Below are 230,686 nucleotides of genomic sequence, written 5' to 3' on the forward strand. Positions count from 1 at the left end.
TCACGATCTTCGGGTTGGGTCAACTTCCAAGTATCATAATTTCGATAGAGCCAAGGAATGCATTGAAAGCCACCCATGTTTTCATCGGTTTGATCTGCCAAGGCCAACACACCTTGCACATTTTGCGGCTTGGTTTCCGGATCATAATCCCAATGGATAAAGCCTTTTTTATCTACCCCCGGTGGCAGCGGAAAATTCAAATTGGCCCTGTCAATGGTAACCCATAGTTTCTCGGTACCCCACACATCGACGAAAGCATCATAGACCCGTTGCATTTGACGATTATTCCAAAGATGTTGGTTATTATAGACTTCGACCATACCCGTACCCGTTAGTTCTTTCATTTTCATTTCGGCCCTTGCGGGCGCATACCAAGTCTCGGGGTCGTTGGGGTCTTTTTCATCAAATTCCCATAAGAAATCGGCAGTAGCTTTTGCTTGGTTTTTAGGAAGGGCATTCTTGATTACAATGTACCCATTGTGTATCCAGAAATTCCAATCTTCCTCGCTCAATACACGTAATGGTTTTCCATTGGAACGATTGTTTAAGTTGATCTTACTACTGGTAGCGGTCGAGGGGTTTCCAGGAATTTCTTCGTGGGCCTTATTGGCCATTTCAATTTTACTTTTCGTCTGTTGCATAGCTTCGTACTTTAAATTCGATGATGTAAAACTACTTCCGTTCCAAGGCTTTTTCAACCTCAATATTGATACAAATTTGAACTATATTGATATTTTAGAACCATAAATTACCAATTTAGGCTAATTTTGTCTTTTAATACTGTTTGTGAAAATACAATTAGAAAGCATATCACCGGCATCAAAAAGTCCGTTTCGGTTGTTACACGACCCGAAATTGAACCACTTGTTCTATTGGCATTTTCATCCGGAATTTGAATTGGTATACATTGAAGGGGCCAGTGCCACACGTCATGTTGGAGATCATATTTCCCAATTTTCGGATAGCGACCTTGTATTGATCGGTTCGAATATTCCGCATTTAAATTTCGACCATGGGGTGACCACTTCCTATCGCAAAGAGGTCTTGCACATCAAGCCATTTTTTAGAGAGGATTTCGTATCACAATTTCCTGAATTACAAAGTCTGGAGCGCTTACTTGAACTTTCGAAATACGGGTTGGCCTTTTCCGGTAAGACCAAGGTCGAAGTCGGTGTACTTCTAAAAAGGCTATATCGCCTCCAACCCTTTGAATTTTTTATGCAATCGCTTGACATCTTAAAGAAGCTCGCCCAAAGCGGGGAGTTCGAATTGCTTCACAGCAAACCCTATATCAATCGATATCGCAAAAAAGAACAAGACCGTATTCGGCAAATCTATGCTCTTGTAGATGAGCGCTATCAGGGTAAGATTACAGTGGAGGAAGTGGCTTCACTCTCAAATTTGACCAAACCTGCCTTTTGTAGGTATTTCAAAAAAGCTACGGGTACCACCTTTATCGGGTTTTTAAATCAATATCGTATCAGCCAAGCCAAACGGCTTTTACTTTTGGGGAAAAACATAGGAGAGACTTGCTTTTCCTGTGGCTTCGAAAGTCTCTCGTATTTCAACCGGACTTTTAAAAAAGTGACCGGTGAGAATCCTTCCGAATTTAAAAAAAGACACTTGGGCCACAACCCGTAGTTGAAGTTGGTATGCAAAAAGTGAATGGAAATCGCTATGGGCGAATTCGTTGGCGTCCATCAGGATATCGCAATCTTGAAAAGAAAAAACCCCTTGACATTTCTGTTCAAGGGGCTTTCTAACTAAATAACCAACCAAAAAATCTTTATTTCAGTTACGCTCAACGCGCGTAAGCTGGTTTTATACTGTTATTTTTTTCTCTTTCGTTCTACCTTCATGGTAGGATTCGAAATCTTCGTTCTTTTCCTCGCGGTTGAATTTTTACCGGATTTTAAGTACTGCTGATATCCTCTTCCTCTAAATTCATATACCGTCTCACTAGATGGATGATACAGCTCGATTGTACTATCATTAATAACGTACAGTTCAAAGTAATCATTGCCCATAGAATCGTAAGCAAGTGTTAAAGTTTTGAGCGTTTCATCGTTTTCTACGTCATATACCTGATAATCTCCCTCAAAATCCCACTGTAAATTGGAGATAGGCGTTCCATTGGCGTCAATCGACGATCTAAAGAAGGTCGGGTTGAATTGTAGAAAATTCTCATTATCGAACTCATTCAGCGCACCTGTCTCACTTGTAAATATCTTTTCCCAAGCGTCGTACTCTTGAAGAAAGTAATTGATGTTATCATAAAATACAAAGTCATAGTCGAAATTACCGGTTTGATACCCGTTCAAGAAATAGGATGTTCCTGAACGTTGATCACGTAACTCAATCGTATTTCCATTGACAGCAAAAACATCCAATAACCACAGACCATCGATATCATGATCGATTTCTACAGTGCCCCGTAACGTACCATAACTTCCGACATCTATTCCGAACCCGTTACCGGTCTTGCCCAGGCCTACTATATTATTGTTCGCATATATAATACCGTCAATAAATGAAATGGTAAACGCTCTTTGTAGAAAAGGTACTTCTCCATTTCCGGTGGTCGCATTAATATCAACATACCACAGATCAAACGACTGTAAGACCTGATCGGTGTTGAATGCGGATTCTTCAATGAAATCATCTTGTACTATGGTTTCTACATAGCATGAAGTCATTAGAAATACCAGTCCTAAAAGTGTGAAGAGTAGTTTTGTCCGTTTCATAATGCTCGATTTACGATTCGTATATCAAATATCAATTCTTATGCCGTTTTTTTAACTATCTGATAAACAGTGCTTAAGGTTAGGGTTTTTTTAATTGCTAGTTTTGTAGCCTGATTTAAATGTTATATAGAACGGATGGTATTTGGAGTTTTAGGTGGAGGAAGCTGGGCAACCGCGATTGTAAAAATGCTTGCTGAAAATCAAGAGGAAGTGCGTTGGTATATGCGAAATTCAGAAGCGGTTTCATATATAAAAAAGGAAAAACACAATCCGAAATATCTGAGTTCTGTAGAATTTCATACCGAACAGTTGCAGTTGACCGACGATATGAACGCGGTGGTACAACATTCGGATGTCCTTATTTTTGCGATTCCTTCCGCTTTTTTACATCGCGAGCTGCAAAAGCTAACGGTCTCGTTGGAAAACAAGATTATCTTTTCGGCCATTAAGGGAATCGTACCTGAAACGGGACTTATTGTTGGAGAACATTTTCACGAACAATATCACATCCCTTTTGAGAATATCGGGGTTATCACAGGACCTTGTCATGCTGAAGAGGTTGCTTTGGAGCGCCTCTCCTATTTGACCATTGCCTGCGCCGACCAAGATAAAGCGAAATTGGTTGCTGATAACCTCAGCAGTCATTATATCAAAACCAAAATCTCGGATGATATCATCGGGACGGAATATGCTGCCATGCTGAAGAACATCTATGCCCTTGCTGCCGGCATCTATCATGGTTTGGGCTACGGTGATAACTTTCAAAGTGTCTTGATGAGCAATGCGATTCGCGAAATGAAGCGTTATATCAAACGTGTACATAAGATGAAGCGTAATATCAATAATTCTGCTTACCTCGGTGATTTATTGGTCACCGGATACTCTACCTTCAGTCGAAATCGCATGTTCGGTAACATGATCGGGAAGGGATATACCGTAAAGAGTGCGCAGATGGAAATGAAAATGGTGGCCGAAGGCTATTATGCCGCCAAAACGGCCTATGAGCAAAAGACGAAATTCGACAAAAAAGTACAGACCCCTATTATTGATGCCGTGTATTCTGTCTTATATGAACGAGGAAATGTGAAGCAAGTCTTTAAGGACTTGACAAATAAGTTGGATTAACTATTTCAGTAATACGTTCCGAGCAAGTAGTATTCAAAGAGAACCCAATTTTCCGAAATAGATTATACCCGCTCCATTGAAAAGTTGGAATGTTCTTTCAACTCCCTGTTCAATTCTTCGCGCCATTCCAATACTTGAGCTTCATCGGCTCCGTACTCGGCCTTAAATTCGCCCAAAATGGGTTCCATCAAGGAGCGAAGGCCATCGATATCAAAATACAAGCGCCCCGTTCTGCGAATAAAGAAATCCATTGGGTTTTGTACCATTTCATAATCGATTCCGAACTTGAGCTCCGCCTTTGCCAAACGCAGATAATTATCGGTATCCGTTAATGTGGCGTAAGTATCCAGAATCAGTTCGGTCTGCTTTCCGTAGTTCGTGACCAAAAACCAGGCATCATGTTCTGTAAAACCTTCGGTTTTGATGCGTTCATAGACCGCAGTGATATACTTTTTAACGTGCTTGAATTTTTTAAAATCTACATTTCCGGCCAACGGAATTTCATCGGTATGACATTCTTTTAGCTTCTTCTCATGCTCTTCTTCCATTTTTTTGGCAATACGATCGACCACGCGCTCCGCCATTTTACGATAGCCTGTAAGTTTACCCCCGGCGATACTGATCAAACCGGTATCGGAGGTAAAGATCTCATCCTTTCGTGACAGTTCCGAGGCCGATTTTCCTTCTTCGTGTATCAAAGGCCGTAATCCGGCCCACGAGGAGATGATATCCTCCATTTCCAAATTGATCTTCGGAAACATATTATTGACTGCGGAGAGCAAATAAATAGCATCGGCCAGATCAGTGCGTACGTGATCTTTGTCCAAATTGAAATTAGTATCGGTCGTACCCACGTAAGTCACTTTTCCTCTCGGAATAGCGAACATCATTCGCCCATCGGGAATGTCAAAATACACCGACTGCTTTACGGGTAGTTTTTCTTTGGGAAATACCAAATGTACCCCTTTCGTCAGGTGTAGGCGTTTTCCCTTCTTTGAATTGTTCACTGTTCGAAGCTCATCTACCCAAGGGCCTGCGGCGCTAATGACGTATTTGGTCTTGATGGTAAAATCTTTTCCTGAAAGCATATCCTTTACCTTTACTCCGGAGATTTTTTCATCGGTGTATTCAAAATCCTCTACCGAAGCGTAATTTAATGCCTCAGCACCAAAGCGTAAACTCGTCTTGATATTCTCAATAGTCAATCGGGCATCGTCCGTACGGTATTCCGCATAATACCCGGCCCCTTTCAATATTTTCTTGGGCAGCAAAGGCTCTAACTTCAAAGCTTCTTTCTTTTCGAGCATCTTGCGCTTATCGTCACCGGTAACCTGGGCCAAGATGTCATATACTTTCAGCCCGATAGAGGTCAACCATTTACCGTAGGAGCCGTTTTCGATCAATGGCAATAACATTTTTTCCGGAAGGACCAGATGCGGTGCCAGTTTATGAACAATGGCCCGCTCGGAGCCTACCTCTTTTACAAGCCAGAAATCGAACTGTTTCAAATACCGCAACCCCCCATGGATAAGCTTGGTAGACTTGCTACTGGTACCCGAGGCAAAATCATTTTTCTCGACCAGGGCCACTTTCAACCCTCGGGAAGCCGCATCCAAGGCGATTCCACCACCGGTTATTCCACCGCCGATAACGACCAGGTCATAGTCTTCCTTAGCTAACTTGGCGATTGTTTTCTTTCTGTCTTGATTTGAGAACATTCTTTTTTCCACAGCTATTTTATATTTTTAAAGTCCCCTGCTCAACGAAGCGTATAGGGGACTTTTACTTTTTAAACTCGTTGGTTCAACGTTTCTTATACTTCTTCCCAGCCCTTGGTCCGCGCTACGGCTTTTTGCCACTTTTCATACAATCGTTTTCGTTTGACACGATCGAATGTCGGCTTGAAAATGCGGTTCATGGGCCGGTTTTGATCGACATCTTCCTGTTTCCAAAGCCCGACCTGTATTCCGGCTAAAAATGCGGCCCCCATGGCGGTAGACTCAATGACCTCGGGTCGGTGTACTTCTGTATCCAAGATATCGGCTTGAAACTGCATCAAATGATTGTTTGCACAGGCCCCTCCATCAACTCGAAGATTTTCAAGCTGAATGCCCGAATCGTCTTCCATGGCCTTTAGGATATCCTTGGTCTGATAGGCTAACGACTCTAAGGTTGCCTTGGCTAGATGGGCCTTGCCCGTATCTCGGGTCAATCCGAAAACCGCACCGCGAGCGTACATATCCCAATACGGTGCTCCCAAACCTGCAAAGGCCGGAACGACATAGACCGGATTTTCACCCTCCACCGAGTCGGCCAAGGCTTCCGTTTCGCGCGCGTCTTGTATCAGCTCTAATCCATCACGCAACCATTGCACGGCAGCACCCGCAATAAATATACTTCCCTCTAGCGCATATACTACTTTTCCATCGAGTCCGTAACCGATCGTGGTGAGCAATCCATTTTTCGAGAACTGGGGGGTCGTACCCGTATTCATTAACATAAAACATCCTGTACCGTAGGTGTTTTTAGCGGTACCCTCAGCAAAACAGGCCTGACCAAAAAGAGCGGCCTGTTGATCACCGGCGATACCGGCAATTGGAATTTGAACCCCGTCCAACTCATAATCGCCAAAATGATGGGCCGAAGGTTTGACTTCGGGCAACATACTCTTGGGAATTCCCAAAAATTGGAGCAACTTGTCATCCCATTTCAGGTTGACGATATCATAAATCAACGTTCTTGAGGCGTTTGTATAATCGGTTACATGATTTGCTTTATTGGTCATGTTCCAAACCAACCAACTATCCACGGTACCCATTAAAAGATCGCCATTTTCGGCTTTTTCACGGGCACCTTCCACATTATCCAAAATCCATTTGACCTTGGTTCCTGAAAAATACGAATCGATAACCAGTCCGGTAGTCTTACGAACATGTTCGGTAAGACCGCTTTGAGTCATATGCTCACAGATATCGGCCGTTCGTTTATCTTGCCAAACAATAGCATTATAGACAGGTTTGCCCGTATTCTTATCCCAAACGATCGCGGTTTCTCGTTGATTGGTGATTCCAATTGCCTTAATATCCGAAGCTTTCACTTGCTGCTCTTCGATCAATTGCGAAAGAACGCTCATTTGTGAATCTAGAATTTCCATCGCATCATGCTCTACCCACCCTGATTTCGGAAAAATCTGTTTGAATTCTTTCTGAACCATTCCTTGTATGTGTCCCTCTTGGTCAACAAGTAATGCCCTTGAGCTAGTAGTACCCTGATCTAACGAAATGATATATGACATGAAGCTATTTTTTAGGCTACCAATATACATATAAAGTAGCATATAGTAGCATATAGTAGCATAGTGATGGATATTAAATATAAGGGTTTCTCACGGAGGAACAAAGAAGTTGAGATTACTCTATCGTTATCGTAACATAAACTTCATTGCCCTGTTGATCAACAGCGGTTATTTTGTGTTTTCCGGCACTCGGAAGTACTCCGATTTCATGAAAATTTTTGGTCTGTTGCAGGTAGGTGTCGTTTAGGTACCAGTAGACTTCAGTTTCTGGTTTATTGTGGGCCAACTTCAGTACCATCTCATTTTTATCACCCGTAAAATTCTTGGTGAGGGTAATGCGGCTTCCATTTTTAGGATATATAAATTCCATAGGTGCTGCGTTCGTAGGTAGGCAATCCTTTCGAAAAGGAGGTAACGATACATACAAGGGGTGGGTTCTTTTATAGTAGAATTCCATTAAAGGCGGTAATGAAAACCATGATTGCGCTTTTGCATCCGACAACTCGGCACAGGAAGAGTTTACCCGTAGCTGCTTTTGAGAATCGAGATAAACCATTTGATGGTAACTGCATGATGGTACGTAGTTTTCCTTATCGGGGATACCGATCTTTTTGATCGGACAAATCGTACTGGCCAAAAATCCGCTTTCCGCACATACCTCGATTTCAGTGAATTCGTCAAAAGGTTTCTGGAACCATTCGCCAGTCGGAAGTATGTCAAAAACATCGAAGAGTATTGGTGCTGCACTCGAAACTCCTGAAACATTCGGGCGACCTTCGCCATCTGCATTGCCCACCCATATTCCGACTATATGGTCAGTTGTTATTCCGATGGCCCAGGCGTCTTTATTGCCGAAACTCGTACCGGTTTTCCAAGCGATTTGTTTGCTGCTATCGAAGAACTGCCAAGATTCATCGCCTTGAGGTCGATTTACCTCTTTCATCGCTTCAAAAGTGAGGTAGATACTGGCCGCATCAAAAACCGTCTTTTCTCTTGATTTTTCCCCGAAATCGACTACTTGGTCTGTTTTCAGTACGGGTTCGGCCAACTCTTGATCGAAATATTCACTTGATGTGGCGTTAAAATGGTTCAAAGTGGAGGCCAAATTGGCATAAGTTTTACACAGGTCCCATAGGTTGCTTTCCGCCCCTCCCAAAATTAAGGTCAGCCCATAGTGATCTGCTGATTTGTTCAACCCGCCCAATTCAAAAACGTTCAATTGATCCCTGAATTTTTGCAGGCCGTAAGATTGTAGTAAACGTACCGCCGGAATATTCAATGATCTGGCCAAAGCATTTTTCGCTTCCACCGCACCACTATAATCTTCATTGAAGTTCTCCGGTGTATATCCCGCGATTTGGGTCGGTACATCGGCCACCAACATTTCAGGCAATAGTTCGCCTGCATCCAACATGGCCGTATACAGTATTGGTTTTATGGTGCTCCCCGTACTACGGTTCGCCTGTATCATATCCACATCTTTTTGATGCATGGCCGAGGTCTGGGTATTGCCGACATAACTCAACACCTCACGTGTTCTCACATCAAGAATCAAAACCGCGGCATTATGCACTTGATTTTGTTCCAGTACCCTATGGTGTTTTTGCACAATGGTGTTCACATTGCGCTGCAAAGTTGCATCAATGGTACTTTTGGTTCGTTTCCCCTTTTCGGATTTCGCTACGTGTTGTACCAAATGCGATGCTATTTTTGGCAAGGGGTATGGTGTGGAAGGCAAGGCTTCCAAAAGGGCCAATTCATAGGTGGTGCGGTCTATGTGGTTTTCTTCGTATAATTTATTCAGTAATCTATTTCTTTTCTCCAGTAGTGCTTTTTGGTTTTTTCCGGGATAGATCAAACTAGGAGCATTGGGCAAAACGGCAAGGGTAGCCGACTCTGCCCAAGAGAGTTGATGGGGTTGCAAGCCAAAATAACGCCATGCGGCCACATCGAGGCCGACGACGTTTCCTCCAAAAGGGGCATGGCTGGTATACATCTTGAGTATTTCGGCTTTTGAATATCGCCACTCCAATCGGGTCGCCAAAATCAACTCGATTAGTTTCTCGGTGTACGAGCGTCCTTTATTTCTTGACAATCGAATCACCTGTTGCGTAAGGGTGCTTCCGCCTCGAACGTTCTTTCCTGCCGAAATATTCGCTCGTAACGCCTTCACCATTGAAATCGGGTTGAACCCTGGATGTTGGTAGAAATAGGCATCTTCGAAAGCAAGTAAGCAGGTTTCGAACTTTTTTGGAACGCTATCGATAACAGGGAAACGCCATTGTCCGTCATCGGCTATCCTCGCGCCTAATAAGACCCCTTCACGACTTTCTATCACGGTAGCGGTCGGAGTTGTGAAGAGCTGCTTTGGCAAACAAAAATAGTAGGCGATCAAAAGAATTGTCGAAAGGAACAGCTTTTTTGGATGTTTGCGCAAAAACACTTTTAGCTTGAATAACAAGCGATTTACGGCAACAGTTCGGTTCGTATTCTTTGGGTTTATCGATTTCACTGGCATCAGTGTTTATGGAACATCCAGAGGGCTCTTTTCTTCTATATAAACTTCAATACGGTAGTTCTATTGCAGCATCTAAATCAAACCTTCTGACCAAATAACTATGGCCCTCAGGTTACTGCTCATTTTTTCCATTCCGACTTCGCCGCCCTAAGGTCATCGATAAAAAGCGGGTTAGGGAACATCGCAGATAACATGCGATGGGCGAGTAGACGAGCCGCTTCTTCATCACTCGGATAGTGAATACCCATAATCTCGCGAGATTCGCCGATTTCATAAGCAAGTTCCAAAAACCGCTCTCGTTTATCCGGTAGCAACTCACTCCACGCAAAGGCCTGAATGTATGCCCATAAGGTATGACCGCTTGCAAAGGAAGGCGATCCCATAATCTGTAGAGGTTTCAACCGTGGTTCCAACACGTAAGGCCTCGCCCGCAACAAATGGTATTTCACGGTGAACTCCATAATCCGCATATCTTTGGTAATGCCCTTGAGCAGTTTGGCTGTTGCGGGGTAATTGGCGGCATTGCACTCATCACCCAATAGTGTTCGTCCCTCGAAAAACAAATCTTGCACATTCTCTTCATAATTTGGATGGTCTTCCATGACATCTATATGCGGCCAATAGCCTATTGGCGCTAGAACTTGAGCTGCTCGCTCTTCTTGTTTCTCAGTACGTTTGTATTGCCACTCCAGTAAAAAATCCAATTCGGCACGAGTCTGCTCCGAACTGTTCGCCGGGAATGCAACGGATTGTTTTAACCGACTTATTTGGTCGGCGCTCAGATAAGCCGGACTAAGTTGGGTATATAACAACGCCATCGAATTATAACTTTCAGGGAAGAACCGCAAGCTATCCAATACTGCCTTTTCGGAATTGGGCTCGGCACTCAATTTTCCCAGCTCTAGGTAATGGTTTGTTGCAGGCTCTAGTGGGTGCACTGCTTGGGAAAGACCGACAACATGGGTCAAAAGCGCTAGATATCCTACTATTTTGTACATAGTATATTTAGGTTTCAATTATTGACATACGGCTCGAAACAGATTATCGCGACTCACCGGGCTCTCGACCTCCCATTTTAACGGATGTATTCCTTGTCCAAAAAGTAGCCCACAATGGCTTCCTTCATCAAAACGGATTGTTCCCCGGCTTTCAAAGGAGGTAATTCTTCCTTAATCACATAGTGCGGCCATCCATCTTCGTCATAGTACTCAAACTCATAGTAGCCATAGGGTTCCAGAAGTCGACAAATGGCGATATGCATCAAATCGACCTTATGGTCTTTCTTGAATTTTCTGTGGTATTGACCTAATTCTTGAACGCCCACTAAATATATAATGGCATCCAATTCCAAGGGGTCACCATCTGCAAATTGAGCTGACAGGCGCACGACCAACTCTTGCCATCGTTCTTTTAATTGCTCGTCTCTAGACATTTATGTTATTGATTTTCCATTGCCACATGGGCTAAACGTGATATCAAAGGTACAAATCAAAGCGCTATATTTGTTGAAACAATTTCCCAATGAGTTTTATTGATATCGTTTTAGGGCTGCTACTCTTATATGGGCTGTATAAGGGGCTTAGAAACGGAATATTCGTCGAAATCGCATCGATCATTGCCCTGATCGCAGGTATTTTTGGAGCTATCCATTTTTCATACGTTGCAGGGGATTACCTCTATGAAAACATGCAATGGGATGAACGTTACATCAACATTGCCGCATTCGTGATTACTTTTATCGTAATCGTGGTCGCTGTGCACCTAGCCGGGAAACTACTAACGAAAATTGCCGATTTCGCCATGCTCGGACTTCTCAATAAAATTGCCGGGGCGATTTTCGGAGTTGTGAAGGTTGCCGTAATCCTAGGTGCGATATTGATTTTTTTCGAACGGGTCAATTCTTCCGTTGGACTTGTAAAGGGGGCGGCTTTTGAGAACTCCGTACTTTATGAGCCCGTAAAGGAAATCGGTGCTTTCGTCTTTAATGCGGTCTTAAAGGGTGGTGAAGGGGAAGAACCAGAGCAATGAAACCACATGTGTAAATACCTCTTTTTTCGATGTCCTGATTTCAAGGATGCCAAATGGAACAGCATGGCATAAACCTAAAATACATGTCCTATATTTCCACAAATTGTAAGATATTGGACTATACCAAGCTGTCGGTCATCTACTTTCGCAACTTTATTTGTGTGCTCCGACGTCTTGAAAGTAAAGAATATCCAAAGTCATGATGAACAGCCGCTTTGAACACCACGATGCAAGTATTTACGACCAAAAAGTGCTTTACTGATTTCCATCTCAAGCTAGTTTACCTAGTTATATGAGTAACGTATTGACATTCTTGACCATGAATTTCAACATTTTTAATACCCTTATTCTATCTGGAGTTTTACAAGGGTTCATTTTTTTTATTGCCGTAATTTCCAATAAAAAATTTCAGGGTAAGGCAAACGCTTTTCTAGCTTTTACTGTTCTCTTTCTTAGTATTAGCAATTTGAACTATTACGCCTGGGACGTTGGTCTTATGACTACTTTTCCTGCCATGGTAATTCTTCATGTACCATGGGCATTGACGCTGGCTCCTTGCTTCTATCTTTATGTTAGGCATTCGGTCGAACCTGCCATACCCTTGACTGAACGATCAAGGCGTTACTTTCTTTTATTCTTACCCTTTATCATTATATCGTTATTTATTTGGGGGGTCCGACTTTACACCCATTTGCTAGACCGGCCGACGCTCATAAAAAACATCTACTATTTTTATCTTGAGCTCGTTAACTTAACGGCCATCATTCTCTCCGCTGTAATTTCGTTTCGATTGTTAAACAAATATCGGGCAGCCAAAAAGATAATGCCCGAACGTTTTATCATTAGACTTGGTTGGTTACGAAAAATGTTGTTACTCTCCTGTGTTATCATCGTCTGTTGGGTGGTGCTTATCGTTTTTGATATGGCGACCGACATTGATACTATAAGTCTATTCTATCCATTGTGGTTATCGCTTACCTTATGGATCTACTGGGTGGGGTATACCGGCATATACCAGGCCAAGTTGGCCAAAGAAAGGGCTGAAATAAGAAGAGAACTGAAGACAAAACAACTTTCTTCTAACAAAAAAATAGTACAAAAAAACGGAACAAAAGAATTAGAGCATTACCATCAAATCATTCATTTATTAGAAAATGAGCAGATGTATGCCAATCCATCCCTAGGGTTGCAAGATATTGGTGACAAGCTCAACATTTCACCAAATTATGTATCCAAGATCGTCAATACACAGGCTAATATGAGCTTTACCGATCTGGTTAACCAATACCGCCATGAAATGGTCAAAGAACTGTTACAAGGTTCAAAGTTCAAAAACTATAAGATTATGGCCATTGCGTTGGAAGCAGGGTTCAACTCTAAATCGAATTTCTACAAATATTTCAAATCGGTCGAAGGCATGACTCCCACCGATTACATCAAAAAGCTTCGAGAAACGTCCTAAATCCTTGAAATTGTAAGATGCTGGACAACGCCGGCATACCAAAAAATACTTTCACGATAACGCCCCCGTTTTTGAGGAACATTAATAACCTCATGTGCATCATTAAACTGCACATCTAATTAACCTTTTAAAACATTTTTATCATGAAAAACAATTTTTTACAAATTCTAGGTGCTGCTTGTCTAGTCTTATTTATGGGAAGTTCAATAACGAGTTGTAGTGTCGAGGACGGCATTGACGGAGTAAATGGAATTGATGGAATCGACGGCCAGAATGGTGTCGATGGCCAAAACGGGGCCGATGGTCAAGATGGGGCCGACGGTCAAGATGGAGCAGATGCCATTGGCCTTGAAAAGTTTGCGGAGTACGGCTCTATAGCCCTGAGGGTTCAGGGAATTCGCCCCGATAGCGTAGCCTTTGACTATGAAACGGATCTGGAATTCATTTCACCAGAGCTTTACGATAACAACTTTCGAGATGATGATCCCGATCATGAATTCTACTTTTTACGATTGTTAGACGCACCCAACATTGATGAAATAAACGGTGCTGCCATCTCTTTGGACGTCTTGGACGCCGGCTTGGCATCGCAAAGTTTCAGTTTTGAAATAGAGTTTTCGGAATTTTCAATTTTTGCGGACGACCTCACCTATATTACGCTTTACGACGAGTATTATGGATCGCTCAATACGAATGACAAAGTTGCCAATAACAATTACGGTATAGCCACTACCTTCACCATTACCGACTATAGCTTTGACGACACCACGAACAATTTGAGGTTTTCATTTTCGATGGTAATTGCCGGAAACGATAACGAAACGGGGAACGACCTCACAATTGACGGCGATGTGGACGTCATCGTGTTTGAAAACGTCAATTCAAGGGCGTAAAGACTATTTATTTCACCACTTATTTTACTGGCAATTCGTCAAGTAAACCATATAGGGCCCTCTAAAATTTTAGGGGGCTCTTTTTATGTGGTGTTCAGTAACTTCAAGAAAGGAAAAGTACGTACTAAAACGCAACTCCCTTTCTCTTTAAATGCGTCAATACTACAAAAATAGTTTACACTTATCTCTATCCTATTACACCTTTTGAATTAAACCTAAATTGTTCTTCCTAGAGAATACTGTTGATTTCATCGAAATTAAATTTAAAGTGTCGCCTGAACTGGCCATCTTTGCAAGATTCCATTCACCAAGGTTTGAAAACTGTAAAGGACACTTCATATTATCAGAATGCACTACACGTGTTGAACTATGCATTCGGCGACTTTTATCTCTACGATGATTTTATCATTTCGGAAATCAAGGCCGGAGAGGTCGTTTCTTGGGATACCGTCGGGAAACTTTTAGTAAATGACATCAGAGAGATTTACGGCACTCGATCAAAAGAGCTTGTCTACATCAGTAATCGCGTCCATAAATATGCAGTGATGCCATCGGACTGGATTAAATTCAGAAAGAACGATTGCAACATAAAAGCTTATGCTATAGTGAGTTACAATAAAAGAGCTTACTTAAATGCCCTATTGGAAAAACTCTTTTTCAGCGCTCGATTACAATTCTTTACCTCTTTGGACAGTGCCATCTCATGGGCTAACGAAATTCAACACAAGGAAAACGTGGCCTGATTACTTTAACAAGAATCCGTTTGCCATTGGATCTTTAGGATCTATGCAAAAGGTGTGTACACCCGTGATATGTGCTGTACCTTCTACTTGGGGTATGACTGCATCATAAGGCCCATACTTTTGCTCGGTCACGAGTGATCCCCTGAAAACAGATCCCGTTATACTTTCTATACGCATGGTTTCTCCAAAATCGATTTCCTTTCTTGCCCTATGAATGGCCATTCTTCCTGAAACTCCCGATCCTGTGGGACAGCGATCTACTTCTCCCTCTGCAAAAATGCACACATTTTTACTACTGATTTCGGTTTTATCCGATTCTCCGATAAAAATAGTACCATAAAGAAAACTTAAATCCTCTTCAAAGGGATGGACAACTTCTGAACTATTCGCTATCACCGCATGTTTGATGGCCATTCCTTTTTGAATCAATTCACGATACGAATCAGTGCTTAGGTCAAAGTCAAAAGCGTTCTTTTGCATGTCGACATAGGCATAAAATGCACCTCCATAGGCCAAATCATAACTAATCTCCACACCGTCGACTTCCACTTTTCTGTCCAAGGCCACTACAAAACTGGGGACACAGTGAAAACGAACCCCGCTCACCTTACCTTGCTTCACATGGGCATAGGCGGTAATACGACCACAGGGCGCATCAATTTTCAAGGTATTATCTCCCTCAAACACTTCGATCCAACGCATCTCAACAGCTAGGGTGGCAACGGCAATAATCGCATGCCCGCACATGGTACTATAGCCTTCATTGTGCAGGAAAAGAATCCCGAAATCACCATCTTCATCGTTCGGAGGAACCAAAATACACCCATACATGTCGGCATGACCACGGGGCTCGAATAGCAAAGCGGTTCTGAGGTGATCATAGTGCTCTTTACAATACCGTCGGTAGTCCAATACGGAAGTCCCTTTTAACGCTGGAAAACCAGAAACAATGACCCGTAAGGGTTCGCCACCAGTATGCATATCGATGGTCTTAACCTGTATCCAATCTTTAGGTGGATTGAAATCGGTCTCCGTTTTTACTTTTTGATATGTTTTACGCATTCTTGAATTGTTTATGGTAATAGGTGGCGGCAACCAGATCTTCCAGGGCAAACCCAACCGATTTAAAAAACGTGATTTCCTCGTCCTTAATTCTTCCCGCTGTTTTTCCCGAACATAGTGAAAACAAATCTCCCTTGATTGCTTCTTTATCCAATAGACCTGTACTCAGGGGCTCGAACATATCCCCACTTTCATGTAATCCGCCGTAGGTATCCACGAAAATCGAACTGCGCTTGATGGTCTCATCGTCAGCTTCTCGCATATCTTTACGATATGCTCCAACCAAATCGATATGTTGGCCTGGCTTGAGGTGCTTCCCTAAAACCAGCGGTGTTTTTGACAAGGTGGCACTAGACACAATATCGACCGTTCCTATAACTTCTTCTATCGAGGAAGTCACCCTACATTCGAAATTTTCATCTTTCAATTCCTTACAGACCGCCAGTGCCTTTTCCGAATTTCTTCCCCACACATACACATTTGTAATAGGACGAACACTCGCATGCGCCTTGATCAACTGAGTAGAAAGTGCTCCGGTGCCTATCATCAGCAAAGAGGAAGCTGTTTTTCGCGACAAATAGTGCGAAGCCAAAGCCGAAGTAGCCGCAGTCCGCTTCGTGGTTAAACTTTTGGCTTCCAAGATCGCCTTAATTTTTCCCGTGACGGCATCCATCAGAAAGTAACTTCCCTGAACAGCAGGTAGGCCATATCTCGAGTTTTCAGGACTGATCGTTACCATTTTAACGCCGGCATTTTTTCCTGGATGCCATGCGGGCATTAACAACAAGGTCGTTTCCTCAATTGCTTCCGGGTTAGGAAAATCATGATGATGACGTTGTGGAACGATGACGTTCTCAACGGAAAATCCTGCCTCTATTGCCTTGACGAGCTCAGGAAAATTGGTATGTGTCTCAATAAAATCAGCTGAAATCTGAACGATGCCCTCCATGTGCTAAAAATATGGAAAATATCGAAGGGCAAATCACTTCCGTCCACATCGCGATTTAAAAGTTCCCTAAACATAGTATGGGTTAGTTTACTATATTTAACCATGTCCTTTATCGAAAACCCGATTTATGTGCTTGCTGTTTTGTGCTTGATGGTACTGCTCTCGATGCAGGCGGCCAAAACTAGATTAGGCGGTAAACTAAGCGCCGCTCTTATGGTCATTATTTTCACGGCCGTTCTAGCGAATCTCAAATTGATTCCCTCTGCGTCGAATTCCATTCCCTTGTATGGCGGTATTTTTAAATACCTCGCTTCCATCGGTATTTTTTATCTCTTGTTGGAAATCAATTTACCGTCCCTCAAAAAAGCAGGCGCCCCAATGATCATCTTGTTTTTGATTGGCTCATTGGCCACCATTCTCGGTATTCTGGGGTCATGGTACCTAGTGTCACCGGGAACGGTTCTAGGGGATAAGGGAGCCATTGTCGCAGGCATGTTGACCGGAACCTACACGGGGGGCAGCGTTAACTTCAATGCCATTGCCTTGGAATACGATTTTCATAAGGAAGGTGCCCTTTATGCGGGTACCATCGCTGTAGATAATGTCATCACTACGATTTGGATTATCGTGACCTTGGCCATTCCTGCTATCATGCGACCACTCTGGGCAGATAAAAAAATAGCTGTCAAGGCCCAAAAAGAGGATCATGAGCAAGTGGATGCTTTGACCTTGGAATCTATGCTATGGTTATTTTTTCTAGGCGCAGCGGCCTTTTATGTTTCGGAATTGATCAAGCTGGCCTTACCACAAATCCCCTTTATCTTGATCCTGTCTACTATCGGAATCCTTTTGGCGCAAATTCCGTTCATTTCCAAGCTAGGCGGAAGTAGAAGTTTAGGTATTTATACGCTCTACCTCTTTTTGGCGGTCATCGGGGCTTATTGTGAAATTGAGGCTGTTCTGGAACTTCAACATACCGGACTGACTCTTTTGCTATTTACTGCACTAGCCGTATTATTTCATGGTATCATCACTATCGGAATAGGGGGTCTGACCTTTCGTGATTGGGATATGGTCGCTATAACGAGCCAAGCCAATGTAGGGGGGAGCACAAGTGCCATCGCCATTGCGGAATCACTAAATCGAAATGAGTTGGTACTACCTGCCATTCTAGTGGGTACTTTAGGAAATGCCGTAGGTACATATTTCGGATTTTTGGTGGTGGGGATTTTGTAGCCATGGTATACTTTCAATCTAGACATCGTTTCACACTTTGAAGAGGCCAACTAATGTACTTCATGTACTCTAGTCGACTGATGAACCCACATCAGTGCCTTTTGTCCATAAAAGTATTTTCTTTTTGGTGTTTGTAGTTGAATTGGAAGTCTCCTATTGCACCACCTCGACCCATTGCCCTTTTGTTCGCACCACATAATCGTTATCATACATAGCCTCGGCCTGGATACCTGGCAGGTAATATCGCCCTAAATACGACGCATTCAATAAAACCCGAAAGGTCTTGGTTTCATTCGGTTTCATATCAAAATAAAAGTTGGCCCTATCATCTCGTAAATCGGTATAGGTCACTTGATTTTCGGCAAAACTTCCAAAATTGGTAAAACGAGTATTTACGATTTCCCAACCGCTAGGGAAGATTTCCGTTAAGGCAAAGTCTTTCAAACGATTTGACGTAGTATTCGTCAAGGTAACCTCAGCAACAAAATCAGTACCTTGGGAAATCGTCGTCGGATCCAATCGCGATCCATTTCTACCTTTGAAGACTAGCTGCACGGAAAGGTTTTTTTGAAGTGTTTTTTCTTGACCTACCGGTAGTATCCCGTTATTGACAATATTCACATAGACCAGATTACCCTCTTCATTTTTTATGGTGATGCCGTTACTTCCTTTTTTAATATCCAGTGAGCGGCTTGCTAAGGTTTTTTCGGTGGTGACATTTTGTGATCTTCCGTTGAAGGTCACTACCGTTCGAATTCCTTTACCGCCGATCAGTTCAGCGAATTTCGCCATCGCCAATAAACTGTATGCCGTACTTTGTGTACTCATATAACGTTTATCGGAAAGGGTTTGTGCAATTTTTTTCGCCACATCCTGTGCTTTGGCCTTGTCCTTAAGTAAAACATAGGTTTCTAGAGCCATAGCCCTATTTCTATCTGAAGAACCATAGGTATAATAATCATATGTATCATTTTCAACCTCCAATCGCGCTCCGGCCACTATTTTTTTCGCCACGTCGGCCTGCCCGATCAGCGCATAACTGGCCGCCAAACGGAATTTGGCCTCGTTCGTAATACCAGCACTCTCTCGCAAGCGGTTCATACTGGCTACATCGGCATTTCCCGAAAGGGCCAGGGTATATAAACGATAGGCCTGGGCCAAATCGGAATTTTGTCCTGAACGCCACTGTTTGGCGACATTCTGTTGGTAGGAAATCCAACTTGATTTAAACCCGATAGGTAGTACATACCCTCTTTTTTCAGCTTCCAACAAGAAATGTCCAGCATAGGTGGTCCCCCAATCATTGACATAGTTTTGACCGGGCCAATACGAAAACCCTCCACCGGGTTTTTGATAACTGCCCAAACGCTTGATTCCGCTTTCAATATTTTTTTGAATACGTTTTTGTTTCTCCGAGGGGATATCGAAAATATCCGCTAAAAACAACTGTGGGAAGGCACCCGAAGTCGTCTGCTCTACACAACCATGCGGATAGCGAATCAGGTATTGCATTCGGCCGTTGAAATTCATCGGTGGCAGGGTGGAGAATTCGATTTGAGCAGTGTTAGTTCCCGCCACTCCAAAAGTTTGTAGGCTTACGGTTTGACTAGAATTCGGCTCCAGCACCAACTCAGTGGTTTCCGAGGTCACCGGATTCGGGTTTACCACATCGATCGGAATTTCAAAAGATGCGCTTTCGCCTCCACCAGACGCCTCTACCACTACTTTTCCGATCCCCGAGAAATCAGATACATTCAACTTGAAATAGGCCATCTTTTCATCCGGCTGCGTGAATGTCAGTTTTTGAATTTGTTCACCAACAACGGTGAACGCCTTGTCCTTTTTGATTTTCAAGCTGACGTTTTTGACTTTCTTTTCCATGGCAAAAACAGTAACGGGTAAGGTCACTTGTTCTCCCGGCGTAATTTTTCTGGGTAAGGAAGCTAAAATCATCAAGGGTTTACGAACAGGAGTAGTTTTCTCCGCTTGTCCATACGCCTCCTCTGTATGATTGCCCGCGATGACCATGGTGCGAACCGACCCCACATATTTTGGAATCTTCACCTCATGCGAGTTGGTCTGCCCTTTTTTTAGATTAAATGGCCCTAAATGCAGTACCATCGGCTCAAAACGGTTTGCCTTTTTATTCTTCGCCCCAGCCAGTTCACCATCACCGCCGATAGCAAAAACTTGATTTATCTTTCCACCGAAAGCACCGATTACATCATCATATACATCCCACGTTTTGACACCCAATGCCTCTTTCGCGTAAAATGTATGCCAGGGATCTGGGGTTCTAAAACGTGTCAAATCTAAAAGGCCTTCGTCAACAATGGCGATGCTATAGGTCATTGCCTTCTTATTTTGCTCGGATACCGCTACGGTAATGCTCTCTTCAGGACGCAAGACGTCGGGCATTGCAATGACCGGCTCCAATTTGGTATTCTTATTTTCGACTGATATGCCAGTGATACCATACATCCGAATAGGTAAATCATTCTTCGTATTTGCATGCGGTTGTAACGAAGCAATATTGATGAATACATTCGGTGTATAAAGATCGGTAATGGGCAGTTCAAATTTTGTTTCCCCTTCAACGGTTTCCACCCATCTCAATTCCAATACTTCACTTCCATTTTCAACGGTCACCAAGGCCCTTCCTCCAAAAGAACTTGGAAAGCTCACAGTGGCCGTTTCGCCCACATTATAGGTTTCCTTGTCCGTTGAGAACACCAACATCGTTGCAGCCGACGGGTCTCCTTTTCTAGACTTGCCCGCCCAACCCGGCCAGTCAATATAAATGGCCTTGCCGGTGGCATGTCCGCCGATAGGGTCTTCTACATGTACCAAATATCTACCCCAATCAGGATACTTCAATTCAAAATCAAAGGTTGCTTTTCCGTTCGCTCCGGTATTGATCGTTTTCTCAAATACCATTTCACGGTATTGGCTATTGCTATATGAGGATAGGTTATCTTCAGAAGTATCCCACCACCATCGCCACTGTACTTTATAGATAGATACCTTCAGGTTTCTTGCGACCTTGGCCTTACCGTTTTCATCAACAGAAATCAGTTCGAATTTGTGCTTGACATCCGTCAAGAGCATGCCCCTTTGCTTGTCTCCTTTCGGGGAATTCAAACCGATATAGGTATTATAGGGTGAATAGGGTTTGGTGAAAACATCAGTACTGAAATCACCACCGTTTTCATACACTTTCGTGATAAACGCCGCTTTTAACATTCCTGGCGCTTTACTTGTCATTTGTGGGTTTATGGTGAAGTCGGCTTTTCCTTGTGCATCGATCTTACTATCGAAAACCACTTGGTCTTCCGATGAGAAACTACGGGTAGGATCATCAAATACATACCCTGGAAACTTTTCGAAAGTGGTGGTTGCCGGATTAAACTTCGCCGTAATATCCGCTTTGAGATTTTTGGCGATCGCGCCGTGTAACCATTTTACCTCCATTGCACCCTTTAGGGGCTTCGACCCTTGAAGCAACTCATCATCGAATGCCGTTTTAATTTTCAAACGATTTGGTTTGATCGTTTCGACCTTCAACGTTTTGGTAAAAGAAGCACCGCCTACGGAAACTTTGGCCAGCCAGTTTCCGGTTGGGGCATTTTCATCGGTCTTCATCTTGAAATGGTAGAAATTGTGAAGTCCATTTGTAGCAATCTCGCGATGCACCACTTTATTGTATGGATCTAATAGTTCTAACTTCACCGGGTGATCTTCGGGAAGGGTATTCGCATTATCGTTCAACATAAACGACAGGAATATCGCATCGCCTGGGCGCCAGACTCCGCGCTCTGTAAAAATGAAGCCTTTGATTCCCTTTTGTAAACGTGTACCCGAAACATTGAACTTACTGACTGACAAGGCATTGCCATCGTTCAACTTCACATAGTTCTTTTGACCATTGTTTTCCGCAATGGCAAAAAAGGCCAATTCTTCCGAATCAAAAATCGAAGTACCGTCGGCATCCGTAATGATATGGCCTACGGTCTGTTGTTGATAATTGTAAAAAGTAACCTTGGCTCCAGCAATCGGGTTGGTATTCAATAGGTCGTTCACGGCAACAAAATAGCTCTTGTTCGCCCCTCTTTTAATGGTGACACCGATATCGGTCGCCAAGACGTTCATTCCTATTTTTTTGTCGTAGTAAAACGATTTATCGCACGGATTTTCTCGCTCGTTCCAGTTGTAGCCATAATAGTCATATTCATTGTAGTAGCCCTCGACGCCGTCCCAGAAGCTATCTTCCTGCTCCTCATCAAAATCGTCTTCTTCCGTTTCCTCGTGGTCAAAATTGGTCGTGTCACATTTATAGGAACTGTACTTGGGCCTATAGTTCAACTCAACACGGTACATCGCACCGACTTCCGGGGAAATCAGTTTGCTCAAATCAAGCGCGTGCGCGGACCATTTTCCATTGGTAATCGCCAAGCTATTCTGAAGAGCGATCGTTTTTCTCGCAATGGGTCGGGCCACACTGCGCAAATTGGATTGGCCGTTGATACTATTATTCTGTAAAAACTGCAGGATGTTATTTTGGTATATCTTGAATACAGAAACATCGATCGCCTTCAAGTTGACTGCTTCAAAATTGATTTTCAGGTTATTCGAAGAGGGCAAGATCGTTCCGTTTGAAAGTAGCCTCACTTGAGGCTTGAGCTGTTCAAAAGCAAGACGTTGGTCATACTTCACCTTCAATTTGTACCCATCCTCACTTTCAATACCTTGCAACACCTCAAGCATCGCAGTACCCTTTAGTTCTTGTGATGGATACAGTTTCAACGTATTCCCTTCTACTGTATACTTCGGGTTTGCACTTCCTTCAAGAACCACCAAGCCCTTAAAATTTTGACCTTTTTTTAAAGGGTCCGAGAAACTGACACTAACGGTTTGTCCGTCACCGATTTCGACACTCGCATCAAGAACAGTGAAGTTGCTTTTACCGGGAACATTCAAAATATTCTTTCCTTCACTTTCGATGTTGAACTTTTTTCCGTTCCAAGAGATTTCCAGATTTGAATCTTCTTCATGACGTTGAATACTATCTATTCTAAATTGAAACTGGGTTCCTTTGGAGACTACTTCATCAAACTTTACGGCAACGGCCTTCCCTTGGTGATGTACCGAAACCAACTCTTGGGCCATTTCCAGAGACATGATATCCGAAGTACGAAGTTGTCCATCTACGTATTGTCTGTCTTTCGAATACGATTGAAGGGCATTCGTATATATATTGAACTGTTGTTGTAGCGTCCGAACCCCGAACGTCATCGTCCTCAAAGCCTTTGGAAGGTCATCGACGATGTCCGATAGAGCGAATTGAAACGTATACTCTGTATCTTGTTCAAATCCTTTTTCGGGTATAAAGGCTACCGTTCTGGTATCTAAGGCGACTACCTTTCCTTTCGTTCTTGGGGAAACCCTGAGTAAATCAGAATCCAATTCATCACCTTTATTCCATACGGCAACAGGCATATTCATGACCACTCGGACATCACTTTGCGCCGAGATGATCCCGTGGGATACTTCGGTAACATACGCTTGGTATTGGTTTAGGTTTTCAAACGCTTCAGCTACAGTAGATTTATCCTCTCTCGTATTACATGCAGTAAGTAATATCAGTAAAAGAACAATACGTAGGATAGGTTTTATTGGCATCGAGTTGTTTTTTTTAAAAGTACGATAGGGCCTAATAAAAAACATCCCAAAATACCGTGAATATGAAGCCCCGAATATCCCCGTATGCTGTTAAAACGGAAACCGTTACTTATTTATTACTTTATGTCATCGGAATTCCGGTATCGTTAAAATGCATGCTTTGACATACAAAAGGTAGTTTTTATTGCACCATTCATCGAAAAAATAACGGTATTCGAAGATGAGCCCCTTATTTTACGTATTATTACCAACGCTAGCTTCCCCAACTAGCTTTTAGAACACAAGAGTACCCCATAACTCTACCCACCTACTTCTTTACAAGGCCTACTTACAATTTAGAACGTTGTATGAAAATGAGAACGCAGTATGTGGCCCTCGTTTTATTTGTATTTACTTTGGGCTCTTGCTCAAAAGAGTCTTTAGAAACTACAAATATCGTCGAGGCGGAAAATGCCAGGGAAGTTGAACAAAAACTTTTGGCTATTGTGAATGATCACAGGACTTCACTGGGTCAGTCTACTTTGGAATTTAATGATGTCGCTTATTCCTATGCGAATGAGCACAACGACTATATGATTGCGTTAGGCGATATCAATCATCACAATTTTAGCTCAAGAGCATCAAAAATATCATCGCAAATTGGAGCTGAGCTCGTTGCGGAAAATGTGGCCAAGGATTATAATAGTGCCCTTGAAGCATTTGAAGGTTGGTTGAACAGTTCTAGCCATAAGAAAACGATGGAAGGTGATTTCACCCATACCGCAGTAAGTGTCAAAGTGAGCGCCTCAGGCGACTTTTACTTTACGCAGATTTTCTTTAGATAGCTTCTGTTTTTCTTTCTTAGTTACTTTCTTTCAGGTTCTCCGAGCTGAATGCTTTTCTTTTTATAAATTTGGTTAACCCGTTTACTTTTGTTCGGTAGATGAATCCCGTAGGGAAACGCCATAAGGTAAACTGCTAAATGAACCCTATGGCCATTGCTCCTCCTTTCAACCTCGGCAAATGGATTGAAGAGAACCGTGAAACCCTAAAACCTCCCGTAGGCAACAAGAACCTGTATAAAGACGCGGGCGATTATATTGTAATGATCGTTGCCGGACCTAATGCCAGAAAAGACTATCACTACAACGAAACAGAGGAACTTTTTTATCAGTTAGAGGGTCACATCGAAGTTCATATTCAAGAAGAAGGGCAAAAAAAAACCATGAAACTAGGTCCAGGAGATATGTACCTGCATCCCGCGAAGGTTCCACATTCCCCGGTTCGGCACGAAGGAAGTATCGGTTTGGTGGTTGAGCGCAAACGCGCGGATATGAATGTCGACGACGGACTACTATGGTTCTGCGATAACTGCAACCACAGACTGTACGAAGCTTATTTCACCTTGCATGATATTGAAAAGGACTTTTTAGGTCATTTTAAGCATTTTTATGGTTCGGAAGAATTGAGAACCTGTAACAATTGTGGAACCGTAATGCCGGTTGATGAACGATTTATCGCCGATGAAAATTAAAACCTATGCAGATATTCATTAACATATTAATCGGCCTAGTTGCATTTCTTCACCTGTATTTTCTCTATTTCGAGATGTTCGCTTGGACCACCAAAGGACCGAAAATTTTCAGAAGTTTTCCAAAAGACTTATTCGAACCCACAAAGGCAATGGCCGCAAACCAAGGCTTGTATAATGGCTTTCTAGCGGCCGGATTGATTTGGACCTACTTCATTGAAACAATAGAATGGAAGACCAACGTCGCTCTTTTCTTTTTAGGATGTGTGGCCATCGCGGGTATCTTCGGAGCCTTGACGGCCTCGAAAAAAATATTCTTTGTACAAGCTATGCCAGCACTGGTGGCAATGATTTTAATTTTTCTTACACTATGAAGTGTATTTTGATATTTTCCCTAATTCTGACCACCTTCTCCATATCCGCTCAAATGACTCCAGAACAAGTTGTACAAAAACAATTGCAAACGTATAACAATAGAGATATTGAAGGTTTCATGTCGGTTATTGATGATAATGTAAAAATGGTCGATTTCACCTCGGGGAAAGTTACCTTAGAAGGTTCGGACGCCTGCAGAAAAGTATACACTTCCTTATTTGAAGCCTCGCCTGAGCTGCATTCGAAGATATTGACCCGAACCGTATTCGATAATAAGGTGATCGACCATGAATATATCACTGGAAGAAAAGGTAGTGAGATCCCCATTGAATTGGTCTTGATCTACGAGGTAGACCAAGAAAAAATCACCAAGATGACGGTTCTTAGAAAGCAGTAGCGAATCAGTACATTATTCGTAACTTTGCAAAAAATTTAACAATACATATCCAAAAAGTTATAAAATGTCAAAAGTTGCACTAGAATTTGGTATTGATGAGGCCCTGAAAGCCTTAGGGATTATAGAAATCAACGATGGAACATCGACCGGTTCAAGCTGTTTTTCTTCAGGGGAAATTATCGAATCGTATTCTCCTGTCGATGGCGCATTGATCGCGAAAGTCAAAACCACGACCCAGGCCGATTATGAAAAGGTGATGGACGCTGCTACCGATGCATTTAAAACCTGGCGCCTTAAACCCGCACCGCAGCGTGGTGAAATTGTACGTCAGTTTGGTGAAAAACTACGTGAATTAAAGGAACCACTTGGAAAATTGGTTTCTTACGAAATGGGCAAAAGTTACCAAGAAGGTCTTGGTGAGGTTCAGGAAATGATCGATATCTGTGATTTTGCAGTAGGCCTTTCAAGACAATTGCACGGTTTAACGATGCACTCTGAAAGACCCGGTCACCGTATGTATGAACAGTATCATCCATTAGGAGTGGTCGGTATTATTTCGGCATTTAACTTTCCCGTTGCCGTTTGGGCATGGAATACCGCCTTGGCCTGGATCTGTGGTGATGTATGTGTCTGGAAGCCGTCCGAAAAAACTCCACTTTGTGGAATTGCATGTCAAAATATCGCTGCGGAGGTTTTCAAGGCAAATGGTCTTCCCGAAGGTATTTCATGTTTGATCAATGGAGATTACAAAGTAGGGGAAATGATGACCCAAGATGTGCATGTTCCATTGGTTTCAGCTACAGGGTCCATTCGGATGGGAAAGATAGTGGCACAAGCTGTCGCCGCAAGATTGGGAAAATCGCTCTTGGAACTCGGAGGCAACAACGCGATTATAGTTACACCGGATGCCGACATTAAAATGACGGTCATCGGAGCGGTTTTCGGAGCCGTCGGTACTGCCGGTCAGCGCTGTACTTCAACGCGCAGATTGATCATTCATGAATCCATTTATGATAAAGTAAAGAATGCTGTTGTGGATGCCTATGGGCAACTTCGCATCGGAAATCCTTTGGACGAAAACAATCACGTCGGTCCATTGATCGATACGGATGCCGTGGCACAGTATAAGAGTGCACTTCAAAAAGTGATTGCCGAAGGTGGAAAGATCGTCGTTGAAGGCGGTGTATTAGAGGGAGATGGTTATGAAAGTGGCTGCTATGTAAAGCCTGCTATCGCTGAGGCCCAGAACGATTTTGAAATCGTACAGCATGAGACGTTCGCGCCAGTGCTTTATCTTCTCAAGTATTCTGGAACTATTGAAAACGCCATCGCCACGCAAAACGGAGTCGTTCAAGGACTTTCTTCTGCAATCATGACGAATAATCTTCGCGAAGCAGAACATTTTTTGAGCCACAGGGGAAGTGATTGTGGTATTGCCAATGTAAATATCGGTACTTCGGGAGCTGAAATCGGAGGTGCCTTCGGTGGAGAAAAAGAGACCGGTGGTGGTCGTGAGTCCGGTTCGGATGCATGGAAAATCTATATGAGAAGACAAACCAACACCATCAATTATACTACTGAACTGCCCCTTGCACAGGGAATCAAATTTGACTTATAGAAAGGCAAAAAAAATCCGCTGCTACTCAAAATCCATTGTTCCCCCGATCGATGGTTTTGAAATAGCAGCGGAATTAACCAAACTAACTCAAACACTAAGTTATCTTAAATATTATTTAGCTTCTTCTAGCTGTATCGTTTCTTTTAGTGGCTTCAAATTCAGGTATCTTCCAGCTCCCATGAAGCAACTCTTGTACCCCAAGAACTACCACCATACTTATAAAAGTCAATACTTTTAGCACTTCCGTTTTCATATTCAATATCGTTTCTTAAATCGTACGTTTCGAAAGTATCCCATTCTCACCTTATCCCAGTTCACTTCTGTATAATTGGATGATTTTTCTGTGTAACTGGTATATTTTACTCCCTCCTTCGATTTCTTTCCCAGGGACAATCCGGAAAAGGCAATGAAATCAAACCAATATGAGCAAAAACAAAACCCTATCGCAATGCCGGAACTTTGTCGGGAGCCATAGGGTCTCTGTATATTTTAAAGGCAATTTAATACATTCCGGAAAAGAAGAAACCAATTCTATATAATTGGTAGTCAATGCTGTATAAATGGCAACTATTTGTTGTTTTTCATCCTTTTATCCCCTAGGGCAATCCTGGGATTTGATCCTATTAATTTAACATTTCGTTATTTTTTTAATACATTGTAGGATAAACACTAAATGAAATTTAACAATGACAAAGACAACTACGAACCTGTTGTTGATGCTCATTACCATTCTCGCGGGAGTTTATTTTTACGTGATGTACTGCAGTTCATGTGGTGCTTCGGGTCAAGAAGAACCGATGCAGGAAACGGTAACGGCACCAGTGACACCGAAAGCTACGTCCTATCCTTTCGCATTAAGCGACGGGGCATATGCGTACAACACAAACGACAATTATAATTTTAATGTGTCGTCTTCATCTTTTCTGACACCCTTATCACAAAATGTTATTGATGGTATTGCTAGCTTAAGAACGTTTTTCGCTGAAAATACGGGAAAAGTCATCAACATCACTGGGTATTACACTAGTGATGAGAACAACAACACAGCATATCCTGATTTGGGATTTGCCCGCGCCATTGCGGTAAAGAACCATATGGCCGAAATTGGTATTCCGAGCAATCAGATCAACACCACGAGCAAATTGATGGATGAGATGATCCCTCAAGAGGCTGTGTATCTGGGGCCCGTAAGCTTCAGTATCGGTGAAAAAGCCGAGGATGAAGAAGCTGCATTAAAAGTGTTATACGAAAAAGTAAAGGCCAACCCTTTGGTGCTCTATTTTGACACGGCGGAAACTACCATTGACCTTACTATGGAGCAACGCCAAGAAATCGCGGATATTTCGCGCTATTTAGACAAGGTCGCCGATGCAAAAGTGATCATTGTCGGACATACCGATGATACGGGTGATGCGGAAAACAATATGGTTCTTGGGCAAAACAGGGCCGATTTCGCGAAAGACTACCTGATGAGAAATGGTATATCGGCAGCAAAGATCAGTTCTACCTCAAAAGGTCAAACAGAACCCATAGCAAGCAACGCCATGGAAGAGGGCAAAGCAAAGAACAGAAGAACTGTTGTCACATTAAACTAATCAATTAAACATAAAAATAAAGAACATGGATTTCGAAAATATGAACGTTTGGTGCTGGTTGATTCCCTTATTAACTGGCGTGATTTGTGGGATTTTGGGCTATTTGATAGGTCAGAGCTCAAGAGAGACCATTGATAATACCGCAGAACTCGACACCTTGAAAAATAAGAACGCCAAGTTACAAGCCGATCTTGATGCCTGTAATGGTAAACTTAATGTTGCCTCAACGGCCGCAGCTGCTGCCGTTACGGCTATAGCCCCTGAAGTAGAACAGGACCCGCCTTTTGATGCTGCTGCGGCCAAAGCTGCCATGGGTAAGACCATCAAAAAAGATGACTTAAAAGTAGTAGAGGGTATCGGACCCAAAATATCAAGCATGTTCCACGAGGGCGGAATCAAAACCTGGAAAGCCCTATCGGAGACTGCCGTAGCCAGGTGTCAAGAAATATTAGATGGTGGTGGCGAACGCTACAAAGTTCACGATCCCGCATCATGGCCCATGCAGGCTAAAATGTGCTATGAGGGCAAATGGTCCGAATTGGCAAAATGGCAAGATGAACATGATCATGGGAAACTGTGATTCACTGATGCCTACGCGCAATCAATAACCAAAAAATCCGATGTAGTGATACATCGGATTTTTTTAGTTATCTAAGATAGTAGTACAGCATTTATACCATTCCGTTCGCTTCAACCCATTTAAACCGGTATTGATCTTCAGGAAATTTCATACGCTCGGCAATTCGCTCGAGTCGTTCTGGAAGTCGAATGAGGTAATCACGTGCCTTTTCAGCTTCTTCTGACAGGCTTCTCACGGTCTCAAGTTCCCAATACACATTTAATTTTCGCAAGATATCCACGTAATCCTGTGCTGTATAGACCCCTAAGCGTTGCGCACAATTGGAGAAATTTTCAAAGGCTTCCCCAATGAATCCTCCTGATTCCCTCAAGAAATGGGCGGGCATCACTATTTTCTTTTTCATCATATCGGCGAATGCCAACATCATTCCCGACGGATCTTCCCCTAAAATGGTCTTTACAAATTCACGATAGGCCAGATGATGGCGCATTTCATCTCCAGCGATAATGGTACACATCTTTCCAAGGAGGGCATTCCCTTTTTTCTTGGCCATTTGACCTACCCTTTTGTGAGAAATGTTCGTGGCCAGTTCTTGAAAAGAAGTATAAACGAAGTTCTTGTAGGGATCTCTGTCCGTTCCGATATCAAAGCCATCGGTAAGTAAGTGCTGTGTGGTGATTTCCACTTCCCTCATATTGACCCTTCCAGAGAGATACAAGTATTTATTCAGCACATCACCATGGCGGTTTTCCTCGGCGGTCCAAGCACGCACCCATTTTGACCAACCGCTGCCCTTGCCATCATGTTGGTTAATTCCTTCTACATCCATTAGCCATGACTCATAGGTTGGCAGGGCTTCCTCGGTAATAGTGTCGGCAACCATGGTCACCCAAAAATCATAACCCAATTCTTTTGACTCCCCACGCAGGGTTTCAACATCATCCAAAAAACGGTCGTTTTCGGAATCAGGCAAAAAATCAGATGGTTGCCAAATATCTTCTACGGGAATCAGAAATTTCTCCATGAATCCTTCTACTTGAGGTTCGATCGCTTGCATCACCTCCAAACGTATGTTCTTTTCGGCCATTTTCTGTTTTTTACAAAGATCGTGAATAAAATGATCAATTACCCTTTAAAATCGAAGTCTCTCAATTTCGTCCCCTTTCTAAAGGATACAATTGGTATACGGGGTCGCTTTGCCAGATCTCTTTCGTATCGACATCCATCAGTGACAGCGCGCCTTTAAAGGCCGCACCCGTATCCATGTTCCAAACATTTGCAGCATTTTTTGGCAACACCGAAGCGCTTTTTGAAATGGGGGTATGCCCAATATAGATTTCATTATAATGCGTTAATCGCTTTGGGTATCTGTTATTGTCCTTTGCCAGTTTTTTATCCATGGACAGCGCGAGTTCCCACAAGGTTCTATCCCAATAAAACATCTTTGGGAAGTATTCATGGTCTACTCCATTGAGATTGGTAAAGCCCGCATGAAGAAACAACCGGTTCTGATCATCCAAGTGATAATTTGTCAGGCTTTGATAAAATGCAATATGCTTGTCAATAACATCATTGCCGACCGTATCATAGGAGGCTAGGGTAGCTGCGCCTCCATGCTTTATCCAAGTAGGATTGTCGGTTCCTTCTTTTAACCAGTTCAGACAGAGTTCGTCATGATTGCCACGAATAAATACGCATTCGTGATTGGCACTCAATTGAATCAAGAACTCAATGGTCTCGACGGCCTGACTCCATCCATCGACGTAGTCCCCTAAAAAAATCAAAGTGTCATCGGACCGGACATCAGCTCGTTCCAATACCTGTTGGAGCCCTTTTAGTCCTGAATGGATATCACCGATAACAAGTGTTCTTCCTTTCCCACTCATTTCGCAAAAATCGAAATTAGGGCGATGACCGTGATAATAAATAGCACCAAAAAGAAAATTTTCCAAAACGAATAGGGCCTTGTTCCACTTAATGCACCGGTTTGGCCATTGATGTAAAAGTGATATTCATTGCCGTTGAATCGATATGAGCTAATGTACACCGGAAGGAGCACATGCTTGAACGTTTCATCGGCCAATTTAATATCGGCCTGGTGTATTCGTTGTGTATCGCCCCCGATATCCCTTCGAATCCAGTTATGAGCGATTTGTTTGGCTTCTTGAAAGGATTGGTGATGTCCTTCCTTTAAGGAAACGGTATACTTTTCGGTTACAAACCCTGAAAGATACTTTGAATTGAACGCAACCAGTTCTTTCATATTCCAAAAAGCGATGTTTGATGGTATATCACGTCGTTTTTTCTGGGATGCGTTGATCAGAATATCATCAACAAAACCTTTTACCGACCCAGAGGCATGAGACCACCGGGTCTTTCGAACTTGTTGGGTCTGCACTCCGTTTTTAGTGCGTATGCGTCTAGTTTCATAATAATAATCCCCACGTTGCCCTTGATAAGACGAAAATAAATTCGCATCAAACGTCCAGTAGGGCACATAAAGTCCGTGCAATCCTTCCGGATCTAAAGCGGCCCTTTTCAACTTATTGGGAGCAAACCAAATACCGCTCACCCATTTTTCAAAAATCCCCCTAGCCTTTTTGACGTCCAATTTGAATGGAATCAGGGCTCCGGGAAGAATCCACCCTTCCCTTTCAACGTCTTCTCGAATCAGCGGTTCTCCGCAATAGACACAACCGAGAGACTTGTAATTTTCCTCAACATGTTGGTTGGCGCCACAGTTCTTGCAGTGCAACAGGTCTATTGTTTCGGTATAAGCATTCTCGCCAACGATTTTTAGGTAATGTTCGAGTTCTAGCTCCTCAAAACTGCTCTTGGTTTGTTCGATAAATTCCTCATATCCGCAATACTCACATTTTAATTGATGCGAACCGGGCTTGAACTTTAGTTCGGCACCACAATTCGCACATGCTTTTTTGTACTCTGAATTTGTTGGAGTTCGTTCTTCTTGCATCTTCACTGAAAAAGTGATTAGGGCGTTTGCCACCTATAAGGACCGCTTCCATAGTTTTATGGGCACCAGGGAACAGCCTCTCTTTGTATCATCAAGCGGTAGGTAATGGGGGTGGAACACTACCTCCTAAGAACGACTTCAATTCTTCCACTTCTTTCAAAGTCAGCCAGTTTTGCATACCCTGTTTCCATACCAAAGAATCCCTATTTATCGTTCTTGCAGCGAAAAGTTCTTTCAGCCGGTCAAAGCTTACTGGACCCATTTGTTGGCCATCAACGGCATAATGATACATCACCTGTACGGGCATCGGTGGTGGGGCAACGGCACCGGCTTGCGGCGCTTGGGTTCCAAAAATCTGTTGTGGCGCTTGCGGATTCATCATATTGCCCATTTGCTGAGCGAGTACAAAACCCATTCCCATGCCCATTCCGGCGCCGGCAGTTCCGCCTTCGTTCTTTGCGGCCGCTTCCATGGCCTTGGCGGCCTTGAATTGCGCGAGCTTGGTCATATCTAATTTATCCAACCTGCTGTATTCGAAAATCTCTTTCTTTAGCTCCTCGGGCATCGAAACGTTTTCGATATAAAATTTCTCTAGCTCGATACCGACCCTTCCAAATTCGGGTTGCATCACCTCTTGACATGTTTCCGATAGTTCTGAAGTATTCGCGGCATACAATTCGACAGGCAAGTTGGCCTCACCAACCGTATCGGTGAAACGGGTCACGATTAGACTCTTAAGATGTTCATTAATTTCGAAATTAGTGAAGTTACCATCTGTTCCGACTACATCGACCACGAATTTCCCGGGGTCGTTGATTCGAAAGCTATAGGTGCCAAAAGCACGTATTTCAACCAGACCAAATCGCTCATCGCTCAACATAAACGGATTTTTCGTTCCCCATTTTTCATCTGTAAACAAGCGTGTATTCACAAAATAGACCTCAGCTTTAAACGGACTATCAAAGCCATACTTCCACCCCTTTAAAGTGGTTAAAATGGGTAGGTTCTGTGTATTGAGCGTATACGTGCCCGGCTGAAAGACATCGGCAAGTTGTCCTTCATTTACGAATACCGCTGCTTGCCCCTCTCGTACAATGAGTTTTGCATTGTTCTTGATTTCATTTTGATACCGCTCAAAACGGTGTACTATAGTATCATCGTTCGTGTCTAACCACTCGACAATGTCTATAAACTCATTACTCAGTTTCTTTTTTATTTCATCAAATAAAGCCATTTCGATAGTGTTTTTATAGTGTTGATCAAAAGATACGTATTTCTAAATATTCAACCAGATAGTGAACTCAAAATTTTAATTTAAAAAATCTCACACCATTCATCGATTTTGTGAGAAAACATATACATCATTAACATTTAATTAATATATTGAAGGCGCTAATTAATTTAAAGAACACTCTATGAAAACAGTTTTACTCAAAAAGTTTTTCAATTGCCTTTTAATATTCGGGTTTTTAGGTACCGCTGGGGTACAGGCCCAACAGAAAGGCGTGAAGACCTCACACGAAGATTCCCCCAAGAAGGGGCACGCACTTTACAAGCAAAGTAAACTTTACGACAACCAATCAGGCCCTACCGCCAAGAAAAAGCGAATCGCCGATAATGCCTTGAAGAGGTTAGAGTATGAAATGTCCATAATTCAAAATCCCTATACTAGGGAAGTTCCCGAAAGTATCCGCGAACTGGAAACGAAGTTTTCGGCCAACATCAAGGAACGTGCTATTACATCAGAAGCTTCAAAAAGTGCTTCTAAAAGTAGTTCGAAAAGTACGTTTAACAATTGGGAAAATAGAGGGCCAGGAAACATTGGCGGTCGCACGAGGGCCTTGGCCATCGACAGTAAAGATGAAAACACCATTTTTGCAGGTGGGGTTTCCGGAGGATTATGGAGATCGACCGATCTTGGCCAAAATTGGGCGAAAATTACAAAAAGTAGAAATACGCCAAGCATCACTTCGATAGTACAAGATCCTAGGAAGAGACATAGCAACACTTGGTATTATGCATCAGGTGAGCGCTTCGGGAACTCTGCCAGTGCCGGCGGTGCATTTTATACCGGAGACGGTATCTTCAAATCAACGGACAATGGACAAACTTGGAGGCCGATGCGCAATTCGAATGATAATAGTTTAGATGCGATTACTTCTCTAGATATCATCAATAGCCTTGGGGTACACCCGAAGACGGGCGACCTGTTCGCAGCAACGTTTAATGGGCTCTTTAGGTTCAAGTGGGGTATCGGTAATAAGGTGAAGGAAGTTTTACCAAGCGCGTTCGATAGTCAAACTGAAGTAATGATTACCCCTAGGGGAAAAATTTATGCCACAGTAGATATTTTTGGCGATGAAAATGCAGGTTTTTATGTATCAAATGATAGTGGTGAAACATTCACCGACATTACTCCTGAAGGCCTAATACCGAGTTATGGAAGAACGGTGATGACCTATGACCCATCAAATGAGAATATCGTTTATTTCTTTTCGTACAATGAAGCGGACTTCTCAGAAGCCTTTCTTTGGAGATACAAGCCTAACGCACTACCTGAAAGAAGATGGGTAGACTTAAGTGCAAACCTCCCAGATAACATTGGTGGGCCTGTTGGAAATTTGAATCTGCAAGGAGGATACAACATGATCATCAAAGTACACCCTGAAAATCCTGATATGATTTTCCTTGGTGGCACAAATCTTTATCGTTCTACTACCGGGTTTACAACACCAACTGGAGCTGAAGGTTGGATCGGTGGTTATGACACAGCCAATGACATAAGTATCTATCCTAATCAACACCCAGATCAACACAACTTGGTGTTTTTGCCATCAGATGCAAATCGGGTAATCTCTTCACATGACGGGGGCGTTTCCCTTACAGATGATATCACAAATGCAGATCGGGTCGAATGGACATCCCTAAACAATCTATATCTCACTACTCAGCCATACGCAGTGTCATATGATCCGGAAGGAAATAGTGATGATGTAATGGCCGGATTCCAAGATAACAGCACATGGTATACCAATTCTGAAAGTATTGATCAGCCATGGGTAGACCAATTTGGAGGTGACGGTTCTTTCAATGCGATCGCCGATGGAGGTAGAACACGGTATGTCTCCGCTCAAGGGGGTGTCGTTTACCGCTTAAATATCAACGAAGCAGGTGAAGAAGTGTCATTTACCAGAGTGCAGCCTGCAGGTGCTACGGGTTTTCGTTTTATTGCTCCCTTTATGTTGGATCCGGTAAACGATAATATCATGTATATGCCTGCCGGAAATACAATGTGGAGAAATAACGATTTAGATGGCATTCCCTTGTTTTCGAATGCCCCGACTCCTGTGAATTGGTCAAAATTGACCCAGACCGCTACCTCCGACGACTCGGATATCACTGCCATGGATGTTTCTAAATATCCAGTGGCGAACCGATTGTATTATGGAACCTCCTCTGGTATGATTTTCAGAATGGATGATGCTAATATCGACGATCAGGAACCTGTTGATATTTCAACGGGCAAAGGACTACCTCCTGGTAACGTAAATAACATCTATGTAGATCCGAAAAATCCGGATCGGGTTTTTGTTGTCTTCTCCAATTACCGTATTCCCAGTGTTTTTGTAACATGGAACGCTGGAGAGCAATGGCACAATATCAGTGGTAACCTCGAAGAAAATGTAGATGGTTCAGGAAATGGGCCGTCGGTCAGATGGTTTGCTATGAACGGGAACAATGATGGTTATTTTGTAGGTACAAGTACTGGTCTGTACTTTGCTGACCGATTGCAAAATAATAAGACCCAATGGCTTAGAGAGCCACGCATTGGCAATGGTGTGGTAACACAAATACGTACGAGGTCAGACGGGTTCGCTGTTGCAGGAGTTCATGGAAATGGAGTCTACAGTGCCAATTTCTTGGTGCGGCCAAGGCCCGAACCAAGCCTCAGCGTCGCTTACCTATTACCTGACATCAGCGTGCCTATTAATTCAGAGCCGTTTGAGGTCGATGTCACTGATTTATTCGTAAGCAAAAAGACAAATGCCAACATCGATATTGAATTCACGAACAGCAATCCTGAATTGGTGACAGCGATGTTGGATGGCGATAAAATAAAAATCTCCATTGCTCCTGATATGGACGGAAGTGCTGCCATTGGGCTTGTCGCTACTTCTGGTAAAGAGCAGGTTTCCGAAGGCTTCACGATTAAGGTCTTTGAGCCGCCTATTTATGATCAATTTGGTCCGGCTACAAGTTCAGCACCTTCGCAGCAATTCCCTGATTTTGGCGGTATTTTAGCCCAATCGGCAGATGATTTTGTGGTTCCAGAAGGAAGTTCATGGAAAGTGAATAGCGTTGTAGCGTACGGCGTTGCCAATAATGGTCCGGAATTTACGGACGTTACGGTTGAAATCTATACCGACGTAGACGGATTACCTGGAGCATTGGTGTACAACAGTGGTTCTATCGAACCTACCTCTGAACCTGAGAATACCGTTTTAGAGCTCGAATTGCCTGAAATGGTGGAACTTGAAAGTGGTTCCTACTGGCTTTCAGTATATACCAACCTAGCTTTCGGAGCAGAAGAACAACAATGGTTTTGGTCGACTCAAGATAATGTTATCGGTAGTGAATCGGCATTTAAGGATAGTGGTGTTTTCTTGGAAATCGACTGGATTCAAAAATCATTGGTATTCGGTGGGGCTCCAAACGATATGGTCTTTCAAATATTCGGATCTGTCGAAACCATCGCTGGTGAAGGGGAAGCCTCGAAGTCGGCAATTGTTTTAGATCAAGCCATTGAAACCGAGGCCCTGGCAGAGATAGAAGCAAGCGGCATCACTACGGTTTGGCCAAATCCCTCTTCCTCTGAATTCTTCTTTTCCCTAAGGGATAACGTAGATACGGAAGTAGATGCCAAGGTATACAATATCTTAGGTCAATTGGTTTATGAAAAAGAGAAAATAGATGCCTCACAAACTTTCTCATGGAATGCTAACGGTAGCCCGGCTGGTTTGTATATTGTGAAGATTACTGGAGCCAATACCAGCAAAAGCTTCAATATTGTAAAAAAGTAAATTTTTAATCATCTAATAAAAAAGGCACGGAATTAATCCGTGCCTTTTGCTATATAAACCTATCGGAACCAACTATTTTTTTATCTTGTTGTAAATTACTCTGCATGAAATCTTTAATAACTCTATTATTATTCGCGTTTGGCTTGGCATGCCATTCAGTAAAGGAGACGCCTAATGAAAATAATTCAAAAGAAACAAATGAACAACCCGTGAACACTACCACTACGACCGGGCAATTTGGAATACCTGGCAGAATATCGTTCAAGGCCAAAGTCAAGGAAATCTACGTTGAAAAGAAGAATATATGTGGAGTAGAAAAATCGAACGTTGCTCAGGTCGAGGTACTGAAAATTATGGAACGAGGCTCTGGTATCACAAACTTGCCTACAGAAAAAGAAGTCATCTTGGTAAGCTTTTTATTGCCCCCCAAAAATCTGGGTTCTGAAATGATTATACAGGCAAAAGCAAAAGAATCGCTTTGTCCCACAGCATCCAAAACCTACTTTACAATAAATTCTTATAAAATTTTAGAGTAAGCCCGATTTTGTGAGTATCTTGTTCTGGTTGAATTTTGATTATGACGAGGCAAGTATACTGTGTTGGTGAACTTTTAATCGACTTTGTTGCGGAGAAGCAGGGAAGCGATTTATCCGTAGCAAACCTGTTTAATAAAAAAGCTGGGGGAGCTCCGGCAAATGTGGCCTGTGCCATTGCTAAACTAGGGGGTAGCAGTAGGTTTATCGGCTGTGTTGGCAACGACCCCTTTGGCACTTTTTTGTTAAATGTCCTAAAGGAAAACAAAGTTGATATTTCCTTAGCACAACGTTCAAAGACCTTTACTACCATAGCTTTTGTTTCCTTGGCTGAAGATGGCGAACGCGATTTTGTATTTAGCCGAGGCGCCGATAAGAAGCTCGTTTATGATTCCGATGTCAAGAGTGGTTTTGAAGGAAATATTCTTCACCTTGGTGCGGCAACGGCAATGCTAGGAGGGGATCTTGAAAAGGCCTATGGTCGTTATTTCTTCGATGCGTTGACCAAAAATATGTTCATCAGCTTTGATCCCAACTTCAGGGGCGACCTATGGAAAGATGAAGAGCAAGCCTTCATTAAAAAATGTATGACCTTTGTCGAAAAGGCAGACCTTTGTAAGTTTAGCTTAGAGGAAGCCCAATTGCTCTCTGGTAAAAAGGATTTGAATGAAGCCTGCGATGTTCTTCATGAAATCGGTGCAAAAATCATTACCATTACTTTGGGGAGTGAAGGCACGCTGGTCAGCACTTCTTCAAACGTAAAACACACTATCCCAAGTATTAAAGTCAATCCCGTGGATACCACAGGTGCTGGGGACGCATTTATCGGTTGTTTGCTTCAGCAGATCTCTACATTGAACGATCCACATGAGATTATTTCGAATACCGAGTTGTTATTGAAAATGGTACAAAGAGCGAATAAGGCCGGTGCCATCACAACAACGAATTATGGCGCAATACCTTCTTTACCGACCCGCGACTTGATATTTGACTCCTCTGAGCCCAAGTCTGATTCTGATTAGTTATACCTGACCTTTCGTAGAATGCGCAACGACTCCTTTAAGGTCTTATACACGTTTTCATCTTGTTTTTTGAGTAACCCTCTGGCCATTTCCATCTGCTCCTTCGCCTCTTCAAATCCATTTAGGTAACAAATCAAATAGGTGTCCGGGAGATGCCTCAAGTCCTCTTTTTCATTTGACTTGAGTGCTATTTCCTTTTCTAGTTTCTTTAAAAGCGCATTATTCGCATTGAAAATATGATGAAGGTTCTTTTTATCGTATTTCGGCGGTTCAAAAATCAGGTCACTACTAATAGTATACGTGCCATTATCGGCAAACGTGATCACCACCTTTTCCAAAGGATAGTATTTCTGTTTCGCCCCTAGTCCGAGCTGCACGTACTCAACGGTGGTAAATGAATGCTCGTCATAGGCAATCGTGATGTCATCCAATGCGGAATAAAACAATTTCACTTGCTCATTGATCAATTCGATATCCACACGTGAAAAGTAGGTTTCCCCTTTTACCTTCTGTTGATTGCCTGCCCAACAGACGACGAATTGTTCTTTAAACACCTTATAATTACTCTGCAGGTCTCGATGCCTATTGTTGATGAAATCGATTACACCGTCTAGCGTCAATTCGATATTGTTTCGAGCATGCTGCTCTATAGTGGCTACTGTTTGCGAATTTATATCGTTCAATTCGATATCATAGGCCTTGGGCATGCTAATGCTTCCTTCTCTAAAGAATACCATGCCCCCATAGTATTTCCATATGTTTTTTCGTAGGGTACAGACTTTTCCATTTGATTTGATGGTGACCAGCCCGACCACCTTTCCTTCCTTGAGGTGAGGGAAGGGAATATTCTCGTAAGATATCAGTGGAGGGTTGTCCAAATAGGCATTCACCAGATTCTGAATCTTGCTGTCATCGAAGAAATCCACGCCAACAATTCTATTGTCCTCATCTTCAACACCTACCACAATGAACGAGTTATTTTTTGGATTGCTGTTTGCTAGGGCGCATACATGCTTTAAGAACTTCGCCTTTCCTTCCCTCTGTCCAATCGCTATAAACCTTTTCTTGTCGTAAAAACTGTTCTCATCGTTATGCGCAAGAAGGTTTTTGACTAAAAGGCGTTTATTGATCATAGGTCTTTTTTCACAATAGTGGAAGACGCCTGAGCAGTACACATCACCACCAAATCGGCTATGTTAACATGACTTGGTCTCGTGACTACAAAATGAACGATATCCGCCACGTCCTTAGCAATAAGGGGTTGAAAGCCCTTGTAGACATTATTCGCTCTATCGACATCTCCCTTAAATCTGACATCGCTGAATTCGGTCTCCACTAAACCCGGGTTGATCGCGCCAACGCGAATGCCGTGGGCGTTCAAGTCGATGCGCATGCCCTGATTAATGGCATCGACAGCATGTTTACTGGCACAATAAACATTTCCCTTTGGATAGACTTCTTTGCCCGCTGTCGAACCTATATTGATAATATGACCCTCTTTCTTTTTGACCATCTTCGGAATTATCGCTTTGGAAACATACAACAGGCCTTTCACATTGATGTCCAACATGGCATCCCAGTCATCCATACTTCCTTCATCAATGAAATCAAGACCATGGGCATTTCCGGCGTTATTGACCAGAATATCTATGTCAGCAAAATCCGGTGGTAATGATTTGATACTATCATGTACTTTTTCACGGTGTCGGACATCAAAATTCAGCGTGTGAACTTTCGTTTGTTCACTTAATGCGGTCTTAAGTTCATTCAAACGTTCTTGTCTTCTTCCACAAATGACCAACTGAATCCCATGCTTCGCAAAACACTCGGCAATGGCCTTGCCAATTCCGCTAGTAGCTCCTGTAATCAATGCTGTTTTACTCATATCGATTTTTTAGTTTAAGGTACTTCACAGCCTTGGCTTGCCTCCAATAATAAAAACCAATCTTGAAGTTCCAAGTCTATTTCCATTGCCATCAGGGCATCTTTTAATCTACTCTTGGTGGCCGTACCCACCACTGGGCGCACCTGGGCAGGATGTTTTAGTATCCACGCCAGTAACAATTGGTCAGCACTCACATTGTATTTTTCGAGTAATGGGCGCATCGCCTTTTCAATACGCTTCTCCTTCGTGGTACCTTCTTTAAAATAGGACCCTAATGGACTCCAAGACATCGCCATTCTATTCTTAGCCCTACAATCATCCAGGATGCCATTGTACATGACCTCATTGGAGGTCAATGAAAACTCGACTTGGTTGGCGCTAACCGCAACCGAAGTCTCAAGCAAAGCGATTTGGGAAGGCAAAAAATTGGATACCCCAAAACTCTTGATCTTACCATCTTTGGTCAAGCTGTCAATCGCCTCTGAAATCTCATCGGGTTCCATAAGTGGACTAGGTCTATGCAGCAACAAAAGGTCGAGATATTCGGTCTGTAGGTTTTTTAAAGACTGCTCTACCGACCAAATGATATAGGCCTTCGTATAATCGTAATGCTTAACGACGTTGGGCCGTTTTTCAGAATCAAATTGAATTCCACACTTACTGATAAACTGTACTTTCTCTCGCGGCACTCCACTTCTCAAGAAACCTGCGCCGAAATCGGCTTCCGTGGTGTATCCACCATAAATGTCGGCATGATCGAAAGTGGTCAACCCTATATCGCTACAATAGGCTATCAGGTCGGAGATTTCGTCGCTCCCGAATCCTTTCCCCCATTGGCCCCAAGTCATGGCCCCGGCAATTATTCTTGAATATTCCGTTTGTTTCATCATAGGTCATCGAAATTATAAAATAATACGCGAAAACGCCTGCGTAAATTACAATCCTTTCCATATTTCGGTCACTCACTTTTTGTGACTATATTTCACGATAGAAAAATGGGCTTGTCAAAATTTATAAATCCCACGAAATACAATTCCCCTATGGAACGCGTTTTTTTGGTTTGCCCGAAATTGCAATCCCTTAAAGACTTCATAAAAATAGGGGGTTATCCCATTTTTTAACCAATCGTTAACAGCGGAACAATGAATAAATTTTCAATTTGCAGGCCTGATTAAATTACAACCATCCAACACCAAAATTTTTAATAAATCTATGGAAGAAAATACTACTGTTGATATTAGTGCGGTAAACGAGAAAATTGCTCAAGAAAGTGCTTTTATCGACTTGTTGCTTTTAGAAATGAATAAGGTTATCGTTGGCCAAAAACATATGGTTGAACGATTGCTCATCGGGCTCTTGGGTCAAGGTCATATTCTTCTTGAAGGTGTTCCCGGTCTGGCAAAGACCCTCGCCATCAACACGCTCTCAAAAGCGGTCAAAGGGGAGTTCAGTCGTATTCAATTTACGCCTGACCTGTTGCCTGCCGATGTAGTGGGTACCATGATCTACAACATGAAAGTCAATGATTTTTCGATAAAGAAGGGACCGATTTTCGCCAATTTCGTGTTAGCGGATGAAATTAACCGTGCGCCTGCCAAGGTACAATCGGCATTGCTTGAGGCAATGCAAGAAAAGCAGGTGACCATAGGAGATGAAACTTTTATTTTGGATAAACCTTTCTTGGTCATGGCCACGCAAAATCCTGTTGAACAGGAAGGAACCTATCCGTTGCCCGAGGCCCAAGTCGATCGTTTTATGTTGAAAACGGTAATCGACTATCCAAAAATGAACGAGGAGCAGATGATTATGCGTCAAAATCTTTTGGGTGCTTTCGAAACGGTTAAACCTGTAGTTACCCTAAAACAGATTTTGAGCGCTCAAAAAGCGGTTCGTGAGGTCTACATGGATGAAAAAATTGAAAAGTATATTTTAGATATTGTTTTCGCCACGCGATATCCCGAAAAATATAACCTAGAAAATCTTAAACCCTTAATCAGTTTCGGAGCTTCCCCTCGTGGTAGTATCAACCTTGGCAATGCGGCAAAATGTTATGCTTTTATCAAACGTCGAGGGTATGTGGTACCTGAGGATGTCAGGGCAGTTGTGCACGATGTACTGCGTCACAGAATAGGCATTACCTATGAAGCCGAGGCTGAAAATATTACTTCAGAGGAAATTATCAACCAGATCGTAAACGAAATAGAAGTGCCCTAACGGTAGAAGCCGTTTGCAGTATTCTTCGAAAAACCACAACTGCTTACCGGTGCTGAATACTGTTTGCTGAACAAATGGATACGAAAGAACTCCTTAAAAAAGTCCGCAAGATCGAGATTAAGACCCGGCGTCTTTCCGATCATATCTTTGGTGGTGAATACCATTCTACCTTCAAAGGTCGCGGTATGACCTTCAGTGAAGTACGTCAATACCAGTTCGGAGATGATGTTCGAAGTATCGATTGGAATGTAACCGCAAGATATAACGAACCTTTTGTCAAGGTTTTCGAGGAAGAAAGGGAGCTGACCATGATGCTCATGGTCGACGTAAGTGGTTCGGAACTTTTCGGGACCACCAATCAGTTCAAAAAGGAAATCATCACTGAAATCTCGGCCACCTTGGCATTCTCTGCACTACAAAACAATGATAAGGCCGGATTGATCCTCTTTTCCGATCAGGTCGAACTTTTTATTCCTCCTAAAAAAGGAAAAAGTCATGTACTACGTATCATACGCGAATTATTGGAGTTTAAGCCCAAAAGCAACAAAACCGATATTGCCGAAGCGTTGAAGTTCATGACGAGTGTAATGAAAAAGAAAGCTATTGTTTTTGTGCTTTCCGATTTCATCTCCGACCATTACGAAAGAACACTAAAAATTACAGGCAATAAACACGATGTAACCGGAATTCGAGTCTATGATCACCGGGAAGAAGAAATTCCGAATTTAGGTATGGTTCAAGTGAAAGATGCCGAAACCGGTGCGATCAAGCTTATCAATACCCAATCAAAAAGCGTTCGCGCGGCCTATGGAGCCTACCATCGTGAGCGGGTGGATTATTTCAAGGATTCCTTCACCAAATCAGGCTGCGGTGTGTTGGATTGTAGGGTAGATGAGAGCTACGTAAAGAAATTGTTGGGCTACTTTAAGCGAAGAGGGTAATGAGAACGAGGTGTTATCTATTCAAATCTATGGAACGGACTTCTTTTTTAAGAGGTGTTGCCCTGGTATTGGCGCTACTCGGTTTTAACTTTTCCAGTTTTGCGCAGACTACTCCCAAAGTGACCTCCGAAGTCGATACCACATCAATTAAAATCGGAGAGCAGGTCAAGTTCAAGGTAATAGTGGAAGCGGACTCAACGGACCAAGTTATCTTTCCTGAAGGACAGACCTTTTCGCCACTCGAAACCGTTGAGGCCTTTGCTACCGATACCACCCGAAAAAATGATCGTCTTACACTGGCCAAAATCTATGCGCTGACACAGTTCGATTCAGGTTCCTATAAACTGCCGATGCAACGTATTGAAATCAACGGTCAAGGGTTTTTCACCGATTCGTTACGAATCGATGTAGCTACCGTACCCGTTGATACCCTCGCTCAAAAAATGTTCGATATAAAGCCCTTGATCGAAGTAGACAAGAGTTATCTCAACTGGTGGAAATGGTTTTTGGGCATTCTTGGAGCATTGTTGGTGATCGGCGGAGTACTCTACTGGTTCGTCTTCCGCAAAAAACCATTGTCCGAAGAAGAAAAAGTCGCGTTACTTCCCCCATATGATCGCGCATTGCTCGAGCTTAAAAAATTGGAGCACTCCAAATATCTAATTCAAGACGAGTATAAGCAATACTATTCAGAACTTACGGAAATCGTGCGGTCCTATCTGGAAGAAGATGTCAACGTATCCGCATTGGAAAGTACCACCGATCAACTGATCGATAAGTTGGAATTAATGACCGATGCTGGGGAATTGGAACTCGACAAAGAGACCATTGTTCAGTTCAAAAGAATCTTGCAAACCGCTGATTTGGTAAAATTCGCAAAATCGAAACCGGATACCTCCGTGGCGGAGCAAGATCGAAAATCCATAGAACAAATTGTAATCAAGACCCATGATGCGTTGCCTGAGCCTACTGAGGAAGAGCTCATGCAACAGGCCGAATATCAAGAGGAACTCGAACGGAAAAAACAAAAGAAAAAAGTAATCATCGCCGTCGCGAGTATTGTAGCCGCTTTTGTACTATCCACGGTCGCAGCTATTGGCTATTACGGTTGGGAATATTCAAAAGATACGCTTTTGGGGCATCCTACCAAAGAGTTGTTGGAGGGGGAATGGGTATCAAGTGCCTACGGGTATCCGCCAATTATCTTAGAAACTCCCAAGGTGTTGAAACGCCAAAAAGTCAAACTACCCCCAGAAACGAAAGAAGCCATTAAAGAGATTCAGGCTTTTGGGTACCGCAGTTCTTTAGGTTTGTTCACCATAGCCGCCACTTCTATAAGCATGACGCAGCTTGAGGAACCCAAATTTGAAGTCACGGTCGAGCAGATGATGAAGAACTTTGAAACGATGGGTGCTAAAAACGTCATTACCAAAGAAGAGGAATTTGTTACCATCTCTGGGGTTAAAGGAGCTAAAGTCTACGGAAGTGGCAAATTTCCAGTGCCAGAATCAAAAGAACTCTTACGCGGTAAATATGCCATGATTTTATTTGGAGGAAAGGGTTTTCAACAGAATATCATCGTCACTTGGTTAGATGGAGATCCCTATGCGGAGGAAATCGTTGACAAAATGCTCACCACTCTAGAAGTCAAAACGGAAATCTAAATGCTGAAAGATATTGAATTCGCCAATCCTGATTTTTTTTGGTTGCTTTTACTGCTTCCATTGGCTATTCTATGGTACTTTTTCAAGCGCAACGAACAAAGTGCATCACTCACAATTTCAAGTAGTCAAGGTTTTACGAAACAAGGTATTCTGCCTAAATTAAGACCGTTGCTCTTCGCCCTTAGATTATTGGCTTTGGCCGCAATAATAGTTGCTATGGCTCGACCGCAGACCAAAGATGTTTCCACGAGAACCAAAACTACCAAAGGTATCGATATCGTGATGGCCATCGATGTTAGTTCAAGTATGTTGGCCCGAGATCTAAAACCCAATCGGCTTTCCGCTTTAAAAGAAGTTGCTGCCGATTTTATCAGAAAACGCCCCAGCGATAGAATAGGTCTTGTGGCCTATGCCGGGGAAGGCTATACCAAAACACCGATCACAAGTGACAAATCGATTGTGCTGAGTGCACTTCGGGAAATAACATACGGCCAATTAAATGATGGTACGGCAATAGGAATGGGACTGGCAACTTCGGTCAACCGATTGAAAGAGAGCAAGGCCATTAGTAAAATTATAATTCTTTTAACTGACGGAGTCAATAATTCTGGCTTTATTGAACCACAAACGGCGGCTGACCTAGCGATCGAATACGGCATTAAGACCTATACGATCGGTCTGGGCACCAATGGAAATGCCTTATCACCTATAGCGTATAATGCCGATGGCTCTTTTCGATATGGTATGCGCCAAGTGGAAATCGATGAGGCCCTTTTAGAAGACATTGCCAAAGTAACCGGCGGAAAATATTTTAGGGCCACTGATAATGAAAAACTGGAGGCCATTTATGATGAGATCAATAAACTCGAAAAAACTGAAATCGAAGAATTCAGGTATACGAGATATGAGGAGAAATTCAGGCCATGGGTACTCTTGGCCGGATTACTATTGTTGTTGGAATGGATTCTAAGAAACACGCTTTTCAGAAGTTTTATTTAGCACATGATTCAATTAGACGAAAAAATATATTTCTATCTGCTCTTCATCATTCCGGTGGTGGTCGTCTTCTTTGTGTTGCTTCAGGTTTGGAAAAAAAGAACACAAAAAAAGTTTGCTGACTATCCCCTATTGAGGCGACTCACGCCGAATCGTTCCAATTTCAAATCTACCTTGAAACTCATTCTTTTTCTAATGGGATTATCGTTTCTGACGTTAGGCCTGGTCAATCCGAAAATAGGCACAAAACTTGAAACAGTAAAAAGAGAGGGAGTCGACATCGTCTTTGCTGTAGATGTTTCCAAAAGTATGTTGGCAGAGGACATTGCGCCGAACCGTCTGGAGAAAGCAAAACGACTGGTTTCTGAAATCATCAATCAATTGGCCAGTGACCGAATAGGTATTATCGCCTATGCGGGTCAAGCCTTTCCACAATTGCCCATTACCACGGATTACGGAGCCGCAAAAATGTTCTTGCAAAGTATGAATACCGATATGCTTACCTCGCAAGGCACCGCTATTGACCAAGCAATCGAACTTGCAACTACTTATTACGACGATGAAGATCAGACCAATCGGGTACTGTTCATCATCTCGGACGGGGAAGATCATTCGGAAGGCACAACCTTAGGTGCTGTTGAAGATGCCACCGAGCTGGGTATTCAGATCTATACTATAAGCGTGGGCACACCTAAAGGGGGACCCATTCCGATAAAACGAAACGGGGTGGTCGAAAGCTTAAAAAAAGATGCCAAGGGAGAAGTGGTCATTACGAAGCTCAATGAAGATGTCTTAATCGATATCGCCGATGACGGCAATGGCGAATACATCAATGGATCGAATACCGATGAAGCCGTCGAGTATATCAAGGAACAGCTGAACCAAATGGATAAAAAGGAATTCGAGGCCAAACAATTTGCCGAATACAAAGACCAATACCAATGGTTTTTGGGCGCGGGCCTGTTGTTTCTATTTTTAGATATATTCGTGTTGGACCGAAAAACCCAATGGTTGAAGAAATTGAATTTGTTTAACGAGAAAAAAGTCGACTAGATGAGGATATCGGTAGTTCTTATTTTATTGGTGTGTACCTTTTCCTATGCTCAGGATGATAGCGAAAAGATACAGGCCCTGAATGAGTCAAAAAACCTTACTTGGGAAGGTAATAAAGACATTTCCGAAGATAATTTCATTGAGGCCGAGGTAGACTATAGAAAGGCCATTTCGAAGAGCGACGAAAATGTCGCCGCTCCGTTTAACCTAGGTAATGCCTACTATAGGAACGAAACCTTCAGTGAGGCTTTTGGCCGGTTCAAGGAAGCTGGAGAAACCGCTACCGCGAAGCCTGATAAGCACAAGGCATATCACAACATGGGCAACGTGTTCATGAAACGAAAGGAATATGAAAAAGCGGTGGAGGCCTATAAAGAAGCCCTACGTAATAATCCTACCGATGAAGAAACACGCTATAACCTGGCATTGGCCAAAGAGCTATTGAAAAAACAGCAAGACGAGCAGAAGAACGACCAAAACGAAGACAACAAAGAGAATAAGGACAACGAGGATAAAAAAGACGAAAACGAGGACAAAAAAGAGGGTGACCAGGGAGATCAGGACAAAGAAGACCAAAAAGACGAAGGAGATCAGGGAGACCAAGAAAAAGAAGAGAACAAAGAAGGCGAAGGAGACCAAAAAGAAGAACAAGAAAAGCAGCCAGATAAAGGAGATCAGGAAAAAGAGCAACAACAACCAAGACCCAACCAATTGTCAAAGCAGCAAATTCAAAACCTGCTTGAGGCCATGCAGAACGAAGAGAAAAAAGTACAGCAGAAAATAGATGCCCAGAAGGTGAAGGGAGTTAAGGTAAAAAACGAAAAAGACTGGTAGTGCAATGCTGAAAAAGTTATATATCATACTTGCGTTCATTTTCGCAGCGCTCCCGCTTGCAGCTCAAAATGACCAAGCGGTCAGCTTTGAATTAAAGCTTAGTAGGCAAAAACTAGGGATTAATGAGCGATTGCGGGTAGAGTTTGCCATGAATCAGGATGGCGACAATTTTTCTCCACCTAAATTCGAGGGTTTCCGGGTTTTGATGGGTCCGCTCCAGTCGATCAGTTCTTCGTGGGTCAACGGGGTTCGCAGTTATTCTAAAACCTACTCCTATACCCTGGCTCCGAAGGCTAGAGGGAAGTTTACTATTGGTCAGGCCTCGATTGTTATCGGAGGCAAAACCTATAAGTCACTGGCAAAACAAGTTGAAGTCACCGCTGCCGTAGACAAGCCTAGTGATCAAATGACAGTTGACGATGTGGCCGACGAAAGTTTGCATTTGGTCGCTGAGGTCTCCAAAACCCGTCCGTACCTTAACGAAGCGGTTAGTGTTGTGTACAAATTATACGTGAGTCCGTCCATAAGCGTTTCCAATTACATCCCCTTGGACAATCCGAAATACAACAATTTCTGGAGTCAAGATATTCCTGTCTCCATTAGAAATGCGAAGAACGGCACCTATAAGGGCAAAGCATATCGCTACGTGATTTTAAAACGGGTAGTATTGTACCCTCAGAAGACCGGTAAATTGGACATCGAGCCCCTTTCTTTAGAAGTGACGGTCGACGTGCCCACCAACAAACGTGATTTCTTCGGGGGGCGAATCTATTCACAGACCAATAAGACCGTTTCGGCCGGAAAACGCATCATCGACGTAAAGCCGTTGCCCTTAGAAGGAAGACCTGCAGATTTCAGCGGCGCCGTGGGCGATTTTGACTTCTCGGTCACCACAAGTAAAAACCGTTTGAATGCCTCCGAATCATTACAGGCCAAAGTAGAAGTGAGTGGTAAGGGAAATCTAAAACTCTTTCAACTGCCCGAGCCCAATCTGCCGAGTTCATTGGAAGTATATGAGCCCGAGTTCAACGAAAAGGTACGTACCACGCTGGCTGGATCACAGGGCAAAGTGAGCAACAGTTACACAGTCGTTCCTGAATTCAAAGGTAAATACCCCATACCGCCCATATCGTTCAGTTATTTCAATCCGAAAACTGAAGAATACATTACCCGTTCCTCTGACGAAATTGTAATCAATGTACTTGAGGGCCCGACCAACGGCTCTTTGGGAACCGTGCCCTCTGCTGCGAACCGACAGACCGTTGTGGCCACTGGAGATCAGTTCAACTTTATTAAGATAAAGCCTAACCTTACCACCATTGGAACCCACTATTTTGTGGGCACATCACGATTTTGGCTCTGGTTACTTTTGCCTTTAGCCTTCATTCCGATAGCTATTCTTCTTCGCAAAAAGCGAGAGGCCATTGCAGGGGATGTTGCAGGAAACAAGATTAAAAAGGCGAACAGGCTCGCCAGAAAGTATCTATCGGCTTCAAAGAAGGCCCTAGGTGATAAAGATTCGTTTTATGTGGCCCTTGAAAAAGGACTCCATAACTATCTGAAGGCGAAACTTAAAATCGAGACTTCTGAATTCAGTAAGGACAAGATCGATACCCTACTCTCTCAAAGAGAAGTGGACAGCGCGACAAAAGACGGATTTATCGGTCTGCTAAAAAACTGTGAAATGGCCCGATACAGTCCTTTTTCAGATGTGCAAATGCAACAGGATTACGATAAGGCCAGTGAGGTCATCTCCTATTTAGACAAACAATTATAGGTATGTTACGTGCAACACTTGCTATTCTAATGCTACTATGCTCCTTTTTTATTCAAGGGCAGAACGAAACTATTTTCAATACGGGAACTGAAGCCTATAATGAAGGAGACTACAACAAGGCCATAGAGAGCTACCTCAAGATATTGGAAAATGGGGAACATTCGGCCGAGCTATACTACAATCTAGGCAATGCCTATTACAAGCTCAATCAAATAGCTCCAAGCATCTATTACTATGAAAAAGCGTTGTTATTGAAGCCCAACGATCCCGAAATACGAAACAATCTGGGGTATGCCCAGAATATGACCTTAGATGCCATTGAAATGATGCCTGAAACGGGGCTTTCCAAAATATACACGAACATTGTGGGTATGTTATCTTTCGATCAGTGGGGGTACGCCGCGGTCGCCTTTATGATGCTTTTTGTACTGCTCTATATTGCCTTCTATTATCTAAATTATGCCACTCAAAAACGGATCGCCTTTATTTTAGGGATGTTTGCCCTTTTGCTCGCCATAAGCGCTACTGCACTTGCATATATGTCCTATAGCGATTTTCAAGCAGACCGACCGGCCATTGTATTTACCGACGAAGTTATCATAAAATCAGAACCTAACGATAGAAGTCAGGAAGTTTTTCGATTACATGAAGGGACGAAACTCAATGTTCTGGAAGAGTTTAACGATTGGAAAAAAATACGAATCGCCGATGGTCAAATCGGTTGGTTGACTTCAGAAAACATTAAACTGTTAAAGGACTTTTAAAATTTTGTTAACAGAAAATGATAGTAATACTTTTATCTTTATATTTTCTTCCCTTTTTTTATGAAAACACCAATGCTCATCATACTGTCCTTTTTGTTGGTTACGGCCATTCTGGCTCCAACGCTATTGATTTTGGTCGAGAATGGTGAAAACACTTCCGTTGCGATAGATTTCAACGAAGAAGAAAAAAAAGAGGAAAAAAAAGAAGTAGGTGAAAACGACTTCTTCTTGGGTTCGAATACGAACGCACCGATTGTCGTGCACGTTGAAATCGCTTCGATGGCAAATTTTTACTTGGAAAGCGACTATTCAACGGCCTTGGCCATTTTTCTTCCACCCCCTAAACAGCTCGCTTAAGGTATCTGTTATTTTATTTTCGATTAACTAATCAGTCTTCATGAGTACAATGAGGACCCAACTACTTTTTTATGTTTAAATATTTAAAGAACGACCTACCCGCTAGTATCGTTGTATTTTTCGTAGCATTGCCCTTGTGTTTGGGCATTGCCCTGGCAAGTGGAGCCCCACTATTCTCTGGCCTTATTGCCGGTATTATCGGCGGTATTGTCGTAGGTGTGGCCAGCGGATCCCATATCGGTGTCAGTGGACCTGCTGCCGGTTTAGCTGCCATTGTTTTGACCGCGATCGGAGCATTAGGTGGTTTTGAAAACTTCCTCCTTGCTGTAGTTTTAGGAGGGGCCATACAATTGGGGTTTGGAATTTTAAAGGCAGGTATCATTGGCTATTACTTTCCCTCTTCCGTAATCAAGGGAATGTTGACGGGAATAGGTATCATCATCATCTTGAAACAAATTCCGCATTTCTTTGGATATGATCCCGACCCAGAAGGTGACTTTGCCTTTTTTCAAGTGGATGGGGAAAATACATTTACGGAAATACTACAAACTTTTAATAACATAAGCCCGGGAGCAACTATAATCGCCCTAATCGGTCTCGGCATACTATTGCTCTGGAGTAATATCCTATCTAAAAAAGGAAAGATTTTTCAACTTGTGCAAGGGCCGCTGGTCGCTGTAGTGGTTGGCATCATTTTTTTCAATCTCACCAAAGGCAACGAGATATGGGGTATTTCAGCCGATCATTTAGTAAGCGTGCCGGTACCTGAGGATGCATCTTCCTTTTTGGCACAATTCAGTTTTCCGAATTTCGGTGCCATTACGAATCCTCAAATATGGATTACGGCTTTCACCATTGCCCTCGTTGCAAGTCTGGAGACATTGCTCTGTGTAGAAGCGACGGATAAGCTGGATCCCGAAAAACGGGTTACCCCCACCAACCGTGAACTACTAGCGCAGGGTACTGGTAATATCATCTCAGGTATGATCGGCGGTCTACCTATAACACAGGTAATCGTTAGGAGTTCGGCTAACATTCAATCAGGGGGTAAGACGAAAATGGCAGCGATTATTCATGGTTTCTTCTTATTGACCTCGGTAATTCTCATTCCTAGGCTATTGAACATGATTCCGCTTTCGGTGTTGGCGGCGGTTCTTTTTATCGTTGGTTTTAAACTAGCCAAGCCGGCACTGTTCAAAACCATGTATAATTTGGGTTGGAAACAGTTTATTCCGTTTATCGTTACGGTGCTCGGCATCGTATTTACCGATTTATTGATCGGTATCGGACTCGGACTCGCTGTTGGAATCATCGTCATCCTGATTAAAAGCTACCAGAACTCCCATTTTCTACATATGGAAGGAGAAGATGTAGACGATGGTAAGATTAAAATGACCCTAGCAGAAGAGGTGACATTCTTTAACAAAGGTGCTATCTTAAAGGAATTGGATAAACTTCCCGAAAATTCATTTTTGGAGCTTGATGTCAGCAAAACGAGATACCTTGATAATGATATCATCGAAATCTTGGAAGATTTTTCCGAAAAGGCGAGAAATAGAAATATCAATATCAAGCTAGTTTCCGAGCGTGGCGTGGTTGAAAATCCTCCTAGCTATATCGAGTTCTTCAAGCTGCGTAAAAAAGCCTAGTATATCATTTGAATCAATAAAAAATAATCTTAAGAAATGAAAGCACATACAAAAGAAACACAGGCATCGATAACGCCAGATATGGCCATTCAACTTCTAAAGGAAGGCAATAACAGGTTTGTCGCCAACAAGAAAGCAGACCGTAATCTACTGAATCAGGTCGATGATACCGCCTCAGGGCAATACCCCTTTGCCACAATCTTAAGCTGTATCGATTCCCGAGTTTCGGCCGAGTTGGTATTCGATCAAGGAGTCGGTGATATTTTCAGTGCCCGGGTGGCAGGAAATATCGTCAATGAAGATCTTTTAGGTAGCATCGAGTTTGCCTGTAAACTAGCAGGTACAAAAGTAGTGGTCATCCTTGGTCATACCGCTTGCGGAGCAGTAAAGGGAGCCTGTGATGATGCCAAAATGGGTAATTTGACCACTTTACTGCATAAAATCAAACCTGCGGTTAGGGCCATAAAAGAGCCATCAGAACCGGATAAAAGAAACTCCAAAAACATTGCTTTCGTGAACGAAGTGTCCATGAAAAATGTAGAATTGACCATAGAGGACACCAGAAGCTTGAGTCCGGTACTCCAGGAAATGGAGGAAAACGGGGAAATCAAGATCGTAGGCGCCATGTATGATATCTCAAACGGGAAGGTCACCTTCTTAGACTAAAAAGTAAGATGACAAGAAAAGGCCAATGCTGTGCATTGGCCTTTTCTTGTCATAAGGACAGGTATGAGCAAAAAAATGCGCGGCGCATATTCCTTATAGGGCATAGCTGTTTTTTGGTTTATCTTTTATGAGGGCAAAGAGGCCTCTATATCATAAAATAATTAAATTTGCGGCTTGAGCTGACCGTTATGATCGACAAGATACAAGAGCATATTGCCGAAGTAGAACAATTCACCGCTGATTCACAAGAGGCCGTTGAAGCCTTCCGGATTAAATATCTAGGCAAAAAAGGATTGCTGCGAGAATTTTTCGCCGAATTCAAGAATGTACCCAACGATCAAAAGAAAGAATTTGGTCAAACGGTCAATGCATTACAAAAAAAGGCAACCGATAAGGTAAACGAGCTAAAGAACCTTCTAGAGAATACGGTAGAGGAGGAAGGCATCTACGGTGATTTGACCAGGCCCGGCGAGCCTATGGCTTTGGGCGCTAGGCATCCGATTTCCATTGTGAAAAACCAGATTATCGAGATTTTCTCCAGAATCGGTTTCAATGTATCGGAAGGACCTGAAATCGAGGATGATTGGCATAACTTCACCGCATTGAACCTCCCAGAGTACCATCCTGCCCGTGATATGCAGGATACCTTTTTCGTACAGACCGATCCCGATATCTTATTGCGTACCCATACCTCTTCCGTACAAGTGAGGTATATGGAAAATAATAAACCACCGATTCGAACGATATCTCCAGGGCGTGTGTATCGCAATGAGGCAATTTCAGCTCGTTCGCATTGCTTCTTTCATCAAGTAGAAGGGCTATATATTGACAAAGATGTTTCGTTTGCTGATTTAAAACAGACCTTACAGTTCTTTACGACCGAGCTTTTCGGCAAGTCGAAAATACGATTGCGCCCTTCATATTTTCCGTTTACCGAACCTAGTGCCGAGGTTGATGTGTATTGGGGCTTAGAGACTGAAACCGATTATCGCATGACCAAGGGTACTGGCTGGTTAGAGATTATGGGCTGCGGTATGGTCGATCCGAATGTCTTGGAAAACTGTGGTATCGATTCAACCGAATACTCCGGTTTTGCGTTTGGGATGGGCATTGATCGTATTGCCCTACTATTGCATCAGATTTCGGACATCCGTTTGTTGAGTGAGAACGATATTCGTTTTTTGGAACAGTTTAGAAGTGCGCTGTAATGACCGACTATACATAGGGTCACCTATAACAAACACCCAAGTCTCTATATATTCTTCAATGCCTCGGAGGAAACTTTCTTTTTAAGCGCCACTGAACTATATTTACGAAACTGTCGAGTCAATACGTACCCAAAGCCTTTATGGTACTAACCTTCAAATAACCAAGACCTATGTTCAAAGATATGTTTGATTTCAGTAATCTTAAGGGGGACCTTACTGGTGGCCTAGTCGCAGGAGTTGTCGCCTTACCATTAGCCCTTGCCTTTGGGGTACAATCGGGTCTAGGGGCTATTGCGGGCCTTTATGGGGCCATAGTAGTGGGTGTCCTTGCTGCACTTTTTGGAGGAACTTTGACCCAGGCCAGTGGCCCAACGGGACCGATGACCGTTGTTTCCGCAGCGCTTGTGGCCAGTGCCATTGATATCGCCGGGAGTTTGGAAAGCGCCATGAGCATTATCATTCTGGCTTTTCTTCTTGGCGGTGTACTCCAAATCTTGTTCGGACTGATCAACATTGCCGGGTATATCAAGTATTTTCCGTATCCAGTAGTTTCAGGGTTTATGAGTGGGGTCGGATTGATTATCGTCATTTTACAGCTTTTTCCGTTCGCGGGACTTGATTCGGCCAAATCGACCGTCGCCGTGATGAAAAATCTGCCCAGCCTATTTACCGATTTCAACTGGCAAGCCTTGGCTTTAGGTGGGCTAACCGTTCTTATTTACTACGTATTCCCAAAAATCACCAAAGCTGTGCCTAGTCCGCTGGTAGCCTTAATCGTTGCCTCAGTGGCCGCGTATTTTTTGAAATGGGATGTGCCGGTAATCGGTGAGATTCCATCAGGTCTTCCGAGCCTTCAACTTGACGGTCTCCTGACCGTTGATAGTTCGGCCTATTCCTTAATCGCGGAGTATGCCTTGGTATTGGCCGTCTTGGGCTCTATAGATTCCTTACTAACCTCGGTTATCGCCGATAATATGACGAAGACAAAACACAATAGCAATCGGGAACTTATCGGTCAGGGCATCGGCAACGCCGTAGCTGCCATGTTCGGGGGTATCCCCGGTGCCGGTGCCACAAAAGGAACGGTTGTCAATATCAACTCTGGTGGAAGAACACGATTGTCCGGTATGTTTCACGGCTTATTCCTCTTGGCGGTACTCCTAGGTCTAGGGTCTTTGGCAGCCCATATTCCGCTAGCAGTGCTCGCGGGAATCTTGATTCCGATTGGCTTCAAGATCGTCGATACCAAAGGTCTAAAACATCTGACCAGTGTACCTCGCGCCGACGCAATCGTCTTAGTGGTCGTCTTGTTGTTCACCACTTTCGGTAGTTTGATACAGGCGGTAGGTATCGGTCTGATATTGGCTTCGTTATTATTCATGAAAAAGGCAAGCGACCTTGGGGAAGAAGGTATCCAAATAGGTTCATTGGCCGGCTTCGACGGCGAAAAACCATGGAAAGATGAAGAAGCCTTTTACGAAAAATACAAAGACAAGGTGTTGATCAAACACCTCTATGGCCCGTTGTTTTTTGGTTTTACAGCCCATTTCAAAGACCAACTACAAGAAATATCACCGGAAGTCGATGCCCTTATCATCCGGTTTGAAGAGGTGCCGTATATTGACCAATCAGGACTCTATGCCCTGGAAGACGCCATGCTAGAGCTTCAAAAAAAGGGCGTCAAGGTGCTATTCACCGGTCTGCAGACCCAACCCCTTGACCTGATGACCTCCATAGATATTATTCCCGATGTCATTCCTGAGGAACAACTCTTCGATACCATCGAGGCCAGTTTCAACTGGTTACGGTCTCATTTCAAGAGTTTTGAATAAAAGACCGAACATGACTATCCCGTTCTGAAGAATGATTTTACACTTCCAATGGACGCAACTAGGTATGCCTATTTCAGTTCATGAAATCGATACTATTTTCGTAAAATAGGTCTTCCTACACTGTCCAAGAATATCAAATTCCCAATTTCAACACTTCAAAAATATGGGATTTCGATTTTAACCCCTTGATTTTTATGGGATTGCGATAGCAATTTCCGGCCTCCGCCTTTAACTTAGTAAGCACAGCTAATTCAAATGAAAGGACACCTATGGAAACAAAGACAATCAACAGACGAAATTGGATAAAAACCGGAATCTTGACCGCAGGAGGCGTACTCGCCTCGCCCTATCTCGGGTTCTCTAAAAATTCAGACCTCCCCCTACAATTAGACCAGAATGGCGATGCTATTTACAGCCCCTTTTTCAAGGAATACCTTCCCGATAATTTTCGGGACTATCCTGTTTTGGCAGCAAAACTCAATGCCAATGAGAATCCGTATGGCCCTTCACCTATGGCCTTGGAAGCCTTAAAGCAATCAGCTGCTGGGGGTAACCGCTATGCGTGGAAAGAACTCTTTGACCTCATGGACAAAATCGCGGATTTTGAAGGGGTCGCACAAAAAAACATCATGATGGGCCCGGGCTCTTCCGACTTGTTAGAGAAGACCGCCATGGTCCTCTTTATGAATGGCGGAAATGTAGTATCAGCCGATCCGGCATATATGTCATTGATACGCGTGGCCGAAGCGGCAGGTGGCACATGGAAACCGGTTCCATTAAAGGACGATTGGTCGCACGATCTCGATGCTATGGAAAAGGCCATAGATGCCGATACCAAACTAGTCTATATCTGCAACCCCAACAACCCTACCGGAACCATTACGGAACATCAAAAGCTTTTGGACTTCTGTTCTCGGGTTTCCGAAAAAGTACCGATATTCATAGATGAAGCCTACCTCGGTTTCCTCGACGACGGCATGAAAAAAAGTATGGTCTCATTGATTGCCGAAGGCAAAGATGTCATCATTGCCAGAACCTTCTCTAAAATACACGGAATGGCTGGTCTACGAGTAGGGTATGCTGTCGCCCAACAAGACCGGCTAGAAAAACTTCAAAAAATCACCCGTGCCGGAATGGGCATTTCCTATCCTTCGGTTTTTGCTGCCTCAGGGGCTATGGACGATGTGGCCTTTATAACAGAATCGCGTGAGCGAAATGCGGCTTGCAGAAACTACGTGTATGAAAACCTGACCAAAATGAATATCGAATATGTACCCTCTTTTACCAGTTTCATGATATTTCCTATTGAAATGGAAGGCAAAGCGTTTCTTCAAAAAATGACCGAACAAAAAGTAGGAGTTCGCGCATTCAATTTTATGGGCAAAAACTGGTGCCGCGTGAGTATGGGTACTATGGATGAAATGAAACTATTTACACAGGCATTGAATAACGTATTGGTCTAAATGGATTTCACCTTACAAAAAACCATAACGTTTCTTATTTTCATTGGAATCGGTATGCTGATGAAATTGAAATTCAAGTCAAAAGAGGAAATCAATGGCATCAAGAAGATTATACTGAACCTGGCCTTACCCGCCACAATAGGTATTGCGCTACTGGGTGTCAAAATAGATACCGGGCTATTAGTGCTGCCGTTGGTGGCCCTTGGACTTAACCTGCTGCTATACTTGGCCTTTCCGTACCTTACTTCCTTTACCGGGCTCGAAAAGGATACGCCCCAGTACAGAACGGCCCGTTTGCTCATTCCCTCTTTGGCACCCGGACTCTCTTGTTTTCCATTTATATTGGAATTCTTAGGGGACGCTTATCTTGCAAAAGCAGCCATGGCCGATTTGGGAAACAAAGTATTCGTGCTGATCATTCTGTATCTCATTGCCATGAGTTGGCATTACAAATTACAGGCCAAGGATGTACGAAAGACCAGTTCGAAGGTGAAGTCGTTGCTCAAATCAATGGTTTCAGAACCCGTCAATATCTTTATCGGAGTGGCCCTGGTTCTTGTTACACTTGGCATTTCTATGGATTCGTTACCGTTCGTCATCAGTGACAGCCTGCAGCGTTTGAGTGTCATGATGACCCCATTGGTTTTGTTATTCATCGGTCTAGCCGTAAACATCAAGAAAAAACAGTTTGCCCAGCTCATTTCGATACTGTTTCTTCGGGCTGCGTTCGTGACCTTTGTTTGTAGTATCGTCATCGCCCTCGGAGGCATATCCGTTACCAATGATATTTTGATTTTCCTAGCCTTCGGACTAAGTGCTTGCAGTTTTTGGCCCTTTGCCCATATTTCAGTGGTTGAGGTTCAAGAAGATGGGGTATCCAAAAAAAAACGCACCTTCGATTCCAATTTCGCAGTCAGTTTGCTTGCGTTATCGTTTCCATTGTCGACCATGCTGATTTTGGGCATACTCTCGAGTGGAAGTCTTTTTTCTAGCGCTGGATCCGTCTTAACACTGTCAGGGGTATTATTCACCCTTGGACTTGTTCCATTTCTTATGAAAAAAATAGCGGAGTCACGGAAAAGATCGGAAAAGGCAAAACTGGAACGCATACGCTATAGAACAGCGTTGACCGACAATTCATAGGCATATCACTTGGGCGGCACACCTAGCGCAACGGAAACCCCTTGGCCGCCCACCAAGGATGTACCTCTATCCGTAATCTTCCGGATTTGACCATGGGATCCAAGTTGGCCAGACTATCTGCTATTTTCAAGGTTGGGGTATTGTAGATTGTGATACCTCGAATGTCTCCGTCATCTCCAAAAGGTCCGGAAATATCGGCATACCCTTCTTCATACATGCGCCCGAGATGAGCCATATGCAAGGCTTGCAGACTATCTGCCTCTGCCTTGTTCTGTGAACGATTCGGGCCACGTTTTAAAAAAGCGATATAATATTGCTGCATCAACACCGTATCCTTGGTTTCTTCATCGACATAATCGAATATCTCAAAACCTTTGCTCGTCAATTCTTCCTTTAACTGTAGTGCTGTTTTCTTTGGTTCTTCGGTCGCAACTATCGAGGTTTCAGTGACCTCATGTTGCGCTGAAGGGGTCTCTTTACAAGCCATTGCCATCAAAAAAATACAAATGCCGAACTGTTTTAGATGTACCATGTTTTAAAAGGGTTTTTACTCAATTTCGAATTATAATACTTCACATCTCCGGTAACCTCATCGCCCAACCAATCGGGATGTTCAAAATGCTCAACCTCTTCGGTCAATTCGATTTCGCCGATGACCAATCCATCATTCTCGCCATGAAACTCGTCGATTTCAAAGATATGTTGTCCTTTTGGCACTCGATATCTGGTCTTATCGATGATTCCCTTTTCACATAGTTCGAGAAGTGCCTTTGCATCCGCTACTAGTAGTTCTTTCTCCCACTCAAAACGGGACGTACCCGAAGCATTTGATTTTCCCTTGATGGTCAAGTATCCGAAATCACCGGTAATCCGAATACGTACCGTGCGCTCTTCATGGGTGTTCAAAAAACCCTGAACGATGCGCTCTTTTGACACCGCCTCTTGCTTATAGGCATCCGATTTGATCAAAAACTTACGCTCTATCTCTATCACACTGTCTTTTTTGGTCGATTAGTTCTATAAATTTACAATATGGAAACGGATTTACCTTTACGAAAGATAATCCATGTGGATATGGATGCTTTTTACGCTTCCGTGGAGGAATTGGACGACCCGGAATTAAAAGGAAAGCCCGTTGCAGTTGGGGGCAGCGAAAAAAGGGGTGTCGTATCCGCCGCCAACTACGAAGCAAGAAAGTATGGAGTACGCAGTGCTATGAGCGGTTACTTGGCCAAAAAGAACTGTCCACAAATCATTTTCGTAAAGCCCCGGTTCTCACGCTACAAGGAAATATCAAAACAGATCCGCAGCATCTTTTTCGAGTATACCGATTTGGTCGAACCGCTTTCCTTAGATGAAGCCTATCTCGATGTGACGGTCAATAAAAAAGGTAATCCTTCGGCAACACTCATTGCCAAAGAAATCCGTCAGCGCATTTTAGAGGAAGTCGGTTTGGCCGCTTCCGCAGGAATCTCTATCAACAAGTTCATTGCCAAGGTCGCCAGTGACATCAATAAGCCTAATGGTCAAAAAACGGTCAACCCGGAAGAAGTATTGCAGTTCTTGGAAAATCTTGAAATTCGAAAGTTTTACGGAGTGGGCAAGGTTACCGCTCAAAAAATGTACAAGCTCGGTATTTTTACCGGAAAAGATCTCAAAACCAAGTCACTGGATTTTTTAAAGGAACACTTTGGGAAAAGTGGCGGACATTATTATCAGGTGGTGCGTGGTATTCATACGAGCGAAGTCAAACCGCATCGGACTCCCAAGTCCGTTGGGGCCGAACGTACCTTTAGTGAAAATCTCAGCAGTGAGGTGTTCATGTTAGAACGATTGGAGCATATTGCCACAGAATTGGAACGTCGCCTAAACACCTCAAAGATCGCTGGCAAGACCGTTACCTTAAAGATAAAGTACAGCGATTTTACTCTGAACACCCGTAGCAAGACCCTTCCCTATTATATTTCGGACAAGGGGTTGATCTTGGAAACCGCAAAAGAATTGCTCTATCAGGAAGAACTTCAGAATTCTGTGCGACTCCTAGGCATTTCCTTGGCCAATCTGAATACCGAGAAAAAGAAAGTGACCCCTCAAGAAGAAACCGTCTCCGTTCAACTGAAATTCGACTTTTGACGAACCTATCTTGGTCCATCTTGATAAAAGGGTGCATTTCATCGAATAAATTAACATTTGGCAATAAAGCGGTCATCTTACTGTTTTAGTAAAACAATTTTATCAACCCAAACATTTTTTACCATGAAGACCTTATTTAACAAAACAAGATTGATCGCTTTATTCGCCGTTTCTTTATTCGCTGTTTCCTGTAGTGTAAAAGGAGAGCTTGAAGATTTAGCGGAAGAGTTAGAAAACGAAACGCAAAATGCCAAGACCGAGCAGGTAGAGGCAAACTAATGTGTTTCCAATAAACATTAAAAAGCCCCGCACTGCGGGGCTTTTTTTATTGATACTTGTCTAAATGTTATTCCACGGTCAGTATATTATCCGTTGCCGTCGGATTCATAGGGCAGAAATAAACATATTCTCCCTTTGCCAATTTCGTCGGTTTTGAGGTCTGGGTTTTTCCAGTACCGACCACTTCGGTTACATAGGCCGTTTGTATATGGTTTTCGGGTTTACTGATATCCTTTCCCTTTTCAACTAAGACAAACCCGACATCGTGACCTACCGCATTGTTGCTAATTTCGAAGATATAGGTACCTTCTTTCACCGTCAGGTTTTTCTGGGTAAACTCTCCAGGAGTCTGCTCTAAAGCGATCTTCTGCACGGTTTCCTTCATCATTTTGTCTTCCTTCATCATTTTGTCTTGGGCATTCATTGAAAATACCGCTCCGAATACCAATGCTACTACTACAATTACTTTTTTCATGATCTTGTTTTTAAATTTAATTTTATGATTATATGTTGATTTAATTATACTCCTACTGCTTCTAAAGGCTGTGCCTCTGGAAAATCTACTGGCACTTTAGTTGTTTTGTGCAAATAGTTTGAAATGGTTTTATCACCTACCAAAACAATCGTATCGATAAGGTTTTCTTTTGTCCAGCCCTGGGCAAAAAAGTTTTCAAGAACTGTTTCATCGGCAGCACCCCTATTTTCGGTTAGGTTGTTGGCCAAACGGGCCAGTGCATCCAATTTGATATCGAAAGACGCCCTTCCTGCCCTCAACTCATAGATCTCACTTTCCGAAAAACCGTTCATTTTACCGATGGCCGTGTGGGCCGATAGACAATAAATACAGTCGTTTACCTCACTGACGGCAAGATTTACAGCTTCTTTCTGTTTTGCAGTCAATGATGTTTTGGCGTTGCTTAGGTTTAGATAATTTGCTAAAGCGTTTTCCGAATGCGCATAGGTGGCATACAGGTTAGGAACAAAGCCGATAGCTTTTTCAAGGGTATCGAAAATCGCTTTATTATTTTCACTTACTTCTTCTCTTTGTGGTACATTGAATGTGCTCATGTTTCTCTTGTTTTTAGTATCATTCTACTGAATGATGATTACGACTTACTTTAAAATTGATATAAACGGTTTCTCTGAATCACAATAAAAATCGTGATGGTGTTTTTGTTCGCAATGTGCCTTAACATTGATAGGCATCGGACGCGACGTGTTTCCTTTGCGGAATATTTCAATTAGATTGAATAATGATTTGTTATGTGACTTCATCCTTCTTTATTTTTAATTACAAGGCAAAGATGCGTCAACAAAGAGGGTGACTGTTATGAAGGATTGCCCGAAGGCTTGTAGAAATTTCCCGTCAGGAGGAAATAAGGGCGTTTTCTCGATATTTAGTGGGGGAGATCTGGGTCATTTTTTTGAAAAATCGACTAAAATGAGCCGGGTCGTTGAACCCAAGTTCATAAGCGATTTCTTGATTCTGTTTATCGGTAAAGGTCATCAAACGTTTTGCCTCAAGTGCAAGACGTTCCAAAATAATCTGTTGCGGTGATTTCTGGTTATAAATCGCAAAAAGATTGGATAAGGTCTTCGGGCTCTTAAAAAGCATTTCGGCATAGTCGCCCACTTTGCGTTTGGTCTTGTAATGCGTATCTACCAAAACATTGAACTTGCGTACTACATCGATCTGTTCATTATCTAGCTTCTGCACGATGTGCTGCTCTTTGGCAAGTCGTGTACAGATAATAATAAGCCGTTTGAGCAGCATTTGAAGCATGTCTCCTTGAATTTTATCGGGTGTGGAAAACTCATCCTCAAAAACCTCATATAGGGTATTGAACTTGCGTTCTTGTGCCTTGGGGATACTAATAATGGGAAGGTCTTGTGTACCGAAGAACAAAATACCATTACAGGAGACTTCACTGTCATGGTCCGAAATACAGTAGAATTCCCGATTAAAAAGAAAGGCAGTCAATGGTGCCTCTGTACGTTCGTAGGAAACATGATGTAGGTAAGTGGTCGTCAATAACTGATTGGCCAACAATTGAATCGGCATGCCATCTACCAGTACAGTTACTGGTTCGGAATTTCGATTCCAAAGAATGTTAATGGTTCCTGAAGCCATTGTAAATTGCTTCACGTACTTTTTGATATCGTCGGTCAATCCGAATAAGGAACCGATCTGATGGTCATGAAACTCAAATTTCATAGTTTTCTGCCCTTAAAATCTATAATTCTAAGATTTAGTCCGTTTCTTTTGTTCATCCTTACGCCCATAAAATCTTGTTAAAAAACTTAATTCTTAAACAAGAGTGTTAATCATTTCCTGAGATTTTATTGCCTGAAGCGCTTTTTATAGCTTTGATTATCAGAGCGGTGCTATTTCAGTGTTGAAATACGTCTCCAATCCAAGTTAACGATATATGAGCGAAATAAAAGCATACGATAAAGCAGCGAACAAATTTCATGATAGCTTAGACATTAACAGTCTACCCATTACCTCATGGGATATGTACGCTCCACATTTTGTTGCAGTCTGTAAAAATTACAAGGACATTGAATCATTGAGCCTTTTAGCGGAAACCAATGAATGGTCTTATCAAAGCCATTTTGCCAACGAATTATTGCACAAACAACAGGTTATAGTGGTCACAGATCCGCAACTCAAGATCGTTCATGCCACTAAGAACATTATTGACATGAACGGCTATGAACCTCATGAAATTATTGGCAAGAGACCTACGATATTCCAAGGTGCCGATACGTGCAAAGAAACGACTGGGGCCATTCGTAAAGCCGTACAGTCGAAAACTCCATTTGAGACCATAGTTCTGAACTACCGCAAAGATGGGTCAACTTATAAATGCTGGATTAAAGGCGAACCAGTATTCAACACCTCTGGAGAGGTGGTCAATTTTATAGCCTATGAAAAAGAAGTAGCTTAAGTGTATTTTGTTCAGATGTAAGAAGCCGTAATCGCTAAATGATTACGGCTTCTTTACGTTAGTTTCAATATGCTTTGTGACCCTAGAAACTACAGGTCTCAATTTCCGTCACCCTGAGGGTGTTCACCATACCCTTATCCTTTATGGGCATTGCCGCTAAGCTAATCAACATATCGCCAACATCTAAAAACCCTTTTTTACAGGCTATGGCATTTACATCTTCTATTGTCTCATCGGTTGAAACGTATTTGTCATAATAGAAGGCCTTCACGCCCCAAAGCAAGTTCAGTTGCGTTAAAATCCTCCGGTTTGAGGTAAATACCAAAATATGGGCGCTGGGTCGCCATGCCGAAATCTGAAAGGCCGTATACCCACTGTTGGTCAAGGTAGAAATGGCCTTTGCCTTAATCTCATTCGCCATGATAGCTGCATGATAGCATACTGCTTTGGTAATGTATCGTTTGGTGCGAATATGAGGGGGCTCTTGCGGTACCTGAATTAATTCTGAGCCTTCGACGCTCTTAAGGATACTTGACATTTTATCGATTACCTGTACTGGATAATTACCTACCGAGGTCTCACCGGAAAGCATCACGGCGTCGGCACCATCCATCACTGAGTTGGCAACATCATTTACCTCCGCCCTTGTGGGCGTCAAACTCGTTATCATGGTTTCCATCATTTGGGTAGCGATAATAACGGGAATCCGTGCTTTTTTCGCACGTAAGACCAATTGCTTTTGGATAAGGGGAACTTCCTGTGCCGGAACTTCAACCCCTAAATCTCCACGAGCGACCATTAGACCGTCACAATACGCTACGATTTTATCGATGTTCTCCACCGCTTCGGGCTTCTCGATTTTCGCTATAATCGGAATCTTGTGCTCTGAATGCTCGTTGATAATTTTCTGGAGATCGATAAGATCTTGGCTAAACCTAACGAACGAAAGGGCAATCCAATCGACATCTTTTGAAATGGCAAAAATGGCATCCTTCACATCCTTCTCGGTCAATGCCGGTAGCGATATATTGGTATTGGGAAGGTTTACCCCTTTTTTAGATTTCAACGGGCCGCCTTGAACGACTTTCGCCTTTACTTGATCTTTACCGTTTGTAGAAACGACTTGAAACATCAATTTTCCATCATCCAATAAAATACGCTCGCCAGGCTTGACATCCTTGGGGAAATTCGTGTAGTTCATATACACTTTCTCCGCAGTGCCTTCGAAGGGCTGACCGGTCACAAAGGTTATCTCATCACCAGGTGCTACGACCACTTCACCGGCCATTACACCCACCCTGAGTTTAGGGCCTTGCAAATCGGCTAAAATAGCCGTGTAGATCTGCATTTCTTCGTTCAGTTCGCGAATTATTTTGATTCGTTCGGTAACATCTTCATAATCCGCATGTGAAAAGTTGATTCTAAAGACATCGACACCCGCCTCAATCATCTTCCGTAATACCTCTTTCTTACTCGTAGCTGGGCCTAATGTGGCCACGATTTTCGTCTTCTTATTACTTGGCATTATTAAAATATTAGATTGGTTCTTGATTTTATGTTTTCAATTTCTATGGCATATACGGTAACTACCTTGGGAATGTTTGCCAATAGTTTCACGAAATTCCCTTCCAAATCATCATCATGTTCGATTTTCAACAGATAATCCGCCTCTTTGTATTCAGGCACCACATGAAATCTGGTGTAGGAAGGTTCGTTTTCAAATAAATTTCCTTTAAAACTTTGTTCTTCCTTGGTCCCATTATTCGTGAACAATGTTAAAAACCTATCGTTCTTATGGTCTTTCCATTCAAATAAGGGAAAGGTAACTTCTTCATAGAGTTCCAAATCTTTGGAAGTTCTTCTGAAATTGGATTTTAAACATAGATTCAAAGCATAAACCATGGCATAATCTTCGAGACTACTGTGAATCGCCAACAAAGTGAAGGTGTCTTCATAGAAATCCGTCAAAATTTTGTGTACTGCTGCCATGTGGGCACAAAATTTCAAAGATAGGGTTAAAAACGAAATTAGCCTAGGCTGTATGGGCCTAAAGTAGGTTTCTCTAAAACGATAACGTTATCGTCTCCTTTTGTTAAAGATCAAGCTTTGTTCATTCGATCTTGAAGCGCAAAAAAGGCCCGTTTTGATGCTCTCTCCTCGGCTTTTTTCTTAGAGGTGGCCCTTGCTTTTGCCACAACGTTATTCTCAATGGAAAGCTTGACCGCAAAATGCTTGATACTGTCATTACCAGTATCTTCATATACGTTGTAGTTGAAGGTTTTTTTCTTCTTTTGGCACCACTCGATGACTAGGCTTTTGTAGCTTATGACCTTTCCCTCAAGTTGTTCGATATCAACATAGGGCTCAATGACCCGTTCGTTGATGAACTTTTCGCAGTATTTATATCCTCTATCCAAGTAGATCGCTCCGACCAAGGCTTCAAAAACGTTACCATGAATATTATCCCCAAAATGGGACTTCGGAATTCTGCTTTCGACAAATTTGATTAAATTAAGGTCTTTGCCCAATTCATTGAGATGATCCCTACTTACGATTTTCGAACGCATTTTGGTCAGATAGCCCTCGTCACCGTCAGGCACTTCGTTGTAAAGGTGTCGAGATATGATGGTGCCTAGCATAGAGTCTCCTAAAAACTCAAGGCGTTCATAGTTCATGGGGTTGCCTTCTTTATCTTTTTTATTTGCAGATCGATGCAAAAAGGCTTTTTTGAATATCTTGATATCTTTAGGCTTAAAACCCAGTATCTTGGTTATTCCCAAAAAAAAATTCCCATCTTCTTTAGAATGGGAATTGAATAAATTAGATGGGAAATTCATTTTTTGGTTTAACTGATTTTCTTGAAAACAACACAGGCGTTATGGCCTCCAAAACCAAAAGTGTTACTCAATGCCACATTGACTTCCCGCTTCTGGGCCTTATTCAAGGTCAGATTCAATTTGGGATCTATATTTTCATCGACCGTTGTGTGATTGATGGTAGGAGGAACCACCCCGTATTCCATAGCCAATATGGATGCAATGGCCTCTATAGCTCCGGCGGCACCCAACAAATGGCCGGTCATTGATTTCGTCGAATTGATATTGATGTTCGGTGCATGATCTCCGAAGACCTCTGATATCGCCTTCAATTCTGCTACGTCTCCCAAGGGGGTAGACGTTCCATGTGTGTTGATCGTGTCTACATCTTCAGGCTTTAATCCAGCATCTCTAAGGCAGTTCTCCATCACACGTACCACTCCGATCCCTTCTGGGTGGGGGGCTGTCATATGGTACGCATCACTTGAAAGGCCGCCACCAACAACTTCACAATAAATCTTGGCACCTCTTGCCTTGGCATGCTCATATTCTTCCAAAATCAACGCTCCGGCTCCCTCGCCGAGCACGAATCCGTCACGGGTCGCATCAAAAGGTCGCGATGCCGTTTCAGGGCTGTCGTTTCTAGTCGAAAGTGCGTGCATGGCACCAAAACCGCCCATACCCGCTATGGTAACCGCAGCCTCACTACCTCCTGTAACGACCACATCACAGTGTCCTAATCGAATATAGTTCAAAGCATCGATCATCGCATTGGCGGAAGAGGCACAAGCTGATACGGTCGTGTAGTTTGGACCCATAAAGCCATGCTTTATAGAGATATGTCCGGGAGCGATGTCGGCAATCATTTTTGGAATAAAGAACGGGTTGAAACGAGGTGTGCCATCGCCTTCGGCAAAGTTCATTACCTCATTTTGAAACGTCTCAAGACCTCCGATACCTGCACCCCAAATTACCCCAACGCGAAATTTGTCTATAGCTTCCAAGTCGAGTTTGGAGTCTTGTATCGCTTCATCAGAAGAGACTAAGGCATATTGTGCGAATTTGTCCAGTTTACGCGCCTCTTTTCGGTCGAAAAAGTCCGCTGGGTCGTAATTCTTAAGTTCACAGGCAAATTTAACCTTGAATTTTTCGGTATCGTAATAGGTAACAGGAGCGGAACCGCTCTTACCGTTCACCAAACCATTCCAGTATTCTTCAATGGTATTTCCTATAGGGGTTAAAGCACCTAACCCGGTAACCACAACTCGCTTTAACTGCATCGAACTTTATTTTTTTGCTTTTTAAGCTAAGTGTAAATTAAAAAAATTATCCATGCGATAAAGATACCACATGGATAATTTGCAAATCTTATCAAGAAATCATAAAGATTACTTCGCTTCTTCTATATAACTGATAGCTTGGCCAACTGTTGCGATGTTCTCAGCCTGATCGTCTGGAATCTGGATATCGAATTCTTTCTCGAACTCCATAATTAACTCAACAGTGTCAAGTGAGTCTGCCCCTAAGTCATTCGTAAAGCTAGCTTCTGATACCACTTCGTTTTCATCAACGCCTAATTTATCAACAATGATAGCTTTTACTCTTGATGCAATGTCTGACATAATAATTTGGTTTTAAAAATTTAAATTGTTGGCAAAAATAAAAAACTTTGGACTAAATACACGTTTTCACGTTAAAATGTGACGTAATTTATGAAATTTAAATACAGTAGTAGTATTTTAGTCGCAATAATTCTCTTGCCGTAACGCCTTTCTTTTTCAATGAAAAAAATTGTCCTATTTGCCTCCGGTTCCGGTTCCAATGTTGAAAACATCGTACAGTTTTTTCAAGGCAAGTCAAACGTTACTATTGCCGCTGTGCTAACTAACAAAAGGGATGCCAAAGTTTTGGATAGATGCAACAACTTGAAAATCAATTGTTTGTATTTCAATAGAACGGCTTTCTACGAAACTGATTGCGTCCTTGGCATACTCGAATCGCTTCGCCCCGACCTTATCGTATTAGCCGGGTTCTTGTGGAGAATTCCTCTTGATATGGTACAAAGGTATCCGGATAAAATCATCAATATACACCCAGCACTCTTACCTGATTATGGTGGGAAGGGCATGTACGGCATGCGCGTACACGAGGCGGTCAAAGAAAACGGGGAAACCGAAACCGGCATAACCATTCATTTTGTCAATGAGAATTATGACGAAGGCGCCATCATTTACCAAGCAAAAACCGAAGTGGTATCGACCGACACAGCGGAAGACATTGCCCATAAAGTGCATCAACTAGAATACGAGCATTTTCCGAAGATCATCGAAAAACTGTTATCTGCAAGGGCCGTACATTGAATTCTAATACGATAACGACTGTCAATAGTATTTGAACTAATTAAACCTGCTCATGGCAAAAAAGACGAAGTTTTATGTAGTCTGGAAAGGTAAGCGCCCCGGAATCTACGAGTCTTGGGACGATTGTAAATCCCAAATAACGGGTCAAAAAGGAGCACAGTACAAATCGTTTTCTACATTTGAAGAGGCGAAGAAAGCCTATAATAGCAATTACGAGTTCTACAAAGGTAAAAAGAAGGGTGCAACAGAACTATCACCTGAATTGTTATTAAAAATTGGAGAACCCAATTTCCACTCCATTGCCGTAGATGCTGCCTCAAGCGGTAACCCCGGCATTATGGAATATCAGGGTGTCGATACCAAAACCAAAAAGAAATTATTCAAACAGGGGCCTTTTCCCGAAGGAACCAATAACATCGGTGAATTTTTGGCAATCGTTCACGGTCTCGCCTTTTTGAAACAAAAACAAAGTGACCGTATTATTTATACGGATTCTCGAACTGCCATGAGCTGGGTGCGTAAAAAAAACTGCAACACCAAGTTAGTGGAAACCAAAAAAAACAAAGCCCTATTTGATTTGATTCGTCGCGCTATCGACTGGCTGAACAAGAACTCGTACAATACCCCAATAGTAAAATGGGAGACCAAAGCCTGGGGTGAAATACCCGCGGATTTTGGAAGAAAGTAGTCGAAAAGAAAATCCCGCCCATTTTTTATTATTTGATATAAACACCCCTGTCAAATACCTTTACAAAACCGTATATTTGCAGCTTAATTTTTACAACCAATATGGGCAAGCTTCTTATAGTAGGTACCGTCGCCTTTGATGCTATTGAAACTCCTTTCGGAAAGACCGATAAGATTTTAGGCGGTGCGGCCACCTTTATCGGACTGGCCGCTTCACAGTTCAATGTAAATTCTGGCATTGTCTCGGTCGTTGGAGATGATTTTCCTCAAGAATACCTAGACCTGTTCCATAGCAAGAATATTGATTTGACCGGCCTTCAAATCGTTAAGGGAGGCAAGACCTTCTTCTGGAGCGGTAAATATCACAATGACCTGAATAAAAGGGATACATTGGCTACCGAACTTAATGTTCTAGCGGATTTCAAACCCATCGTACCCGATAGTTTCAACGATGCTGAAGTAGTCATGCTTGGAAATCTACATCCAGACATACAGATGAGCGTAATCAATCAAATGGAAAAGCGTCCCGAGCTCATTATACTCGATACGATGAACTTCTGGATGGATCATACCCTGCCCGAACTTATGGAGGTGGTCAAGCATATTGATGTCATCACCATCAATGATGAAGAGGCTCGGCAATTGACCGGCGAATATTCCTTGGTCAAAGCAGCGGCGAAAATTCAAACCATGGGCCCCAAGTATGTTGTCATAAAAAAAGGAGAACACGGCGCCCTGTTATTTCACGATGATAACATTTTCTTTGCCCCCGCCTTGCCCTTAGAAGAAGTATTCGACCCGACTGGTGCCGGCGATACTTTCGCAGGAGGATTTGCGGGATATTTGGCCGCAACCAAATCGGTCACTTATGAAAATATGAAGAATGCGGTGGTTCACGGCTCTAATCTCGCCTCGTTCTCTGTGGAAAAATTTGGAACGCAGCGAATGAAATCGTTGGAAAGGGCCGAAGTAAATAAAAGGTTACATCAGTTCAAAACATTGACACAATTTGATATTGAACTATCATAACATAAATATTCGCCCCGTTGATTCGGGGTTTTTTTATCGGTATCCCCAAGATTGTCGTCCTTGTTTAAACAGGAAGGCAGTTGATGGGAAACCAAAACATATGAAATAGCTAAATTTAGATTACAACCTACAATGAGCGACGCGATCAAACACGAATGTGGCATATCGATTATTCGATTGTTAAAACCTTTGGAGTATTACAAGGAAAAATATGGTACTGCCTTTTACGGAGTGAACAAAATGTACCTTATGATGGAAAAGCAGCACAATCGCGGTCAAGACGGTGCCGGGTTTGCGAGCATCAAATTGGATATGAACGCCGGGGAACGTTTCATGAGCCGTGTGCGCTCAAGCGCACAGCAACCGATACAGGATATATTTGCCCAAATCAATGAGCGCATCAACACTTCACTACAAGAAAACCCGGAATATATTGATGATGTATCCCTTCAGAAAAAACATATTCCATATATCGGGGAGTTATTATTAGGTCATGTACGTTATGGCACATTCGGTAAAAATAGTATTGAGAGCGTACACCCCTTTCTAAGACAGAACAATTGGATGCACCGCAACCTTATTGTGGCCGGAAACTTCAATATGACCAATGTTCATGAACTCTTTGATAATCTGGTGCAGTTAGGGCAGCATCCAAAGGAAATGGCCGATACAGTGACCGTAATGGAAAAAATCGGACATTTCTTAGACGATGAGGTGGCTAAATTATACAAGCAGATCAAAAAGCAAGGCTATAACAAATTGGAAGCCTCACCCCTGATTGCCGAACGATTGAAAGTGCATAAAATCTTAAGAAGGGCCGCCAAAAACTTTGATGGTGGTTATGCAATGGCCGGCCTATTGGGGCATGGAGATGCCTTTGTACTTCGTGATCCAGGGGGTATTCGACCAGCATATTACTATAAAGATGACGAAATTGTGGTGGTTGCTTCTGAAAGACCTGCCATTCAGACCGTTTTCAACGTGCCTTTTAACAAGGTTGAGGAATTAGACCCTGGTCATGCCATCATTATCAAGAAAGATGGAAATACGGCCATTAAAGAGATACTGGAACCGAAAGAGCGGAAGGCCTGTTCTTTTGAACGGATCTATTTTTCTCGAGGTAGTGACAAGGAAATCTACAAGGAGCGAAAAGAATTGGGGAAATTGTTGTTCCCGAAAATCTTATCGGCTATTGACAATGACATTCAAAACACGGTGTTCTCTTACATACCCAACACTGCGGAAACCTCGTTTTTTGGAATGGTAATCGAAGCCCAAAATTACCTGAACAAGAAGAAGGAAGAGCAAATTCTTTCTATAGGTTCAAAGATTACCAGTGAAGAATTGCATGACATTCTTAAGGTTAGGCCAAGAATCGAAAAGGTTGCCATCAAGGATGCCAAATTAAGAACCTTCATTACACAAGACAGTAGTCGAGATGATTTGGTGGCCCACGTATATGATATCTCGTACGGCTCTGTTCAAAAAGGGGATAACCTGGTTATTATAGATGATAGTATCGTAAGGGGCACCACCTTAAAAAAGAGTATTCTTGGAATTTTAGATCGTTTGTCGCCCAAGAAAATTATCGTTGTGTCCTCGGCTCCGCAAATACGGTACCCGGATTGCTATGGTATCGACATGGCAAAGCTAGAAGATTTTATTGCCTTTAGAGCTGCCTTACAACTGCACAAGGATAACGGTACAATGGACGTCGTAGAAGGCATTTATAAAAAATGCATTGCTCAAGTCAATGCCAAAGATTCGGAAATCATTAATTATGTTAAGGACTTTTACGCTCCTTTTACCGCAGGTCAAATCTCGGTGAAAATAGGTGAACTACTAAGTCCAAAGGATATCAGAGCCCAGGTAGAGATCCTATACCAAAATATCCAAAACCTCCATCAAGCCTGTCCTAAAAATTTAGGGGACTGGTACTTCACGGGAGATTATCCAACAGCAGGAGGAAATCGAGTTGTAAATAGAGCATTTATCAACTTCTTTGAAGGTAAAAATCAACGTGCGTATTAACCATTTTATCGATGAAATACACCAAAATATGCATTTCATCGATCATTACTGCTTTTCAGCGGGTTTTTAGCCGATAGGCAGTGAAGCACACCTATTTTAGACTCGCCATAGCATAAGTAGGTTAAGTTCATGGTAAGATTTGGGGCAAAAAAGGTGGAGGCTACTCCACCTTTTTTATTTTAAGCTTATTTTCTTCAGCACCCTACGCCATTCCCTAAAGAGCATCACACATTCGTTTTTTGTCGGCACGCGTATTATTCAAAGTAAGACCACACCCACTTTTCGTCATGAATGATCCATCATGCACTTTAACCAATTAATAGGAAGTTCAACAAGGATTTTTTCCTAACGGATGCAACGGTCATACATTTGGAGAACCATAGCATAAGTAGGTTAAGTTCATGGTAAGATTTGGGGAAAAAGGCGGAGCTCTGCTCCGTCTTTTTATTTGCGCAAAACTTTGGTAGCGTTTCATACGAATTCCTACCGTTTACGTTCAAAAAAAGCATTTCAACTAGGGATATGGACGTTCATCTAAAACCTTTTTGCACGACAGCATCTTGCCTTATTTTTGGAGGACCATAGCATAAGTAGGTTAAGTTCATGGTAAGATTTGGGGAAAAAAGGTGGAGCTCTGCTCCGCCTTTTTTATTATGAAAACCCTAGTATTTAACAAGGTTAACCTCACTCTTCGGGGCGTAAGGACATGATTTTTGCGAAATGATGCTCTTAAAAAATCCTAAAATTCCTTTTTTATTTGAGGCAATACCAGTAATTTAGTGTTGCCATAGCATAAGTAGGTTAAGTTTATGGTAAGATTTGGGACGAAAAGGGTGGAGGCTTCTCCGCCCTTTTCTATTTTGCGGCGACACCCAATAAAAAGGCCCCGTTACCTAGGTAACGGGGCCTTTTTATTTAAGCGATCGAACGCCAGATTCTTAATTACTTACCGGCTTCGTAAAGCGCAGAAACCTTATCCCAATTGATGACATTGAAAAAAGCCTGTACATAATCTGGTCTTCTGTTTTGATAGTTTAGGTAGTACGCATGTTCCCAAACATCAAGCCCCAAAATGGGAGTGCCCCCACAGCCATTATCCGGCATCAGTGGGTTATCTTGATTGGGAGTGGAACAAACCTCTACTTGACCTCCTTTATGAACACAAAGCCAAGCCCATCCTGAGCCAAATCTGGTACCTGCGGCGGCGCTGAATTTTTCCTTGAAACCATCGAAGGATCCAAACGCATCATTAATGGCATCGGCCAGTGCACCTGAAGGGGCACCTCCCCCGTCTGGAGACATCACTTCCCAAAAAAGGGAGTGGTTAAAGAACCCACCACCATTGTTACGCACGGCACCATTAGACATATCTAAATTGGTCAGAATATCTTCAATGGTCTTGCCTTCTAAATCAGTACCGGCAATCGCGGCATTTAATTTGGAAGTATACCCATTATGGTGTTTCGTATGGTGGATTTCCATGGTCCTGGCATCAATATGTGGTTCCAATGCGTCATACGCATAGGACAATTGTGGTAATTCAAAAGGCATAGTTCTTGTTTTTTAGATTAATTACTATAGTTGCCCAAATTTACGTTTTTTAACACTTACATTCCACTAAATATTTGTTAAGAACCATTTGAAAATGTCTATTTTGCAACTAAAAATCATTGGATACTTCCTTTAAGATATATAATGCCTCCGCGGGGTCGGGCAAGACCTATACCCTAACAAAAGAGTATCTGAAAATCATACTTTCAGGGAGCAGGGCCTACCGCAAAATTCTGGCCATCACCTTTACGAATAAGGCGGTCAATGAAATGAAGGAGCGTATCTTGGGCAGTCTTTTCGCTTTCAGTCGAAAAGAGATCTCTTCGATGTATCACGATGTTTCAAAAGAACTTGGTTTGACCTCTGAACAGCTTCAAAAAAGAGCTGCAGTCACCTTGAAGGAGATTCTACATAACTATGCCTTTTTCGATATTGTAACTATCGATAAGTTCACACACCGCCTCATCAGGACCTTCGCAAAAGACTTGAAGCTACCACAAAATTTTGAAGTAGTCTTAGATACCGACCTTTTGCTAGATGAAGCAGTGTCAAAACTCATAAACAGAGCGGGGCGAGACCAAAAGTTAACCACAGTGCTCCTCGCCTTTGCCCTGGAAAAGATTGACGATGACAAAAGTTGGGATATTGGTATCGATCTGAATAAAATCGGCAAGTTGCTCTTCAACGAGACCAACACGCCACATCTCAAAAAATTAGAACCCAAGGCTATTGAGGCCTTTTTGCGACTTCAAGAAAACATTCAAGAGCAAATTAAAGTCCGTGAGAGCGAGATTAAATCCATTGCAACAGGGGCTATCGATTTGATTCATGATTCAGGACTACAATCAGCGGACTTTCCTAGGGCCACGCTACCCAATCATTTCAAAAAAATTTCGACGGGGACCTTCGACGCTATTAAACTTTACGCGAATAAAATAGAAGAGACGTTAAGAGGGGGAAAACTACTGAAAGCCAATATCGAAATCCCAACAATGGAATTGGCCCCTCAGCTATTAGAGCGGTATCTACAGATCAAGCAAAAAATATATGACAGGGCACTTCTTAAAAATGTGTACCGTAACGTCGTACCCCTCACGGTACTCAATGCAATTCAAGGGGAAATCAAAAAAATAGAACAAGATCGGGACCAACTCTCCATTTCCGAATTCAATACCATTATAGCCAACGAAATAAAGAATCAGCCCGCTCCCTTTATTTATGAGCGTCTAGGGGAAAAATACCGTCATTATTTCATAGATGAATTTCAAGACACCTCTGAAATGCAATGGAAGAACCTCATTCCCTTAATCGATAATGCATTGGCAATGGAGAACGGTTCGTTATTTTTGGTGGGAGATGCCAAGCAAGCGATTTACAGATGGCGTGGTGGTAGGGCTGAGCAATTTTTGAGCTTGGTCAACCTTCAAACCAATCCCTTTGTTGTCGATCCCGAAATCGAGGTTCTCCCGCAAAACTACCGCAGCCATACAGAGATCGTCAAATTCAATAACGATTTTTTCACCGCTACTAGCCCATTGCTGAACAGTGAACTTTACCGAACGCTATTCGAAGAAGGCAATCGACAGTTGACCAATGCAAAAAAAGGAGGATTGGTTCAATTGACCTTTGTCGAGCCGAACGACTATGAAACCATTGAAATCGGTTATGGCGAGGAAGTATTGAAAACCATCGAAAGCATAAGGCAGAAAAAATATACATACAAAGATATTTGTATTCTAGTCAGAGGTAATAAGGAAGGAGCATTTTTGGCGGACTATTTGACCCAACATCACATTCCGATAATCTCTTCTGAGAGCTTATTACTGAAAAACAATCCGAAAATTCGGTTTTTGATCGACCTTCTTAAACTTCAGAATCAGCCTGAAGATACAGAGGTAGCCTATGAAATGCTATCCTTTCTTTCACGCGAAATGGACCATCGCCATGCATTTATCGCACAGCATCTCAACAGTGCTGGCGAACTATTGAAAACGACTTTTGAATATGATTGGGAGAAATTGAAGACCCTATCGGTCTATGATACACTTGAATACGCCATCAAACAATTCGATCTTGCCTCAAATTCTGATGGATATCTCAATCACTTTATGGATGTAGTCATCGAGGTAGAGCAAAAAGAAGGTATCGGAACCCCTGTTTTCCTGAGCTATTGGGAAAAGAAGAAAGACCGTTTGAGCATCGCCGCCCCTGAAGCCGTTAATGCAGTTCAAATCATGACTGTTCACAAAGCCAAAGGACTTGAATTCGAAATCGTGATCTTTCCTTTTGCCAATTCGAATATCTACCAAGAAATCGAACCCAAGTTGTGGCTTCCGGTAGAAGCCACTGCCTTTCATGGCTTTGAAGAGGTCTTGATTTCCAAAAAACAGGAAGTGATCCACTATTCGTCAAATGCGGAAGCCTCATATACGGCCGAACAACAGAAGTTAGAGCTTGATGCGTTCAACATATTATATGTAGCACTGACAAGAGCAGTGAAAGCCCTGTTCGTGGTTACCAAAAAAGATCTGACCAAGACCGGGGGGCATAAACCCAACTACTATTCAGGTTTGTTCATACATTTTTTAATGGAAAAAAAAGTATGGGTCGAAAACTTGAATCAGTATGCTTTTGGTGAATTACATACCAATGAAAATGATATCCGGACGAATATGTCGCTAGAGATCCCCTATCAATACTCCTATAAGGACAGGCCCAGCTTTAAAATACTTGCAAAGACCGGTTTGCTTTGGGACACCACTAGGGAAGATGCTCTTATCAAAGGAACCCTTGTTCATGCCCTATTAGGACTTGTGGAAACAAAAAAAGATGTGGAAACAGCGCTAGATACGATGAAAAACTCCGGTGAATTAGCTATGGATGAGGTCGAAGTTTTAAAAAAGAAGATACTTGCTATTCTAGAACACCCTAAATTAGCATCTTATTATAAGGAAGGGATTGAAATCAAAAACGAGAGAGACATCATAACAGCGAATGGTAAGATCTTACGGCCCGACCGTATCGTAATTCAAGACTTAAAAGCTACGATCATCGATTATAAAACAGGAATGCAAAGCAATAGCCATAAAGAGCAGTTATATGCTTATGCCGATGCACTTGAAGCCATGGGATATTCCATTGACAATAAAATCATTGTATACAGTAACGAAACAGTAAATCCAGTATTCCTTTAGATTATATCACTATGTACGGAAAAATAAAAGACCACTTACAAGCAGAGCTCCAACAGATAGAAGAAGACGGACTCTACAAAAAAGAGCGCATCATTACCTCGGCCCAAGATGCCGTTATAAAAATTAGCACCGGGCAAGAAGTTATCAATTTCTGCGCCAACAACTATTTGGGGCTTTCTTCACATCCGGAGGTAATTCAAGCGGCAAAAAATGCCATGGATACCCATGGATTTGGAATGTCGTCGGTTCGGTTCATTTGTGGAACGCAAGACATCCATAAGGAATTGGAAAAGAAGGTCGCAGACTTCTACGGTACGGAAGACACCATTTTATATGCCGCAGCCTTTGATGCCAACGGGGGGGTATTTGAACCCCTATTGACTGCAGCCGATGCCATCATTTCAGATTCACTGAATCACGCCTCTATTATAGATGGCGTTCGCTTATGTAAGGCCAAAAGGTATCGGTATGCGAACAACGATATGGCGGATCTTGAAAAGCAACTTGAGCAAGCCAATGCTGACGGTGCTCGATTTAAGATCATCGTAACCGATGGTGTTTTCTCTATGGATGGCTTAGTTGCTCCCTTAGATAAGATATGCGATCTCGCCGACACCTATGATGCCCTTGTTATGGTAGATGAGTGCCATGCTGCAGGTTTTATAGGAAAAACGGGACGAGGAACCCTAGAGGAAAAATCAGTTATGGACCGTGTTGACATTATAACGGGTACCTTGGGCAAAGCCCTGGGTGGTGCCATGGGTGGATACACTACAGGAAAAAAGGAAATTATCGCACTATTACGCCAACGCTCAAGACCTTACTTGTTTTCTAACTCATTGGCCCCAGCCATTGTAGGGGCATCGATCAAAGTGTTCGACATGCTGGAAAACGATACCACCCTTCGTGACCAGCTTGAAGCGAACACCACCTACTTTAAAAACGGAATGAAAAAAGCGGGATTCGATATTGTCGACGGCGATTCCGCCATTGTACCCGTTATGCTCTACGATGCCAAGCTATCGCAACAGATGGCCAATATGCTTCTTGAAAAAGGAATCTACGTTATCGGCTTCTTTTACCCAGTAGTTCCAAAAGGAAAAGCCCGTATACGAGTACAACTTTCAGCGGCCCACCAAACGGAACATTTAGACAAAGCCATAGACGCTTTTATTGAAGTTGGGCGCCAATTAAATGTCGTTTAAATGCGTGATTTCCTCCATGAAATACGTTAAAAAAAAAATAAATTGATTTTGTTAATAACGTTTAACAGCTTACATTTGCGGTTAAATAACACTTAAACTTAAAAATTTAAACATGAAACATCTTAGCAAATTAATGGTTGTTGCCCTATTAGTGGTAGGTTTCAACAACATACAAGCGCAAGACGAGAATAACCCTTGGCAGATTCAGTTTGGGGTTAATGCCATTGATGTATATCCTACTGGGGATGTTAGTTCTTTTGGTAACGAGTTCTTCAACGCTAATGATCACTGGAATATTCTTCCTTCAATTTCCTACATCGGGGTTTCCAAGTCTGTTGGTGACGGATTCGCTGTGGGCGTTCGTGGTTCTTTGAATAGAATCACCAAATTGGGTGATGTTGCAGTTGATGATCTTTCACACTACGCTTTGGATGGTACAATCAAATACAATCTTATTAAGGAAGCCACATTTCAACCTTTCATCGAAGTAGGTGGTGGTTATACATGGGTTGATGAAATCGGGGCCGGAACCGTTAATGGTGGTGTTGGTCTTAACCTTTGGTTTACCGAGAACATCGGTCTTACACTTCAAACGAACTACAAACATGCATTCGAAGATTACGGTGTAGTACATTGGCAACATCTTGCCGGTATCTCTGTAAAATTCGGAGGAACCGATACTGACGGCGACGGCATCTATGACAAAGATGATGCTTGTCCTGAAGTAGCTGGTCTAGAGGCTTTTAATGGTTGTCCTGATGCTGATGGAGATGGTATCGAAGATAGCAAAGATGCTTGTCCTAACGCAGCTGGTTCTAAAGAAATGAATGGTTGTCCTGATGCTGACGGTGACGGTGTTGCCGATAAAGATGATGCTTGTCCTAACGAAGCTGGTTTAGCTGCTTTGGCAGGTTGTCCAGATGCTGACGGTGACGGTGTTGCCGATAAAGATGATGAGTGTCCTAACGAAGCAGGTCCTGCTGAAAACAAAGGATGCCCATGGCCAGATAAAGACGGTGATAGCGTTTTGGATAAAGATGATCAATGTCCAGATGTTGCCGGTACAGTTGCCAACAATGGTTGCCCAGAAGTTACCGAAGAAGTTCAAAAGAAATTGAACGACTATGCGAGAACTATCTTGTTCGATACTGGTAAAGCTTCTTTGAGCCCTGCGACTACTTCTGTATTCGTTGACATCATCCAGATCTTGAATGAGTATCCTAACTCTAAATTTACTGTAGAAGGTCACACTGATAGTGTAGGTAGCGAAAAGCTGAACCAATCATTATCTGAAAAGAGAGCAAATTCAGTTAGAGATTTCTTGATCGCTGAAGGAATTGCAGCTGATAGATTGACTGCCATTGGTTACGGTGAATCTAAGCCTATCGCTTCCAACAACACTAGAAGTGGTAGAAAAGAAAACAGAAGAACTGAAATTAACTTAGTGAAATAAGTTGGTCATACTTCTTTAAATTATAAAGAAAAGCCTCGCAAATGCGAGGCTTTTTTTATTTTTACTCCCATGCAAAGTTTTTTGGAAGACGTCGTCGCGGCTAGTGTAGAAGAACCCCATTCTTTAGAAAATACCGTATTTGTACTTCCGAGTAAGCGAGCGGGCAATTTTTTAAAAAAAGCACTCGCCAACCATTTAAAAAATACTTTTTTTTCTCCTGAAATATGGAGTATTGAAGGTTTTGTGGAAAAGGTGTCAGGACTCACCTATGCCTCAAATACCCAGCTGCTATTCGAGCTTTATGACGTATATCAAAAAAGAACGAAAGGTGAAATCGATAACTTCTTTGCCTTTTCAAAATGGGGACAGACATTACTCCAAGATATCAATGAAATTGATAGATACCTCATTGATGCCAAAGCACTTTTTTCCAACCTTTCGGCAATCCAGGAAGTCAACCATTGGTCTTTGGAAGGATCTCGAACAAAAATGGTTCAAGACTACCTCAAATTTTGGAACGGTCTTGAATCGCTGTATGTGCATTTCAATGACGCCCTTTTACAAAAAGGATTGGGTCATCAGGGTTTGGTTTATCGGAAGGCCAGCGCTCATCTCAATAAGTATCTTGAATCCCACACGCATAAAAAACATGTCTTTGTCGGTTTCAATGCCCTAAACACGGCAGAAAGTAAGTTGATCCAGACCATCTTGGCCAAAACTGACGCTTCCATTTACTGGGATATTGACTCTTATTTTCTGAATGATCCTATTCATGATGCAGGACTCTTTATAAGAGCCCATCAAAAATCATGGCCTTATTTACAAAATCATCCATTAAAAGGGGTAAGCCATCATTACGCATCAAAAAAGAACATTCAGGTTATCGGTGTTCCAAAAAATAGTTCACAGGTAAAGTATGTTGGAAAGCTCTTAAAAGAACGGTATGATGAAAATCGGGAAACCCTGAAGAATACGGCGCTTGTTTTGGCCGATGAGTCCCTTTTGAACCCCATTCTAAATTCAATTCCGAAAGAGATCGATGCCGTAAACATTACCATGGGCTATCCCTTGAATAAAACGCCCTTAGCCGACCTTTTTATACAATTCATAGACTTATATATCAATCGTGACGAACAAGGGTGGTTTTATCCTAAAATACTTCAACTACTTTCACATCCCTATATTAAAACACTCCTTTTCGAAAAAGACTCAGACTATGCTACTCGTATTAGTACTGATATTAAGGACAGGAACCAAACATACATCAATACGATACAATTAGAAAAATATACTTCTGGGTGTGCCCAACTCACATTACTTTTCTCGGAAAAAACCCCTTCTTCGGCACAGCTTATCACTCGCTGTATCGAAATTATTTGGCAACTAAAACCGAAATTCGAAGCCCTTGAGGACACCTTGGCCCTAGAATACCTCCATCGGTTTTATACCTTGCTCAATCAGGTTCAAAACCTCATCGAGAAAAACAATTTTATTAATGATCTAAAGTCGTTACAGGGCCTTTTTAAAGAGCTTCTATCTTCTGAAACGGTAGATTTTCAAGGCGACCCTTTAGAAGGCCTACAGGTCATGGGTATGCTTGAAAGTCGAAATCTTGACTTTGAAACAGTTATTCTCACCTCGGTCAATGAGGGAATCCTTCCCTCCGGAAAGTCGAATAATTCCTTTATCCCATTTGACTTAAAAACAAGTTTTGGATTGCCGACCTATAAGGAAAAAGATGCGGTGTATACCTATCACTTTTATCGGTTGTTACAGCGTGCCAAAACCATCTATATCATATATAACACCGAACCTGATGTATTAGAAGGTGGTGAAAAAAGTAGGCTTATCGCACAATTGCTAACAGACCCTTCTAAAACGGAAGCTATTACAGCCCACGTAGCCATGCCCCGTATCGCGCCAAATAAAAAAAGAGTGGATCATATCACTAAGGATAGTGGCTTGATGCGGCTTATTGAACAGCACGCCCTCAAAGGGTTCTCTCCCACATCACTGAGCAACTATATTCGGAATCCGATTGATTTTTACAAAAGAAACCTCTTGGGAATTAATGATACGCTTGTGGTAGAGGAAACCATTGCGGCAAATACCTTTGGCACTATTGTTCATGATACCTTAGAAGACCTCTACACCCCCTTCGTAGGTGCGATCTTAAGCCAAGACATGTTACAACTGGCAAAGGCGAAAGTGCAGGATACCGTAAAAAAGCACTTTGCCAAAAGTTATAGGGATGGTGATGTCACCAGGGGAAAGAACCTCATCGCTTTTCAAGTAGTGCAGCGCTATATCTCTAATTTCATTGACCAAGAAATGGAGCTCGTTAAACATCATGAGGTCAAACTAATAGGAATCGAACAAAAATTGGCCATCCCTTTGGCGATATCAGGAATCGATTTCCCAATACGACTTCAAGGAAAATTAGACCGAATCGACCAAATAGATGGGCGTCTAAGAATCATTGATTATAAGACAGGTAAAGTAGAGTCAAAACACGTCGAAATCGTAGATTGGAATAGTCTCATCGAAGATTACGACCATAGCAAGGCCTTTCAATTGCTGTGTTACGCGCTCATGTATACCGAAACCCAGCCTATCAACGAATTGGAATCGGGTATAATTTCCTTTAAAAATCTCAATGCCGGCGTGTTGCGCTTTGCCACCAAACCCAATAAAGGCAGTAGGGCAAAAGAGCATACCATCACAACCGAAACACTTTCTCGTTTCAAAGAACAATTGATCCAACTGATACGGGAAATCTGCACACGAGATATCCCGTTGACCGAAAAAGAGATCTAACCTATTTTTTATCGGGACGGCTGGGGCGCACCTCTATTTTACTGGGCAACGTTCTGGGGTGCATTTTTAGTAAATCCAAGACCAATTCACCGATATCTTCGGGTTGAATTTTCCACGCATCCTTTTCCGAAGGTTCATTGTTGTTAAAGTGGGTCGCTACCGAACCTGGCATGATGGTAGAGACCTTGATATCATATTTTCTCAAATCGAGCATGGCTGCTTGTGTAAACCCTACTACCCCAAATTTGGTCGCATTGTAGCCAGCACCTTGGGCAAAGAAATTGGTCCCTGCCAAACTTGCCAAGGTCATATAATATCCCTTAGATTTCTTAAGGGCCGATACCGAAGCTTTCAGGGTATGGAAAACACCATTCAAATTGGTATCTATCATTTGATGCCATTGCGTATTGGACATTTCGTCTATCGGGGCAAAATTTCCTACTCCTGCATTGGCTAATACCACATCTAATTGTCCCCATTGGTCAAGAATCCGTTCTACGGCCTTTTTCTCATCCTCGGGGTCTGTAACATCCGAAGCCAAGGCTAGCACATTGGTTTCATCTCCTAAATATTCGGCGGCTTTTTGCACTGTTTTTAAGCTACGCCCGCTAATGGCTACTTTCATTCCTTCCGCAATTAGCTTTTGTGCTACCCCAAAACCTATTCCTTTGGAGCCCCCAGTGATATAGGCTACCTTGTTTTTTAAAGTTGTCATGTTGCTGTATGTCTTTTTTTGGTAAAGATAAAAATGACAATGGGTTATGTGCGGGTATAGCACTCTTTTTATCAGTCTCTATAGGAGCAAAAGCCCGTGACTTACTTAAACATGCCTCAATACCTCGTTACGATTTCTTCTTGAAGATCCTAGGCGCCCTTCCCGAACATAATCAATATTGCTTCCACCGCTTCTTCTTCAGACTCGTTCCACCATTTATGGGTAGTGCCCGGTGGTATGAATAGTGCATTCCCCTCTGAGAGTGAAACCCGCTTGCCATTCATTTCCCCTTCGGTATCTCCTTTTATAGATACTACGAGCATCGGAAATGGCATGGCCTGTTCTCTGGGATCATGCCGTACTTTACCTTTGGGTGGAATGCTAAGCCAACCTGACCTGAATCCTTTTTGATAGTAAAACAAGACCATATTGACCCCATGGGCCTGTCTGGTTAAATCCGCTCCAAAGGGTATGACCTCAGGAAATCCCTTTGTCCAAAAATGAAATGAAAATGAATTTATTTCCCCGTTGATTTCTTCTGTAGGGTTAAAGTCTTCCATTTCAAGTACTTCCATGGGGGCGTAATCTCCTGAAAATGCTTTGCCTTGCGCCGTCATTGCATTTAAGGTGCCTTCTTCCATGGCCTTTAAGGTTCCGTATTCAATACGGTAAATGAACGTCGGAATATCCGGCACTCCTGCCCTCAATTCTACTTGCCAGGTCTCCTTCTCCTTTTTTCCAAGTACATTGACAACCCAACTACCGTAATCTGGAATTTCAATACCGAATTGTATTGGATTAGATGCGCGAGCGTCATTTCTAAAATCCGTGACGTACGAATTAATGATTTCTTCCGGCTTCTTGTCGTCATACATTTTTTTGATAGCAGTATTATTAAAACTAGCGGCGAACAGGCTTGTCGATAACAGAAGCACCAAAAGCGTAATACCTTTTTTCTTTGTTTGTCTCATCATATTTGTATTAAGATTATCGGAGACAAATGAATAAAATAGCAGTGATTGAAATCAAGCCTTTTATAAGCTTTGTGGGTAATACGTCATTTTAGGGGCGAATTTGCAGATGCTTCGCAATCTGGTTGGCATACTTTTTTGAGACGGGTACCAGATCATCATATTTTTTCAGTTGAATTGTTGTCTGACGACTATTCTTCCGCTTTATTCTAAAGTGGTTTACATTTACAATGTAACTTCTATGACAGCGCTTTAAAGAATTTAAGGGACTCACGATCTGTCGCTCCACATTTTTTAAACTACACCTTAGAATCATTGTGTTTCTTTTACCATCAGATTCGAGATGAACGTCAACATAATTGTCATCGCTGGCAATGTAAAGAAGCTCTTTAGAGTTCAGGGAAATTTCCTTTTGACCAGGAACCTGAATGGTATATGTCTCGTTATACGTTAAAGAAGTCAGATTCTTTCTATTGATGAATTTTGAAATACCGAACACGAAAAAGGAAACAATGAGGGCAATACTCATAATTCTTCCGATAACAAATAAATACTCCTTTAATGTAAAATCAACGAACCCTCCTAAATAACTTTTGTACAAAAACATGGTGGCTCCCACCAATAAGGTCAGCCAGGCATACCAAAGAAGTGCTTTCAGTAAGGTCCATTTGACAAAAACCCGGGGCACCAGAATCGGTGTCACGAATTCAACGAAATAAATGGACAAGAAAAAGACCAAGCCAAGACTCCCGAGCAAAACATAATAATTTTGGATATTCTGATTGTTTTCAATGTTGTAAGGGGTGAAAATCAATATGAACAATGTACACCCAACAGCCATCAAGAGTACTCTTAGTATATTCTTTAAAGTATGTTTCGGCCTTGGAAAAGGAGATGATAAAATTTTCATCCTTTCGGTATTATTTTCTCTTGGTTATACTACAGACTATCAATACTTCCTATTTGTTACAATCCAAAGAAGTGCATATCAAATAAAAGCCCTCATCTAATCCATGCGTTTGCTTGATTCAAGTGCTAAAAGCAATCGTATGCCCAATAGGTTTAGGACATGAAATTTAATTATTCTCTGGTTGAATGCAAAGCGCTTTTTACAGGGGTCAAGTAATATGACAACACGGTACATTGTATTGTCAGTAATGCAATTCTTGGGGAATCAACCCAAAACAAAGAGATCTTAGAAGTGTTATTGTCCAATAGATAAGGTTAAGTACAACAACTCAGCGGTGTCAGACACGAACCGCTCTATGGTATTAATGTTTGAAATACAGATTGAATTCGGTCCACTCCCCCACCACACTATCCACTTCGATTCTGCCACCCATAGCCTCAATTTGATTCTTCGTAATGAAGAGTCCTATTCCTTTGGCCTCTTTATGGTTGTGAAAGGTTTTATACATGCCAAAAAGCTTTTCTCCATGTCTTTTCAAATCGATACCTAGACCATTATCCCTAAATTTCAAGATGACATTCTCTCTGGTCGTTAATGTGGATACATGTATTTCACATCGACGTTCGGGATGGGCGTACTTGAGACTGTTTGTAAAGAGATTGAGCAGAATACTGTCAAGATAGGCGGGAACCGCCAATATTTTAAGGTTTTCATCTACCCGGATATGATGGACCGCTTTTTGATCTTCAATAAGCTTTCCGATGTTTTTTAGAGCGCCCTGTAAAGCCGGGTAAATCGCGATTTTTTCGATTTTTTCCCTGATATCCGATCTGATTTGAACAACATCGTTCAAATGTACCACGGTCTCATTAAGGCTTTCCGCTGCATTTCCGAGCATTTTGAAGATTTCATCTCTCTCCATATCTTCAGGGTTCGGGTCATCCTCTGATTTGATTAAATAATCTGTCAGCATTGCAATATTGGTGGCATGTGAACGAAGATTGTGGGATACGATATGTGCAAAATTCGTAAGGCCTTCATTCTGCTCACGGGTAGCGTTCAATAACTTTTTCAGTTGCACCTCAGCATTCCTTATCGGGCTAATATCCCAATTGATTCCTATCATTTTTAAGGGCGAGCCTTGGGCATCTCTTTGAACGACGGCTTCTGCCTTGATCGTATGCACTTTACCATTTGGCCATAGGACACGAAACTCCGTATTGAAGTCCTTTTCCCCTTTAATCGCCAGCGCTACTTCCTTTTGAGATCGCTCTTTATCTGACGGGTGAATGGTGCTCTCCCAAGCTTCATAAACCCCTGCGAAATCTTCTTTCCTTACCCCGTAGAGTTTGTACATGTTATCGTCCCAAATGAGGGTATTATCAGGAATATTGTATTCCCAAATGCCTATTCCAGCTGCGTTTGTAGCAATAGACAAGCGCTGCGACACCTCCTTGAACCGGATATCCGCTTTTTTCTGTTCATTGATGTCTTGGAAAGTTCCTACAAGACGCACGCATTTCCCATCTACCATTTCAGCCTCGCCCTTTGCCCGAACCCAGAGTTCTTTGCCGCTACTGGTAACAATGACCAATTCCGTATCCCATGAGGTTCCATTTTGAATCGCATCGCTAACTAAGAGTGAGATTTTATCTCGGTGTTCTCCGGCCTTATAAAAGTTGATTCCTTCCTCTAGGCTTGGAACGTAATCTTCCGGCATTTCATGTATTTCCTTCGTTATATCGGTCCAGTACACCTTGTTCGATATTAAATCTACCTCCCAACCGCCAATTCTTGCTACGGACTTGGCTTTCATCAGCAGTTCTTCTTTACGTTTCCTTGCGGTCACATTTTCAAGAAACATGATGAGTCCGATAATCTCGTTATCGGCATTTCGCCAGGGATTTATTTTCCAGCTTAACCAAGTGATGTTCCCATTGGGAAGAATAAATTTTGCCCCAGAATTTCTATCTTGATTTCCGAGAAGGCACTCTTGAATGATTTCTTGGAGGGCTTTTGGTATCAGTTGCTCTAGATGGGCAATTGATTTTCCAATAAGTGTTTCTTCTTTGATGTCATGAACCTTGAGCCATTCTTCAGAATAGTTCAAGATTTTCATCTGCTTATCGAGGATGACCATAGGGGCCGGTGAGTCCTTTAGCAGTAGGTCAACTAAGTGTGTTTCCAAAGGGCGTAGTTTGATTGGATTTGGGCCTTATCTATTTGGTCGCTTCCATAACGTAAAATATTGAGGTAATCGTATAATCAACCTTCTTTATTTTAAATAGTTATGTGCCACATTGGAAATAACAAGGCTATTATCAAATTGATTTTAAAACGGGATCTGTCGCTGTTCAAAAAACCAAGGAATTACAGTTCTTAGAGCAAAGCACAAATTTCAGAAACGAAAAAACCTCAACCAATCGATTATCGATTTAGTTGAGGCTTTGAATGTGGAGAATACCGGAGTCGAACCGGTGACCTCTTGCCTGCCAGGCAAGCGCTCTAGCCAGCTGAGCTAATCCCCCTTGCGAAGCGCAAAGAAAATACTTTTACCGTAAGTATCAAAATGTAAAGGCTTCTTATTCGTGCCACGATTAATCCTTTTTCACACGCAGCATAAGCACCGGAATTTTCACAAAGAACTCCGACTTCAAAATCGTGTTCTTTTCCCATAGCTTTTTGAAAAACCCTCTTTTCCTTCTAAAAACGCATAGTAAATCGGGTTGATGTGACTGGAAATGCTCCAAAACACCTTGGTAGGTAGTTGCATTTTCAGAAATTGTCAATTGCTCGCTTATATCCATTAGGGAAGGATTTACCTTTAAATCATCTTTGTCGTATCCAGGCGTTTTCACTAAAAGTAGACTCACCTTTGTTCCATGTTTTTTCTGGATAGACAGTAATGGTTCTAACATACGTTTTTTCTTCAAAACACCTGATTTAAATGCTGTCAAAGCCGATTTGAAAGGTGAAAAAACAGTTCCTTTTGGAACAATAAGTGCCGGAATGTCTGTCTGCTTTATGATTTTCCCCGTCGTGTTTCCTAAATAGAGCTCCTCTTTGATATCATTGCTCCTTGGGGCGATGATAATCAAATCAATACCTAATTCTTTATCTATTTCCTTCAGACCATCGGTAATATCGCCATTATAAGTCGCTATTTTAATCGAAATGTCCTTTGAATCGACCTTTTCAATGACTTCCTTCAAACGCTCTTTGCTACTCTCGGCGACCTTTTGTGATATATTTGCCAAACTGCCGGTCTTTGCCGACACCGTAAAGACATCCATAACGAAAACCTGCGCTGAAAAAGCAGTAGCAAAATCTACGGCATACTGAAGCGTTTCTCCTGAATTGGAACCAGTGCCGATAGGTACAAGAATGTTTTTCATGGGAAAGGGTATTGATTAATAATCTAAATTTACAATTAAATTGATCTTCACGAATGATTCGACGTGCAAAGATACCGGAAATCCCCGATATTCTAAACATTACCAGGGCTTGTGCGGCATTTATGATCGACAAGGGCATTTATCAATGGAACGAAGAATACCCCTCAGCAAGGGCCTTTGAAAAGGATATTGAAAGAAACGAGCTTTTTGTTCTCGAAAAATCATCAAAAATTATTGGTACAGTGGTCATCTCCACATTAATGGATGAGGAATACAGGCCCGTACGATGGCTTACCCCAAACGGAAAGAGCATTTACATCCATCGGCTTTCCATCGATCCCAAATTTCAAGGAAATGGGTATGCTCGTCAATTAATGGATTTCGCCGAAAACCTCGCGCGCGAAAAAGGATGTCTTTCCGTTCGTCTCGATACGTTTAGCCAGAACAAGGGCAATCAACGGTTCTATGAGCGTCGTGGATATCAGAAGTTAGAAGACATCGGCTACCCGAAACAAAGTGACCAACCTTTTCATTGTTATGAACTCGTCCTTTAATCTATGGAAATACAAAAAGTCTCCCTTACTTTTCGTTCCATCCACAAACTTGCCCTTCCGGCGACCATAGCAGGTATCGCAGAACCCCTTTTATCGATAACCGATACCGCGATTGTAGGTAATATTTCGGTGGACGGTCTTGAATCTTTGGCGGCTGCCGGTATCGTCGGTTCGTTTCTCTCGATGCTCATCTGGATTTTAGGTCAGACACGTAGTGCTATTTCTGCTATCCTCTCACAATATCTAGGGGCGGAAAAACTCGGTGCGGTAAAAACCCTTCCGGCACAGGCTATTTTTTTGAACATCACGCTAAGTGTATTCATCTTGCTATCGACCATATTCGTCATCGAAGAGATTTTTACCCTGATGAACGCCTCGGGGAAAATTCTACACTATTGTATTTCCTATTATTCCATTCGCGTTTGGGGGTTTCCGTTGACGCTTTTCATTTTTGCGGTCATGGGCATCTTCCGGGGGCTTCAAAATACGTATTGGCCTATGATGATCGCCTTGGTCGGGGCACTCCTGAACATCGTACTAGATTTTATTCTAGTGTACGGAATCGAGGGGCTTATCGCTCCTATGTACCTTGACGGTGCCGCATGGGCAAGCCTGATCGCACAGATGGTCATGGCCCTAATGGCAGGGGTACTTTTGGTTACAAAAACCGATATCAATCTCAAGTTGAGCCTCGACTGGCACCCTGAATTAAGCCGCTTGATCGTGATGAGCCTAAATCTTTTTGTACGCGCCATCGCTCTGAATACGGCCCTGATCCTGGCCGTTAGAGAGGCCGCCGCCCTCGGTGATAAATATATCGGGGCACATACCATTGCAGTGAATATTTGGCTATTCTCCGCTTTCTTTATCGACGGATATGGCGCTGCTGGGAATATTATGGGAGGTCGTCTTTTGGGTGCGAAAAATTACACCGGTCTCTGGTCACTGGCTAAAAAAATCATCAAATACGGGCTTCTGATTAGCCTCGTTCTGGTGCTTCTCGGATTTGTATTCTACTATCCTATCGGACGTTTGTTCTCAAACGAGCCCTTGGTTCTAGAGACATTCTACGCCATATTTTTCATCGTCATCTTGGGGCTGCCCATGAATACGCTAGCGTTTGTTTTCGATGGGCTGTTCAAGGGGCTGGGAGAAATGAAGTACTTGAGAAATACCTTGCTGGTCGCCACTTTTTTAGGCTTCGTACCCACCTTGTTCTTAGGGAAGTATCTCGGTTGGGGGTTTTACGGTATCTGGATCGCTTTTACCATCTGGATGATCATTCGAGGAGGCGCACTCGTTTTTAAGTTCAGAAGAAAGTTTCGACCCTTACTACAAAACCACTAATTTTAACCCAAATCTTAGACCATGGGCACAGATAGACAAAACGGAAGCCTTTATACGGCCATTCAGGGTAAGGTAGCGACAGTCGAATTCGGACATCCTGCGAGCAATTCTTTTGTAGCGGAATTATTGGACAGGCTCACCGTCGAGCTCAACGAACTATCTGAGAACAAGAATATCACGGTAATCATATTAAAATCGGAGGGCAATCGTGCTTTTTGCGCCGGGGCATCTTTTGATGAACTGATGGCAGTTTCCAACCTTGAGGAAGGCAAGGTGTTCTTCAGTGGTTTCGCCAATGTCATCAATGCCATGCGCACCTGCAAAAAAGTCATTATAGGTCGTGTTCAGGGAAAAACTGTTGGCGGAGGTGTAGGTTTGGCTTCTGCTTGTGACTACGTTTTTGCTTCGGTCGAAGCATCCATACGTCTTTCCGAATTAACGATCGGCATTGCGCCTTTAGTGATTGCCCCAGCTGTGGAGCGAAAAATTGGTACGGGCGCAATTTCAGAATTATCACTAGCGCCCTCGGAATGGAAAAATGCGTATTGGGCAAAGGAAAAAGGACTGTATTCGAAGGTGTTCGATAAGATTGAGGAATTGGACAAAGACTTGGAATTTTTTGTTGAGAAATTGGCTTCTTATAACCCCGAAGCGTTGGAGGAATGGAAAAAAGTCCTGTGGGAAGGAACATCGCATTGGGATACCTTACTCACGGACCGAGCCGCTATAACTGGGAAATTAGTGCTGTCGGAATTCACTAAAAATGCGCTTTCTAAATTCAAAAAATAATAAGCAATCCTATTTCTCGTTCTATTCTTCTAACTCACCTTTTTATGGACTTCTTAAACTTCATCAACGGAGACCTTGTTTTTCCTATCCTAGCGCTTTTTGTCGTAGTTATTTATTTTGTAAATCGAATTCGCGCACGACGTCGATTCAAACGTTAAATTTAAATCTTTGACGCAACTCTTGGGGCAATCCACATCTTTTTTACGGATGAAAAAAGTACTCTTTCTCGGTCTTCTTATTTTGGTGCTCACGGATTGTAATCACAATGATGCTAATAATCCCATTGCAGCTGATTGCACTGTCGTCGCTTGCACGAACGAGTTTGTAACCTTAACCGTATTAGTAAAGGATAAAGATGGTGTCTTGATTCCGCTCGATCGTTTTGAGGTAGTCGATTCGAAAACCGCGGAAGACATTACACCGGAACTCTCTTCGGAGGAATTTCAAACAGCCCGGCAAATTGGACGGTACCCAATCTACAGCGATGCATTTCTTATGGGAAATCAAAATACCCAAAAGAACCTTGTTTTTAGAGGTTTTATTAATGAGGAAAGGCTTGTGAATGCCGAAATCGTAGTAGCCATCGATTGTTGCCATGTAAGTATAGCTTCAGGGGATACTACTATCGTTATCAACTAGATCAGCTCTAAAATTTCCTACCTTTAGCTTTCAATACAATGCTTGGCTATTTATGGAAATCTTCAAAACAAAAAAAATCATCCTCTTTCTGGTTTTACTATCGATACTAGGGTGCAAGGAAAATAAACCGGCATCGGAAGACGATGAATTATCCCAACAATGGTACAAGGGAAACCTGCACACCCATTCCTACTGGAGTGACGGGGATGAATTTCCTGAAGTGATAGTAGACTGGTACAAATCTGAAGGGTATCAATTTATCGCCTTATCAGATCACAACACTGTGGCTAAAGAAGAAAAATGGATAACGATTTCAGAAGATTCCATCTATCAAAAGGCTTTTCAAAGGTATCTTGAAAAGTACGGCACTGATTGGGTCATCCATAAAATAGATTCCGGACGGCCCATGGTCAGGCTCAAAACGTATGACGAATACAAAAACCGTTCGGAAGAGGTAGACAAGTTCTTGGTCATACCCTCGGAAGAAATTACCGATGAATTCGAGGGCAAGCCTTTGCATATGAACGCCACCAATATTCAAACCAAAATTGAGCCTCAAGGCGGTTCTAGCGTATCACAGGCATTACAAAATAATATTGACCAAGTACTGAAACAGAGGCAAGAAACAGGAATACCCATAATGCCGCATGTAAACCATCCGAATTTTGGGTACGCAATTCACCTTAATGATATGATTTCCTTGAATGGAGAACGTTTCTTCGAAGTATACAATGGGCACCCCATGGTGCATAATATGGGCGATTCGACTCGTGTTTCGACCGAAGAGATGTGGGACCTGATCAATATTTCCTATTTGGAAAACAAAAAACCGATCATGTACGGCTTGGCGACCGATGATTCGCATCACTATCACAAGTCAGGTAATGAATGGAGCAATGCCGGACGAGGTTGGGTGATGGTACAGGCTGATTCGCTTTCCGCCTCCTCCTTGATAACAGCTTTAGAAGCAGGAAACTTTTATTCAAGTACTGGAATTACATTGAAGAGCATAACACGCGAAAATAATCGCCTATTTATTGAAATAGACCAAGAAAAAGGAGTCGAATATACCCTTACTTTTATAGGGCTAAGAAATGGAAAATCAGAAACGGAAGAATTGATTTCGGTCAAGGGAAACCAAGCCGATTTTGAAATGACCGAAGATATCGTTTTTGCACGTTGTAGAATCACCTCCTCCAAATTACAATCCAATCCAATCGAAAGAATCCTTTATGAAATGGCTTGGACTCAACCTGTAATAAGAGATGCGCAGTAAATAGTTACCTTTGTACGGCAAATAACACGAATGGGTAACATCAGAATTACAAAGCAATTCAATTTCGAAACCGGCCACGCATTATACGGCTATGATGGCAAGTGCCGAAACGTACATGGCCATAGCTATAAATTGTCCGTTACTGTGATAGGCCAACCCATTACGGACACCTCCCATGTTAAATTGGGTATGGTCATCGATTTTGGCGATCTCAAAAAAATCGTAAAGGAAGAAATCGTAGATCAATTCGATCATGCAACCGTTTTCAATAAGAACACTCCTCATGTTGAATTGGCCAAAGAATTGATGGACAGAGGTCATAACGTCATCCTGGCCGACTATCAACCGACCAGCGAAAATATGGTCATTGATTTCGCTGCGAAGATAAAAGCACGTTTACCACAGAACATCAAATTACATTCCCTAAAATTACAGGAAACCGACACCTCTTTTGCAGAATGGTTTGCATCCGAGAATTAATTGCGATTTCCCTTTTTACTATCTTTACACGAAATGACAACCATCAATATTCCACCCGGCAAAAAAGTCTATTTTGCCAGTGATAATCATCTAGGAGCGCCGACCATGGAAGAGAGCCGACCCCGTGAAAGAAGATTTGTGGCATGGCTGGACCAAGTCAAAAAAGATGCTGGCGCCATTTTCCTGTTGGGAGACCTTTTTGATTTTTGGATGGAGTACAAAACCGTTGTTCCCAAAGGTTTCACCAGAACACTGGGCAAGTTGGCCGAACTATCGGACGATGGCATTCCTATTTATTATTTTGTAGGCAACCACGATCTCTGGATGAACGGCTACTTTGAAGAGGAGCTTAATATCCCGGTCTTTCACAACCCACAGCAATATGACATCAATGGTGTTTCATTCTTTATCGGCCATGGTGACGGGCTAGGCCCTAAGGACAAGGGCTATAAGCGAATGAAAAAGGTATTCACCCATCCCCTTTCAAAATGGTTGTACCGTTGGTTACACCCGGATTGGGGTGTGCGATTGGCTCAATACCTCTCCGTCAAGAATAAAATTATTTCAGGTGATGAGGACATTAAATTTCTTGGGGAAGACAACGAATGGTTAGTACAATACGCCAAAAGAAAACTGGAAAACCAACATTATGATCATTTTGTTTTCGGGCATCGACATCTTCCTCTAGAGATCGACCTAGATGGAACATCAAAATACACCAATCTCGGCGACTGGATCTCGTACTACACTTATGCCGTTTTCGATGGCGAAAACCTATCCTTGGAAAAATACACTACGACCTAGCGGACTCATGCGCCTCTACCTCATCGCGTAAATCAAGCTTTCTAAAACTCGGCGAAATAAATGCTGTAAAGCCCACTGTAAGCAGCGTCATTGTTCCTCCGAAAACCACGGCGGCCACGGTTCCCATCAGCTTAGCGGTCACCCCACTTTCAAAGGCCCCCAGTTCATTGGAAGAACCGACGAACATTGAATTGACGGAAGCAACACGTCCGCGCATCTCGTCAGGTGTCTTTAGCTGTAATATCGTTTGGCGAATGACCATGGAAATACCATCCAAAGCTCCACTCATGAATAGGGCGAATACGGATAGCCAAAAGGAAGTAGACAACCCAAAAACAATAATACTCAACCCAAATCCAAATACAGCCCACAACAGTTTTCGACCTGCAGCCCGATGTACCGGAAAGCGTGTAGAGCCAATCATCGTAATGGCCGCTCCGACCGCTGGAGCAGCCCTTAAAACCCCAAACCCTTCAGCGCCCACCTGTAAAATATCTTGTGCGAATATGGGTAGAAGTGCTATTGCACCTCCAAAAAGCACCGCAATCATATCTAAGGTCAATGCACCAAAAACAGCCTTGCTATTAAAAACGAATCGTAATCCTTCCTTTAGACTATCGCCGATAGGTTCGCCGATTTTCGGATTCATTATGGGCTTGCGGGATATCTTCAGAATACAGATTAGTGCGGCCAGTGAAAATGCAAAAATGACGCACATCGACCAATGTACGCCCACCCAACTAATGGAAAAACCAGCTAGTGTAGGTCCTAAGACGGATGCCATTTGCCAAGTAGTACTGCTCCAAGTGGCCGCATTCGGATAGGCTCTTTTCGGAACGATCAAAGCGATCAAAGAAAAAATGGTCGGCCCTAAAAAGGCCCGTACAATTCCTCCTAAGAATACTAAAAAATAGATGCCATATAGAATGGTAGTGTTGTCCATTTTCAAGGCCAAGAAAGGTTCACTTAAAGCAAAAAGTCCAAAACTAATCGTCGAAAAACCAAAGAGACATTTCAACAGCAAATTCCGTTTTTCCTTCTGATCGACGATGTGACCTGCAAATAACGCCATGGAAACTGCAGGAATAACTTCCATTAGACCGATAACACCAAGAGATAAGGGGTCTTTGGTCATGGAGTATACCTGCCACTCGATAACGATAAATTGCATTGACCAAGCGAATACCATTGCAAATCGTGCTACAAGAAAAATATTGAATTCCCGAAATCGTAGGGCTAGGTAAGGATCCATCAGCGCAGGTCCCTTAGTTTAAACTGAAGGCTAATATTTCCTTGCCATTCGTTTTCATCCAAAGAAAAAACGGCATCGAAGGGTTTTCTGCTGGTAACCAAGGGAAGTTTATCGCCCAGGTTAAAGCCAATACCCCCAATAGGACCATAACCGTGTTGAGTAACCGCAAATTTCAAATGGGCCCCTTCTTGACCCACTCCTTTTGCGTACCCTGTATCTGTCAAACCTTCTGCCATAAAAACCGGCCTCATATTACCGGGGCCAAAAGGAGCGAACTGTTTTAGAATACGCATGAGTTTGGGGTTGATGTCCTTTATTTCAATGGTCGTATCAACTGTGATCTCAGGGGTCAGTAAGGCAGGGTCTATAGTTTGTGAAACTACTTTTTCGAACTGTGCCTTAAACGTTTCATATTGGTTTTCAAGTAAGGTGAGTCCCGCCGCATATTTATGCCCGCCGAATTGCTCAATACAGTCCGCACAACCTTCAAGAGCGTTGTAGACATCAAAGCCTTTTACCGATCGGGCGGAGGCAGCCAACTTTTCACCGCTTTTGGTAAAGACCAGGGTGGGCCTATAGTAGGTATCCGTTAATCGGGAAGCTACGATTCCGATAACCCCTTTGTGCCAAGATGCCTTGTAGACCACTGAGGTGAACCGTTCTTCCTCTTTATTATCCTGAATCTGGGCCAAGGCCTCCTTCGTAATTTCTTGGTCCAGAGTGCGACGGTCGTTATTGTACTTCTCAATAGCATGGGCAAACTTTCGGGCCTGTTGCATATCCGTTTCCGTGAGTAGGTTTACGGCGTGTTGCCCGTGCTCCATACGGCCCGCAGCATTGATTCTGGGGGCAATGATAAAGACCACATCGGTAATGGTCAGTTCGGTCTTTTTGACTTCGTTGATGATAGCCTTGAACCCGATTCTGGGGTCTGTATTGATTACCTGCAGTCCGAAATAGGCCAACACCCTATTTTCGCCTGTCATCGGAACAATATCGGCCCCGATTGCGGTCGCCACTAAATCTAAATAGGGTATCAGGTCATCGATAGTTCGCCCTTTTCGAGAAGCTAAGGCTTGTATGAGCTTGAAACCGACTCCACATCCACATAGCTCATCATACGGATAGGTACAGTCTTCCCTTTTGGGATCTAAAACGGCAATGGCGTCCGGCAGTTGGGCCCCAGGACGGTGGTGATCGCAAATGATGAAATCAATCTTTTTCGCTTTGGCATACGACACCTTATCGATAGCCTTAACACCACAATCCAAAGCGATAATCAATGAAAAATTATTGTCGTCGGCAAAATCGATGCCTTGATAGGACACTCCATATCCCTCTGTATAACGATCAGGAATGTAGGTTGCCACATTGGGGTAATCCTTCAATAGATACGAGGAAACCAGGGCAACCGAAGTAGTTCCGTCCACATCATAATCACCATACACCAAGATGTTTTCATTGGAAGCGATTGCACTTTCAATTCGCGCCACAGCGACCTCCATATCTTTCATCGAGAACGGGTCGTGCAAATCGGTCAATTGGGGCCGAAAGAATTTCTTTGCCTTTTCATAGGTATCGATACCTCGTTGCAACAGCAATTGCGCAACAAGACCATTGACATTCAACGCATCTGATAGCGCATCAATATCCTGTGGTGTAGGTTTTGCTTTTATGGTCCAGCGCATTCTGTAAGTTCAAGTTCAAATGTCAAGTTCAAGTTCAAGGGTCAAACTCAAACACAAAGTTGGACACCTATTCAGTTTTATTCTTTATAATCGTTGCTGTAATCCTTATCAATTGTTCGACTTCATCCAAAAGTTGGGTCCTTTTAGGGTTTTTACCGTATTGAATCTTTGAAAGGATTTTAAGATTAATTCGTGATTCTTTCAATTCTTTCAGCGAAATAGTGGCTTTATTCCTGAAGTCCTTATTGGTCTGGGCACCTTGCATTTCCCCAAAGTTAAGCGCAGAACTTCCTGCGGAGCGCAATGGTTGATGTCCATAATATTGACCAATAAAATCATTGGGCATCGCCTTGCAGAACAATGCAATGTCCGCTGCAAAATTCACCAATCTCTCTTCTAAGTCATACGGTTTATGCTGCATGCCATTGAATTTGTAATTGACCTTTGAATTTGTGTTTAATTTTATTGGTGATGAAAAACAGTCTTTATTTCCAATTCAGCGAACCGTCGGAACATCTCCATGACCCCGCAGTATTTCTCAATGGAAAGATCCACCGCCCTTTGCAGTTTTCCTTCAGAAAGATTTGATCCGTGAAAATGATATTCTATTGTCACCTTGTCATAATACCTTGGATGTTCATCAGTAAGATTGGCAATGGTTTCGATGGTAAATTCATCTACTTCTAATTTCATTTTCTTCATAAGGGATGCCACATCGAGACCGGAGCAGCCCGCAAGTGAAGAAAGCATCAATGCTTTAGGACGCATTCCGCTACCATCACCACCATCTTCCTTGGCAATGTCGATAGTAAGGTTGTATCCTGAAGGGTTATTACTTTCAAAGGCCATATTGCCGAGCCATTTCGTTGTGATATGATTTGTAGTCGCCATAATTTTTTGTTTCTTGTGTTGGTACAAAAATACGATAATCAATACTGTCATTTGAGATGGAATAAATAATTTCGAAGTCTTTTTCCTACATTTAAAAATGTCAGTTAATTTCAAACCATACGATATGCCCTTAGTAAATCCGCTTGACCCCAGCCACAGCCCTGAAACTGCAGAGTTGGCTAAATTCTTTAATGAGACCCTTGGGTTTTGCCCCAATTCCGTATTGACGATGCAGCATCGCCCGGCCATCTCAAAAGCCTTTATCAACTTGAATAAAGCTGTTATGGCCAATGAAGGCCGTGTAACTTCGGCCTTAAAACGCATGATCGCCTGGGTCAGTAGTAATGCTACGGGATGTCGCTACTGCCAAGCGCATGCGATTCGCGCGGCGGAACGCTATGGCGCCGAGCAAGAACAATTGGACAACATCTGGGAGTACCGCACCCACCCCGCCTTCTCAGAAGCGGAACGGGCCGCATTGGATTTCTCTCTGCAAGCCTCCCAAGTACCCAATGCGGTGGATACAAACATCAAAGCACGACTTTATGAGCATTGGAACGAAGGCGAAATCGTTGAAATGTTGGGCGTGATTTCATTGTTCGGCTATTTAAATCGATGGAACGACTCTATGGGCACCTCCATAGAAGAGGGGGCTGTAGAAAGTGGTGACCAATATCTAGGAAAACATGGATGGGAAAAAGGAAAGCACGACGGTAGTAGATACTAGAAAACACTTTTTCATACTTGACCCTGCCCGACAGCAGGGTTTTTACTTAATACGCCTGATTTCTTGATTCAAATCAAACTTTGTTTCCCTAAGATCATAGAACTTTGTTGTAATCAAAAAAACGAACGGTTATGGCAAAACTGGTCATTACTCCAGAAAATCAAATTCAACGGTTGAATTCCATTCTCAACACCGTAGAAAACCTTGCGTCGCTGCCAACAAATCAATTGGTATATCGGCCCAGACCGAAGTCATGGTCGGTAATTGAAATCATCGAGCACTTGAGTGTTGCCTATGATATTTATGTAGACAAAATCGATTCTGCTTTGGAAAAGCTTCCGGAAAAAGCGGGTGACAACACCTCATTTACACCGAATTGGTGGCAGCGTTTTATCATTAACGGCGTAAAACCCAAAGGAGGTCAACGCAAATTAAAAATCAAAACGCTAAAGAAGTTCGAGCCCTTACTACAGTTGGAAACTCTTGATGAAGCGACTATTGTCCCTGTTTTCGAGCGCTTTAAGAAGTTGCAACTACACCTAAAAAATGCCATTTTGGTCACTCGTTTCAAGGAAGTCAAAGCGATCAAGATCAATTCAGGAATTGGCCCTATTGTGAAGTTCTACTTGCCTGAAAGCTTCGAATTCTTGATAGCTCATATGGAACGGCACATGCTTCAAATCGAAGAGGTCTTACAGCAAATGGATTCCTAAGACATTAGAAGGAAATCGGTATTTTTATGGCCATGACCGATTCGGAATTTGAACAACTCAAAACATTCTTTTCCCTACTGGAAATAGAAGGGGAATCTAAACGTCTTTTCCGGGATTTGTGGGAGGTAAAGTCCTTTCGACAATACGATCTCTTAACCGAGGCCGGCACCACTGAAAATTACTTCTACTTTGTTTTGGAAGGGGTACAGGCCGTTTATGTACTGAATGAAAAAGGAGAAAAAGTTGTCCTCGGCTTTTCCTATACGGGAAGTCCTTCAGGCGTCTTCGATTCCTTTAGTACAAGAAAGCCATCGACCCTTTTTTTGGAGGCGCTAAAACCCACGCGGGTATTGGGCATTACATATACTGACTATCAAAACGTGTTTCAGCAGTTTTCCGGAGCCCACGAATGGGGGCATGTTTTTTTCAAGAACGTCCTCCTGGGGCGGCTTTCAAGGGAAATCGAACTATTGACATTGGACACTCGCGAACGGTATCTCGCTTTTATGCTGCGTTGCCCAGAAGAGTTGAAGGTCATTCCCCAAAAATACCTGGCTTCGTACCTCAATATGAAGCCGGAAACCTTTAGTCGTTTAAGAGCCGCTATCAACCTCTAAACTTTCAGCGACCCTTTTTTCTAAAGCAGGTAGTACCTCTTCTCCAAACCAGGGGTTTTTTGATAGCCAAAACCGGTTACGGGGCGAGGGGTGGGGCAAAGGAAAATACCGGGGCATATAGTTTTGATAGGCCTTTACCGTTTCGGTCAGGTTCTTTTCCATTTCTTCTTTTAAGTAGTACTTCTGAGCATACGTGCCAATAAGGATAATGAGTTCCAAACTAGGCATCTGATTCCATAGTTGTTCATGCCACAGGGGGGCGCATTCGGTGCGCGGAGGCAAATCTCCTCCTTTGCCTTTGCCGGGGTAGCAAAAACCCATAGGTACCAGGGCAAACTTTCTTTCATCATAGAATTCTTTATCAGTCACTCCCAACCATTTTCGCAATTGTTTCCCACTAGGGTCATCCCAAGCCACCCCTGTTTCATGTACCTTGGTTCCCGGGGCTTGACCGATAATAATGATCTTGGCTTCGGAATGGGCCGTTACGATAGGTCGCGGCCCTAATGGTAAATAGGCTTTACAGACTTCACAGCTTCTGATTTCAGATAGTAATTCTTCCATATTCACGGGGTTCTTAATTGTATGATAAGATAGCTTAAGAATTATAAAGTCAAAGCACATCGATTATAAAATCAATGTGCTTTAAAACAGTTTACGATAGCAAAACCTATACGCTAACCACTTCCGGTTTGTGCAAGCTCACCACAATTAAAACCGCGATACCGTTACTCCAATAGTAGTAGGCATCCATCCCCTCGAATGAGAAAATAAATGGCGCCAAAATAAATACTACGGCAACCAAAAAATCAACCATCAAATGAACCCGATATGGAACAACTTTAAGTATCCCAAGATGATGGTCAGTTAATATAGTTAAAACAAGTGCAGCGATCCCGGTGGCCATAGAAAGCTGTAATGCTAAGGGATTGGATTCTCCCAAACCTAGCAAGAAAGGAAGCACTATGAGGGCTAGAGCAACCGGGTAATCTAATAATGCGTGTATTCTTTTAGTTATGAATTTCATGATTTTAATATTGAATAATTTTTTTTGTATTAAGCGGCATTGAAATATTCCTCTTGAATGACTTTCCCTTCATCATTCCAGACGCGGCGAATGATTTCATGCCAGTAAATTTTACTGCCGTCTTTCATATCAAAGTCAAATGTGAATTCAGAGGCCGAAACATTTCCGTCAACAAGAGAGTGATGATGGGTAATACCATTAACGGCGGCAATCGAACCGGCAAAACCCTCCATTTTTACAATCATTTCATGTTTCCCATTTGTTGCTCCATTTCCATAATCAGAAGTAGTCGCGTTATCCGCAAAAAATTCTTTTACAGCGTCAACAATAGCTCCTTGAGCTACTATTGCATCCATTTGTGTTACTTGTGCTTTAATATCCATCTTATGATTTTTAGTGAATTTTATACTGCAAAGATGAAATGGAAGTGCCTTTTTAAGGCTACAAAAAAGACGCTAAAAGTTGTACTTTTCCGATTTGAATTCTGATGGGGTTTTTCCCGTATGATGTTTGAAGAAGTTCGAAAAGTGATTGGATTCCTCAAAACCCATTTGATATGCAATCTCTTGAATAGGCCTATCTTCAGCTAGACTAATTTTAGAAGAACTTATCAGCTCACTACGAATTAACTGGCCCAAAGAGGTATTTAGCTTATTCCGGGTTTTTTTAGATAGTGTTTTTACGGCGAGGTTCATCTTGTTAGCGTAGAACTCCAATGAACGTTGCTCAGTATGATGCGACTTTATTAAATCCAGAATATCTTGAACAAAAGTATCACGCTCTTTAAATTCAAAATTCTTACGGAACTCAGAGGGCGTACTACCTGTGGCATTCTTAAAGACTTTATTGAAGTATGCGGCATCTTTAAACCCTATTTCATAGGATATCTCTTGTATATTCTTATCAGTAAATGCAACTTTCCGTTTACTTTCGACCAATCTTTTTTTAGCAAGTAGTTTATTGATCGATACCCCTATTTTTTTATGGACCAACGTTTGAGCGTCCATTCCATTTTCGTTTATCAACTTGACCACATCCGAATTGGTCAGGTTATTGGGAAACTGCTCATCTATTACCTCTTTTACATCGAAAATTATTCGATACTCGGTTTTGCTGGCTTGAAAGGGGTTTTGCCAATACCATTGTTGGGAGGATATATCGATAATCTTTCCAGTATCTTGAGAAAAAATAGATTTATCTAGAAAACTTTTACAATCAGAACATTCAGCAAAATCAATATAACCCAGAGATATCAAATGTTTAAAAAGAACTCGAACATCCTTATTCCGAAACATGGTTTCGTCTGGAAACTCTATTTTACGCACTACAAAATCTTCGGATAGGAACTTGATATATTGCCCTTTTTCAAGGTAAATAGCCTTGTCTTGCCAGTCAAAATAATTTTCAAAATCGACTTGTATACTTCCTGACCCTTTAAGGATATGTATCAAAGTATATTTTTCGATAAAATAAACTCTATCTATTTCAGGAAAAAGTTTTGTGACCACGACAGGGTAGTTTTTAAGGGTTTAGTCGTGAAACCTAAAGTGTATTAACAGTACGCTACTAGGAAAAATTAGCCGGCAAAATAGTTTCGTAAGAGGTATATCGTCAACATTCCCCAAAAGGTTCCCGTCGCCATGCTCAAAATTGCCAGTACAATAGCATGTGGCATCCATTTCTTTTCATAGGCAGCTGTAACTGCAGGGGCAGTCGCGATACCCCCCACATTTGCCATACTGGCTATTGGCACCCACGCCATATTCACGTTGAGCAGTTTAGCAATAAGTACCATGAAAATGAAATGCCCTATAAGCCAAATTACAAGAAAGCCCAGAAAAGGAATATCAAACCCCAATGCATTTAACTGGAGTTTTAACCCTAAAATCGCCATGACGACAATGATTAAAATACTTCCCGCTTTCAGGGCGAATTTGAAATTCCATTTGGCTATAAAGTTACTTAGGGCCAACCCTACAAATGAAAGTAGCACCACCTTAATCACGAAACTTTCGATTAAAAAATTACTGAGAACTACGATTGAAAGTAAGATCAGTCCGCTCACCCACGGATTGATTTTACTTCCCTTTTCTACTCGAATATCCTCTGGAATAGCTACGTCACTTATTTTGATCCAAGTATTTAATCTACTACTTTTTTTGATGGTCTGGAACATTAATATCGTCCACACGTTTACCAAAATATTATCCATGACCAGCACCGTTAGGAATATGTTTTCAGGGCATTCCACTAATTCCTTAAGCACTAATTGGCTTGTGCTGCCCCCTATCCAACTGCCCACTATCGGTGGTATTCCCTTCCAATAGCCCTCGCTCATCATGGTTGTTGAAATGAATTCGGAATCGAAAAAAAGCAATAGTACTATCACTGGAAAAATGGCAATAAACAAAGAACCCGAGGCAAATACCACAATCGGCTTAAACCCAATAGCCTTTAATTGTCCTATAGATAAGCTACTCATGACAGCGACAATCGCCAATGGAATGAAGTAGTCTTTACTGAAATCGTGGATGATGGCCTGGGAATAATCAACATCCAATACATAGGAAATAATCGCAGGAATAAGATACGCTAACAGTATAGCAGGTACCCAATCAAAAAGTGACTTTACATGTTTGTTTTCCCAACGGTCCAAAAAATACACCGCGATGACGGTAAAGGTAGAAATAAGCCATGGTGTTAGCATAAGCCTAATTTAGAGGTTTTTGAAATAGCTTCGACTATTTTTTCCCTCCCACAACAATTACGATTTCCCCTTTGGGTGGCTTATCGGTGTAATATTGCAAGACCTCTTCCGCCGTCCCCCGAACGGTTTCCTCATATAGTTTTGTCAACTCCCTGGAAACGGATACGGCTCGATCAGCGCCAAAATATGTTACAAAGTTCCCTAGGGTTTTGAGCAATTTATGTGGGGATTCATAGAAAACCATGGTGCGGGTTTCTTCTGCTAAGAATTGTAATCGGGTCTTACGTCCTTTCTTTACGGGCAAGAATCCTTCAAAAACAAATTTATCATTCGGTAATCCACTATTGACCAATGCCGGAACAAAGGCAGTGGCTCCAGGTAGACATTCAACTTCAACTCCATTCTCCAAACAGGTACGGGTCAAAAGAAATCCCGGATCGGAAATCGCAGGCGTACCGGCATCGGAAATCAGGGCCATTGTTTCACCCGCCTTCATTCGTTTTACCAAAGCATCAACGGTCTTGTGTTCGTTATGCATATGGTGGCTCTGCATGGGGGTTGTAATTTCAAAATGGTGCAAGAGCTTACCACTAGTTCTTGTGTCTTCGGCCAAAATTATAGCTACTTCCTTTAATACACGGATGGCACGCAAGGTCATATCTTCAAGATTGCCTATCGGCGTCGGAATCAAATACAATTTTCCTGTCATCTGAAATTAGGGTCTGACTGTTTTTCCAAGAAAATACGAAACGATCAAAGCGATGAACGCAATTATGGAGAATAGCTCTCCCCCATCCTGGGCTACCTTATGAGCCGTAAAGGCGAGCATTACATCAAAAAAGAAACCGGCATAGGCCCATTCTTTCAACCACTTCGAAAAATTTCCCCAAATGGCTACCAAACCCAATATCTTGGCGATGGCCAACGGATATACTAGGTATCTTGGGTAGTCAACACTTTCAAAATAATCGGCAATGGCATCCGGATTTCGAAGATACATCTGAACCGAATAGACCATAATCGCGGTCAAAACCCCGGTCGCAAGGTAGTAGGCTATTTTTTGAACTTTCATCTACTTCTATTTTCATTTTAGCGTGGACAAGGTACGTAAAGCTGATAAATTCAAACAAAAAACCCCTCATTGCTTTATGAGGGGTTTTTTGTTTCGTTTATGCGGGTTTCTAGGCGAACCTACGTTCGATAAGGCCCATAAAACGTTCTTCGTATTCCTCTTTACCGACCCAATTGTTGTAATCAGGTTTCACCATATTGGTGATGAAAGCGATGGAACGTTCTTCGGTATCAATAGTACCCAGCTGTGACAGTACGCGATTATAATCTTCGGTACTCCCATTAAACAAGTGTTTTACGAATGCCAAGCGATTATTGAGATCTACCTTGATCTCTTTGCCGTTTAGGGTATCGTTCAATGATTTGGAGACCAGTTGTGGTTTCTCGACCCCATTTTCTTTGGGAGGCATGAAAACTTCCTTATCGTTCTTCATCAACTCGGGTTTTCCTAAAAAATCGGCCAATACCTCATCTACAGGGGTCTCGTTCGGCATTTCGGAAACCATATCCTTAATCGTATCCATACCTGGTATCATGATATCCTCTTGATGCGGGTTTGTTTCCGGAACGGCTGCATTGTCGTTCAAAACAGCGTTTGCCATGGCTTCGAATTTGGCAGCAATAACATTCTTGGAAACGTCGATTTCAATATCTTTCAACTTCTCATCTATGAACTTCAGAACGGCCAATTTCTCATACATGGTTTTTGCCGCCTCGTACAGATCGGTGATTTCGGTCATGTTTTTAGAAGTAATGATGTCAGTAGACAACTTGACCAACTCCTCTTTCAATTTTTTTTTCATCTGTGAAACTAATCGGTCTTATGTGATTTGATGCAAAAGGCGTGCCTTTTTTGGGAATTCTTGAAGTTCCCCATAACAAGAACGAAAAAACACCTTATTTTAGTCTAAAATTACAAAATGTTTCTCGAAAATACCGTTAATCACAAAGAACAGTTCGGCTGGATAGAAGTTATCTGTGGTTCGATGTTTTCTGGGAAAACCGAGGAACTGATCCGTAGACTGAAACGTGCCCAATTCGCCAAACAGAAGGTAGAGATCTTCAAGCCTATGGTCGATACCCGATATCATGAAGATAGGGTCGTTTCCCATGATGCCAATGAAATTCGTTCTACTCCTGTTCCTGCTGCAGCCAACATTCGGATTTTAGGCGATACTTGTGATGTGGTGGGCATTGACGAGGCCCAGTTTTTCGATGATGAGATCGTCACCGTATGCAATGACTTGGCCAACAAGGGGGTGCGCGTTGTCGTGGCCGGCTTGGATATGGATTTCAAAGGAAACCCATTTGGCCCCATGCCTGCATTAATGGCGACCGCGGAATACGTCACAAAGGTTCACGCCATCTGCACGCGTACCGGAAATTTAGCCAACTACAGTTTTCGAAAATCGAACAATGACAGTATTGTGATGTTGGGGGAAACCGAGGAATATGAACCTTTAAGCCGGGCTGCATACTACAAGGCCATGCTACGGGAAAAAGTGAAAGAAATGAACGTAGAAGTGCAAGAAGTGCATCCTGACCAAACAAATACGGATGTCTAAGGCCTTGGAAACCGTTCTCGAAATCGATTTGAGGGCTTTAGCGCATAACTATCGCTTTTTACGTTCTAAGCTGAATCCGGGCACCAAGTTCCTAGCTGTCGTTAAAGCTTTTGCCTATGGCAGTGATATGGTGACTGTTGCTCAACAACTGGAGCGCTTAAAGGTCGATTATTTTGCCGTGGCCTATGTTCAGGAAGGTGTTCTTTTGCGCAAGGCCGGTATCAAAACCCCTATTTTGGTGTTGCATCCCCAACCGCTGAATTTTGAGAAACTCATTGCGCATTGTTTGGAACCAAGTCTCTATTCTCCCAGAATTTTAAGCAAGTTCATGGAGGTAGCGGCAAAAACCGGACAAAAAAACTACCCGGTTCATATTAAATTCAACACAGGTTTGAACCGGCTCGGGTTTTGGGAGAACGATATCGATTATATTCAAAAGGTACTCGAAACAAAAAACGAACTTCGTATTGTTTCGATATTTTCACATCTAGCGGCATCCGAAGATCATAATGAAAAGGAGTTTACATGCAAACAGATCGAAACCTTTCAAAAAATAGCCAAGGAATTTGACAAAAAAATAAGTCATTCCCCGTTCAAACACCTTTTAAATACTTCTGGACTACTCAACTATCCACAAGCGCAGTTTGATATGGTGAGATGTGGCATAGGCCTGTACGGTTTTGGAAACGATGTAAAAATAGATCGTAAATTAAGACCTATCGCGACCTTGAAAACCGTTATTTCGCAAATTCATAAAATCGAACCAGGCGAAACCGTAGGCTATAATAGGGCATTTACTTCTGAGGGGTATCGCGTTACCGCCACTTTGCCCTTGGGCCATGCCGATGGCATCGGAAGACACTTCGGAAATGGTAAGGCCTATGTTATGGTAAATAGACAAAAAGCCCCGATAATAGGAAATGTCTGTATGGATATGGTCATGATAGATATCACGAAAGTGGATTGCAAAGAGGGAGATGAGGTCATCATTTTCGGGGCAAGCCCAAATGCAGAACAGTTTGCCCAAACCGCGAATACGATATCCTATGAATTACTTACTGCCATTTCGCAACGGGTAAGGCGTTTGATTTTAGAAGACTAGATTCGTTTTTAACATTTCCTTGGGAATCTTTTTTTTTAGTACATTGCAGCCACTACGGAATTTCGTTCCTATTTATTAACCAATTAAACACTATTATCATGTTAAAAGAATTCAAGGAGTTTATTATGACGGGCAACGTCATTGATTTTGCTGTTGCTGTAATTATGGCCGGGGCGCTTGGCGCCGTCATCAAGGGGTTTGTCGACAACATCGCCATGCCTTTTGTTGGGTATTTTGCCGGAGGTATGAATTTTGAAGATTTACATATCGCCATGGACGGTAAAGATTATGCTACCCTTGCGGCCGCAAAGGAAGCAGGAGGGGCCGTAATCGCTTGGGGTGCCTGGGTGAACACTATTATCAATCTCATTATCGTAGGTTTTATCATGTTCCTTATTGTCAAAGCCTACAATAAAACCAAAAAGCCAGCCGAGCCAGAAGCTCCAGCAGGTCCAACCGCCGAGGAGTTACTTGCCGAAATTCGTGATGCCCTGAAAAAGTAATACGATTCTCTTGCGGGGTTAACGATACCCCAGTACATCTTTCAAACCGTCAAGAGGCCCCCCGGCTCACTTGACGGTTTTTATATGCCCTAATCCAAATTGTTTTAAATCAAACAATTTGTTATATTTTTATATGATTCTATTTGAGCACATTGCCCAGTCGAGAACATTGATCTACCTTTGCACTTCTAAATTTGTTTAAACATGAGAGTAGCAGTCGTAGGCGCCACCGGAATGGTTGGTGAAGTGATGTTAAAAGTACTGGCCGAACGCAATTTTCCAGTGACGGAATTACTTCTTGTGGCCTCTGAGCGTTCCGTGGGCAAAACCTTAGCTTATAAAGGAAAGGACTATACCATCATCGGATTGTCAGATGCCGTTGCCGCCCAACCGGATATTGCCATTTTCTCAGCAGGTGGGGATACTTCATTGGAATGGGCTCCAAAATTTGCGGAAGTTGGTACCACTGTTATCGACAATTCATCCGCATGGCGTATGGATCCTACAAAAAAGCTTGTGGTCCCAGAAATCAACGCGAATGAACTGACCACCACTGATAAAATCATTGCAAACCCCAATTGCTCTACCATTCAACTGGTCATGGCCTTGGCACCCTTACATAAAAAGTATCAAATGAAGCGTGTTCTCGTGTCTACATACCAATCGGTATCAGGAACTGGAGTCAAAGCAGTCAGACAATTGGAAAACGAGATTGCCGGAATTCAAGGGGAAATGGCCTACCCTTACCCCATCAGTAGAAATGCCTTGCCTCATTGTGATGTGTTTCTTGAAAATGGATATACCAAAGAAGAAATGAAGTTGGCCCGCGAACCCCAAAAAATATTGGATGACCGCACCTTTTCAGTTAGTGCAACAGCAGTACGTATACCAACTGCGGGCGGACATTCAGAATCGGTAAATGTGGAATTCCTGAACGATTTCGAACTCAACGAGGTGAGACGCCTATTGAACGACACCCCGGGAGTAACCGTACAAGATAATCCGGATACGAATACCTATCCGATGCCTATCTACGCCCACGACAAAGATGAGGTGTTTGTGGGTCGCATAAGAAGGGACGAAACACAACGTAACACCTTGAATATGTGGATTGTATCCGACAACCTTAGAAAGGGCGCAGCGACCAACGCAGTGCAGATAGCTGAATATTTGATTAAAAACCAATTGGTATAGGGTATGTAACCAGTCTGAATGTTAAAACCTTCAAAACGCTTCTGTTTTGGAGGTTTTTTAGTCTTATTTTTAAGCTGCTAAGATTCTGAACATGAAACATATTATAGCATCTCTTTTACTAGTAATCACGCTTTTTGCGTGTAAAACCGAAACTAAAAAAGCATCTCTTACTGTGAACTATCCCGAAACCTCAAAAGCCGACTCGATCGACACTTATTTTGGAACCGAAGTAAAAGACCCCTACCGTTGGCTCGAAGATAATCGCAGTTCGGAGACAGAAGTTTGGGTAAAAGAGCAAAATCAGACCACTTTTGGCTATCTGGAGGCTATTCCTTTTCGAAACGACCTGAAAGATCGTCTAGAAAAATTATGGAATTATGAAAAGCTTGGAGCGCCGTTCAAAGAAGGTGCCTATACTTATTTCTCAAAAAATGATGGACTACAGAACCAATATGTAGTATATCGACAAAAGGAAGGTCTTGAAGCCGAGGTCTTTCTTGATCCCAATACATTTTCAGAAGATGGTACTACCTCATTGGCAGGCCTAAGCTTTACGAAAGATGGTTCGCTTGCGGCATACCTCATTTCCGAAGCGGGAAGTGATTGGCGAAAAGCCATTGTAGTCGATACCGAAACTAAAGAAGTTGTTGAAGACACGCTTGTCGATATCAAATTCAGCGGTTTATCATGGCGTGGAAACAAGGGGTTCTATTACTCGAGCTACGACAAACCCGAGGGCAGTGAATTATCGAGCAAAACAGACCAGCACAAAGTATACTTTCACCAACTGGGGACTCCACAGGAACAAGACCAATTGATCTATGGCGGAAGACCGGACGAAAAACATCGCTACGTTGGGGCTAGTGTCTCAGAAGACGAGAAATATCTAATCCTTTCTGCAGCTACCTCAACCTCGGGAAACAAACTCTTTATTCAAGATTTAGAAGACCCGAACGGACTGCTTATTACCATTGTAGGGGACACGGAATCGGATAACTCCATTATCGACAATGTAGGCTCCAAGCTCTACATCATGACGGACCGAAACGCCCCCAACACCAAAATCATCACCGTTGACGCCAAAAATCCGACCCCTGAAAATTGGGTTGATTTCATTCCCGAAACCGAGAATGTGCTCACTCCCAACACCGGTGGGGGATACTTCTTTGCAGAATACATGGTGGATGCCATTTCTAAAATCTTGCAATACGACTATGACGGAAAATTAATCAGGGAAGTAGAACTTCCCGGCTTAGGAAGTGCTTCCGGATTCGGTGGCAAAAAGGAGGATGCCGAGTTTTATTTTTCCTTTACCAACTATATCATTCCTGGTTCCTCCTATAAATACAACGTAGAAAAAGGCACCTATTCACTCCATTGGAAACCGGAAATCGATTTCAATTCATCCGATTATGAAAGCAAGCAGGTGTTTTACACCTCTAAAGACGGTGCTGAAATTCCCATGATGATCACCCATAAAAAGGGCATTGAACTCAATGGGAAGAATCCGACCATTCTCTATGGGTACGGAGGGTTCAATGTGAGTCTTACCCCTTCATTTAGTATCGTCAACACGATTTGGATGGAACAGGGTGGAGTTTACGCAGTTCCCAACATTCGAGGCGGTGGGGAGTACGGTAAAAAATGGCACAATGCCGGCACGAAATTACAAAAGCAGAATGTTTTTGATGACTTCATCGCGGCAGCTGAATACTTAATCGAAAAAAACTATACCTCATCAGATTACCTCGCTGTTAGAGGAGGTAGTAACGGCGGCCTCTTGGTAGGCGCCACGATGACGCAACGCCCTGAACTGATGAAAGTAGCACTACCAGCGGTAGGTGTTTTGGATATGTTACGCTATCATACGTTTACGGCAGGAGCAGGTTGGGCCTATGACTATGGTACCGCCGAAGACAACAAGGAGATGTTCGAATACCTTAGAGGCTATTCCCCGGTTCACAATGTAAAAGCCGGAACCGCCTATCCCGCTACATTGATTACGACCGGAGATCATGACGACAGGGTAGTACCTGCCCATAGTTTTAAATTTGCGGCGGAACTACAAGAAAAACAAACCGGAAAGAATCCGACCCTGATTCGAATAGAGACCAATGCAGGTCACGGCGCAGGCAAACCTACCGCCAAAATCATTGAGGAGTATGCTGATATTTTTGGTTTTACGCTCTACAATATGGGCTTTGAAGAACTCCCGAACAAATCGGTGTTAAAAGAATTTAAGGAGTGACCTCAATAATTTATTCCAATGTCCGTTTCTTATCTAAGGTGTGGACCTTAATCTTTATTCCCTAGAAATCAGTACTGGGATGCCCCACTAAAGATTACCAAAATCCAATGATAAAAAGGAAGTACGCTTAACCTTATCCCCATTCAAGAATGCTACAAGTAGATCATGTTTCCTTTGCTTATGATGAGCTTCCGGTATTGGAAGACATCAATCTAAAAGTACGCCGTGGAGAACACGTCTCCCTCATCGGGGAGAGCGGTTGTGGTAAAAGCACCTTGCTTAAGATAATTTATGGACTTCTTCACATAAAGGTTGGGGAGGTCTATTGGGAAGAAACTCAAGTTCTTGGCCCATTACACAATTTAGTGCCGGGAGAACCGTATATGAAATACCTCTCGCAGGACTTCGATTTGATGCCCTACACTACCGTTTTCGAAAACGTTAGTCAGTACCTATCGGTCTTTGAACCTGAAGAACTACAAGATCGCACACAAGAGCTCTTGGAAATGATCGAGATGACCGAGTTTGCCGATACCAAAGTTAGAACCTTGAGTGGGGGCCAACAACAACGTGTGGCCTTAGCAAGAGTATTGGCTCAACAGCCTCAAGTGTTATTATTGGACGAGCCCTTTAGTCACATTGACAACTTTCAAAAAAACGGACTCCGAAGAAATTTGTTCTCTTATTTGAAAAAAGAGAATATTACCGTGCTTACAGCTACCCATGATCACAATGACATGTTACCGTTCGCCGATCGCGTGATTGTTTTACGTGACAAAAAAATCATCGCCAAAGACACCCCTAAAAATCTATACCAGCACCCTAAAGACTTATATATTGCCTCACTTTTCGGAGAGGCGAACAAAATACCCATTAACATCATAAAGACATATGCCGATACCAAAAGACGTATCATCGTATATGCGCATGAATTCAAGGTTTCTGGAAAATCAGGACTCGAGGCAGTGGTGAATCAGTCCTATTTTATGGGTGGTCATTATTTAATCGAAGGCACTTATGAAGGCCAGAACATCTACTTTCATCATCACGGACCCCTTGAAAAAGGCAAAGAGGTCTTTTTGAATGTTTCCATCGAAACCATTAACCAGCGCTTGGCGGTTACCTAATGTGACATGAATCAATCCCTGCTTCTTCAAGAATTACAGTTCAAGGCCGTTCGCAGCAGCGGGGCTGGCGGACAACATGTGAACAAGGTATCCACAAAAATAGAATTATCATTTAGTGTCGCGAATTCTAATGCCTTGTCCGATCTAGAGAAAGAACGCCTGTTTTTAAAGCTGGGGAATCGATTGACGAAAGCCGGCACCTTACTCATACAGTGTGATGAAAGTCGAAGTCAGCATAAAAACAAAGAACTGGCCATCAAACGCTTTTTGACCGTTTTGAAAGCTGCTTTGAAAGTTTCAAAAAAGAGAAAAAAGACCAAGCCTTCCAGAGCAGCTATCGAAAAACGACTGAAAGCCAAGAAAAAAGCTTCTCAAACAAAAGCCAATAGGGCCAAGCCATCCTTGGATTGATCAGGCTATATTCTTCAATTGTTACATGAGAATATCATTGACCGGTTGAATGGCCTCCGGTAATTCGGTTTCTCCCAACATCTCTCGTAAATCGATTTCAATGGTTCTACAAAGGGATAGCATCGGAATATCGTTTCCTAGCCCCTCAAAGGGATTTTCAGAATAATCACCCACCAACTCCATCATAAGATATACCCAACCCACCAGAATGGTAAAGGGAATGGATAACCACACCCCGAACTCACCTAATTTGGCGAACTCTGACACCATCCCGAAGGGCAAAAGAAAAATAAAGATGCCGATAAACACAAAGCTCATACTACCATACTGTCGCGGTAATGGAAATTTCTTTATACGCTCACATTGCCCTTGAAAAGTATAAAAGTCACTGAGAATTTTTTGAAGTTCCATATGCCGGAAATCGTCAATTACATCTTGTGCTCTGAGTTCTTTCAAATCTTGGGACTGTTGATCTATGATTTGGGTGGCCGTATTTTTGTAGTTGATCAAACGTTGTAGTTCGTCTTCGGGTAAAAAAGCCTTCAATTCATCTTCCGTTATCCCGTCATTGAACAACCCAACACCCCAATGCTTCATGCGTCTTTTCGCTTCCCTTGCCACAAGCCTACCCTGATTCACATGCTCCCATTGGGTTGGGATGAGCAACTGACTCCGCAAAGCGTACAACCAGCCGATATGTCGGTAGATCATTTTTTTTTGAAGCGATCTTAACGTGGCATCCTCGACCTTTTCCGTCCGAAACTGATTGCTGACATACCCGCGAATGGCGGCTCCCCATGAACGACTTGAATTGACAATGGCTCCCCAAATCTTTCGGGCCTCCCATAATCTGTCATAGGCACTGTTGTTCTTGAAACCGACATAGAAGGCTACAGCCGTTCCGATAACCGATAAGGGCAACCACGGAATGACCATCCAATCTTTCAAACCGGTAAACTGATAGAGCACGGCGGTACCAATGGCCCAAGTGGCGAGCCAAACCAAATGACCACCGCTGAAACGCAGTATCGATTTTAGACCAAAATTCTTTTTTACATACATATGAATCGGTTTTTAGCTCGTATAGCACCCTGAATTAGGTGTTTTTGAGATAACGTTATCATGACTCCCACCATTTTTTGTTGATGTGGGAATCATAGTTCACTACAGCTCCCATTAAGGGGTATATCTGCCGCACCTTTTGCTCTTCCGATGCCTTGACAAAACGTTCTATAGGGTCTGTCCAACGATGTTGCGCCAAAGCGAATCCGGCCCAATGAACAGGCATGATACGCTTTGCTCCGGCATCTTGGGCGGCTTGCACCGACTCTTCAGGAAACATGTGTATCTGATGCCAATTCTCATTGTATTGCCCACACTCCATAAACGCAAAATCAAAAGGCCCTAATTTTAGCCCTACTTCCTTAAAATGGTCACCATAACCACTATCACCACTAAAGTAGATCCTTTCAGCCGCTGTTTTCAATACCCAACCGCCCCATAGCGACTTTGCACGATCGGTCAAACCCCTACCCGAAAAATGTCGCGTTGGTGTAAAAGTGATTGAAATACCCGCATAACTGGTCGTATTCCACCAATCGAATTCCCTTATTTTTTCTTTGACTATCCCCCACTTTTGCAAATGCCTAGAACAACCTAAAGCAACATAATATTCCTTCACCTTAGGAAGCAATAGCGCTATACTCTCCAAGTCTAAATGATCATAGTGGTCATGGGTCAGCAGTACCAAATCTATTTCGGGAAAGTCGTTGATAAGTGTCAAGGTGTTCTCCGAAAACCTCTTAATCGGCACTGGTGAAATAGGTCCGGCATTGGGTCCGAACATTGGATCGATCAAGATCGTCTTATTGGCCATTCGGAGCAACACTACGGAATGGCCATACCAAACAAACTTCATCCGATCGGAAGGTTTCAAGAATGCCTCTTTGTCAAAAGGGAGTATCGGTAGCGGCTCTTGGGGTTCGCGTCCTTTTTTTTCGAAAAACTGCTTGTACAGCAATTTGGGCAACTGTAATGGGCTTATGCTCATCCCTGTTTCCTCCAAATTCACGAATTTTTTCCCGTCCCACTGTTCGGATCGACTATACTCCTGTTCCAGCGTTTTTGAGACTTTCCCACCAAACTGCTTTGTCATACGCTTCTTGCTTCTTTTATCATTTAGGCTAATTTTAAAGGCATTTCACGAAGCCGCTGCCCGGTAAGTCTAAAAACGGCATTGGCCACCGCAGCGCCAATTGGTCCTAACGGCGGTTCTCCGACGGCACCTGGTTTATCATCATTTTGCAACAAGACCACATCGATTTCCTTTGGTGCATGCTTCATCAAGGCCATTTGATAAGGCCCATAAATGGTTGGGGTCAACTGGCCATCTTCCACATCCATCTTTTCGAATAGGGCCGCACTCATTCCCATAATAATCGCTCCCTCACATTGGGCACGTACTTGATCCGGATTGACTGCGATTCCGGGGTCCATTGCACAGGTCACCTTATGTACCTTGATTTCCTTGTTCGATATGGATACTTCAACGACTTGGGCGCAAGGGGTATTGGCGTCGGTAGAGGCGGCGAAGCCCATAGCCCTTCCATCAATGACCTCATCGGTATAGCCTGATTTTTCAACCACCGCCTTAATCACCTCCTTTAGCCGAAAACCTCTGGTATCGTCTTGAATCTGAGCCAACCGAAACTCGGCAGGGTTCTTCTCCGCGGCTATGGCCAGTTCATCGACAAAACTCTCAATGGCGAAAGTGTTCGCCAACAGCCCTAGACTACGCCACCAGCTTGTGGCAAAGGGAAGGGTCACACGCCATGAAATGGTTCTGAAATTGGGTATGGCCCCATACTGGATCATCCCGCCCCTCCAAGCACCTAAATCGGCCCCAAGAATTGGGGCGGCAATAGCAGGCAACATAGGAGATCCAAAAGCAACATCACCACTAGAAACGTTATGTTCGATTGCCGCTATCATTCCACTTTCGGTCAACTTCGCTTTTAACACATGATGGGTCGGGGGCCGAAACGTATCGTTTTGAAACTCTTCTTTTCTTGTAAAGAAACATTTTACGGGTTTGCCGACTATTTTAGACATCACTGCCGCTTGTATCGCATTGGGCGTATGTAATCTACGGCCAAAACCGCCCCCTAGAAAAGTAGGGACGATGTTGACCTTGTCTTTCTCGAAATCTAATCGCTCCGCGATTTCATCTCGGGTGATTTTGACGACCTGAGTCGACATATATATCGTAGCCTTATTCGATTCTACATGGGCCAAGGCCCCATTTGGTTCTATTTGGGCATGTGCCCCTATGGGGCTTTTATATTCTTGAACAATGATTCTTTCTTCTTCATTTAATAGGCTTTCAGCATCACCTTCCTCTTGAATCACAAAAGGTTCTCCTTGACCTACAGCGATCATGGCCTCTATATCGGCTGTCTGCCAATCACGCTCCACCTTCCAGTTTACTTCAATGGCATCTTTGGCATTCTCGGCTTCGATCAAGCTATTGGCCACCACCCCTACAAAATCAGGTTCTTTGATTATTTTGATGACTCCGGGCATTGCTTCTGCCTTTGAAATGTCGGCATCGATGTACTTCGCCCCAATCGCCGAAGAACGTACAACGGCACCATATAGCATATCTGGCAAGGTAGCGTCCATTCCAAAAATGGGCGCCCCGAATACCTTGTCCTTCAAATCTACACGCGGAATGGGTTTACCTATGTACCGATACGATTTCATATCCTTTAAATCAGGAATGTCCGGCACCTCCCATTCAGATACGTTCTGCGCTACCTCTGCATATGTCATGGTTTTTCCATCACCGGAAACGACCCCATTTTCTATCGTCAGTTGTTCAGATGGAAGTTCCATTTTATCTGCAGCCTTGTTCTTTAGCATCTCACGCATGGTAGCGGCCAATTCACGTAACGGAACCCATAAAGAAGATACGGAAGTACTGCCGCCCGTAGCAAAGCTGTCCATATTACCGGAAGCCGTGGTCGCATGCACCACTTTTATTTGTTCTATGGATACTTCAAGTTCATCGGCGGCCATTTGGGCTAGACTTGTAAAGGTTCCTTGACCCATTTCGACTTTCGGACTGTACAAAACGATTCTATTGTCCTCAGTCACCTCGAACCAGATAATCGGCGAACTTGTATCCCCCAAATAAGGGGTTTCCCCTGAATCAACGGCCCCGGCGATAACCCTCCGAATCGGATTTCTGAATAGATAGGTTCCCACAGCAAGAACACCTACCGTACCTAAGGTACCGCGAACCAAGAACTTTCTCCGGGATATTCTTTTCTTGCTCATGGGCTATGATGTTTGGGTTTCAGTGGATGCATTCATTACAGCCTGTAATTCCGCCGCCTTGTGTATCGCCTTTCGCATACGATAATAGGTGGCGCAGCGGCATACGTTAATGATATTCTGGTCTATCTCTTCATCGGTCGGATTGGGAACCTTGTTCAGTAGGGCCGCAGTGGCCATCATGAAGCCGGGCTGACAGTACCCGCATTGGGGTACGACCTCTTCGATCCATGCCTGCTGCACAGGATGCGGATTTTGTTCATTTCCCAATCCTTCAATAGTGGTTACCTCTTTTCCCTCAACAAATTTTATCGCATACGAACAAGAACGAACCGCTTCTCCACCTACATGCAAAGTACAAGCTCCACAGGCCGCTTTGCCGCAACCGAATTTGGTACCTTTAAGGTCAAGTATATCTCGAACCACCCATAGCAAAGGCGTGTTTTCATCTGCTATTTCTATTGATTGCGCAGTTCCGTTTATGGTAAATGATATCTTCATGGTGTGCTATTTAGCTATTAATCCTCAGGTACTATGGCACCGTTTTCAATCCATTCCTTTACAGCCGCCCGGTATTCTTCCAAAGGAACCGGTGGGGGTTCTCTGGGAATCCCTTGGGCATCTACCCCCGGTTTCCATGCCCAGAGCACCAGCTCATGCTCAGTCAGGTGATGTTCCAGTTCGGTTAGGCTTCGGTCGCCATTGTGCTGTCTATTGAGCATTGATCGGGCAATTTCGTTCCTGGTGAGTCCTTCCCATTTCATTTTATCAGGGGCAAGTGACCATTCAGGGGCTCCTGGAACACCTGAATACCTATTGTTTTCGGTTTGATGACAGGTGGTGCAATTTGTGGCTTGGTAACCAAGGTTGTTTTCGCCACGAGCCATCCCGAAGTAATGCGGATGACGGTCATCCCCTTGTTTTGGAATATTGTCACTAGGATGACAATTGACGCAGCGGGGACTCATCAATACGTCCATCATTTTGTGGTACGCCTCATCTTCAACGGGATTATCCAATAGTACAGAAAGGTTTTCTCCCTTTGTTGACGGATAGCTCATTGCGACTACAACTCCCGTCAAAAGAAAGCCAAAGAACATATATCCAAATGCTGATTTTCCCATACTACCTGTTTTTAGATGCGTTATTCCGTATCTCGTACTTTGTCAATAAGAAATCTTGTAGGGCCAACTGACTGTCTAGTCCTTCCCTTAAGATACCCGCTGAAATACTTTCTATGATATGACTCAATACCTCTGCCTCCTTTTTGGGCTCATTATAATTCAATTGGTCAAAAACCCAGGTCAATTTTTCGATTATAGGCTTCATTCTTTCCGTGGAACTGTATTCTATTTCCCATTTCAGCTTAAACAGTAATTTCCAGAATTGATATTCGGAAGTCTCTATTTCAAAAGGCAACACGATATACTTTTCCAACACTTTTTTGGGTTGGGTCTCTACCATAATAGGAAGGAACAGCTCGTTCATTTTTTCGAATGCCTGTTCCAAAATTGCCTCCAAAAGACCTTGTTTACTGAGAAAGTGTCGAAATATAAGTCCCTCAGAAACTTGAGCCGCTTTCGCAATCTTATTGGTCGAGATGGCTTTATACCCTTCGTTAGCAAAGAGTTTTAAGGCGGCAAATAGAATCTGTTCTTTCTTATCGGTCATAAAAATTGTGAGTACTCACTCACTAAAAGTATAAAACATTTGATCAATCACCAAATCTTGGCTTTTACATTACCTGTTCAATCACTAAAGTAGTATCATTAAAAATAGCAGTATCCCCAACGGATTTTCCGAACAACGCCTTAGCGATAGGGGTTGCCATTGAAATACAAAAAATGGTCTCCTCATTTTCGGTATAGGCTCCGGCAGAGATGCCGAGGTAGTAATTCGCCTTTGACGTCTTGACCCAACTTCCCAAACCAATACGGGTGGCTCCTGCATGTACTGGGACTTTGACCAGAATTTGGTTCATTTTTTCGGCCTCCTTCAACTGTTGGCCTAATTTTTCCCGTTCAAGTTGTAGCATAGCCCTACCGGTTTCGTGTTTGTCTCCAGCGCTGCTTTTGGTCTCAGAGGCCAACGCTTCTTGAACTTGGTCGATATCCCTATGGATACGTGTCAAACGCGTTTTTACGAATACTTCGCAGAAAGCATACAGCCTTTCTTTCGTGTTCATTGGCAAATATACGGATTGCTTCTAACTGGGGAGATGGTATAAATCCGCGAGACGATACATTAAAAAAGCTACCATTTCGTCGTCGCTGCTTTTCTTTTTGTACATATTATAGACGGTCTCTCGGTACTCTTTCTTGAAGTAGTCCAAATCACCGGTGCGGTCGTCGCTGAATACTTTCCATGATTTGAGTCCTGAAAGCATGCGTCTATGGGCTAAGAATCTCTGGTACACTAGGGTGAATTCTTCCTGTATCACCAAATCATCCATTTTATCCTCATTTTTTGCATAGAGTCTTTTGTACTCTTCCCCAAGTCGAATATCGGCCCTTTCAGCCTCGACAATCAGCTTAAAATAGGCCCTTGATACCAGGGAGTTGAATTTTTTGTTGAATTTAGGATGCTCGGGGCCTTTGTTTTCAACTACGGTAGTTTTGATGGTTATCGAGGTTTTTGAAAACGGTTTATCCATGGCATAGCCCGTAAAGCTGCTTAAAAGCCCTACTGCCAAAACTACCGTTACCCTCACCGATTTCTTTATTCCGCTTTTCACTTGCCTTCTTCATGGTTTTGCGACTTTCGATGAGGCGCGTTTGGCATCACATCGACGTCGACCATGGCAATAGGTAGAAATAGCAGGCACAAAATGCCAACTAAAGCATGTTCATATTTAGGGGAATAAGGTTCGGGGCCGAGCCTTTTTACGGGGTCACTAATATAAAAATTACCGCTGGTAGAATCAAAGAAGTTCGACGAAATTCTTGTTTTTAGGCCAAGTCAGCCAGCTCTTTCCCTACTGAACTTCCTATGGCAATACCCATTCCACCCAATCGTATACCACAGTATACCCGATCAGATAGTCGTTTCAAAATAGGTTTCTTTTGTTTTCCAACCCCCATGATTCCGCTCCACCGTTGATCCACTTCAACAACGGCATGGGGTACTATCACTTCCCTAAGTAGGGTTTCCAGTTGATCTTGTATACGCTTGGTTTGACCGAAATCCATCGTTTCTTCTCCTTTGAAGTCCAAATTTCTACCCCCACCAAAAAGAATGCGGTCATCGATGTTCCGAAAATAGTAATACCCTTCATCGAAATGAAATGTACCGCTAATGTGTAGCTTTTTGATCGGTTGTGTAATCAGCACTTGTGCCCGTGCTGGGACCACCGTCTTTCCCAATAGCTTTTCTGAAAAGCCGTTGGTTGCAATGAACAAGCGGCCGGTCTTAAACTCCATTGTTTCGAGATGCACACTTACCTCTTGTCCAAGGTCTTCGAAAGACTTGACTTCAGTAGCATTTAGGATGCCGATATTCTTTTGTTGCACCAGTCGCAGCAATTGGGTCATCATTTTACCGGTATCTATTTGACCTTCGTGTATATGGGTGATGTAACTTTCCTTTATTCCTTTAAAACGAAATTTATTTTCGCGGATTTCAAAAGAACCAGTACCAAAAACGGGCGCCAACAGGCCATTTACTCGGCTCAATTCACTCAAACAACGTGAATATAAGCGCTCATCTTTTTCAAGAAACAATTCATGTCCTCCATGGTTTTGAAAGTCGATGGCCGTATCACCCAAATTCTTTCGCAACAGGGCAATACCGTCAAAGCGCTTTTGAACCAATTGCACGGTTTCTTCCTCACTATGGGATTCCAAATCCGCCAGTATTTCAGATAAGCTTCCAAAGCATGCAAATCCGGCATTTTTGGTACTTGCGCCTTGGGGTAAAATCCCTTTTTCCAAAACGAGAATTTTGGCCTTAGGATACTTTTCGCGCAAAACCAAGGCACAATTCAGGCCTACGATACCGCTACCTACTATCGTAAAATCAACATTCGAAAACCATGATTTATATTCCCAATAACTCAAGTTCATAGTACTAAAATACGAACTTATCACACTTAAATAGGTGAAGCCCGGGTAAGGGTCGACACAAGGTGTAGAAGAATAGCCAAACCTACTTAAAAAGACCGCCTAGTAGGTTTTATGCCCATTGCTCAAAGGGCATACTTTGTACGCTTTAGGTTTGCGGTGGCATTTTATCGATAAAGCACCTAAAACGCTAGCATCAAAAGGGTATAAAAACGAATAACCGACCCTAGGGTCGGTTATTATTCGGTGTTTTCAAAGTACTTTATTCGCTAATTACTCCGATTCGGGTGCCATTTCGAAGTCTTCCATGAACTTTGTGGTATAGTTTCCAGCAAGGTAATCAGGATGCTCCATCAATTGCCTGTGAAAAGGAATCGTGGTCTTTACGCCTTCAATAACGAACTCGTCAAGAGCGCGCTTCATTTTGTTAATGGCCTCTTCACGCGTCTGTGCCGTAGTAATCAACTTGGCGATCATGGAATCGTAATTCGGTGGAATACTATATCCGCTGTACACATGTGTATCCATTCGAACCCCATGCCCCCCGGGCGTGTGCAAGGTTGTTATTCTACCGGGCGACGGTCTGAAATTGTTATAGGGATCTTCCGCATTGATCCTACATTCAATGGAATGCAATTTGGGCAGGTAGTTCTTCCCTGAAATAGGTACGCCACCGGCCACCAAAATCTGTTCCCGGATCAAATCGTAATCCACTACCTGCTCGGTTATGGGGTGTTCGACTTGAATTCGGGTATTCATTTCCATGAAATAGAAGTTTCGGTGCTTGTCGACCAAAAACTCTACCGTTCCCGCACCCTCATATTTTATAAACTCCGCAGCTTTAATAGCCGCATCGCCCATTTCCTTGCGTAATTTATCGGTCATGAACGGAGACGGGGTTTCTTCCGTCAACTTTTGGTGTCTTCGCTGTACGGAGCAATCCCTTTCGGAAAGATGGCAGGCTTTTCCGTATTGGTCACCTACTACTTGAATCTCGATATGCCGTGGCTCTTCGATCAACTTCTCCATATACATTCCACCATTACCAAAGGCAGCGGATGCTTCTTGTACGGCACTATCATAGAGGTCTTCCATTTCGGCCTCCGACCAAACAGCACGCATCCCTTTTCCACCGCCGCCGGCCGTAGCCTTGATCATTACCGGATAGCCCATCTTTTTGGCCTGCTTCTTCGCATCGGCGACATCTTTCAGAATACCGTCAGAGCCAGGGACACAAGGTACCCCTGCTTTTTTCATTGTGGCTTTTGCCGTCGCCTTGTCGCCCATCTTATCGATTTGCTCTCCAGAGGCGCCAATAAACTTAATCTGATGTTCCGAACAGATTTTCGAGAACTTGGAGTTCTCGGACAAAAATCCGTATCCCGGGTGAATGGCATCAGCATTGGTAATCTCTGCTGCTGCGATGATATTCGGAATTTTGAGGTACGACTCACTACTAGGGGCCGGACCTATACAAACCGCTTCATCGGCAAAACGCACGTGAAGACTCTCTTCATCGGCTTTGGAATAGACCGCTACGGTCTTAATGCCCATCTCTTTACAGGTTCGTATGACGCGTAACGCTATCTCTCCCCTATTTGCAATCAATATTTTTTTAAACATAATGGTACCAAATTTCAAATTTCAAGCACCGAATTGCCCATAATATTTAGGAATTCGTTTTTTGGAATTTGGGATTCAACTTATGATGGATCTACCAAAAACAAGGGTTGGTCAAACTCGACCGGCGAGGAATCATCGACCAATATCTTGACGATTTTACCTGCAACTTCCGATTCAATATCATTGAAGAGTTTCATCGCTTCAATGACGCAAAGCACATCGCCCTTGCTGATTTCAGTACCTACCTCTACGAAGGATGGTTTGTCTGGTCCTGGTTTTCTGTAAAACGTACCGATAATCGGTGACTTAATGGTAATGTATTTCAAATCATCCGCACTTTCATTGGAAGCGGCTTCCTTGGGAGGTGCCGGAGCTTCTACCTGCGGTGGCGGCGCCATTTGTGCCGGTGCCTGCGCCACAGGTATTTGTTGCACGTAAGCCGTTTCGTTTCCTCCGGAAATGGAGCCGGTACGGATCGTTATCTTGATATCCTCCATTTCAAGCTTTACTTCGCTAGCGCCCGATTTGGCCACAAATTTGATCAGGCTTTGAATTTCTTTAATATCCATAAGATGTTGTTTTTTGCTCAATTAGTTAGTTATATGCCCATTTCAAATAAATAGACCCCCAGGTAAAACCTCCTCCGAAAGCGGCAAATACGAGATTATCCCCTTTTTTCAATTTGTCTTCGTAATCGTATAGTAGCAATGGCAAGGTTGCTGATGTGGTATTGCCGTATCTTTCGATATTCATTAGCACCTTTGACGCATCGAGACCCATTCGCTTTGCGGTGGCATCGATAATACGCTTATTCGCCTGATGTGGTATGAGCCAGGAGACCTCAGTGTTTTTCAGATTGTTTCGAACCATTATTTTTTCGGCAACGTCCGCCATATTCGATACTGCAAACTTAAAAACGGACTTGCCGTCTTGAAAAATATAGTGTTGCTTCGCATCTACGGTCTCATGAGTGGCTGGCAAGAGCGACCCGCCAGCTTCCATGCCCAAGAATTTTCTTCCAGAGCCATCAGCCCTGAGGTATTCATCTTGAAGCCCTAGACCTTCGTCATTCGGCTCAAATAGAACAGCACCGGCACCATCGCCGAAAATAATACAGGTGGTACGGTCTTTATAATTGATGATGGAAGACATTTTATCCGCTCCGATCAACAGTACCTTTTTGTAACGCCCCGATTCAATATAACTTGAAGCCGTTGACATGCCAAAAAGAAAACTTGAACAGGCTGCAAGCAAATCATACGCAAAGGCATTGGTCGCACCTATTTCAGAGGCTACAAAGGCCGCTGTGGACGCCACCATACTATCCGGGGTGGCGGTCGCCACCATAATCAAATCGATTTCCTCCGCTTTTATACCCCTTTTGTCCAACAGGTCATTTGCCGCTTGTATCGCGAGAAAAGAAGAACCTTCACCTTCCTCCGGCTTGAGAATCCTTCTTTCTTTAATACCCGTGCGAGTGGTTATCCACTCGTCATTGGTATCGACCATTTCCTCTAACATTTGGTTGGTCATTACAAATTGAGGGACATAGCCCCCCACAGCTGTGATAGCTGCACTTAGTTTGCTCATTCTAAAGTGATTTTGTCAAAAAATCTTCGAAAAATGGTTCAAAATTGCGGAAAATTACTGATTTTCTATGACTTTTGATTGAAAAATGGGAATTTTTAAAGTGCAACAGTAACCATATAAATCATGTATATGAAAGCTGTTTGAACAAAAAAACTCCTGCTTGAAGTAACAGGAGTATTCATATGTTTTTGATTTGCAGTATTATGCTTCGGCTTCCTCTGTCTTATCGACAAGTACCTGACCCTTATAATACAATTTTCCTTCATGCCAATGTGCTCTGTGATACAAGTGCATTTCACCAGTTGTAGCATCTGTAGCCAAGGTAGGAGCGACCGCTTTGTAGTGCGTTCTTCGCTTATCTCTTCTGGTTTTGGAAATTTTTCTTTTAGGATGTGCCATTTTACAACTTATTTATCCGTTATTAAATCTTTCAAAGCGTCCCATCTGGGATCTGTATTATCTTTATTTTCTTTTGGTTGCAGTTCTTTTAACTTTTGCAGGGCCTCCGACTTCAAGGTTCCATCCAAAACACCGGGATGTACTCTCTTTCTAGGAACGGCCAGCACCAACATTTCATAGACATACTGGCTGATATCAACCTGATGCTCTCCATGTGGAATAATCAAGATTTCATCGTCTTCATCATTGAAGGTGTCACCAAATTTCACTATCAACTCCAACTTGCCTGAGACAGCTTGGTCAAAAGGCTCTCCACTGCGGTCACAATCGACATTTACTATCCCTTCTGCGGCGAACTCCAACTCTAACATGGTGCTTAGTTTTGTCATCAAAACCGTAAGCTTAATGTTCGCAGCGTTGAACTCCGTATAGTCAAAAGATTCAAAGAACTCATTTTCAATGACGTAATGAAACTCGTGCCTCCCTTGCTTTAATCCTGAGAAAGGAATCTCAAACTCCCTTTTTTTCATCGTAACACACCGATTTTTTACGTCAGCCCTACTTGTCCTTCTACAAAAGATGGCTTCAAGGCGGGTGCAAAGATACTATTATTTTAATACTTCGCAATAGAAGATTTAGGAAATAAAATTCGTCGTTTAGGCATTCAAACCCCCTATATTCTTAAGGGAGAACCTATCGTCTTGCCCGTTGTTTTTGCAATACGTTTTCAGTTAGGCCCTGATACTCCTTTCTGTTCTTGAAGATATGCAACGCGGTGAACACTGCTTCCTTAAACGAACTGTGATCTGCTTGGCCCTTACCCGCTATTTCATAGGCCGTACCGTGATCTGGGGAAGTTCGCACACGACTTAGCCCCGCGGTAAAGTTGACCCCGGTGCCAAAGGACAATGTCTTAAAAGGAATCAGACCTTGGTCATGATATGCGGCCAAAATTGCATCAAATTTTTTGAAACCATCCGATCCGAAGAAACTATCCGCGGAATACGGACCGAATACCAAATGACCAGCATCGGACATTTCTTTGATTACCGGCTTCAAGATATCCTCGTCTTCTTCACCAATGGTACCGTTATCACCGCTATGCGGATTTATCCCCAACAGGGCTACTTTCGGACTACGGACACCGAAATCCATTCGTAGTGATTTCTCTATGGTTCTGACTTTTGTTCGTATCAAAATGGGATTAATGGCCGTCGGAGCGTCCTTTACAGCAACATGGTCGGTCAGCAGGCCTATTTTAAGGTCATCGGTGACCATGAACATGAGGCTTTCCCCTTCGAGTTCTTGTGCCAAAAAATCAGTGTGGCCCGGAAAGTTAAAGTCTTCCGATTGAATCGTATTCTTATTGATGGGCGCAGTAACCAAGACATCGATACTCTCGTTCTTCAGGGCTTCAGTGGCCGCTCTTAACGATTTTATGGCAAATTCTCCGGCTGTTTTGGTAGCCTCCCCGAACCTAAGTTCCGGTATCTCTTTCCACACATTGACCACGTTGATTTTTCCATCGATCGCTTCCGCGGCGTCTTGAACTCCGTTGTACTTGATTTCAATGTTCAGGGCTGATTTTTGGGCGGCTATAGTCTTACTGGAAGCAAAGAAAATAGGCGTGCAAAAATCGAGCATACGTGAATCTACAAAGGTTTTCAGGGCGACTTCACAGCCTATTCCGTTTAAATCCCCGACGGATATCCCCAACTTTATTTTTTCAGTTTCCTCCATGATATTCTATACCTTTGTGACTAGAATAAGACACAAAACTAGGCAATAAAAACGGAACATGTTTACAGGTATTATCGAAACTTTGGGTGAGGTCGCCGATTTGAAAAAAGAAGGCGGCAATCTTCATATGACTATTGCTACCCCATTGGCCCAAGAGCTTAAAATAGACCAAAGTGTCGCCCATAACGGAGTTTGTTTGACCGTTGTTTCTTTAGATGAAACCACCTATACGGTGACCGCCATTGAAGAGACACTTGAAAAAACGGCACTAAATACCTTACAAGTAGGCGATCAAGTCAATCTCGAAAGGGCAATGATTTTAGGAAGTCGCCTTGACGGACATATTGTTCAAGGGCATGTGGATCAAACCGGGGTTTGCACTGCTGTGGATGAAAAGGATGGAAGTTGGTTTTATAGTTTCGAATACGATCCGGCCACCAAGAACCCGACTATTGAAAAAGGTTCAATTACCATCGACGGTACGAGTTTGACAGTTGTCGATTCCGCAAGGAACAGCTTTAGCGTAGCTATTATTCCCTATACCTATGAGCATACCCGATTTAACACCTATACCGTGGGCACTGTGGTTAACTTGGAGTTTGATGTCATTGGTAAATATGTAGCTAAATTGATGGGGAGCTAGGTTCGGTTTTACAAACTATCGGCTTTCCATTTGTTATAGAAGTGTACGATATCAATAGGATGCTTGACCTTTTTGTTTTGAATACGTTCGGCCAATTCAGGGCAATCCGAAAAATAGCTACTCAACTTTTTTCGTTTCAAACCAAATAATCCTTGATTCACCCGAATGAATCTATCCTCATTGTTCTTTTTGAAATAGGCAATGGTATCGACATACGACGAATCGTCTTCTTCATATTCCAAAAGATAGTAGCTGAGATACCCCTTCTCGACGACCCTTAGGTACTGGTATTCGCCATTTGCGGAAATACGATAGTCATCATCGAAAAACCTTCCGGTACCGATGAGCTGAAACGTCTCAAAAGTATTGCCCCCTCTGGTATAGGACTGTACTTCCTTCGGACTATATTTTCTTTTGCCCCGTTTTCCTTTGAACCGTATCTTACGGAACAGCCCACTAAACGATCCGGTCTTCCGATCCTTTACCAAACCGTATAGCGTATCGTTTGAGGTGGTGACGATATATCCCTCTTGAAAGTCATTTTGGGCGCTACTTTCAGAAGGCCATACCCCTATCATAAGGATTGCTAGCAAAAGCCTTGCCGATTTCAAGATGTGATTCATACCTATACTTTGAAGAATAGTCTTCTTTGGTACAAAATATATGCCAAAAGACAATAAAAAGTCACTACGGTAAGACCGTAGAGCAGCGAAGAGAGCTGCATAGACATGAAATCATGCACATAAACGGTATTGAAAAGCCAGCCATGTAGCGACGTATCGCCCACTTTGATCATGCCCATAATCTTACTGATAAAACTGGATAAGAAATAAACCACAATGGCATTGGCCCCGGCATATCTAAAGATACTTCCGAATTGAATGCCCTTCACATCGGTCAAATAATAGATCAACGCTAAAACGAGATTGGCCCAACCCGCGGTAACCAGCACGAAACTACTTGTCCAGAGGGCTTTATTGATCGGAAAGAAAATATCCCACACATGCCCTATGATGAGCATGGCGCCTCCGACTCCTATTAAAATCCTTGTTTTTTTCTCTTGTTTGGAGGTCAAAATGAGCCCTGTAAAAATACCTAGTAGCGAACTTACAATCGACGGAATAGTGCTTAACAATCCTTCGGGATCATAATCAGCTTTGTAGTTATGTGTTCCGAAGACCTTGACATCCAACCAGTTTGCCAAATTATTCGGTGCTCGATCCAGAGTTGATTCCACCCCTTCCACGGGAATGATCGTCATAAGCACCCAATACCCGATAAGGAAGAAAATCGCGATTCCGACCAAGGTTTTCCAATTGAAATTGAGAAAAAGAATCGATGCGAAAAAGAAGACCACTCCAATTCGTTGCAAAACTCCGGGAAAACGGATATCGGCAAAGTCCTTGAAAAAAGGAAAGCTCAGCGTAAACGCGCCAAGAAAAAGGCCTAACCCAATCAGTTTTAGTGTTCTGATCGTAATTTTTTTATAAGTGTTCGAATCGGCGACTTTGTTCTTATAAGCGAACACGATAGAGGTTCCTACAATAAACAAGAAGAAGGGAAACACCAAATCCGTTGGGGTATATCCATGCCATTTTGCATGAAGAAATGGGGCATAGACCGCAGACCAGGTACCTGGCGTATTCACCAAAATCATCAGAACGATGGTCGCTCCCCTAAAAATATCAACGGATAGTATTCTGTCTTTCATCTTACAAAATGTTTTCCTTCATTCGACCCCAGGCCTTGATCAATAAGAATCCTGAAAGTACCGCCACAGCTGACAAAACCAATGCTGCCGTAGTCCTACCGTAAATCCAATACCCGGTCGCGAACATTAAAGAATATATGAGTGCAACCCCTAAGAGCATCGCAACTATTCCTGAGGGAACGCTCCATTTTTCGTTTGTATTTATGATGTCAACACTATCGGCTTTAGCTTCGTCGACCACTTTTGACCAACCGGGCCCGCCAGGCTGTATTTTGAGGTAAAAGCTTCTTAATACTTCTTTTGATTCCGGCTGGGTCACAAATGTTACGGTAACCCAGATAATGGTGGTAACGATCATGATAAAGGGCAGTTCTGCCCAGTCAGGGAAAAGACCGGTATCTACACCGAAAAGGATTTCTTTTAAGGAAGTTGTGGCAATCAAAATGGACAAGATTCCCGAAGCGAACATGGCCGAAATCTCAGTCCATGCATTAATACGCCACCAAAACCAGCGTAAAATAAAAATCAACCCCGTTCCGGCTCCAAACGACAATAAGAGGTCAAAAACATCCATGGCATTTTGCATCGCCAGCGCCAAAAGTGCACTTAGCACCATTAAAACTACCGTTGACAACCTTCCTACGGTTACCATTTGTTTTTCTGAGGCATTTGGGTTAATCTGCTCTTTATAAAAATCAAATACCAAATACGATGACCCCCAATTCAATTGAGTGGATATCGTACTCATATAGGCGGCGATCAATGACGCCAGCACTACGCCCAAAAGACCACTAGGCAGTTTAGTCAACATCGCGGAATAGGCCAAATCATGACCCAACTTATCGGCGGGCACATTTGGAAAGGCTTCCGCTATACTAGCAATATCAGGATACACCACCAAAGAAGCCAAAGCGACCAAAATCCATGGCCACGGACGCAACGCATAATGCATGATGTTGAAGAAGAAGGTCGCTCCTATGGCATGGTTTTCGTCTTTGGCCGCGAGCATCCGCTGGGCTATGTATCCACCACCTCCGGGTTCTCCTCCAGGATACCAAGAGCTCCACCATTGCACGGCCAAGGGAATGACCAACACGGTAATGACCAGTTTTGTATCGCTCAAATCGGGGAGGATATCCATTTTAGACTGAACCAAATTATTGGAAATTATATTCTGAAGCCCTCCCACTTCGGGGATGTTCACTAGGTAATAAGCCGCTCCAATGGCACCTGCCATAGCCACAAAAAATAGTAGAAAGTCCGTATATACAACACCCTTAAATCCGCCTAAGGCACTAAAAACAACCGTAATCAATCCAGCACCTACCACGGTTTCCCAAGGTTCAAGACCCAGCATAATCCCTCCTATTTTAATGGCCGCCAAAGTAACGGCCGACATCGTAACCACATTGAAAAAAACACCGAGATAAACTGCTCTAAATTTTCTCAAAAAACTCGCTGGTTTTCCCCCATAGCGCAGTTCATAGAACTCCAAATCCGTTTTTACGTTAGATTTCCTCCATAGTTTTGCATATACAAAAACAGTGAGCATTCCGGTCAAAAGAAAACACCACCAACCCCAGTTTCCGGAAACCCCAGAGGTTCGTACGAAGTCCGTTACCAAATTCGGGGTGTCAGTTGAAAATGTCGTCGCGACCATTGAAATACCTAACAACCACCACGGCATGGTTCTTCCCGACAGAAAAAACTCGGAAGAACTAGATCCCGATTTTTTGGAAACATAAATGCCTATTCCTAAAACAAGTGAGAAGAAAACCACGATAAAACCGTAGTCGAGCGTACTTAATTCCATAGTTTGGTGGTTTCGTTAGCGTCTAAAGATAAAATAAATTAGAATACTTTTGCAGCTTGACCGCTAAACCTTACATGTGATTTTTTTCGATGCCGCTACTATTTCAATTACCGCCTGGGCCCTAGCCTTTACGGCTGCTGTGGTCATTGGCTTCTCAAAGGCGGGGATAAAGGGGATTGCTATTGTCAACGTCACCCTTATGGCCTTGGCTTTTGAAGCGAAAGAGTCGACCGGAATCGTAGTACCGCTTTTGGTTTTTGGAGATATTTTCGCGGTAATCTACTACAACCGACACACCAAATGGTCGTACATTTTTCGTTTCCTACCTTGGATATTGGTTGGTATCCTCATTGGCGTTCTTATTGGGAACGATTTAGACGAAGCCACGTTCAAAATCGGAATGGCCATAATTATTCTGGTCAGTGTTGTCATGATGTATTGGTGGGATAGACGGAAGTCGAAAGCTGTCCCGACCCATTGGCTTTTCGCAGGAATCGTCGGCACCATCGCAGGTATTACGACCATGATCGGTAATCTTGGCGGGGCATTTAGCAATATCTATTTTCTGGCGATGCGGGTGCCCAAGAATGAATTTATCGGCACGGCTGCGTGGTTGTTTCTCATCGTCAATATCTTAAAACTTCCGCTGCATATTTTTGTTTGGGAAACGATAACACTCGACACGTTCCTGTTCGATCTCAAGCTTATTCCAGGAATCATATTGGGTATTTTTGTAGGTATCAGAGTAGTGAAACTAATCAAAGAGGATTTCTACCGAAAGATGATCTTGGTGCTGACCGCCTTAGGTGCGCTACTGATTTTATTTCGGTAAAATTGATTGATTTGGGCAATAATTGTATCTTGCCTTCTATCGATAAGACCCCAATTGTGTTAAATCGATATCCGACCCGACCCCAATTCATACGAAACACTTTATAGAAACGTTCGCTACTTATGAGACTGTTCGTATTGCTTTTCTGTATTTTTTTCGCTGTAAGTTCATGTAGTACTCTTGGTCTTACAGGGAAGAAAAAAACATCCATCACCAAAAACACGAAATCACCTGGAAAGGGAACGTCTTTTTCCGATTTCGTCCCGAAGGATGCAATCTCACAACAGGGCTTGCTCAATGTACATCAAGTCGGAAGGAAATTCTACTTTGAAATTGCGGATAGTCTCCTGAATCGCGAAATTCTAGTGGTTACCCGTTTCATAAAGACCCCCTCCGGTGCCCGAAATTACGGCGGCGAAAAAATAGCGGAGAATACCATCGTTTTTGAAAAGAGTCCGACGAACCAAATCTTCCTAAGAATTGCGACTTTAGTCAGCGCCGCCGACGAAAACGACGCGATTTCGAGGGCGGTCAATAATTCTAATATCACCCCCATTCTCGAGGCCTTTGAAATTCAGGTAAGTGATCAAAAGCGCGCTTCGCACCTCATCGAAGTCACCGATTTTCTCAATAGTGAAAACCCATTACTAGCACTAAGCAGCCAAAAAAAGGAGGCCTATCGTTTATTGGGTCTGGAGAAAGATAAGTCATATATCAACGAGATCAATTCGTTCCCATTAAACACCGAAATAAAAACGGTGAAGACCTATAAAGCGAAATCTAGTAAGGAGAAACGAAAAAAGCAATTGCCTGCGGCCGTTTTGGCGGGGGTGGTCACCTTGGAAATCAACAACTCTTTTATTCTTCTTCCTCAAGAACCGATGCAAAAACGCCATTTCGATGCCCGCGTGGGGTACTTTGCAAGTTCGTATCTGGAATATGGTGATGACCAACAAAAAGTGGACAGAAACACCTATATCCACCGCTGGCGCTTAGAACCAAAGCCTGAGGATATCACAAAATGGGAACGCGGTGAACTGGTAGCGCCTAAAAAGCCCATTGTATACTATATTGACCCCGCCACTCCCAAAAAATGGAGGCCCTACTTGATACAGGGCATCAATGATTGGCAGGTTGCTTTTGAGCAGGCCGGTTTCAAAAATGCCATCATCGGCATGGAATGGCCCGAAGACGATCCGGCCATGAGTCTCGAAGACTCCCGTTTTTCCGTGCTGCGCTACTTCGCCTCTCCTTTTAAAAATGCCTATGGACCAAATATCGTCGATCCACGAAGTGGTGAAATATTGGAGAGTCATATCGGTTGGTACCACAATCTATTGAATTTATTGCACAGCTGGTATATGGTGCAGGCGGGCGCGGTCGATTTTCGAGCACAACAGATGGAATTCGATACCGAACTCATGGGGCAACTCGTGCGTTTTGTAAGTTCACATGAAGTAGGTCATACCCTTGGCCTTCGTCATAACATGGGATCAAGCTCTGCTACGCCTGTCGAAAAACTAAGGGATGCCGAATGGCTTTCCAAAAATGGACATACCTCCTCTATCATGGATTATGCCCGCTTCAATTATGTGGCGCAACCTGAAGATAACATTCCCTTGGAGCACTTGATGCCTCGTATCGGCGACTATGACAAATGGGCTATTCAATGGGGTTATTCCCGATTTCCGGACTCATTGGAGCCTAAGGAAGAAAAAGAGCTGTTAAGCCAGATGGTCGTGGATAGTGTGGGAAATAATCCTAGGCTATGGTTCGGTGGTGAAGGACGTGATTTTGATCCGCGCTCCCAAACCGAGGATTTAGGGGACAATGCGATGGAAGCCAGTATGTACGGCATTCTCAATCTGCAACGTATCGCTCCTTGCATCAAAGAATGGGTCAAAGAAAATGATAGTGATGATTTCGCCAATCTGGATCAAATCTATAAGGATCTTGTGAATCAATACAGTGACTATATATTTCATGTATCCAAAAACATCGGAGGCATCTATGTAAGCCCAAAAACTATGGGGGAAACAGGGGAAGTCTACCGCCCAGTGCCCAAACAACTCCAAAAACAGGCATTGGCCTTTCTCAATACCTATATTTTTCATGAGCCCAAATGGTTGATGCGTAATGATATTCTCAATGCCATTCGTTCACCGCAATCAAAGGAAAGTGTCACCAAGACCATGGAAAGTGTGATGATCAACTTGCTCGGGGGAAGCCGGATCAGCCGAATGACCTTTATTTCAGAGCGCTATGAAGATGAGAATCCATACCGCCCAGAAGAATATATCGATGATCTCAACCAACTGGTCTGGGGCGATATGAATGTCTTTTATCAAACCAATGCGTATCGTCGTAAACTTCAAAAATCATATGTTTCTAATATGATCGCGTTGTACAAGCCAGATGTTACCGAAGGTATTGTTGAAGGACTTTTGGCCGAATTATCGAAGGGGTATACCTCGAACACGGATGTGCGATCGCTAGCTTTGGATAATCTGTTGACCTTGCAGGGGAAAATAAAAAGAACGTTGCCTGTAATGACAGACAGACTTACTATCGCCCATTTGAACTATCTCAAACGAGAGATTGAAGCTGTGGTCGGGGAAACGGATGACGTTGACCCCTTGTTCATTCCATTTCGAAAGGATATCTCCATTAAGGAAGAAGGCAAAGAATAGCTATTGCGCGTATTTTTCCATGGTGAACAATTCTGGTGAGCCGCCGCGATTTCCACAACCCGAGGCAATATATAACGCTCCCTCATATTCAACAAGACCGGTGCCATGTCGCCCTTCCAATAAAGGATCAAGGCTTTCCCATTCATTGGTCGTCAGATTCAAGGCTTCGACCTCGGCATGAGCTTTCTGTTGTGCTGTAGACTCCCCGCCGATTACCAATACCTTATCCTGAAACAAGGTAGCCGCATTACCAGCTCTTACGGTGGGAAGGTTATTGGGGAGGGTTTCCCACGTATTGCTCGAAATATCATAGCTATCGACTTCTGCGATGGTACCTCCAAAAGGCTGATCAGGAAATATACCGGTATTTCGTCCTGCAGGAGCAACGATTTTTCCATTGACCAAAACGGCCTGAAAATGGTCACGGGCCCGGGGGGCGTCTGCCAGCACCTCCCACGTACCGGTAGCCGGGTCGTACAAGTCCATCCACTTTTTATGGTCTCCTATATGTCCATTTTTGATGCCGCAAGCGATGTACACCTTTCCGTTGTACAAGACATTCCCCGTAGAACCTCTTCTCCGCGCTTCGGGAATCTCATCGCCTTGACTCCATGAATCAGTAGCCGTATCATAGATATACACATGTGTTACGGGCGTTTCATTGGGCCATCCGCCGGTTAAGGCTCCGATGATATAGATTTTGCCTTCTATGACCACGGGCTGAAAATGATGTAGTTCCAATGGCGGTTCCGGTCCTGTGGTCCAACTTTCATCTTGGGTATCGAAAATACTCACGGCACGAATATCCCTTCCGCCCAATAAGTAGAATTTCTGACCTACCCGAACAAAAGCGGCCTCATGGCGCTGAATGGGTTGACTATCATCTGCGGCTACTACAGCTTGCCAGGTGAAAGGTGTGGTATCATTATCCGTTTCCGAATCCGTGTCAGTATCGGTGTCGGTTTCCGTATCAGTTTCAGTTTCCGGTAATGGGGTATCCCCTTTGGCATCTTCTTTACAATTGATGAAGACTAGTAGGCAAAACAAATAAAATACGTTCTTTATCATGGCTTTCGGGTATTCATAGTTCAACCGAAATATATAAATAAGAAACCCTACGACCAAACTTCCCGAGAGACGATCTGCTAAAAGATTGAAGCATTTAAACTATTGTGCTATCCCTTAGTATGACAAGAGCCGGTGTTCAATACACCGGCTCTACAACTAACTTAAACCAAACTAACTCAAATAATCTTATCTCAAAATTCGTGGATTTTCGCCTAAGGTAGATTAACTAAACTTGAAGTTTTGTTTAACTATATGCACTAGTTTCCGGAAACCTCAAGGGCATTATTTTTTATCGAACCCTTCTCACTTTTTAAGCCTAATGCTTTGGCAATTGTCGGGGCTATTTGCGAACTATAAATCTGACTTTGCGTTGAAACTTCCCCAAGGGTAGCGACATCTTTACCGAAGAGAATGAGCCAAACACCCCCTGCTCCGGACACCTTATTACCATGGCTTTTCCAACTTTCCAAGGGATCGGTACCGCGTCCGTGGTCTGTAGTGATCAAGAACAGCGTATTGTCTTTGTAAAACGGATCGGCTTGGGTAAAGTTCCACAGTGCTTGGATCATGTTATCCGTAGTATTCGCTGATTTCAAATAAGCTTCATAGTCCCCATCGTGAGCGAAATCATCCGTTTCGCCATAGGCGATATATATAAATTCAGGATGCTCCTTTTTCATATGTTCCAGGGCATAAGAATGTGTAAAAACGTCTAAACGAACCGTACTCCATGGACTGGGTGCCATGGGCTGCAACTCGTTCAAAAACCTTTCCCGTTCGCTGAGGTGCTGCCCGGTTGCCAGTTCGAACCCCGCATTTACAGGAACGCCCGATCGTTCTTCATTTACGATAAACGGAAAGACGTCCCAACTGCCGAAGGCAGCTACCTTGCCTTTATACCTCGAATCACTGTTCGCAACTTCCAAAATTGTGACATTCGGATTTGGAATTTTGTCATTACTGTTGATTCTGGTATCATCGGCCTTGCCTGATAGGATTTCATTGTACCCAGGGTATGAGAACCACATCGTATTTGTCAGATCCACCTTGCTCCCTACATTTCGATTGCCATGAAGTTGTCCTATTTTAGAAGCTTTTTGCCAAATAAAGGGCAGTAAGGCTTCCCGTCGCTCTTTTAGGCTTTCCCTCCAGAATCGTTGTTTTAAGTCCGTGGTGTCATGAACATATTCCGAATTGGATACCAAAAGCGGATCGGCACCTGAAAAGAGCTCTTGCCAACGCAAGCCATCAAGGGTGATTAGAACAACCTTAGTGTTTTGTTCTTGCGCATTTCCTACCAAGAACCCGATACCCATACATAACAGTAATACTTGAATTTTTATGTTTTTCATATCATGCGGCGTTATACATTCTTTTTTTCCGTTCTGTTTTATAACCTGCTCTAAATGTAATCAAAGTAGGATAAACTTCTAATTTTCCCACCACCCTTTGGTATTGATATCATCTGCTCCAAAGGCGGAAACTGCCGCCTTGTAGTTGTCTCCGTTCAATGTTTGTTCAGAATCGGGATACAGGAAACGCACGGGTACGGCATCATTGTTCACATTATCGGGTCCTGGAACGATAACGGAGGGTAAGCCCGTTCTACGGAAATCATACCATGATTCCAATCCGACGAGGAAGGAAGCCAACCACTTTTGGGTCATGATGGTTTCCAATTGATCGTCATAGGCAACACCAGGTTGTGCGGTATAGGCGGCAATATCCTGATCAACGTCCCAATACTCAAATGAGAGCCGAATACCTTCGGTATAGAGGGTTTCGGCATCTGCGGAAATAAGTCCACGCTGGGCGGCCTCGGCAAATAGGAAATGTACCTCAGCGGTCTGAATGATCGCTGCCTGTACCGAGTTAGATGAATCATAGAAAAACGCCTGGTTGATTCTGGATACATTATTTGCCCCACCGTTAAAGGTCGATGCATTATCCTCACTGAGTCCATTAGTGAGGCCCACAAAAAGCGACGGATCATCTTCAGGGTTATCAGTAGGCTGAAACCAGCGTTGCAGTCGATTGTCATCAAAAGACTTTAATACCGCCTCACTGGTTTCGCTCATGCGATGCTCGTCAAAACCACCGATACGGCCTGTACTTATGGGCCAAGAGTCTATTTGGGTAGTCGCAGGGTATAGCATCACCGCATTATCGTCATTGGTCGCAATAAAGATACCCGAATCCAATATGGCTTGTACCTCTGCTCCGACATCATTTCTATTTGAGGTACGCATTAAGTAGCGCAGGCGTAACGAATTGGCAAACTTCAGCCATTTAGTTGTATCGCCTCCATAAAGTATATCTCCCCCCAGAATCGATTGGTTTAGTGCCAATTGGGTTTCGGCCCTACGTAGGTCATCCAATATTCCTGCATAAATCGCCTGTTGGGAATCGTAAGCCGGAGTAAAGTTTCCGTCGGTAGCCGTAATGGCCTCCGAGTACGGTACATCTCCCCAGTTATCGGTCAAATTGGCAAAGACATAGGCACGCAAGACCAGGGCCATGCCCTCGTAGGAGGTGTTTTTGGTCTCTTCGGCCAAGGCGCTCTCCAAAATCAGCTCTATTTCTGGAAGAATCCCATAATAAGTGTTCCATAAACCTGATTCAGAACCCCAATTATACCGATCAAAACCCGTAAAATTGATTTTAGCGGTCAACTGGGCCACAATATTCCCTCGGTCCCATCCACCTGCATCGGCGGTCGTGGTCGCCAGTGTAGAAATTACCGTTGAAAGCAACAGGTCTGCACTGACCTCTTCAGGTTGATTGGGATTCCTGTTTGTTTCTTCAAAATCTTTTGTGCACCCCGCTAGGGTGATCAAAGCAAGGAGAAGGATTTTAGTTTTCATATATTTTTTCATCTTTTCTATCGGTTTTAGAAGGTTACATTGAGGTTGAACCCATAACTTCTTGAGCTAGGGAGTGCCATATCTTCGACCCCTGGTACGATGGTACCGCCATTGAACGATATGGTTTCAGGGTCGAAATGTGGGTTCTCAGTCCATAAGGCCAAATTTCTTCCGACTAGGGAAAGGTTTATGGACTGTATAAAGGTGTTCTTTAAGAGCTTTTTAGGCAGATTGTATCCAATTTTCACTTCACGAAGTTTCAAGAAGGAGGCATCGAACATACCGATTTCCTCGTTGCCCCGATTATAACGCCACCAGTAGTAATCCCGACCGCTTAAGCGAACGTCATTGGGGCGATAGCTTCCGTCCGTATTTTGAATGACCCCTTCAGAAATAATACCTTCCTCACGGCCAACGGCGGTAAAATCCATCAGACCTGAAGTACCTCCGATCAATACGGTTCTAGACATAATAACTCCCCCTTGGCGCCAATCGAATAAAACACCCAAGTTGAAACCCTTATAGGTAAAGGTGTTCTGTAAGCCCAATGTAAAATCAGGATTATAGTTTCCTAGCAATTTCAAGTTGGGGTCGCGCAGCGAGAACCCATCTTCATTGTGAACTACCTGCCCAAAGAATGCACTGTTCGGGTCGTCAACAGTGACCAGTCCGGTACCATAAACATCACCCATACGGCCGCCTACCTTTGCCTGGACACTTAAATAGTTGTTCGACATCTCATAGGTATCCAAACCTTCCGTCAACGATTTTACCTTGCCCCTTGCTCTTGTGAAGTTGGCCGTGGCATCCCATCTAAAATCCGTCGTTTGAACAGGTGTAGCGTTCAATACAACCTCTACACCTGTATTTTGGATTTCCCCGGCATTGATAATCCTTGAACTAAAACCCGATGTGTTCGTTACGGGTAAGGTTAGGATCTGGTTTTTGGTCGTCGAATCATACCAAGAAACGTCAAGTCCCAAACGATTATTGAACAACCGAAGGTCGGCCCCGATTTCAATGGAATTGGCCTGTTCTGGAAGTAGTTCTTCATTTCTAAGGACTTCGGAGGCACTGACCCTTTGAAAGTTTCCGAAGGGTTCATTGAATGAAAAAGTGTTCCGTAAGGCATAGGGATCGGTATCATTACCTACTTTGGCCCAGCCACCACGAAGCTTGAAAAACGAAACTTGTTTGGGTAAGGTAAACATATCGGAAAGTATGGCACTAACGCCCACCGAAGGATAGAAGTACGAATTGTTGTCCGCAGGTAAGGTGCTTGACCAATCATTCCTTCCGGTAACATCCAAGAACAAATAATTTTTATAGGAAACATTGGCAAATGCGTACAGCGAATTGATTTTTCGCATATCATTGAACTGTGTCTTGGATAAGGGTTCGGCGGAATTCGCAAAGTTGTAGATTCCCGGAATGGAGAGGGAGTTGGCACTGATACGCTTGAACCGATTTTCCTCTTCGCGAATGTTTCCTCCAATGGAGGCTCCAATGGTGAAGTCTTCGGTCGCTTCTTTAGTATAGGACAACAGAAAATCCGTGTTTTGTTCCTTAAAGAAAATATCGTCTTCCCTATATTGCCCCCTTGCGAAACGCTGTGTACTGTATGCCCGACGGCCTGTACGCAATTCCCCGAAATAATCGATCCCGGTACGCAACATCAAAGACAGGTCTTTGGCAATGTCGATATCAACACGGGCATTTCCGAAAATACGGTCCTTATTGAAGCCATTCGTATTCTCGTTCATTGTAAAATAAGGGTTGTCGTGCCAGTTATAGTTGTAATTGAACTGCTGTCTACCCTCGAGACCTGGCTGCCAGTAATCCCTTAAGGAGTTCATATTGATCTGACGCCCGAACCACACCCAGAGATACATAATGTTTTCGGTGCCATAAGAATTGTTGGGGCGATTGGTACTCCCGCTATTGACATAATTTATAGAGGACGAAACCTTTAACCACGGTCTCAGCTTATAGGAGCCACTGAGGGCATAGGTCTTTCGTTCATAATCCGTATTCGGCAAAATACCCTCACTATCAAGATTGGTCAAAGACATCCTGAAATTACCGAACTCGTTACCGCCTGTCAACGAAAGGTTGGTAGTGCTGGTCATTCCGGTTTCAAAGAAATTTTCGATATTGTTAGGGTTAGCGACCCATGGCGTAGCCGTTATCTCATCTGCAAACGTACCATCGGCATTTCTGGGCCGCAGTGCGAAGTCTCCCGCTCTAAAACCGCTGCTGGTCGGACTGTCATGTTGAAATACCAAACGGCCATCCAATGGTGGACCCCAGCTTTCGTCAATGTTATCGTTGGTTCCTGCCCCAAAGCCATCGCCAAAAGAAAACTCGCCCCCAGCCCCTTGACCGTATTGGTTTTGATATTTTGGGATACGCAATGCATTTTCAAAGGTGAGGTTTTGGGTAAAGCTTATGCCCAATCCTTTGGAACCTTTACCGGACTTCGTGGTAATCAACACCACGCCATTTAGTCCGCGCGACCCATACAAGGCCGTGGCATTCGGCCCCTTTAGTATAGAAATCGACTCGACATCATCGGGGTTTATATCTTGAGCGCCATTCCCATAATCCGTTTCCAAGTTGCCCTCTGCTCTATTGCTTATGGTTCTATTACTTATTGGGATCCCATCTACGACAAATAAGGGAGAGTTGTTTCCGGGGATAAGGGAGCCCTCACCCCGAATGGTAATCAAGGAAGTCGACCCTACCCCAGAGCCGCCACCGGTAATCTGTACGCCAGCAGCCCTACCCGCAAGTGAATTTGTCACGTTGGTTTCACGAGCGGTCACCAGGTTTTCATTTTTCACTTCCTGAACTGCATAACCCAGTCGCTTTTTTTCTTTTTTAATCCCCAGGGCCGTTACCACCACTTCATCAAGATTCTGCGCATCGGGTTGTAAAGCAATATCGGCCATGGTTTTTCCGGAAGTATCAAATTCTTGGGTGATATACCCTATATATGATACTTCTAAAATCTCGTTTCCCGTGGCAAGTTCAATTATAAAATTGCCATCAAAATCGGACGCTACTCCATTGGAGCTACCTTTCACAACAACGGAAGCACCCGCTAACGGGTCGTTGTTTTCGTCGAGCACCCTACCGGAAAAATCGGTTTGGGCATGGGTCGTGGCCAGCATAAAAAATGCAAATACCAAACAGTATAGTGTTTCTTTCATTTTCTTTCGTATTTGTAAACTTTGGTTTATTATTACGAAACAAATATCATAGACCACTGTTAGTAAAACATACTATTCATATTAACAAAAAGATATCCCTAGATTAAAAATATTATGAAATCGTTATCTGAAAATAGTTTACAAATACTCAATTCAAGCAAAAGTTAATTTTGGGTAAAATTATTGGATTCTCGAGGGAAAAGACGGGTTTCGAGGGAATCGGATAAGGTTCTGATTTCAATTAAATGCTATGTTTGTAATCTACAACGTATTCTATGGAAGATTATCTTATCGGTATTGGTAAGCGCATCAAGGAAATAAGAAAAGGCGGCGGAGCTACTATTAGTGAAATTGCTCAAAAGGCCGAAGTTACAGGTGGGCTGATATCGCGTATTGAAAATGGCAGAACCATTCCTTCTTTGCCCGTTCTCTTAAAAATCATTACTTCCCTAGATGTGGAGGTAACGGAGTTCTTCGGCGGAATGCCCCAGGTAAACGGAGCTAATTTCATTGTTTCTAGAAAGGAAGAGAATGCTGTTATTGAGAAGGAGGACGAGGCCATTGGTTTTGAATACACTTATATTTTTGGTAAACAGTTATCGTCACTGGGTTTCGAAACCGTACTATTAGAAATCAAACCCAATTCAAAGCGCGACAAAGTACGCACGGATGCTTTTGAGTTCAAATATATACTGTCTGGAGAGTGCTCCTATATCATCAATGAAGAGGAGGTCTGCCTAAGGGAAGGCGATTCGATATTTTTTGACGGGCGTCTTCCACATGTACCCGTGAATAGGGGCCCCGTCTCTTCGAAAATGCTAGTGATCTACTTTTTTATTTGAACCGTTCGAAAAGGTTTTTGATCGCAACTTAGGGTTTAAGGTACGGAGTGAGTTCAAAAAGTGAATCGACGACATAGGTCGGTTTTGCAGATTCCAATTGTTGCCATGTATGGGCCCCGGTAGTTACCCCAACGGTTATGCCACAATGGGCATTTTTACCCTCTTCGATATCGATGATTGAATCTCCGGCCTTCAGAACGTTTTCGGCGTCAAAAACGTTCAAAGCTTCCATGGCCTCGAAAATCATATCGGGATGGGGTCTTCCTAATATGACATCATCGGCGGTAACCAAAGTGTCATATTGTTGCCCTTTGACCCAGTTCATTTTTTGTAATAGCCGTGTTGCAATGGGTTTCGAATACCCGGTATTTAGGGCAATTTTGATCTTTTTTGACCGCAAATGTTCCAAAAGCGGCACTACACCTTCGAAAGAGGTGACTTTCAAGGTGTCATACGCTATATCAAGCATTCTTTTGAAGTCTTCGAAAATCGGTTCTGAATCTAATTTGCTGTCGGCATCCACCTGGGCCAATATGTCCTTTATGGCTTGGTGCTTCTCCTTACCAGCGCCGTACTCAAGTACAAAATCCAGAGAAAGGCCGAAGCCAGTTTTGTTGATGGCTTTTTGAAGGGTTTTATAGACTACATTGTCTTCATTGACGACGGTACCCGCCATATCAAAAACCACTAGTTCGATTTTATGCATGTTGTAAATTAAAGATTTTAGCAATGTTTTCTTCCGCAAAGCCAGCACTTCCGGTCATGCCTTTGCCTCCGATACCGGTTACGACATGAATATCGTCATCAATAGTATTCCGATAGATATCGGAAGTTTTGCACTGCGAGTAAAACCCCGGCCATCGACGTTGAATGTCGTAGGTCGGTAGGTCAATAATCTTTTTAGCCTCTTGAATAATGAAATCATCGATATCCATATTCAAGTCCGTCCCCAAATCATCCATTCGATGGGCGTCTGCGTACTGGTGCGAGTCGCCAATGATAACGGAACCGTCGGTCGCTTGTTTGAATAAAATATGTACTCCCCATTTTTTGATGAGGGAGTCTTGGTCTTCCCGAGCCTTGATTTCGTGATAAGATGGACATTCGGCGAAGGATTCATAGCGACGAATGGAGAGTCCAGTTAAAATGGAGCTAGGAAGGGTGAAATTCCCCTGTGGTTTTGTCTGCATCATTTGCAATTTGGACACTTCTAAATCGCTCTCCTCGAACAATCGCGGATAGAGCGTTTTGAATTCGCTTCCATTACAAATGATAACCTTTGAGGCAAGAAGGGTCTTGCCGCCTGAAAGATAGACTTCAACACCCTCCGATAGCTTATTGCATTCGAGTACCGTGTTTTGGAGGAATAAATCCAAACCTACGGCTTTTAGATACGTGTGTACTTTATTGACCATCAAACGAGGTTCGACCATAATTTCCTCTGGGAAAAAGAGCCCTGCCTTCACATAGTCTGATCGCAGACCGACATAGCGCTCCAAACACTCCTCTTTCGTCAATAAAACCGATGTATATTGGTTATTTTGATTGATTCGATGAAGCTCTTCCAGTAGTTGTACTTCTTCCTCGTTCGCGGCAAAGTATACTGATCCTTCCTGACGTACGGAAATATCAAAGGCTTCCTGTATTTCCTTATAGATCCTTAAGCTTCGGCGTCCATAGGCTTGCCATTTGGAATTCATGCCTGAAGGGACTACTTGCCCAAAATTGCGGACGGTTGCACTCTGAGGAGTACGATCTTTTTCTATTAAGGCGACTTTAAGTGCGTGTTTCAGTGCGTGATAGGCATGAAAGGTTCCCAGAACCCCTCCGCCTACAATAATCAAGTCATATCCGTTTTTCATCTACTCCATTTTAGTTATACCATTAACTGGGTTCGATCATCTCTACCGACCATTCTATTCATGCTCCCCCGATCTTAAACAATGCGCATTTGCTGTTCCGAGGGAAGTTGCACTTTCTTATACTTTGACCTAAAATATACTAACGAAAGTATGCCAACAACCAAACCTATCAAGGCAACGAGGTAGGTACTATTGATAAAGAACCGTACCCACGAAAGTTCGCCTTGACCAAAATTTTTATAGAGCAGAACACCTATGCTTCCAAGGTATCCGAAAGCATCGGCGACATAAATGAGGAAACCCACATTACCTTGTATTCTAAATACCGCGATCATTCGATCAAAAAATAGCCCGTTAAAAGGCACATAACAGCTATAAAGTCCAAAACCTGTGACCATCATCCATACCAGCGGGGAAACGAGCTCCATTTGATACAAGAAGGTATTGGTACCGATAATCAACACTCCAAAAAGCAAGAGGTAGTGATAATATAGAAAGGCCTTTTTGTTGTTTTTTATGAAACTCATTGCTCCCAATGCCAATAATACCACGATGGCTATCGGAATTTCCGCAAGCGTGTAAACGGATACATCTCCTTCATACCCTATAGCATCCCAAATTTCACGAGAAAAATTGTCTCTGAAATCTCGCAAAGCGGTCAAGCAAGTATAGAAGAAAACAAGTATGGCCAAGGGAAACATAAAGGTACGTATCAACTGTTTTCGGTCTGACCGGGTCATCGGGTCTCTTTTTGAGCGTAAGGTCATGTCTTCGGCAGTAGGTTGGGGCATGCGCTCTAACAAGAAAGCAAAACAGGCAAAAGGAATCAAAAAAAGTGCTCCGGTTACCGCAGGCATCCATATTTCAGCAATCTGAAGTTGATTGAGCACAACAAGCCCTATCGACTTAACGGCACCGCTTGAAACAATAAAGCTAGAACAAAGGGCGACACCAAGAATCTCGGTAAACTTTCGCCCTTCTAAATATGAAAACACGATGCCCCATATCATTCCCAGTGAAAGGCCGTTTAGAAACATAAAAATGATATTATACGGGGCGGATAGCACACCAAAGGCTATCAAACAACCTTCAGCCAAAAGAATCATGCCAAGCAGGTACGGTAATCTGCGATTGGGGCTTAGTTCCGAAATCAATTGAATACCGATGAACTTAGATAGCATATACCCCAACACCTGCGAAATGATCAACAATATCTTATAATCTATACCAATAAAAGCTATGTTCTCAAAGGTGGCTACGGTAAATGGCTTACGAAAGGCATACATACAAAAATAGGTGCCGAACGATGCGAATGCACTGTACCCAAGAAACCGAATATCGTTTACCGCTATTTTCAAAAACAAATCTAAGAGTTTACAAATGGTAAAAATTTGTAAACAATATTCTATATTTTTTTAGTATTAGTAACTATTTAAACGTTATCTGATCGTTATAAAAAAGTAACTCGGCTTGTATATTTTATAATCATCGCTTAACGAAATGGTAAACACCAGTTTACAAGGACTCCCATTTTAAATGACAAACTTTGTGTCACCTGATTTTCGTTACATGAAAATTAACTTCAGTTTATCCTTGACCTTTTTGGTCAACTTCTTGATTACTCGATTGAGTACTTATTATTCGCCCTTTAAATTCAAGAAAATCAAAATCCAACTACCGAGCTGATGAAGAAAAGACCCGTTGATATTGTTGTCATATCCGATGTACACCTAGGAACATACGGATGTCATGCCAAAGAACTACTAAAGTATCTGAAGTCGATAAAGCCAGAACAGGTAGTCCTCAATGGGGACATTATCGATATCTGGCAATTCAGCAAAAGATATTGGCCAAAGTCACATATGAAAGTAATCAAGTTGATTATGGAATGGATTACGAAAGGCGTAAAAGTGTATTACATTACGGGTAATCATGACGAAATGCTTCGAAAATTCGTTGGTTTTCGTCTAGGATCTTTTAGCATTGAAAATAAAATAGTGCTCGACCTTCATGGAAAAAAGGCTTGGATGTTCCATGGTGATGTATTTGACGTGACCATGCAACACTCGAAATGGATCGCGAAACTCGGCGCCATGGGTTATGACTTTCTAATCCTCTTGAACAGTGGCGTGAATTATCTCAGTAAACAAATGGGCAGGGGCAGGGTTTCCATGTCAAAGAGAATCAAGAACGGGGTAAAATCCGCCATCAAATTCATCGGTGACTTTGAAAAGACAGCTGCCGATATTGCGATAGAAAAGGAATTCGATTTTGTGGTCTGCGGACATATTCATCAACCTCAAATTCGGCAAATAAAAACGCCCAAGGGCACTGTAATGTATCTGAACTCTGGGGACTGGATCGAAAACCTGACTGCATTGGAATACTACAAAGGAGAATGGGAACTATATCAGTTCAACGAAGATGCACGGATGAAGGCCAACGATATAGAGGTATCAGAGGCGGATGAAGCGTTGGAGAAAAACATACTTTTTGAACGTTTGTTGGAGGAGTTCAATTCAATATCGAGCCCTGAACGCCTATAGCAGACCGTAAATCATTTCGAATGAAAGTACTCTATGCAATTCAAGGTACCGGAAACGGGCATTTAAGCAGAGCTCGTGATATTATACCCCTTTTACAAAAGCAAAGGCTTGCGCTTGATATTCTTGTAAGTGGTACTCAGGCCGATATCAAGATTCCCCATCCTGTAAAATACCAAATGAATGGTTGGAGCTTTATCTTCGGCAAAAAAGGAGGCGTAGATGTCTGGAGAACCTACTTGAAAACCAATTCGAGTAGGTTACAAAGAGAGGTTAAAAGCGTTCCGGTAGGCGATTACGACCTGATTATCAATGATTTTGAGCCCGTTTCGGCATGGGCCTGCAAACTGAGACACAAACCCTGTGTAAGTCTGAGCCATCAGGCCGCCGTATTATCGAAAAAAGCACCAAAGCCTAAAAAAAACGACCCCTTAGGAAGGTTGATTCTCAAAAAGTACGCTCCGACTACCAAACAATTCGGGTTGCACTTTAAAGAATACGAACCGTATATCCACACCCCTATCATTCGCCAGGAAATTAGAAATACGACAAGGACCAAAGGCCAGCATTACACGGTTTACCTCCCTTCATATAGCGATGAGAAACTCTTAAACGTCTTATCGGAGATAAAGACCGTCCAATGGGAAGTATTCTCCAAACATGCCCGAACCAATTTCTTCCAAAACAATATTACCGTTAGAAGAATCAACAATGAGGCTTTTGTACAGAGTATGGCTACAAGTCGCGGTATATTATGCGGGGCGGGATTCGAAACCCCTGCCGAAGCGCTTCATATGGGAAAAAAATTGATGGTCATACCGATGAAGAGCCAGTATGAGCAACAATGTAATGCCGCTGCATTGAAAGATATGGGTGTACCCATAATTAAATCGCTGAAAATGAAACATTTGAATAAAATAAAAAGTTGGATTGAGACTGATAGCATCAAAGAGGTATACTATCCCGACATTACGGAAAGCATAATTGATCAATTGCTACAAGAAACAGTCATCGGTACTTCTCATTAGTTCACCACATTTCATGTCCGCACGCGCCCCCTCGAAACAATTCAACCTTACTTCTACCGATTTTGGAACGGGTTTTTCCTGGGGCATATCCACAGCGGCGTATCAAAACGAAGGAGCTCATAATATTGATGGTAAAGGACCTTCGATATGGGATACGTTCACCCAAAAAAAGGGAACCATCTATAAGGCACAAAATGGGCAGACCGCCTGCGATTTCTTTCACCGTTACAAGGCGGATATTTTGCTGTTAAAGGAGATGAACATTCCAAATTTTAGATTTTCATTGGCCTGGTCTCGTTTACTTCCAAAAGGTTATGGGCATATTAGCCCCCAAGGCGTGGATTTTTATAACCGCGTCATTGATTTTTGCTTGGAATGTGGTATTCGCCCGTGGATCACCCTCTATCATTGGGACCTGCCTCAAGCCCTTGAGGATCACGGCGGTTGGATGAACCGGGATATTTTGGGTTGGTTCGAAGACTATGTAAAGCTCTGTGCCTCATTATTTGGGGACCGTGTCACACATTGGATGGTGTTGAACGAACCCATGGTATTTACAGGCGCAGGTTATTTTTTGGGCGTTCACGCTCCTGGCAAAAAAGGATTGAAGAGTTTCCTGCCGGCCGTACATCACGCTACCTTATGTCAAGCGATCGGAGGCAAGGTAGTACGCGGCCTAGTTCCCAATGCTGAAGTGGGAACTACTTTTTCATGTTCCCAAATAAATGCTTTTTCTGAAAAGTCAAAAGATATTCGAGCGGCCCAAAAAGCGGACGTGCTACTGAATCGCCTATTTATAGAACCGGCTTTGGGGTTAGGCTATCCTTCGGAAGACCTTCCTATATTAAAACGCCTTGACTCCTTTAAAAAGGAGGGTGATGACCAGAAGCTGCTTTTTGATTTTGATTTTATCGGCATTCAAAATTATACTAGGGAAGTTGTCAAACACAGTTATACCGTACCCTATCTACATGCTAAAATTGTTCCAGCAACCGATAGACCCGTAAAAACCACGCTGATGGATTGGGAGGTGCACCCCCCGAGTATCTATAACATGATCGCAAAATTCAACGCCTATTCCAATATCCCGAAAATCATTGTCACGGAAAATGGTGCCGCCTTTTCCGATAACATAAGAAATGGGGCGGTGCATGATCCCGAAAGACTAGGATATCTTCAACAATACCTCTATCAAGTTCATAAAGCCCAACAAGACGGTTATAAGGTATCCGGGTACTTTGCCTGGACATTTACAGACAACTTTGAATGGGCCGAAGGGTATTTCCCGAGATTCGGGTTGGTGTATACCGATTTTCCATCCCAAAGGAGAATTATAAAGAGTTCCGGAAAGTGGTATCGCGATTTTTTGGGGAACGTTCCTTGAAACGATTCACTTCGTAAGATGTGCAATTGGTCTTTTTGACGAAAAAACAAAAGCTTAACGTAAATTCATTGTCAAAACAGTCGACATTCCCTATTTTGTTTTACTAATTTTTTTCAATGCGAATCAACTGGATACCGATAAGAACTTCACCATATGCGAATATCGCTGCTCTAATTCAAGAAGAGTACGAGTTCAGGGCTAAGATGACCAAGATTTTACTTGAATATCTAGATGATTCCAATGAATACGATTTAGAATGTATCAGCTTTGATTTCGACACAAGAACCAAATCCTTTAAGGTTTCTTCCAAAACCCCAGAACCGATATACTCAGAGCTTCTTAAAATCGATGCTGGTGACTAATACAGTGCTTTCCGATAACCGATGCGAAATCACATAAAATTGAAGTTTACTTAACCTCAACTACGCGACGAAGTGTCATATTTGCACCTTTACTTGAGTTAAGTTGAGATAAATTAGTCCTAAAGACCGGTATCTATTTGATATCGGTTTTTTCATATGGAATCTTAATGCTTGTCGATATATGGTCTTTTGTAGTACCTCTCACCTGAACTGTCTCCGAGCAATCACTAGACATATAAAGGGATTAAAATTTTGAAAATCGACACGGGCGTCAAAACAAATTGACTGCCCGACAGGCAGGAACAAATCTCGAATATCGAATCAAAAATGAGTACTTTAGGGCTAATAGCCAATATCCGTAACCATGCACCAACTACCCTTTCCTCGATGTTCTATTTTGGTAGGTCTTGCCATCATCATTTGTCTCAGCTCATGCCAGGATTCCAATGGTAATTTTTCCAAAAACGATGTGGAACATGCGCAACAACTCATCGGAGTTTCATTTTCAAAACAAGCCCTCGATACCATCTATCCGTACCTTGAACGCAATAGAACGGGGTATGATTCATTACGAAACCATCCGATTCCTATTGAGGTGATGCCCGCCATTCGATTTGATCCTATTCCCCATGGTTTTAAGATACGACCTCAGGCATTGCCTCCCATCTGGACCGTAGCCGATAGTATTGCACTCCCTAGAAATCGAGACGATCTGGCCTTTTACAGCATTCCTGAATTGGCTTCCTTGATCAAGCATCGTCAACTGTCCGCTGTGGAGCTGACCGAATTCTTTCTACAACGGATCAAAAAGCACGATTCGATCTTGCAGGCTACCATCACCATAACCGAGGAAATGGCCTTGAAGCAGGCGAGAAAAATGGATGAAGAACTTGAAAATGGAACTTACCGTGGTATTTTACATGGCATCCCTTATGGCGTCAAAGACCTCTTGGCCGTGGAGGGCTATAAAACAACTTGGGGAGCGGCCCCCTATAAAGACCAGGAGCTAGCAATTACGGCCACCGTGGTAGAAAAATTGCAAGCTGCCGGAGGTGTCCTCATCGCCAAATTGGTTTCAGGGGCCCTAGCCCGGGGGGACGTATGGTTCGGTGGAAAAACCAAAAACCCTTGGGACATTACTGAGGGGGCCAGCGGTTCATCCGCTGGATCTGGAGCGGCGACCTCGGCGGGCCTGGTACCTTTTGCTATTGGAACCGAAACCCTAGGCTCCATTACTTCTCCGAGCACCAAAACCGGTATCACAGGGCTACGACCTACCTACGGGCAAGTAAGTCGGCATGGGGTGATGCCCCTGAGTTGGTCTATGGACAAGGTAGGGCCAATGGCAAGAAGTGCAGAAGACTGCGCCATTGTCTACAGCATTATCAAGGGGTATGATACAAAAGATCTGACAACCACTGATTATCCTTTTGGCCTTGATCTGGAAAAGGACTTTCGTTCGCTTAGGGTGGGATACCTCAAAGAGGATATCGAAAGTGATACTACAAAACACTGCGACAATCTTCAGCTAGCCATTGCAAAGTTCAAATCAATGGGTGTTGCCTTGAAGGAAGTAGCACTCCCCGAAGATTTACCTTTCAATAGTTTTGATATCATTCTGCGGTCGGAAGCCGGGGCTTTTTTCGATGAACTCGTACGCTCCGGAAGTGTCGATGAGATGGTGGAACAAGATCAAAAATCACGCGCCAATTCATTGCGACAATCACGCTTCATACCCGCGGTAGAATATATTCAGGCAAACCGACAACGCCAACGTATGATGCAAAAAATGAACGCGCTTTTACAAGATTTTGACGTCATCATCTCCCCGACCTTTGGCAACCGTCAATTGGTCATCACTAATTTAACGGGGCATCCGGTCATTTCGATTCCTACGGGGCTCGATTACGAAAAGCATCCTACGAGTATCACTCTGGTCGGTAATCTATACGATGAGGCCAGTATTCTATTGTTGGCCAAGGCCTTTCAAGATCAAACACTATTTGACGAGATGCACCCGGAGGGCTATTGAAGCTCACTTCGGACTATACCATACGTCCGTCCAGTAAATTGATAATGCGCTTACCATATTCGGCGTTCTTTTCTGAATGTGTTACCTGAATAATGGTGACTCCCTCGTTGTTCAATTTTTGAAACAATTTCATAATATCCTCCCCTTGTTTGGAGTTCAGGTTGCCTGTAGGTTCATCGGCCAAAATCAGTTTCGGTTTACCAATCAATGCTCGCGCTACACCAACTAATTGCTGTTGGCCGCCACTCAATTGTGTGGGAAAGAGATCTTTCTTGCCGACAATATTAAAGCGATCCAACATATCGGCCACCAAGGATTTGCGTTCAGAACCCGAGATTTTCTTATACAACAAGGGCATTTCAAGGTTTTCATAAACGGTCAACTCGTCAATCAGGTGATAGGCCTGAAATACAAAACCGATGTATTGCTTGTACAGGTTCGCACGGTGTTTTTCTTTGAGCTTGTGTACGGGTTCGTCCAAGAAATCGTATTCCCCTTCATCAAAGGTGTCCAACATACCCATGACGTTGAGCAAGGTCGATTTACCCGAGCCGGAAGGGCCCATAATAGAGATAAATTCACCTTCTTCGACTTTAAGATTGATATCCTTTAAGAGAAAGATACGTTGCCCCCCTTGTTGAACCCATTTAAAAATATTGTTTAACTCTACTAACATATGATCTATATTAAATTATTCTTCTTTAAGCGCGTGTATCGGATTGGCCCTAGCGGCCTTTATTGATTGAAAGCTGCAGGTAGCCAAAGCTATTAGAAAAGTGACTACCCCACCAAATAAAAACATCCAAATCGAGGGTTGAATGCGATAGGTAAAGGTTTCTAACCATTGGTCCATACCATAATAGACCAGAGGTGTTGCAATCAAAAATGATAAAGCCACTAGGCGAATATACTTTTTTGAAAAGAAAACGATATTCTCCAGCACCGAAGCGCCCAGCACTTTTCGTATTCCGATTTCCTTTCTTTTTTGTGCTACAATGAAGGACATTAACCCGAAAAGACCAAGACAACCCAACAAAATGGACAGTACCGAAAATGTACCAAATCCGGCAAAGGTCAGTCGCTCTACGGCATATTCCTTGGCGATGGCATCATCAAAAAACTGCCTCTTGTATATCGAGTTCGTGTAGGTCGCTTGCCAAGTGTCCTTGATATTTTCAAGGGACTTAGGGTTGGTATTCCTTAATTGAATAAACCCATTTTGCATAAAATACGTCCAATTTAAAATGATGCATGGAGAAATTTCATATTGCAAGGAATTATTGTGAAAATCACGCACCACGCCAACAATCGTAGCTTGGCCTTCATTGATTTGAATCGTTTTACCCAGTGCCTCACTTGGAGTCCATCCATAGGATTTCAATAAGGTCTCATTCACGATAAACTCATCGAAAGCCTCTTTATTCTTGGTAAAATTACGCCCGGCGAGCAGCTCTAAACCGAAAAAATCAAGATAATGAATGTCACCTATTTTCATTTCGGCATCCAAGGCTTCAGTTTCGGCCTGTTCGGGCAATCGGTAATTCGTGCCCAACTGAATTCCATTTACGGCCATAGGCGGCCCTGATCCAAAAGACACTTTTGAAACATCAACTTCGGTTAATAGTTTCTCTCGGAATACTGTTGCTTTTTCTTGATTTGGGTTTTCGGTTATCACTACCGCTTGCCTATTAAAGCCCAGTTCACTAGTGCTAAAATAATCCATTTGAAACGCCAGAATAATGGCTGCAATGACAAATAGCTGAACGAGAACGAATTGAAAGGTCACTAAGGTCTTTCGCAACTCACCGGTCAGATTTTGGGTGTTTTGAGCTTTGTTTTTCAATGCGCGAATCGGTTGGTAGCCTGAAAGCACCATCGCGGGATAAATCGCAGCTACAACGGTCGCTAGCACTATTAAAAGTGCAACAAATAGAAGGTGGATCCCTTTGAATTTCAAGTTGAGATCGATAATGGTGAGGTTGTTGTTCAATACCTCTAACAATCCTTGGGTCAAAGCAATGGACAGGATCGCTGCCAAAAGGATTATAAGGCAGTTTTCCCAAACAAACTGCGCAATCAGTTGCATTCGACTGCTTCCCATCACCTTACGAACACCTACTTCCTTAGATCTTGCATGTGAACGGGCCGTGACCAAATTCACAAAATTTATCAACGCGATAAAGAGAATGAAAAAGGCTACGACCGCGGCCATTTTCAAAATCCCCTTCGGCATGATATAGCCTCCAGGACTAGGACCATAAAGGGTCTCATTATGGATTTCGGTAATCGGTTGCAAGTAATATGAAATACGTTGATTGTCTTGTGGATTTAAATACTTGCTTTTCCAATTGGCGATTTTTGATTCTACACCGGTCTTCTGATCAATAGCATTTAGGGCAAGGTAGGTAGTGCCCTGATAGTTGCCCGACCAGTTTCCTGAAAAATACGGGTTGTTTTTTTTAAAGAATTCATAGGGCACCAATGCGCCATATTGGTGGTCCGAATTCCCTCTAGGGTTTTTGACGACACCTGTCACGGTCAATGGGTCTTTTCCTTGCAATAAGATGGGTTGCCCAATAGCACTTTGATAACTCGATGCATCAAAACCAAAATAACGCTGGGCAAGTCTTTCGGTAAGCACGATGGAATTCATTCCCGTGAGGGCCGTAGTTTCGTTTCCGGCCAACCACTCTACGTCAAAGGTCTGGGAATAGAACGCATCTACGAACATGACATCGGGTTCTTCAAATAGCACTTTCTTATCCAGAGCTAGTTCAATCTGAAACGTTCTGGTAAAGGGGCCCGCAACCTGGGTCACCTTATCGATTTCGGGAAAATCATTCCGTAATGCCTCCGCCAAGGGATAGGCCGTAGTATTCCAATACAAAACCTGATTCGGCAACTGATTATGCTGTACCACTCGAAAAGTGCGATCCGAATTTTCGTGATAGGCATCAAAGGTCGATTCATATTGCACAAAGATCAAAATGACGATGCAGACCGTTATCCCAACGGTAAGTCCCAATAGATTGATGAGCGAACTCGTTTTGTCCTTTATCAAGTTTCTCCAGGCAATTTTGAGATGGTTCTTTAGCATAATCCTTTTTTTACTATTCTTCTTTAAGCGCGTGTATCGGATTTCTATTGGCCGCTCGAAGCGCTTGGCTACCAACGGTGCCTATGGCCACCAAAAGGGCGATCACACCAGCACCTACAAAATAGCCCGCGTGTAACGTGATCTTATACGCGAACTGTGATAGCCAATCCGAAGCCAATAGATACGCTATGGGCAAAGAAATTGCCATTGCAATCACAACCAGTTTGACAAATTCTGCGGATAACATCAGCGCCACCTGTCCGATTCCTTGCCCCAATACTTTACGGATCCCGATTTCCTTTCTTCTTCTTTCGGCAGAAAAGGCCGTCAATCCAAAAAGACCTAGGCAAGATATTAAGATAGCCATACCCGCAAAATATTTGGATAGGGCGGACACTTGTTGTTCAGATTGATACAGCTCTTGGTATTGCTGATCCAAAAAACGAAAATCGAAATCCAGACCGGGATTGAATTCAGCGTATAGTTTAGTAAGGCCGGCAATGGCTTTTCGTTCTTCCCCTGCCCTTATTTTCAAGACCAAATTACTTACCCATTCCGTTCGGCATAATAAGGCCATAGGGGCAACTTCATTGTATAAGGACTGAATATTGAAATCTTTTACTACCCCTATGATCTCTCGATTCGGGCCCCGCATATCGATTACTGTTCCGATGGGGTTTTCTAGGCCCATCAGCTTCACTGCAGTTTCATTCAAAATTATTTTTGATTCATTATCCGGCTTGACATTTATATAAGACAGACCTTCCTTCATTTCTATGCCCATGGTCTCGATAAAGTCAGGCCCTACATGGGCGTGCCTAAAGGTCAATTTCTTGGTCTCCTCCGTTTGGCCGGGCCAAGAATGACCCCAAGACGAGTTGCTGAAATTGGTCATTCCCCCTTGCATGTATGACGCATTGACTATGCCCGGTAATTGACGCGCCTCTTCAAGAAAGACTTCCATATTATTGATCAGCCCATCTTGACGCTCAACCATGATTACATTGTCTTTGGTATAGCCAAGATTTTTTGATTGTATGTAATCCAATTGCATATAAATTACACTTACCGCGACAATCAATAAGAGTGAAATGCTAAACTGAAAGATGACTAGGCCTTTGCGAACCATTAGTTCTCCGACGGAAGTGCTGATTTTCCCCTTTAAGACCTTTACTGCACTGAATTTAGTCAGGTACAAAGCGGGGTAGCTTCCAGATATCAACCCTGTAAGCAGGGTAATCAGAAGTATCGAAATCACCATCGACCCCTCAATGGCAAACACGATATCCTTACCCGTCACGTTATTGAACCAAGGCAATAGCAACAACACTACAAAATAGGCACAGATCAAGGAAAAGAAGGTCAATAGTAAGGACTCTGAAAGAAATTGAAGGATCAATGACGTTCTATTCGCCCCAACCGCTTTCTTTACACCTACTTCTTTCAACCGCCGTGTCGCCCGGGCCGTAGATAGGTTCATAAAGTTGATACAGGCGATGGCAAGAACAAAAATGGCCACAATCGAAAAAAGAATCACATAGGTGATACGCCCCCCCATTTGTTTCCCATTTTCATAGGTGCCCTTGAGGTAATTATCGCTGTACCTGGTAAAAAACACCTGTTCGTCAACATTTTGGTTCTTCTTGGAAATGAAATCGGCCATTTTACTGTTAAACGCCTTGATGTCTACATTAGGCTTTAGTAGCGTGTATATACTACTGCTATTACTATACCAGTTGATGTAATCGGGGTTTCGAAGCTTGAGGAAGGTTTTATAGGGAAGCACAAAATCAAAGCGTTCCGATGAGTTTTTGGGGATTTCGAAAATACCCACAATGGTGAAAACATCATCTATATTTTCCTCTCCTTCTTTAATGGCGATAGTTTTTCCCATCGGATCTGAACCTTGTCCGAAAAAACTGTTGGCCAGTTCCGCTGAAATAACAACGGAATTCACATCTGCTAAAGCAGTGTTCTTATCACCGGAAACCAAGGGGTACGAGAAGACCTTAAAAAAGTCGTCGCTGGCCATCATACCAAAGGCGCTGAGTTTTTTCTCGCTAGTTTCGAGCCTCGCGTTACCATCGAACTCATATACCGCGGTGGCCATCTCAACTTCGGGAACTTCCTGTTGCAAAGCGGTAAGCATTAGGCTTGAATTAGAGGTGAAGGTCGCCAACGAACCTTGTCCGTTGGGTATATTTCTACGTACTTGATACAGTTGCTCATCATTGGCATGGAACTTGTCTTTCTTCAGTTCATCGGAAACCCATAGATAGACCAATAAGACACAGACCAGTCCAGTAGACAAGCCGATCAAGTTGATCAAAAAGCTACTCTTGTGCCTTTTAATACTTCTTAAAAACAATACCAAATTGTGTTTTAACATGTTTCGATTTTTATAAGTGATGGCTCAAAAAGTCATGTTCATTCGTCGCGCAAGGCGTCAACCGGGTTCGCAACTGCGGCCTTGAAACTCTGCCAACTCACCGTGAGCAGTGCAATGCCCAAAGCGGTTATTCCGGCCAAGGCAAAAATCCACCAACTCATAGTTGTTTGATAGGCGAACCCTTCTAACCATTTGCCCATAGCATACCACGAAATCGGTACGGCCATAACAAAGGCCAATAGCACCCATTTGACAAAATCCTTGTTGAGGAGCGCCAATACTTGGGTAATCGTTGCGCCGTTGACCTTACGCACTCCGATTTCCTTTTTACGCTGTACCACGGTGTAGGAGGTGAGCCCGAACAGCCCCATGGAAGCAATCAATATGGCCAATAGGGTAAAAATCTGAAAGGCAGAACCAAAGGCCTTATCCTCATTGTATTGGGCTTCAAAGTTTTGGTCTAAAAAGGTATAGGTGAATGTGCTCTGCGGAAAGAGCTCCTTCCATTTGTTTTCAATTTGCGAAATCGCCAGGCTAAGTCCGGCCGTAGATGCCATCGTTTTATCAAATTTCACCAAAAGATTATCTCCGTTGGATTCATAACGCAACAACATGGGCTGTATATCGGTCTTTAATCCGAAATGATGATAGTCTTGTATCACCCCCGAAATCACCCAATCTTGATTAAAAAAATGGACCGTTTTGTTCACGGCATCCTCCATATTGGAAATGCCCATGAATCGTACGAACTTTTCGTTCATCACTACTTCATTACTGGTACCCTGTGCATTCTCCCGGAATGGTCGCCCGGCCACGAATTTCATATCCATCAATTCAAAATACGTCGGGTCTACCCCATAATTGTAAGTAATACGTTTGTCATCTCTTCTTCCATCGGGAAAGGTAATGCCCGCACTTGAATTCAAAGCGTCATATCCCCCTCCCGGATACGTTCTTGCACCGGCAATGGTCTTCACAAATGGATAGCGCCCCAATTCACTTTTAAATGCCTTTAGGTTGTTTAGAAAAAGGGAATCAGGCATGGTATTCAACACCTGTCCGCTAAGGGCCACCACCTGATCCAGTTCTACCCCAATGGGCTGGTTTTGTAAAAATCGGATCTGTTTGGTGACGATAAAAGTACCCGCCAATAAAATGATTGTCGCCAAAAATTGACCTACGATGAGCCCTTTACGAATAGCAATTCCACTTTTGGAGGTTCGTACCTTGCCCTTTAAGGCCGTTGCAGGTGCATATTTGCTCAGTACTAGAGCAGGGTAAATTCCAGAAACCAAGGCACCTAACAATACAAAACCGATCATAGGAAATAGGGTATCTATATTCGAAAATTGGAGGGTTAATTCCTTGTCGATATAAGTCGAGAACAGCGGCAGTAGTAGCACTACAATCACCAACCCGATACTTATTGCGATCACATTGAGTAGAATAGATTCTAAAATGGATTGCACAATGAGCTGAGGCCGCTGCGCCCCGGCTACTTTGCGTATTCCGGTCTCCTTCGCCCGTTCAAGGGATTTTGCCGTAGATAGGTTCACATAATTCAACCACGAAAGCACGATAATAATCAACGCGATGGCCGACAAAAAACCCACTCGCTTTGCACTTCCGTTAGTCTCGGCTTCATAGGGCTTATCGGATGTCAGATGGATGTCTTCCAGCGGTTCCATATTATGCCGTTCAAAAGGAAGAGCTTCTACTTTGAAGTCCATGATTTTTTGTTTCAAAAGAGCTACATCGGTCCTTGGGTCGAGCTTTACATAAGTGAAATACATGTTTTGATTCCATGTGAACTCCCAATCCCCCTCAAAAGAGGGCCAAGTGTAAAAGCTTTTGAACGACACTAGAAAGTCGTTTTTAATATGTGAATTACGGCTATTCTCATTGAGAATGCCCGTCACCGTAAAAAGCGGACTTTCAGAGTCGAGTATTTTTACGGTTTTCCCGATGGGTTCTTCGGTACCGAACAATTTTTTGGCGAGAACAGGGGTCAAAATCACGGAATAGGGCTCATTTAACGCTTTGCTGATATCACCTTTTTGGAGGGTTCGATCGAAAATCTCAAAATAGGAGGGGTCGGCCAACGACCCTTTGTTGTTGTCGAAAACCGTTTCTCCAATCATAAGCGCCACCCCGTTCATCTGCCGAAGTCGCACAAAATCAAGAATCTCAGGGAATTCCTCTTTTAAGGTGGGACCTGTTACAATGTAGGCGTTCGCATCTCCCGGCACATATTCTCCACCCTCGAGATAATCCATGTAGACCCGTTGCACATGTTCCGAGCCTTCGAATGTATCATAGCTCTGTTCGTGATTCACATATAAGATGATTAGCACAAAAGAGGCAACACCAATGGCCAGGCCAAAGATGTTGATAAAAGAGTATAGCTTGTTTTTGAACAGGTATCGCGCGGCTATTTTCAAATAGAGTTTATACATTTTTCGTTTTTTAAATCACACTTCTTTTAAGACTTCGACCGGGTTTACCCGTGCCGCTCTAAAGCTTTGCCAGCTTACAGTAAGTAGGGAAATACTTATGGCCATTCCTCCGGAAAAAGCAAAGACCCACCAGTTGATTTCGATTTTATGGGCAAACCCTAGCAACCATTGCTGCATGGCGTACCATGATACGGGAACGGCAATCACGAAGGCCAGTAAAACCCATTTTAAAAAGTCGGCATTCAGCATGGTCAATATTTCATGAACTGTGGCACCATTCACTTTTCGTATGCCTATTTCCCGTGTTCTACGAGCCATGGTATATGACGCCAAGGCAAACAAACCCATACATGAGAGGATAACCGCCAGTATGGAGAACCAGGTAATCAAGGTATTGACACGTTTATATTCCTCATAATAGTCGTTCAATTTCCCATCGGCAAGAAAATGGGTCAACGCGATATCAGGCAGTAAGGCTTCCCACTTTTCTCGGATCAAATCGACTACCTGTAAGGTGGTCCCTTTTTTGGCGCGCACTGTGAGGTAATCCCATTCCATCAGGTTTTCCTGTTCCGTAAAAAAATGAGCTAGGGGTTCGGTAGTTCGTTGCACTCCTTGGTAGCTAAAATCGTCAATCATACCGACCACACGGTATTGGGTTCCGCCTTCCCTACCTTCGACCAGTATTTGGCCGTTGGCCCCGGTAAATCCCAGTTGTTCCATGGCCGTTTTATTTAAAACGGCCGCTCCCTGTAGTGCGGTAGCATCTCGATCAAATCCATGACCGCTCAACACATCGATTCCCAAGGTCTTAAAATAATTCTGGCCTACATATGACTTTCTAAGGCTAATGTTCGGCAAAGCACTTTCCCCTTGGGGGTAAAAAGTATTGTAATTTTCATCATAATCGCCAGGAATACTGCCCGTGAAATTTACCGAGGCCACGTACGGACTCGCATCCAATTCCTGATAGATAACGCTCAATTTACCCGAAGCGGCCTCTAAATCTTGGTGTTGCCAAAAATCCGTCTGTATGACAATGGTATTCTCATTATCGAACTTCGGGTTCTTATCTAACATGAAATCAATCTGTTCGCGTATGATAACGGTACCCGAAATCAAGGCGATGGCAATGACAAACTGTACTACAATCGACGCCTTCTTTGAAAAGCTACCCTTATTGCTTGACATTATTTTTCCTTGGAGGTTTTCGACCAGTTTGCTGCGTGACCAGAGTAAGGAGGGCACTATCCCTGAAAAAACACCGATAATACTCCAAATGCCTAAAAGCAAGACAATGAGAAAAGACAGGCTGAACGATTCTAGGCTCAAATTGGTCTCAAAAAGCGCATTGAACGCCGGCAGTAAAAAAGCATGGAGCAGTACGACGCCGAAAAGAAGAGCGATACCCCCCATGACAAACGACTCGACCATTATCTGTTGGGTCACATGTCTTTTTGAAGCCCCAAAAACCTTTTTTACTCCCATTTCACGTGTTCTGGACAAGGCGTTTACGACGGTCAGGTTGATAAAATTAACCAAGGCAATACTCAGAATACCCAAGGCGATAAGGGCCAAAATAATAATCAGGGTTTGGTTGGATTCTTCTGCAGCATGATATGCTGAAAAAGGAAGTAGTCCGATTTTAGTTTTGTTCTCCCCTTCGGGAAGGAATTTAGTCTTGACGATATTTGCAAGTTTAGCTTCAATATCCTTCGGAGCCACATTCTCTTGCAGTACTACATAGGTTTCAGAGAAGGTATTGTACCAATCATGTACTTCCTTGATCCAGGGAGAGATGCTCTCACCGGTTTCATAAGACGTTACGATGTCAAACTTTACCGATGAGTTTTCGGGAATATCAACCACTCCAGCAACCGTCAAAAAAACACTTTCAAAGCCAACTTGGAATTGTTTTCCTACAGCTGAATCTGTGCCAAAGTACTTTTCCGCAAAAGGTCTACTGAGTACGGCATTGTATTTTTTGTCAAGTACACTTTTGGCATTCCCCTCAGTAAACGGAAAGCTAAATACACTAAAGAAACCTTGATCTACATAATACACATTCTCTAAAAAGGCCTTGTCTTCATGGCTCAATCGGTAACCGTCCCAGTCGAAAATTCGAGTGCCATTGATAATTTCCGGGATTTCCTTTTGCATTTCAGGGAACAAGGCTCCTTTTGTTGCCGTACTGGTACCAGCCTCATATACTTCCTGAATCCGATAAATGTTGGAGAGGTTTCTATTGAAGTGATTATAGGTCAGGTCATTGTATACATACACGGCCAACACTAAGAACGAAGCGATGCCTACCCCAAGTCCGACCGTATTGATCAAAAAGGTTCCTTTATTCCGACTGATATTCCTAAAAAACAGTTTTAAATTGTTCTTCAACATGGTCGTGTACTTTTGTTATTCGGTTCTCAAACTTTTTATTGGGTTAGCCGCGGCCGCCCGTATCGCTTGATAGGATATGGTCAACAAAGCGATTCCCAAGGCCAAAACCCCAGCTAGGGCGAACGTCGACCATGAAATATCAACTCGATAGGCGAAACTCTCCAACCATCCGCTCATAAAATACCAAGCTGAAGGGATGGCGATGGCAAGGGCCACCAATATCAGTTTTAAAAAGTCTATAGAGAGTAGTGTTGTGATACTTAGTATCGAGGCGCCCAATACCTTTCTTATGCCTATTTCCCTAATTCTATTTTCGGCCATATAGCTCGCAAGTCCGAAGAGGCCCAAACAGGAAATAAAAATCGTCAGCAGGGTGAACATACTGACCAGCTCTCCCGTTCTTTTTTCATCATTGAACTTTTTAGCATAGGCCTGATCCACGAATTCATAATTGAAGGGGTATTCAGGGTTGTATTTACGAAAGATAGCTTCTGCTTGGGCAATACTTTCGGCCGTCTTTAGTTCTTTATTGAATTTGATGTGAACGACATTGAAAAATGCCTTCGCCCCTTCGATGACCATGGGCTCTACCTTTTGAAAAGGGGAGTTCATAACGAAATCCTTCACCACCCCTATAACATGCCAATCGATACCGTTATCTCTGATAATTTGACCGATAGGGTCTTCGAATTTCATCAATGCCAAAGCAGATTCATTGATTATCGCGGCCGTCGAATCGGTTGGAAATCGCTTTAGGTCAAAATCGCGCCCGACCACCATTTCAACACCCATCGTTTTCGCAATGGCATCATCTGCAGGAAATCTATGGACCAAGGTTTTATTGTCCTCGTCTTTCCCTTTCCACTGAAAGCCCCAAGAATTGCTCCAAGTTTGCGTAATCGGAGAACCGGTCTTTGTAACGGATACGGCCGTACCTGACGCCAGCAATTCTTCCTTGATAAGCATATAGTTTTTCTCGGTATCACCTTCCATCATGGTATACACCAGATTGTTCTTGGTATAGCCCGATTGCCGGTCTTCTACCTTTCGAAGTTGCTGCCCTACTATCATTGTCGCCGAAATCAGAATGATCGCCACTGTGAATTGAAACACCACCAAAACCTTTCTAGGTGTTATGGGGGAATCCATTTTTTTGAACGTTCCTTTCAATACCCTCGACGCTTCAAAACCGGAAAGGTATATGGCCGGATAGCTTCCTGCCAAAACCCCTGTAAACAAGACAACCCCCAAAGCAGCCAACCAAAACCATACATTGGTCAAATCCAATGACAACGGTTTTTCTATGAATGTACTGAAGGATGACAGCGATACGAGTACGATAATCAAGGCGATAGCAGCTGCGAGGAAAGAAATCAGAATAGATTCTCCTAAAAATTGGGTGATCAGCGCTCCTTTTTTAGCTCCCACGGTTTTGCGTATGCCTACCTCTTTTGCCCGTTTCTCGCTTCGTGCCGTACTCAAATTCATAAAATTAATACAGGCGATGATCAAGATGATCCCGGCAATAATTCCGAACATTCTAATCAAATCGATTCTACCCCCAACCTCTTTTCCATTTTCAAATTCTGAATACAACCAAGTTCTTGACCACGGATATAGATAGGTTACCATATCAGGAGATAGCTTGTCATATCTTTTTCGTAAGGTTTCTATTTTTCCGGAGAAAGCTTCGTAGTCCGTGCCTTCTTTGAGCATGACATAGGTCGCCACTGAGTTATTTCCCCAATTTTTGTCATCACTTCCTTTTTGAACCAGGTATTTCCAAGGAATCAGGAATTCAAAGTCGAAATCTGAATTTTCAGGTAAATCCGCTAAAATTCCGGTGACCATAAAACTATCGGCATTGTCTACTTTCACCATCTTGCCCACAGCGGGTTCATTCCCGAACATTTTTTCTGCGAAGGTTTCGGTAATGACCACCGAATTGACCCCATCAAGAACCGTTTCTACGGTACCTTCAAGTAAAGGAAAGCTAAAAATTTTCAAGAAATCGGGGTCGACAATGGTGCCCGTTGATTTAATTCGCTTGTCTCCTTTAGCAAACAATAAAGGGGTATCATAGTAAAACCTAGAGACCGCCTCTACTTCGGGATAGTCTTTCTTAATAACAGAGGCCATCACTTTTGGGGTGGAATTCCAGGTCCATAGTTCGCCGTCTACCGGGGCCTTGTTATAGACTTGATAAATGCGGTCTTTGTTCTCATGAAATTGGTCGATGCCCACTTCGAAACTGATCCAAATCAGAATCAATGCCGTTACCGCTAACCCGATCGAAAGACCAACGATATTCAAGAGCGAAAAACTCTTGTTTCGAATTAAGTTTCTCCAGGCGATTTTCAAATAGTTCTTGATCATAGTCTTCTCTTCTTTGATTATTCAGTACGTAAACTTTTTATTGGGTTTTGCAATGCAGCCTTGATGGTTCTGCTACCTACTGTAAACAGTGCGATAATCATGGCCATGATACCGGCAAAAAGGAAGAACCAAGCATTGAGGTCTATTTTATACGCATAATCTTCAAGCCATTTTTTCAAAAGCCACCAAGCTATTGGAGAGGCGATCAAAAAGGCCAGCAAAACCAATTTCAGAAAATCTTTGGTCAATAGCACGGTTATGGAGGAGACACTGGCCCCTAATACTTTTCGCACCACGATTTCCTTGGTTCGCTGTGCCACGATTAAAAGTGACATGGCAAATAAGCCGATACAACTCAACGCAATTGCGATAATGGAACCACTAGTGACCAATGTGGCCATGGATTTTTCCCGATTAAACGTACGATCGACATTTTCATCCAAAAAAGAACCCAAGAATTCAGCATTTGGTTCTATTTCCTTGTAAGCGGCCTCAATCGCCGCTACCGAACGCGCCATATTCATTGGGGCGACTTTTACATAGGCATAATACAGCTCTTGTTGCCTTTCCAAGATAAATGTCAAGGGTTCTATAGCTTTTGACATATTCTGGAAATTATAATCCTTTACTACGCCGATTACGGAATAATTTAAACTATCGCTCACGGGAATAAGGGCGGTCAGCGGATTGTCTTCCCCAAGTTCTTCAGCCATGCTTTCGTTAATCATAACAGCTTGGGTATCTCCCTCCCTAGCGCTATCAAAACTCCTGCCCTGCACCAATTGCAAGCCCAAAGTTTCGACATAGTCGTAGTCTATAATTAGCGTATTGGTCTTGACCACACGACCTTTATAGCCAAACCCCCATTGACTGCTAAATTGACTCCCATCTTTACCGATCCCCAAGTTATTGTCAGCCCCTGATACTCCTAAAATATCAGGGTTGCCTTGAAGTTTGTCTCTCAACAGGCGCACTACATCATAACTGTTCTTTTTTCCATCCAAGGGAAAGGAGAGCACCTGTTCCTTATCATACCCTAAATCTTTATTCCTCATGTAATCCACCTGACTCCATAAGACCAGCGTACCGCTAATCAATAAAATTGCAATTCCGAACTGTAGGACCATTAAAGCGTTGCGCACCGTGTTGCTACCGGTATTCTCTAATTTCCCTTTTAAAGATTGAATGGTACCCAATCTACTCAAAAGCAATGCGGGATACCCCCCGACGATCAATGTGATTACAAATATCAAAACCGTTGCTCCGGCCAGAATAGTCGGTGAATACATCCTTTCCAAGGTAGCTTTCGTGTTGAAGACAGTTTGAAATTCTTGAAGCAACACTACACTAAGAAGAATCCCCACACCTAAAGAAACCACAAATACGAAAAGGCTTTCGCTCCAAAACTGAAAAAACAACTGCCGCTTTACGGCACCAAGCGTCTTTCTCATCCCAATTTCCCGTAGCCGTTGCGAACTTTTGGCAATACTCATGTTTATAAAGTTCACACAAGCAATAAATAGAATTAGAAATGCAATCCCCAGAACAAGGTAAGCACTACTTCGACTGACTTCGGCATACCCATTTTTGAAACTAGCAAAGGAAATATCGTCTATTGGAAGTAGTCCGAGTTGAACAAATTTTCCATTGGAATTCGGTACCGCCCCTCCCTGTTCGAGGTTTTCAATTGCACCTTGATAATGGAGCTCGGTAAACGAAGTGCTGTTTTTTTCAAATTCCGCTGGCGCAACCCCGTTTTCCAGTTGTACAAATACTTCGTGGTATTGGTTGCTCCAAGTTTCCAAAGTCTCGGCGTACTGGGCGTTTTTCTCAAATCGAAGGACGATTTCAAAGTCTAGGGAACTCTCGTCTGGATTATCCTTTGAAACCGCTCGAACTACAAAAGGCTCTAGTTGTCCTTTGATGAGGATGTTTATGGTTTGACCAATAGGGTTCTGATTTCCGAACAATTTGCTCGCCGTTGTCTCCGTAACTACTGCAGCAGAGAGGTCTTGTAATGGGCTCTCTTTGTCTCCCTCGACAATAGGAAAGCTGAACATCGCAAAGAAATCGACATCGGCCCATACCGCATCCAAATTAATCTCTTTTTCATAATACTGGGTCAAGACATCCTCTTCAAGAAATCGTGTTATCTTATCGACACCGGCCACCTCCGATTGCAGGGCTTGGGCGAAAGGGGTGGGTTGGCTGGTACCTACTTCTTTTCCCTTGGGGGTCTGCCATTCTAGATAGGTTTTGTAGAGCCGATCGCCATTGGCGTGAAATCTATCATACGAAAGTTCGTGTAGCGAATCCATGGTCAATAGAATAGCAACTCCGAAGGCGACCGAGAGACCGACCACATTCAGAAGCGCGAAGGTCTTATCTTTCATGAGGTTTCGCCATGCAATTTTTAAATAGTTTTTCAGCATTGTGTTCTTTATTATTTAGAACCTCATAGGTCTTGCCGACCAGTGAGGTATGTGTTTTAATCTGTGCGCAGGCTTTTTACCGGATTGACGATGGCTGCCTTTATACTCTGATAACTCACCGTTAGTATGGCAATACCAATGGCCAATAACGCTGCCAAGGCAAATACCCACCAAGGGATATCGATCCGATAGGAAAAATCTTCAAGCCATTTGTTCATGACAAACCAACCCACAGGGAGTGAAATGAGTATGGCAATGCCGACCATTTTCAAGAAATCAGTGGTCAATCGATACGAGATTTGTGCAACACTGGCACCCAAAACTTTTCGAACACCGATTTCTTTGGTTCTTTTTTGTGCATTAAATGCAGCGAGACCAAAAAGACCAAGACAGGCTATTAAAATCGACAGTATGGTAAAGACAATAAAAATCCGTCCTAGTTTTTGCTCCGCCTCATAGGTGCTATTGAATGACTCGTCCATAAAGCGATAGCTGAAAGGTTGCCCTGGCGCCATTTTATTCCAGATGGATTCGATGCTGGACACCGCACCCGAGATATCACTAGTATTCAACTTCACCGCCATTGTGCCTGTTGAATTATCCAAGAAAAGACCCAATGCGGAAACATTTTCCCGCAGGGACTCAAAATGAAAATCTTTGACCACACCGATTATTGTATAGTAGCCCTTTTCATCAAGTTCAACATCTTGAGTAAGTCGCATACCTAAGGCCTTCTCGGGGCCAACCCCTAAAATAGGCAAGGTCGCTTCGTTGATAATAATAGCTGTGGAATCGGTCACGAATCGAGGGTCAAAATTACGCCCTGCAATAAGCTTCATATCCAAGGTAGGGATGTAGTCATGGTCAACATTCCAATTCTGCATCTGTATCGCGTTTTCTTGATCGAACAAACCTTCTCTAAAAAACGAAGTATTGTTACGGAAAGAGGGAGTAGGTAAAAAACCGCTTAATGTTGCGCTTTCAACATGACCCAATTGGGCCACTTCATTTTTAAAGGCCTTTACCTGACTACCAATGGCATAAGCATCATCTATAAGTACGATCTGGTTTTTCGTAAAACCAAGATCCTTGCCTTGTATATATTTTAATTGTTGGAAAACTACCAAGGTGCTGACAATCAAAAAAACCGAAATCGCAAATTGAAAGACCACCAGGGAATTTCGAATCTTTCCTCCACCTACATTTCCTTGCCCACTTCCTTTTAAGACCGAAACGGGCATAAAACGGGACATGAAAAAAGCGGGATAACTCCCAGAGAAAAAACCGAGCACGAAAGTTGCGGCTATTAGAATCAACCAGAAGATCGGGTTTGCATATGGAACCGCAATCGATTTTCCGGAAATGTCATTAAAGAACGGTAAGGCTATGATGGCAACAACCAATGCCAGAAGCAATGAAATAAAGGCAATCAAACCAGATTCTGTCAAAAACTGCCACACCAAATCTCGCTTGTTCGAACCCAAGGTCTTACGAACCCCTACTTCCTTAGCTCTTTTAAGGGAATGGGCCGTAGAAAGGTTCATAAAATTCACACTGGCAAGAACGATTAAAAAAATAGCGATGAATGATAGAATATAGACATTCTGAATACTGCTGTTCGCACTCAGTTCAGCTTGCCGATTGATCGAATGCAAATGAACATCCGTCAATGGCATCGTCTGATATCGCATGTAGTTACCAGAAGCTTCAAACGCCTCTTTGGTCATCCCCGGCATAGATTGTTGAACCCAAGGAATCATATACTTTTCAAGTATACTTTGTAAGGGGGCCTTAAAATCGGCACTGTTTACGCTAGGGATCAACTTTACAAACGTAAAATAGTTCATACTGCCCCAATGGTCTTCCCGAGAACCGGCGTTACCGGCCATAGCCATAAATACACTGTGTTCTCGAAGCAACGAGTTTTTGGGCAGGTCTTCAATGATTCCGGTTACTGTATACGTATCCGTATTATTCAAGAGCATATTTTTACCCAGGGCATTCTGAATTCCAAAATGTTTTTCGGCCGCCGTTTTCGTAAGCACCAAAGTGTTCGGTTCAGTCAATGCGGTCTTTGGGTCACCTGCCAACAACTTCAATCCGAAAAAATCAAAGAGGGTAGAATCGGCGAAAGCAACGGCAATTTCCTTCGTATTGGTCTCCGTATCACTCCTTCGAATGAGTGCGCTGCCGGTATGGCGAAGTCTTACGGTTGACTCCACCTGTGAAAAGTCACGTTGCAGGGTCGCTGCCATTGGGGCGGCCGATTCGGTCGCTTTGATTTCGGCTCCTCCGAACTTAATATCCGCATCGATGCGATAAATGCGATCTGCATCAGCGAACATTTTGTCAAAGCTCAGTTCGTCGTAGATATAAAGGGAAATGAGAAGTGCTCCAGCCATACCCACAGCAAGGCCGAAAGTATTGAGGAATGCAAAAAAGGGTTGCTTTTTTAAGCTTCTCCAGGCAATTTTTATGTAGTTCTTGAACATGTTCTTCGTATTTTGATACTTCTATTTCATTCCGAACGCAAACTTTTTACCGGGTTTGCCAATGCTGCTTTTATAGAATGAAAGCTAACGGTCAACAAGGCAATAAAAGCTACCAAGAACCCAACGCCGATAAATGTCAACGGATTTATCTCTATGCGATACTCGTACCCTTGAATCCAATTTTGCATTGCGTACCAGGCCAAGGGAATAGCAATGAGAAGTCCAATAAAGACCAGCTTTAAAAAGTGCAACGAAATCATGGAAACAATGTTCTTTATAGAGGCGCCCATCACTTTTCGAATACCTATTTCCTTAGTCCGCAGCTCGATGAGCATCAATGAAATAGCGAAAAGTCCAAGGCACGACAAGAAAATTGCAATGGTCGAGGCGATTGTGAAAACGCCTGTCAACGTACTTTCCATCTCGTACCATGCCTGAAGGTTTTCATCAAGAAATGAAGCGTTAAAGTCCACATTTCCCGTTACCTTTTCCCAAGTCGTTTCAAGTCTATTGAGTACTATTTCCGGGTCGTTGGATTTTACCTTTACGAATATATAATTGATGGCCTGATCCGCAGACAAATGCAATACTATGGGCAAGGACTTCTCAGAAGGGGAATGAGCATTAAAGTCAGGTATGACCCCTATTATTTTACTTCTTGAAGTTTCGTCATCGTCGCCAAAATATTTTCCGATGGGATCTGTCTCTCCCATGGCTTTGACGAAACTTTCTGTGACTACCGCCATGTTGGTCGTATCCGTGCCAAAACGTTTACTGAAATCCCTTCCTTTTACAATTGGGATTTGTAGTGTTTTGAGATAGTCAAAATCTACTAAAAGCTCATCCGCCTGAATTTGATTTTCATTGTACTCAATACCGATAATCGATCTGGAAGTCGTTCGGTCTCTACCCCTACCTAAATTACTTCCGCTTCCTGCCAACGATATAACGGCAGGGTCACTAGCCAACTCATTGCGAAGTCTGTCCAACACTTTCCGGCCATCACTTTGATTGCCAACAGGTATGCTGACTACCTGTTGCTTTTCAAAACCTATGGGTTTTTGTTTTAAAAAATTCAGTTGTTGTGCCGCAATAAAACTAATGCAAATCAGCAAGGTCGAAATAGCGAATTGGCCGACCAAAAGTGAATTTCGAAGTGTCCCTGGTTTCTTGGCAGACACATTTCCTTTCAAAATTTCCACAAGTCTGAAATTGCTCATTTTAAGTGCGGGATATCCCCCGGCAATTAACGTGACCATCATAAAGACACCTCCCATAATGGCTAAAAAAGAGGGCTGAAGCAGGGTTGAAATTTCAATACCTCCTCCGAATCGGGCATTGACTTCGGGCAGGAGCTGCGCCGCAAATGCAATACCCATTACAAAACCAATGAAGTAGACGAAAAAGGCTTCTCCCCAGAGTTGAAAAAAAAGTTGTTTTTTAAAGGCTCCCAATGTCTTTCTAACACCTAATTCGCGACTTCGTTGAAAAGACTGGGCCATGTTTAGATTGATAAAATTGAAACAGGCTATCAACAGAATAAAAGCGCCTAGGCTCATTATCGCATAGATCAGTGCCTTTGGTGCACCGCGTCTTCCGAAATGAATATCTTCTATATTTATCAGCTTCAAATTGAGCAGTTCATCGGTTTCCTTGGTTTCAGGATGCTCCTGCTTAAGTCGCTCTAATTGGTCAGGATAATACTTTTCAACAAACGGCGATAGCTTACTTTCAACAAGTGGCAGGTTGCTTTTTTCCAATATTTTGACAAATACGTTCGATGAATTAGCATTCCAGCGGTCTTTTTTCGTATCGTACCCGTTCAGGGATTCTATGCGTGCAATTGCATCGAAATGAATACTAGAGTTTTTGGGTGCATCTTTTGCAATTGCAGATACTATATAAAACTGTTCCTCGCCCGCCTTTCCTATTTTCAACCTTTTACCAATGGGGTCCGTTTCTCCAAAAATGTCTTTCGCTGTGCTTTCGGCCAGAACAATATTCTGTAGGTCTGAGAGTGCTGCTTTCGAATCTCCCTTGATAATCGGGAAATTGAACAGATCAAAAAATCCGGGTTCCGTTCTTGTAATCACTCGACTCAGATCTTTATCTTGGTACGAAAAATTTTCCGGTCTTTCTTTATTGACGACCACAGCAAATTCGACATCGCCAATATCGGATTTTAGCGCTCTTGACAAGGGCAGGGGCATATTGGTGGTTATTTCTGGCCCTTGTACGTTATTTTCAAAACGAGACACTTTAAACAATCGGCTTTTATCCTCATGAAAGGAATCAAAGCTCAAATGAAAATATGCGATTAAGAATAACAACGTACAAATCGAAAAAGCCACGGCCAAGCCCATAATATGAATGGTGGCGTGAAGCTTATTTCTTTTGATGTTCCGCCAAGCGATTTTGAAATAGTTTTTAAACATGCTTTTCGACTTTTGAAACGGTATTACCTCTCTTCGAATATGTAGTGTTCACCACCGTTTTTGAAAGTGCTATAAGCGTCTTATTAACAGAAACAAGGTGGTAATGAAACAGCAAAGCCATGTTGGAAAACCCAATAGTGCCTTGATTGACGGACAAGGGATTATGCGCAGGCAAAAATCTTAAGTTTCGATAGTCTCGCAGCGGTAGTTTCAAGTGGTTCTTTAGCATCTCGGGTTATTTTTTCGAAGACCGTTTCATATTCTAAAACACAAGCTTAAAGTAGAGGTCGATTTTCATGCCACACTTGTAACTATTTTAATATTAGCTAATTACATCTAGTTTTGAATATAGGAGTGACGCAGTGTGTCCAATATTTTGACAGGCTACGTATAATTTTTTTACAGTAGTTCGTTGCCTATTCGAAATCCTCTCTAGACGGACTAAGGTCAAATGTGCTGTTGCCTAGGTAAGGATAATGTGTTTACTATTCGGTTCGTAGACTACGAATCGGATTGGCGTTGGCCGCCTTGATGGCTTGAAAACTCACTGTAAACAAAGCGATGGCCATTGAAACCATTGCAGCTGTTAGAAAAACCGACCACCCAATTTCAATGCGATAAGCGAAAGCTTCCAACCATTTTCGCATGATAAAAAACGCTATCGGAAAAGCAATGCCCAAAGCGATTAAAACCAATTTCAAAAAATCTTTGGATAGCATTTCGGTAATACTGAAAATACTCGCCCCAAGCACTTTTCGCACCCCGATTTCCTTTTTCCGCTGCTCTGCCGTGTAGGCCGCTAATCCGAATAGCCCGAGGCAAGCTATAAAAATTGCCAATAGGCAAAAGGCCAGACCGATATTCGCCGCTTTGCGTTCACGAGCGTAAAGGGCTTCCATTTTCTTATCTAAAAAGGTGTATTCAAAAGCTGAATTCGGTACCACGTTCTGAAATATGGTCTCCAATTCCCTCATGGTGGTCGATAGGCCCGCACTATTCAAACGAACCAGAACGTATGATTTCGGCTCGCTTTTTCCGTTATGAAAGGCATACCCCCCAATCGGTTGGTGCAACGATTCGAAGTTGAAATCATCTACTACCCCAGAAATATAGGCACTATTGCCCAACATCATATTCACTCGCTTTCCGATAGCTTCTTCAGGGCTATACCCCAAGTATTCTATGGCCTTTTTGTTCAAGACTACATCAGTAATGGTATCCCCTTCTTGTTTGACTTCGGGAAGTGGCTTTCCCGCCAATATTTTCAATTGAAGTACCTCTGTAATACTTGCATCGGAGACATTGGTTTGCACCCCTAGACCCTGCTCGTCATTTTCATCTCGAAAAAGTGACCTTCCACTAACATCAAGCCCAGGAAAGCCCTGTGCCAGGCCTACTTTGGAGACTGTCGTCAAACTGCTGAATTCTTGTAGCAGTGCCTGTTTATTGGTTTCATTACGTATACCACCCGTAGCAATAGCAACTACATTTTCAGGGCTGTACCCCAAATTTTTATCCATCATGAACTGTGTTTGTTGGTATACGACCAGCACTCCTATGATCAAAACCACGGAAGACGCGAATTGCAAGACCACCAATCCTTTTCTAATCGTTCCATTGCCTGACTTTCCTAGTTTTTGGCTCAAAATGGTTTTTGGAGAAAAGCTAGCCAGATAAAATGCAGGGTAGGATCCTGAAATCAAGGTGGTCACAGCCCAAAAAAGAAACAATCCTATAAGAAACTCATATCGAAATAACGATTCTAGGTGTATATCGCTATCGGTCAGCATGTTGAACATGGGCATTAACAGTATAGCCATAATCAATCCAATCACTAAGGCCAGTAGGGTAATGAGTCCTGTTTCGGCATAGAATCTGGCAATAAGGTTTTGGACCGATGCACCCAAGGTTTTGTTGATTCCCACATCTTTCGACCTTTTTTGTGAACGCGCGGTCATTAGGTTCATATAGTTGACACAGGCAATAATCAAGATAATAAGCCCTAAAATAGACAGATTCCTTATTTCGTTGATATCACCGATTCGTGTCACATTGGTCTCTGCATATCCCGCGGAATACAAATGTATTTTTTCCAAAGGCTGTAAAGAAAATGTAAACCATTGATTTTCGGCATCTACATTTTTATCCAATACTTGCTGCAATTGCTTTTCTGCCGACACAATGGAGGCGTTCTTATTTAGTAAGAGATAGGTTTCAAAACTAGAATTTCCCCATTGGGGGCGTTTGGCAAATTTGGTGGTGGCGAACGATCCGATCAGGTCACCTTCTAATGTGCTGTTCGATGGGAAGTCTTTAAATACAGCGGTAACCTCCAACTCATATCTATCATCTACCTTAATGGTCTTACCGATAGCCTCAATACTTCCAAAGTACTTTCTGGCCGTACTTTCAGAGAGGGCAACCGTGTTGGGCTGCTTTAAACCTGTTAGGGCATCACCAGCCAATGTTTCCAGTTCGAAAATGCTAAACAATTCGGGGTCACACCAAAAAAACCTACTTTCTGAGAAATTGATATTCCCCACATTCACAAAAGCGGACTTTCCAAAATTATGGTGTAGCATTCGGGCCGCTTGGGCTACATCGGGCGCATCGTTTTCAAGAGCAGGGGCCAAGGCAGCAGGAGCGCGACACCAAACTTCATTGTCGAACACCTCGTCTTTGGTATTGACCAATACCCGATAAATAGCGTCTTTTTTGCCATACTGTTGATCAAAACTAAGTTCAAAGGCTATAAAGGCAAACAACAGTATCGCAATGGTCAGCCCTATGGAAAGTCCAAGGACATTCAATACGGAAAACATTCGGTCGGTTTTCAAATTCCGCCAAGCGATCTTAAGATAGTTTTTAAACATGGTATTTCGGTTTTTGTCTTTTCTTTACCTCAGCGATAAGGAAAAAAATGAGATTGATTCAATTTATCTATAGCACACCTTATGCTTTTTATCGTCACATTTGAGTCTATAAGCATCTTTAAGAGTACCTCACTCCGTACGTAAACTATTCACAGGATTGGCATTCGCCGCCTTAATAGCCTGAAAGCTTATTGTTGACAGCGCAATAGTCAAAGCTGCCATTCCACCAAGAATAAATACCACCCATGTAATATCAATATGATAGGTGTATTCTTCCAGCCATTGCATCATGAAATACCATGCAGTAGGCGCTGCAATCAAAAAAGCAATTGTAATCAAAACAATGAACTCTTTAGAAAATAAATAAACAATATTCACTACTGTCGCCCCCAATACTTTTCGAATTCCTGCTTCTTTTATTCGCTGGTTCACCATAAAAGAAGCAAGGCCATAAAGTCCTAAGCAACTCAATAAAATAGCTATCACAGCAAATAGCTTGTACAAATGGGAAAGCTTACTTTCCTCTGCATAGAAATCAGCTATTTTGTGATCCAAAAATTGATAATCAAATGCATAGTTTGGAAAAGAATCGCCCCATATTTTTTCAATTTCCCCTAAGGTGTTCGAAATGGTACTTGTGGTCAACTTGATTCCCGCCAAACCGAACCAAGTTTTTCTATTGACCATGATAATCGAAGACATTCCATCTTTGAAAGTACTGCTATGGTAGTCTTTTACTACGCCAACTATTTCTCCTTCTATTCTTCCACCAGCAAGACTCGCCTTTTTGTTCAGGATTTCATTTGGCTCAACTATACCAAGACGTTTCATAAGGTCTTCATTCACCAAAATTTCTGTTCCTTCTGAAGGCTTTTTTACGTTTCTTCCAGCTATAAGTGAAAGCCCATAAGTTTCTAAATAATTGTGGTCGATACCTTTTCTAATACTGTAAAAATCAGTGTCTTCGGATGCATTGTCATAAACAAATCTCGTCCAGTTATCGGTTCTATATTCTGTAGGGGTATTGGAGCTAAAGCTTACATTCTCAACTCCGTTTAAGCTCATTAGTGAATTGCTTAGATAATTCATTTTGCTCAAGCTTACACTATCGGTAGGTATCGAGACATTTACAATTGCTTCTTTGTCATATCCCATAGATTGATTTGTAAAATAATCCATTTGCTCTACGATAATCAGTGTGCCAAAAATGAGAACCTGCGCAATTGCGAATTGAAAAACAACCAACCCGCGTCTTAGCGCAAGGCCTTCATTTTTCCCCACCTTACTTTGATTTTTCAGTGCTGAAATCGGATTGAATTTAGAAAGCACTAGGGAGGGGTAAAATCCTGCTAAAAACGTAACAGCAACAATAATTCCAGCACTTAAAACGAAGGTTTTTATGTTCAAAACAGGGGTGATGGAAAGTGGTAAATCAAGAAGTTTGGCCATTTGCGGCAAGAACACAAGAACTATCAAAAAGGCAATACACGCAGCCAAAATTACAATGAGAAGGGTTTCAATCATAAACTGCGCTTTTAATTGAACTCTCGTTCCACCAATAACCTTTCTCACCCCTATTTCTTTTGAGCGATTTACCGCTTGCGCTGTGGATAGGTTAATAAAATTGATACAGGCAATCAAGAGAATGAAAGCCCCTATTAGCCAAAGAATGTTAATGAGTTTCTGGCTGATGGCTTTACCACTAAAATTTCCCGTACGGGCATCGTAATGTACTTTATCCAGCGATTGAAGTACCTGGATATCTTTGTTCCTTCCGGTTTTTTTTTCTTTGGATAATACGTTCAAGCGTCCATTGATATCACTTTCAGAAACATTTGAAGGCAGCAATACATAACACCCAAAACTTCCATTTGTACCATTCCAATTATCCGAGGTTTCAAAATTAGACGTATAGCCTGTGCCATATGATATTACCGCTTTAAATTGCAAATCCGTATTTACGGGTATTGTTCCGAGAATACCTGTGACTGTTAAAACTTCGTTGTCATTCCACTTAATGGTTCTTCCTAAGGCATGTTCCCAATTGTCAAAATACTTTTCAGCCGTTTCCTTAGTAAGTACCACATTATTCAACCCTTCCAAAGTGGCTGGTTCACCCGCAAGCCATGTATAGTCAAGAATATCAAACAATTCAGGCTCGACTAAAAACACCCCTTGCTCTTCCTTGAACTTCTTGACCGGATTACCATTTAAATCAAGAACTATTATTTGATCATCGCCCTCGGAATATATCGCCGATACCTTTTGTAATTCTGGAAAAGAACTCTTCAACTCCAGTGGCAATGGATATGGCACTCCACTCCCATAAAAAATTTCAGGTTCGGCATGATGATATTCCGTCAATACCCGATAAACTCGATCTTTCTTTTCATGATAATCATCAAAACTTGATTCAAATTGTGTTATAATAAAAATCATGAAACAAACGGCAATACCTATGGACAAACCCCCAATATTGATAAATGCATGGTTTTTTCGACGAATTAGATTTCTTAAAGCGACTTTAAAGTGGTTCTTTAACATTGTCCTCTTTTTTAATTCCTATTTTCCTGACATTCGGAAATTCCAACTTTCATCCGTTTTACTGGCATTTTTTTGATTTGTAACTCGCTTCATTTCCCACTTGCCCCACTAGACAATCTCAAAAGTTGAAATCTCCACCTTACTACATACCCTCTACTTCATTAGCGAGAAATCATTCGGTACGCAGGCTACTCACAGGGTTTGCATTCGCCGCCTTAATGGCTTGAAAACTTACGGTCAATAGCGTAATGGCCAAGGCGCCGACCACAGCCAACACGAAAATCCACCATTCCAAAATCACCCGATAGGGATAGTCTTGTAACCATCCGTTCATGATGTAATACGAAATCGGAATTGCAATAAAGCAAGAGATGATCACGAGCCTTAAAAAGTCTTTCGACAGCATGTTCCAAACATTGAAGGTGGAGGCTCCTAATACTTTACGTACACCGATCTCCTTGGTGCGCTGTTCGGCCACAAATGAAGTGAGTCCGAAGAGCCCAAGACAACTAATCAATATGGCAAGGGCCGTAAAGATGCCCGAAAGCGTACCGATTCGTTCTTCAGAAGCGAATTTCTCCCCATACTCGGCATCTACAAATTCATACTGAAACGGAATATCGGGAAAATGCTCTTTGAAAATCCGTTGGATGACCTCAATGTTCTGAGTGGCACTTTGGTTGGGGTTCAACCGCAGATTATAATAACTTGAATTGTCAAATCTGTCATACACATACACGCCCTGCTTCACCGGTTCATACGGGGATTGGGTAATCATGTCTTGAACCACTCCAATGATTTTCAAGGGTGGATTGGGGTCTTCCTCGTCATCGTCTTTTAAGAATTTGCCTACCGGATTTTCCATGCCAAGATACTTCTTGGCCGTTTCATTGATAAGGACCCCTAGGGAATCGGTGGCAAAATCACGTGAAAAATCCCTTCCTTCTACAATCTTGAGATTGAGTGATTTGGCATACTCGGGAGAGACTTCGGTCCAGGCGAGATCTTCTTGAAAACCATCGGGTTTTCCCTCCCAGGTAAATCCGCCTCTATTTGACCAAATACGGGTCGTAGGGCTACTCGACGATGACATTTCCACGATGGCGTTCGAGTTGAGAAACTCGCTGCGCATCAGGTCATATTTGCCATTGAAATCTTGACTAAAGGTCGGAATCTGTATCAAGCCCTCCTTATCGTAGCCAACAGGCCTGTTTTTTGCATGGTTGATCTGTTGCATCACAATGACGGTACCAATGATAAATGCCACGGAAACCGTAAACTGAAGTACTACCAGAATTTTTCTGGGCAGGCCGGCATACTTGCCTGCTTTAAAGGTTCCTTTTAAGACATCCACAGGGCGAAACGAAGACAGGTATAGGGCGGGATAGCTACCGGCAACTAAAGCTGTAAACAAGATAAAAACCAATGAGATACCCCAAAAAACAGGGTTTAGCCATGGAAATGAGATTTCTTTTCTTGAGAGTTCATTGAACCCATTGAGGGATAGGAGGACGATAACCACTGAGATAAAAAACGCGAACAGCACCACCAAGAACGACTCACTTAAGAACTGATTGACCAATTGTCCTCTTTGTGACCCGATCGACTTTCGAATACCTACTTCCTTGGCGCGCTTCTCAGAACGGGCAGTGCTTAGATTCATGAAGTTGATACAGGCCAAAAGCAATACGAAAGCGCCGATAATACCGAATAGCCAAACGTATTTTATACGACCTCCGGTTTGCACTCCATCTTCGAAATTATTTCTCAAATACCAGTCTTCCATCGGGAACAGAAATATTTGAGGATTGAATTCCGCGGTATCTTCATTTAAATCCTTCTTCACATTGCGTATCGCTTGGGTCACTTTGTCAATACTGGTGTTCTCTTGAATCTGTACGAACATTTGAAAGGAATTGTTGCCCCATTGGTCTTCCGCATTCTTCACCCATTCCCTAGAGGCGAGGTATTGCTCCCATGGAATGATATACTCGGTATCTTCAAAAGAGTTGTTCACCGGAATATCCTTATAGACGCTCGTGACCATTAGGTCATATTGGTTGCTGACCTTGACGATTTTACCAAGGGGGTCGGCCGATCCGAAAAGGGCTTCTGCCGTAGATTCGGAAAGCATAATGGAATTCACTTCCCGTAATCCATCTTTTTCGCCCTTTATGATTTGAAGGTCCAATAGTTCGGGGGCTTCTCTTTGCATATAATTGCCTGGACGGGATAGGCTGTTCTCTTCGAACTTCAGGTACAGATCATTGGTCCAAGAGGCCATAATGAGATGTTTGAAGTTATCGCCATAGCCATCTCTCAATGCCTTCTCCAACGGTCGGGGAATGGCTGGCCCCGTTCCGGTTCTCCCATTAAAGGTTTGTGATTGATATACTTGGGCGATATGGTCTTTCTGTTGGAAATAGCTGTTGTGCGACAGTTCATCGACTACCCAGAGACCGATTAGAAGGGTCACGGCCATACCGAGCGCCAGTCCGCCGATATTGATGGCGGTATATCCTTTATTCTTCTTTAGGTTTCTCCATGCGATTTTCAAATAATTTTTAAACATGATTCTCGATTTTGATTGATTCTTTTTTGATTGGTGTCTCTATATAGAGACTCCATAAAATGTAAAGTGTTTCACTCTGTGCGTAAACTTTTTACCGGGTTGACAATTGCGGCCTTGATACTTTGATAACTGACGGTGATAATTGAGATGATTACGGCTAAGAAAGCCGCCAAGACAAACACCCAAACACCTATCTCGATACGATATGAAAAATCTTCAAGCCATTTATTCATCGCATACCACCCCAGGGGCAATGAAATACAGATTCCAATCGCAACCAGCTTTAGGAAGTCTATGGTCAACCGATATGAAATCTGCCCAACGCTTGCGCCCAGTACTTTTCTGACTCCGATTTCTTTCGTACGCTTTTCGGCGTTAAAGGCAGCTAATCCAAATAACCCAAGACAGGCGATTAAAATGGAAAGGGTAGTGAAAATAATAAAGATGCGGCCCAAACGCTGTTCAGATTTATAGGTTTCGTTAAAGGAATCCTCCATGAAATAATAGTCAAAGGGCTGGCCAGGGGCTACTTCATTCCAGAGACCTTCAATACTCGCAATAGCATTTGAAAAGTCATCGGCCTGTAATTTTACTGCCATGGATCCGGCGCTGTTGCTCAAATGCAGGCTCAGCGACTCGATTTCTTCCCTGAACGGGGAAAAATGAAAATCCTTCACGACTCCTATGATGGTAAAATACTCAGGGTTCTCCTCGCCCATATCAGGCGTATATCTTTTGCCTATGACCTCTTCAGGAGAGATGCCGATGACGGAAACGGCAGATTCATTAATAACGATACTTGTCGAATCGTTCTTAAATGCCTTATCGAAACTTCTCCCCGCAATGATTTCGAAGCCCATGGTGGACACATAGTCATAATCAACGCCCCATCGTTGCATGCTTAACGCATTTTCTTGTGTCGTAGCCCCTTCTTCCGGAGTAAAAGTACTATCTCCCCGAGTGGAGGGTGTTGGAAAATAACTGCTCAAGGTGGCATTTTTAACGAAGCCTAATTTTTTTACTTCGGCCTTAAAAGAATCCATTTGTTCCCCTAAGGAAAACACGTCATTGACGATCAGTACCTGATCTTTTGAAAAACCAAGATCTTTATTTTGAATATATTTCAGCTGCTGATATACCACTAGTGTACTCACGATCAAGAAGACCGAAATGGCGAATTGAAATATGACCAAACCATTTCTGACTTTTCCACCTCCCAGGCTATTGCCACCACCTCCTTTGAGCACTTTTACAGGCATGAATTTTGACATGAAAAAGGCGGGATAACTTCCTGAAAAAAGTGCTAGAGCCAATCCGCAAATCAGTAAAACCAGCCAAAATAGTGGATTGCCATAGGGCATTGAAATGTCCTTATCGGCCAGCTCATTAAAAAAAGGCAGCACAATAATGGCCAATACAATGGCCACCAAAAGAGAGGCAAAGGAAACCAAGCCCGATTCGATTAAAAATTGCCTTACCAACTCTAGCTTATTCGACCCCAGGGTCTTTCGAATGCCTACCTCCTTCGCACGTTTCATGGAATGGGCCGTTGACAGATTCATAAAGTTCACCGAGGCCAGCACAAGTAGGAATATGGCAATAAACGATAGAATGTAAATACTTTGAATATCGTTGTTACCGCTTATTTCCGCTACTCGATCGGACTTTAAATGTATATCGGTAAGTGGAATCGTACTATATATCAAATGATTGCCGGCCGCTTTAAACTGTTCTTCCGTAATACCGGGCATGAACTGCTGTACGCCGGGTATAACATACTTGCCCAAAAACCCGCGCAAAGGTTCCTGTATACTCTCGATATTGGCCGAAGGAATCAATTTGATGAAGGTTTGGTAGTTATTACTCCCCCAATTCACTACCCTCGAATCTTCATAACCGGCCATGGACAAGAAAATCGAATGGTCTCTTAGAAAGGAGTTTTTAGGCGGGTCTTCCATCACCCCTTTAACCGTATAGGTTTCGGTATTGTTCAACAGCACATTTTGGCCTATGGCTTCCTGAATTCCAAAGTGCTTTTCTGCCGCCGATCGGGTTAACACCAATGTATTCGGTGATTTCAAAGCCGTTTTTTTGTCTCCCGCCAAAAGGTCGAGGCCAAACATTTCAAAAAAGGTGGAGTCCACAAAGGTGCTCTGCAGCTCTTTGACATTTACATCGGCATCCGTCTTTCGAATCAACATGCTACCCCTAGTACGGAATCGCATCGCCAATGCTACCTCGGAGAAATCGTTTTCAACCGATGCCGCCATAGGGGCAGGGGTAACGGCAAATTTGCGGTCTTCCCCTCCAAATTTAATATCCGCGTTGATCCTATGAATACGGTCTGCATCGGCGAACATCGTATCATAGCTAAGTTCGTCATAAATATATAGTGAAATCAACAGCCCCCCTGCAATACCTATGGCCAAGCCAAATGTATTCAGAAAGGTAAAAAAAGGCTGTTTTCTTAAACTTCTCCAGGCAATTTTTAGATGGTTTTTAAACATGATTTTCGTTTTTTGATGATGATGTGATTGATGTTGTTATCTCATTCCGTACGCAAACTTTTTACAGGGTTTACTATAGCCGCCTTGATACTTTGATAACTTACCGTGAGAATCGCAATGCCAACCGCGGATAATCCAGCTAATGCCAGAATCCACCAGTCTATTTGAATGCGATATGAAAAATCTTCGAGCCATTTATTCATGGCTAGCCAGCCTAAAGGGAGTGATATTAGAATAGCAACCCCGACCAGTTTTAGAAAATCGGTCGTAAGAGTATAGGTTATTTGGGTGACACTTGCGCCCAATACTTTGCGCACTCCTATTTCCTTCTTGCGCTTTTCAGCGTTGAAGGCCGCAAGGCCAAATAAACCTAGGCAGGCGATGAAAATGGACAAGACCGTAAATATCATGAATATCTTTCCCAAACGCTTTTCCGCTTGATAGGTATCGTTAAAAGAATCTTCCATAAAACTATACGCAAAAGGTTGTGAAGGAACCAATTTGGTCCAGATACCTTCTATGGCCGAAAGCGTGCTTCTTATGTCTCTAGTATCCATTTTTATGGCCATATTTCCCGTTGAACGTCCTAGTCTTAAACTTAGGGCGCCTATTTCTTCTCTTAGTGACCTAAAATGAAAGTTTTCGACAACCCCGATAACCGTATAGTACGTGCCATCTTCATCACCCAAATCGCTTGAAAGCCGAATACCTAAGACCTCTTCAGGTTCAAGACCAAGTAGTGAAACGGCCGTTTCGTTGATAATTAAGGCGGTAGAATCATTTACGCGCCGAGTATCGAAATCACGGCCTGCAACGAGCTTCAAATCTATAGAGGAAACATAATCGTAATCTACCAACCACCGCTGCATATTAACGGCATTTTCTTGTTCTGTAGCTCCTTCTCTGAAGAATGTATAATCGGATCTAGAAGAAGGTGTCGGCAGAAAACTGGATAGTGTGGCTTTTTTCACCTGCGCCAAGTTCTCCACTTCCTTCTTGAATGCATCGGCCTTATCCCCTGCGCCATAAACGTCATTTACGATCAACACCTGGTCTTTGGAAAAACCCAGTTCTTTATTTTGAATAAAGTTTATTTGCTGAAAAACAACAATGGTGGCTACTATTAAAAACACCGAAATGGCGAATTGAAAAACAACCAACGAATTTCTGATATTTCCTCCTCCTACACTGCTTTTCCCTAAGCCTTTCAAGACTTTTACGGGCATAAACCTTGACATGAAAAATGCCGGATACCACCCTGCCAACAAGCTCAATACTGCTGTAGCGAAAAACAGTACAATCCAAAAAACGGGTTTTGTAAACGGTATTGTTATTTCGGTATCGGCTAATTCGTTAAAAAAAGGTATCGCTAAAAGCGTTAAAGCTATGGCCAAGCCGAGAGATATAAACGAGATAAGGGCCGACTCGGTCAAAAACTGTTTGACCAAACCTGATTTATCAGATCCAAGAGTTTTACGAATACCGACTTCTTTGGCGCGCTTTAAAGAGTGGGCGGTAGATAAGTTCATGAAATTGACACTTGCCAATAGTATCAAGAATATGCCAATGAAGAGAAGAATATAAATATTCTGAATAGACCCGTTCGCACTAAGTTCAATGTTGGCTTTAGAATACAAATGAATATCTGTAAGTGGCATTGAATAATAATTCACATAATTGCCGGAAGCCCTAAACTGCTCTTCGGTAATACCAGGATAAATGTTTTGTACCCAAGGGATCAAATACTTACCGACCATTCCTTGTAACTCATCTTTAATATCCGCTATGTTGGCACTAGGAATCAGTTTAATAAACGTAAAATAGTTATGACTGCCCCATTCATTTTGCTGTGCGTCCTCATAACCGGACATGGCCATAAAGACCGTTCGATTTTTTAAGATCGAATTCTTCGGAAGATCCTCAATGACACCTGTTACCGTGTACGTATCGGTATTGTCCAACAAAAGTTCTTGCCCCACCGCATTGTTTATTCCAAAGTGCTTTTCTGCTGCTGTTCTTGTTAAGACAAGGGTATTCGGTGACTCTAGCGCTGTTGCTTCATCTCCAGCCAATAATTCAATTCCGAACATTTTAAAAAAGCTCGCATCAGCAAAAGCAGTGTTAAGTTCTTTGGTATTGTTTTCCGTATCACTCCTTCTAATGAGCATTCCGCCCATATTCCTAATTCTGGTGACCATTTCAATTTGAGAAAAATCACTTTTCAATGCCGCGGCCATTGGGGAAGCTGTCTCGGCCGAAATGGTTTCATCGCCACCGAATTTTATATCCGCATTGATCCTATGGATACGTTCGGCATCAGCGAACATTTTATCATTACCAAGTTCATCGTAAATGTAGAGCGCAATCAACAGGGCTCCGGCCATTCCAATGGCAAGTCCAAATGTGTTCAGAAAGGTAAAAAAGGGTTGTTTTCTTAAACTTCTCCAGGCAATTTTTAGATGGTTTTTAAACATGATTCTCGTTTTTGATGATGATACTCTTGCTGTTATTTCATTCCGTACGCAAACTTTTTACCGGGTTGGTTATGGCCGCTTTGATACTATGATAACTCACGGTTAGTAGCGTGATTCCCACGACTATACCTCCTGAGAGGATAAAGACCCACCAACTAAGGCTTACACTATAGGCGAACTCTTGCAACCATTCGCGCATGGCCCACCAAGCTATTGGAAAAGCCAGTAATGCTGCAATCAGCACTAGTTTTAGAAAATCAGTGGAAATCATTGCTACTATATCGGCCACATTTGCGCCCATTACCTTGCGAATACCAATTTCGGCAGTTCTTCTTGCCACGGTCAAGGTCGCTAGTCCAAATAATCCCATACAGGCAATGAATATCGAAAGGATCGATGCAACGTTGACCACACTTTTCGACCTGAGTTCATTCTGATATTGTACGGATAAGGCTTCGTCCAAAAACGCATATTCAAATTCTTGTGACGGATTGGTCTTTTCCCAGACATTCTTTAACATCGCTATACCTGCAGGTGTGCTTTCTGCATTCAGTCGCACGGAAACCCTCGGCTGCGAAGTGTGTTTTAAACTTGCATTCTCAATATGCTCAAAAATCGGATCCTGATTGATAGCCAAAACTAAGGGTTCAATACCCTTGTTCAGCGATTCAAAATTAAAATCCTTCATTACCCCAATGATTTTTACATTGAACTTGTCAAACGTTTTACCCACGGGGTTTTGCAATCCAAATCGCTCTATAAAAGTTTCGTTCACCAATACTCCATTCTGAGCGTCACTTGCATTTCCGGCAATAAAGTCCCTTCCCTCAACGATCTGTATATTGTGTGTTTCAAGAAAACCTGATTCTACAACGTTTACCGCAAATTCGCGGTATGTATTTTTCGCATCTGTAAAGCCTGCATTGATCCAGCCATTCTCCGCAAAACTGAGCATTGAGGTGGATGCCGCGACTACTTCAGGTTGCCTTTCGAGTTCGGCAACGTACAATTCAGCAAAAGTATCCGCTTCATCTCCGGACATATTCGTAGGCACCACTACTACGGCATCCTTTTGGTATCCCAAATCCTTGTTGACCAAGAAATCTATTTGCTGACCGATGATCAAGGTTCCGATAAGCATCACTATAGAAGCCACAAATTGCATTACGACCAAACTTTTGCCGAAAAACCCCATTGAAGCGCCCTTTACCGTTTTGCTTCTCAATACTTCTATAGGATTGTATTTTGAAAGCACGATGGATGGATAGATTCCCGCAATCAAGGCGATAAAAGCCACCAAACTGCCGGTAATCAACCAAAACCCCATATTAAAGTGAACCGAAATCAATTTCCCTATTAGCGAATTGAATGTGTCTTTAAATAAGAGCGCGAAGAGAATCCCTAAAATCACCGATAAGAGGGTAACCAACAAGGCCTCACCCCAAAACTGATGCACGATCTGTTTACGGAAAGCCCCTAAAGCCTTTCTCACCCCTACCTCTGTTGCCCTTGAAAAGGAACGGCCAACGGCCAAGGTCACAAAATTGATGCAGGCCAATAACAGTATCAAAAAGCCTATCGTGCCCATAACATAGGCATACTTCGGATTTGAAACCGGCTCAAGACCAGATGGTAATGAAGGGTCTAGATGTATTTCGGTCATCGGTTGCAAATGCAGGAAAAAGGTGTTTTCCTCAAAATTGTCGCCCAAATACTGCTTGATTATCGCTGGGAATTTTCCTTCCAGTTCCCTCGCAGACTGTCCGGACTTGAGCAATACATACGATTCAACCACCACATTAAACCAGCTTGTTTGTACTCCTTCACTAAAAAATAGCGCTTCGTTTTTAAGAGAAACCAACATGTCAAATTGTATACTTGATTCTTGGGGAGGATTCGCCGCAACGGCAGAAACTTCAAAGAACTTTGCCTCATCATTGAATTCCAAGGACAATGATTTTCCAATAGGATTCTCCTTGCCGAAGTACTTTTTTGCAGCAGACTCGCTTAAGACAATGGTGTTGGCACCAGAAAAAGGATTAGCAGAATTTCCTGTCAGCAGTGGAAAGTCGAAAATTTGAAAAAAGCTGGGATCTACAGCCCTAACAGCCTCATTGAATTCCGACTCATTGCGCTTGACCAAGGCATTAAACCGGTGTACCCGACTACCATTTTCAATTTCCGCATAATTGGTCTTTAACACTTTGACCATGGACACCGGGGTAGTCGTATTCACGAAATCTTCTTTGGGGCCATAATTTTCATGTTGCCATACTCTATAAATTCTATCTGATTTGGAGTGAAACTTATCGTAACTGAATTCATTTTTGACATATAGGGCGATCAATAGAAAACAGCATACTCCAACCGCAAGACCGGAAATGTTTATTAAGGAATACGCCTTGTTTTTAATAAGGTTCCGCCAAGCGATTTTTAGATAGTTTTTAAACATCGTTCTCGATTTTATTTATTCTTTTAATAACAAGGTGCTTTCCCATATGAAGTCGAGTTATCTTCAAAGGTTTCATTCTGCTCTTAAATTATCGACCGGGTTTCTTAAGGCCACTTTAATGCTCTGAAAACCAACGGACAAAAATGCCAAGACCATCGCAAAAAGTCCTATGAACAAGCCGACCCACCATGGTATTGAAATTCTATAAACATATTCCTGTAACCATTCCTCCATAAAATAGTAGGCAATCGGAATCGCTATCACAAGCGCTATCAAAATTTGACCGATAAACCCTTTTACCAGTAATTTGACAATTCCCTGGGCCGAGCTACCCAAAACTTTACGGATACTTATTTCTTTTGATCTTTGAACGATTTGGAATGAGACCATACCGAACAAGCCCATTCCTGCGATAAATAAAGACAATATGGTAAAGAGATTAAAAATTTGACCTAGACGCCTTTCTTCGTCATAAAACCGAGTATAAGAATCATTGACAAATCTTGCTTCATAAGGAACTTGAGGAACAATGCTTTTCATCGTTTCTTCAACAAATCGGCTTGTTTCGTTAGGTTCGTTCATGGCCATCTTTACAACTACTTCCCCAAAATTTCTAGTGAATTCTGGTGTTCTTAGTGCCATAAATAGGGGTTCGATTGCCTGATCAAAGGTCTTTAAATGAAAGTCTTTCAATACTCCGATTACCTTACCATCGACAAAAGTCTTACCTATGGCATCTTGCCAACCCAAGGCCTTCAAAGCGGCTTCATTAATGAGATAGGCCGATGAGTCGGAAGCGATTTCAGGGGAAAAATTTCTGCCCTGTGCCAACTCCATTTGAAAAACATCCAAAAAGTCATAATCAACATATGTTCTATGTATGTAGAGTTGTTCCTTGTTCACATTGCCTTCCCAACTGCTTACCGGGCCCTGACTGGTTACATTAAACGGTAATTGTGAACTCAGGGAAACTTTATCAATATCAGGGTGTTTCAAGAGCATCTCTTTTAAGATATCTTGTTTGGCAGTAATCTCAGGTTCAAAATACCTTACATGAAGCAATTGCTCTTTACTATATCCTAACTTTTTGTTTTGTGTGAATTGTAGCTGTTGATGTATGATCACGCTCGCTATTGCCAAGCCAATGGCAACAGCGAACTGACCAATGACCAAGGTATTTCTAAGAAGTGTTCCTTCTTTTCGATCTTTAAGAAAGTTACCCTTCAGCGCTTTTACCGCACTCATACCGGAAAGAAAAAATGCGGGGTATAGCCCTGCGATAATTCCAATAGTTAGCGCAATGCTTAACAGAAGCACTAATATTGGTGAATTGGTAAAAATGTCAAAGCTGATCTCACGATTCAAAAACTCATTAAAGTAAGGCAGTAGTATAGTCACCAAAAGAAGGGCGAACAAGAAACTGGTCAGGGTTAAAAAGACCGATTCACTCAAGTACTGTACGATCAGGTTTCCTCTTTTGGCCCCCAATACCTTGCTTACACCTACTTCTCTAGAGCGCTGAGCAGATTTCGAAGTGGCTAGATTGGTATAATTAATCGCGGCGAGCGCTATGATTATTAAAGCGATGAAAGCAAAGAGTCTGACATTCTTGATGTCTCCGTTTTGGCTTAATTCCATATTGATGTCCGACTTCAAGTGAATATCTTCCAACGGTTGCAGTTTATATTCAGGGTAAAACTCAAAGCCTTGTTTCTTATAGGCGGGCTTGGTTATTTTTTCATAAATCGCCATTTTCTTTTCAAGATCCGTATGACTCTGCGCTTCATCAAGGGTCAAATAGGTATGATAGTTATTACTAACCCAAAAGCCTACATCATTGGGGTAGTACCCCTGACCTTTATACGAGACGATGAAGTCATAAGTGAAATGTTGATTCTTCGGTGGATCTTCAACCACCGCTTTGACCGTGTAAGTCTTCCCGTCACCAAATTTCAGGGTTTGTTCTAAGGGTGACCTATTTCCAAAAAGCTTATGGGAAAGTGATTCGGTCAAAAGTATGGTGTTAGGGTCCTCTAGGGCTTCTTTTCCATTTCCTTCTTTTACCAAAGTAGTAAAGACGTCAAAATAGTTCGTATCCGTATATAATCCTTGTTGAACAAGAGATACGTCATCTTTAATCAACAAGGCACCACCGGTATTTAGATTGGTTACGTGTTCCACTTCTGGAAAGTCTTGAAGTAAGGCTTCCCCTAGCGGTAATGGAGCAACGGCGAACAAATCCGTGCCCTGATAACTATTGCCTTTCTGTTGTTGAACTATGCGATATGTGCTATGTGATTTTTGATGATGCTTATCAAAACCCAGTTCGAATTCAACGAACAATCCTATCAAAATGAAGCAGGTCATGGCCACTGTCAATCCAGATAAATTAACAATGAGATATGCCTTATTCTTAATAAGATTTCTCCAAGCCAATTTTATCTGTGTTTTTAGCATCGTCTCAAGTTTGATTGTGTTGTCTCATTCGTCTTTTAAGGCAGTTATCGGGTTCATCGTCGCCGCGTTAAAACTCTTCCAGCCTACCGTGACAAAGGCGATGATCAAGGTTATCAGTGCTGCCATAGCCATTACTGTCCAATCTATTTCTATCCGATAGGCAAAGCCTTCCAGCCATCGGTTCATCAGGTAATACCCCATGGGGAAAGCGATGAAGAACGATAAAAACACCAATTTCAAAAAGTCTTTCGAGAGCATGGTAACAATCTCGGAAACACTTGACCCCAATACCTTTCGAATACCGATTTCCTTGAACCGTTGTTCCGCTGTAAAGGTCATGAGTCCGAAAAGTCCCAAACAGGCTACGAAAATGGTCAAGAGGGCGAAAATGTTCAATAGACTGCCCATTTTCTGTTCTGTGACATACGTCTGCCGGAATGATTCATCCAATACCGTATACCCAAATGTTTCACCGGTATTGAAATCGTTCCATAAGGTATTGGTATCAGCAATTAAGCTAGACATATCAGAAGATTTGGCCTTAACTATAAGTCCGCCAAAAGGTCTATAAAACAAAAACAGCGGGTCGATTTTCTGATGCAGCGATTTAAAATGAAAATCCTTGATTACGCCAATGACGGTGTGATCTCCTCCACCGTCGGTTACGATTTTACCAAGCGCATCAGCTCCAAAGCCCAATACATTCGCGGCCGTTTGATTGATGATCACATTGGTAGAGTCAGTACCGAATTCCGTTGAAAAATTTCGGCCAGCCACCAATTCCATGCCCATGGTCGCAATGTAGTTTTCGTCAATATTAAAAACTGGCATTCGCCTGCTGAACTCACCATTGATGTAGACCTGAGACATATAGTTGTCGGTACTTCCGGCAGGAATGGAGGCGGAATTCGTAATAGAAGCCACTTTGGGGTTCTTCAATAGTTCATTTTTGAAGGCGTCCCTATCATCTCCCAATAAATAGGCCTCTCGCAATACAAGTAATTGATCGCGGTCGTAGCCGATATCCTTATTTTGAATATAGTTCATCTGTTGGTTGACTACTAAAGTGGCCAAAATCAAACCTGCTGAAATAACAAATTGAAAAACCACAAGACCACTGCGTATGCCCTTATTGTTGTTTCCTCCCAAGAACTTGTTCTTCAATGCGGCAATCGGCTTAAACGAGGATAAAAAGAAGGCCGGATACCCACCAGCCAAAATGCTGATCAAGAACGTCAATACCAATAATGATAACAGCACAACGGGTTGTAGCAGAAAATCAAGCTGTAATTCTTTTCCTGACAGTTCATTATAGAAAGGAAGCGATACAAATACAAGAATAGTTGCGAGTGCCATAGCGCATAAGGTCGCGATAAAGGATTCGGATAAAAACTGAGAGACCAATTGGTTCTTGTTAGATCCCAAAACCTTACGGATACCCACTTCTTTGGCCCTTTTCGCTGCCGTCGCCGTTGCGAGGTTCATGAAATTAATACATGCGATAAGCAGCATAAACAGGGCGATAGCGCTGAAGATATATACATATTTGATATCTCCGCCCTGCTCCAGTTGACTATATGCGGAATTGTCCGAGTACAGATGAATATCCGTCAACGGAAAAATTCGGAACCCCAATTGATTTTCCTTGGTGAACTCCTCATAAGGCACCCCCATTTGTTCTTGCATCCTAGACCCCATATATTTCTCTAAAATATAGGGTAACTTCGTTTCCAAGTTTTTGTAATCGGAACCCTTCTTTAAAAGCAAATAGGTGAAAAAATCACCTCCGAACCAAGAGTCGCTTTTGGCCTCATCGAGGCCTTCAATAGATGCGAAAATGTCAAAATGAAAATGTGAGTTCTGAGGAACTTCTTCAATAACTCCGGTGACCCGATACGGTCGCTCTTCCCCATCTAAATGGAACAATTGGCCTATGGCATCGGAAGCTCCGAAGAACTTTTCCGCTGTCGCCCGGGAAATGACCACCGTGTTCGGTTCTTGGAGTGGGTTTTTAGGGTTTCCTTCGATTATTGGAAGGGTGAAGACATTAAAAAAGTTGGCGTCGACAAAAGCAAACCTATCCTCTCGATACGATTGATTGTCTATGGTGATTTTAGGTGTTCCGATCTGGCGGATACGGGTCGCATCAAGCACTTCCGGAAATTCTTGTGTGAGCGTTTTCCCGACCGGTGCCATTACCGCACCCTCTTTTATTTCTTCCCCATTGATTTTAGCCCTGAAGACCACATTAACAATTTCGTCGGCCTTTTCGTTGTACCGGTCATAACTCAGTTCATCGATTACGAACAACATAATAATCAGGCAAGAAGCAATACCCAGACCAAGGCCTAAGGTGTTCATAATGAAGAGGCTTTTATTCTTGAGCAGGTTGCGCCAAGCGATTTTTAGATTGTTTTTGAACATGATTCCAATTTTTCAATCCATGGTCAAACGGATTAGTTGATGATGACCTTTTTGTTTATTCAGACCGCAAATTCTTCAGGGGTTGAATTAGTGCTGCCCCTATCGATTGGTAGCTTATGGTGACTATTGCTATGAACAGTGCAATTAGCGCCGCTCCCGACAAGATTTCCCAACCGATAGTAATCTTATAAGCAAAATCCTCGAGCCATCGACTCATGGCATACCAACCGATCGGAACTGCGATCAAAATAGCCAGCCCGACGAGTTTCAGAAAATTAAGGCTCAATAATTTATAGATGTTCTGAAAAGATGCGCCCAACACCATTCGGATACTGATTTCCTTTTTGCGTTGTTCGACCAAAAAAGCCGACAGTGCAAAGAGACCCAAACAGGCCACAAAAATGGCCAGGATGGCAAAGGATAGAAAAATGGTGCGGATACGGCTTACATTTCTGTACATTTTGGCAAAAGAGTCGTTCATAAACGCATATCGGAAGGCCATGTTCGGCATAAACTGACGCCATTTGGCTTCCATTGAGGTTAGGAGGGCCGGCATGTCTCCTGTAGCTGCCTTGACCGAGATTATGGATGGACTGATCCCTCTAAAAAAGCAGAGGGGTTGTACCTCTTGCTTCATGGTATTGAAATTAAAATCTTCGACCACCCCGATGACTTCATACAACTGACCAAAACGTGATATTCTTTTTCCAACAGGCTCACTTAGATTAAGTTTCTTGGCCATAGCTTGGTTGATAATAACTGCCTCATCGTCAGCACTTCGTTCTTCCGAAAAATTGCGCCCGGCTGCCAGTTTCATACCCAAGGTCTCCAGATAGTCCTCATCGATTACCCATGCTTGACCTCCGACCGTTTCATCGATCTGTTCTCTCCCCTCGTTGACAAAACTGTTGCCATCCCTTTTGGCGCCTTCTATGGGCAAATAGTCACTTATAGTGACGCTGCCTACCCCATTCAAGTTTTCAAGCTCGTCCTTAAAGGTACTGACCTTGTCATTCAACATATTGGTGCCATAAAGCTGGACTACCTGTTCTTTTTCAAATCCGATCTTGGAGTTGAGGATAAAGTCCATTTGCTGGTTGACGATGAAAGTGCCTATAATCAATATGATGGAAATCGTAAATTGAAATACCACAAGGCCACTTCGCAGTCCGCTGGTTTTTTTACTCTGGCCCATCATCCCTTTCAATACTTTAGCGGGGTTGAACCGCGATAAATAGAAAGAAGGGTAAAGGCCTGCCAAACACCCTACGGCCAATGCCGCCAGCAAGACTATCGGAATGAATATCGGGCTACTCCAAGGGAGAATCAAATGCTTACCGGACATTTCACGGAATAAAGGCATCAAAAGCCAAGAAAGAACGATTCCAATACCAAATGCAATCACCGTAATCAAGGCGGACTCGGTCAAAAACTGCCCTATTAGGTATCTTCTCGAGGATCCCACAACTTTTCTGACCCCCACTTCCTTCGCCCTGTTCACCGATTTGGCAGTTGACAGATTTACAAAATTAATACTGGCAATAATGAGGATAAAAAGCGCGATGATCCCGAAAATCCAGATAATTTTGATGTCGTTACGAGAACTGGATTCATAGTCTATATGGGCCGAATACAGATTGATATCCCTCAATTTTTGCAGAGACATATTCAATTGATCCTCAAGTGTCTCACCCTGTACAAAACCGGCACTGAGGTAAGCGGGCTTCAAGTAGGTATGTATGAGTCTATTGGACATCTTTTCTTCGAAGGCTGCCACGTCAGTACCGGGTTTTAGTTGCAGATAGGTAAAATAGTTGCTTTGAAACCATCTGGTTTGTTCCCCCTCACCAAATTCCACACCTTCCATCGTGAGAAAGAAATCGTAATCCAAATGTGAGTTGCTAGGAAAATCTTTCATGACTCCGTTGACTCTATAGGGGTCTTCATCGTCTCCATTCAGATATATGACTTGTCCGACAGGGTTTGCGGTACCGAAATGCTTACGGGCCTTTGACTCTGAAATCACGATAGTCTTAGGCTCGGTTAGGGCCGTGGCCGCATCTCCGCGTACCATGGAAACCCCCATAATATCCAATATGGATTGGTCCGCATAAGCAAACGCTTCTTCATGATGTTGCATCGCTTTACCATCGATACGGATTTCATTTGTTCCGGCCCCATAAAATAGCCCATTGGCCATGAGCCTACCGGAATTCTGTACCTCCGCAAAATCCTGTAACACGGTAGAAGCCGTATTGGCAGAAAAATGAATACCAACTTCTGCCCGACCATCTTCGATATACGTGCCGATCATGCGGTAAACATTTTCTGAGCCGGGTACCTGCTTATCATAGCTGGTCTCATGAAAAATGTAAATGGAAATAAGAATACAGGCGGCTACCCCAATACTTAGCCCTGCAATATTGATAACTGTGAATCCTCTATTTTTAAGTAGATTTCTCCAGGCGATTTTTAGATAGTTTTTAAACATGGTTCTCGTTTTTCAATTGGATGATAATTCATTCCGTACGCAAGCTTTTTACAGGGTTGGCCACTGCTGCCTTGACTGCGTGAAAACTTATCGTTAATGTGGCTATAAGTAATGCTACAGCGCCGGCTATTCCAAAAACCCACCATTTTATTTCCACGCTATACGCAAAATCTTCGAGCCACTTGCTCATGGCATACCACGAAAAAGGTACGGCAATGACCACGGCTACCAAGACAAGTTTTAGAAAGTCTCTAGAAAGTAAGGTTACGATATTGGACACCTCAGCCCCTAAGACCTTTCGAATACCAATTTCTCGAGTACGTTGCATGGCGCTATAAGTGGCGAGGCCAAGAAGGCCTAAACACGCTATAAAAATGGCCAAGAATGAAAATACCGTAAACAGTTTCGTAAACTGGGTATCAGCCTCATATTGCTCATTGAATGATTCGTCAAGAAAACTAGATAAGAATGGACGATGTGGAGCAACTTCGGCCCATGTTCGTTTGACCTCAGTAAGGGTTCTTTGGAAATCATCCGATTTTATCTTGAGCGAAAAATAACGTCCATAGGGCACTTGACGAAGTGTCAAGGGAGCCACTTGCTGATGTAAAGAGAGATAATTGAAGTCTTCGACAACTCCAATAATAGTTCCTGTTCTACCCCATTGTTCGAACTTTTTCCCGATAATGGCATTGGGGTCAGAATAACCAAAATCTCTTGCGGCAGCTTCATTCACCACCAGGGAGGAGATACTATCCGCAGGAAAATCAGTTGAAAATGAACGGCCTGCCACCATTTTCATATTGTAATGCGGTATGAAGTCCTCATCGATTTCATATATGAACGGTTCAAAGTGCTCCATTTGGCCTTCGTATGTTTCGATTTCGGTACCGGCAGCGGGGAAATGACTTCCAGGCACCGTTCTTGAAAGCGAAACGGAAGACACATCAGCGAGATCTTGAAAAGATTTCTTGATCACCTCAATATTGTTTAGTACATCACCGTCCCAATTAAAATCCAATATCAACTGTTGCTCCCGGTCGAAGCCCAAATCCCTATTCTTCATGAAGTCTAGTTGGTAATAGACCAATACAGTACTCGCAATCAGTGCGATAGAAAGGCTAAATTGAAAAACGACTAGGCCTTTTCTTAGGTTCGCACCGTGCTGTGAGGTCTTAAAAACACCTTTTAATACCTGTACAGGACGAAAACTTGACAATACAAAAGCCGGATAACTACCCGAAACAATTCCGGTTACCAAGGCCGTTACAAAAAATATGATTACAATAAAGGGGTTCAGCAAGTCAGACTTCATAAACTCCCTTCCTATCATGTTGCCCATCCAGGGCAAGGCGAAAAATGCCAAAACTAGGCCGAGAATGGAGGCAAGAAATACCAAAATCATCGACTCGCCGAGAAATTGATAAATCAACCCACTTCGGTCGGCACCTATTACCTTTCTAACACCAACTTCTTTTGCTCTTTCTAAAGACCTTGCCGTGGCAAGATTCATGAAATTTATAGAAGCGACCACAAGAATGAAAAGACCGATAACAATAAAAATATATATGTTCGTCAAACTTCCAGTAACTCCTGGTTGGCGTGCTGCCTTTGATCTAAGGTATACCTCACTCAAGGGTTCGAATGAAAGGTCATAGTAATACGCTTCCCTCTGCTCGGCATCGATATGTCGGTTCAGGAAGTCGGGCATCTTTGCTTGAAAAGCGTCTAGATTAAATTTGTCGGAAACCAGAAAATAAGTATAAAAGTCTACATAACCCCAAGCATCGAAGATTCCGGGGCTTGACTGCCGAAATGAGCTCATTGACATCAAAGCATCAAATGCGAAATGTGAATTCGCAGGTACATCCTTCATCACTCCTGTAACCGTATATTTGCCGTCGGCAGCTCTTCCACCAACACCATCAATCGATTTTCCGACTGGATTGACGTCTCCAAAATATTTTTTTGCTGTAGTCTCCGTAAGTACAATAGAATATGGGGCCTCCAAAGCACTGTTGGAATCCCCCGCCACTAATGGCCAACTAAACACACTGAAAACCGATGCATCGGCATAGAAGGTGTCCCCTTCTTGAAAAACATGCTGTCCGTTTTTGAGCAGAATATCGGAACGGCCTGAGAATTGTACTTTTTCAAGTACCTCGGGAAAGTCGGATTTCAAAGCGGGTCCGACCGGGGCATTGCCCCAAATCCACCTATCGTCAAGGTTATCGGGGCTACTATGATGTACCACTCTATAAATACTATCCCCTTTTTCATGGTAGGTGTCGAACGCGTATTCGTTCTTTACATAAAGGGCAATCAGAAGGCAACAAGCTAGGCCAATGGCAAGTCCTCCTATATTTATTGCCGCATACCCTTTGTTCTTCAGTATGTTTCTCCAGGCGATCTTTAGATAGTTCTTAAACATAATGTTCTTTATTGGCCCATATAAGACAGGCAAGTTGATACTGTTCCGGGCGGTTTCGGAATTATTCCGTCCGCAAACTCTTCACTGGGCTTGCAGTGGCCACCTTCAAGGTCTGATAGCTAATCGTGATCAAGGCGATGGCCATAACCACTCCGATCGCAATCACAAAATACCACCATTGCACATCGGTGCGATAGGTATACCCTTGTAGCCATTGCTCCATAAAGTACCAAGTCAAGGGAGTGGCGATTACACCCGCTACGGCAATGAGTTTTACAAAATCAATTGAAAATAAGGTCAGGATACTTCCGACGTTGCTACCCAAGACTTTTCGGATTCCTATTTCCCTGGTTCGTTGGCCTACGAAAAAGAGAATCAACCCATAGAGCCCCAAACAACCTATTAATATAGCCAAACCTGAAAAGACCTTTGAAAGTGACAGGTATCGTTGCTCGCGCTCGTAGAGTTCGGCCACCCTATCGTCTAAAAAACGATACTCAAAGATGTAGCCATCGAAAGTCTGTGACCAACGTTCATCGACCTGTTCTAGAATATGTTTGGTGTTTTGACCATTGATTTTTATGGCAATTTCATTGTAGGCATCGCTTCGCGGAGCAATAAAGGCCGGGTCGATGTTCTCGGTAAAGCTTCGGTTATGAAAATTCTTCACAACCCCGACAATGGTTGCCTTCATTCTAGCCCCGTTGACCGCGATCTCCTTTCCGAGCATTTCTTCTGGAGACGACAGCCCTAATTTCGTAGCAAGTCTTTCGTTGACCACGACCTCATCAAGAGTGTCTTTTTTGATGAAGTTTCGACCAGCTACCAATTCAAGGTCAAAGGTTTCCAAAAAGTCCTCATCACCTAACTTGGCCTGAATGTTGAATTCTTCGTTCTCGGGTCTGGTATGGTAACGCATGCCCGTGCCCCAGTTGCTTTCCGCTGCCCCAGGACTACTCAAACAATTGGAAACATGTTCGACACCAGCTATCTGCTCAAGCCGACCTTTTAGTCCATAAAGTGCCTCTTCCTCGATGGAACTTGGAATCGCAACCATAACCATCGAATCTTTGTCAAAGCCTAAATCGGAATTCACCGCATAATCGATTTGCCGTGAAATGACAATAGTGCTAGCAATCAAAATAATGGACATGGCAAACTGGGCAACGACCAAAACCTTACGCGTGGTCGCCCCTCCTGTATCGCTATGCTTCAACTTTCCTTTGAGCGCCAATACGGGAACAATACGGCTCATTAAAATACCGGGGTAGCTACCCGACAAGAACGCAACAATCAACAATACCACTAGTATAAAGCCCACGAACCGAATATCGGACAGCTCCTTAAATGATAATTGTATTTCAAAGAGATCATTGAATGAAGGAAGAAACAAGAATGCAAGCAAAAAGCCAAGGCTCAAGGCAAAGAGACTGATGATAAAGGTCTCCGATAAAAACTGCCAGAACAGGTGTTGTTTGAAACTGCCCAAAACCTTGCGAATACCGATTTCCTTTGATCGGTAAAAGGCCTGTGCTGTTGATATATTAATAAAATTTATACTGGCGATTACGATTAGAAAGAGCCCTACAATGGCGAAAATCCAAAGTAGAATGGGATCTAACCCGCCATAATCCGGATTAAAATGGATATCCGATAATGGCTGTAATTTGTAGACATGCTTACTTTTACTGTTGGGGCGGTACTTTTTGGGTAGTTCGGTAAGTGCCGCTTCAATACCTGCGATATTCTGATTGGGTCTGAGCAAGGCATAGCATTCTAAATTACTGGTAATCCCTCCCCAGTTTTCCTCTGCGGCGAACTCGAATATATCGACCAGATTCTCAAAAGAAACATATACCTGATGCCCAAAATATGAGGTCTTTGGTAGGTCTTTCAATACCCCGGTAATGGTTATGGTCTTGTCATTTTCAAGAACGAAGTTCGCTCCGACGACATCAGTTCGACCGTACATGACCAAGGCCATTTCCTCTGTTACCACAGCGGTATTAGGCGCTGCCAATGACACTTTATCCCCACCATACTGTAAGGGAAAGTTAAAAATCTCGAAAAAGTCCTGCTCCACATACGCGACATCCTGCTTCAGTTTGTTCAGGTTCCCGTTTTGATCGATATCGATAAGCAAGCCACTTTGAAACACGATCTTAGCTACTTTTTCCGAATAGTCATAGTCTTCACGAAATACTTTTGCAAAGCCAGGTGGTACACTGGGATCATACTCGATCGCATCACGATGTTGCTCGGTATTTATCCGATAAATGCGATCGGCATTGGCATGAAATTCATCGAAAGACAGATTATGGTTCAAAAACAAATAGATGAGAATACTACTGCCAAAGCCAATAGCCAGTCCTAAAATGTTTATGGTAGTAAATACTTTCCTTTTTATCAGGTTTCTCCAGGCAATTTTGAAATAGCTTTTGAGCATGGTTCTCGTTTTTGTTGATGAATGATTGGATTGATGAATAAACTCTACATCAGATCATGGCTCCCATAGCCCTGTTCTGGCTTTCGGTCACAACCTGACCATCAAATAGATTAATGACCCGATGCGCATAATGTGAATCACGATCAGAGTGTGTTACCATAACAATGGTGGTTCCTTCTTGATTCAATTCGGTCAACAGGTTCATAACCTCGATTCCGTTTTTGGAATCCAAATTACCCGTAGGCTCATCCGCAAGAATTAATTTCGGATTGGTTACTACAGCCCTAGCAATGGCCACACGTTGTTGCTGACCCCCTGAAAGCTGATGCGGGAAGTGCTTTTCACGATGTGCGATTTTCATACGTTCCAAAACCTTCATCACTTTTTCGCGACGTTCGCTTTTACCCATTTTCAGGTAAATCAAAGGAAGTTCAACGTTCTCGAATACGGTTAGTTCGTCAATGAGGTTAAAGCTCTGAAAAACGAATCCTAGGTTTCCTTTGCGCAGTTCCGTACGCTGACGTTCCTTGAGTCCGCCGACTTCATGTCCGGCAAACTTGTAGCTTCCTTCGGTTGGGTTGTCCAACATACCGATGATGTTCAAAAGAGTGGATTTACCACAACCAGAAGGCCCCATGATTGCGGCAAATTCTCCCTCTTCAACACTAAAATTAACATTGTTCAATGCCAAGGTTTCTACTTCCTCGGTTCTAAAACTTTTCTTTAAGCTCTGTATTTGTATCATTTTTTACTGGTGTTTTACTTATTATGATTTAAAGACTTCGATATCAGGTCTTAGTGACAGTTTTTCGCTATTTTAACACTATTCGTTCCGCCTCGCCAAAGGTGTCATAGTTACTGGTGATGACTTTTTCGCCGGCTTGTAGGCCTTCTAAAACCTCATAATACCGCGAATTCTGTTTGCCAATTCGGATATTGCGCCTTAAGGCTTCATCCCCGTCAGGTCCTACGACAAAAATCCATTGGCCTCCAGTGCTCTGAAAAAAGCTTCCTTTAGGTAGTAACAGTGCCTCGCTCGATTCGCCCAGTTGCAATTTGATATTATAACTTTGCCCGGTTCGGATGGTTTCGGGCTTATCTTCGGTAAATACCAAATCGACCTGAAACTTACCGTTACGAACCTCCGGATACACCTTACGCAGTCGCAACGGAAACTCTTTGCCATTCCTTTCTAAAACAGCGACCAGATCACGTTGCACTCGATCTATATAATGCTCATCGATGCTGGCTTCGATTTTATAATCTGTCAATACGTTGATTTGTCCGATACGTTGTCCTTTGGTAATGTTCTGCCCGATTTCGGCATCTAAAAAGCCGAGTTGTCCGTCGGCCGGGGCACGTACATTGAGATGATCTAAACGTTGATACACCATGGCCAGGGTTTTCTGCATTCTTGCCAAATCGGCATCGAGTCCGGTCAAAGAGGTTGTACGCAACTGGTCGTCATTCTCGGTCTGCATTTTCAAGATATCGTATTGCTTTTGTGAGAGTTCATAATTCTCCTTAGAGGTGAGATACACCTCCTTTGAGATTAACTCTTCATCGTAGAGCGCTTGATTCTGTTCAAAATTCCGTTTTGTTCGCTGTAAATCGGTGCTTGCCGTAGCCAATGATCTTCTGCCTTCTACCTGTCGTCCATCAAAACTAATTTTGGTCGAGCGTAAATCATTTTGCTTCAATGCCAGATTACTCTCGCTTGTCATGATCTGCTCGTACAAATTGATGTTTTCCAACGTAAGGATGATGTCGCCTTTCTTGACCGTTGCTCCTTCCTCGATTAATTTTTCACTGACCCGCCCTCCTTCATAGGCATCCATATAGATGGTAGAGATAGGGGCTACATTTCCGTTGATGGTAATGTAGTCATCAAATTTACCTTGTGAAATATCCGCGATGGACAACTTGTCCTTTTCCGTTCTGAAAGTGGATACGGAGCTTGCGAAAACCAACTGGTACCCGACGAACAGCAATAAGAGCCCAATGGCGATATAGCCGTAGTGTTTGGGTCGTAATCCTTTTTTCTTTTCTAATTGTATATCCATTTTTTATCTCGTTCTATTTGTTAATGACACAAAGGCTTTCTTTTGATGGTTCGAAATGGCATAGCTGACCTCACTGCAATGGAGGCATCGCTACATTGATATCTCATGTCTCTTCTTTCGTAAGTGGTTTGTATTTTTCTCATGATTCTATTTTTTTAGGATCAAGTCCTTATATATTAATTGATATTGAAAATCGGTAACCCATTGTAAAAATCCAGGGTGCTTTTATTGACCTCGGAACGTAATCGAACCTGCAGGTTTTCATTTTGCGCACTTGCAAAAAGGTTTTTTGCGGTAAACAATTCGATTCCGTTGATCATTCCTTTCTCATAGCGTTTTTGAGCGATGGTAAATGCCATTCGCTGGGCTTCCATGTTTTGGGTGCTTTGATTTAATTCTACCAGTAATGAATTGTATTCCTGTACCAATTGTTGAATGGTTTGAAAGAGCACCTGCTCTTGTACTTCAAGGTTGTTCTGCTGACGCAATTTTTCAATCTTGGCTTGTTTTACCCGGGAGCGAGCCGACCATCCGTTGCTGATGGGAACTGTGAGGCTAAGCCCATAAAATCTAGAGGTATTATCCCTGAATTGTTCCCGGAAGGGCAAGGTGTTGTCCAAACTATCCTGAAAAGTTTCAAAATAACCTGTGCCGATACCGGCAAACAATGATAGGGAAGGGTAAAGGTTTCCTCTGGCTACACCCACCTGTCTTTTTGCAGCTTTGGCTCGCAACTCCTGTGCCTTGATCAACGGAAGGAATTCGCGTGCTTTTGAATAGACCGAATCGGACTGCATTTTGGGTGGCGTTTCCGTTTCGACCACTCCGGTGATGTTGGGCATGATCTCTATTTCGGACGTATTTTCAAGATTCATTTCTTGAATAAGGGCCAATTTTGCCGCTGCCAATTGATTTTCACTTTGGGTCAAATTCAGTTCATCGGCTAGCATCGCCGATCTGGCTTCGTACAAATCCGCGCCCGCCATCAGACCCAATTCGATTTGCTTCTCCACTAATTGGTAATTGGTCTTGGAAACACCCAATTGCTCATTCGCTATGGCGACCAAGCCTTCGGAAAACCGAATGTCATTGAACGCTTGCATCACACGGAAGGCCAATAGGTATTTTTGTTGTAGGCGTTCCTCCTTAGCGGCATTATACAAAAATTTAGCCGCCTTGATCGAGTTGATTTTTTGAAACCCTTGAAACAAATCGATATTGGACTGCAACGAATAGTTGTTCGAGAAAAAATCGCGCACAACAAAGGTTCCTGTATTTGGATCTTCAGCCCTACCAGAATTTATCGTGTAGTTTGAACTGGCATTCACGGCCGGCAGTAAATTACGAACCGACTGTCGGTAATCCTCTCTGCCCGCAGCTGCGGTGTACTGAAAATCCTTGAGCTGAAGGTTATGCTCCAATGCATAAGCAATGCATTCTTCCATGCTCCATCGCTCTTGGGCAACTAGTGTTGTTCCTATTAGGAAACCTACTAAAAATGGTATCGCAAGTTTTAACTTCATAATTTGGTGATATGCCAAACCCTAGTACCACAGCCGTGCCATAAATTTAAAGTTCTGATTATCAATTACTTAAAAAGAACAATAATTTTACAATTCTAAATTACTGTAAAATACTTAGACACTTATTGTCAAAAAAATGGACATCTTGTTAAATTTTTGGAATTCTAGTCGTAGCTTTAGAAATCAAATTACTCCCGTAAAATCGGTAGTTGAAGCGGCATGATGATACTTTCTCTATTAAATGGAATGTTTTTTGGTACTCTGGTAAAACACAAACCACAGTTATGTTAGATGCGAAAATTCTGGTCATAGATGACAACAAGAGCGTGCTCAGTGCGCTGGATATCTTACTACAATTTGAATACAAGACGGTAAAGACCCTATCTAATCCGAATCAAATATCTTCATTTCCCAATTTGGTCGATTTCGATATCGTGTTGTTGGACATGAATTTTTCGGCAGGGGTAAATACGGGAAATGAGGGCCTCTACTGGCTTCGTGAAATTAGAAAAAAAGCGCCTCAAATTTCGGTAATCATGATGACGGCCTATGGTGCCGTTGACTTAGCGGTTAAAGCGCTGAAGGAAGGAGCAGCCGATTTTATTCTCAAGCCCTGGAACAATGACAAACTCTTGGCGACAGTCAAATCGGCCTATGAGCTGCGAAAATCGCGCAAGGAAGTGAACCAGCTCAAACAAAAAGAAAACAGCCTCAAACAGGTCATCAATCAAAAAAAGAACCGCATCATCGGCAAGTCGAACACCCTGAACGCGGTACTGAAGCTTGTCGGTAAAGTGGCCAGAACCGATGTGAATGTGTTGGTCACCGGAGAGAATGGAACGGGGAAGGAACTGATTGCCCGAGAACTACACGGACTTTCCAATAGAAAAGATGAGGTCTTTATTCCGGTGGATATGGGTTCCATCTCAGAAAACCTATTCGAAAGCGAACTGTTCGGGCACTTGAAAGGTTCTTTTACCGATGCCAAGGAAGACCGTGCGGGAAAGTTTGAAGCCGCAAACGGCGGCACCCTATTTTTAGACGAAATCGGAAACCTATCGCTTCAGACACAGGCCAAACTTTTGTCTGCCATACAAAACAAGACCATCGTACGTGTTGGTTCGAACAAATCGATTCCTGTTGATATTCGTTTGATCTGTGCCACCAATGAAAACCTTGATCAAATGGTGGCAGACGGTCTTTTCAGGGAAGACTTGCTCTATAGGATCAATACGATCATGGTAGAAGTACCACCACTTCGAGAACGAGGTGACGATATTTTGGTTTTGGCCGATTTCTACCTGAATAAGTTTACCTCGAAATATGGCAAACAGGGACTAAAGATCAACCAAGACGCGCAAGAAAAATTACTTTCGTACCCCTGGCCGGGCAATGTTCGTGAACTGTTACATACCATAGAAAGAGCGGTGATCCTATCAGAAGAAAATGTGTTGCGCCCAAGCGATTTTCTATTGAATACCAAAACCGCTGTCGTTGCCGAAAACAACCAAATTACCCTAGAAGAGATGGAGATTCAGATGATTTCGAATGCTTTGGACCAAAATGACGGCAACTATAGTGCCGCAGCGGAACAATTGGGAATCTCTAGACAGACACTTTATAATAAAATGAAGAAAAAAAGTAAGGTATAGGCGATTACAAGCGGCCAAAGACAACCCAATCCACTAAACCCTAACTCCTAACTCCTAACTCAACATATGGTAAGCAGAAACATATACGTACAGCTCATCTTCCGAATTCTATTGATTTCTGTTTCCGCAATAGCTTCTGCCTTTTTCTTTTTCAATAAACAATACCTGCTTGCCGTGTTCGCCTTTGCATTTCTTGTCCTCATGACCTCTTTTTTGATTCATTACGTCAATCAGACCAATCGGAAGATCGCATATTTCTTTGATGCCATCAAAAACGAGGATTTTACCCTTCGCTTTCCTGAAAAGCTGAGTGTCAAATCATTGGAAGAATTGAACCATAGTTTGAATACGCTGAACGAGATGATTCAAGATATTCATTTGAAAAAACAGGCTCAAGAGCAGTTCTATCAGGAAATCATCAAACAGGCCGATATCGGTATTCTGACCATTAATGAAAAAGGGCATATTCTCTTCGCCAATTCCACTACCGAAAAACTATTCGATTATACCCCATTGAACCATATCAAGCAACTGCGGCAAGTGGATCAGAAGCTCTACGAACTCTTTGAAGAATTACAACCTTTTGAGCGTAAGTTGGTACAGTTGACCAATGAACGGGAGAAAAAACAGTTGGCCCTAAAATCGACCTCGATTTCCTCAGAAGGGAAAGAATTGCTTTTGGTAGTCGTTCAGGATATCCACAAAGAGCTGGACGAAAAAGAAACGGATTCTTGGATAAAGTTGATTCGTGTACTCACCCATGAAATCATGAACACCATAACCCCGATCACTTCCATTTCAGAGTCTATTTTGAAATACTACAAAACCAATAACGGACTGGTCACGCTGGAGGAATTCAATGAAAGCCATATTCAAAATACCGTCAAGGGCCTTGAAGTGATCAAAGAGCAAGGTGGTGACCTCATGGACTTTGTACAGTCATACCGCAGCATTCTCAGTCTGCCCAAACCCGATAAAAGCCTTATCAATGCCGAACGCCTACTGACCAAAGTCAAGGTGCTTATGAATCAAGGAAACGATGAGCGAACCGAGGTCTTCGAGTTGCTCATTCAACCCGCCGACCTTGAATTGTATCTCGATGAGAAACAGATTTCCCAAATCTTGATCAACCTTTGCAAGAATGCACTGCAATCTTTAAGCGGACAACAAGAAGTAATGCCCGATGGATGGCAAGGAAAGGTCAAAATGGTAGCCGGGCTTACCCAAGATGGTAAAAAGTATATTCGGGTCAGTGATAACGGCCCCGGAATTCCCCCGGAATTAATGGATGAGATCTTCGTTCCTTTCTTTACGACGAAGGATACCGGAACGGGTATCGGACTCAGTTTGTCAAAACAGATCATGCATTTGCATGGCGGTAGTATGAGCGTACATTCCATTCCTGACAAAGAAACTTCCTTTCTCTTGATTTTTTAGGCAATAGATGACCGTTTCCTAAAATAAGTATTCGAAACTTCCGTTATATAAGAGTATCCCATAAAAACTTCTTATATAGAATTTTTACTTTAAAATCTGCTTACCAACGCATTTTTTGAAACCACTTAGACCAAAATCTAATTATGGGGCACAAAACACTATATAATCCGTCGTGGAATACCGTTTACGATTATCTGAACGATTCGGGCAATTCCAAGAAACACCAACAATTCTATACCGCAGTTGAACCGTTGATCAAACATTGGTTGTTGCGATTTGGTATTAAAGATGACCTTGAGGGACATACCAAAAGCATTTTTTCGGATCTCTACCTAAAGGAACTCAAAAGATTTCGTTCAGGACATCTTGTGCCGGAAAAGTGTAGTGCGAAAATCACCACGTACTACTATCCTGTCATCAAAAACCTATGCATTGACTACGTCAACGTTCTTCAAAGTAAAATACCCTATTCGGAAAATACGACAGCGAATTCCGTACCGGCGAATCTGGGTATCTTTGAGAGCTTATGGGGCGAGCATAAGAACACGCTACTTCTTGAAATGGTTCGCAGCGTTAAGGACTGGATCGAGCTTTCCAATTTTGAACCCACGAAAAAAGAAATTCTCAGAAAACGTTTTATCGAGGGTAAAAAATTTCCCGACATCCTTAATGTGTCGGAAAAAAGCGCGTTTGAAGCACAGCGCAAATGGGCCTGTAGACAAGGAAAAAAAATAGCCCAAAAAATAGCTGCGGTACTCTTGCCTGCCATTATCGACTTTTACCGACTTCCGATCAGTAAAAAAATCGACCCAAAAATCATAGAAAAGTATTTGCTCGGGCTGCGCACAAAAATAGCCGTATAACTTTTTTCTCAAAGCAACTTCAAAACCATAGCCTTGTAGTTCGCTATTGTTTCTTGCCGCGCTATGGTCGGGACTGTCGTCGTCGCCGGAACTTCAGAAGGAAAAAGCACATCAACTTCATGATTCCATTCCTCCCGAGTGTTTTTACGCCCTGTATCAAAATAATCAGATTGTATCATCCGGACCTTGAGCGCAAATTCTCGACTGAAATCGACCCTTCTAAATATACTGGCCTTGATTTCGGGATCCAAATCGGTCTCTCCCTTTAGAAAAGCCTGATAGAGCAATAGGAGTAACGCCTCAAGCTTTTTGGCCAAAGTCATTTGATCGGCACTGTCACCGGTATCAGCAGCTGTCTTTTTGTTGTTATCAGAATTCTTCATCAATACCCCTTCGCTTTGGGGACTTCAAAGGTATCAAATGTAAATGAAGGTCTTCCCCAAAGTTTTGCTAAGGTAAGATTTGGTCTTGATATGAAGGAAAGAAATGTGGGTTTGAAGCCAATAGAAGTACTTGTCAAACAGCAACTTCACCCGTTTAGGTCTATCTGTACAATTTAGAATAGGCCATCGCGGCTAAAATGCCCGCTGACCCCGCCCCTGATTTTGAAGGTACGGCAGGTGCTCCTTTGCGTGTTAAGACCTGGTCTTCGTTTTTAACATAGCCCGCCCAGGCCACGATCAATTTTTGACCATCACTCAGTACCGTCCAGCCATCTTTTGCCTTTCCGGTTGTGCCGGTTTTACCATAATACTGTCGGCCTTCCGGTAGAAACGGAAGTAACCGATGACAAGTGCCGCCAGTTTCAAAGGCCCCGGGCAATAAGACTTTGATACTATTGGCACTCGCCTTTGAGTAGCTAGTAATCGGCTTTTTCGATTTCGTATCGAATATCGTATCCTGTAAATGAGGGTCAATGATGTATTTCCAAGGACTTAAAGGAATCGCCCGCCCCTCATTGAATAGCATCTGATAGGCCTGCGCCACTTCCCATGGAGTCATGGTCTTTGTGCCCAAAATGTAAGATTCTCCCAGACTATAGGATGGATTAGAGGCGATTTCCAACTTTGAAAGTTTCGTTTCAACACGTCTCGCCACTTTAAGCGGGTCGGCATATTCGCGATAATTGACCGCCGCTTTGTTCAGACTGTACTTGAGCACTTCGGCGACCTTAACCTCTTTGTTCAACAATTTTTTGCCGACATTGCTCGGGTTGTATTTGTACGTTTTGAGGTCGCCATTGTACAATGTCGTCTCTTCATTAAAATCATGGCTTTCGAACAACTCCAAAAACACCAAAGGTTTCAGAATGGACCCGCATTGAAAACCGTCGCCATAATCCGTGAAATTGGCTATGGCTCCACTATTCTTACGATTACCCAGAGTCGCTTCTATTTGTCCCGTTTTGATATCAATAGCGATTAGCGAAACCTCCAATGCATACCCATCTACGGCTAATTGCTTTTGAAATCGCTTCGAAAAGGAGGTCGCTGCCTCTTCTACTCTCAATTGATTTTTTTGGGTTATGGCCGATACATATTGTGTTGCAAAGCGTTCTTTTTGCCGCTGCTTGTTCGCATTGAAAAAGTTGGTCAGGGCCGTATTTCTTCGCAAGCTATTGCTTTTCGCGAACCGCAGTTCCATGGTGCGCATCATCTGTAATCGCTCTTGATCGGATTCATCTTCCGCAATCAGCTCGAAAAAATCCAAAATAAGCGTTTTGATTTCATTGGTATTGGCAAATCTATCGTTACAAAGGGCCTTCAACTTGCTTGCCCCTTTTAGGGTTTTTACCGTCAGCAGCATTTCCAGGTCGTTCAAGGCATGTGGAGCGCGTCCAAAAATGGTATAGGAAGCCAAAATGAGTCCGGAAAAATCCCGCTCGTAGAAGAAATTGCCCGAGTAATTGGTATAAGCCAACAAGATTTCTTCTGGCGTTGCGGATTTCACCATTTGAAAGGCCGCCAGCTGTTCTCCATATTTTCGGGACAGGTAAATAGTGCCGATGCCTTCTTTTTTATGAATGGCATTTTTCAACAGTTGCTGCGGTATATTCGATCCTCCGTCCGCCTTGCCCTTGAGCAGTCGGGCAATACCGGAAAATGACAGGCCATAAACGTTATCCTTTCCAAAGTCAAAAAAGTTCTTGTTCTCTACCTTGGTCAAAAAATAAACGTAGTTCTCGGGCAACTCTTCATACGACATGACCGGCACTATGGGAAACTTGTTCAATTCTCCTTTCTGCTGTAAGGTCTTAAGTTCCTCTACGGTCAATCGGTTGTTCAAAATGGTATTCTCACCGAAGACGGCCAAAAGGTTATGGTCTTCATCGCGCACCGAAGCGATAAAATTCGCATTGGGCTCCATCTTCATTCTAGAAGGCCAAACTACATGAAACAAAGCCAACCCAAAAAAAACGGTTGCAATGACCCCTACGGCTTTCATCCAGTCTTTCATTAGGCTTTTCGTTTTTCAAAATCCGAAATAAATCGAATGAGATGATACATCGCCGGACTTACCCAACGCCAAAAAACAAAGAGCAATCCGCCGTTAAAAAGGAAAGCCACCAAGAGGCCAAAATCAGACGAAGAGTACATTCTGATATAGGCGGGTAACAAAAACAGCTCCCCTAGCGAAATAAAAAATAGGAGCATACTGCGTGTGGAATCGAACACCCCTCTTAGCCAGGGCGCACGAACAGAGAGCACATTTGACTGCAGGGCCATTTTCACCCAGGGGTAGTGAAAATGAAGCCAGGCAGCAATGAAAAGACAGGCCGTAAAATGAAGTCTCGCCAAAAAAACCGCGAAAAAATTGTGGAAGATCCGCCAACCACTTTCGAAGGTTTGAAACGGGTAGGAGACATACAGCAGTGTTTCAAAAAACAAGTACAGGCCCAAGCACATGAATTGCAATTTCAAACGATCATGCGAGAGGTTGTAACTCGATGTAATATTGAGCTTGCTCAAACAGAAAAGCACTGCATACAGCCCTGAAAAATAGGAAATGGAATGAAGGCCAAAATAGGAAACCGGATATTTTATCGTTCGTAAAGGGGATAGCAATTCGGAGCCATACCAATACACATTGTTCATCAAGATGTTGTATTCGATAATACTGGATGATATGCTAAGGCAGAAGGCGGAAAAGAGAAATTTGCTCAAAACAAAGCAGAGTATACTCGTACCCATACCAATAAGCAAAATCTTCAATGTACCCCAACCTTCTTCTTTGGCCACGTTGCGATTGAACCAGTTCTTTCTTGGAATATAAAAAAGAACACAAGCGACCAACGCCAGAAAAATCAATGCCAGATATACCACGAATGCCGGCATGCTTACAAGGTTGAAATGCCATCGGTAAAAGACACCCTAAGCCCCAAATTCTCTTCTAAGGTATATTTCCAAAAAGCCCTCGCCTTGTGCACCACCGCATCGTTTTTGGGTTCTGAAATGACGACAAAAATAACCTCGCGTTTCTCTTTTTGAAGCAACCTGTCGGGCAAATAATATTGAACCATTTTATCGTAGGCCATGTCCATTTGTTCAGGAGTGGCGGGCGGATTTTTATAAAAATTCACGGCCGGATTGTTTTCGATCAAATCACTGACGACAATAATCGTTCCTTCGGTTTTGTTGATCGCTTTCATCAAAGTGGGAAAAAGCGAAGTGCTTTCCATCAAGCCCACCGAATCTAGACTCTGTAGATTTTTCTCGTGCGATGCGTAAAAATCTCGCCATCCAATGACCAATTTATTGCGGGCTTGCCCCCAATCGGTATGCGATAAGGCTGTTGAGGTAGGATTGTAATAGCTTTGCGTAGAGATGATTCCGAAATCATAATTGACCGTAAAGCATTTGGGGCTTTCCTCGAGGCCCAATTCTTGGCCGATCAAGTGTTCAAAATTCTCCTTGCGCAACTCATGCTTCGCCTTGTGGATAAGCAATGAGTCCGTAGCATCTATGAGTACGGTAATGTTTTTGGTCGTCACCGTTTCACATTCCGTTTCACAGCTCGTAAGCAGCAGGGTGAAAATGGCCAAAAGACAAGTTAAAGTCTGTATTTTCATTTTTTTCATATTTGTGTAAAATCAAATGTTTTCCATCGCAAAGGATTGCTATCCCCGCTATAGTTTTCGTAGTGTTCCCGGTATTTGTTAAGTTCTTCGAGCGAATTGATTTCCAACGTACTTAACTCCTTTTCACATGCCCCGATTTGAGCTGATACTTCCGAAGCTTTTCGTTCCAAAACCGAGACATCACCTAATATGCGTTTGAACTCTACCTTGCCGGCCATCTGTGCCTCGGCCAGTTGCTCTTCCAATTTCTTTAGCCTTTTGTACAATCCTTTGAGCTCCATAAATTTTAGATCAAGATCCAATTGTTGGGGCGATTTTTCCTTGGGTGCTTGGGCTACCTGTGGTTTGTCTTTCTCCATCTTGGTGTCGCGACGGCGATACATGCTTTTTACGGCGTTGGTTAGAAAGAGGGCCAAAGTAACCATCATGACCGCCCCAAGAATCAAGAAACCGTTTTTGATGAAAAATCCTGAGAAAGTCAGGGTTTCATCCAAATCTTGTGATTCAAAAAACCACTCCATCACCGTAAACGAAAGAATCGCGTATACGCTAAGAATCAAAAGGGCGGGTAGCCAAACCCACCTCAGAGCAAGTCGCTTTGACGTAAGAAAACTGGCCGCAAACACAATCGGAATAAAGAAGACACTTCTCAAAATGATCTCAGGAAGATCATGAGTCTCGGTGAGGATGTTGTAAAAGAGAATTCCCTCGCCGAAAATGAACAATACTTCAACGATATACAGTAGCCAAAGCGGCACTCTTTTCGATTTTGTTTTTGGGTTCTTAGGCACCGGTTTGGGTTGTTCTTCCTTCGGTTCAAAATCTTGGGCGTTGCTTATTTCATTGACGTTGAGATTGCTGATGAGGCTATCACCGTTCAATTGGCAGCGACGAATATGGTTTTTAATGTCCGTTTTTTGATGATCGATCTGTTCTTTGACTTTTGTAATCTCTTGCTCAATGGCGTCGGAATTGGCTTTACTCAAGGCAATGACCTCTTTGGACAAATCGCTCTTCACAATATCCATTTTCCGAATATGATCTGATAGTGATTCGCCTAGTTCGCCTATACGCTCATTTAAACCGTACTTTTTGCCCTTATAGCCATTGATGATTTTCTTTTCATCTAAGATGAAGTCTTCTTGGGGGATGAGGCCAAGATTGGCGGAGCGATAGGCCATGTTCTTTAACTGTTCGTTTGAAAATACCATAGCACCCTACCTTGAAGTATGTAACATGAGGTAAAGTTCGGTCTCCAAAGAGACGGCCGGACCTTGCATATCTTGCAGCACGCTACTATCTGCATGGCTCTCGGCTTGTTTGATATCCGAAAACAAGGTGTCCATTTTGGTTTGATCGTAAGCGATGATGGGTTTCCCCCAGATCGACTGATCTTTTTTGAAAAGCTGTTGTCCCAATTTCATTGTGTGGTGTTTATGCGGTTTTTAGGTATATCGCACATTCCACTTTTTGGGGACATTTTTTTATTTTTTCTTTGTTACCAACGCATAACGGACGAGAATCACCGGTAAACAAACTCGGGGTAAACTAAGTTTACCTGATCGACGCCCACCTGTTTGATGGCAGGCAGGTATATCCAAAGGAGGCAATGTGGTCGAAAAAGAGATAGCGATGCTATCCCGCGTCCCAAACACCAACGTCCGCGCCGATAAGGCAGAACATTGTTTTATTTCTTCCAACATTGCCTCCTTTGGACAAATACATACCATAGAGGAGTACAAATTTTTCGAATAAAAGACTAAAAGAGGGGTGATATTTTAAGCGATTTGGATGGTCATATCCGGATTTCGGAAAAATACGTTGTCTAACCCTAGTGGTGAGTTTCGAATAGGGCCTTGAATCGCGTGTCTTCCTGGAAATCTGAACGTATTGATGTGTGCTTGGTCACCCTAGGCGCAATCTTGGAGAACCGAAAAACACGAAAAAATATCGATTCGTAACTAAAAACTTACAGATTACACACTTTTGAACATTTTTTGTGTAGGTTTTTATATCTTTAGTATACAAAATTTCAATTCCCTCCCTACACTACTACAAAGTGAAGTTTTAAAGACCTTTTTCCCAAAGCGGCATAGGCCAGTTAAGGGCAAAACATAGGGATGTGTCTTACCCTAGCACTTCCGGAAAATACAGGACGCTAATCATGTTGGTATCAACTCCAACTTAAACAGTAAACTAATGGCTAAAAAGCAAAAAACACTTACCGTACAAGTGAAAGAACTCACTGAACGCCTTCAGCGCATAGAGGCCGTCTTAGAAGAGGAATCAAAACCAAAAAGGGATCATAAAGGCCAAGAAAAGGAGCCGAATCACTTTTGTTGCTTACCGGAGGTTCTCGAACGTGAATTCGATACCGATATTTCCGATTCGAGGGAACGGCTTATCCGGTTAATCGATAAGAAATGGGTCAATGGAACCAAGTTGCGCTATTACTTTTTCAAAACTGGCGACTTTTCGGGAGATGCAACCCACGAACAACTGGTAAGGGATGCGTTTGACATATGGAAAGATGTGGGTATCGGACTCGAATTCGAGGAGATTTCGGAAATCGAAGAGGCTGAAATACGCATCGGCTTTTTACGTGATGGTCGTTCATGGTCTTATGTCGGCAGGGATGTCATCGATATTCCAGGGCAATTTGAGCGGACCATGAATTTCGGTTGGGACCTCACCCAAGACTCTCGCGGACTTGATACCCCGGTTCATGAAATCGGTCATACGCTGGGCTTTCCACACGAACATCAAAACCCCATTTCCGGCATCATCTGGGACGAACCCGCTGTGTACGACTATTTTGGGGGACCACCGAACAACTGGGCGCCCGAAGTCACCTATCACAATGTATTACGCAAATTACCCGCAAGTGCTGTGGATGGATCCCCCTGGGATCCCAACTCGGTAATGCACTACTCCTTCGCGCCAGGGCTTATTCAAAGTCCCGCCCAATACGCCAGTGGCCTACAACCTGAACTCGGGCTTTCAGCACTTGACCGAAGCGAGGTGAAAAAATTCTATCCCCCTATTCCAGAATCACAATATGAACGCCTGGCACCCTTTGATTTCGAACTATTATCCTTGGCTCCCGCCGAACAGAAGAATTTTATCTTAGAGCCGAACGCTACGCGTGACTACGACATTCAGACGTTCGGGAATTCCGATACGGTCATGGTTCTTTTTGAAGAGGTCAATGGCGAATTGAAGTTCTTGGCCGGTGATGATGACAGCGGTACCCGATTGAACGCACATATTGTGCAACGTCTATACCCTTGGCGCAAGTATGTGTTGCGCATTCGCATGTACCTGAACTATGCCAGTGGCAACACCGGGGTAATGCTATGGTAGGGGCAAACTATGGAGTCGTCAGGGAAATACTTGATCTTTTTGCCCCTTTCCGGAATCCGAATGCCCCATATCAGTTTTTCTTCACCCTTTTGGTAATACGCCTGTTGGTGATCACCGAACGTACGCGTACGGTCAATAATCCCGCATCGGAGACCACATTGCCACAGAAATAGGCATCGCTGGATACCACCACCCGAAAGAGGTGACCGTCGTCAGCCAGGGTGATGCCCCCCTGTACCAGAAGGGTGACCGTTCGCACGTCGGCATAATGCGGCCCGTCGGCAAGATCCGTATAGGTAACGCCCCCATCGGTACTGATCTGCCATTGGTACGAGAGACCCGGGCCCGAGGCACCCACGGTAAAGGACGTGGATACATTGCCATCGAAGCTTAGGCGGTCCGGTACCTGGGTCACAATGGTCGGGGAGGCACCGGCCTCTTGAAAATCATAGATGGCGTTGGCGTCACCGTCAAGGGGCGTGGAATACCCCCCCTGACCGGTGACAAGCCCATCACCATCCACGGTAACGGGGGAACTACCGAGTATACCGTCGCTGTCAGGGTCGGTGAAACCGCCCTCCACCACATCGGTGCAAAGATCATTGTCGCTGTCAAGTTCGTAGGGGTCGTTCATACCATCGCTATCGCTATCGCTCACGGTATAGGTCAAGCTTGCCGTAGCCGTATCGTTGTTCTCGATACCATTGAAAAGACCATTGGACCCGAAGGCGGCCGACGTTCCGTCGATGACCCCGTTGTTGTCCGAATCGATCACCCCCGACACCCCGAGCGCACCGCCTTCAACCACATCATAGATCCCGTCATTGTCACTGTCAAGATCCAAATGATCCAAAAGAGCATCACCATCGGTATCCGTCAGCGATACAAAAGAAAAAGGGGAATAGGCAATTCTTCCCATTCCGTCTCCTTTAGTAAATGAGAGTACGATCCTCCCCACAACCTCCGGAATGGAAACATCAACCCGGATCCTTGGATCGGCCAACAAGTTGCCGTCCAAAAAGTCAGACTCAAAAGTAGCTACCGTTGCAGAAGACGTAAAATTGATCTCTGATCCCAAAGTGAACCAAGATGGATTGATCGGAAGGGCCAGGTCGTTTTCATCAAAAACCGCTAAGCTCACGCTTTCCGTATTTGCCGGAATATTTGTGACACTACCATCGATATCGTAAATAGTGAAGGACAGCTCGGCAACAGGATCCAATATGTCTATTTCAAAAGGCAATGCGGCAGTATTGCCTGAGGTGGTGCCCAAAGCGAACGAATTGGCAGCGCCACCGCCCGAAAAGAACGCTCCAGGGGGCGTTTGTGTAATTAGATCAGAATGGGTAGTAAAAGTAATCGTATTTCCAGGAATAGTCTTCGTAGAATTCAAATCCGCATTAGAACTTATCAATACACTTGAAATAGCTCCTTGAGGGCACTCCACAGTGTCGAGAATACCATCATTATCATCATCGAGATCGTCAGCGTTAACGATACTGTCACAGTCCGTGTCCAACGAAACGGGTATGGAAGTTGTGGCTCCGTAACAGCCGGTAGCGGTATAGTAGAAAGCCCCATAATAGGTTCCCTCGGCCGCAATTGCCATCTGGTTTGCAATCTGGTTAGCGCTTGTTGCAGGCGTAGACGTATGCCATGTCATCGTTGCTCCTGATGGTGTATTGTTAGCCGTAATCGTGGTGAGGTCCACGGTCTTCGTGGGGCATGTATTCGTGATTGTGGTATTACTCAAACTTGGAGCGGGTGCCACGTTCACAACGCAGTCAATGGCTACTGCATTGCTCATAAAACTGATATGTGTATTGGCATTCCCGGATGATTGGCCGAAAATAAAAATGTTCTCAGAGGCATAATCTGCCGTAAAGGTAAAGGTTTGCTCCACCCAATCTGTAGAGCTAAAGGTCACTAAGCCGCTAGTTTCATTTCCAACATAAATTTGGTAATTATTCCCCAATGAAGTCGTAGTCGTACGAAACCCGGCAACATAGAAGGTAAAGGTATATTCCTCTCCTACCGTTAATCCGGTCACAGTAGAAAATACTGCTTCTCCTGACGGAACCGAAGAGCCGGCTGTCAGGAAGTATGTATGTCCGGTCGGCGGTGGATATGGACCTCCCACCCAAGAAAGACCGTTAAGGCCCCATACCGAACTGTTACTGGTATCCGGGTCACCAGCGAGTAACGTCCATCCTGATGGTGGCACTCCACTTCTTAATTGTGTGTCTTCCGTATCGGGAATAGTCTGTGCAAATGAGTTGTTATGAAAAAAAAGGGGCAATAAAATACTAATCAACAAGAGATATGACTGCCCAAACCGGGACTGCTGAGACCTAGCGAACATATCGGATATAAAGGCAGTGCTTTTCTTAGTACGAATAAAAAGAGCTGAACAGCTCTGAAGTAAGTCTCCCATTTCGAATTTGAAGTTTCCTAATACACTTTTCCGACCTGATATATTTTTCCGATGCGATATCTTCTTGTATATTTCAGTCAAAAGATCGAAAACACGTTGTGGGCTCTCGAAATGGGACGGGTCAAACATAAGATCATTTCACTGGGTATTCTAATTATTGTTGTCAATGAAATGATTTTAGTTGCGTAATCTTATTAGAACAACATTTGTAAGATTTTACTTATCTTTTTTATTATTGATTCTTGTATTTAAAAGCCAACAATCACAGCTTATCAAATTTCTGAAAGTATGTAACGGTCCGGAGGAGTCCATATGGTCGAAAAGGAGTAGCTATGCTATCCCGCGTCCCAAACTCCAATGCCCGTACCGATAAAGCTGGGCATTGGTATACTTCTTCCAACAATGCCTCCTCCGGACTATTGCATACTTTAGAAGGGTACAAATATTTCGAGTAAAAGATTAAAGGAGGGGTGCCATTTTAAGCGATTTGGATGGTCACATCGGGATTTCAGCACTTGATCGCAACGAGGAAAAAATCTATCCCCCTGCTCTAGAGTCACACTAGAAACGCCTGCATCCTTTGATTTCGAACTAGTATCCTTGGCTCAAGTATGTGTTGCGCATTCGCATGTACCTGAACTATGCCAGTGGCAACACCGGGGTAATGCTATGGTAGGGGCAAACTATGGAGTCGTCAAGGAAATGCCTAATCTTTTTGCCCCTTTCCGGAATCCGAATGCCCGATATCAGTTTTTCTTCACCCTTTTGGTAATACGCCTGTTGGTGATCACCGAACGTACACGTACGGTCAATAATCCCGCATCGGAGACCACATTGCCACAGAAATAGGCATCGCTGGATACCACCACCCGAAAGAGGTGACCGTCGTCAGCCAGGGTGATGCCCCCCTGTACCAGAAGGGTGACCGTTCGCACGTCGGCATAATGCGGCCCGTCGGCAAGATCCGTATAGGTAACGCCCCCATCGGTACTGATCTGCCATTGGTACGAGAGACCCGGGCCCGAGGCACCCACGGTAAAGGACGTGGATACATTGCCATCGAAGCTTAGGCGGTCCGGTACCTGGGTCACAATGGTCGGGGAGGCACCGGCCTCTTGAAAATCATAGATGGCGTTGGCGTCACCGTCAAGGGGCGTGGAATACCCCCCCTGACCGGTGACAAGCCCATCACCATCCACGGTAACGGGGGAACTACCGAGTATACCGTCGCTGTCAGGGTCGGTGAAACCGCCCTCCACCACATCGGTGCAAAGATCATTGTCGCTGTCAAGTTCGTAGGGGTCGTTCATACCATCGCTATCGCTATCGCTCACTGCATAGGTCAAGCTTGCCGTAGCCGTATCGTTGGTCTCGATACCGTTGAAAAGACCATTGGACCCGAAGGCGGCCGACGTTCCGTCGATGATCCCGTTGTTGTCCGAATCGATCACCCCCGATACCCCGAGCGCACCGCCTTCAACCACATCATAGATCCCGTCATTGTCACTGTCAAGATCCAAATGGTTGGGCAACCCATCGTTATCAAGGTCGCCTACCAAGGCCACCCCTAGGGCAAAGGCTTCACGGCCACCTGCATCTAAGGTAATATCCAAGATGGTTGCGTTCTCGGAATACATGATTGCCGTACCAAAATTGGTGTCGACAAATTCTATCGTTCGCGTACCCGTTCCTGTTACGTTATACGAACCTACATCTTCGAATACCTTCCAAGATTCGCCATTGGTGCGTATTCTCAAAAATTCGGGCACATCGGTAGCTTCCGCATCCAATGCTAAGAGATCAATAGGATAGGGATTGCCCCCTTTGGTAGCGGTAAACGTGACTCGAAAGGAGCCATCAGCCCCGCTGGATCCGTAAAAAGCCTCTCGAGAACCTCCCGTATTATATAGCTGGTGTAGTTGGGAAAATGACCATGTATTCATGTCTTGTGGGAGGTAACTTCCCATATTCACCACGTACGAAAACGCGGCGGTAATGGTCACCCCATCTGCCAGATTGAACGTCTGAAAATCCCCGTTCTGAATACCGTCGTTGAATAAGGAGGAGGTCCAATTGAAAAAGTACAGTTTGTCCTGGTTGGTTCCGTTTCCTGAAGTTGAATTCGCCGTCGCCGGTTGGTCAAGATATTTCTCCGTTACGTTTGGAATGCCATCATCGTCCATATCAAGGTCAACGGTACTATCATCCGACGCATCCCGAAAGTCAAGATCCATTGAAAGGGGAACAATGGTGCCAGTCGCATCATCGTCCACATCGCCGAAACTGCTGATCCGTTCCGCTAGGCCAGACCCGGTAATCTCATCATTGGCATCCCAAGAGGCGGGGGCACTGTTGTCTACCGCATCGAAATAATCGTCCAGACCGTCATTGTCAGTATCGGTACCACTAGTTATAGTGTAACCGTGGTTGTTCTCGACTATATCGAAAGTGCCGTCATTATCGGAATCGGTGTCCAAATAATCCAATTCATCCGTGCCGTCCGTATTCACCGGGACCAGTCCTAGGGATCCCGCTCCGTTAGAAGTTCCATTGGGAGTGGCATCATAAGCGTTATCCAGACCGTCGCTATCATTGTCTAGACCGGTCGGGGCAATATAAACAGCCGTTAACTGTGCCTCTATGTTATCCGGTATGCCGTCATCATCGGAATCGATGTCGAAACTATCGACAAGCCCGTCACCATCGGAATCGCCTCCCTCGGAAGTACTGTTGACCCCAAAACGGAGCGATGGCCAACCGGAATATGCCAGAGGTACTATGCGTATTCCGGTCCAGTCCGTGTTGGTATTGGGAATGTTTCGGGTAACGATGGTGGTATTGTTCGAATTTCCCGTATAGGTGCCCAGATCGAGCCAAGTACTGCCATCCTTGGTGCCTTCTACACGAAAGGAGGTAACCCGCTGTGAGGAGTTATATCGTCCTTGAAGGGAAACCGTGTTTATCGAACCGGGGGTATCAAAGGTAACCCCTACATGATAAATACCAGTGCTCGCAATTGGGGCGCGCCAACTATTGCTATGGGTACTGTTCAGGGCAGGGTCGTAATTGGTGCCGTAATACGAGCCATTGGTAATCACGTTCGTTCCGACCACCGGGGTGATATCTTGTGCGACAGTAGGATTCTCGATCACATCGAGGATACCATCATCGTCATCGTCTATATCCGCCGTATCCACTACGCCATCCTTATCGGTATCAGTAACAGCTGTTATCGCAGTACTGGTTAAACTAAAATGGGTCATTGCATTAAGACCTGTACCTGCCCCTGTTGTTGGGCCATAGAGTGTGATGGTCTCGGAGGTAGCATCAGCTGTAAAGGTAAACGTTTGCTGTATCCAACCCCAGGAATTATAGCTCACGCTACCACTATCGTCATTGCCTATTTGAATGCGATAGCTAGTGCCTATTGCATTGGTCCAGCCCGAACTGGCCGAATAAAAACCGGCTACATAAAAGGTGAACAGATAGGTGGTACCTGCAGAAAGACCCCCAATGGTGGCAGTTGCTGCTTCGCCCCCAGAAATCCAGTTCCCTGCACTCATAAAGTGACTATGCCCTGTCGGGGGAGGGAACGGGCCAAGGGTCCATGAATGAGTGCCCCACAAATTGTAGGCATCATTGGTATCGGGAGTGCCCGCTGATCTAGACCAACCAGGTTGCGGCGGTGAGTTTACTCTTATTTGGAAATCATCGGTATCAGGTATGGTCTGGGCATACGTATGACTGCCCAATAGGCCATATAAAAAGCAACTAGTAACAACTATTAGACGGTAAAGGTTCGTTCCAAAAGTATATGGAACGGAACGCCCGTATGGTAGGTTTCCCATTTCGATTTTTTTTCTCTCCAAACACACCGATTAATTCCGGTATGGTGACTACATTTCTGTATGTCTGGTTAAAAAATCGAAAGCGCGATATGGCCTTCGAAATGGGACGGCCCAAACATACTATCATTTCAAAAAGTATTCTAATTATTGTTGCCAAGGGCGCTGTTTTTGTTGCATACGTGCGCTTAAACAATATCTAATGAAAGGTTTTTCTGAACTTTATATATGGTCGTTTCTTCTTTCAAAACAAGTCGTGATAGCTTTCCTCAATTTCCGAAAGCATCGTATGGTACGTCCAAAGGAGGCAATGTGGTCGAAAAGGGATAGCGATGCTATCCCGCGTCCCAAACACCAACGTCCGCGCCGATAAAGCAAGACATTGTTATATTTCTTCCAACATTGCCTCCTTTGGACGATTACATACGCTAGAGGAGTACAAATTTTTCGAATAAAAGATTAAAAGAGGGGTGATATTTTAAGCGATTTGGATGGTCTTTTCCGGATTTCAAAGAAACAATTTGTCCAACGTGGGACATCTTGATTCAACAAGCACTTGGAATCGATTGGTGAGAAGCAATTGGCACTTATTGCACCTAACTTAGCCCGTTGTTGGTATCAAAATATCGAAAACGTCCGCCGACCGAATATCGAGCCCTGTTTTTTGGGAGAACCAAGGTAGCATAATCGTTCAAGAACTTTTTGTTCTGGAGTTACGTCAAAAAAGAAAGGCCATTTTATACTAAAATGACCTTTCGGGAGATAATTGGTTGGTCTGCAATTAACCTCGTTCTATTTTTTTTGGAACCTCGCATCGTGGACCACCTCTAACAAATCTATTGTATCGTTGAATATGCCCTCACCGGCTACACCTTAGTACTCATATAAAATCTTGGGACAACATCGTTGGTCAACTGACTTTCCCGATAAAACGAAATCTTCATCCGTTCGGCATCGGTTCCTCGGCTTTCCAAAGGATGCGAAATACAATGCTTGTGCGCCCGATGACAATGACGTATGGCCTGCATCGACAGTACAAATTAGCTGATAGACCTCTTCCCACAGAAATGTCATAGGGTTGTCAGGAGCTGGAATGGAGGCCCTGAAAAGATGACCTCGTTCAAAATAACCTTGTTGAGTGAAACCTGTTTGGGATACAAACAGTGGTAGGAATATAACGCTTTGCTTTTTCAATACAGACGAAAAAACAGCGTCCGCCAAAAAATTTATGCCCATCTCTTTTACCTTTATCATTGTATTTCTCTGTTGGAATACCCAGCAGATAAAATACACTTTAGTTATAGAGCGAAAACCATTTCAAGTTTTCACGGGACAGCACAAACCTAAAATCAATTCTCTTCAGACCACAATAATTGTTGTGAACGCATTCAAATCTGTGGGGAATTCTAGTTTTAGAGAATTTTTCTCCAATTTTCGTTAACGTAATTCAGGATTTTACGCCCTGCAAAGGGATTATTTTGATTTATTACGTGCTTTTAGATAAACGTTTTAGTTGCTTCCAGCGCAATTACCGAACTATGAACGATTTAAAAGGTGGAGCACCTCATTGACAGAGTGAGCAGCTATGTTCACAGATAAAAGTTTTAGTTGCTTCGTCTATGAATCATATTTGAGCTGTAAACTTCATTTATGGCCAAATTGCTTGCGTTCCTCATTTGTTTTCTAGGATACTTTGCCCTCTGTCGGGCACAAGGGTCCGGTTCCTTTTCGGGGCAGGTTCAAGATGCACAAAGCATGGAAGCCATTCCTTTTGCAACAGTGGCCCTATTATACAATGACGTCTTGATCGATGGCGTTTCCACCAGTGCGGATGGAAGATTTGAAATACAGGTAACCGAGGAGTTCACCCATTTCGAGATTAGCTTTATCGGCTATGAAACTGCCAAAATAGGAGTGTCGGACATTAGTGATCCCGATGGTATGGACGTAAAACTATACGCCGCGAACCTAGCCTTGGACGAGGTGGTCGTGGCTGTGGCCCAAACCACTACAAGCTTGAAGATAGACCGAAAAGTAATCAACTTAGGGGCCGACCTACAACAATCAGGAGCTACCGTACTTGAGGCCTTTGAACAGATTTCGGAAATACAGACCGATTTGGGAATCGGTACTATCTCATTACGCGGCAGTGGCAATGTTCGCATACTGGTGAATGGAAAACCTTCACCCTTAAATGCCACGGAGCTATTGAGCCAAATTGCCGCAGTGTCGGTCGAAAAAGTAGAGATCATCACGTCTCCTTCCGCTAAAAATCAAGCAGACGGCCTATCAGGTATTCTCAATATTGTTTTAAAAAAGAACCGATCCCTAGGCATGAACCTCGGGATCAACGGTGCAGTCGGAACTAAGCGTCACAGTTATGGCCTGATGTCCAACTACAATCTTTCTTTCGTCAATATAAGGCTCAATGCGTCTCGAGAACGAAGGGAAATGGATAGTGAGCAATGGATCAGTCAGCAATACACCAATGGAAATACAAGGGATTTCTATGCCCCACACGATTTTCGCGGGAAAGTGGAAAAAATCTCGGGCGGTTTAGATTTCTTTTTCGATGACGCGAACGAGCTTTCTTTCGATCTCGATTACACCTACGATTACCACCAATTCTTTAATACGACCTTTTATACCAATGTAACCGATCGGCCAGACTTCTTGTATGTACGGAATTCGGCACATACCCATAAAACATTAAGCTATAACACCAATTACCGCAGAAAATTCAAGGGGGAAGGGCATTTTATCGAGCTGGACTACCACCTTGCCAACAACGAGAATATTCTGCCCGCAAGAGATGTTGAAGCAGGTATTTTCTTGTTCGAAGAAGAGCAAAGAAACAAGAACACCATACAACAAGCGGCTTTAGACTATACATTGCCCATAGGTGACCAGGCCAGTGTAGAGGCGGGAGCCCTATGGAATGACCGGCAATTGAAGAGTTTTGATTTTTTTCAACCGCGCGGTATTTTTCCTCGAAACGAGCAATTCACCTATCATGAGGAGATTTTAGGAATATATGCCGTGGGAAGGGCAACCCTAGGAAAACTCAATGCCCAGGCCGGTTTACGTTACGAATACTTCCATTCAAATTCAATGAATACCGCAGCAAATCAAACAACGGATCTCACCTTTTCAAATCTCTTTCCCTCGGTTCATTTCTCGTACAATAGCAACGATTCAAATACGCTAAGCCTCGGATACAGCAAACGCATTTCGCGTCCTAATTTTCATCATATCAATCCCTTTCAAATGGGGAATCAGTATTTTCAATGGGAAGCGAACCCTGGCCTTACCCCTGAATTCAGCGATAATATCGAATTGAACTATCAATATAATGATGAGCGCTTCAATGGATCGGTCTCCTCATTTTATAGAAATCGGACCGACGTCATTCAGTGGTTACAGGATATCGATGATGAAGGTGTTCGAACCATCAGTTTTGTGAATATCGGCAGCAAGCAATCGTATGGATTTGAAGCGGACGCCCGTTATCCTTTAACCTCGTTTTGGAACACCCAGTTGTCAGTGAATTACTATTTCACGACGGTGTCTCAAGACATCGACCTTACTTGGTATCACTTGTACTCATCGAATATTATTTTCAAAAACACCTGGAACATTACAAAAGCTATAAGCGCTGACCTTACCTACCGCCATACACCAAAAAACCAAAGGGAATTTAGTTTTACCGACCCAAGAAATCGATTGGACCTTGCCGTCCGCGCCAAATTTTTGAACAATAGACTTACCGCCAACCTTAGAATTATTGACGTATTGGATAACAATCTGCGTGAAAATACCTTGATTACCCCTCAAGTGATACAGCAAGAGGTGTGGCGGTTTCAATCACAAACTTTCGGGGTATTGTTCAGCCTGAACTATAAACTCCTTCAGGATCAAGGAAAAACCAGAAACAGAAAGTCACGAAACTACGAACATCTCGGCACCACTGATTAATTTAAAACTAATTGTAATATACCAACACATGAAAAAAGCAATACTGACGGTAATCACGACAATCACACTAGGAAACAGTGCCTGTACCGCTCAAAACGACCTTAAAAAAGAACGCATTTCAGCAAAGGAACTGACGACATGGCAAACCCTAGACCTGGGGAAGACTTCGGTAAACGGCGAAGAATTGATTGTTGAGGAAACGGAAGGATCCGATGGCTACTTTTTGATCAGCCCCGATACCTACGAGGGTGATGTACAAATCAACTATCAAGTCAAGGCCCTATCGGAATCATCGGTCTGCATTGTATTGCTCTTTACTTCAGATATGGGTGATTCAGAAAACCTAACACTGCCGCCGGCAAATGCTAAAGGAAGGGATTTCTGGGACTGGCGCACGAAACTCGAGCATTACAACCTTACCTTTAATAATGCGTCACATGGAAACAAGCCGTTTTTCTTCAAAAATGTATCCCCATTCAAGAGAGGCTTTTATCAAACATTACCGAATACCATTATGAAAACCCAGGAGTGGAATAGTGTTGAAATTGGGAGGAAAGGCACCCATATGTGGTTCAAACTGAACGATAGCATCGTTTTTGAGCAAGAAGATTGTAACCCCTTGTCGGCCGGACATATGATTTTCAGGATAAGTGGGACCACGGGAGAGGAGACCATCTTTGCCAAAATAGCCCTGAAGGACTTGGTGATCGCACACTGATAATTATGTAATTTACACCTCTATTGGAACATAAAACCCCATATGCGAAGTTTATTCGGCTTGAGCCCCTATTGCATCTATTTCTATGGGGCATGGTACTCTTATATCCGTATATAAAGTATATGAAACGGGAGGGTGGATATGCGATGTCATTTGCACATGAACTCAATGCCTTGGTATTTAAAATGACCATTTCCTATTTTCTTTATTTCTGGTTCTTTCCGAGGCTGGGTCAAAGAAAATACTATGCCTTGGCGCTATTGGTATTGGTGGGCAATACCTTGTGCTACGAATATACCGATGGGTTTTTTCATTCGGGAGACACCCATTTCTGGCAGCACTTCGCGACCAATCTATTGACCCATGTGAGTTTCGGAATTATTTTTTTCACCTTGTTCTCCATCAAAAACATCTACCGTCAGCAGCGAAGTCTTGAGGTGTTGCAACAAGAAAAGAACCGCGCTGAAATGAAGGCCTTGAAATCACAGATCAATCCACACTTCTTGTTCAATACCCTAAATACCATTTATGCCAACGCCCTCAAAAAAGAGGAAAACACACCAGAATTGATCCTCAAGCTATCGGACGGGTTTCGGTACTTATTTCATGAAGGGCAACAAGAACAGGTAAGCCTGCAGCGCGAAGTTCAGCATTTAAAAGACTATATTCATCTACAAGAAGAACGGTTAGCGGATAAGGTCAAGGTCACTTTTTCTACGGAAATCGAGTATTCGGAAAAACAAATCGCTCCCTTATTACTTATTCCCTTCGTGGAAAATGCCTTTAAATATACCAGCTTGCTAAAAGGGAAAAACCATCAGATCAACATCGCGATAGCGGCCAGCGAAACCGATTTTTCCTTTCATTGCGTAAATCCGTTCAATACTGCCGGGCAGCAGGAAGTAGACCTCGGTTGGGCGACCAGTGGTGTCGGCATTACAAATGTAAAAAAGAGATTGACCCTCCTGTATCCAGAAAGACACCATTTGGAAATAGCGGAAGAGCAAAATCGCTACAGCATAAAACTTGCCATACAGTTATGATGCAGTGTATCATTTTAGAGGATGAAAAATCGGCCCGCGAAGTGCTGCTCAGCTACGTTCAGAAGACACCCTTTATTCAGTGCTCGGGCAGTTACGAAAGTGGTTTGGACATTCCACCGAAGGAATTGCAAGAGGTTGATATTTTGTTTCTGGATATTCAGCTGCCAGAAATCAACGGCTTGACTTTTCTAAAAACCCTTCGCAACCCGCCCAAGGTCATCTGTACTACTGCCTATTCGAACTATGCTGTGGCCGCCTTTGAGGAAGCCGTCACCGATTATTTGGTAAAGCCTTTCTCCTATGAACGGTTTTTTAAGGCCGTCACAAGGGTACGGGAACAGCTATCACATCAAAAAAAGGAAAAGAACGACCGGCTTTTTCTTTACGCGGACAAGACCATGTATTCAGTGGTCACGAATGAGATTTTATTCATCAAGGCCGAAGTCGACTATGTAAAGGTGGTCACCCAAGAACAGGAAATTTTGATTTTGGATAGCCTTCGCAACTGGAAAGAAAAACTGCAGGGGCTATCCTTTGTTCAAGTGCATCGTTCCTATATCGTCAATACCAAAAAAATACAGAAGGTCTATGGCAATCTGATTTTTCTTGGCGCAGTTGAAATTCCCATCGGAAAGACCTACAAAGAAGCCTTTTTTAAGGCAATCGAATAGCTCGTTTGACCGTAATCGTTATTTAACAGGATGGTATCAGTGACCGGTTTCCGGAAGTTCGTCCGTCTTACTCAGTGATACCAACCCTCCTAAAGCTCCAAGGTTCATGGAATCCAATGCGGAGCTAGGCACAATAACCATTGACCCCTTTTCCTTCAGACCTTCGAACAACATATTCATGCCCCTTAGGTGTAGGGCCACTGGGTTTTTCTTATACTGCTCACTGGCTTCAGAGAATTTGTAGGCTATCTCTGTTTCGGCCGTCCCAAGAATCACTCGTGCCCGTCGCTCTCGTTCCGCCTGAGCTTCCTTACTCATGGCATCCGCCAGATCTTGGGGAATAATAATGTCTTTGATTCCTACGGTTTGGCAGGTAATGCCCCAAGGATTTGTATTCTCATCCAGCACCTTCTGCAGATCATCGGCAATTTTATCCCGCTCTTGAAGAATGTCCGACAGTTCATGTTTACCGATGATATCGCGTAAGCCCGTTTGGGCAATATAAAAAATAGCCCTTTCGTATTCCTGCACTTCGAGCGCGGCCTTTTCAACATCCCAGACCGTCCAATACACTACGGCATCAACATTGACGGGAACAGTATCCTTGGTCAAGGTCTGTTCGGCCTTAAAATCCGTGACGCGTACCCGTTGGTCAATATACTTGTCTATCTGATCGATGATGGGAATGATAAAAAATATTCCAGGTCCTTTAAGGCCATTGAATTTTCCCATGCGAAGTACTACCGCTTTCTCCCATTGATCCGCAATATGAATGGATCGCGCTATGAATAGTGCAATCAATATCAATACCGCCAAGACTGCGATGTCGATGACATCAAAATAATACAATACAAAAGAGATTGCCGATAGTACAAGCATCACCGTGCCCGAAATGGGGTTCCATAGGTTTTTCTTTATTGCCTTCATTTTACAGTTGTTTTTGAAGTTGTTTTATAATATCAGTTACCGAAAATCCATAGGTAAAAGCAATTGTGGAAAATTCGTGACAAATCTCCGTCAGTTTTTTGTCTTTTTCTTCAGGGGGTATTTCCAATTCGATGTGGCTTATAAAAGTGCCCGTGCCCTGGTGGGTTTCGAGTATATCTTGAATCTCTAACTCCTTGTACGCTTTGGCAATGGTGTTGAGGTTCACTTTCAATTCTACGGCCAATGCCCTTACGGTGGGCAACTGTTCTCCTGTTTTTAGGCTTCCTGATGCAATACCGAACCGGATCTGATCAATAATCTGGCGGTAAAAAGGGGTTCCGTTCTTAGGGTCCAAGCGAAAAGCGATCATTATACTATTATATTATTGTACTATATGTATAGTACAAACATACAACTTTTTTTTTAATTGCCAAAAGGAGTGCTTTTCAGAACATCTCTTAGGTTGAGATACTGTAGCTCCAATTGAATTGCTAACTTTAGGGGCAACCCGCCTAAAAACACTTTATGAAACTCGTACGCACCACCCGAAAATCACTGTTGGCCGTCTTTGCCATTGTTTTGTCAACATTCTTCCTTCAATGTAAAAATGAACCGAAAGAAAGC

The 230,686-nt window shown here is 43.0% G+C and carries 183 protein-coding genes and 1 tRNA gene (2 of these 184 running past the window's edge); 79 read left to right on the forward strand and 105 right to left on the reverse strand.

Translation table 11 applies throughout. The annotated features are described in order from the left end of the window. On the reverse strand, nucleotides 1-641 hold the 5' portion of the coding sequence (locus ACKWCA_RS04080; RefSeq protein ID WP_413976862.1) for a phytanoyl-CoA dioxygenase family protein. 334 nt of this gene lie to the left of the window's left edge; the window shows 641 of its 975 coding nt (coding positions 1-641); it begins with the start codon at nucleotides 639-641; its stop codon lies beyond the left edge, outside the window. Between the two features lie 145 nt (nucleotides 642-786). Between ACKWCA_RS04080 and ACKWCA_RS04085 the strand changes: the two genes are divergently transcribed. After that, entirely contained in the window at nucleotides 787-1,641 is an 855-nt protein-coding gene (locus tag ACKWCA_RS04085) for a helix-turn-helix transcriptional regulator (protein ID WP_413976863.1), read from the forward strand. A gap of 188 nt (nucleotides 1,642-1,829) precedes the next feature. Here ACKWCA_RS04085 and ACKWCA_RS04090 read toward each other — a convergent pair whose 3' ends face one another. Beyond that, the gene (locus ACKWCA_RS04090; protein ID WP_413976864.1) at nucleotides 1,830-2,744 is read right to left on the reverse strand and encodes a nicotinic acid mononucleotide adenyltransferase; all 915 of its coding nucleotides are present in this window, start codon (nucleotides 2,742-2,744) and stop codon (nucleotides 1,830-1,832) included. Nucleotides 2,745-2,879: 135 nt separating this feature from the next. Here ACKWCA_RS04090 and ACKWCA_RS04095 point away from each other — a divergent pair, with 135 nt between their 5' ends. Beyond that, nucleotides 2,880-3,869 (forward strand): NAD(P)H-dependent glycerol-3-phosphate dehydrogenase, encoded by a 990-nt coding sequence (locus ACKWCA_RS04095; RefSeq protein WP_413976865.1) that lies wholly within the window; start codon nucleotides 2,880-2,882, stop codon nucleotides 3,867-3,869. Nucleotides 3,870-3,931: 62 nt separating this feature from the next. On the opposite strand, the gene ACKWCA_RS04100 is transcribed toward ACKWCA_RS04095, so the two are convergent. The 5 genes from ACKWCA_RS04100 to ACKWCA_RS04120 all read right to left on the reverse strand — a co-directional run bounded on the left by ACKWCA_RS04100 (nucleotide 3,932) and on the right by ACKWCA_RS04120 (nucleotide 11,114). Then, on the reverse strand, nucleotides 3,932-5,587 hold the full coding sequence (locus tag ACKWCA_RS04100; RefSeq protein ID WP_413977120.1) for a glycerol-3-phosphate dehydrogenase/oxidase: 1,656 nt from the start codon (nucleotides 5,585-5,587) through the stop codon (nucleotides 3,932-3,934). A 95-nt stretch (nucleotides 5,588-5,682) separates the two neighbouring features. Next, on the reverse strand, nucleotides 5,683-7,164 hold the full coding sequence (glpK, locus tag ACKWCA_RS04105; protein ID WP_413976866.1) for a glycerol kinase GlpK: 1,482 nt from the start codon (nucleotides 7,162-7,164) through the stop codon (nucleotides 5,683-5,685). Nucleotides 7,165-7,279: 115 nt separating this feature from the next. Continuing rightward, nucleotides 7,280-9,682 carry a penicillin-binding protein 1C gene (gene pbpC / locus ACKWCA_RS04110; protein ID WP_413976867.1) on the reverse strand — a complete coding sequence of 801 codons (2,403 nt, stop codon included), beginning with the start codon at nucleotides 9,680-9,682 and terminating at the stop codon, nucleotides 7,280-7,282. Between the two features lie 119 nt (nucleotides 9,683-9,801). Beyond that, complete coding sequence (locus ACKWCA_RS04115) at nucleotides 9,802-10,680, reverse strand: phosphatase PAP2 family protein (protein ID WP_413976868.1); 879 nt, start codon at nucleotides 10,678-10,680, stop codon at nucleotides 9,802-9,804. A gap of 77 nt (nucleotides 10,681-10,757) precedes the next feature. Further along, a complete protein-coding gene (locus ACKWCA_RS04120) occupies nucleotides 10,758-11,114 on the reverse strand; it encodes a hypothetical protein (protein WP_413976869.1) in 357 nt (118 codons plus the stop codon). Nucleotides 11,115-11,203: 89 nt separating this feature from the next. Between ACKWCA_RS04120 and ACKWCA_RS04125 the strand changes: the two genes are divergently transcribed. The 4 genes from ACKWCA_RS04125 to ACKWCA_RS04140 all read left to right on the forward strand — a co-directional run bounded on the left by ACKWCA_RS04125 (nucleotide 11,204) and on the right by ACKWCA_RS04140 (nucleotide 14,808). Continuing rightward, nucleotides 11,204-11,710: a CvpA family protein gene (locus ACKWCA_RS04125; RefSeq protein ID WP_413976870.1), complete on the forward strand. Its 507-nt coding sequence runs from the start codon at nucleotides 11,204-11,206 to the stop codon at nucleotides 11,708-11,710. A gap of 292 nt (nucleotides 11,711-12,002) precedes the next feature. Then, nucleotides 12,003-13,172, forward strand: coding sequence for a helix-turn-helix domain-containing protein (locus tag ACKWCA_RS04130; protein ID WP_413976871.1), 1,170 nt, complete (start codon nucleotides 12,003-12,005; stop codon nucleotides 13,170-13,172). 143 nt (nucleotides 13,173-13,315) lie between these two features. After that, the gene (locus tag ACKWCA_RS04135) at nucleotides 13,316-14,065 is read left to right on the forward strand and encodes a hypothetical protein (protein WP_413976872.1); all 750 of its coding nucleotides are present in this window, start codon (nucleotides 13,316-13,318) and stop codon (nucleotides 14,063-14,065) included. A 314-nt stretch (nucleotides 14,066-14,379) separates the two neighbouring features. Continuing rightward, complete coding sequence (locus ACKWCA_RS04140) at nucleotides 14,380-14,808, forward strand: hypothetical protein (RefSeq protein WP_413976873.1); 429 nt, start codon at nucleotides 14,380-14,382, stop codon at nucleotides 14,806-14,808. Here the strand turns inward: ACKWCA_RS04140 and ACKWCA_RS04145 are convergent, their stop codons facing one another. Beyond that, nucleotides 14,809-15,870: a proline racemase family protein gene (locus tag ACKWCA_RS04145; protein ID WP_413976874.1), complete on the reverse strand. Its 1,062-nt coding sequence runs from the start codon at nucleotides 15,868-15,870 to the stop codon at nucleotides 14,809-14,811. Next, nucleotides 15,863-16,819 carry a bifunctional Delta(1)-pyrroline-2-carboxylate/Delta(1)-piperideine-2-carboxylate reductase gene (gene lhpI, locus ACKWCA_RS04150; RefSeq protein WP_413976875.1) on the reverse strand — a complete coding sequence of 319 codons (957 nt, stop codon included), beginning with the start codon at nucleotides 16,817-16,819 and terminating at the stop codon, nucleotides 15,863-15,865. Before lhpI ends, ACKWCA_RS04145 begins: the two co-directional genes overlap by 8 nt. A gap of 102 nt (nucleotides 16,820-16,921) precedes the next feature. Here lhpI and ACKWCA_RS04155 point away from each other — a divergent pair, with 102 nt between their 5' ends. Next, the gene (locus ACKWCA_RS04155) at nucleotides 16,922-18,055 is read left to right on the forward strand and encodes a DUF819 family protein (protein ID WP_413976876.1); all 1,134 of its coding nucleotides are present in this window, start codon (nucleotides 16,922-16,924) and stop codon (nucleotides 18,053-18,055) included. A 153-nt stretch (nucleotides 18,056-18,208) separates the two neighbouring features. Here the strand turns inward: ACKWCA_RS04155 and ACKWCA_RS04160 are convergent, their stop codons facing one another. Next, entirely contained in the window at nucleotides 18,209-23,734 is a 5,526-nt protein-coding gene (locus ACKWCA_RS04160; RefSeq protein WP_413976877.1) for an alpha-2-macroglobulin family protein, read from the reverse strand. A 353-nt stretch (nucleotides 23,735-24,087) separates the two neighbouring features. Between ACKWCA_RS04160 and ACKWCA_RS04165 the strand changes: the two genes are divergently transcribed. The 5 genes from ACKWCA_RS04165 (at nucleotide 24,088) to amaB (ending at nucleotide 27,634) form a co-directional block, all read left to right on the forward strand. Next, nucleotides 24,088-24,558, forward strand: coding sequence for a CAP domain-containing protein (locus ACKWCA_RS04165; RefSeq protein WP_413976878.1), 471 nt, complete (start codon nucleotides 24,088-24,090; stop codon nucleotides 24,556-24,558). Between the two features lie 146 nt (nucleotides 24,559-24,704). Then, nucleotides 24,705-25,247: a 3-hydroxyanthranilate 3,4-dioxygenase gene (locus tag ACKWCA_RS04170; RefSeq protein WP_413976879.1), complete on the forward strand. Its 543-nt coding sequence runs from the start codon at nucleotides 24,705-24,707 to the stop codon at nucleotides 25,245-25,247. A gap of 5 nt (nucleotides 25,248-25,252) precedes the next feature. Further along, nucleotides 25,253-25,618, forward strand: coding sequence for a DUF1304 domain-containing protein (locus ACKWCA_RS04175; protein WP_413976880.1), 366 nt, complete (start codon nucleotides 25,253-25,255; stop codon nucleotides 25,616-25,618). Beyond that, nucleotides 25,615-26,016, forward strand: a complete 402-nt coding sequence (locus ACKWCA_RS04180) for a nuclear transport factor 2 family protein (protein ID WP_413976881.1) — start codon at nucleotides 25,615-25,617, stop codon at nucleotides 26,014-26,016. The genes ACKWCA_RS04175 and ACKWCA_RS04180 overlap by 4 nt, the downstream gene beginning before the upstream one ends. A 64-nt stretch (nucleotides 26,017-26,080) precedes the next feature. Further along, nucleotides 26,081-27,634, forward strand: a complete 1,554-nt coding sequence (gene amaB / locus ACKWCA_RS04185; RefSeq protein ID WP_413976882.1) for an L-piperidine-6-carboxylate dehydrogenase — start codon at nucleotides 26,081-26,083, stop codon at nucleotides 27,632-27,634. Nucleotides 27,635-27,749: 115 nt separating this feature from the next. Here the strand turns inward: amaB and ACKWCA_RS04190 are convergent, their stop codons facing one another. Then, nucleotides 27,750-27,887, reverse strand: a complete 138-nt coding sequence (locus tag ACKWCA_RS04190; RefSeq protein WP_413976883.1) for a hypothetical protein — start codon at nucleotides 27,885-27,887, stop codon at nucleotides 27,750-27,752. A 433-nt stretch (nucleotides 27,888-28,320) separates the two neighbouring features. On the opposite strand from ACKWCA_RS04190, the gene ACKWCA_RS04195 reads away from it, so the two are divergent. Both ACKWCA_RS04195 and ACKWCA_RS04200 read left to right on the forward strand, forming a co-directional pair. Beyond that, nucleotides 28,321-29,229 carry an OmpA family protein gene (locus ACKWCA_RS04195; protein ID WP_413976884.1) on the forward strand — a complete coding sequence of 303 codons (909 nt, stop codon included), beginning with the start codon at nucleotides 28,321-28,323 and terminating at the stop codon, nucleotides 29,227-29,229. Nucleotides 29,230-29,254: 25 nt separating this feature from the next. Next, nucleotides 29,255-29,809, forward strand: coding sequence for a hypothetical protein (locus tag ACKWCA_RS04200; protein ID WP_413976885.1), 555 nt, complete (start codon nucleotides 29,255-29,257; stop codon nucleotides 29,807-29,809). A gap of 91 nt (nucleotides 29,810-29,900) precedes the next feature. Here the strand turns inward: ACKWCA_RS04200 and ACKWCA_RS04205 are convergent, their stop codons facing one another. The 4 genes from ACKWCA_RS04205 to ACKWCA_RS04220 form a co-directional block, all read right to left on the reverse strand. Further along, nucleotides 29,901-30,896, reverse strand: a complete 996-nt coding sequence (locus ACKWCA_RS04205; RefSeq protein WP_413976886.1) for an acyl-ACP desaturase — start codon at nucleotides 30,894-30,896, stop codon at nucleotides 29,901-29,903. A gap of 61 nt (nucleotides 30,897-30,957) precedes the next feature. After that, nucleotides 30,958-31,695 (reverse strand): metallophosphoesterase, encoded by a 738-nt coding sequence (locus tag ACKWCA_RS04210; protein WP_413976887.1) that lies wholly within the window; start codon nucleotides 31,693-31,695, stop codon nucleotides 30,958-30,960. Then, the gene (locus ACKWCA_RS04215) at nucleotides 31,692-32,783 is read right to left on the reverse strand and encodes a TFIIB-type zinc ribbon-containing protein (protein WP_413977121.1); all 1,092 of its coding nucleotides are present in this window, start codon (nucleotides 32,781-32,783) and stop codon (nucleotides 31,692-31,694) included. The genes ACKWCA_RS04210 and ACKWCA_RS04215 overlap by 4 nt, the downstream gene beginning before the upstream one ends. Before the next feature lie 91 nt (nucleotides 32,784-32,874). Next, the gene (locus ACKWCA_RS04220; RefSeq protein WP_413976888.1) at nucleotides 32,875-34,017 is read right to left on the reverse strand and encodes an SPFH domain-containing protein; all 1,143 of its coding nucleotides are present in this window, start codon (nucleotides 34,015-34,017) and stop codon (nucleotides 32,875-32,877) included. Nucleotides 34,018-34,198: 181 nt separating this feature from the next. Between ACKWCA_RS04220 and ACKWCA_RS04225 the strand changes: the two genes are divergently transcribed. The 3 genes from ACKWCA_RS04225 (at nucleotide 34,199) to ACKWCA_RS04235 (ending at nucleotide 39,419) form a co-directional block, all read left to right on the forward strand. After that, a complete protein-coding gene (locus tag ACKWCA_RS04225; protein WP_413976889.1) occupies nucleotides 34,199-37,864 on the forward strand; it encodes a T9SS type A sorting domain-containing protein in 3,666 nt (1,221 codons plus the stop codon). Between the two features lie 104 nt (nucleotides 37,865-37,968). Beyond that, the gene (locus ACKWCA_RS04230; RefSeq protein WP_413976890.1) at nucleotides 37,969-38,400 is read left to right on the forward strand and encodes a hypothetical protein; all 432 of its coding nucleotides are present in this window, start codon (nucleotides 37,969-37,971) and stop codon (nucleotides 38,398-38,400) included. Between the two features lie 41 nt (nucleotides 38,401-38,441). Beyond that, nucleotides 38,442-39,419 carry a carbohydrate kinase family protein gene (locus ACKWCA_RS04235; RefSeq protein WP_413976891.1) on the forward strand — a complete coding sequence of 326 codons (978 nt, stop codon included), beginning with the start codon at nucleotides 38,442-38,444 and terminating at the stop codon, nucleotides 39,417-39,419. Here the strand turns inward: ACKWCA_RS04235 and ACKWCA_RS04240 are convergent. The 3 genes from ACKWCA_RS04240 to ACKWCA_RS04250 are packed head-to-tail and all read right to left on the reverse strand — an operon-like array spanning nucleotide 39,416 to nucleotide 42,194. After that, nucleotides 39,416-40,552, reverse strand: coding sequence for an ATP-binding protein (locus ACKWCA_RS04240; RefSeq protein WP_413976892.1), 1,137 nt, complete (start codon nucleotides 40,550-40,552; stop codon nucleotides 39,416-39,418). The two genes, ACKWCA_RS04235 and ACKWCA_RS04240, sit on opposite strands and share 4 nt — an antisense overlap. Continuing rightward, the gene (locus ACKWCA_RS04245) at nucleotides 40,549-41,304 is read right to left on the reverse strand and encodes an SDR family NAD(P)-dependent oxidoreductase (protein ID WP_413976893.1); all 756 of its coding nucleotides are present in this window, start codon (nucleotides 41,302-41,304) and stop codon (nucleotides 40,549-40,551) included. Before ACKWCA_RS04245 ends, ACKWCA_RS04240 begins: the two co-directional genes overlap by 4 nt. 14 nt (nucleotides 41,305-41,318) lie before the next feature. Then, entirely contained in the window at nucleotides 41,319-42,194 is an 876-nt protein-coding gene (locus tag ACKWCA_RS04250; RefSeq protein ID WP_413976894.1) for an aldo/keto reductase, read from the reverse strand. 322 nt (nucleotides 42,195-42,516) lie between these two features. On the opposite strand from ACKWCA_RS04250, the gene ACKWCA_RS04255 reads away from it, so the two are divergent. The 15 genes from ACKWCA_RS04255 (at nucleotide 42,517) to ACKWCA_RS04325 (ending at nucleotide 59,865) form a co-directional block, all read left to right on the forward strand. After that, a complete protein-coding gene (locus tag ACKWCA_RS04255) occupies nucleotides 42,517-43,518 on the forward strand; it encodes an AAA family ATPase (RefSeq protein WP_413976895.1) in 1,002 nt (333 codons plus the stop codon). A 74-nt stretch (nucleotides 43,519-43,592) separates the two neighbouring features. Beyond that, nucleotides 43,593-44,459 (forward strand): DUF58 domain-containing protein, encoded by an 867-nt coding sequence (locus ACKWCA_RS04260; protein WP_413976896.1) that lies wholly within the window; start codon nucleotides 43,593-43,595, stop codon nucleotides 44,457-44,459. A gap of 29 nt (nucleotides 44,460-44,488) precedes the next feature. Beyond that, a complete protein-coding gene (locus ACKWCA_RS04265; protein ID WP_413977122.1) occupies nucleotides 44,489-46,123 on the forward strand; it encodes a cytochrome c-type biogenesis protein in 1,635 nt (544 codons plus the stop codon). Beyond that, nucleotides 46,124-47,122, forward strand: a complete 999-nt coding sequence (locus ACKWCA_RS04270) for a vWA domain-containing protein (RefSeq protein ID WP_413976897.1) — start codon at nucleotides 46,124-46,126, stop codon at nucleotides 47,120-47,122. A gap of 3 nt (nucleotides 47,123-47,125) precedes the next feature. Then, the gene (locus ACKWCA_RS04275; RefSeq protein WP_413976898.1) at nucleotides 47,126-48,172 is read left to right on the forward strand and encodes a VWA domain-containing protein; all 1,047 of its coding nucleotides are present in this window, start codon (nucleotides 47,126-47,128) and stop codon (nucleotides 48,170-48,172) included. After that, a complete protein-coding gene (locus ACKWCA_RS04280; protein ID WP_413976899.1) occupies nucleotides 48,173-49,006 on the forward strand; it encodes a tetratricopeptide repeat protein in 834 nt (277 codons plus the stop codon). 4 nt (nucleotides 49,007-49,010) lie between these two features. Further along, a complete protein-coding gene (locus tag ACKWCA_RS04285; RefSeq protein WP_413976900.1) occupies nucleotides 49,011-50,783 on the forward strand; it encodes a BatD family protein in 1,773 nt (590 codons plus the stop codon). 2 nt (nucleotides 50,784-50,785) lie between these two features. Then, complete coding sequence (locus ACKWCA_RS04290) at nucleotides 50,786-51,547, forward strand: SH3 domain-containing protein (RefSeq protein WP_413976901.1); 762 nt, start codon at nucleotides 50,786-50,788, stop codon at nucleotides 51,545-51,547. Between the two features lie 60 nt (nucleotides 51,548-51,607). Further along, nucleotides 51,608-51,904: a hypothetical protein gene (locus ACKWCA_RS04295; RefSeq protein WP_413976902.1), complete on the forward strand. Its 297-nt coding sequence runs from the start codon at nucleotides 51,608-51,610 to the stop codon at nucleotides 51,902-51,904. A 71-nt stretch (nucleotides 51,905-51,975) separates the two neighbouring features. After that, a complete protein-coding gene (locus ACKWCA_RS04300) occupies nucleotides 51,976-53,553 on the forward strand; it encodes a SulP family inorganic anion transporter (protein WP_413976903.1) in 1,578 nt (525 codons plus the stop codon). Between the two features lie 36 nt (nucleotides 53,554-53,589). After that, nucleotides 53,590-54,219, forward strand: coding sequence for a carbonic anhydrase family protein (locus ACKWCA_RS04305; protein ID WP_413976904.1), 630 nt, complete (start codon nucleotides 53,590-53,592; stop codon nucleotides 54,217-54,219). Nucleotides 54,220-54,407: 188 nt separating this feature from the next. Beyond that, nucleotides 54,408-55,427 (forward strand): phenylalanine--tRNA ligase subunit alpha, encoded by a 1,020-nt coding sequence (pheS, locus tag ACKWCA_RS04310; RefSeq protein ID WP_413976905.1) that lies wholly within the window; start codon nucleotides 54,408-54,410, stop codon nucleotides 55,425-55,427. A 170-nt stretch (nucleotides 55,428-55,597) separates the two neighbouring features. Beyond that, the gene (locus ACKWCA_RS04315) at nucleotides 55,598-57,259 is read left to right on the forward strand and encodes a SulP family inorganic anion transporter (RefSeq protein WP_413976906.1); all 1,662 of its coding nucleotides are present in this window, start codon (nucleotides 55,598-55,600) and stop codon (nucleotides 57,257-57,259) included. Between the two features lie 269 nt (nucleotides 57,260-57,528). Then, complete coding sequence (locus ACKWCA_RS04320; RefSeq protein ID WP_413976907.1) at nucleotides 57,529-58,722, forward strand: pyridoxal phosphate-dependent aminotransferase; 1,194 nt, start codon at nucleotides 57,529-57,531, stop codon at nucleotides 58,720-58,722. Then, nucleotides 58,723-59,865, forward strand: a complete 1,143-nt coding sequence (locus ACKWCA_RS04325; protein ID WP_413976908.1) for an AEC family transporter — start codon at nucleotides 58,723-58,725, stop codon at nucleotides 59,863-59,865. Nucleotides 59,866-59,887: 22 nt separating this feature from the next. Here the strand turns inward: ACKWCA_RS04325 and ACKWCA_RS04330 are convergent, their stop codons facing one another. Next, nucleotides 59,888-60,397, reverse strand: a complete 510-nt coding sequence (locus ACKWCA_RS04330) for a YciI family protein (protein ID WP_413976909.1) — start codon at nucleotides 60,395-60,397, stop codon at nucleotides 59,888-59,890. Then, entirely contained in the window at nucleotides 60,385-60,858 is a 474-nt protein-coding gene (locus ACKWCA_RS04335) for a CYTH domain-containing protein (RefSeq protein WP_413976910.1), read from the reverse strand. Before ACKWCA_RS04335 ends, ACKWCA_RS04330 begins: the two co-directional genes overlap by 13 nt. Before the next feature lie 39 nt (nucleotides 60,859-60,897). On the opposite strand from ACKWCA_RS04335, the gene dinB reads away from it, so the two are divergent. Both dinB and ACKWCA_RS04345 read left to right on the forward strand, forming a co-directional pair. After that, nucleotides 60,898-61,998: a DNA polymerase IV gene (gene dinB / locus ACKWCA_RS04340; protein WP_413976911.1), complete on the forward strand. Its 1,101-nt coding sequence runs from the start codon at nucleotides 60,898-60,900 to the stop codon at nucleotides 61,996-61,998. 123 nt (nucleotides 61,999-62,121) lie between these two features. Further along, on the forward strand, nucleotides 62,122-62,277 hold the full coding sequence (locus ACKWCA_RS04345) for a hypothetical protein (RefSeq protein WP_413976912.1): 156 nt from the start codon (nucleotides 62,122-62,124) through the stop codon (nucleotides 62,275-62,277). Nucleotides 62,278-62,344: 67 nt separating this feature from the next. Here ACKWCA_RS04345 and ACKWCA_RS04350 read toward each other — a convergent pair whose 3' ends face one another. The 3 genes from ACKWCA_RS04350 to ACKWCA_RS04360 form a co-directional block, all read right to left on the reverse strand. After that, complete coding sequence (locus tag ACKWCA_RS04350; RefSeq protein WP_413976913.1) at nucleotides 62,345-62,752, reverse strand: plastocyanin/azurin family copper-binding protein; 408 nt, start codon at nucleotides 62,750-62,752, stop codon at nucleotides 62,345-62,347. Nucleotides 62,753-62,796: 44 nt separating this feature from the next. Further along, the gene (locus tag ACKWCA_RS04355) at nucleotides 62,797-63,345 is read right to left on the reverse strand and encodes a carboxymuconolactone decarboxylase family protein (RefSeq protein WP_413976914.1); all 549 of its coding nucleotides are present in this window, start codon (nucleotides 63,343-63,345) and stop codon (nucleotides 62,797-62,799) included. Nucleotides 63,346-63,643: 298 nt separating this feature from the next. Further along, a complete protein-coding gene (locus ACKWCA_RS04360; protein WP_413976915.1) occupies nucleotides 63,644-64,492 on the reverse strand; it encodes a helix-turn-helix domain-containing protein in 849 nt (282 codons plus the stop codon). A 214-nt stretch (nucleotides 64,493-64,706) separates the two neighbouring features. Between ACKWCA_RS04360 and ACKWCA_RS04365 the strand changes: the two genes are divergently transcribed. Continuing rightward, nucleotides 64,707-65,228: a PAS domain-containing protein gene (locus tag ACKWCA_RS04365; protein ID WP_413976916.1), complete on the forward strand. Its 522-nt coding sequence runs from the start codon at nucleotides 64,707-64,709 to the stop codon at nucleotides 65,226-65,228. Nucleotides 65,229-65,310: 82 nt separating this feature from the next. Here the strand turns inward: ACKWCA_RS04365 and pyk are convergent, their stop codons facing one another. The 5 genes from pyk to ACKWCA_RS04390 form a co-directional block, all read right to left on the reverse strand. Continuing rightward, nucleotides 65,311-66,753 carry a pyruvate kinase gene (gene pyk / locus ACKWCA_RS04370; RefSeq protein ID WP_413976917.1) on the reverse strand — a complete coding sequence of 481 codons (1,443 nt, stop codon included), beginning with the start codon at nucleotides 66,751-66,753 and terminating at the stop codon, nucleotides 65,311-65,313. A gap of 2 nt (nucleotides 66,754-66,755) precedes the next feature. Then, on the reverse strand, nucleotides 66,756-67,217 hold the full coding sequence (locus ACKWCA_RS04375; RefSeq protein WP_413976918.1) for an IPExxxVDY family protein: 462 nt from the start codon (nucleotides 67,215-67,217) through the stop codon (nucleotides 66,756-66,758). Between the two features lie 110 nt (nucleotides 67,218-67,327). Beyond that, nucleotides 67,328-68,065, reverse strand: coding sequence for a ribonuclease III (gene rnc / locus ACKWCA_RS04380; protein ID WP_413976919.1), 738 nt, complete (start codon nucleotides 68,063-68,065; stop codon nucleotides 67,328-67,330). An 8-nt stretch (nucleotides 68,066-68,073) separates the two neighbouring features. Then, on the reverse strand, nucleotides 68,074-69,324 hold the full coding sequence (fabF, locus tag ACKWCA_RS04385) for a beta-ketoacyl-ACP synthase II (protein WP_413976920.1): 1,251 nt from the start codon (nucleotides 69,322-69,324) through the stop codon (nucleotides 68,074-68,076). Nucleotides 69,325-69,432: 108 nt separating this feature from the next. After that, on the reverse strand, nucleotides 69,433-69,666 hold the full coding sequence (locus tag ACKWCA_RS04390) for an acyl carrier protein (protein ID WP_047247024.1): 234 nt from the start codon (nucleotides 69,664-69,666) through the stop codon (nucleotides 69,433-69,435). Nucleotides 69,667-69,825: 159 nt separating this feature from the next. On the opposite strand from ACKWCA_RS04390, the gene purN reads away from it, so the two are divergent. The 4 genes from purN to ACKWCA_RS04410 all read left to right on the forward strand — a co-directional run bounded on the left by purN (nucleotide 69,826) and on the right by ACKWCA_RS04410 (nucleotide 74,151). After that, on the forward strand, nucleotides 69,826-70,404 hold the full coding sequence (purN, locus tag ACKWCA_RS04395) for a phosphoribosylglycinamide formyltransferase (protein WP_413976921.1): 579 nt from the start codon (nucleotides 69,826-69,828) through the stop codon (nucleotides 70,402-70,404). 52 nt (nucleotides 70,405-70,456) lie between these two features. Next, nucleotides 70,457-71,092 carry a ribonuclease H1 domain-containing protein gene (locus ACKWCA_RS04400; RefSeq protein ID WP_413976922.1) on the forward strand — a complete coding sequence of 212 codons (636 nt, stop codon included), beginning with the start codon at nucleotides 70,457-70,459 and terminating at the stop codon, nucleotides 71,090-71,092. A gap of 101 nt (nucleotides 71,093-71,193) precedes the next feature. Then, nucleotides 71,194-72,120 (forward strand): PfkB family carbohydrate kinase, encoded by a 927-nt coding sequence (locus ACKWCA_RS04405; RefSeq protein ID WP_413976923.1) that lies wholly within the window; start codon nucleotides 71,194-71,196, stop codon nucleotides 72,118-72,120. A 132-nt stretch (nucleotides 72,121-72,252) separates the two neighbouring features. Next, nucleotides 72,253-74,151: an amidophosphoribosyltransferase gene (locus ACKWCA_RS04410; protein ID WP_413976924.1), complete on the forward strand. Its 1,899-nt coding sequence runs from the start codon at nucleotides 72,253-72,255 to the stop codon at nucleotides 74,149-74,151. Between the two features lie 942 nt (nucleotides 74,152-75,093). Here the strand turns inward: ACKWCA_RS04410 and ACKWCA_RS04415 are convergent. Beyond that, nucleotides 75,094-75,702: a superoxide dismutase gene (locus ACKWCA_RS04415; RefSeq protein WP_413976925.1), complete on the reverse strand. Its 609-nt coding sequence runs from the start codon at nucleotides 75,700-75,702 to the stop codon at nucleotides 75,094-75,096. Between the two features lie 119 nt (nucleotides 75,703-75,821). Here ACKWCA_RS04415 and ACKWCA_RS04420 point away from each other — a divergent pair, with 119 nt between their 5' ends. From ACKWCA_RS04420 to ACKWCA_RS04435, 4 genes are all read left to right on the forward strand, one after another. Then, entirely contained in the window at nucleotides 75,822-78,896 is a 3,075-nt protein-coding gene (locus ACKWCA_RS04420; RefSeq protein ID WP_413976926.1) for a UvrD-helicase domain-containing protein, read from the forward strand. 11 nt (nucleotides 78,897-78,907) lie between these two features. Next, complete coding sequence (kbl, locus tag ACKWCA_RS04425) at nucleotides 78,908-80,101, forward strand: glycine C-acetyltransferase (RefSeq protein ID WP_413976927.1); 1,194 nt, start codon at nucleotides 78,908-78,910, stop codon at nucleotides 80,099-80,101. A 112-nt stretch (nucleotides 80,102-80,213) separates the two neighbouring features. Then, complete coding sequence (locus ACKWCA_RS04430) at nucleotides 80,214-81,554, forward strand: OmpA family protein (RefSeq protein ID WP_413976928.1); 1,341 nt, start codon at nucleotides 80,214-80,216, stop codon at nucleotides 81,552-81,554. A gap of 69 nt (nucleotides 81,555-81,623) precedes the next feature. Further along, on the forward strand, nucleotides 81,624-84,371 hold the full coding sequence (locus tag ACKWCA_RS04435; protein WP_413976929.1) for a PD-(D/E)XK nuclease family protein: 2,748 nt from the start codon (nucleotides 81,624-81,626) through the stop codon (nucleotides 84,369-84,371). Between the two features lies 1 nt (nucleotide 84,372). Here ACKWCA_RS04435 and ACKWCA_RS04440 read toward each other — a convergent pair whose 3' ends face one another. The 6 genes from ACKWCA_RS04440 to ACKWCA_RS04465 all read right to left on the reverse strand — a co-directional run bounded on the left by ACKWCA_RS04440 (nucleotide 84,373) and on the right by ACKWCA_RS04465 (nucleotide 90,362). Beyond that, the gene (locus ACKWCA_RS04440) at nucleotides 84,373-85,086 is read right to left on the reverse strand and encodes an SDR family oxidoreductase (RefSeq protein WP_413976930.1); all 714 of its coding nucleotides are present in this window, start codon (nucleotides 85,084-85,086) and stop codon (nucleotides 84,373-84,375) included. Nucleotides 85,087-85,235: 149 nt separating this feature from the next. Next, complete coding sequence (locus ACKWCA_RS04445; protein WP_413976931.1) at nucleotides 85,236-86,060, reverse strand: cupin domain-containing protein; 825 nt, start codon at nucleotides 86,058-86,060, stop codon at nucleotides 85,236-85,238. 88 nt (nucleotides 86,061-86,148) lie between these two features. Next, complete coding sequence (locus ACKWCA_RS04450) at nucleotides 86,149-86,967, reverse strand: LytTR family transcriptional regulator DNA-binding domain-containing protein (protein ID WP_413976932.1); 819 nt, start codon at nucleotides 86,965-86,967, stop codon at nucleotides 86,149-86,151. Nucleotides 86,968-87,328: 361 nt separating this feature from the next. Then, nucleotides 87,329-89,155 carry a PAS domain-containing sensor histidine kinase gene (locus tag ACKWCA_RS04455; protein WP_413976933.1) on the reverse strand — a complete coding sequence of 609 codons (1,827 nt, stop codon included), beginning with the start codon at nucleotides 89,153-89,155 and terminating at the stop codon, nucleotides 87,329-87,331. Nucleotides 89,156-89,421: 266 nt separating this feature from the next. Then, a tRNA-Ala gene (locus ACKWCA_RS04460) sits at nucleotides 89,422-89,495 on the reverse strand. Between the two features lie 69 nt (nucleotides 89,496-89,564). Beyond that, complete coding sequence (locus tag ACKWCA_RS04465; RefSeq protein WP_413976934.1) at nucleotides 89,565-90,362, reverse strand: universal stress protein; 798 nt, start codon at nucleotides 90,360-90,362, stop codon at nucleotides 89,565-89,567. 53 nt (nucleotides 90,363-90,415) lie between these two features. Here ACKWCA_RS04465 and ACKWCA_RS04470 point away from each other — a divergent pair, with 53 nt between their 5' ends. The 7 genes from ACKWCA_RS04470 (at nucleotide 90,416) to ACKWCA_RS04500 (ending at nucleotide 96,251) form a co-directional block, all read left to right on the forward strand. Further along, nucleotides 90,416-90,916 (forward strand): GNAT family N-acetyltransferase, encoded by a 501-nt coding sequence (locus tag ACKWCA_RS04470; protein WP_413976935.1) that lies wholly within the window; start codon nucleotides 90,416-90,418, stop codon nucleotides 90,914-90,916. 3 nt (nucleotides 90,917-90,919) lie between these two features. After that, nucleotides 90,920-92,263 (forward strand): MATE family efflux transporter, encoded by a 1,344-nt coding sequence (locus ACKWCA_RS04475; protein WP_413976936.1) that lies wholly within the window; start codon nucleotides 90,920-90,922, stop codon nucleotides 92,261-92,263. A 21-nt stretch (nucleotides 92,264-92,284) separates the two neighbouring features. After that, the gene (locus ACKWCA_RS04480) at nucleotides 92,285-93,052 is read left to right on the forward strand and encodes an enoyl-CoA hydratase/isomerase family protein (protein WP_413976937.1); all 768 of its coding nucleotides are present in this window, start codon (nucleotides 92,285-92,287) and stop codon (nucleotides 93,050-93,052) included. 207 nt (nucleotides 93,053-93,259) lie between these two features. After that, nucleotides 93,260-93,691 (forward strand): hypothetical protein, encoded by a 432-nt coding sequence (locus tag ACKWCA_RS04485; protein ID WP_413976938.1) that lies wholly within the window; start codon nucleotides 93,260-93,262, stop codon nucleotides 93,689-93,691. Between the two features lie 52 nt (nucleotides 93,692-93,743). Then, a complete protein-coding gene (locus tag ACKWCA_RS04490) occupies nucleotides 93,744-94,967 on the forward strand; it encodes a PHP domain-containing protein (protein ID WP_413976939.1) in 1,224 nt (407 codons plus the stop codon). A 30-nt stretch (nucleotides 94,968-94,997) separates the two neighbouring features. Next, nucleotides 94,998-95,447, forward strand: a complete 450-nt coding sequence (locus ACKWCA_RS04495; RefSeq protein WP_413976940.1) for a 6-pyruvoyl trahydropterin synthase family protein — start codon at nucleotides 94,998-95,000, stop codon at nucleotides 95,445-95,447. 33 nt (nucleotides 95,448-95,480) lie between these two features. Next, complete coding sequence (locus tag ACKWCA_RS04500) at nucleotides 95,481-96,251, forward strand: UDP-2,3-diacylglucosamine diphosphatase (RefSeq protein ID WP_413976941.1); 771 nt, start codon at nucleotides 95,481-95,483, stop codon at nucleotides 96,249-96,251. On the opposite strand, the gene ACKWCA_RS04505 is transcribed toward ACKWCA_RS04500, so the two are convergent. The 4 genes from ACKWCA_RS04505 to ACKWCA_RS04520 all read right to left on the reverse strand — a co-directional run bounded on the left by ACKWCA_RS04505 (nucleotide 96,241) and on the right by ACKWCA_RS04520 (nucleotide 100,082). Further along, the gene (locus tag ACKWCA_RS04505) at nucleotides 96,241-97,503 is read right to left on the reverse strand and encodes an MFS transporter (RefSeq protein ID WP_413976942.1); all 1,263 of its coding nucleotides are present in this window, start codon (nucleotides 97,501-97,503) and stop codon (nucleotides 96,241-96,243) included. The genes ACKWCA_RS04500 and ACKWCA_RS04505 overlap by 11 nt on opposite strands. Continuing rightward, nucleotides 97,503-99,191 (reverse strand): single-stranded-DNA-specific exonuclease RecJ, encoded by a 1,689-nt coding sequence (gene recJ / locus ACKWCA_RS04510; RefSeq protein ID WP_413976943.1) that lies wholly within the window; start codon nucleotides 99,189-99,191, stop codon nucleotides 97,503-97,505. Before recJ ends, ACKWCA_RS04505 begins: the two co-directional genes overlap by 1 nt. Before the next feature lie 67 nt (nucleotides 99,192-99,258). After that, nucleotides 99,259-99,612, reverse strand: coding sequence for a four helix bundle protein (locus ACKWCA_RS04515; RefSeq protein ID WP_413976944.1), 354 nt, complete (start codon nucleotides 99,610-99,612; stop codon nucleotides 99,259-99,261). Between the two features lie 41 nt (nucleotides 99,613-99,653). Then, the gene (locus ACKWCA_RS04520) at nucleotides 99,654-100,082 is read right to left on the reverse strand and encodes an OsmC family protein (protein WP_413976945.1); all 429 of its coding nucleotides are present in this window, start codon (nucleotides 100,080-100,082) and stop codon (nucleotides 99,654-99,656) included. Nucleotides 100,083-100,206: 124 nt separating this feature from the next. Between ACKWCA_RS04520 and ACKWCA_RS04525 the strand changes: the two genes are divergently transcribed. From ACKWCA_RS04525 to ACKWCA_RS04535, 3 genes are all read left to right on the forward strand, one after another. After that, nucleotides 100,207-100,809 (forward strand): carboxymuconolactone decarboxylase family protein, encoded by a 603-nt coding sequence (locus ACKWCA_RS04525; RefSeq protein ID WP_413976946.1) that lies wholly within the window; start codon nucleotides 100,207-100,209, stop codon nucleotides 100,807-100,809. 131 nt (nucleotides 100,810-100,940) lie between these two features. Continuing rightward, on the forward strand, nucleotides 100,941-101,522 hold the full coding sequence (locus tag ACKWCA_RS04530) for a DinB family protein (protein ID WP_413976947.1): 582 nt from the start codon (nucleotides 100,941-100,943) through the stop codon (nucleotides 101,520-101,522). Nucleotides 101,523-101,548: 26 nt separating this feature from the next. Beyond that, complete coding sequence (locus tag ACKWCA_RS04535) at nucleotides 101,549-102,139, forward strand: Crp/Fnr family transcriptional regulator (protein WP_413976948.1); 591 nt, start codon at nucleotides 101,549-101,551, stop codon at nucleotides 102,137-102,139. Here the strand turns inward: ACKWCA_RS04535 and ACKWCA_RS04540 are convergent. The 8 genes from ACKWCA_RS04540 to ACKWCA_RS04575 form a co-directional block, all read right to left on the reverse strand. Continuing rightward, nucleotides 102,116-102,703, reverse strand: coding sequence for a uracil-DNA glycosylase family protein (locus tag ACKWCA_RS04540; protein ID WP_413976949.1), 588 nt, complete (start codon nucleotides 102,701-102,703; stop codon nucleotides 102,116-102,118). The genes ACKWCA_RS04535 and ACKWCA_RS04540 overlap by 24 nt on opposite strands. Before the next feature lie 106 nt (nucleotides 102,704-102,809). Next, a complete protein-coding gene (locus ACKWCA_RS04545; RefSeq protein ID WP_413976950.1) occupies nucleotides 102,810-103,166 on the reverse strand; it encodes an SPW repeat domain-containing protein in 357 nt (118 codons plus the stop codon). A gap of 29 nt (nucleotides 103,167-103,195) precedes the next feature. Further along, nucleotides 103,196-103,549: a hypothetical protein gene (locus tag ACKWCA_RS04550; RefSeq protein WP_413976951.1), complete on the reverse strand. Its 354-nt coding sequence runs from the start codon at nucleotides 103,547-103,549 to the stop codon at nucleotides 103,196-103,198. A 72-nt stretch (nucleotides 103,550-103,621) separates the two neighbouring features. Further along, nucleotides 103,622-104,674, reverse strand: a complete 1,053-nt coding sequence (locus ACKWCA_RS04555) for a helix-turn-helix domain-containing protein (RefSeq protein ID WP_413976952.1) — start codon at nucleotides 104,672-104,674, stop codon at nucleotides 103,622-103,624. Between the two features lie 68 nt (nucleotides 104,675-104,742). Continuing rightward, nucleotides 104,743-105,873 (reverse strand): DUF819 family protein, encoded by a 1,131-nt coding sequence (locus ACKWCA_RS04560; RefSeq protein ID WP_413976953.1) that lies wholly within the window; start codon nucleotides 105,871-105,873, stop codon nucleotides 104,743-104,745. Nucleotides 105,874-105,907: 34 nt separating this feature from the next. Next, nucleotides 105,908-106,582: a 16S rRNA (cytidine(1402)-2'-O)-methyltransferase gene (gene rsmI, locus ACKWCA_RS04565; protein ID WP_413976954.1), complete on the reverse strand. Its 675-nt coding sequence runs from the start codon at nucleotides 106,580-106,582 to the stop codon at nucleotides 105,908-105,910. A gap of 6 nt (nucleotides 106,583-106,588) precedes the next feature. Continuing rightward, nucleotides 106,589-106,945 (reverse strand): DoxX family protein, encoded by a 357-nt coding sequence (locus tag ACKWCA_RS04570; protein WP_413976955.1) that lies wholly within the window; start codon nucleotides 106,943-106,945, stop codon nucleotides 106,589-106,591. 109 nt (nucleotides 106,946-107,054) lie between these two features. Next, nucleotides 107,055-107,747, reverse strand: a complete 693-nt coding sequence (locus ACKWCA_RS04575) for a hypothetical protein (RefSeq protein ID WP_413976956.1) — start codon at nucleotides 107,745-107,747, stop codon at nucleotides 107,055-107,057. A gap of 117 nt (nucleotides 107,748-107,864) precedes the next feature. Between ACKWCA_RS04575 and ACKWCA_RS04580 the strand changes: the two genes are divergently transcribed. The 7 genes from ACKWCA_RS04580 to arfB all read left to right on the forward strand — a co-directional run bounded on the left by ACKWCA_RS04580 (nucleotide 107,865) and on the right by arfB (nucleotide 115,094). Then, on the forward strand, nucleotides 107,865-108,509 hold the full coding sequence (locus ACKWCA_RS04580; protein ID WP_413976957.1) for a thymidine kinase: 645 nt from the start codon (nucleotides 107,865-107,867) through the stop codon (nucleotides 108,507-108,509). Further along, nucleotides 108,502-109,611: an alanine racemase gene (alr, locus tag ACKWCA_RS04585; protein WP_413976958.1), complete on the forward strand. Its 1,110-nt coding sequence runs from the start codon at nucleotides 108,502-108,504 to the stop codon at nucleotides 109,609-109,611. Before ACKWCA_RS04580 ends, alr begins: the two co-directional genes overlap by 8 nt. Before the next feature lie 98 nt (nucleotides 109,612-109,709). Next, on the forward strand, nucleotides 109,710-110,114 hold the full coding sequence (gene mscL, locus ACKWCA_RS04590; protein ID WP_413976959.1) for a large conductance mechanosensitive channel protein MscL: 405 nt from the start codon (nucleotides 109,710-109,712) through the stop codon (nucleotides 110,112-110,114). Between the two features lie 204 nt (nucleotides 110,115-110,318). Beyond that, nucleotides 110,319-111,308, forward strand: a complete 990-nt coding sequence (locus ACKWCA_RS04595; protein ID WP_413976960.1) for an aspartate-semialdehyde dehydrogenase — start codon at nucleotides 110,319-110,321, stop codon at nucleotides 111,306-111,308. Between the two features lie 91 nt (nucleotides 111,309-111,399). Continuing rightward, on the forward strand, nucleotides 111,400-113,556 hold the full coding sequence (locus ACKWCA_RS04600) for a prolyl oligopeptidase family serine peptidase (protein WP_413976961.1): 2,157 nt from the start codon (nucleotides 111,400-111,402) through the stop codon (nucleotides 113,554-113,556). A 149-nt stretch (nucleotides 113,557-113,705) separates the two neighbouring features. Beyond that, a complete protein-coding gene (locus ACKWCA_RS04605; protein ID WP_413976962.1) occupies nucleotides 113,706-114,683 on the forward strand; it encodes an ABC transporter ATP-binding protein in 978 nt (325 codons plus the stop codon). Between the two features lie 6 nt (nucleotides 114,684-114,689). After that, nucleotides 114,690-115,094, forward strand: a complete 405-nt coding sequence (arfB, locus tag ACKWCA_RS04610) for an alternative ribosome rescue aminoacyl-tRNA hydrolase ArfB (RefSeq protein ID WP_413976963.1) — start codon at nucleotides 114,690-114,692, stop codon at nucleotides 115,092-115,094. A gap of 21 nt (nucleotides 115,095-115,115) precedes the next feature. On the opposite strand, the gene ACKWCA_RS04615 is transcribed toward arfB, so the two are convergent. The 15 genes from ACKWCA_RS04615 to pdxA all read right to left on the reverse strand — a co-directional run bounded on the left by ACKWCA_RS04615 (nucleotide 115,116) and on the right by pdxA (nucleotide 128,839). Continuing rightward, complete coding sequence (locus ACKWCA_RS04615; RefSeq protein ID WP_413976964.1) at nucleotides 115,116-116,156, reverse strand: bestrophin family protein; 1,041 nt, start codon at nucleotides 116,154-116,156, stop codon at nucleotides 115,116-115,118. Nucleotides 116,157-116,214: 58 nt separating this feature from the next. Beyond that, nucleotides 116,215-117,249, reverse strand: a complete 1,035-nt coding sequence (locus ACKWCA_RS04620) for an MBL fold metallo-hydrolase (RefSeq protein ID WP_413976965.1) — start codon at nucleotides 117,247-117,249, stop codon at nucleotides 116,215-116,217. Nucleotides 117,250-117,272: 23 nt separating this feature from the next. Then, nucleotides 117,273-119,432 carry a xanthine dehydrogenase family protein molybdopterin-binding subunit gene (locus ACKWCA_RS04625; protein ID WP_413976966.1) on the reverse strand — a complete coding sequence of 720 codons (2,160 nt, stop codon included), beginning with the start codon at nucleotides 119,430-119,432 and terminating at the stop codon, nucleotides 117,273-117,275. Nucleotides 119,433-119,435: 3 nt separating this feature from the next. Further along, on the reverse strand, nucleotides 119,436-119,930 hold the full coding sequence (locus ACKWCA_RS04630; protein WP_413976967.1) for a (2Fe-2S)-binding protein: 495 nt from the start codon (nucleotides 119,928-119,930) through the stop codon (nucleotides 119,436-119,438). Between the two features lie 17 nt (nucleotides 119,931-119,947). Then, entirely contained in the window at nucleotides 119,948-120,553 is a 606-nt protein-coding gene (locus ACKWCA_RS04635) for a hypothetical protein (protein ID WP_413976968.1), read from the reverse strand. Nucleotide 120,554: 1 nt separating this feature from the next. Beyond that, nucleotides 120,555-121,100, reverse strand: coding sequence for a TetR/AcrR family transcriptional regulator (locus ACKWCA_RS04640; RefSeq protein WP_413976969.1), 546 nt, complete (start codon nucleotides 121,098-121,100; stop codon nucleotides 120,555-120,557). Between the two features lie 64 nt (nucleotides 121,101-121,164). Continuing rightward, the gene (locus tag ACKWCA_RS04645; protein WP_413976970.1) at nucleotides 121,165-121,614 is read right to left on the reverse strand and encodes a 3-oxoacyl-ACP synthase; all 450 of its coding nucleotides are present in this window, start codon (nucleotides 121,612-121,614) and stop codon (nucleotides 121,165-121,167) included. Nucleotides 121,615-121,635: 21 nt separating this feature from the next. Beyond that, nucleotides 121,636-122,163 carry a hypothetical protein gene (locus ACKWCA_RS04650; RefSeq protein WP_413976971.1) on the reverse strand — a complete coding sequence of 176 codons (528 nt, stop codon included), beginning with the start codon at nucleotides 122,161-122,163 and terminating at the stop codon, nucleotides 121,636-121,638. 214 nt (nucleotides 122,164-122,377) lie between these two features. Then, nucleotides 122,378-123,490, reverse strand: coding sequence for an NAD(P)/FAD-dependent oxidoreductase (locus ACKWCA_RS04655; protein WP_413976972.1), 1,113 nt, complete (start codon nucleotides 123,488-123,490; stop codon nucleotides 122,378-122,380). A gap of 270 nt (nucleotides 123,491-123,760) precedes the next feature. Next, complete coding sequence (gene accC, locus ACKWCA_RS04660) at nucleotides 123,761-125,110, reverse strand: acetyl-CoA carboxylase biotin carboxylase subunit (protein ID WP_413976973.1); 1,350 nt, start codon at nucleotides 125,108-125,110, stop codon at nucleotides 123,761-123,763. An 80-nt stretch (nucleotides 125,111-125,190) separates the two neighbouring features. Then, nucleotides 125,191-125,679, reverse strand: coding sequence for an acetyl-CoA carboxylase biotin carboxyl carrier protein (gene accB, locus ACKWCA_RS04665; RefSeq protein WP_413976974.1), 489 nt, complete (start codon nucleotides 125,677-125,679; stop codon nucleotides 125,191-125,193). 25 nt (nucleotides 125,680-125,704) lie between these two features. Continuing rightward, nucleotides 125,705-126,700 carry a beta-ketoacyl-ACP synthase III gene (locus tag ACKWCA_RS04670; RefSeq protein WP_413976975.1) on the reverse strand — a complete coding sequence of 332 codons (996 nt, stop codon included), beginning with the start codon at nucleotides 126,698-126,700 and terminating at the stop codon, nucleotides 125,705-125,707. A gap of 201 nt (nucleotides 126,701-126,901) precedes the next feature. Beyond that, entirely contained in the window at nucleotides 126,902-127,099 is a 198-nt protein-coding gene (gene rpmF, locus ACKWCA_RS04675; protein WP_413976976.1) for a 50S ribosomal protein L32, read from the reverse strand. Nucleotides 127,100-127,107: 8 nt separating this feature from the next. Then, nucleotides 127,108-127,629: a YceD family protein gene (locus ACKWCA_RS04680; protein WP_413976977.1), complete on the reverse strand. Its 522-nt coding sequence runs from the start codon at nucleotides 127,627-127,629 to the stop codon at nucleotides 127,108-127,110. Between the two features lie 163 nt (nucleotides 127,630-127,792). Further along, the gene (pdxA, locus tag ACKWCA_RS04685; protein WP_413976978.1) at nucleotides 127,793-128,839 is read right to left on the reverse strand and encodes a 4-hydroxythreonine-4-phosphate dehydrogenase PdxA; all 1,047 of its coding nucleotides are present in this window, start codon (nucleotides 128,837-128,839) and stop codon (nucleotides 127,793-127,795) included. Between the two features lie 58 nt (nucleotides 128,840-128,897). Between pdxA and ACKWCA_RS04690 the strand changes: the two genes are divergently transcribed. Then, the gene (locus tag ACKWCA_RS04690; RefSeq protein ID WP_413976979.1) at nucleotides 128,898-129,482 is read left to right on the forward strand and encodes a riboflavin synthase; all 585 of its coding nucleotides are present in this window, start codon (nucleotides 128,898-128,900) and stop codon (nucleotides 129,480-129,482) included. 8 nt (nucleotides 129,483-129,490) lie between these two features. Here the strand turns inward: ACKWCA_RS04690 and ACKWCA_RS04695 are convergent, their stop codons facing one another. Genes ACKWCA_RS04695 through ACKWCA_RS04705 form a run of 3 tightly spaced genes read right to left on the reverse strand, consistent with a single transcriptional unit; the run spans nucleotide 129,491 to nucleotide 133,006 of the window. After that, complete coding sequence (locus ACKWCA_RS04695; RefSeq protein ID WP_413976980.1) at nucleotides 129,491-130,105, reverse strand: hypothetical protein; 615 nt, start codon at nucleotides 130,103-130,105, stop codon at nucleotides 129,491-129,493. Nucleotides 130,106-130,107: 2 nt separating this feature from the next. Next, a complete protein-coding gene (locus ACKWCA_RS04700) occupies nucleotides 130,108-131,193 on the reverse strand; it encodes an acyltransferase family protein (RefSeq protein WP_413976981.1) in 1,086 nt (361 codons plus the stop codon). Between the two features lies 1 nt (nucleotide 131,194). Then, complete coding sequence (locus tag ACKWCA_RS04705; protein ID WP_413976982.1) at nucleotides 131,195-133,006, reverse strand: sodium:solute symporter family protein; 1,812 nt, start codon at nucleotides 133,004-133,006, stop codon at nucleotides 131,195-131,197. Nucleotides 133,007-133,082: 76 nt separating this feature from the next. On the opposite strand from ACKWCA_RS04705, the gene ACKWCA_RS04710 reads away from it, so the two are divergent. Together ACKWCA_RS04710 and ACKWCA_RS04715 are read left to right on the forward strand one after the other, a co-directional pair. Next, nucleotides 133,083-133,838, forward strand: coding sequence for a sulfite exporter TauE/SafE family protein (locus ACKWCA_RS04710; RefSeq protein WP_413976983.1), 756 nt, complete (start codon nucleotides 133,083-133,085; stop codon nucleotides 133,836-133,838). 122 nt (nucleotides 133,839-133,960) lie between these two features. Then, nucleotides 133,961-136,528 (forward strand): zinc-dependent metalloprotease, encoded by a 2,568-nt coding sequence (locus ACKWCA_RS04715; RefSeq protein ID WP_413976984.1) that lies wholly within the window; start codon nucleotides 133,961-133,963, stop codon nucleotides 136,526-136,528. Here ACKWCA_RS04715 and ACKWCA_RS04720 read toward each other — a convergent pair whose 3' ends face one another. The 4 genes from ACKWCA_RS04720 to ACKWCA_RS04735 all read right to left on the reverse strand — a co-directional run bounded on the left by ACKWCA_RS04720 (nucleotide 136,529) and on the right by ACKWCA_RS04735 (nucleotide 143,672). Next, the gene (locus ACKWCA_RS04720; protein ID WP_413976985.1) at nucleotides 136,529-137,596 is read right to left on the reverse strand and encodes a Kelch repeat-containing protein; all 1,068 of its coding nucleotides are present in this window, start codon (nucleotides 137,594-137,596) and stop codon (nucleotides 136,529-136,531) included. A gap of 257 nt (nucleotides 137,597-137,853) precedes the next feature. Then, nucleotides 137,854-138,948 carry a phosphoglyceromutase gene (locus ACKWCA_RS04725; protein ID WP_413976986.1) on the reverse strand — a complete coding sequence of 365 codons (1,095 nt, stop codon included), beginning with the start codon at nucleotides 138,946-138,948 and terminating at the stop codon, nucleotides 137,854-137,856. A 78-nt stretch (nucleotides 138,949-139,026) separates the two neighbouring features. Further along, nucleotides 139,027-140,460 (reverse strand): SusD/RagB family nutrient-binding outer membrane lipoprotein, encoded by a 1,434-nt coding sequence (locus ACKWCA_RS04730; protein WP_413976987.1) that lies wholly within the window; start codon nucleotides 140,458-140,460, stop codon nucleotides 139,027-139,029. Nucleotides 140,461-140,486: 26 nt separating this feature from the next. Then, complete coding sequence (locus ACKWCA_RS04735; protein ID WP_413976988.1) at nucleotides 140,487-143,672, reverse strand: SusC/RagA family TonB-linked outer membrane protein; 3,186 nt, start codon at nucleotides 143,670-143,672, stop codon at nucleotides 140,487-140,489. 275 nt (nucleotides 143,673-143,947) lie between these two features. Here ACKWCA_RS04735 and ACKWCA_RS04740 point away from each other — a divergent pair, with 275 nt between their 5' ends. Beyond that, nucleotides 143,948-144,514: a helix-turn-helix domain-containing protein gene (locus tag ACKWCA_RS04740; protein WP_413976989.1), complete on the forward strand. Its 567-nt coding sequence runs from the start codon at nucleotides 143,948-143,950 to the stop codon at nucleotides 144,512-144,514. A 28-nt stretch (nucleotides 144,515-144,542) separates the two neighbouring features. On the opposite strand, the gene ACKWCA_RS04745 is transcribed toward ACKWCA_RS04740, so the two are convergent. The 3 genes from ACKWCA_RS04745 to ACKWCA_RS04755 all read right to left on the reverse strand — a co-directional run bounded on the left by ACKWCA_RS04745 (nucleotide 144,543) and on the right by ACKWCA_RS04755 (nucleotide 147,740). Then, the gene (locus ACKWCA_RS04745) at nucleotides 144,543-145,220 is read right to left on the reverse strand and encodes a phosphonatase-like hydrolase (RefSeq protein WP_413976990.1); all 678 of its coding nucleotides are present in this window, start codon (nucleotides 145,218-145,220) and stop codon (nucleotides 144,543-144,545) included. After that, nucleotides 145,213-146,376, reverse strand: coding sequence for a TIGR03364 family FAD-dependent oxidoreductase (locus ACKWCA_RS04750; protein ID WP_413976991.1), 1,164 nt, complete (start codon nucleotides 146,374-146,376; stop codon nucleotides 145,213-145,215). Before ACKWCA_RS04750 ends, ACKWCA_RS04745 begins: the two co-directional genes overlap by 8 nt. 74 nt (nucleotides 146,377-146,450) lie before the next feature. Further along, nucleotides 146,451-147,740 carry a DUF5690 family protein gene (locus ACKWCA_RS04755; protein WP_413976992.1) on the reverse strand — a complete coding sequence of 430 codons (1,290 nt, stop codon included), beginning with the start codon at nucleotides 147,738-147,740 and terminating at the stop codon, nucleotides 146,451-146,453. Nucleotides 147,741-148,061: 321 nt separating this feature from the next. Between ACKWCA_RS04755 and ACKWCA_RS04760 the strand changes: the two genes are divergently transcribed. The 5 genes from ACKWCA_RS04760 to ACKWCA_RS04780 all read left to right on the forward strand — a co-directional run bounded on the left by ACKWCA_RS04760 (nucleotide 148,062) and on the right by ACKWCA_RS04780 (nucleotide 153,725). After that, nucleotides 148,062-148,922 (forward strand): UDP-2,3-diacylglucosamine diphosphatase, encoded by an 861-nt coding sequence (locus ACKWCA_RS04760; protein ID WP_413976993.1) that lies wholly within the window; start codon nucleotides 148,062-148,064, stop codon nucleotides 148,920-148,922. A gap of 20 nt (nucleotides 148,923-148,942) precedes the next feature. After that, complete coding sequence (locus ACKWCA_RS04765; RefSeq protein ID WP_413976994.1) at nucleotides 148,943-149,947, forward strand: glycosyltransferase family protein; 1,005 nt, start codon at nucleotides 148,943-148,945, stop codon at nucleotides 149,945-149,947. 13 nt (nucleotides 149,948-149,960) lie between these two features. After that, nucleotides 149,961-151,331, forward strand: a complete 1,371-nt coding sequence (locus ACKWCA_RS04770; protein WP_413976995.1) for a GH1 family beta-glucosidase — start codon at nucleotides 149,961-149,963, stop codon at nucleotides 151,329-151,331. A gap of 116 nt (nucleotides 151,332-151,447) precedes the next feature. Next, the gene (locus ACKWCA_RS04775; RefSeq protein WP_413976996.1) at nucleotides 151,448-151,693 is read left to right on the forward strand and encodes a hypothetical protein; all 246 of its coding nucleotides are present in this window, start codon (nucleotides 151,448-151,450) and stop codon (nucleotides 151,691-151,693) included. Nucleotides 151,694-152,057: 364 nt separating this feature from the next. Then, nucleotides 152,058-153,725: an amidase gene (locus ACKWCA_RS04780; protein ID WP_413976997.1), complete on the forward strand. Its 1,668-nt coding sequence runs from the start codon at nucleotides 152,058-152,060 to the stop codon at nucleotides 153,723-153,725. Between the two features lie 13 nt (nucleotides 153,726-153,738). On the opposite strand, the gene ACKWCA_RS04785 is transcribed toward ACKWCA_RS04780, so the two are convergent. The 23 genes from ACKWCA_RS04785 to ACKWCA_RS04895 all read right to left on the reverse strand — a co-directional run bounded on the left by ACKWCA_RS04785 (nucleotide 153,739) and on the right by ACKWCA_RS04895 (nucleotide 205,056). Further along, nucleotides 153,739-154,401: an ABC transporter ATP-binding protein gene (locus ACKWCA_RS04785; protein ID WP_413976998.1), complete on the reverse strand. Its 663-nt coding sequence runs from the start codon at nucleotides 154,399-154,401 to the stop codon at nucleotides 153,739-153,741. A 15-nt stretch (nucleotides 154,402-154,416) separates the two neighbouring features. After that, on the reverse strand, nucleotides 154,417-156,822 hold the full coding sequence (locus ACKWCA_RS04790; RefSeq protein ID WP_413976999.1) for an ABC transporter permease: 2,406 nt from the start codon (nucleotides 156,820-156,822) through the stop codon (nucleotides 154,417-154,419). A 13-nt stretch (nucleotides 156,823-156,835) separates the two neighbouring features. Then, nucleotides 156,836-159,211, reverse strand: coding sequence for an ABC transporter permease (locus tag ACKWCA_RS04795; protein WP_413977000.1), 2,376 nt, complete (start codon nucleotides 159,209-159,211; stop codon nucleotides 156,836-156,838). 38 nt (nucleotides 159,212-159,249) lie between these two features. After that, complete coding sequence (locus tag ACKWCA_RS04800; protein ID WP_413977001.1) at nucleotides 159,250-161,667, reverse strand: ABC transporter permease; 2,418 nt, start codon at nucleotides 161,665-161,667, stop codon at nucleotides 159,250-159,252. A gap of 15 nt (nucleotides 161,668-161,682) precedes the next feature. Continuing rightward, on the reverse strand, nucleotides 161,683-164,064 hold the full coding sequence (locus tag ACKWCA_RS04805) for an ABC transporter permease (RefSeq protein ID WP_413977002.1): 2,382 nt from the start codon (nucleotides 164,062-164,064) through the stop codon (nucleotides 161,683-161,685). Nucleotides 164,065-164,079: 15 nt separating this feature from the next. Continuing rightward, entirely contained in the window at nucleotides 164,080-166,440 is a 2,361-nt protein-coding gene (locus ACKWCA_RS04810) for an ABC transporter permease (RefSeq protein WP_413977003.1), read from the reverse strand. A 17-nt stretch (nucleotides 166,441-166,457) separates the two neighbouring features. Further along, nucleotides 166,458-168,872 carry an ABC transporter permease gene (locus ACKWCA_RS04815; protein WP_413977004.1) on the reverse strand — a complete coding sequence of 805 codons (2,415 nt, stop codon included), beginning with the start codon at nucleotides 168,870-168,872 and terminating at the stop codon, nucleotides 166,458-166,460. Nucleotides 168,873-168,928: 56 nt separating this feature from the next. Further along, the gene (locus tag ACKWCA_RS04820) at nucleotides 168,929-171,364 is read right to left on the reverse strand and encodes an FtsX-like permease family protein (protein ID WP_413977005.1); all 2,436 of its coding nucleotides are present in this window, start codon (nucleotides 171,362-171,364) and stop codon (nucleotides 168,929-168,931) included. A gap of 26 nt (nucleotides 171,365-171,390) precedes the next feature. Further along, nucleotides 171,391-173,799: an ABC transporter permease gene (locus ACKWCA_RS04825; RefSeq protein WP_413977006.1), complete on the reverse strand. Its 2,409-nt coding sequence runs from the start codon at nucleotides 173,797-173,799 to the stop codon at nucleotides 171,391-171,393. A 485-nt stretch (nucleotides 173,800-174,284) separates the two neighbouring features. Then, nucleotides 174,285-176,672: an ABC transporter permease gene (locus ACKWCA_RS04830; RefSeq protein ID WP_413977007.1), complete on the reverse strand. Its 2,388-nt coding sequence runs from the start codon at nucleotides 176,670-176,672 to the stop codon at nucleotides 174,285-174,287. Nucleotides 176,673-176,801: 129 nt separating this feature from the next. Continuing rightward, a complete protein-coding gene (locus ACKWCA_RS04835; RefSeq protein WP_413977008.1) occupies nucleotides 176,802-179,216 on the reverse strand; it encodes an ABC transporter permease in 2,415 nt (804 codons plus the stop codon). A 172-nt stretch (nucleotides 179,217-179,388) separates the two neighbouring features. Beyond that, complete coding sequence (locus ACKWCA_RS04840) at nucleotides 179,389-181,788, reverse strand: ABC transporter permease (RefSeq protein WP_413977009.1); 2,400 nt, start codon at nucleotides 181,786-181,788, stop codon at nucleotides 179,389-179,391. A gap of 71 nt (nucleotides 181,789-181,859) precedes the next feature. After that, on the reverse strand, nucleotides 181,860-184,295 hold the full coding sequence (locus ACKWCA_RS04845) for an ABC transporter permease (RefSeq protein ID WP_413977010.1): 2,436 nt from the start codon (nucleotides 184,293-184,295) through the stop codon (nucleotides 181,860-181,862). Nucleotides 184,296-184,336: 41 nt separating this feature from the next. Further along, nucleotides 184,337-186,769 (reverse strand): ABC transporter permease, encoded by a 2,433-nt coding sequence (locus tag ACKWCA_RS04850; protein ID WP_413977011.1) that lies wholly within the window; start codon nucleotides 186,767-186,769, stop codon nucleotides 184,337-184,339. A 37-nt stretch (nucleotides 186,770-186,806) separates the two neighbouring features. Further along, entirely contained in the window at nucleotides 186,807-189,221 is a 2,415-nt protein-coding gene (locus ACKWCA_RS04855) for an ABC transporter permease (protein WP_413977012.1), read from the reverse strand. Between the two features lie 72 nt (nucleotides 189,222-189,293). Next, nucleotides 189,294-191,678, reverse strand: a complete 2,385-nt coding sequence (locus tag ACKWCA_RS04860; protein WP_413977013.1) for an ABC transporter permease — start codon at nucleotides 191,676-191,678, stop codon at nucleotides 189,294-189,296. A 24-nt stretch (nucleotides 191,679-191,702) separates the two neighbouring features. Continuing rightward, nucleotides 191,703-194,102, reverse strand: coding sequence for an ABC transporter permease (locus ACKWCA_RS04865; RefSeq protein ID WP_413977014.1), 2,400 nt, complete (start codon nucleotides 194,100-194,102; stop codon nucleotides 191,703-191,705). A 55-nt stretch (nucleotides 194,103-194,157) separates the two neighbouring features. Further along, complete coding sequence (locus tag ACKWCA_RS04870; protein ID WP_413977015.1) at nucleotides 194,158-196,593, reverse strand: ABC transporter permease; 2,436 nt, start codon at nucleotides 196,591-196,593, stop codon at nucleotides 194,158-194,160. Between the two features lie 28 nt (nucleotides 196,594-196,621). Then, nucleotides 196,622-199,024, reverse strand: coding sequence for an ABC transporter permease (locus ACKWCA_RS04875; RefSeq protein ID WP_413977016.1), 2,403 nt, complete (start codon nucleotides 199,022-199,024; stop codon nucleotides 196,622-196,624). A gap of 61 nt (nucleotides 199,025-199,085) precedes the next feature. Further along, a complete protein-coding gene (locus ACKWCA_RS04880) occupies nucleotides 199,086-201,470 on the reverse strand; it encodes an ABC transporter permease (RefSeq protein ID WP_413977017.1) in 2,385 nt (794 codons plus the stop codon). A gap of 49 nt (nucleotides 201,471-201,519) precedes the next feature. Beyond that, on the reverse strand, nucleotides 201,520-202,215 hold the full coding sequence (locus ACKWCA_RS04885; RefSeq protein WP_413977018.1) for an ABC transporter ATP-binding protein: 696 nt from the start codon (nucleotides 202,213-202,215) through the stop codon (nucleotides 201,520-201,522). Nucleotides 202,216-202,282: 67 nt separating this feature from the next. Next, nucleotides 202,283-203,533 carry an efflux RND transporter periplasmic adaptor subunit gene (locus ACKWCA_RS04890; protein WP_413977019.1) on the reverse strand — a complete coding sequence of 417 codons (1,251 nt, stop codon included), beginning with the start codon at nucleotides 203,531-203,533 and terminating at the stop codon, nucleotides 202,283-202,285. A gap of 176 nt (nucleotides 203,534-203,709) precedes the next feature. Beyond that, nucleotides 203,710-205,056 carry a TolC family protein gene (locus ACKWCA_RS04895; protein ID WP_413977020.1) on the reverse strand — a complete coding sequence of 449 codons (1,347 nt, stop codon included), beginning with the start codon at nucleotides 205,054-205,056 and terminating at the stop codon, nucleotides 203,710-203,712. 284 nt (nucleotides 205,057-205,340) lie between these two features. On the opposite strand from ACKWCA_RS04895, the gene ACKWCA_RS04900 reads away from it, so the two are divergent. The 3 genes from ACKWCA_RS04900 (at nucleotide 205,341) to ACKWCA_RS04910 (ending at nucleotide 209,008) form a co-directional block, all read left to right on the forward strand. Beyond that, a complete protein-coding gene (locus ACKWCA_RS04900; protein WP_413977021.1) occupies nucleotides 205,341-206,708 on the forward strand; it encodes a sigma-54-dependent transcriptional regulator in 1,368 nt (455 codons plus the stop codon). Between the two features lie 66 nt (nucleotides 206,709-206,774). Further along, nucleotides 206,775-208,145 carry a sensor histidine kinase gene (locus ACKWCA_RS04905; protein ID WP_413977022.1) on the forward strand — a complete coding sequence of 457 codons (1,371 nt, stop codon included), beginning with the start codon at nucleotides 206,775-206,777 and terminating at the stop codon, nucleotides 208,143-208,145. Nucleotides 208,146-208,288: 143 nt separating this feature from the next. Further along, nucleotides 208,289-209,008 carry an RNA polymerase sigma factor gene (locus tag ACKWCA_RS04910; RefSeq protein ID WP_413977023.1) on the forward strand — a complete coding sequence of 240 codons (720 nt, stop codon included), beginning with the start codon at nucleotides 208,289-208,291 and terminating at the stop codon, nucleotides 209,006-209,008. A gap of 8 nt (nucleotides 209,009-209,016) precedes the next feature. Here the strand turns inward: ACKWCA_RS04910 and ACKWCA_RS04915 are convergent, their stop codons facing one another. The 6 genes from ACKWCA_RS04915 to ACKWCA_RS04940 all read right to left on the reverse strand — a co-directional run bounded on the left by ACKWCA_RS04915 (nucleotide 209,017) and on the right by ACKWCA_RS04940 (nucleotide 214,510). Continuing rightward, nucleotides 209,017-209,391, reverse strand: coding sequence for a hypothetical protein (locus tag ACKWCA_RS04915; protein WP_413977024.1), 375 nt, complete (start codon nucleotides 209,389-209,391; stop codon nucleotides 209,017-209,019). A gap of 160 nt (nucleotides 209,392-209,551) precedes the next feature. Further along, nucleotides 209,552-211,465, reverse strand: a complete 1,914-nt coding sequence (locus ACKWCA_RS04920; protein WP_413977025.1) for a transglycosylase domain-containing protein — start codon at nucleotides 211,463-211,465, stop codon at nucleotides 209,552-209,554. Continuing rightward, nucleotides 211,465-212,343, reverse strand: a complete 879-nt coding sequence (locus ACKWCA_RS04925) for a hypothetical protein (RefSeq protein ID WP_413977026.1) — start codon at nucleotides 212,341-212,343, stop codon at nucleotides 211,465-211,467. Before ACKWCA_RS04925 ends, ACKWCA_RS04920 begins: the two co-directional genes overlap by 1 nt. Before the next feature lie 2 nt (nucleotides 212,344-212,345). After that, entirely contained in the window at nucleotides 212,346-213,077 is a 732-nt protein-coding gene (locus tag ACKWCA_RS04930; protein WP_413977027.1) for a hypothetical protein, read from the reverse strand. Between the two features lie 5 nt (nucleotides 213,078-213,082). Beyond that, the gene (locus tag ACKWCA_RS04935) at nucleotides 213,083-214,297 is read right to left on the reverse strand and encodes a coiled-coil domain-containing protein (RefSeq protein WP_413977028.1); all 1,215 of its coding nucleotides are present in this window, start codon (nucleotides 214,295-214,297) and stop codon (nucleotides 213,083-213,085) included. A gap of 6 nt (nucleotides 214,298-214,303) precedes the next feature. Next, a complete protein-coding gene (locus ACKWCA_RS04940) occupies nucleotides 214,304-214,510 on the reverse strand; it encodes a hypothetical protein (protein ID WP_413977029.1) in 207 nt (68 codons plus the stop codon). 775 nt (nucleotides 214,511-215,285) lie between these two features. On the opposite strand from ACKWCA_RS04940, the gene ACKWCA_RS04945 reads away from it, so the two are divergent. Beyond that, entirely contained in the window at nucleotides 215,286-216,449 is a 1,164-nt protein-coding gene (locus ACKWCA_RS04945) for a matrixin family metalloprotease (RefSeq protein ID WP_413977030.1), read from the forward strand. 70 nt (nucleotides 216,450-216,519) lie between these two features. Here ACKWCA_RS04945 and ACKWCA_RS04950 read toward each other — a convergent pair whose 3' ends face one another. After that, on the reverse strand, nucleotides 216,520-218,883 hold the full coding sequence (locus ACKWCA_RS04950) for a hypothetical protein (RefSeq protein WP_413977031.1): 2,364 nt from the start codon (nucleotides 218,881-218,883) through the stop codon (nucleotides 216,520-216,522). 332 nt (nucleotides 218,884-219,215) lie between these two features. Here ACKWCA_RS04950 and ACKWCA_RS04955 point away from each other — a divergent pair, with 332 nt between their 5' ends. Further along, entirely contained in the window at nucleotides 219,216-219,338 is a 123-nt protein-coding gene (locus ACKWCA_RS04955; protein WP_413977032.1) for a hypothetical protein, read from the forward strand. 291 nt (nucleotides 219,339-219,629) lie between these two features. On the opposite strand, the gene ACKWCA_RS04960 is transcribed toward ACKWCA_RS04955, so the two are convergent. After that, the gene (locus tag ACKWCA_RS04960; RefSeq protein WP_413977033.1) at nucleotides 219,630-222,731 is read right to left on the reverse strand and encodes a discoidin domain-containing protein; all 3,102 of its coding nucleotides are present in this window, start codon (nucleotides 222,729-222,731) and stop codon (nucleotides 219,630-219,632) included. A gap of 1,647 nt (nucleotides 222,732-224,378) precedes the next feature. Here ACKWCA_RS04960 and ACKWCA_RS04965 point away from each other — a divergent pair. The 4 genes from ACKWCA_RS04965 (at nucleotide 224,379) to ACKWCA_RS04980 (ending at nucleotide 229,135) form a co-directional block, all read left to right on the forward strand. Next, on the forward strand, nucleotides 224,379-226,703 hold the full coding sequence (locus ACKWCA_RS04965) for a TonB-dependent receptor (protein ID WP_413977034.1): 2,325 nt from the start codon (nucleotides 224,379-224,381) through the stop codon (nucleotides 226,701-226,703). 28 nt (nucleotides 226,704-226,731) lie between these two features. Continuing rightward, nucleotides 226,732-227,421 carry a hypothetical protein gene (locus ACKWCA_RS04970; protein ID WP_413977035.1) on the forward strand — a complete coding sequence of 230 codons (690 nt, stop codon included), beginning with the start codon at nucleotides 226,732-226,734 and terminating at the stop codon, nucleotides 227,419-227,421. 122 nt (nucleotides 227,422-227,543) lie between these two features. Beyond that, nucleotides 227,544-228,464: a sensor histidine kinase gene (locus ACKWCA_RS04975; protein ID WP_413977036.1), complete on the forward strand. Its 921-nt coding sequence runs from the start codon at nucleotides 227,544-227,546 to the stop codon at nucleotides 228,462-228,464. Beyond that, nucleotides 228,461-229,135 carry a LytR/AlgR family response regulator transcription factor gene (locus ACKWCA_RS04980; RefSeq protein ID WP_413977037.1) on the forward strand — a complete coding sequence of 225 codons (675 nt, stop codon included), beginning with the start codon at nucleotides 228,461-228,463 and terminating at the stop codon, nucleotides 229,133-229,135. The genes ACKWCA_RS04975 and ACKWCA_RS04980 overlap by 4 nt, the downstream gene beginning before the upstream one ends. A gap of 36 nt (nucleotides 229,136-229,171) precedes the next feature. Here the strand turns inward: ACKWCA_RS04980 and ACKWCA_RS04985 are convergent, their stop codons facing one another. Next, a complete protein-coding gene (locus ACKWCA_RS04985; RefSeq protein ID WP_413977038.1) occupies nucleotides 229,172-230,062 on the reverse strand; it encodes a slipin family protein in 891 nt (296 codons plus the stop codon). 1 nt (nucleotide 230,063) lies between these two features. Beyond that, nucleotides 230,064-230,432 (reverse strand): GntR family transcriptional regulator, encoded by a 369-nt coding sequence (locus ACKWCA_RS04990; RefSeq protein WP_413977039.1) that lies wholly within the window; start codon nucleotides 230,430-230,432, stop codon nucleotides 230,064-230,066. 155 nt (nucleotides 230,433-230,587) lie between these two features. Here ACKWCA_RS04990 and ACKWCA_RS04995 point away from each other — a divergent pair, with 155 nt between their 5' ends. Further along, nucleotides 230,588-230,686, forward strand: the 5' portion of a protein-coding gene (locus ACKWCA_RS04995) for a PQQ-dependent sugar dehydrogenase (protein WP_413977040.1). The gene runs 1,176 nt beyond the window's last position; 99 of the gene's 1,275 nt are visible here — the first part of the coding sequence; the start codon lies at nucleotides 230,588-230,590; its stop codon lies beyond the right edge, outside the window.

Origin of the sequence: Maribacter corallii (genome assembly GCF_047345415.1) — a bacterium.
Classification (GTDB): domain Bacteria; phylum Bacteroidota; class Bacteroidia; order Flavobacteriales; family Flavobacteriaceae; genus Maribacter_C.

Excerpts from the sequence above, each read along its gene's own strand:
- ACKWCA_RS04090 (WP_413976864.1), bottom strand. The coding sequence starts at position 2,744 with ATGAAACGGACAAAACTACTCTTCACACTTTTAGGACTGGTATTTCTA.
- ACKWCA_RS04095 (WP_413976865.1), top strand. The coding sequence starts at position 2,880 with ATGGTATTTGGAGTTTTAGGTGGAGGAAGCTGGGCAACCGCGATTGTA.
- ACKWCA_RS04100 (WP_413977120.1), bottom strand. The coding sequence starts at position 5,587 with ATGTTCTCAAATCAAGACAGAAAGAAAACAATCGCCAAGTTAGCTAAG.
- glpK (WP_413976866.1), bottom strand. The coding sequence starts at position 7,164 with ATGTCATATATCATTTCGTTAGATCAGGGTACTACTAGCTCAAGGGCA.
- pbpC (WP_413976867.1), bottom strand. The coding sequence starts at position 9,682 with ATGCCAGTGAAATCGATAAACCCAAAGAATACGAACCGAACTGTTGCC.
- ACKWCA_RS04115 (WP_413976868.1), bottom strand. The coding sequence starts at position 10,680 with ATGTACAAAATAGTAGGATATCTAGCGCTTTTGACCCATGTTGTCGGT.
- ACKWCA_RS04120 (WP_413976869.1), bottom strand. The coding sequence starts at position 11,114 with ATGTCTAGAGACGAGCAATTAAAAGAACGATGGCAAGAGTTGGTCGTG.
- ACKWCA_RS04125 (WP_413976870.1), top strand. The coding sequence starts at position 11,204 with ATGAGTTTTATTGATATCGTTTTAGGGCTGCTACTCTTATATGGGCTG.
- ACKWCA_RS04130 (WP_413976871.1), top strand. The coding sequence starts at position 12,003 with ATGAGTAACGTATTGACATTCTTGACCATGAATTTCAACATTTTTAAT.
- ACKWCA_RS04135 (WP_413976872.1), top strand. The coding sequence starts at position 13,316 with ATGAAAAACAATTTTTTACAAATTCTAGGTGCTGCTTGTCTAGTCTTA.
- ACKWCA_RS04145 (WP_413976874.1), bottom strand. The coding sequence starts at position 15,870 with ATGCGTAAAACATATCAAAAAGTAAAAACGGAGACCGATTTCAATCCA.
- lhpI (WP_413976875.1), bottom strand. The coding sequence starts at position 16,819 with ATGGAGGGCATCGTTCAGATTTCAGCTGATTTTATTGAGACACATACC.
- ACKWCA_RS04155 (WP_413976876.1), top strand. The coding sequence starts at position 16,922 with ATGTCCTTTATCGAAAACCCGATTTATGTGCTTGCTGTTTTGTGCTTG.
- ACKWCA_RS04160 (WP_413976877.1), bottom strand. The coding sequence starts at position 23,734 with ATGCCAATAAAACCTATCCTACGTATTGTTCTTTTACTGATATTACTT.
- ACKWCA_RS04165 (WP_413976878.1), top strand. The coding sequence starts at position 24,088 with ATGAGAACGCAGTATGTGGCCCTCGTTTTATTTGTATTTACTTTGGGC.
- ACKWCA_RS04170 (WP_413976879.1), top strand. The coding sequence starts at position 24,705 with ATGGCCATTGCTCCTCCTTTCAACCTCGGCAAATGGATTGAAGAGAAC.
- ACKWCA_RS04175 (WP_413976880.1), top strand. The coding sequence starts at position 25,253 with ATGCAGATATTCATTAACATATTAATCGGCCTAGTTGCATTTCTTCAC.
- ACKWCA_RS04180 (WP_413976881.1), top strand. The coding sequence starts at position 25,615 with ATGAAGTGTATTTTGATATTTTCCCTAATTCTGACCACCTTCTCCATA.
- amaB (WP_413976882.1), top strand. The coding sequence starts at position 26,081 with ATGTCAAAAGTTGCACTAGAATTTGGTATTGATGAGGCCCTGAAAGCC.
- ACKWCA_RS04190 (WP_413976883.1), bottom strand. The coding sequence starts at position 27,887 with ATGAAAACGGAAGTGCTAAAAGTATTGACTTTTATAAGTATGGTGGTA.
- ACKWCA_RS04195 (WP_413976884.1), top strand. The coding sequence starts at position 28,321 with ATGACAAAGACAACTACGAACCTGTTGTTGATGCTCATTACCATTCTC.
- ACKWCA_RS04200 (WP_413976885.1), top strand. The coding sequence starts at position 29,255 with ATGGATTTCGAAAATATGAACGTTTGGTGCTGGTTGATTCCCTTATTA.
- ACKWCA_RS04205 (WP_413976886.1), bottom strand. The coding sequence starts at position 30,896 with ATGGCCGAAAAGAACATACGTTTGGAGGTGATGCAAGCGATCGAACCT.
- ACKWCA_RS04210 (WP_413976887.1), bottom strand. The coding sequence starts at position 31,695 with ATGAGTGGGAAAGGAAGAACACTTGTTATCGGTGATATCCATTCAGGA.
- ACKWCA_RS04215 (WP_413977121.1), bottom strand. The coding sequence starts at position 32,783 with ATGCAAGAAGAACGAACTCCAACAAATTCAGAGTACAAAAAAGCATGT.
- ACKWCA_RS04220 (WP_413976888.1), bottom strand. The coding sequence starts at position 34,017 with ATGGCTTTATTTGATGAAATAAAAAAGAAACTGAGTAATGAGTTTATA.
- ACKWCA_RS04225 (WP_413976889.1), top strand. The coding sequence starts at position 34,199 with ATGAAAACAGTTTTACTCAAAAAGTTTTTCAATTGCCTTTTAATATTC.
- ACKWCA_RS04230 (WP_413976890.1), top strand. The coding sequence starts at position 37,969 with ATGAAATCTTTAATAACTCTATTATTATTCGCGTTTGGCTTGGCATGC.
- ACKWCA_RS04235 (WP_413976891.1), top strand. The coding sequence starts at position 38,442 with ATGACGAGGCAAGTATACTGTGTTGGTGAACTTTTAATCGACTTTGTT.
- ACKWCA_RS04240 (WP_413976892.1), bottom strand. The coding sequence starts at position 40,552 with ATGATCAATAAACGCCTTTTAGTCAAAAACCTTCTTGCGCATAACGAT.
- ACKWCA_RS04245 (WP_413976893.1), bottom strand. The coding sequence starts at position 41,304 with ATGAGTAAAACAGCATTGATTACAGGAGCTACTAGCGGAATTGGCAAG.
- ACKWCA_RS04250 (WP_413976894.1), bottom strand. The coding sequence starts at position 42,194 with ATGATGAAACAAACGGAATATTCAAGAATAATTGCCGGGGCCATGACT.
- ACKWCA_RS04255 (WP_413976895.1), top strand. The coding sequence starts at position 42,517 with ATGGAAGAAAATACTACTGTTGATATTAGTGCGGTAAACGAGAAAATT.
- ACKWCA_RS04260 (WP_413976896.1), top strand. The coding sequence starts at position 43,593 with ATGGATACGAAAGAACTCCTTAAAAAAGTCCGCAAGATCGAGATTAAG.
- ACKWCA_RS04265 (WP_413977122.1), top strand. The coding sequence starts at position 44,489 with ATGGAACGGACTTCTTTTTTAAGAGGTGTTGCCCTGGTATTGGCGCTA.
- ACKWCA_RS04270 (WP_413976897.1), top strand. The coding sequence starts at position 46,124 with ATGCTGAAAGATATTGAATTCGCCAATCCTGATTTTTTTTGGTTGCTT.
- ACKWCA_RS04275 (WP_413976898.1), top strand. The coding sequence starts at position 47,126 with ATGATTCAATTAGACGAAAAAATATATTTCTATCTGCTCTTCATCATT.
- ACKWCA_RS04280 (WP_413976899.1), top strand. The coding sequence starts at position 48,173 with ATGAGGATATCGGTAGTTCTTATTTTATTGGTGTGTACCTTTTCCTAT.
- ACKWCA_RS04285 (WP_413976900.1), top strand. The coding sequence starts at position 49,011 with ATGCTGAAAAAGTTATATATCATACTTGCGTTCATTTTCGCAGCGCTC.
- ACKWCA_RS04290 (WP_413976901.1), top strand. The coding sequence starts at position 50,786 with ATGTTACGTGCAACACTTGCTATTCTAATGCTACTATGCTCCTTTTTT.
- ACKWCA_RS04295 (WP_413976902.1), top strand. The coding sequence starts at position 51,608 with ATGAAAACACCAATGCTCATCATACTGTCCTTTTTGTTGGTTACGGCC.
- ACKWCA_RS04300 (WP_413976903.1), top strand. The coding sequence starts at position 51,976 with ATGTTTAAATATTTAAAGAACGACCTACCCGCTAGTATCGTTGTATTT.
- ACKWCA_RS04305 (WP_413976904.1), top strand. The coding sequence starts at position 53,590 with ATGAAAGCACATACAAAAGAAACACAGGCATCGATAACGCCAGATATG.
- pheS (WP_413976905.1), top strand. The coding sequence starts at position 54,408 with ATGATCGACAAGATACAAGAGCATATTGCCGAAGTAGAACAATTCACC.
- ACKWCA_RS04315 (WP_413976906.1), top strand. The coding sequence starts at position 55,598 with ATGTTCAAAGATATGTTTGATTTCAGTAATCTTAAGGGGGACCTTACT.
- ACKWCA_RS04320 (WP_413976907.1), top strand. The coding sequence starts at position 57,529 with ATGGAAACAAAGACAATCAACAGACGAAATTGGATAAAAACCGGAATC.
- ACKWCA_RS04325 (WP_413976908.1), top strand. The coding sequence starts at position 58,723 with ATGGATTTCACCTTACAAAAAACCATAACGTTTCTTATTTTCATTGGA.
- ACKWCA_RS04330 (WP_413976909.1), bottom strand. The coding sequence starts at position 60,397 with ATGGTACATCTAAAACAGTTCGGCATTTGTATTTTTTTGATGGCAATG.
- dinB (WP_413976911.1), top strand. The coding sequence starts at position 60,898 with ATGGAAACGGATTTACCTTTACGAAAGATAATCCATGTGGATATGGAT.
- ACKWCA_RS04345 (WP_413976912.1), top strand. The coding sequence starts at position 62,122 with ATGAAGACCTTATTTAACAAAACAAGATTGATCGCTTTATTCGCCGTT.
- ACKWCA_RS04350 (WP_413976913.1), bottom strand. The coding sequence starts at position 62,752 with ATGAAAAAAGTAATTGTAGTAGTAGCATTGGTATTCGGAGCGGTATTT.
- ACKWCA_RS04355 (WP_413976914.1), bottom strand. The coding sequence starts at position 63,345 with ATGAGCACATTCAATGTACCACAAAGAGAAGAAGTAAGTGAAAATAAT.
- ACKWCA_RS04360 (WP_413976915.1), bottom strand. The coding sequence starts at position 64,492 with ATGAAATTTGAGTTTCATGACCATCAGATCGGTTCCTTATTCGGATTG.
- ACKWCA_RS04365 (WP_413976916.1), top strand. The coding sequence starts at position 64,707 with ATGAGCGAAATAAAAGCATACGATAAAGCAGCGAACAAATTTCATGAT.
- pyk (WP_413976917.1), bottom strand. The coding sequence starts at position 66,753 with ATGCCAAGTAATAAGAAGACGAAAATCGTGGCCACATTAGGCCCAGCT.
- ACKWCA_RS04375 (WP_413976918.1), bottom strand. The coding sequence starts at position 67,217 with ATGGCAGCAGTACACAAAATTTTGACGGATTTCTATGAAGACACCTTC.
- rnc (WP_413976919.1), bottom strand. The coding sequence starts at position 68,065 with ATGAATTTCCCATCTAATTTATTCAATTCCCATTCTAAAGAAGATGGG.
- fabF (WP_413976920.1), bottom strand. The coding sequence starts at position 69,324 with ATGCAGTTAAAGCGAGTTGTGGTTACCGGGTTAGGTGCTTTAACCCCT.
- ACKWCA_RS04390 (WP_047247024.1), bottom strand. The coding sequence starts at position 69,666 with ATGTCAGACATTGCATCAAGAGTAAAAGCTATCATTGTTGATAAATTA.
- purN (WP_413976921.1), top strand. The coding sequence starts at position 69,826 with ATGAAAAAAATTGTCCTATTTGCCTCCGGTTCCGGTTCCAATGTTGAA.
- ACKWCA_RS04400 (WP_413976922.1), top strand. The coding sequence starts at position 70,457 with ATGGCAAAAAAGACGAAGTTTTATGTAGTCTGGAAAGGTAAGCGCCCC.
- ACKWCA_RS04405 (WP_413976923.1), top strand. The coding sequence starts at position 71,194 with ATGGGCAAGCTTCTTATAGTAGGTACCGTCGCCTTTGATGCTATTGAA.
- ACKWCA_RS04410 (WP_413976924.1), top strand. The coding sequence starts at position 72,253 with ATGAGCGACGCGATCAAACACGAATGTGGCATATCGATTATTCGATTG.
- ACKWCA_RS04415 (WP_413976925.1), bottom strand. The coding sequence starts at position 75,702 with ATGCCTTTTGAATTACCACAATTGTCCTATGCGTATGACGCATTGGAA.
- kbl (WP_413976927.1), top strand. The coding sequence starts at position 78,908 with ATGTACGGAAAAATAAAAGACCACTTACAAGCAGAGCTCCAACAGATA.
- ACKWCA_RS04430 (WP_413976928.1), top strand. The coding sequence starts at position 80,214 with ATGAAACATCTTAGCAAATTAATGGTTGTTGCCCTATTAGTGGTAGGT.
- ACKWCA_RS04435 (WP_413976929.1), top strand. The coding sequence starts at position 81,624 with ATGCAAAGTTTTTTGGAAGACGTCGTCGCGGCTAGTGTAGAAGAACCC.
- ACKWCA_RS04440 (WP_413976930.1), bottom strand. The coding sequence starts at position 85,086 with ATGACAACTTTAAAAAACAAGGTAGCCTATATCACTGGGGGCTCCAAA.
- ACKWCA_RS04445 (WP_413976931.1), bottom strand. The coding sequence starts at position 86,060 with ATGATGAGACAAACAAAGAAAAAAGGTATTACGCTTTTGGTGCTTCTG.
- ACKWCA_RS04450 (WP_413976932.1), bottom strand. The coding sequence starts at position 86,967 with ATGAAAATTTTATCATCTCCTTTTCCAAGGCCGAAACATACTTTAAAG.
- ACKWCA_RS04465 (WP_413976934.1), bottom strand. The coding sequence starts at position 90,362 with ATGAAAAACATTCTTGTACCTATCGGCACTGGTTCCAATTCAGGAGAA.
- ACKWCA_RS04470 (WP_413976935.1), top strand. The coding sequence starts at position 90,416 with ATGATTCGACGTGCAAAGATACCGGAAATCCCCGATATTCTAAACATT.
- ACKWCA_RS04475 (WP_413976936.1), top strand. The coding sequence starts at position 90,920 with ATGGAAATACAAAAAGTCTCCCTTACTTTTCGTTCCATCCACAAACTT.
- ACKWCA_RS04480 (WP_413976937.1), top strand. The coding sequence starts at position 92,285 with ATGGGCACAGATAGACAAAACGGAAGCCTTTATACGGCCATTCAGGGT.
- ACKWCA_RS04485 (WP_413976938.1), top strand. The coding sequence starts at position 93,260 with ATGAAAAAAGTACTCTTTCTCGGTCTTCTTATTTTGGTGCTCACGGAT.
- ACKWCA_RS04490 (WP_413976939.1), top strand. The coding sequence starts at position 93,744 with ATGGAAATCTTCAAAACAAAAAAAATCATCCTCTTTCTGGTTTTACTA.
- ACKWCA_RS04495 (WP_413976940.1), top strand. The coding sequence starts at position 94,998 with ATGGGTAACATCAGAATTACAAAGCAATTCAATTTCGAAACCGGCCAC.
- ACKWCA_RS04500 (WP_413976941.1), top strand. The coding sequence starts at position 95,481 with ATGACAACCATCAATATTCCACCCGGCAAAAAAGTCTATTTTGCCAGT.
- ACKWCA_RS04505 (WP_413976942.1), bottom strand. The coding sequence starts at position 97,503 with ATGGATCCTTACCTAGCCCTACGATTTCGGGAATTCAATATTTTTCTT.
- recJ (WP_413976943.1), bottom strand. The coding sequence starts at position 99,191 with ATGCGCTGGACCATAAAAGCAAAACCTACACCACAGGATATTGATGCG.
- ACKWCA_RS04515 (WP_413976944.1), bottom strand. The coding sequence starts at position 99,612 with ATGCAGCATAAACCGTATGACTTAGAAGAGAGATTGGTGAATTTTGCA.
- ACKWCA_RS04520 (WP_413976945.1), bottom strand. The coding sequence starts at position 100,082 with ATGGCGACTACAAATCATATCACAACGAAATGGCTCGGCAATATGGCC.
- ACKWCA_RS04525 (WP_413976946.1), top strand. The coding sequence starts at position 100,207 with ATGCCCTTAGTAAATCCGCTTGACCCCAGCCACAGCCCTGAAACTGCA.
- ACKWCA_RS04530 (WP_413976947.1), top strand. The coding sequence starts at position 100,941 with ATGGCAAAACTGGTCATTACTCCAGAAAATCAAATTCAACGGTTGAAT.
- ACKWCA_RS04535 (WP_413976948.1), top strand. The coding sequence starts at position 101,549 with ATGGCCATGACCGATTCGGAATTTGAACAACTCAAAACATTCTTTTCC.
- ACKWCA_RS04540 (WP_413976949.1), bottom strand. The coding sequence starts at position 102,703 with ATGGAAGAATTACTATCTGAAATCAGAAGCTGTGAAGTCTGTAAAGCC.
- ACKWCA_RS04545 (WP_413976950.1), bottom strand. The coding sequence starts at position 103,166 with ATGAAATTCATAACTAAAAGAATACACGCATTATTAGATTACCCGGTT.
- ACKWCA_RS04550 (WP_413976951.1), bottom strand. The coding sequence starts at position 103,549 with ATGGATATTAAAGCACAAGTAACACAAATGGATGCAATAGTAGCTCAA.
- ACKWCA_RS04560 (WP_413976953.1), bottom strand. The coding sequence starts at position 105,873 with ATGCTAACACCATGGCTTATTTCTACCTTTACCGTCATCGCGGTGTAT.
- rsmI (WP_413976954.1), bottom strand. The coding sequence starts at position 106,582 with ATGACAGGAAAATTGTATTTGATTCCGACGCCGATAGGCAATCTTGAA.
- ACKWCA_RS04570 (WP_413976955.1), bottom strand. The coding sequence starts at position 106,945 with ATGAAAGTTCAAAAAATAGCCTACTACCTTGCGACCGGGGTTTTGACC.
- ACKWCA_RS04575 (WP_413976956.1), bottom strand. The coding sequence starts at position 107,747 with ATGAAAAAAAAATTGAAAGAGGAGTTGGTCAAGTTGTCTACTGACATC.
- ACKWCA_RS04580 (WP_413976957.1), top strand. The coding sequence starts at position 107,865 with ATGTTTCTCGAAAATACCGTTAATCACAAAGAACAGTTCGGCTGGATA.
- alr (WP_413976958.1), top strand. The coding sequence starts at position 108,502 with ATGTCTAAGGCCTTGGAAACCGTTCTCGAAATCGATTTGAGGGCTTTA.
- mscL (WP_413976959.1), top strand. The coding sequence starts at position 109,710 with ATGTTAAAAGAATTCAAGGAGTTTATTATGACGGGCAACGTCATTGAT.
- ACKWCA_RS04595 (WP_413976960.1), top strand. The coding sequence starts at position 110,319 with ATGAGAGTAGCAGTCGTAGGCGCCACCGGAATGGTTGGTGAAGTGATG.
- ACKWCA_RS04600 (WP_413976961.1), top strand. The coding sequence starts at position 111,400 with ATGAAACATATTATAGCATCTCTTTTACTAGTAATCACGCTTTTTGCG.
- ACKWCA_RS04605 (WP_413976962.1), top strand. The coding sequence starts at position 113,706 with ATGCTACAAGTAGATCATGTTTCCTTTGCTTATGATGAGCTTCCGGTA.
- arfB (WP_413976963.1), top strand. The coding sequence starts at position 114,690 with ATGAATCAATCCCTGCTTCTTCAAGAATTACAGTTCAAGGCCGTTCGC.
- ACKWCA_RS04615 (WP_413976964.1), bottom strand. The coding sequence starts at position 116,156 with ATGTATGTAAAAAAGAATTTTGGTCTAAAATCGATACTGCGTTTCAGC.
- ACKWCA_RS04620 (WP_413976965.1), bottom strand. The coding sequence starts at position 117,249 with ATGACAAAGCAGTTTGGTGGGAAAGTCTCAAAAACGCTGGAACAGGAG.
- ACKWCA_RS04625 (WP_413976966.1), bottom strand. The coding sequence starts at position 119,432 with ATGAGCAAGAAAAGAATATCCCGGAGAAAGTTCTTGGTTCGCGGTACC.
- ACKWCA_RS04630 (WP_413976967.1), bottom strand. The coding sequence starts at position 119,930 with ATGAAGATATCATTTACCATAAACGGAACTGCGCAATCAATAGAAATA.
- ACKWCA_RS04635 (WP_413976968.1), bottom strand. The coding sequence starts at position 120,553 with ATGGGAAAATCAGCATTTGGATATATGTTCTTTGGCTTTCTTTTGACG.
- ACKWCA_RS04640 (WP_413976969.1), bottom strand. The coding sequence starts at position 121,100 with ATGACCGATAAGAAAGAACAGATTCTATTTGCCGCCTTAAAACTCTTT.
- ACKWCA_RS04645 (WP_413976970.1), bottom strand. The coding sequence starts at position 121,614 with ATGAACACGAAAGAAAGGCTGTATGCTTTCTGCGAAGTATTCGTAAAA.
- ACKWCA_RS04655 (WP_413976972.1), bottom strand. The coding sequence starts at position 123,490 with ATGAACTTGAGTTATTGGGAATATAAATCATGGTTTTCGAATGTTGAT.
- accC (WP_413976973.1), bottom strand. The coding sequence starts at position 125,110 with ATGTTTAAAAAAATATTGATTGCAAATAGGGGAGAGATAGCGTTACGC.
- accB (WP_413976974.1), bottom strand. The coding sequence starts at position 125,679 with ATGGATATTAAAGAAATTCAAAGCCTGATCAAATTTGTGGCCAAATCG.
- ACKWCA_RS04670 (WP_413976975.1), bottom strand. The coding sequence starts at position 126,700 with ATGAGCAAACTAAGTGCAGCTATCACAGCTGTGGGGGGCTATGTCCCT.
- rpmF (WP_413976976.1), bottom strand. The coding sequence starts at position 127,099 with ATGGCACATCCTAAAAGAAAAATTTCCAAAACCAGAAGAGATAAGCGA.
- ACKWCA_RS04680 (WP_413976977.1), bottom strand. The coding sequence starts at position 127,629 with ATGAAAAAAAGGGAGTTTGAGATTCCTTTCTCAGGATTAAAGCAAGGG.
- pdxA (WP_413976978.1), bottom strand. The coding sequence starts at position 128,839 with ATGGAGGAAACTGAAAAAATAAAGTTGGGGATATCCGTCGGGGATTTA.
- ACKWCA_RS04690 (WP_413976979.1), top strand. The coding sequence starts at position 128,898 with ATGTTTACAGGTATTATCGAAACTTTGGGTGAGGTCGCCGATTTGAAA.
- ACKWCA_RS04695 (WP_413976980.1), bottom strand. The coding sequence starts at position 130,105 with ATGAATCACATCTTGAAATCGGCAAGGCTTTTGCTAGCAATCCTTATG.
- ACKWCA_RS04700 (WP_413976981.1), bottom strand. The coding sequence starts at position 131,193 with ATGAAAGACAGAATACTATCCGTTGATATTTTTAGGGGAGCGACCATC.
- ACKWCA_RS04705 (WP_413976982.1), bottom strand. The coding sequence starts at position 133,006 with ATGGAATTAAGTACGCTCGACTACGGTTTTATCGTGGTTTTCTTCTCA.
- ACKWCA_RS04715 (WP_413976984.1), top strand. The coding sequence starts at position 133,961 with ATGAGACTGTTCGTATTGCTTTTCTGTATTTTTTTCGCTGTAAGTTCA.
- ACKWCA_RS04720 (WP_413976985.1), bottom strand. The coding sequence starts at position 137,596 with ATGATAAAGAACGTATTTTATTTGTTTTGCCTACTAGTCTTCATCAAT.
- ACKWCA_RS04725 (WP_413976986.1), bottom strand. The coding sequence starts at position 138,948 with ATGAAAAACATAAAAATTCAAGTATTACTGTTATGTATGGGTATCGGG.
- ACKWCA_RS04730 (WP_413976987.1), bottom strand. The coding sequence starts at position 140,460 with ATGAAAACTAAAATCCTTCTCCTTGCTTTGATCACCCTAGCGGGGTGC.
- ACKWCA_RS04735 (WP_413976988.1), bottom strand. The coding sequence starts at position 143,672 with ATGAAAGAAACACTATACTGTTTGGTATTTGCATTTTTTATGCTGGCC.
- ACKWCA_RS04740 (WP_413976989.1), top strand. The coding sequence starts at position 143,948 with ATGGAAGATTATCTTATCGGTATTGGTAAGCGCATCAAGGAAATAAGA.
- ACKWCA_RS04745 (WP_413976990.1), bottom strand. The coding sequence starts at position 145,220 with ATGCATAAAATCGAACTAGTGGTTTTTGATATGGCGGGTACCGTCGTC.
- ACKWCA_RS04750 (WP_413976991.1), bottom strand. The coding sequence starts at position 146,376 with ATGAAAAACGGATATGACTTGATTATTGTAGGCGGAGGGGTTCTGGGA.
- ACKWCA_RS04760 (WP_413976993.1), top strand. The coding sequence starts at position 148,062 with ATGAAGAAAAGACCCGTTGATATTGTTGTCATATCCGATGTACACCTA.
- ACKWCA_RS04765 (WP_413976994.1), top strand. The coding sequence starts at position 148,943 with ATGAAAGTACTCTATGCAATTCAAGGTACCGGAAACGGGCATTTAAGC.
- ACKWCA_RS04770 (WP_413976995.1), top strand. The coding sequence starts at position 149,961 with ATGTCCGCACGCGCCCCCTCGAAACAATTCAACCTTACTTCTACCGAT.
- ACKWCA_RS04775 (WP_413976996.1), top strand. The coding sequence starts at position 151,448 with ATGCGAATCAACTGGATACCGATAAGAACTTCACCATATGCGAATATC.
- ACKWCA_RS04780 (WP_413976997.1), top strand. The coding sequence starts at position 152,058 with ATGCACCAACTACCCTTTCCTCGATGTTCTATTTTGGTAGGTCTTGCC.
- ACKWCA_RS04785 (WP_413976998.1), bottom strand. The coding sequence starts at position 154,401 with ATGTTAGTAGAGTTAAACAATATTTTTAAATGGGTTCAACAAGGGGGG.
- ACKWCA_RS04790 (WP_413976999.1), bottom strand. The coding sequence starts at position 156,822 with ATGCTAAAGAACCATCTCAAAATTGCCTGGAGAAACTTGATAAAGGAC.
- ACKWCA_RS04795 (WP_413977000.1), bottom strand. The coding sequence starts at position 159,211 with ATGTTAAAACACAATTTGGTATTGTTTTTAAGAAGTATTAAAAGGCAC.
- ACKWCA_RS04800 (WP_413977001.1), bottom strand. The coding sequence starts at position 161,667 with ATGTATAAACTCTATTTGAAAATAGCCGCGCGATACCTGTTCAAAAAC.
- ACKWCA_RS04805 (WP_413977002.1), bottom strand. The coding sequence starts at position 164,064 with ATGTTGAAGAACAATTTAAAACTGTTTTTTAGGAATATCAGTCGGAAT.
- ACKWCA_RS04810 (WP_413977003.1), bottom strand. The coding sequence starts at position 166,440 with ATGATCAAGAACTATTTGAAAATCGCCTGGAGAAACTTAATTCGAAAC.
- ACKWCA_RS04815 (WP_413977004.1), bottom strand. The coding sequence starts at position 168,872 with ATGCTGAAAAACTATTTAAAAATTGCATGGCGAAACCTCATGAAAGAT.
- ACKWCA_RS04820 (WP_413977005.1), bottom strand. The coding sequence starts at position 171,364 with ATGTTCAAGAACTACATAAAAATTGCCTGGAGAAGCTTAAAAAAGCAA.
- ACKWCA_RS04825 (WP_413977006.1), bottom strand. The coding sequence starts at position 173,799 with ATGTTTAAAAACTATTTCAAAATCGCTTGGCGGAACATCAAAAGAAAT.
- ACKWCA_RS04830 (WP_413977007.1), bottom strand. The coding sequence starts at position 176,672 with ATGTTTAAAAACTATCTTAAGATCGCTTGGCGGAATTTGAAAACCGAC.
- ACKWCA_RS04835 (WP_413977008.1), bottom strand. The coding sequence starts at position 179,216 with ATGTTAAAGAACCACTTTAAAGTCGCTTTAAGAAATCTAATTCGTCGA.
- ACKWCA_RS04840 (WP_413977009.1), bottom strand. The coding sequence starts at position 181,788 with ATGTTTAAAAATTATTTGAAAATCGCATGGAGAAACCTAAAGAAGAAT.
- ACKWCA_RS04845 (WP_413977010.1), bottom strand. The coding sequence starts at position 184,295 with ATGTTTAAAAACCATCTAAAAATTGCCTGGAGAAGTTTAAGAAAACAG.
- ACKWCA_RS04850 (WP_413977011.1), bottom strand. The coding sequence starts at position 186,769 with ATGTTTAAAAACCATCTAAAAATTGCCTGGAGAAGTTTAAGAAAACAA.
- ACKWCA_RS04855 (WP_413977012.1), bottom strand. The coding sequence starts at position 189,221 with ATGTTTAAAAACTATCTAAAAATCGCTTGGCGGAACCTTATTAAAAAC.
- ACKWCA_RS04860 (WP_413977013.1), bottom strand. The coding sequence starts at position 191,678 with ATGCTAAAAACACAGATAAAATTGGCTTGGAGAAATCTTATTAAGAAT.
- ACKWCA_RS04865 (WP_413977014.1), bottom strand. The coding sequence starts at position 194,102 with ATGTTCAAAAACAATCTAAAAATCGCTTGGCGCAACCTGCTCAAGAAT.
- ACKWCA_RS04870 (WP_413977015.1), bottom strand. The coding sequence starts at position 196,593 with ATGTTTAAAAACTATCTAAAAATCGCCTGGAGAAATCTACTTAAAAAT.
- ACKWCA_RS04875 (WP_413977016.1), bottom strand. The coding sequence starts at position 199,024 with ATGTTTAAGAACTATCTAAAGATCGCCTGGAGAAACATACTGAAGAAC.
- ACKWCA_RS04880 (WP_413977017.1), bottom strand. The coding sequence starts at position 201,470 with ATGCTCAAAAGCTATTTCAAAATTGCCTGGAGAAACCTGATAAAAAGG.
- ACKWCA_RS04885 (WP_413977018.1), bottom strand. The coding sequence starts at position 202,215 with ATGATACAAATACAGAGCTTAAAGAAAAGTTTTAGAACCGAGGAAGTA.
- ACKWCA_RS04890 (WP_413977019.1), bottom strand. The coding sequence starts at position 203,533 with ATGGATATACAATTAGAAAAGAAAAAAGGATTACGACCCAAACACTAC.
- ACKWCA_RS04895 (WP_413977020.1), bottom strand. The coding sequence starts at position 205,056 with ATGAAGTTAAAACTTGCGATACCATTTTTAGTAGGTTTCCTAATAGGA.
- ACKWCA_RS04900 (WP_413977021.1), top strand. The coding sequence starts at position 205,341 with ATGTTAGATGCGAAAATTCTGGTCATAGATGACAACAAGAGCGTGCTC.
- ACKWCA_RS04905 (WP_413977022.1), top strand. The coding sequence starts at position 206,775 with ATGGTAAGCAGAAACATATACGTACAGCTCATCTTCCGAATTCTATTG.
- ACKWCA_RS04910 (WP_413977023.1), top strand. The coding sequence starts at position 208,289 with ATGGGGCACAAAACACTATATAATCCGTCGTGGAATACCGTTTACGAT.
- ACKWCA_RS04915 (WP_413977024.1), bottom strand. The coding sequence starts at position 209,391 with ATGAAGAATTCTGATAACAACAAAAAGACAGCTGCTGATACCGGTGAC.
- ACKWCA_RS04920 (WP_413977025.1), bottom strand. The coding sequence starts at position 211,465 with ATGAAAGACTGGATGAAAGCCGTAGGGGTCATTGCAACCGTTTTTTTT.
- ACKWCA_RS04925 (WP_413977026.1), bottom strand. The coding sequence starts at position 212,343 with ATGCCGGCATTCGTGGTATATCTGGCATTGATTTTTCTGGCGTTGGTC.
- ACKWCA_RS04930 (WP_413977027.1), bottom strand. The coding sequence starts at position 213,077 with ATGAAAATACAGACTTTAACTTGTCTTTTGGCCATTTTCACCCTGCTG.
- ACKWCA_RS04935 (WP_413977028.1), bottom strand. The coding sequence starts at position 214,297 with ATGGTATTTTCAAACGAACAGTTAAAGAACATGGCCTATCGCTCCGCC.
- ACKWCA_RS04940 (WP_413977029.1), bottom strand. The coding sequence starts at position 214,510 with ATGAAATTGGGACAACAGCTTTTCAAAAAAGATCAGTCGATCTGGGGG.
- ACKWCA_RS04945 (WP_413977030.1), top strand. The coding sequence starts at position 215,286 with ATGGCTAAAAAGCAAAAAACACTTACCGTACAAGTGAAAGAACTCACT.
- ACKWCA_RS04950 (WP_413977031.1), bottom strand. The coding sequence starts at position 218,883 with ATGGGAGACTTACTTCAGAGCTGTTCAGCTCTTTTTATTCGTACTAAG.
- ACKWCA_RS04955 (WP_413977032.1), top strand. The coding sequence starts at position 219,216 with ATGCTATCCCGCGTCCCAAACTCCAATGCCCGTACCGATAAAGCTGGG.
- ACKWCA_RS04960 (WP_413977033.1), bottom strand. The coding sequence starts at position 222,731 with ATGGGAAACCTACCATACGGGCGTTCCGTTCCATATACTTTTGGAACG.
- ACKWCA_RS04965 (WP_413977034.1), top strand. The coding sequence starts at position 224,379 with ATGGCCAAATTGCTTGCGTTCCTCATTTGTTTTCTAGGATACTTTGCC.
- ACKWCA_RS04970 (WP_413977035.1), top strand. The coding sequence starts at position 226,732 with ATGAAAAAAGCAATACTGACGGTAATCACGACAATCACACTAGGAAAC.
- ACKWCA_RS04975 (WP_413977036.1), top strand. The coding sequence starts at position 227,544 with ATGAAACGGGAGGGTGGATATGCGATGTCATTTGCACATGAACTCAAT.
- ACKWCA_RS04980 (WP_413977037.1), top strand. The coding sequence starts at position 228,461 with ATGATGCAGTGTATCATTTTAGAGGATGAAAAATCGGCCCGCGAAGTG.
- ACKWCA_RS04985 (WP_413977038.1), bottom strand. The coding sequence starts at position 230,062 with ATGAAGGCAATAAAGAAAAACCTATGGAACCCCATTTCGGGCACGGTG.
- ACKWCA_RS04990 (WP_413977039.1), bottom strand. The coding sequence starts at position 230,432 with ATGATCGCTTTTCGCTTGGACCCTAAGAACGGAACCCCTTTTTACCGC.